General features: G+C 51.1%; 234 protein-coding genes, 2 tRNA genes, 1 other RNA gene, 1 pseudogene and 1 other annotated feature (2 of these 239 running past the window's edge). Of the genes and pseudogenes, 125 read left to right on the top strand and 113 right to left on the bottom strand.

Features of this window, described 5'->3' with window-relative positions:
- Both QEN32_RS12715 and QEN32_RS12710 read left to right on the top strand, forming a co-directional pair.
- A protein-coding gene (locus QEN32_RS12715; protein ID WP_023182061.1) for a helix-turn-helix transcriptional regulator crosses the window boundary here: on the top strand, positions 1-292 show its final stretch. Its footprint begins 302 nt before the window's first position; the window shows 292 of its 594 coding nt (coding positions 303-594); its start codon lies beyond the left edge, outside the window; the stop codon is at positions 290-292.
- A 68-nt stretch (positions 293-360) separates the two neighbouring features.
- Positions 361-1,209: a MerR family transcriptional regulator gene (locus tag QEN32_RS12710; protein ID WP_000190263.1), complete on the top strand. Its 849-nt coding sequence runs from the start codon at positions 361-363 to the stop codon at positions 1,207-1,209.
- Between the two features lie 254 nt (positions 1,210-1,463).
- Here QEN32_RS12710 and QEN32_RS12705 read toward each other — a convergent pair whose 3' ends face one another.
- Positions 1,464-1,712, bottom strand: coding sequence for a biofilm/acid-resistance regulator YmgB/AriR (locus tag QEN32_RS12705; RefSeq protein WP_000208086.1), 249 nt, complete (start codon positions 1,710-1,712; stop codon positions 1,464-1,466).
- Between the two features lie 78 nt (positions 1,713-1,790).
- Positions 1,791-1,945, bottom strand: a pseudogene (locus tag QEN32_RS12700) (hypothetical protein).
- A gap of 82 nt (positions 1,946-2,027) precedes the next feature.
- Here QEN32_RS12700 and QEN32_RS12695 point away from each other — a divergent pair.
- The 6 genes from QEN32_RS12695 (at position 2,028) to QEN32_RS12670 (ending at position 5,561) form a co-directional block, all read left to right on the top strand.
- Positions 2,028-2,573: a chorismate mutase gene (locus QEN32_RS12695; protein WP_265322154.1), complete on the top strand. Its 546-nt coding sequence runs from the start codon at positions 2,028-2,030 to the stop codon at positions 2,571-2,573.
- Positions 2,574-2,769: 196 nt separating this feature from the next.
- Positions 2,770-3,408 (top strand): leucine efflux protein LeuE, encoded by a 639-nt coding sequence (gene leuE / locus QEN32_RS12690; protein WP_000457190.1) that lies wholly within the window; start codon positions 2,770-2,772, stop codon positions 3,406-3,408.
- A gap of 172 nt (positions 3,409-3,580) precedes the next feature.
- The gene (gene yeaR / locus QEN32_RS12685; protein ID WP_001248993.1) at positions 3,581-3,943 is read left to right on the top strand and encodes a DUF1971 domain-containing protein YeaR; all 363 of its coding nucleotides are present in this window, start codon (positions 3,581-3,583) and stop codon (positions 3,941-3,943) included.
- 2 nt (positions 3,944-3,945) lie between these two features.
- Positions 3,946-4,128: a DUF1869 domain-containing protein gene (locus tag QEN32_RS12680; protein WP_000513733.1), complete on the top strand. Its 183-nt coding sequence runs from the start codon at positions 3,946-3,948 to the stop codon at positions 4,126-4,128.
- Positions 4,129-4,357: 229 nt separating this feature from the next.
- On the top strand, positions 4,358-4,999 hold the full coding sequence (locus tag QEN32_RS12675) for a hypothetical protein (protein ID WP_001576139.1): 642 nt from the start codon (positions 4,358-4,360) through the stop codon (positions 4,997-4,999).
- A gap of 313 nt (positions 5,000-5,312) precedes the next feature.
- On the top strand, positions 5,313-5,561 hold the full coding sequence (locus QEN32_RS12670; RefSeq protein ID WP_000512149.1) for a GlsB/YeaQ/YmgE family stress response membrane protein: 249 nt from the start codon (positions 5,313-5,315) through the stop codon (positions 5,559-5,561).
- A 138-nt stretch (positions 5,562-5,699) separates the two neighbouring features.
- Here the strand turns inward: QEN32_RS12670 and QEN32_RS12665 are convergent, their stop codons facing one another.
- The gene (locus QEN32_RS12665; RefSeq protein WP_001589065.1) at positions 5,700-5,798 is read right to left on the bottom strand and encodes a YoaK family small membrane protein; all 99 of its coding nucleotides are present in this window, start codon (positions 5,796-5,798) and stop codon (positions 5,700-5,702) included.
- 195 nt (positions 5,799-5,993) lie between these two features.
- Between QEN32_RS12665 and QEN32_RS12660 the strand changes: the two genes are divergently transcribed.
- Both QEN32_RS12660 and QEN32_RS12655 read left to right on the top strand, forming a co-directional pair.
- Entirely contained in the window at positions 5,994-6,245 is a 252-nt protein-coding gene (locus tag QEN32_RS12660) for a DUF333 domain-containing protein (RefSeq protein WP_000673492.1), read from the top strand.
- 68 nt (positions 6,246-6,313) lie between these two features.
- On the top strand, positions 6,314-6,625 hold the full coding sequence (locus QEN32_RS12655) for a hypothetical protein (protein ID WP_000487126.1): 312 nt from the start codon (positions 6,314-6,316) through the stop codon (positions 6,623-6,625).
- Here QEN32_RS12655 and QEN32_RS12650 read toward each other — a convergent pair.
- On the bottom strand, positions 6,611-6,958 hold the full coding sequence (locus tag QEN32_RS12650; protein WP_001222532.1) for a DUF488 domain-containing protein: 348 nt from the start codon (positions 6,956-6,958) through the stop codon (positions 6,611-6,613). The two genes, QEN32_RS12655 and QEN32_RS12650, sit on opposite strands and share 15 nt — an antisense overlap.
- A 118-nt stretch (positions 6,959-7,076) precedes the next feature.
- Positions 7,077-8,261 carry a CynX/NimT family MFS transporter gene (locus tag QEN32_RS12645; RefSeq protein ID WP_265322153.1) on the bottom strand — a complete coding sequence of 395 codons (1,185 nt, stop codon included), beginning with the start codon at positions 8,259-8,261 and terminating at the stop codon, positions 7,077-7,079.
- A 100-nt stretch (positions 8,262-8,361) separates the two neighbouring features.
- On the opposite strand from QEN32_RS12645, the gene QEN32_RS12640 reads away from it, so the two are divergent.
- Entirely contained in the window at positions 8,362-9,156 is a 795-nt protein-coding gene (locus QEN32_RS12640) for a helix-turn-helix transcriptional regulator (protein ID WP_000579798.1), read from the top strand.
- On the opposite strand, the gene QEN32_RS12635 is transcribed toward QEN32_RS12640, so the two are convergent.
- Complete coding sequence (locus QEN32_RS12635; RefSeq protein ID WP_000460698.1) at positions 9,136-9,582, bottom strand: DUF441 domain-containing protein; 447 nt, start codon at positions 9,580-9,582, stop codon at positions 9,136-9,138. The genes QEN32_RS12640 and QEN32_RS12635 overlap by 21 nt on opposite strands.
- Positions 9,583-9,787: 205 nt before the next feature.
- Between QEN32_RS12635 and yoaI the strand changes: the two genes are divergently transcribed.
- Positions 9,788-9,895 carry a small membrane protein YoaI gene (gene yoaI / locus QEN32_RS12630; protein ID WP_000272241.1) on the top strand — a complete coding sequence of 36 codons (108 nt, stop codon included), beginning with the start codon at positions 9,788-9,790 and terminating at the stop codon, positions 9,893-9,895.
- On the opposite strand, the gene QEN32_RS12625 is transcribed toward yoaI, so the two are convergent.
- A complete protein-coding gene (locus tag QEN32_RS12625; protein WP_010989016.1) occupies positions 9,892-10,410 on the bottom strand; it encodes a YbaK/prolyl-tRNA synthetase associated domain-containing protein in 519 nt (172 codons plus the stop codon). The genes yoaI and QEN32_RS12625 overlap by 4 nt on opposite strands.
- A 49-nt stretch (positions 10,411-10,459) precedes the next feature.
- Positions 10,460-11,953 (bottom strand): diguanylate cyclase DgcJ, encoded by a 1,494-nt coding sequence (gene dgcJ / locus QEN32_RS12620; protein WP_001048658.1) that lies wholly within the window; start codon positions 11,951-11,953, stop codon positions 10,460-10,462.
- A 298-nt stretch (positions 11,954-12,251) separates the two neighbouring features.
- On the opposite strand from dgcJ, the gene QEN32_RS12615 reads away from it, so the two are divergent.
- The gene (locus QEN32_RS12615) at positions 12,252-12,470 is read left to right on the top strand and encodes a hypothetical protein (protein WP_000976277.1); all 219 of its coding nucleotides are present in this window, start codon (positions 12,252-12,254) and stop codon (positions 12,468-12,470) included.
- Positions 12,471-12,622: 152 nt separating this feature from the next.
- Here the strand turns inward: QEN32_RS12615 and QEN32_RS12610 are convergent, their stop codons facing one another.
- Together QEN32_RS12610 and yeaG are read right to left on the bottom strand one after the other, a co-directional pair.
- Positions 12,623-13,906 (bottom strand): YeaH/YhbH family protein, encoded by a 1,284-nt coding sequence (locus QEN32_RS12610; RefSeq protein ID WP_000219722.1) that lies wholly within the window; start codon positions 13,904-13,906, stop codon positions 12,623-12,625.
- A gap of 122 nt (positions 13,907-14,028) precedes the next feature.
- On the bottom strand, positions 14,029-15,963 hold the full coding sequence (gene yeaG, locus QEN32_RS12605; RefSeq protein WP_001518010.1) for a protein kinase YeaG: 1,935 nt from the start codon (positions 15,961-15,963) through the stop codon (positions 14,029-14,031).
- A gap of 425 nt (positions 15,964-16,388) precedes the next feature.
- On the opposite strand from yeaG, the gene QEN32_RS12600 reads away from it, so the two are divergent.
- The 3 genes from QEN32_RS12600 to QEN32_RS12590 all read left to right on the top strand — a co-directional run bounded on the left by QEN32_RS12600 (position 16,389) and on the right by QEN32_RS12590 (position 19,576).
- Positions 16,389-17,135, top strand: a complete 747-nt coding sequence (locus QEN32_RS12600) for a MipA/OmpV family protein (RefSeq protein ID WP_000163762.1) — start codon at positions 16,389-16,391, stop codon at positions 17,133-17,135.
- Between the two features lie 289 nt (positions 17,136-17,424).
- Positions 17,425-18,621, top strand: coding sequence for an anaerobic sulfatase maturase (locus tag QEN32_RS12595; protein WP_000029242.1), 1,197 nt, complete (start codon positions 17,425-17,427; stop codon positions 18,619-18,621).
- Between the two features lie 97 nt (positions 18,622-18,718).
- Positions 18,719-19,576 carry an aldo/keto reductase gene (locus QEN32_RS12590; protein WP_000843755.1) on the top strand — a complete coding sequence of 286 codons (858 nt, stop codon included), beginning with the start codon at positions 18,719-18,721 and terminating at the stop codon, positions 19,574-19,576.
- 98 nt (positions 19,577-19,674) lie between these two features.
- Here the strand turns inward: QEN32_RS12590 and QEN32_RS12585 are convergent, their stop codons facing one another.
- Entirely contained in the window at positions 19,675-20,559 is an 885-nt protein-coding gene (locus QEN32_RS12585; RefSeq protein WP_000608662.1) for a D-hexose-6-phosphate mutarotase, read from the bottom strand.
- Positions 20,560-20,893: 334 nt separating this feature from the next.
- Positions 20,894-21,889 (bottom strand): glyceraldehyde-3-phosphate dehydrogenase, encoded by a 996-nt coding sequence (gene gapA / locus QEN32_RS12580; protein WP_000153505.1) that lies wholly within the window; start codon positions 21,887-21,889, stop codon positions 20,894-20,896.
- Positions 21,890-22,230: 341 nt separating this feature from the next.
- On the opposite strand from gapA, the gene msrB reads away from it, so the two are divergent.
- On the top strand, positions 22,231-22,644 hold the full coding sequence (msrB, locus tag QEN32_RS12575) for a peptide-methionine (R)-S-oxide reductase MsrB (protein WP_001537757.1): 414 nt from the start codon (positions 22,231-22,233) through the stop codon (positions 22,642-22,644).
- A 41-nt stretch (positions 22,645-22,685) separates the two neighbouring features.
- On the top strand, positions 22,686-22,964 hold the full coding sequence (locus QEN32_RS12570; protein WP_001046864.1) for a YeaC family protein: 279 nt from the start codon (positions 22,686-22,688) through the stop codon (positions 22,962-22,964).
- Between the two features lie 350 nt (positions 22,965-23,314).
- Here QEN32_RS12570 and pncA read toward each other — a convergent pair whose 3' ends face one another.
- The 3 genes from pncA to sppA form a co-directional block, all read right to left on the bottom strand.
- On the bottom strand, positions 23,315-23,971 hold the full coding sequence (gene pncA / locus QEN32_RS12565) for a bifunctional nicotinamidase/pyrazinamidase (RefSeq protein WP_000184707.1): 657 nt from the start codon (positions 23,969-23,971) through the stop codon (positions 23,315-23,317).
- 26 nt (positions 23,972-23,997) lie between these two features.
- On the bottom strand, positions 23,998-25,014 hold the full coding sequence (ansA, locus tag QEN32_RS12560) for an asparaginase (RefSeq protein WP_001170136.1): 1,017 nt from the start codon (positions 25,012-25,014) through the stop codon (positions 23,998-24,000).
- A gap of 95 nt (positions 25,015-25,109) precedes the next feature.
- The gene (gene sppA / locus QEN32_RS12555) at positions 25,110-26,966 is read right to left on the bottom strand and encodes a signal peptide peptidase SppA (protein WP_197390958.1); all 1,857 of its coding nucleotides are present in this window, start codon (positions 26,964-26,966) and stop codon (positions 25,110-25,112) included.
- Positions 26,967-27,139: 173 nt separating this feature from the next.
- Here sppA and QEN32_RS12550 point away from each other — a divergent pair, with 173 nt between their 5' ends.
- From QEN32_RS12550 to topB, 3 genes are all read left to right on the top strand, one after another.
- Positions 27,140-27,691, top strand: coding sequence for an NAD(P)H nitroreductase (locus tag QEN32_RS12550; RefSeq protein ID WP_000339313.1), 552 nt, complete (start codon positions 27,140-27,142; stop codon positions 27,689-27,691).
- A 117-nt stretch (positions 27,692-27,808) separates the two neighbouring features.
- Complete coding sequence (selD, locus tag QEN32_RS12545) at positions 27,809-28,852, top strand: selenide, water dikinase SelD (protein ID WP_023202066.1); 1,044 nt, start codon at positions 27,809-27,811, stop codon at positions 28,850-28,852.
- Positions 28,853-28,856: 4 nt separating this feature from the next.
- Positions 28,857-30,806 carry a DNA topoisomerase III gene (topB, locus tag QEN32_RS12540; RefSeq protein ID WP_265322152.1) on the top strand — a complete coding sequence of 650 codons (1,950 nt, stop codon included), beginning with the start codon at positions 28,857-28,859 and terminating at the stop codon, positions 30,804-30,806.
- Positions 30,807-30,835: 29 nt separating this feature from the next.
- On the opposite strand, the gene gdhA is transcribed toward topB, so the two are convergent.
- Positions 30,836-32,179: an NADP-specific glutamate dehydrogenase gene (gdhA, locus tag QEN32_RS12535; RefSeq protein WP_000372865.1), complete on the bottom strand. Its 1,344-nt coding sequence runs from the start codon at positions 32,177-32,179 to the stop codon at positions 30,836-30,838.
- Positions 32,180-32,417: 238 nt separating this feature from the next.
- On the opposite strand from gdhA, the gene QEN32_RS12530 reads away from it, so the two are divergent.
- Positions 32,418-32,693, top strand: a complete 276-nt coding sequence (locus QEN32_RS12530; protein ID WP_001254682.1) for a YnjH family protein — start codon at positions 32,418-32,420, stop codon at positions 32,691-32,693.
- Here the strand turns inward: QEN32_RS12530 and QEN32_RS12525 are convergent.
- Positions 32,653-33,069 (bottom strand): pyrimidine (deoxy)nucleoside triphosphate diphosphatase, encoded by a 417-nt coding sequence (locus tag QEN32_RS12525; protein ID WP_000592137.1) that lies wholly within the window; start codon positions 33,067-33,069, stop codon positions 32,653-32,655. The genes QEN32_RS12530 and QEN32_RS12525 overlap by 41 nt on opposite strands.
- 72 nt (positions 33,070-33,141) lie before the next feature.
- The gene (gene xthA / locus QEN32_RS12520) at positions 33,142-33,948 is read right to left on the bottom strand and encodes an exodeoxyribonuclease III (protein WP_000673954.1); all 807 of its coding nucleotides are present in this window, start codon (positions 33,946-33,948) and stop codon (positions 33,142-33,144) included.
- 445 nt (positions 33,949-34,393) lie between these two features.
- On the opposite strand from xthA, the gene QEN32_RS12515 reads away from it, so the two are divergent.
- From QEN32_RS12515 to spy, 6 genes are all read left to right on the top strand, one after another.
- Positions 34,394-35,620 carry an aspartate aminotransferase family protein gene (locus QEN32_RS12515; protein WP_080213011.1) on the top strand — a complete coding sequence of 409 codons (1,227 nt, stop codon included), beginning with the start codon at positions 34,394-34,396 and terminating at the stop codon, positions 35,618-35,620.
- Positions 35,611-36,645 (top strand): arginine N-succinyltransferase, encoded by a 1,035-nt coding sequence (astA, locus tag QEN32_RS12510; protein ID WP_001263889.1) that lies wholly within the window; start codon positions 35,611-35,613, stop codon positions 36,643-36,645. The genes QEN32_RS12515 and astA overlap by 10 nt, the downstream gene beginning before the upstream one ends.
- The gene (gene astD, locus QEN32_RS12505) at positions 36,642-38,120 is read left to right on the top strand and encodes a succinylglutamate-semialdehyde dehydrogenase (RefSeq protein ID WP_000177283.1); all 1,479 of its coding nucleotides are present in this window, start codon (positions 36,642-36,644) and stop codon (positions 38,118-38,120) included. The genes astA and astD overlap by 4 nt, the downstream gene beginning before the upstream one ends.
- Complete coding sequence (gene astB, locus QEN32_RS12500) at positions 38,117-39,460, top strand: N-succinylarginine dihydrolase (RefSeq protein ID WP_000123949.1); 1,344 nt, start codon at positions 38,117-38,119, stop codon at positions 39,458-39,460. The genes astD and astB overlap by 4 nt, the downstream gene beginning before the upstream one ends.
- Entirely contained in the window at positions 39,453-40,421 is a 969-nt protein-coding gene (gene astE, locus QEN32_RS12495) for a succinylglutamate desuccinylase (protein WP_076932753.1), read from the top strand. The genes astB and astE overlap by 8 nt, the downstream gene beginning before the upstream one ends.
- Positions 40,422-40,756: 335 nt before the next feature.
- On the top strand, positions 40,757-41,242 hold the full coding sequence (gene spy, locus QEN32_RS12490) for an ATP-independent periplasmic protein-refolding chaperone Spy (RefSeq protein ID WP_023207148.1): 486 nt from the start codon (positions 40,757-40,759) through the stop codon (positions 41,240-41,242).
- Between the two features lie 74 nt (positions 41,243-41,316).
- Here spy and cho read toward each other — a convergent pair whose 3' ends face one another.
- Both cho and nadE read right to left on the bottom strand, forming a co-directional pair.
- Positions 41,317-42,198: an excinuclease Cho gene (gene cho / locus QEN32_RS12485; protein ID WP_001747715.1), complete on the bottom strand. Its 882-nt coding sequence runs from the start codon at positions 42,196-42,198 to the stop codon at positions 41,317-41,319.
- Positions 42,199-42,318: 120 nt separating this feature from the next.
- Positions 42,319-43,146 carry an ammonia-dependent NAD(+) synthetase gene (nadE, locus tag QEN32_RS12480; protein ID WP_000174981.1) on the bottom strand — a complete coding sequence of 276 codons (828 nt, stop codon included), beginning with the start codon at positions 43,144-43,146 and terminating at the stop codon, positions 42,319-42,321.
- Between the two features lie 218 nt (positions 43,147-43,364).
- On the opposite strand from nadE, the gene osmE reads away from it, so the two are divergent.
- From osmE to chbG, 7 genes are all read left to right on the top strand, one after another.
- On the top strand, positions 43,365-43,706 hold the full coding sequence (gene osmE / locus QEN32_RS12475) for an osmotically-inducible lipoprotein OsmE (RefSeq protein ID WP_001039301.1): 342 nt from the start codon (positions 43,365-43,367) through the stop codon (positions 43,704-43,706).
- 300 nt (positions 43,707-44,006) lie between these two features.
- A complete protein-coding gene (gene chbB / locus QEN32_RS12470) occupies positions 44,007-44,327 on the top strand; it encodes a PTS N,N'-diacetylchitobiose transporter subunit IIB (protein ID WP_000412161.1) in 321 nt (106 codons plus the stop codon).
- 82 nt (positions 44,328-44,409) lie between these two features.
- Positions 44,410-45,768: a PTS N,N'-diacetylchitobiose transporter subunit IIC gene (gene chbC, locus QEN32_RS12465; protein WP_000073064.1), complete on the top strand. Its 1,359-nt coding sequence runs from the start codon at positions 44,410-44,412 to the stop codon at positions 45,766-45,768.
- A gap of 50 nt (positions 45,769-45,818) precedes the next feature.
- Positions 45,819-46,166: a PTS N,N'-diacetylchitobiose transporter subunit IIA gene (gene chbA / locus QEN32_RS12460; RefSeq protein ID WP_000459883.1), complete on the top strand. Its 348-nt coding sequence runs from the start codon at positions 45,819-45,821 to the stop codon at positions 46,164-46,166.
- Positions 46,167-46,176: 10 nt separating this feature from the next.
- Positions 46,177-47,019: a transcriptional regulator ChbR gene (chbR, locus tag QEN32_RS12455; RefSeq protein WP_000983393.1), complete on the top strand. Its 843-nt coding sequence runs from the start codon at positions 46,177-46,179 to the stop codon at positions 47,017-47,019.
- Positions 47,020-47,143: 124 nt separating this feature from the next.
- Entirely contained in the window at positions 47,144-48,499 is a 1,356-nt protein-coding gene (locus QEN32_RS12450) for a 6-phospho-beta-glucosidase (protein WP_000078772.1), read from the top strand.
- A 12-nt stretch (positions 48,500-48,511) separates the two neighbouring features.
- Complete coding sequence (gene chbG / locus QEN32_RS12445; RefSeq protein WP_000442730.1) at positions 48,512-49,270, top strand: chitin disaccharide deacetylase; 759 nt, start codon at positions 48,512-48,514, stop codon at positions 49,268-49,270.
- A 43-nt stretch (positions 49,271-49,313) separates the two neighbouring features.
- On the opposite strand, the gene katE is transcribed toward chbG, so the two are convergent.
- On the bottom strand, positions 49,314-51,566 hold the full coding sequence (gene katE / locus QEN32_RS12440) for a catalase HPII (protein WP_265322151.1): 2,253 nt from the start codon (positions 51,564-51,566) through the stop codon (positions 49,314-49,316).
- 364 nt (positions 51,567-51,930) lie between these two features.
- Between katE and cedA the strand changes: the two genes are divergently transcribed.
- Positions 51,931-52,173 (top strand): cell division activator CedA, encoded by a 243-nt coding sequence (cedA, locus tag QEN32_RS12435; RefSeq protein WP_000977510.1) that lies wholly within the window; start codon positions 51,931-51,933, stop codon positions 52,171-52,173.
- Positions 52,174-52,274: 101 nt separating this feature from the next.
- Here the strand turns inward: cedA and tcyP are convergent, their stop codons facing one another.
- The 3 genes from tcyP to hxpB all read right to left on the bottom strand — a co-directional run bounded on the left by tcyP (position 52,275) and on the right by hxpB (position 55,208).
- The gene (tcyP, locus tag QEN32_RS12430) at positions 52,275-53,666 is read right to left on the bottom strand and encodes a cystine/sulfocysteine:cation symporter (RefSeq protein WP_001010663.1); all 1,392 of its coding nucleotides are present in this window, start codon (positions 53,664-53,666) and stop codon (positions 52,275-52,277) included.
- Between the two features lie 136 nt (positions 53,667-53,802).
- A complete protein-coding gene (locus tag QEN32_RS12425) occupies positions 53,803-54,402 on the bottom strand; it encodes a metal-dependent hydrolase (RefSeq protein WP_000505804.1) in 600 nt (199 codons plus the stop codon).
- A gap of 137 nt (positions 54,403-54,539) precedes the next feature.
- The gene (hxpB, locus tag QEN32_RS12420) at positions 54,540-55,208 is read right to left on the bottom strand and encodes a hexitol phosphatase HxpB (protein WP_000106854.1); all 669 of its coding nucleotides are present in this window, start codon (positions 55,206-55,208) and stop codon (positions 54,540-54,542) included.
- A gap of 148 nt (positions 55,209-55,356) precedes the next feature.
- Between hxpB and QEN32_RS12415 the strand changes: the two genes are divergently transcribed.
- Positions 55,357-55,893 (top strand): YniB family protein, encoded by a 537-nt coding sequence (locus QEN32_RS12415; RefSeq protein ID WP_000222158.1) that lies wholly within the window; start codon positions 55,357-55,359, stop codon positions 55,891-55,893.
- Between the two features lie 42 nt (positions 55,894-55,935).
- Here the strand turns inward: QEN32_RS12415 and QEN32_RS12410 are convergent, their stop codons facing one another.
- The 3 genes from QEN32_RS12410 to pfkB all read right to left on the bottom strand — a co-directional run bounded on the left by QEN32_RS12410 (position 55,936) and on the right by pfkB (position 58,221).
- Positions 55,936-56,796, bottom strand: a complete 861-nt coding sequence (locus tag QEN32_RS12410) for a fructosamine kinase family protein (protein ID WP_000267686.1) — start codon at positions 56,794-56,796, stop codon at positions 55,936-55,938.
- Positions 56,797-56,902: 106 nt separating this feature from the next.
- Positions 56,903-57,193, bottom strand: coding sequence for a type V toxin-antitoxin system endoribonuclease antitoxin GhoS (gene ghoS / locus QEN32_RS12405; RefSeq protein ID WP_000146133.1), 291 nt, complete (start codon positions 57,191-57,193; stop codon positions 56,903-56,905).
- Between the two features lie 95 nt (positions 57,194-57,288).
- Entirely contained in the window at positions 57,289-58,221 is a 933-nt protein-coding gene (gene pfkB / locus QEN32_RS12400) for a 6-phosphofructokinase II (protein ID WP_000251707.1), read from the bottom strand.
- A 288-nt stretch (positions 58,222-58,509) separates the two neighbouring features.
- On the opposite strand from pfkB, the gene QEN32_RS12395 reads away from it, so the two are divergent.
- Positions 58,510-59,268 (top strand): YdiY family protein, encoded by a 759-nt coding sequence (locus QEN32_RS12395; RefSeq protein WP_000770981.1) that lies wholly within the window; start codon positions 58,510-58,512, stop codon positions 59,266-59,268.
- Positions 59,269-59,316: 48 nt separating this feature from the next.
- Here QEN32_RS12395 and QEN32_RS12390 read toward each other — a convergent pair whose 3' ends face one another.
- On the bottom strand, positions 59,317-60,276 hold the full coding sequence (locus QEN32_RS12390) for a lipid A deacylase LpxR family protein (RefSeq protein WP_001046434.1): 960 nt from the start codon (positions 60,274-60,276) through the stop codon (positions 59,317-59,319).
- Positions 60,277-60,418: 142 nt separating this feature from the next.
- On the opposite strand from QEN32_RS12390, the gene QEN32_RS12385 reads away from it, so the two are divergent.
- The 16 genes from QEN32_RS12385 (at position 60,419) to selO (ending at position 74,657) form a co-directional block, all read left to right on the top strand.
- Positions 60,419-60,733 carry a hypothetical protein gene (locus QEN32_RS12385; RefSeq protein ID WP_080178309.1) on the top strand — a complete coding sequence of 105 codons (315 nt, stop codon included), beginning with the start codon at positions 60,419-60,421 and terminating at the stop codon, positions 60,731-60,733.
- Positions 60,730-61,584, top strand: a complete 855-nt coding sequence (locus tag QEN32_RS12380) for a DNA/RNA non-specific endonuclease (RefSeq protein ID WP_001044093.1) — start codon at positions 60,730-60,732, stop codon at positions 61,582-61,584. The genes QEN32_RS12385 and QEN32_RS12380 overlap by 4 nt, the downstream gene beginning before the upstream one ends.
- A 259-nt stretch (positions 61,585-61,843) precedes the next feature.
- Positions 61,844-63,772, top strand: a complete 1,929-nt coding sequence (thrS, locus tag QEN32_RS12375) for a threonine--tRNA ligase (protein WP_001144226.1) — start codon at positions 61,844-61,846, stop codon at positions 63,770-63,772.
- 3 nt (positions 63,773-63,775) lie between these two features.
- The gene (gene infC / locus QEN32_RS12370; protein ID WP_265322175.1) at positions 63,776-64,318 is read left to right on the top strand and encodes a translation initiation factor IF-3; all 543 of its coding nucleotides are present in this window, start codon (positions 63,776-63,778) and stop codon (positions 64,316-64,318) included.
- 95 nt (positions 64,319-64,413) lie between these two features.
- Positions 64,414-64,611: a 50S ribosomal protein L35 gene (rpmI, locus tag QEN32_RS12365; RefSeq protein WP_001124225.1), complete on the top strand. Its 198-nt coding sequence runs from the start codon at positions 64,414-64,416 to the stop codon at positions 64,609-64,611.
- A 50-nt stretch (positions 64,612-64,661) separates the two neighbouring features.
- Positions 64,662-65,018 carry a 50S ribosomal protein L20 gene (gene rplT / locus QEN32_RS12360; RefSeq protein WP_000124850.1) on the top strand — a complete coding sequence of 119 codons (357 nt, stop codon included), beginning with the start codon at positions 64,662-64,664 and terminating at the stop codon, positions 65,016-65,018.
- Between the two features lie 115 nt (positions 65,019-65,133).
- Positions 65,134-65,257: a sequence feature (Phe leader region), on the top strand.
- The gene (gene pheM, locus QEN32_RS12355) at positions 65,139-65,183 is read left to right on the top strand and encodes a pheST operon leader peptide PheM (RefSeq protein ID WP_001386830.1); all 45 of its coding nucleotides are present in this window, start codon (positions 65,139-65,141) and stop codon (positions 65,181-65,183) included. Its footprint overlaps the feature before it by 45 nt.
- A 62-nt stretch (positions 65,258-65,319) precedes the next feature.
- On the top strand, positions 65,320-66,303 hold the full coding sequence (pheS, locus tag QEN32_RS12350; RefSeq protein ID WP_000018570.1) for a phenylalanine--tRNA ligase subunit alpha: 984 nt from the start codon (positions 65,320-65,322) through the stop codon (positions 66,301-66,303).
- A gap of 15 nt (positions 66,304-66,318) precedes the next feature.
- Positions 66,319-68,706 carry a phenylalanine--tRNA ligase subunit beta gene (gene pheT / locus QEN32_RS12345; RefSeq protein WP_000672402.1) on the top strand — a complete coding sequence of 796 codons (2,388 nt, stop codon included), beginning with the start codon at positions 66,319-66,321 and terminating at the stop codon, positions 68,704-68,706.
- Between the two features lie 4 nt (positions 68,707-68,710).
- Positions 68,711-69,010, top strand: a complete 300-nt coding sequence (gene ihfA, locus QEN32_RS12340) for an integration host factor subunit alpha (protein WP_001229266.1) — start codon at positions 68,711-68,713, stop codon at positions 69,008-69,010.
- 202 nt (positions 69,011-69,212) lie between these two features.
- A complete protein-coding gene (gene btuC, locus QEN32_RS12335) occupies positions 69,213-70,193 on the top strand; it encodes a vitamin B12 ABC transporter permease BtuC (RefSeq protein ID WP_000954984.1) in 981 nt (326 codons plus the stop codon).
- A gap of 91 nt (positions 70,194-70,284) precedes the next feature.
- Positions 70,285-70,836 carry a glutathione peroxidase gene (locus tag QEN32_RS12330; RefSeq protein WP_126524063.1) on the top strand — a complete coding sequence of 184 codons (552 nt, stop codon included), beginning with the start codon at positions 70,285-70,287 and terminating at the stop codon, positions 70,834-70,836.
- The gene (gene btuD / locus QEN32_RS12325; protein WP_000080602.1) at positions 70,836-71,585 is read left to right on the top strand and encodes a vitamin B12 ABC transporter ATP-binding protein BtuD; all 750 of its coding nucleotides are present in this window, start codon (positions 70,836-70,838) and stop codon (positions 71,583-71,585) included. Before QEN32_RS12330 ends, btuD begins: the two co-directional genes overlap by 1 nt.
- A 76-nt stretch (positions 71,586-71,661) precedes the next feature.
- Positions 71,662-72,126 (top strand): NlpC/P60 family protein, encoded by a 465-nt coding sequence (locus QEN32_RS12320; RefSeq protein WP_001213256.1) that lies wholly within the window; start codon positions 71,662-71,664, stop codon positions 72,124-72,126.
- Positions 72,127-72,439: 313 nt separating this feature from the next.
- Positions 72,440-73,153 (top strand): anti-FlhDC factor YdiV, encoded by a 714-nt coding sequence (gene ydiV, locus QEN32_RS12315; RefSeq protein ID WP_265322150.1) that lies wholly within the window; start codon positions 72,440-72,442, stop codon positions 73,151-73,153.
- 61 nt (positions 73,154-73,214) lie between these two features.
- On the top strand, positions 73,215-74,657 hold the full coding sequence (gene selO / locus QEN32_RS12310; RefSeq protein ID WP_000175665.1) for a protein adenylyltransferase SelO: 1,443 nt from the start codon (positions 73,215-73,217) through the stop codon (positions 74,655-74,657).
- A gap of 34 nt (positions 74,658-74,691) precedes the next feature.
- Here the strand turns inward: selO and hemP are convergent, their stop codons facing one another.
- The 3 genes from hemP to ppsR all read right to left on the bottom strand — a co-directional run bounded on the left by hemP (position 74,692) and on the right by ppsR (position 77,075).
- Positions 74,692-74,883, bottom strand: coding sequence for a hemin uptake protein HemP (gene hemP / locus QEN32_RS12305; RefSeq protein ID WP_219561954.1), 192 nt, complete (start codon positions 74,881-74,883; stop codon positions 74,692-74,694).
- Between the two features lie 156 nt (positions 74,884-75,039).
- Positions 75,040-76,086: a 3-deoxy-7-phosphoheptulonate synthase AroH gene (aroH, locus tag QEN32_RS12300; protein ID WP_001082196.1), complete on the bottom strand. Its 1,047-nt coding sequence runs from the start codon at positions 76,084-76,086 to the stop codon at positions 75,040-75,042.
- 155 nt (positions 76,087-76,241) lie between these two features.
- On the bottom strand, positions 76,242-77,075 hold the full coding sequence (gene ppsR / locus QEN32_RS12295; RefSeq protein ID WP_000370992.1) for a posphoenolpyruvate synthetase regulatory kinase/phosphorylase PpsR: 834 nt from the start codon (positions 77,073-77,075) through the stop codon (positions 76,242-76,244).
- A gap of 336 nt (positions 77,076-77,411) precedes the next feature.
- On the opposite strand from ppsR, the gene ppsA reads away from it, so the two are divergent.
- Entirely contained in the window at positions 77,412-79,790 is a 2,379-nt protein-coding gene (gene ppsA / locus QEN32_RS12290) for a phosphoenolpyruvate synthase (RefSeq protein WP_000069335.1), read from the top strand.
- Between the two features lie 41 nt (positions 79,791-79,831).
- Here the strand turns inward: ppsA and fadK are convergent, their stop codons facing one another.
- The 5 genes from fadK to QEN32_RS12265 all read right to left on the bottom strand — a co-directional run bounded on the left by fadK (position 79,832) and on the right by QEN32_RS12265 (position 84,916).
- Positions 79,832-81,472 carry a medium-chain fatty-acid--CoA ligase gene (gene fadK, locus QEN32_RS12285; RefSeq protein WP_070793854.1) on the bottom strand — a complete coding sequence of 547 codons (1,641 nt, stop codon included), beginning with the start codon at positions 81,470-81,472 and terminating at the stop codon, positions 79,832-79,834.
- Positions 81,473-81,561: 89 nt separating this feature from the next.
- Positions 81,562-81,855, bottom strand: coding sequence for a ferredoxin family protein (locus QEN32_RS12280; RefSeq protein ID WP_000093359.1), 294 nt, complete (start codon positions 81,853-81,855; stop codon positions 81,562-81,564).
- Entirely contained in the window at positions 81,852-83,138 is a 1,287-nt protein-coding gene (locus tag QEN32_RS12275; protein ID WP_001278565.1) for an FAD-dependent oxidoreductase, read from the bottom strand. The genes QEN32_RS12280 and QEN32_RS12275 overlap by 4 nt, the downstream gene beginning before the upstream one ends.
- 56 nt (positions 83,139-83,194) lie before the next feature.
- Positions 83,195-84,130 carry an electron transfer flavoprotein subunit alpha gene (locus tag QEN32_RS12270; protein ID WP_080184915.1) on the bottom strand — a complete coding sequence of 312 codons (936 nt, stop codon included), beginning with the start codon at positions 84,128-84,130 and terminating at the stop codon, positions 83,195-83,197.
- 21 nt (positions 84,131-84,151) lie between these two features.
- Positions 84,152-84,916: an electron transfer flavoprotein gene (locus QEN32_RS12265; RefSeq protein ID WP_080212820.1), complete on the bottom strand. Its 765-nt coding sequence runs from the start codon at positions 84,914-84,916 to the stop codon at positions 84,152-84,154.
- Positions 84,917-85,378: 462 nt separating this feature from the next.
- Between QEN32_RS12265 and QEN32_RS12260 the strand changes: the two genes are divergently transcribed.
- Positions 85,379-86,269 carry an AraC family transcriptional regulator gene (locus QEN32_RS12260; RefSeq protein WP_000284832.1) on the top strand — a complete coding sequence of 297 codons (891 nt, stop codon included), beginning with the start codon at positions 85,379-85,381 and terminating at the stop codon, positions 86,267-86,269.
- Between the two features lie 75 nt (positions 86,270-86,344).
- Here QEN32_RS12260 and QEN32_RS12255 read toward each other — a convergent pair whose 3' ends face one another.
- From QEN32_RS12255 to ydiK, 9 genes are all read right to left on the bottom strand, one after another.
- The gene (locus QEN32_RS12255; RefSeq protein ID WP_000347819.1) at positions 86,345-87,496 is read right to left on the bottom strand and encodes an acyl-CoA dehydrogenase; all 1,152 of its coding nucleotides are present in this window, start codon (positions 87,494-87,496) and stop codon (positions 86,345-86,347) included.
- A 13-nt stretch (positions 87,497-87,509) separates the two neighbouring features.
- Positions 87,510-89,105, bottom strand: a complete 1,596-nt coding sequence (locus tag QEN32_RS12250) for an acyl CoA:acetate/3-ketoacid CoA transferase (protein ID WP_265322149.1) — start codon at positions 89,103-89,105, stop codon at positions 87,510-87,512.
- A gap of 153 nt (positions 89,106-89,258) precedes the next feature.
- Positions 89,259-90,017: a type I 3-dehydroquinate dehydratase gene (gene aroD, locus QEN32_RS12245; protein WP_000860224.1), complete on the bottom strand. Its 759-nt coding sequence runs from the start codon at positions 90,015-90,017 to the stop codon at positions 89,259-89,261.
- 44 nt (positions 90,018-90,061) lie between these two features.
- On the bottom strand, positions 90,062-90,928 hold the full coding sequence (gene ydiB, locus QEN32_RS12240; protein WP_000383488.1) for a quinate/shikimate dehydrogenase: 867 nt from the start codon (positions 90,926-90,928) through the stop codon (positions 90,062-90,064).
- A gap of 66 nt (positions 90,929-90,994) precedes the next feature.
- On the bottom strand, positions 90,995-92,230 hold the full coding sequence (locus QEN32_RS12235; protein ID WP_000081211.1) for an MFS transporter: 1,236 nt from the start codon (positions 92,228-92,230) through the stop codon (positions 90,995-90,997).
- 363 nt (positions 92,231-92,593) lie between these two features.
- A complete protein-coding gene (locus tag QEN32_RS12230) occupies positions 92,594-93,805 on the bottom strand; it encodes an MFS transporter (RefSeq protein ID WP_000797666.1) in 1,212 nt (403 codons plus the stop codon).
- Between the two features lie 140 nt (positions 93,806-93,945).
- On the bottom strand, positions 93,946-94,305 hold the full coding sequence (locus tag QEN32_RS12225) for a YdiL family protein (protein ID WP_000980455.1): 360 nt from the start codon (positions 94,303-94,305) through the stop codon (positions 93,946-93,948).
- Between the two features lie 167 nt (positions 94,306-94,472).
- Positions 94,473-94,580: antisense sRNA RprA (rprA, locus tag QEN32_RS12220), an RNA gene on the bottom strand.
- Positions 94,581-94,762: 182 nt separating this feature from the next.
- Positions 94,763-95,881 carry an AI-2E family transporter YdiK gene (gene ydiK / locus QEN32_RS12215; protein WP_000248614.1) on the bottom strand — a complete coding sequence of 373 codons (1,119 nt, stop codon included), beginning with the start codon at positions 95,879-95,881 and terminating at the stop codon, positions 94,763-94,765.
- Between the two features lie 264 nt (positions 95,882-96,145).
- On the opposite strand from ydiK, the gene QEN32_RS12210 reads away from it, so the two are divergent.
- The 3 genes from QEN32_RS12210 to QEN32_RS12200 all read left to right on the top strand — a co-directional run bounded on the left by QEN32_RS12210 (position 96,146) and on the right by QEN32_RS12200 (position 99,896).
- Positions 96,146-99,202 carry an FAD-binding and (Fe-S)-binding domain-containing protein gene (locus tag QEN32_RS12210; protein ID WP_265322148.1) on the top strand — a complete coding sequence of 1,019 codons (3,057 nt, stop codon included), beginning with the start codon at positions 96,146-96,148 and terminating at the stop codon, positions 99,200-99,202.
- Positions 99,199-99,609: a 1,4-dihydroxy-2-naphthoyl-CoA hydrolase gene (gene menI / locus QEN32_RS12205; protein WP_000637930.1), complete on the top strand. Its 411-nt coding sequence runs from the start codon at positions 99,199-99,201 to the stop codon at positions 99,607-99,609. Before QEN32_RS12210 ends, menI begins: the two co-directional genes overlap by 4 nt.
- A gap of 98 nt (positions 99,610-99,707) precedes the next feature.
- Positions 99,708-99,896: a YdiH family protein gene (locus tag QEN32_RS12200; RefSeq protein ID WP_001537749.1), complete on the top strand. Its 189-nt coding sequence runs from the start codon at positions 99,708-99,710 to the stop codon at positions 99,894-99,896.
- Between the two features lie 287 nt (positions 99,897-100,183).
- Here QEN32_RS12200 and QEN32_RS12195 read toward each other — a convergent pair whose 3' ends face one another.
- Complete coding sequence (locus tag QEN32_RS12195; protein ID WP_000261861.1) at positions 100,184-101,530, bottom strand: L-cystine transporter; 1,347 nt, start codon at positions 101,528-101,530, stop codon at positions 100,184-100,186.
- 426 nt (positions 101,531-101,956) lie between these two features.
- On the opposite strand from QEN32_RS12195, the gene sufA reads away from it, so the two are divergent.
- The 7 genes from sufA (at position 101,957) to QEN32_RS12160 (ending at position 108,632) form a co-directional block, all read left to right on the top strand.
- Positions 101,957-102,325, top strand: a complete 369-nt coding sequence (gene sufA, locus QEN32_RS12190; RefSeq protein ID WP_197395882.1) for a Fe-S cluster assembly scaffold SufA — start codon at positions 101,957-101,959, stop codon at positions 102,323-102,325.
- A gap of 8 nt (positions 102,326-102,333) precedes the next feature.
- Positions 102,334-103,821 carry a Fe-S cluster assembly protein SufB gene (sufB, locus tag QEN32_RS12185; RefSeq protein WP_000089383.1) on the top strand — a complete coding sequence of 496 codons (1,488 nt, stop codon included), beginning with the start codon at positions 102,334-102,336 and terminating at the stop codon, positions 103,819-103,821.
- A gap of 16 nt (positions 103,822-103,837) precedes the next feature.
- Complete coding sequence (gene sufC / locus QEN32_RS12180; protein ID WP_000948902.1) at positions 103,838-104,584, top strand: Fe-S cluster assembly ATPase SufC; 747 nt, start codon at positions 103,838-103,840, stop codon at positions 104,582-104,584.
- Positions 104,559-105,830, top strand: a complete 1,272-nt coding sequence (gene sufD / locus QEN32_RS12175) for a Fe-S cluster assembly protein SufD (protein ID WP_079897832.1) — start codon at positions 104,559-104,561, stop codon at positions 105,828-105,830. Before sufC ends, sufD begins: the two co-directional genes overlap by 26 nt.
- Positions 105,827-107,047, top strand: coding sequence for a cysteine desulfurase SufS (sufS, locus tag QEN32_RS12170; RefSeq protein ID WP_080189650.1), 1,221 nt, complete (start codon positions 105,827-105,829; stop codon positions 107,045-107,047). The genes sufD and sufS overlap by 4 nt, the downstream gene beginning before the upstream one ends.
- A gap of 12 nt (positions 107,048-107,059) precedes the next feature.
- Positions 107,060-107,476, top strand: coding sequence for a cysteine desulfuration protein SufE (sufE, locus tag QEN32_RS12165; RefSeq protein WP_023241969.1), 417 nt, complete (start codon positions 107,060-107,062; stop codon positions 107,474-107,476).
- A gap of 154 nt (positions 107,477-107,630) precedes the next feature.
- A complete protein-coding gene (locus QEN32_RS12160) occupies positions 107,631-108,632 on the top strand; it encodes a L,D-transpeptidase family protein (RefSeq protein WP_000817060.1) in 1,002 nt (333 codons plus the stop codon).
- A gap of 66 nt (positions 108,633-108,698) precedes the next feature.
- Here the strand turns inward: QEN32_RS12160 and QEN32_RS12155 are convergent, their stop codons facing one another.
- From QEN32_RS12155 to ttrB, 10 genes are all read right to left on the bottom strand, one after another.
- Positions 108,699-108,938 (bottom strand): major outer membrane lipoprotein, encoded by a 240-nt coding sequence (locus tag QEN32_RS12155; protein WP_017465453.1) that lies wholly within the window; start codon positions 108,936-108,938, stop codon positions 108,699-108,701.
- 82 nt (positions 108,939-109,020) lie between these two features.
- Entirely contained in the window at positions 109,021-109,257 is a 237-nt protein-coding gene (gene lpp / locus QEN32_RS12150) for a murein lipoprotein Lpp (RefSeq protein ID WP_001082307.1), read from the bottom strand.
- A gap of 310 nt (positions 109,258-109,567) precedes the next feature.
- Positions 109,568-110,980, bottom strand: coding sequence for a pyruvate kinase PykF (gene pykF, locus QEN32_RS12145; RefSeq protein ID WP_000751447.1), 1,413 nt, complete (start codon positions 110,978-110,980; stop codon positions 109,568-109,570).
- A gap of 401 nt (positions 110,981-111,381) precedes the next feature.
- Positions 111,382-112,725: an APC family permease gene (locus QEN32_RS12140; protein WP_000756093.1), complete on the bottom strand. Its 1,344-nt coding sequence runs from the start codon at positions 112,723-112,725 to the stop codon at positions 111,382-111,384.
- 21 nt (positions 112,726-112,746) lie between these two features.
- Positions 112,747-113,640, bottom strand: coding sequence for a proline iminopeptidase-family hydrolase (locus tag QEN32_RS12135; protein WP_076726476.1), 894 nt, complete (start codon positions 113,638-113,640; stop codon positions 112,747-112,749).
- A 58-nt stretch (positions 113,641-113,698) separates the two neighbouring features.
- Entirely contained in the window at positions 113,699-114,436 is a 738-nt protein-coding gene (locus QEN32_RS12130) for a glutamine amidotransferase (RefSeq protein WP_023218249.1), read from the bottom strand.
- Positions 114,437-114,447: 11 nt separating this feature from the next.
- Complete coding sequence (locus QEN32_RS12125; RefSeq protein ID WP_000471822.1) at positions 114,448-115,674, bottom strand: PfkB family carbohydrate kinase; 1,227 nt, start codon at positions 115,672-115,674, stop codon at positions 114,448-114,450.
- 322 nt (positions 115,675-115,996) lie between these two features.
- Positions 115,997-119,059 carry a tetrathionate reductase subunit TtrA gene (ttrA, locus tag QEN32_RS12120; RefSeq protein ID WP_265322146.1) on the bottom strand — a complete coding sequence of 1,021 codons (3,063 nt, stop codon included), beginning with the start codon at positions 119,057-119,059 and terminating at the stop codon, positions 115,997-115,999.
- On the bottom strand, positions 119,052-120,074 hold the full coding sequence (gene ttrC, locus QEN32_RS12115) for a tetrathionate reductase subunit TtrC (RefSeq protein ID WP_265322145.1): 1,023 nt from the start codon (positions 120,072-120,074) through the stop codon (positions 119,052-119,054). The genes ttrA and ttrC overlap by 8 nt, the downstream gene beginning before the upstream one ends.
- Entirely contained in the window at positions 120,075-120,809 is a 735-nt protein-coding gene (ttrB, locus tag QEN32_RS12110; RefSeq protein ID WP_001518945.1) for a tetrathionate reductase subunit TtrB, read from the bottom strand.
- 181 nt (positions 120,810-120,990) lie between these two features.
- On the opposite strand from ttrB, the gene ttrS reads away from it, so the two are divergent.
- The 3 genes from ttrS to fumD all read left to right on the top strand — a co-directional run bounded on the left by ttrS (position 120,991) and on the right by fumD (position 123,674).
- Entirely contained in the window at positions 120,991-122,769 is a 1,779-nt protein-coding gene (gene ttrS / locus QEN32_RS12105; protein WP_020898722.1) for a tetrathionate respiration histidine kinase TtrS, read from the top strand.
- The gene (gene ttrR, locus QEN32_RS12100; protein WP_000190927.1) at positions 122,744-123,364 is read left to right on the top strand and encodes a tetrathionate respiration response regulator TtrR; all 621 of its coding nucleotides are present in this window, start codon (positions 122,744-122,746) and stop codon (positions 123,362-123,364) included. The genes ttrS and ttrR overlap by 26 nt, the downstream gene beginning before the upstream one ends.
- Before the next feature lie 97 nt (positions 123,365-123,461).
- The gene (gene fumD / locus QEN32_RS12095; RefSeq protein WP_000165779.1) at positions 123,462-123,674 is read left to right on the top strand and encodes a fumarate hydratase FumD; all 213 of its coding nucleotides are present in this window, start codon (positions 123,462-123,464) and stop codon (positions 123,672-123,674) included.
- Between the two features lie 95 nt (positions 123,675-123,769).
- Here fumD and mlrB read toward each other — a convergent pair whose 3' ends face one another.
- The 4 genes from mlrB to QEN32_RS12075 form a co-directional block, all read right to left on the bottom strand.
- Positions 123,770-124,729: a transcriptional regulator MlrB gene (gene mlrB, locus QEN32_RS12090; RefSeq protein WP_001060717.1), complete on the bottom strand. Its 960-nt coding sequence runs from the start codon at positions 124,727-124,729 to the stop codon at positions 123,770-123,772.
- Positions 124,730-124,900: 171 nt separating this feature from the next.
- The gene (locus QEN32_RS12085; protein WP_000122318.1) at positions 124,901-125,629 is read right to left on the bottom strand and encodes a MerR family transcriptional regulator; all 729 of its coding nucleotides are present in this window, start codon (positions 125,627-125,629) and stop codon (positions 124,901-124,903) included.
- Positions 125,630-125,807: 178 nt separating this feature from the next.
- Positions 125,808-126,446, bottom strand: coding sequence for a two component system response regulator (locus QEN32_RS12080; protein WP_000666334.1), 639 nt, complete (start codon positions 126,444-126,446; stop codon positions 125,808-125,810).
- A 30-nt stretch (positions 126,447-126,476) separates the two neighbouring features.
- Positions 126,477-129,239, bottom strand: coding sequence for a two component system sensor kinase (locus QEN32_RS12075; RefSeq protein ID WP_265322144.1), 2,763 nt, complete (start codon positions 129,237-129,239; stop codon positions 126,477-126,479).
- Between the two features lie 400 nt (positions 129,240-129,639).
- Here QEN32_RS12075 and spiC point away from each other — a divergent pair, with 400 nt between their 5' ends.
- The 30 genes from spiC (at position 129,640) to ssaU (ending at position 151,129) form a co-directional block, all read left to right on the top strand.
- Complete coding sequence (spiC, locus tag QEN32_RS12070; RefSeq protein WP_001562740.1) at positions 129,640-130,041, top strand: SPI-2 type III secretion system protein SpiC; 402 nt, start codon at positions 129,640-129,642, stop codon at positions 130,039-130,041.
- A gap of 1 nt (position 130,042) precedes the next feature.
- Positions 130,043-131,536, top strand: a complete 1,494-nt coding sequence (gene spiA, locus QEN32_RS12065; RefSeq protein WP_000261286.1) for an SPI-2 type III secretion system protein SpiA — start codon at positions 130,043-130,045, stop codon at positions 131,534-131,536.
- Complete coding sequence (ssaD, locus tag QEN32_RS12060; protein WP_020898724.1) at positions 131,517-132,728, top strand: SctD family type III secretion system inner membrane ring subunit SsaD; 1,212 nt, start codon at positions 131,517-131,519, stop codon at positions 132,726-132,728. Before spiA ends, ssaD begins: the two co-directional genes overlap by 20 nt.
- A gap of 7 nt (positions 132,729-132,735) precedes the next feature.
- Positions 132,736-132,978: a YscE family type III secretion system co-chaperone SsaE gene (gene ssaE / locus QEN32_RS12055; protein WP_000210204.1), complete on the top strand. Its 243-nt coding sequence runs from the start codon at positions 132,736-132,738 to the stop codon at positions 132,976-132,978.
- Positions 132,979-133,240: 262 nt separating this feature from the next.
- Positions 133,241-133,567: an SPI-2 type III secretion system chaperone SseA gene (gene sseA, locus QEN32_RS12050; protein WP_000972855.1), complete on the top strand. Its 327-nt coding sequence runs from the start codon at positions 133,241-133,243 to the stop codon at positions 133,565-133,567.
- A 6-nt stretch (positions 133,568-133,573) separates the two neighbouring features.
- Complete coding sequence (gene sseB / locus QEN32_RS12045) at positions 133,574-134,164, top strand: SPI-2 type III secretion system translocon protein SseB (RefSeq protein ID WP_000094420.1); 591 nt, start codon at positions 133,574-133,576, stop codon at positions 134,162-134,164.
- Positions 134,161-134,634, top strand: coding sequence for a SycD/LcrH family type III secretion system chaperone SscA (gene sscA / locus QEN32_RS12040; RefSeq protein WP_000711023.1), 474 nt, complete (start codon positions 134,161-134,163; stop codon positions 134,632-134,634). The genes sseB and sscA overlap by 4 nt, the downstream gene beginning before the upstream one ends.
- 2 nt (positions 134,635-134,636) lie before the next feature.
- Entirely contained in the window at positions 134,637-136,091 is a 1,455-nt protein-coding gene (locus QEN32_RS12035; protein WP_265322143.1) for a type III secretion system translocon protein, read from the top strand.
- A 15-nt stretch (positions 136,092-136,106) separates the two neighbouring features.
- Positions 136,107-136,694, top strand: coding sequence for an SPI-2 type III secretion system translocon protein SseD (sseD, locus tag QEN32_RS12030; protein WP_076937291.1), 588 nt, complete (start codon positions 136,107-136,109; stop codon positions 136,692-136,694).
- Positions 136,695-136,696: 2 nt separating this feature from the next.
- The gene (gene sseE / locus QEN32_RS12025) at positions 136,697-137,113 is read left to right on the top strand and encodes an LcrR family type III secretion system chaperone SseE (RefSeq protein WP_103133691.1); all 417 of its coding nucleotides are present in this window, start codon (positions 136,697-136,699) and stop codon (positions 137,111-137,113) included.
- A 51-nt stretch (positions 137,114-137,164) separates the two neighbouring features.
- Complete coding sequence (gene sscB / locus QEN32_RS12020; protein ID WP_000979963.1) at positions 137,165-137,599, top strand: SycD/LcrH family type III secretion system chaperone SscB; 435 nt, start codon at positions 137,165-137,167, stop codon at positions 137,597-137,599.
- A gap of 15 nt (positions 137,600-137,614) precedes the next feature.
- Positions 137,615-138,397, top strand: a complete 783-nt coding sequence (gene sseF / locus QEN32_RS12015) for a type III secretion systems effector SseF (protein ID WP_000690714.1) — start codon at positions 137,615-137,617, stop codon at positions 138,395-138,397.
- Positions 138,394-139,083: a pathogenicity island 2 effector protein SseG gene (gene sseG, locus QEN32_RS12010; RefSeq protein ID WP_000805837.1), complete on the top strand. Its 690-nt coding sequence runs from the start codon at positions 138,394-138,396 to the stop codon at positions 139,081-139,083. Before sseF ends, sseG begins: the two co-directional genes overlap by 4 nt.
- Before the next feature lie 93 nt (positions 139,084-139,176).
- On the top strand, positions 139,177-139,392 hold the full coding sequence (gene ssaG / locus QEN32_RS12005) for a type III secretion system needle filament protein SsaG (protein WP_000350226.1): 216 nt from the start codon (positions 139,177-139,179) through the stop codon (positions 139,390-139,392).
- Positions 139,370-139,660 carry an EscG/YscG/SsaH family type III secretion system needle protein co-chaperone gene (locus tag QEN32_RS12000; RefSeq protein WP_000444713.1) on the top strand — a complete coding sequence of 97 codons (291 nt, stop codon included), beginning with the start codon at positions 139,370-139,372 and terminating at the stop codon, positions 139,658-139,660. The genes ssaG and QEN32_RS12000 overlap by 23 nt, the downstream gene beginning before the upstream one ends.
- An 11-nt stretch (positions 139,661-139,671) precedes the next feature.
- Positions 139,672-139,920 carry a SctI family type III secretion system inner rod subunit SsaI gene (ssaI, locus tag QEN32_RS11995; protein WP_023194623.1) on the top strand — a complete coding sequence of 83 codons (249 nt, stop codon included), beginning with the start codon at positions 139,672-139,674 and terminating at the stop codon, positions 139,918-139,920.
- The gene (ssaJ, locus tag QEN32_RS11990; RefSeq protein ID WP_000868145.1) at positions 139,917-140,666 is read left to right on the top strand and encodes an SPI-2 type III secretion system apparatus lipoprotein SsaJ; all 750 of its coding nucleotides are present in this window, start codon (positions 139,917-139,919) and stop codon (positions 140,664-140,666) included. Before ssaI ends, ssaJ begins: the two co-directional genes overlap by 4 nt.
- Before the next feature lie 17 nt (positions 140,667-140,683).
- A complete protein-coding gene (locus QEN32_RS11985; protein WP_023194624.1) occupies positions 140,684-141,232 on the top strand; it encodes a type III secretion system domain-containing protein in 549 nt (182 codons plus the stop codon).
- Positions 141,229-141,903: an SPI-2 type III secretion system apparatus protein SsaK gene (gene ssaK / locus QEN32_RS11980; RefSeq protein WP_265322142.1), complete on the top strand. Its 675-nt coding sequence runs from the start codon at positions 141,229-141,231 to the stop codon at positions 141,901-141,903. The genes QEN32_RS11985 and ssaK overlap by 4 nt, the downstream gene beginning before the upstream one ends.
- Positions 141,869-142,885: an SPI-2 type III secretion system apparatus protein SsaL gene (ssaL, locus tag QEN32_RS11975; protein WP_265322141.1), complete on the top strand. Its 1,017-nt coding sequence runs from the start codon at positions 141,869-141,871 to the stop codon at positions 142,883-142,885. The genes ssaK and ssaL overlap by 35 nt, the downstream gene beginning before the upstream one ends.
- A 57-nt stretch (positions 142,886-142,942) precedes the next feature.
- Positions 142,943-143,311 carry an SPI-2 type III secretion system apparatus protein SsaM gene (ssaM, locus tag QEN32_RS11970; RefSeq protein ID WP_000383700.1) on the top strand — a complete coding sequence of 123 codons (369 nt, stop codon included), beginning with the start codon at positions 142,943-142,945 and terminating at the stop codon, positions 143,309-143,311.
- The gene (ssaV, locus tag QEN32_RS11965; RefSeq protein ID WP_265322140.1) at positions 143,296-145,341 is read left to right on the top strand and encodes an SPI-2 type III secretion system apparatus protein SsaV; all 2,046 of its coding nucleotides are present in this window, start codon (positions 143,296-143,298) and stop codon (positions 145,339-145,341) included. Before ssaM ends, ssaV begins: the two co-directional genes overlap by 16 nt.
- The gene (gene ssaN / locus QEN32_RS11960; protein ID WP_024156996.1) at positions 145,331-146,632 is read left to right on the top strand and encodes a SctN family type III secretion system ATPase SsaN; all 1,302 of its coding nucleotides are present in this window, start codon (positions 145,331-145,333) and stop codon (positions 146,630-146,632) included. The genes ssaV and ssaN overlap by 11 nt, the downstream gene beginning before the upstream one ends.
- 2 nt (positions 146,633-146,634) lie before the next feature.
- The gene (gene ssaO / locus QEN32_RS11955; RefSeq protein ID WP_010835184.1) at positions 146,635-147,012 is read left to right on the top strand and encodes an SPI-2 type III secretion system apparatus protein SsaO; all 378 of its coding nucleotides are present in this window, start codon (positions 146,635-146,637) and stop codon (positions 147,010-147,012) included.
- A complete protein-coding gene (ssaP, locus tag QEN32_RS11950; RefSeq protein WP_265322139.1) occupies positions 146,993-147,367 on the top strand; it encodes an SPI-2 type III secretion system apparatus protein SsaP in 375 nt (124 codons plus the stop codon). Before ssaO ends, ssaP begins: the two co-directional genes overlap by 20 nt.
- Positions 147,348-148,316 (top strand): SPI-2 type III secretion system cytoplasmic ring protein SsaQ, encoded by a 969-nt coding sequence (gene ssaQ / locus QEN32_RS11945; RefSeq protein ID WP_265322138.1) that lies wholly within the window; start codon positions 147,348-147,350, stop codon positions 148,314-148,316. The genes ssaP and ssaQ overlap by 20 nt, the downstream gene beginning before the upstream one ends.
- A 67-nt stretch (positions 148,317-148,383) precedes the next feature.
- The gene (gene ssaR / locus QEN32_RS11940; protein WP_000056367.1) at positions 148,384-149,031 is read left to right on the top strand and encodes an SPI-2 type III secretion system export apparatus protein SsaR; all 648 of its coding nucleotides are present in this window, start codon (positions 148,384-148,386) and stop codon (positions 149,029-149,031) included.
- Positions 149,028-149,294, top strand: a complete 267-nt coding sequence (gene ssas / locus QEN32_RS11935; RefSeq protein WP_000999982.1) for an SPI-2 type III secretion system apparatus protein SsaS — start codon at positions 149,028-149,030, stop codon at positions 149,292-149,294. The genes ssaR and ssas overlap by 4 nt, the downstream gene beginning before the upstream one ends.
- Positions 149,295-150,074 carry an SPI-2 type III secretion system apparatus protein SsaT gene (gene ssaT / locus QEN32_RS11930; RefSeq protein WP_000068762.1) on the top strand — a complete coding sequence of 260 codons (780 nt, stop codon included), beginning with the start codon at positions 149,295-149,297 and terminating at the stop codon, positions 150,072-150,074. It begins immediately after the preceding gene.
- The gene (ssaU, locus tag QEN32_RS11925) at positions 150,071-151,129 is read left to right on the top strand and encodes an SPI-2 type III secretion system apparatus protein SsaU (protein ID WP_001291715.1); all 1,059 of its coding nucleotides are present in this window, start codon (positions 150,071-150,073) and stop codon (positions 151,127-151,129) included. The genes ssaT and ssaU overlap by 4 nt, the downstream gene beginning before the upstream one ends.
- A 157-nt stretch (positions 151,130-151,286) precedes the next feature.
- Here ssaU and QEN32_RS11920 read toward each other — a convergent pair.
- The 3 genes from QEN32_RS11920 to mdtK form a co-directional block, all read right to left on the bottom strand.
- Positions 151,287-151,363, bottom strand: a tRNA-Val gene (locus QEN32_RS11920).
- A gap of 10 nt (positions 151,364-151,373) precedes the next feature.
- A tRNA-Val gene (locus QEN32_RS11915) sits at positions 151,374-151,450 on the bottom strand.
- A gap of 151 nt (positions 151,451-151,601) precedes the next feature.
- The gene (gene mdtK, locus QEN32_RS11910) at positions 151,602-152,975 is read right to left on the bottom strand and encodes a multidrug efflux MATE transporter MdtK (RefSeq protein ID WP_001175081.1); all 1,374 of its coding nucleotides are present in this window, start codon (positions 152,973-152,975) and stop codon (positions 151,602-151,604) included.
- Positions 152,976-153,191: 216 nt separating this feature from the next.
- On the opposite strand from mdtK, the gene QEN32_RS11905 reads away from it, so the two are divergent.
- Positions 153,192-153,833 carry a riboflavin synthase gene (locus QEN32_RS11905; RefSeq protein WP_000493972.1) on the top strand — a complete coding sequence of 214 codons (642 nt, stop codon included), beginning with the start codon at positions 153,192-153,194 and terminating at the stop codon, positions 153,831-153,833.
- Between the two features lie 41 nt (positions 153,834-153,874).
- Here QEN32_RS11905 and cfa read toward each other — a convergent pair whose 3' ends face one another.
- Both cfa and punC read right to left on the bottom strand, forming a co-directional pair.
- Positions 153,875-155,023, bottom strand: a complete 1,149-nt coding sequence (gene cfa / locus QEN32_RS11900) for a cyclopropane fatty acyl phospholipid synthase (protein WP_000098879.1) — start codon at positions 155,021-155,023, stop codon at positions 153,875-153,877.
- Positions 155,024-155,312: 289 nt separating this feature from the next.
- Complete coding sequence (punC, locus tag QEN32_RS11895) at positions 155,313-156,518, bottom strand: purine nucleoside transporter PunC (protein WP_265322137.1); 1,206 nt, start codon at positions 156,516-156,518, stop codon at positions 155,313-155,315.
- Between the two features lie 112 nt (positions 156,519-156,630).
- On the opposite strand from punC, the gene punR reads away from it, so the two are divergent.
- Entirely contained in the window at positions 156,631-157,563 is a 933-nt protein-coding gene (gene punR / locus QEN32_RS11890; RefSeq protein WP_000269523.1) for a DNA-binding transcriptional activator PunR, read from the top strand.
- On the opposite strand, the gene purR is transcribed toward punR, so the two are convergent.
- A complete protein-coding gene (purR, locus tag QEN32_RS11885) occupies positions 157,560-158,585 on the bottom strand; it encodes an HTH-type transcriptional repressor PurR (protein WP_000190992.1) in 1,026 nt (341 codons plus the stop codon). The genes punR and purR overlap by 4 nt on opposite strands.
- A gap of 295 nt (positions 158,586-158,880) precedes the next feature.
- On the opposite strand from purR, the gene QEN32_RS11880 reads away from it, so the two are divergent.
- Positions 158,881-158,970 (top strand): YnhF family membrane protein, encoded by a 90-nt coding sequence (locus QEN32_RS11880; RefSeq protein WP_000102277.1) that lies wholly within the window; start codon positions 158,881-158,883, stop codon positions 158,968-158,970.
- A gap of 82 nt (positions 158,971-159,052) precedes the next feature.
- Here QEN32_RS11880 and sodB read toward each other — a convergent pair whose 3' ends face one another.
- Both sodB and QEN32_RS11870 read right to left on the bottom strand, forming a co-directional pair.
- The gene (gene sodB, locus QEN32_RS11875) at positions 159,053-159,634 is read right to left on the bottom strand and encodes a superoxide dismutase [Fe] (protein WP_000007294.1); all 582 of its coding nucleotides are present in this window, start codon (positions 159,632-159,634) and stop codon (positions 159,053-159,055) included.
- Between the two features lie 126 nt (positions 159,635-159,760).
- Entirely contained in the window at positions 159,761-160,582 is an 822-nt protein-coding gene (locus QEN32_RS11870; protein ID WP_001520344.1) for a C40 family peptidase, read from the bottom strand.
- 334 nt (positions 160,583-160,916) lie between these two features.
- On the opposite strand from QEN32_RS11870, the gene grxD reads away from it, so the two are divergent.
- Positions 160,917-161,264 (top strand): monothiol glutaredoxin 4, encoded by a 348-nt coding sequence (gene grxD, locus QEN32_RS11865; RefSeq protein ID WP_000108176.1) that lies wholly within the window; start codon positions 160,917-160,919, stop codon positions 161,262-161,264.
- A gap of 77 nt (positions 161,265-161,341) precedes the next feature.
- Here grxD and rnt read toward each other — a convergent pair whose 3' ends face one another.
- The 4 genes from rnt to QEN32_RS11845 form a co-directional block, all read right to left on the bottom strand.
- Positions 161,342-161,989: a ribonuclease T gene (gene rnt, locus QEN32_RS11860; RefSeq protein ID WP_001282267.1), complete on the bottom strand. Its 648-nt coding sequence runs from the start codon at positions 161,987-161,989 to the stop codon at positions 161,342-161,344.
- A gap of 100 nt (positions 161,990-162,089) precedes the next feature.
- The gene (gene gloA / locus QEN32_RS11855; protein WP_001237787.1) at positions 162,090-162,497 is read right to left on the bottom strand and encodes a lactoylglutathione lyase; all 408 of its coding nucleotides are present in this window, start codon (positions 162,495-162,497) and stop codon (positions 162,090-162,092) included.
- A 68-nt stretch (positions 162,498-162,565) separates the two neighbouring features.
- Entirely contained in the window at positions 162,566-163,663 is a 1,098-nt protein-coding gene (locus tag QEN32_RS11850; protein ID WP_000092928.1) for an alkene reductase, read from the bottom strand.
- 58 nt (positions 163,664-163,721) lie between these two features.
- Positions 163,722-164,321 (bottom strand): TetR/AcrR family transcriptional regulator, encoded by a 600-nt coding sequence (locus QEN32_RS11845; RefSeq protein WP_001041834.1) that lies wholly within the window; start codon positions 164,319-164,321, stop codon positions 163,722-163,724.
- A gap of 102 nt (positions 164,322-164,423) precedes the next feature.
- Here QEN32_RS11845 and QEN32_RS11840 point away from each other — a divergent pair, with 102 nt between their 5' ends.
- The 3 genes from QEN32_RS11840 (at position 164,424) to sodC2 (ending at position 166,211) form a co-directional block, all read left to right on the top strand.
- A complete protein-coding gene (locus QEN32_RS11840) occupies positions 164,424-164,663 on the top strand; it encodes a DUF1289 domain-containing protein (protein WP_001538148.1) in 240 nt (79 codons plus the stop codon).
- Positions 164,664-164,713: 50 nt separating this feature from the next.
- Positions 164,714-165,610 (top strand): aldo/keto reductase family oxidoreductase, encoded by an 897-nt coding sequence (locus QEN32_RS11835; protein ID WP_023261830.1) that lies wholly within the window; start codon positions 164,714-164,716, stop codon positions 165,608-165,610.
- Positions 165,611-165,689: 79 nt separating this feature from the next.
- Positions 165,690-166,211, top strand: a complete 522-nt coding sequence (gene sodC2 / locus QEN32_RS11830; protein WP_000826820.1) for a superoxide dismutase [Cu-Zn] SodC2 — start codon at positions 165,690-165,692, stop codon at positions 166,209-166,211.
- On the opposite strand, the gene QEN32_RS11825 is transcribed toward sodC2, so the two are convergent.
- The 3 genes from QEN32_RS11825 to QEN32_RS11815 are packed head-to-tail and all read right to left on the bottom strand — an operon-like array spanning position 166,187 to position 169,325.
- Entirely contained in the window at positions 166,187-168,226 is a 2,040-nt protein-coding gene (locus tag QEN32_RS11825; protein WP_061383131.1) for an FUSC family protein, read from the bottom strand. The two genes, sodC2 and QEN32_RS11825, sit on opposite strands and share 25 nt — an antisense overlap.
- A complete protein-coding gene (locus tag QEN32_RS11820; RefSeq protein ID WP_001538147.1) occupies positions 168,226-169,086 on the bottom strand; it encodes an HlyD family secretion protein in 861 nt (286 codons plus the stop codon). Before QEN32_RS11820 ends, QEN32_RS11825 begins: the two co-directional genes overlap by 1 nt.
- A gap of 2 nt (positions 169,087-169,088) precedes the next feature.
- Positions 169,089-169,325, bottom strand: coding sequence for a DUF1656 domain-containing protein (locus QEN32_RS11815; protein ID WP_000649755.1), 237 nt, complete (start codon positions 169,323-169,325; stop codon positions 169,089-169,091).
- 194 nt (positions 169,326-169,519) lie between these two features.
- Here QEN32_RS11815 and slyA point away from each other — a divergent pair, with 194 nt between their 5' ends.
- The gene (gene slyA, locus QEN32_RS11810) at positions 169,520-169,960 is read left to right on the top strand and encodes a transcriptional regulator SlyA (protein ID WP_000764554.1); all 441 of its coding nucleotides are present in this window, start codon (positions 169,520-169,522) and stop codon (positions 169,958-169,960) included.
- 47 nt (positions 169,961-170,007) lie between these two features.
- Here slyA and slyB read toward each other — a convergent pair whose 3' ends face one another.
- Entirely contained in the window at positions 170,008-170,475 is a 468-nt protein-coding gene (gene slyB, locus QEN32_RS11805) for an outer membrane lipoprotein SlyB (protein ID WP_000597179.1), read from the bottom strand.
- Between the two features lie 272 nt (positions 170,476-170,747).
- On the opposite strand from slyB, the gene anmK reads away from it, so the two are divergent.
- The 5 genes from anmK to pdxY all read left to right on the top strand — a co-directional run bounded on the left by anmK (position 170,748) and on the right by pdxY (position 175,322).
- On the top strand, positions 170,748-171,869 hold the full coding sequence (anmK, locus tag QEN32_RS11800; protein WP_023206052.1) for an anhydro-N-acetylmuramic acid kinase: 1,122 nt from the start codon (positions 170,748-170,750) through the stop codon (positions 171,867-171,869).
- An 87-nt stretch (positions 171,870-171,956) separates the two neighbouring features.
- On the top strand, positions 171,957-172,286 hold the full coding sequence (mliC, locus tag QEN32_RS11795) for a C-type lysozyme inhibitor (protein ID WP_001132086.1): 330 nt from the start codon (positions 171,957-171,959) through the stop codon (positions 172,284-172,286).
- A 58-nt stretch (positions 172,287-172,344) separates the two neighbouring features.
- Positions 172,345-173,001, top strand: a complete 657-nt coding sequence (gene pdxH, locus QEN32_RS11790) for a pyridoxamine 5'-phosphate oxidase (RefSeq protein WP_001282334.1) — start codon at positions 172,345-172,347, stop codon at positions 172,999-173,001.
- Positions 173,002-173,127: 126 nt separating this feature from the next.
- Positions 173,128-174,402, top strand: a complete 1,275-nt coding sequence (tyrS, locus tag QEN32_RS11785; protein WP_000168626.1) for a tyrosine--tRNA ligase — start codon at positions 173,128-173,130, stop codon at positions 174,400-174,402.
- A 59-nt stretch (positions 174,403-174,461) separates the two neighbouring features.
- Positions 174,462-175,322, top strand: a complete 861-nt coding sequence (pdxY, locus tag QEN32_RS11780) for a pyridoxal kinase PdxY (protein ID WP_000789736.1) — start codon at positions 174,462-174,464, stop codon at positions 175,320-175,322.
- 58 nt (positions 175,323-175,380) lie between these two features.
- Here pdxY and gstA read toward each other — a convergent pair whose 3' ends face one another.
- From gstA to blr, 12 genes are all read right to left on the bottom strand, one after another.
- Positions 175,381-175,986 carry a glutathione transferase GstA gene (gene gstA, locus QEN32_RS11775; RefSeq protein ID WP_000765727.1) on the bottom strand — a complete coding sequence of 202 codons (606 nt, stop codon included), beginning with the start codon at positions 175,984-175,986 and terminating at the stop codon, positions 175,381-175,383.
- 104 nt (positions 175,987-176,090) lie between these two features.
- Positions 176,091-177,596, bottom strand: coding sequence for a dipeptide/tripeptide permease DtpA (gene dtpA / locus QEN32_RS11770; RefSeq protein WP_000100911.1), 1,506 nt, complete (start codon positions 177,594-177,596; stop codon positions 176,091-176,093).
- A 601-nt stretch (positions 177,597-178,197) separates the two neighbouring features.
- Positions 178,198-178,833: an endonuclease III gene (nth, locus tag QEN32_RS11765; RefSeq protein ID WP_001030318.1), complete on the bottom strand. Its 636-nt coding sequence runs from the start codon at positions 178,831-178,833 to the stop codon at positions 178,198-178,200.
- Entirely contained in the window at positions 178,833-179,525 is a 693-nt protein-coding gene (locus QEN32_RS11760; RefSeq protein WP_001649594.1) for an electron transport complex subunit E, read from the bottom strand. Before QEN32_RS11760 ends, nth begins: the two co-directional genes overlap by 1 nt.
- Before the next feature lie 2 nt (positions 179,526-179,527).
- The gene (gene rsxG, locus QEN32_RS11755; protein ID WP_265322136.1) at positions 179,528-180,148 is read right to left on the bottom strand and encodes an electron transport complex subunit RsxG; all 621 of its coding nucleotides are present in this window, start codon (positions 180,146-180,148) and stop codon (positions 179,528-179,530) included.
- Between the two features lie 3 nt (positions 180,149-180,151).
- A complete protein-coding gene (gene rsxD / locus QEN32_RS11750) occupies positions 180,152-181,210 on the bottom strand; it encodes an electron transport complex subunit RsxD (RefSeq protein WP_114051654.1) in 1,059 nt (352 codons plus the stop codon).
- The gene (rsxC, locus tag QEN32_RS11745; protein WP_265322135.1) at positions 181,211-183,418 is read right to left on the bottom strand and encodes an electron transport complex subunit RsxC; all 2,208 of its coding nucleotides are present in this window, start codon (positions 183,416-183,418) and stop codon (positions 181,211-181,213) included.
- Positions 183,411-183,989, bottom strand: coding sequence for an electron transport complex subunit RsxB (gene rsxB / locus QEN32_RS11740; RefSeq protein WP_001092600.1), 579 nt, complete (start codon positions 183,987-183,989; stop codon positions 183,411-183,413). Before rsxB ends, rsxC begins: the two co-directional genes overlap by 8 nt.
- Positions 183,989-184,570, bottom strand: a complete 582-nt coding sequence (rsxA, locus tag QEN32_RS11735) for an electron transport complex subunit RsxA (RefSeq protein WP_000133179.1) — start codon at positions 184,568-184,570, stop codon at positions 183,989-183,991. The genes rsxB and rsxA overlap by 1 nt, the downstream gene beginning before the upstream one ends.
- Before the next feature lie 76 nt (positions 184,571-184,646).
- On the bottom strand, positions 184,647-185,087 hold the full coding sequence (locus QEN32_RS11730; RefSeq protein ID WP_000214061.1) for a DUF2569 domain-containing protein: 441 nt from the start codon (positions 185,085-185,087) through the stop codon (positions 184,647-184,649).
- 88 nt (positions 185,088-185,175) lie between these two features.
- Positions 185,176-185,391, bottom strand: a complete 216-nt coding sequence (gene ydgT, locus QEN32_RS11725) for a transcription modulator YdgT (protein ID WP_000217946.1) — start codon at positions 185,389-185,391, stop codon at positions 185,176-185,178.
- Positions 185,392-185,688: 297 nt separating this feature from the next.
- Complete coding sequence (gene blr, locus QEN32_RS11720; RefSeq protein WP_001708800.1) at positions 185,689-185,814, bottom strand: division septum protein Blr; 126 nt, start codon at positions 185,812-185,814, stop codon at positions 185,689-185,691.
- 207 nt (positions 185,815-186,021) lie between these two features.
- Here blr and QEN32_RS11715 point away from each other — a divergent pair, with 207 nt between their 5' ends.
- Positions 186,022-187,062 carry an oxidoreductase gene (locus tag QEN32_RS11715; protein ID WP_000998242.1) on the top strand — a complete coding sequence of 347 codons (1,041 nt, stop codon included), beginning with the start codon at positions 186,022-186,024 and terminating at the stop codon, positions 187,060-187,062.
- A gap of 74 nt (positions 187,063-187,136) precedes the next feature.
- Here QEN32_RS11715 and add read toward each other — a convergent pair whose 3' ends face one another.
- The 3 genes from add to malX form a co-directional block, all read right to left on the bottom strand.
- Positions 187,137-188,138: an adenosine deaminase gene (gene add, locus QEN32_RS11710; RefSeq protein ID WP_265322134.1), complete on the bottom strand. Its 1,002-nt coding sequence runs from the start codon at positions 188,136-188,138 to the stop codon at positions 187,137-187,139.
- Between the two features lie 217 nt (positions 188,139-188,355).
- Positions 188,356-189,528: a MalY/PatB family protein gene (locus tag QEN32_RS11705; protein ID WP_024159345.1), complete on the bottom strand. Its 1,173-nt coding sequence runs from the start codon at positions 189,526-189,528 to the stop codon at positions 188,356-188,358.
- 9 nt (positions 189,529-189,537) lie between these two features.
- Complete coding sequence (malX, locus tag QEN32_RS11700; RefSeq protein WP_000208903.1) at positions 189,538-191,130, bottom strand: maltose/glucose-specific PTS transporter subunit IIBC; 1,593 nt, start codon at positions 191,128-191,130, stop codon at positions 189,538-189,540.
- Between the two features lie 172 nt (positions 191,131-191,302).
- Between malX and QEN32_RS11695 the strand changes: the two genes are divergently transcribed.
- Positions 191,303-192,331 (top strand): Mal regulon transcriptional regulator MalI, encoded by a 1,029-nt coding sequence (locus QEN32_RS11695; RefSeq protein ID WP_000951918.1) that lies wholly within the window; start codon positions 191,303-191,305, stop codon positions 192,329-192,331.
- A gap of 57 nt (positions 192,332-192,388) precedes the next feature.
- On the opposite strand, the gene QEN32_RS11690 is transcribed toward QEN32_RS11695, so the two are convergent.
- Together QEN32_RS11690 and manA are read right to left on the bottom strand one after the other, a co-directional pair.
- The gene (locus tag QEN32_RS11690; protein WP_000753334.1) at positions 192,389-193,897 is read right to left on the bottom strand and encodes a YdgA family protein; all 1,509 of its coding nucleotides are present in this window, start codon (positions 193,895-193,897) and stop codon (positions 192,389-192,391) included.
- A 102-nt stretch (positions 193,898-193,999) separates the two neighbouring features.
- On the bottom strand, positions 194,000-195,175 hold the full coding sequence (gene manA / locus QEN32_RS11685; RefSeq protein WP_001170618.1) for a mannose-6-phosphate isomerase: 1,176 nt from the start codon (positions 195,173-195,175) through the stop codon (positions 194,000-194,002).
- A 199-nt stretch (positions 195,176-195,374) separates the two neighbouring features.
- On the opposite strand from manA, the gene fumB reads away from it, so the two are divergent.
- Together fumB and fumC are read left to right on the top strand one after the other, a co-directional pair.
- On the top strand, positions 195,375-197,021 hold the full coding sequence (gene fumB / locus QEN32_RS11680) for a class I fumarate hydratase (RefSeq protein ID WP_000066609.1): 1,647 nt from the start codon (positions 195,375-195,377) through the stop codon (positions 197,019-197,021).
- A 167-nt stretch (positions 197,022-197,188) separates the two neighbouring features.
- Positions 197,189-198,592: a class II fumarate hydratase gene (fumC, locus tag QEN32_RS11675; RefSeq protein ID WP_000259117.1), complete on the top strand. Its 1,404-nt coding sequence runs from the start codon at positions 197,189-197,191 to the stop codon at positions 198,590-198,592.
- Here the strand turns inward: fumC and tus are convergent.
- From tus to rstA, 5 genes are all read right to left on the bottom strand, one after another.
- Entirely contained in the window at positions 198,589-199,518 is a 930-nt protein-coding gene (gene tus / locus QEN32_RS11670) for a DNA replication terminus site-binding protein (RefSeq protein ID WP_000092489.1), read from the bottom strand. The genes fumC and tus overlap by 4 nt on opposite strands.
- A 75-nt stretch (positions 199,519-199,593) precedes the next feature.
- On the bottom strand, positions 199,594-200,895 hold the full coding sequence (gene rstB / locus QEN32_RS11665; protein ID WP_001728556.1) for a two-component system sensor histidine kinase RstB: 1,302 nt from the start codon (positions 200,893-200,895) through the stop codon (positions 199,594-199,596).
- A 110-nt stretch (positions 200,896-201,005) separates the two neighbouring features.
- The gene (locus tag QEN32_RS11660) at positions 201,006-202,712 is read right to left on the bottom strand and encodes an amidohydrolase (RefSeq protein WP_080203982.1); all 1,707 of its coding nucleotides are present in this window, start codon (positions 202,710-202,712) and stop codon (positions 201,006-201,008) included.
- A 152-nt stretch (positions 202,713-202,864) separates the two neighbouring features.
- A complete protein-coding gene (gene ompS2 / locus QEN32_RS11655) occupies positions 202,865-204,031 on the bottom strand; it encodes a porin OmpS2 (protein ID WP_000824323.1) in 1,167 nt (388 codons plus the stop codon).
- Between the two features lie 479 nt (positions 204,032-204,510).
- Positions 204,511-205,242, bottom strand: coding sequence for a two-component system response regulator RstA (rstA, locus tag QEN32_RS11650; protein ID WP_001080048.1), 732 nt, complete (start codon positions 205,240-205,242; stop codon positions 204,511-204,513).
- A gap of 126 nt (positions 205,243-205,368) precedes the next feature.
- Between rstA and QEN32_RS11645 the strand changes: the two genes are divergently transcribed.
- Complete coding sequence (locus tag QEN32_RS11645) at positions 205,369-205,704, top strand: GlpM family protein (RefSeq protein WP_000524877.1); 336 nt, start codon at positions 205,369-205,371, stop codon at positions 205,702-205,704.
- 59 nt (positions 205,705-205,763) lie between these two features.
- Here the strand turns inward: QEN32_RS11645 and QEN32_RS11640 are convergent, their stop codons facing one another.
- Together QEN32_RS11640 and ydgH are read right to left on the bottom strand one after the other, a co-directional pair.
- Positions 205,764-207,146, bottom strand: a complete 1,383-nt coding sequence (locus QEN32_RS11640) for an amino acid permease (protein WP_265322133.1) — start codon at positions 207,144-207,146, stop codon at positions 205,764-205,766.
- 298 nt (positions 207,147-207,444) lie between these two features.
- Positions 207,445-208,389 (bottom strand): DUF1471 family protein YdgH, encoded by a 945-nt coding sequence (ydgH, locus tag QEN32_RS11635; protein ID WP_000769294.1) that lies wholly within the window; start codon positions 208,387-208,389, stop codon positions 207,445-207,447.
- Positions 208,390-208,915: 526 nt separating this feature from the next.
- Here ydgH and pntA point away from each other — a divergent pair.
- Both pntA and pntB read left to right on the top strand, forming a co-directional pair.
- Positions 208,916-210,445, top strand: a complete 1,530-nt coding sequence (gene pntA, locus QEN32_RS11625) for a Re/Si-specific NAD(P)(+) transhydrogenase subunit alpha (RefSeq protein ID WP_001219363.1) — start codon at positions 208,916-208,918, stop codon at positions 210,443-210,445.
- Between the two features lie 10 nt (positions 210,446-210,455).
- The gene (gene pntB, locus QEN32_RS11620) at positions 210,456-211,844 is read left to right on the top strand and encodes a Re/Si-specific NAD(P)(+) transhydrogenase subunit beta (protein ID WP_000014056.1); all 1,389 of its coding nucleotides are present in this window, start codon (positions 210,456-210,458) and stop codon (positions 211,842-211,844) included.
- 174 nt (positions 211,845-212,018) lie between these two features.
- Here pntB and QEN32_RS11615 read toward each other — a convergent pair whose 3' ends face one another.
- Complete coding sequence (locus tag QEN32_RS11615) at positions 212,019-213,053, bottom strand: AI-2E family transporter (RefSeq protein ID WP_001118268.1); 1,035 nt, start codon at positions 213,051-213,053, stop codon at positions 212,019-212,021.
- 417 nt (positions 213,054-213,470) lie between these two features.
- Between QEN32_RS11615 and mdtJ the strand changes: the two genes are divergently transcribed.
- Positions 213,471-213,833, top strand: coding sequence for a multidrug/spermidine efflux SMR transporter subunit MdtJ (mdtJ, locus tag QEN32_RS11610; RefSeq protein WP_000500278.1), 363 nt, complete (start codon positions 213,471-213,473; stop codon positions 213,831-213,833).
- Positions 213,820-214,149 carry a multidrug/spermidine efflux SMR transporter subunit MdtI gene (mdtI, locus tag QEN32_RS11605; protein ID WP_001183821.1) on the top strand — a complete coding sequence of 110 codons (330 nt, stop codon included), beginning with the start codon at positions 213,820-213,822 and terminating at the stop codon, positions 214,147-214,149. The genes mdtJ and mdtI overlap by 14 nt, the downstream gene beginning before the upstream one ends.
- 34 nt (positions 214,150-214,183) lie before the next feature.
- Here mdtI and QEN32_RS11600 read toward each other — a convergent pair whose 3' ends face one another.
- Both QEN32_RS11600 and asr read right to left on the bottom strand, forming a co-directional pair.
- Positions 214,184-215,005, bottom strand: a complete 822-nt coding sequence (locus QEN32_RS11600; protein ID WP_000549647.1) for a serine protease — start codon at positions 215,003-215,005, stop codon at positions 214,184-214,186.
- 268 nt (positions 215,006-215,273) lie between these two features.
- Positions 215,274-215,525, bottom strand: coding sequence for an acid resistance repetitive basic protein Asr (gene asr, locus QEN32_RS11595; RefSeq protein WP_000756315.1), 252 nt, complete (start codon positions 215,523-215,525; stop codon positions 215,274-215,276).
- Positions 215,526-215,761: 236 nt separating this feature from the next.
- Between asr and QEN32_RS11590 the strand changes: the two genes are divergently transcribed.
- Positions 215,762-215,854 (top strand): hypothetical protein, encoded by a 93-nt coding sequence (locus tag QEN32_RS11590; protein WP_001068154.1) that lies wholly within the window; start codon positions 215,762-215,764, stop codon positions 215,852-215,854.
- A 66-nt stretch (positions 215,855-215,920) separates the two neighbouring features.
- Here QEN32_RS11590 and QEN32_RS11585 read toward each other — a convergent pair whose 3' ends face one another.
- Entirely contained in the window at positions 215,921-217,174 is a 1,254-nt protein-coding gene (locus tag QEN32_RS11585) for an MFS transporter (RefSeq protein WP_000091796.1), read from the bottom strand.
- Positions 217,175-217,293: 119 nt separating this feature from the next.
- Between QEN32_RS11585 and QEN32_RS11580 the strand changes: the two genes are divergently transcribed.
- The 3 genes from QEN32_RS11580 (at position 217,294) to bioD (ending at position 220,362) form a co-directional block, all read left to right on the top strand.
- Positions 217,294-218,193 (top strand): LysR family transcriptional regulator, encoded by a 900-nt coding sequence (locus QEN32_RS11580; protein WP_265322132.1) that lies wholly within the window; start codon positions 217,294-217,296, stop codon positions 218,191-218,193.
- A 127-nt stretch (positions 218,194-218,320) separates the two neighbouring features.
- Positions 218,321-219,541 (top strand): sugar metabolism global transcriptional regulator Mlc, encoded by a 1,221-nt coding sequence (gene mlc, locus QEN32_RS11575; protein ID WP_000225094.1) that lies wholly within the window; start codon positions 218,321-218,323, stop codon positions 219,539-219,541.
- A gap of 125 nt (positions 219,542-219,666) precedes the next feature.
- Positions 219,667-220,362, top strand: a complete 696-nt coding sequence (gene bioD / locus QEN32_RS11570; protein ID WP_116804623.1) for a dethiobiotin synthase — start codon at positions 219,667-219,669, stop codon at positions 220,360-220,362.
- On the opposite strand, the gene clcB is transcribed toward bioD, so the two are convergent.
- The 9 genes from clcB to ynfF all read right to left on the bottom strand — a co-directional run.
- The gene (clcB, locus tag QEN32_RS11565) at positions 220,318-221,607 is read right to left on the bottom strand and encodes a voltage-gated ClC-type chloride channel ClcB (RefSeq protein ID WP_080232132.1); all 1,290 of its coding nucleotides are present in this window, start codon (positions 221,605-221,607) and stop codon (positions 220,318-220,320) included. The two genes, bioD and clcB, sit on opposite strands and share 45 nt — an antisense overlap.
- A gap of 135 nt (positions 221,608-221,742) precedes the next feature.
- Complete coding sequence (gene osmV / locus QEN32_RS11560; RefSeq protein WP_000593092.1) at positions 221,743-222,891, bottom strand: osmoprotectant ABC transporter ATP-binding protein OsmV; 1,149 nt, start codon at positions 222,889-222,891, stop codon at positions 221,743-221,745.
- Positions 222,891-223,538 (bottom strand): osmoprotectant ABC transporter permease OsmW, encoded by a 648-nt coding sequence (gene osmW / locus QEN32_RS11555; protein WP_080222991.1) that lies wholly within the window; start codon positions 223,536-223,538, stop codon positions 222,891-222,893. The genes osmV and osmW overlap by 1 nt, the downstream gene beginning before the upstream one ends.
- 9 nt (positions 223,539-223,547) lie before the next feature.
- Positions 223,548-224,450 (bottom strand): osmoprotectant ABC transporter substrate-binding protein OsmX, encoded by a 903-nt coding sequence (gene osmX / locus QEN32_RS11550; RefSeq protein WP_265322131.1) that lies wholly within the window; start codon positions 224,448-224,450, stop codon positions 223,548-223,550.
- 28 nt (positions 224,451-224,478) lie between these two features.
- The gene (gene osmY / locus QEN32_RS11545) at positions 224,479-225,189 is read right to left on the bottom strand and encodes an osmoprotectant ABC transporter permease OsmY (RefSeq protein ID WP_000557304.1); all 711 of its coding nucleotides are present in this window, start codon (positions 225,187-225,189) and stop codon (positions 224,479-224,481) included.
- Between the two features lie 304 nt (positions 225,190-225,493).
- A complete protein-coding gene (gene dmsD / locus QEN32_RS11540) occupies positions 225,494-226,108 on the bottom strand; it encodes a Tat proofreading chaperone DmsD (RefSeq protein ID WP_000206562.1) in 615 nt (204 codons plus the stop codon).
- 42 nt (positions 226,109-226,150) lie between these two features.
- On the bottom strand, positions 226,151-227,005 hold the full coding sequence (locus tag QEN32_RS11535) for a dimethyl sulfoxide reductase anchor subunit family protein (RefSeq protein WP_001522670.1): 855 nt from the start codon (positions 227,003-227,005) through the stop codon (positions 226,151-226,153).
- A gap of 1 nt (position 227,006) precedes the next feature.
- Positions 227,007-227,624: a dimethylsulfoxide reductase iron-sulfur subunit DmsB gene (dmsB, locus tag QEN32_RS11530; RefSeq protein ID WP_265322130.1), complete on the bottom strand. Its 618-nt coding sequence runs from the start codon at positions 227,622-227,624 to the stop codon at positions 227,007-227,009.
- A gap of 10 nt (positions 227,625-227,634) precedes the next feature.
- Positions 227,635-227,671, bottom strand: partial view of a selenate/tellurate reductase subunit YnfF gene (gene ynfF, locus QEN32_RS11525; RefSeq protein ID WP_000705282.1) — the end only. 2,399 nt of this gene lie beyond the right edge of the window; only the last 37 of its 2,436 coding nucleotides appear in the window; its start codon lies off the right edge, out of view — the gene reads right to left on this strand; it ends in the stop codon at positions 227,635-227,637.

Below are 227,671 nucleotides of genomic sequence, written 5' to 3'. Positions count from 1 at the left end.
GGCCGCTGCTGGTCAATTTTTTCCCAAGCCAGAGAAAGTCAGATTAACGGCGAATGAAAGAAATGTTTTGGCGATGCTTGTTAAAGGAATGGATATCCGACAAATAAGCTGTGAGCTAAATGTACATTTAAAAACTATTTACTCAGTACGCTACCATGTTCTGACTAAATTAGGTTGTAGAACAGTTCTGGATTATCAAATACTGTCCGTCTCTAAAGCTTTTATGCACTGGCTTACAATAAATAATGTTGATAATGTAATTTCCCGTGTAAATAGTAAGGTCATTGCTTAATAATGATTTGCTTCTGATGGCGTTTAGGTTCACTATGCTTTCTTACATCATCATGAGGCCAGACAGGCATGGCTACTTTTAGTATTAGCGCAATGGCGGCACAGTGTGGTGTCACAACAGCAAATATCAGGTCCTGGGAACGCTATGGCCTGCTTCAACCTACCAAAGATGAAGCTGGCAATCGTTTTTATTGCATAGAAGATGCTATCAGAATACAGCATATTATCGACGCGTTAAGCAAAGGCTTCTCATTAAAAGAGATTAAACCTGCACTCTATGGTGAAGAAACGCATTGCCGCTCGGGATGGTTATTTTACCAGGAAGAGATTTTAGCGCAGTGTAGAAAATTCGAACCCGCCAAATTGCGGAAATTACTCTGGCGTTATGGTCGGGAAATTCCGCCGTGTATCGTAATTGAGTCAATACTGCGTCCTTTACGGCTGTGGTTGTCCGCAGGCGATGATGATGCACGCCGATTTGAAAAGGCATTACTGGATACTGCGATTATTGAATACGCCACATTCCAGCTAAGTAGCGTACGAAAGGCGCCAGCAGGCACAATGCTTATTGCTGCGTTTTCGCTGAACGACCCCATTGAGCTATGGCTCGAAACGATTAAATATTGTAGTGAAGGTATGCGAGTTGAAGTCATCCCCTGGCAGGCGCCGATGCCCGATCTTTTATCAACGTCTTTCGAGCATATTGTTCTGTGGCATGATGAGACATTAACTCCCGCGCAGGAAAATCTTATTCAGGCTTTAAAAGAATCGGGTAAATTTAGTCTTCATGTGAAAAATGGTTCAGGTTTAACATTACTGCCAGCCGTATACCGGCAGCATGAGATGCCAGAAAGCATGCAGCATGTTGCACCGCAAATCCATGCAAACGGCTACGAAAAATCAGGCACCGCACGTTGAGGCATCTGCATTATTAACGAACAGGGGAGGAGTAACCCCCTCCCTTGTTTATACCCTTCATACTTCAAGTTGCTTATGTGTTGGCTACGGATTACTCGGCCCATCCATGGGCCTCGCCCTGACGGGCCGTCGCACGCGACGTTCAAATCTGCTCCCGGCAGATTTGTCGTTCACCCCAGTCACATAGTTATCTATGCTCCTGGGGACTCACTCCCTTGCCGCCTTTAAGCAAATCGAATTATTTTGGGTATATATTAGATGTCGTCAGGTGTCTGAAACAAAACGGCTTCTAAGGCATTACGGTAAATATCAAGCTGCACTACGTCTTTTTCTGTTTCCAGTTTTTCAATAAGTTTGGCGATGATATCCTTATTTGAGACATGCTGCTGCGATTGCAATAGTTCGTAAGTAATTTCCTGAATAGCTCGCTGTTCACATAACATATGTGCAGAAAAAGGATTGCCAGTACTATTTTGTTCGTTGACTAGTGTAATGGTAGTCATATTTCACCATATTCGATGTAAATTGAAGCCGATCTCCCTGAGCGGGGGAGAGAAATTAGTGACCTATTAAAATTAGACCTATATCATAAAACCGTAATAAAAAATCATAAAAACGTGATGTACATCACATTTGTGTGATTTGTTGTATATTTTATACACTTTAAGTGAAGGTGAAGATTCCGTAGAATCAACGGCCTGTTCTTTTTATCACTCCAGTTTAAACGAATAAGCATTAATACCCATCTGTAATAATTACTTAATGTTATCTTAATAAAGGTAAATTACTGTCAGGCCTCCGTAAAAGGAGGTTGATTAATGATTCGTCATATCGCCATTTTTCTTTGTTCTTTATTGATGTGCAGCACCACTTTTGCCGATTCGGTAACGTCGGTATCGCTTGGCGCGCTCTTAACCGCGCTCAATGAACGCATGTTATTAATGAAAGATGTGGCTGCTTATAAAATGAAGCACCATCTGCCGATAGAGGATTTCACGCGTGAACAAAATGTTTTTGCCGAGGCCGAAGAAGAAGCGAAAAATAACGGTCTGGACCCGCATTCGATAGCCCCTTTTATTCGTTCGCTAATGGATGCCAGTAAAGCGATACAGTACCGCTATTTAGCGCAGTGGCGAACCGGCTCAGAACCCTCCTTTCCGATACAAACCTTGTCGGTCACCCGGCAACGTATTCGACAACTTGATAATCAAATGTTGATCATCATCAGCCAGCGCTTGATGGTCGGCGCTTTCAGCCACGAGGATATGGTGTGGCTGAGAGCGAAGTTTAATGCGCCGAATCTGAATGAGAGCGATATCAGTGATGTGTTGGCAGCCCTGTCTTTGGTACGACGCGCGCGTTAATCCCCCATGAGGAAACGTGGGCCAATACCTGGTGGTTGTCTGCGGGGGTTGCGATACAAGAACGTTTTTGGGTGATGGGGATATAAGCGTGGCGGAATAGCGGCTGGAGAGACGTGGTTTCGCTTCCCATCTTCCGGTTCATTCGTTAGCATACTGTTTCGCAGCTAAGCGTAAATGTTTTCAGGAAGAGGTTAATGTGTTCGCGGAGTATGGTGTTCTGAATTATTGGACGTACCTGGTCGGGGCGATTTTTATCGTTCTGGTGCCGGGGCCGAATACGCTTTTTGTGCTTAAAAACAGCGTAGGACGCGGGGTTAAAGGAGGATATCTTGCCGCATGCGGCGTGTTTATCGGCGATGCGATATTAATGTTTCTGGCGTATGCGGGCGTGGCGACGCTGATCAAAACAACGCCGGTTCTGTTTAACATTGTTCGCTATCTCGGCGCGTTTTATCTGCTCTACCTTGGCGCAAAAATCCTTTACGCTACGCTGACCTCAAAGGGGCGTGCGGCGACGGAAACGGTAGTTCCTTTTGGCGCTATTTTTAAGCGTGCTTTAATTCTTAGCCTGACGAATCCTAAAGCTATACTTTTTTATGTTTCCTTTTTTGTGCAATTTATTGACGTTACTGCGCCGCATACTGGGGTGTCATTTTTTATTTTGGCCACCACCCTTGAAATCGTCAGTTTTTGCTATCTGAGCTTTTTAATTCTTTCTGGCGCTTTTGTAACCCACTATATTGGTACCAAAAAGAAACTGGCAAAAGTGGGCAATTCTTTGATTGGCCTTCTTTTCGTCGGATTTGCCGCCCGGCTGGCAACGCTCCAGTCTTAACCCCCTGAACCCGTCGACAACGGCGGGTCATTGCTCTCCTTTCGGTTTTATCGCGTGGAAAACAGCAAAATAGTAACCAATAAATGGTATTTAAAATGCTGTTTTTGGAGCGTAACCTTTTTACGACAGCGATGAGATTATCGTTGAGTAACCTGCGGGAAGAGGGAAGCAAATGCGGCAAATTCCACAAAATCATATCCATACACGTTCCACGCCATTCTGGAACAAAGAGACGGCGCCTGCCGGAATTTTCGAACGCCACCTTGATAAGGGAACGCGACCCGGCGTTTATCCTCGTCTCTCGGTGATGCAGGGGGCGGTCAAATATCTCGGATACGCTGATGAACATTGCTCTGAGCCGGAAGAGATCATGGTGATCAATGCCGGCGAGTTTGGCGTGTTTCCTCCGGAAAAGTGGCACAATATTGAGGTCATGACGGATGATACCTATTTTAACATCGACTTTTTTGTCGCGCCGGAAGTACTGATGGAAGGGGCGACCTCACGAAAAGTCATTCATGCCGGGAGAGAATAATAATGGGAAAAGCTACTTATACCGTCACGGTCACGAATAATAGCAACGGCGTCTCTGTGGACTATGAAACGGAAGCACCGATGACGTTGCTGGTACCTGAAGTTGCAGCAGAAGTTGTGAAGGATTTGGTCAATACCGTGCGTTCCTACGATACCGAAAACGAACACGACGTTTGCGGTTGGTAAGGATCTTGTAGTATCTATTTGATATAAAGTGATTTTTTAAATCAGAAGCCGCATCGCGCGTCGCCAGCGTGATGCGGTTTTTGCGTATTGAAAAGCGCTGTTTATTTACATCAGACATGGGTTGAAAAGAAACATTAAGAAAACATTAAGAATATCGCATTGTTTGCTAATGAGAGCGTATTCATAAAACTTATGATTGGGTATTAAAAACCAGAAGAGTCTTATAATCATGAAACTCGATACCCGATTAACTTCGTCAGCACTTACTCTTGCGCTTGCCGCTGTGGTCATCCCGTTTACGGCGGACTGGCAATTGCCTTTGCTTAACGGCGTGGTGGTCCGATGGATTGAAAACGGACAAGCGTTATGGTTACTGTTTGGGGCGCTATTTACCGCTTGGTATATACGGCCACTTTCCCGTCCCGAAGGGGCAAAGCAGTTTTGGCTATGGGCTGTTGTCTGGTGGGTGGTGCTATTGGGTAGAAGCACCAGTTGGGGGCGTGACTATTTCCCTGACGAGCCGCGTATGCTGTTCAGAACGATTTCAGTGCTATTAATTGCTGCGTTAGTCTTGCCAGTCCTGTTTTCTGCCGGGCTACGTAAGGAGATTGTTCGTCGCCTACGGGACGCTCCTCTGCCATTGTGGCTGTTTACCGTGACGGCATGTTCATATCTGATTTCCGACACTGTCGAGCATCATCGGTGGTTGTCGCCGATATTCCTGCATAACGCTCGTTACACAGATTTGATTGAAGAGCTTTATGAAGTGCCATTTATGATCGGTTTGTTTATGGTGACCGTGGTGTTTATGCAGCAGGACAAGCAGGATGAATGTACTGCGCTGGAGATGACCCCGTATCACGCAAAATAGCGCGGCTGAAAAAGACCATGAATTCGACATGGGATAGATAGCGGTTAGCAAAAAAAGCCCGCACTCGGTGAGGCGGGCAAATAATACTGGAAGCAATGTGAGCAATGTCGTACCGAACAGGTGGGTTATAAACTCAACTACTCGGTGTTGATAAAGATAATCGTTATCATTAATGATTGCAACCCTGATATTTATGCGCTTTTATCCACGGCGCTAAAAGGTGATGGATATCACAAACTTCACTTTCCTGACGATGTGCTATTCTTTTTAACGGCAAATAAACCGCTAACGTTAAGACATAAGTGAGGAAAAAATGGGCATTCTTTCATGGATTATTTTTGGACTTATTGCGGGTATTTTGGCTAAGTGGATCATGCCAGGTAAAGATGGCGGCGGATTCTTTATGACGATCATTCTGGGGATCGTTGGTGCGGTAGTCGGAGGATGGATCAGTACGTTCTTTGGCTTTGGCAAAGTGGATGGTTTCAACTTCGGCAGCTTTGCAGTCGCGGTGATCGGCGCGATTGTCGTGCTGTTAATCTACAGAAAAATCAAAAGCTAAACGCAGAACTTTCAGAGATAATAAAGGCTACGACAGGTAGCCTTTATTATTCAAAATGAATTTACCACCAGCCCAGTTCGGTACCCGCCACCGCAATTAGCGCGATGCCCATCAACACCATCGTTGTTTTCCTCATGGTTATGCTCCCGGCGCGGCGTAACCGCCAATAAAAAACCATGCCAAAAATAATATTGCCGTAATGAAAATGACGACAGGGAAGAGGATACCCACTCTCATGCTATTACCTTCACTGTTCAGGGGGCGCCAGAATAACAGGGTTTTCTCAGCGACAAAAGGTCGGTTGCTTTGTGACAGGGCGTGGTTATTACTGACTTAACCCGGGATAAACACCCATTAAAGCGCTGACAGAAAGTATGGAAATAGCGTACCCGCCAGGTTATCCTGGACAAAATATCGCTTTAAGGAGTCGTTATGAAATTTACGTGGATTGCGTTGCCAGGCGTATTGCTGCTGAGCGCTTGTTCATCGTCGCAACCCAACGCCCCCAGGCCGCCGCGTATTGGGATGCCTAATCCGGCAGCCGTCTACTGTGAGCAACAGGGCGGTACGCTGATGCCGGTGCAGACCCCACAAGGCGTGCGTTCCGATTGCAAATTGCCCAATGGCGAAATCATTGATGAGTGGACATTATGGCGCAGAGAGCACCCTGATACGAAAAAGTGACAACCTGCGGTCCGACGGGATATGATTAAGAACAATCTGATAATGAGTTTCATGCGGCGCAAGAAAATATGTTTCAGTTAAAGCCGGGCGCGTTGGCAATAGTTATTGGCGCTAAAACACCCGCCGGACGGCAGAATATTGGTAAATCGGTTGAGCTATTTTGCCTGTGTCAACCCGGAGATGAATTCATTAACCCGGTAAATGGACACGTCACCTTACTGCCGAAAGAAGCGCCTCGGGCGCTGTGGCTGGTCACGGGCGATGTAGCCTCCGCCGATGGCCAGCACGGTTTTGCCTGGGTGCGGGCAGAACATTTGATGCCGTTGTCCCCGGACAGACAACCAGGCCAGGCGGCGGCACGACAATCACAGCTCTCGTAGCCACTCTGCCAGCACAATGGCATGGTTCTGGCGAGTATCTTTAGCGGCGTATAGCAACGTTAGCGGCTGGTGTCGGGCAATATCCGCCAGACGTTTGCCTTCTTGATGCTGTTGCGCAAGTTCTGCCCGGTATTGCTGCGCGAAGTGGTTAAAATCAATCAGTTCGCTATGAAAGGCTTTGCGCAATTCGGTGGAGGGCGTAATGGCCTTATTCCATTCATCATAGACCAGCGCCGATTTTTTAATGCCGCGCGGCCATAGCCTGTCAACCAATACCCGATAACCATCGTCTTTTTCCGCCGGGAAATAGACGCGCTTACACTGGATTCGCATTTTTCCCTCCTGTGATGGTGTCGCTTACGGTACTTTTGTCGGATAGCGGTAATGATTTTAATGGATCAGGCCTGATAAACGAAGCGCCATCAGGCATTCAAGTGGGTATCAGGTTTATTTATGACGCTATCTCTCGATCGCGTCCGGCGTAGAGGCCGAAAATCGCCATGATGATAGCCAGAACCGTTACGCCCGATAGCGGCAGATACCAGCTACCGCTGGCATCATGAAGTTTTCCCATGACGGGCGGCCCACATGCCGCCAGTAAATACCCGACCGACTGCGCCATGCCGGAAAGCGCCGCCGCCTGATGCGCCGAACTGGCGCGCAGGCCGATAAACGTCAGGCCGAGGATCATCGTCGCGCCTGAACCGAAGCCGAACAGTAGCGTCCAGATGATCGCCTGGCCCGGCGCAAACCAAAGCCCCGCCGCGCCCACCGCGCACAAGAGTGAGACCAGCGCGGCAATCCAGCGTTGATCGTTAAAGCGAGGCAAAATAAGCGGAATAGCTAACCCAGGCGCCGCGGTCGCCAGTTGCAGCAGGCCATGTAGCGATCCTGCCTGTGCTTCGCTGTAACCGTGGCTGATGAGTATTGTTGGTAACCAGCCGATAATCACATAATAAATCAGTGAGTTAAGTCCCAGAAACAACGTAACTTGCCAGGCTAAAGGCGAACGCCAGATACCGCGTTCATGTAATGCCCGGGAGCTACTCAGGTTAGCTGAGCGGGTAGTGCGCCACTGCGGCAACCAGATAAGAAACGCCAACAGCGGAAACAGCATTAGCATTAACAGCGCGCCGCGCCAGCCAAAACCGTGCAACGCCAGCGGAACCACCAGCGCGGACCCCAACGCGGCGGCGGCGCCCATCGTCAATGAGTACGCGCCCGTCAGCCTGGCGACATGTTGTGAAAAATCGCGCTTAATCAATCCTGGTAGCAGCACATTACCCAGCGCGATCCCGCACCCAATAATGGCAGTTCCGGCAAACAACAATGCAGCGGAGGGCAGGGAGCGGAGGGCAATACCCGCGCAAATCAGCAGCATTGCGGCAAACAGACTGCGTTCCATCCCAAACCGGCGGGCAATACCGGCCGCCAACGGCGAAACCAGTGCAAACGCCAGAAGCGGCAAGGTTGTTAGCAGGCCCGTCTGGGCGGTGGAAAGACCGTAATCCGAACGGATTGTCTCCAGCAACGGCGCAGCGCCGGTAAATGTTACGCGCAGCGTAGTGGCTATCATCAAAATACCGGCAATCAGTAAAGCGCCCTGTTTGCCGCGTGGTGAAAGGGCTGTCGTCATCGTTTTCTCATCTCGTCAGGCGAGGCGATACCTTAACAGTTTTTACTGTTTGGATGAATCAAGCTAAAATGACAATTTATCGCTAAAATCGGACAATATAATGATTGGCCTGAGACTGGACGGTTACGATCCCGACCTTCACCACGATGCCGCTGTGGCCTTTTGTATTCGCGCCAGGGATGATGAACTGTTTAGCCCTCGCCATCAGCATCGCAAGGGACAGTTGATTCTCGCTCTGCACGGCGCGATTACCTGCGAGGTGGAAAATGCGATGTGGATGGTTCCGCCCCAGTATGCCGTCTGGCTCCCTGGCTCGCTGCCGCACAGTAATCATGTGACCGCAGGGGCGGAGCTGTGCTTTTTATTTATTGAACCTGCAGCGGTCGTCATGCCGGAGCGTTGCTGCACGCTGAAAATTTCGCCGTTATGCCGGGAGTTGATTTTGTCGCTGGCGCGCAGAACCGATTCCGAAAGAGCGCAAATGCCAACGCAGCGCCTTATTCAGGTGTTGTTTGATGAACTGCCGCAGCAGCCGCAGGAACAATTGCAATTACCGGTATCGGGGCATCCGAAAATTCGCCAAATGGTGGAGACAATGGCGCAGGAGCCCGCGCGATGGAATACGTTAGGGCAGTGGGCCAGCGTATTCGCGATGAGCGAGCGTAACCTTGCCCGGCTGGTCGTCAAAGAGACGGGGCTAAGCTTTCGTCGCTGGCGTCATCAGTTGCAATTAATCCTGGCGCTACAAGCGCTGATCGCGGGACGTAATGTACAGCAGACGGCGCAAATGCTGGGTTATGATTCCACCACGGCATTTATTACCATGTTTAAAAAAGGCCTGGGGCAGACGCCAGGCCAGTATCTGACGGGCGAGTTACTGCTTCCCCACAATTAAAGAGACCAGCCCCGCCGCAATCAGTGGGCCGACCGGCACGCCGCGAAACAGCGCGACGCCAAGTACCGTACCGACCAGCAGCCCGGCGACGAGCTGCGGTTGGTTTCCCATCAGCGTAATGCCGCGACCGCCCAGCCAGGAGACGAAAACGCCGACGGCAATCGCGACCAGCGATTTCCAGTTCACAAAAGAGTGGATCAATGTGGAGGGCGGTAGGGTTCCGCTGGCGATGGGAGCCATTACGCCGATGGTCAGAATGATAATCCCGACGGTGAGTCCCTGTTTTTCAATCCAGGGAAAAAAGGTATTCAACGGGGTTACGCGGACAATAATCAGCACCAGAATTGAGACGGCGACAGTGGTGTTGTGGCTGATAAATCCCAGAGCTGCCAGTCCGAGCAGGATCAGCAGAGTGACATCAAACATTATGGTTTCCTTGCCAAAAAGTAAGCCTGACTACTTTACGCCCAAACGGCAAAGCGCACAGGCCTTTTTAACGATTGATGCGGATTTCAGGCAACTGCCTGAAAGACAATCTCTACGTGAAAAACGGCGTTGTCATTAAATTGCCATCAACGCCGCGTATTGCTAACAGGTGAACCGTCATTGTTGTCTTCCTGAGGATACAATTATGTACGATCCACCGTTTCTTGAAGCGCTGATGATTACGGCGTCGTTTTTCGCCATTTTTATCATTATCGTTGTGTCGGTATTGCTCCTTGAAGGGGGAGGGGACTAAGCCGTTGGCGATGACTGAAAGCGGCGGAAGACTGCCAGTTCTGGTCGGGCGATGCGCAGATAGTCCTGTGTATTCATAATGACTGATTTTTCCAGCAGGCCGGCATTAAAGGCAATTTCATCGAAACGCTCAAACAGGAGCGGATCGGCGACCAGTTTCAGATTGGGGTGAAAACTGAAAGGCGGGATCGCGCCAAAAACGCAGCCGGTCAGCATATCGACTTCCGCCGGGCTGGCAAGGGAAGCGCGTAAGCCGCCCAGATGTGAAGCAAGCTGAGAGAGGTCGGCTTGCTGATCGGCCGCCAGAATAGCAAGAACGTGCTGGTTGACGCCGTTGCCTTTGACTTTACAGACCAGCGCTTTTGCGCCCTGGCCCAGCGCAGTACCGCGTATTTCAGATACCGCTTCGCATTTTCCTACCGCTTCATGGTTCACCACACGATAGCGCGCGTTCTCCTGGGTTAATAAAGCCACTAAACGTTGGTGTGTAGCGACACCCTTCGCGACTTCAGTCATTTCGGCCATTTCTCACTCCTGGTGCAATATGAACATTTACTGCGAAGCACTATGATGAACGATGTTGTTTTTGTTGTTTGTTCAGATAGAGCTGCGCATCGGAAGCCTGGTAGGCATCATTAATCGTATCATTGGGCTGCATATTATAAATCCCGGCAGAAAAATGGACTGTCTTATCCGGTGCGATAATTTGCAGGTTACGAATAATACGCTCCGGCAGATGGATAGCCAAATCCGCCGCGTAATCAACAAGAATAATACAGAACTCATCGCCGCCGAGGCGAATGGCGTAATCGCTTTTACGAATCGATGTTTTAATCGCTTTCGCCAACAGGGTTATAATTCGGTCGCCTTCCTGGTGCCCCTGGGTATCGTTGATCAGTTTTAACCTATCGCAATCAATAGCGACAAATGTCACCGGCGTCCCGGTATTGACCAGGCGTTGCAGTCGCTGTTCCAGCACCGGTGTTAATATTTTACGGTTGTAAAGCCCGGTCATGGCATCGCTAATATTTTCGCGTGTGACGTTGCGATAAAGCCGAAAGTGCATCCGTACCATATTAAGCAGGAGCGCCGTTGCCAGTAAGTAAAAGGCCAGAGCTTTCCAGGACGAGACAAGGAAATAGGTTAAATCAAGGGACAACGAAACGCGCAGTCCACCCGGGATATCATGGCTATAATTCACATATTGAAACAGATTATTTTTGCTTTGATTAATAATAATTTCTTTTCCGGAGTCCATATCCTTTAGTGTTACGTTAAGATAACGCCAAACCAGCGGACGGTCCTGGGTATAAAAAATATTTTTTAAATTATCCTGGTTAACATCCACCATCACGATACCTTTTAACGTTCCCGCCAGATAGACTGGCGTTAAAAAGCTCATGACGTTTTCCTGGGTAATATCATCCATGTAAATACTGGAAATAACCGTACGGCCGGTAAAAAGTTTATCTATATCTTTTCTGTTAATACCCATTGTGCCTTTTTGTAAAAAAGTCCAACGATGCATGGCGAAGCGCCGTGAGTTGATTAAATCATAGAAATAGACATAATGTTTATTTAAATCAACGTAATAACGGAATTTAAGCTCCAGTGTGCCCAGCCCGTGACTGTGGTCGTCCTGCGAACGGTTGATGCTTACCGCCTGATCAAATGCAGGCAGTAAAAGGGCGTCATCAAGATTATCGGTACACTGTGTAGCGGCGGTTTGCAGGGTACCATGTAGCGCCGGATAATTATGCCGGGTCAGGTTGACGCCGTGCGTACCGTTAATAGCCTCAAAGGCGTCGCAAAAAGCGCGGCGTTTTTCTGCGGTGACGGGGTCTCCCGGCGCTTCAAAAGTTCGCATCAAATGTGCGGCGATGCTCTGATTCTGATACTTATCGTACAAAAACGACGAATCGGCTCTCTCCATGATATAACGCATATAGGCATTCATTGCCCTGTCGCTGGCAATAAGTTCGTAAATCAGGAAGGACGATGTCAAAACGATGACGCTTGCCGAGATAAAGTGCCTGAGCGCTTTATGATGCAAATTCATGATGAACTACAGCCCTGAAAGTCGGATGCGTTAGTTTACCATAGCGATGAGAATTCCTCTAATAGACTGTTTAAAAATAAAACGTGTTGATGTTATGGAATAAAAATCATTCTCGATTTAATTGCGGCAATAATTCGATGTGTTGATATTTTCAATGGTTATTAATGGTGGCGAAAGTAAATTTTCAGGTAACGATGTTACATTATTTCTTTTAAAAATAGAAAAACCATTATTATTACCGTGAAAGGAGGTGCGAGAGGGAAGGATATTTATTTATTCTCTTATTCCTGTAGGGGGAATGATGAAAAAGTTGAAAGAAATGGCTGCTATCTCGCTTTTTACATTATTGGCGGCGGGTTTCTCCGCATCGGCTATGGCAGACGGCCAAAAGCCTGGAGGAGTTCCAGCAGCTAAAGTTAAGCCCGTTGGTGAACATGCACACTGGTGTACTCTCTTTGATCCAGATGGTATGGAGTTGCCGCCGTTGCCGGGCAGGAGATGGCCGTATTGTTCTTAACATTAACGCAAAGGCATAACGCTAACGAATCAATTTGTAACATAGGCCAAACAGCTTCATTCACGCTATACGCGAATAATGATGTCAGTCGCGAAGGGTGAACGTTAAGTTGCTAATAAACCTGCCCGTAATAACAACGGGCAGGTTTAGGGTTATGCACTTTGATTGGCGCTCTGTTTCTGAAACAATTCGCGGAATACCGGATAAATATCCTCCTGATCGCGAATATGCTGCATGGCGAAGTTATCGAACGTCGCCTGCAGATGTTCATACTCGCGCCATAAGGTCTGGTGGGCGCGGCGGGTAATCTCAATATAGCTGTAATAGCGCACTACCGGCAGCAGCTTTTTCGCCAGAATCTCATGACACAGCGGTGAATCGTCGGCCCAGTTATCACCGTCTGACGCTTGCGCCGCATAGATGTTCCATTGCCCCGGGTCGTAGCGCTCTTTAACCACTTCATCCATGAGTTTAAGCGCGCTGGAGACAATCGTCCCCCCGGTCTCTTGCGAATAAAAGAACTCATGTTCGTCCACTTCCTTCGCCTGGGTATGGTGGCGGATATAAACCACTTCTACGTTCTTATACGTTCGGCTCAAAAACAGATAAAGCAGAATGTAAAAACGCTTGGCCATATCTTTGGTTGCCTGGTCCATCGAACCCGAGACGTCCATCAGACAGAACATCACCGCCTGGCTGGAGGGCTCAGGCCGTTTTTCATAATTTTTATAGCGTAAATCAAAGGTGTCGATAAACGGCACTCGCTCGATTTTAGCCCGTAGTTCGGCAATCTCCCGACGTAACCGCTCCTCTTCAAGCAGTTGAGCTGGTTCGCTTTTGCTGATGGTCTCCAGTTCCGTTTCCAGCGCGTGCAGTTCGCGGCGTTTTCCTGCCGTCATTGCTGTACGGCGCGCCAGAGAGTTTTGTAGCGAACGTACCACGCTGATATTGGCCGGCACGCCGTTTGAGGTGAAACCGGCGCGGTGAGTTTTATACTCGTTAAGCTGGCGATGCTGGTTTTTTTTCAGATTAGGCAGCGCTAAATCTTCAAAGAGCAGATCCAGATACTCATCTTTTGAAATCTGAAAAACAAACTCATCCTGGCCTTCGCCGTCCTGGCTGGCCTGACCTTGACCGCTGCCGGAACCGCCGCCACCGCCTTGCGGACGCTCAATGCGATCATTCTGGATAAAGTGATCGTTACCCGGATGGACGCGATGGCGCAGACCGCCGCGCCCCTGATGAAACATCGGTTCGCTAATATCATCGGTTGGAATAGAGACGGACTCTCCGCTGTCGACATCGGTCACAGAGCGTTTATTAATCGCTTCGGAAATCGACTGCTTAATTTGTGCTTTATAACGACGCAAAAAGCGCTGGCGATTCACCGTGCTTTTATTTTTACCGTTAAGACGTCGGTCTATGAACCAGGTCATATGCCCCCCGTACTGCCAACTGAGCGCCTGTTCTGTCAGTGCCGGATATCGCTAACGCTTAGCCAGTCTACAGAACATTACTTTGTAGGCCCGGTAAGCGCAAGCGCCACCGGGCATTAACATCACGACGATTTACGCACGCGCAGGTACCACTCGCACAGCAAACGAACCTGCTTACGGGTATACCCTTTCTCCATCATCCGATCGACAAAGTCGTCATGCTTTTTCTGCTCGTCAGTCGACGTTTTGGCGTTAAAAGAAATGACCGGCAACAGCTCTTCAGTATTAGAGAACATTTTTTTCTCAATCACCGTGCGCAGCTTCTCGTAACTGGTCCAGTTTGGATTACGGCCGCTATTGTTGGCTCTGGCGCGCAGGACAAAGTTTACTATCTCATTACGGAAATCTTTCGGGTTACTGATACCCGCTGGTTTTTCAATTTTTTCCAGTTCGGCGTTCAGCGACTCGCGATCGAACAGTTGACCGGTATCCGGGTCGCGATACTCCTGATCCTGAATCCAGAAATCCGCATAAGTCACGTAACGATCAAAAATGTTCTGCCCGTACTCAGAATAAGATTCGAGATAGGCCGTCTGGATCTCCTTGCCGATAAATTCGGCGTATTTCGGGATCAGGTAGCCTTTCAGGAACTCCAGATAACGCTCAGCTTGCTCCTGCGGGAACTGCTCGCGCTCGATTTGTTGTTCCAGAACGTAGAACAGATGTACCGGGTTTGCCGCCACTTCCGCATGGTCGAAGTTGAATACGCGGGAGAGGATCTTAAAGGCGAATCGGGTGGAGAGACCGTTCATCCCTTCGTCCACACCCGCATAGTCGCGATACTCCTGGTACGATTTAGCTTTGGGGTCGGTATCTTTCAGGCTTTCACCGTCATAAACGCGCATTTTCGAGTAAATACTGGAATTTTCCGGCTCTTTCAGGCGGGAAAGAATCGAGAAGCGCGAAAGCGTTTCCAATGTGCCCGGCGCGCAGGGCGCATGAGCCAGCTCGCTATGATTAAGTAGTTTCTCGTAGATTTTGATCTCTTCGGAGATTCGCAGGCAATAAGGCACCTTCACAATATAGACACGGTCGAGGAACGCTTCGTTATTTTTATTGTTACGGAAAGTCACCCATTCAGATTCGTTTGAGTGGGCAAGTATGATGCCATTAAAGGGCAGGGCGGAAATACCTTCCGTGCCATTGTAGTTACCTTCCTGAGTTGCGGTCAGCAAGGGGTGCAGCACCTTAATAGGCGCTTTAAACATCTCGACGAACTCCATGATCCCCTGGTTAGCGCGGCACAGCGCGCCAGAGTAACCATACGCATCCGGATCGTTCTGGGCGTGATGTTCGAGTTTACGAATATCCACCTTGCCGACCAGCGCCGAAATATCCTGGTTGTTTTCATCGCCGGGTTCCGTTTTGGCGATGGCAATCTGCTCCAGAATGGAGGGCCAGACTTTCACCACGCGGAATTTAGTAATATCGCCGCCAAACTCATGCAGGCGTTTGGCCGCCCACGGGGACATAATCGTACCGAGATAGCGGCGCGGAATACCGTACTCTTTTTCCAGAATCTGCGCGTCTTCCTGCGGATTAAACAGGCATAACGGATGATCGTTGACCGGACTACGCTCGCCGTTGGCGCTTAAAACATAAATTGGCACGCGCTGCATTAGCGATTTCAGCCGTTCAGCGAGCGATGATTTGCCACCCCCCACAGGTCCCAGCAAATAGAGAATTTGCTTCTTCTCTTCCAGCCCTTGCGCCGCATGTTTCAGATAAGAGACAATCTGTTCAATCGCGTCTTCCATGCCGTAAAACTCTTCAAACGCAGGATAGCGAGCAATAACCCGGTTGGAGAAGAGTCGGGAAAGTCGGGGTTCCTGGGCAGTGTCGACCATATTAGGCTCGCCGATAGCCATTAATAGCCGCTCTGCCGCGTTGGCATAAGCACTGCGATCTTGCCGACAAATGGTAAGAAAATCCTGCAGTGTGAACTCTTCGTCCTTGGCAGCTTCGTAACGCTGGCGATAGTGATCGAATATATTCATGATATGCCATCCTTTCGTTTTTTCGCACATGTTAAGAGCCGTTCATATGAATAGTAGAGGCTCCCGGAAGAAGTAGACTGAACGCCGTCTCTGCTAAGGAAAAAAAGCAACTCTCATGCCATTTTATTGGTCAGAAGATCAACGTGTCCGGTGATACACCTTCTTAACATTAAGCGTAGATGGCATTTGCAAAACTTGCCTGTACGCGTCAGTGGATTTCGATGACATATCAATAACTCATCAGGTAGAAAAGGCTGGTGGATATCAGAAAAAGCGTTCCCGGTCACATAACGATCATCAGCCGATCATCTGAAAATAATCGGTGGTGGTGATATTAAACGGTTACATTGTGTAAAATAGTTGGGCTTACAGGTATTGGCGGTTACACTTTTGCCGCAGAACATTTGAATAAGGAATTATGGATTGTGACCAAACTTAAACTTCTGGCTCTTGGCGTGTTTATTGCAACATCCGCCAGCGTCGCGCACGCTGAAAGCAACCTGACGTTGGGCGCAGGCGTTGGTGTGGTTGAACACCCTTATAAAGATTACGATAGCGATGTTTATCCGATACCGGTCATCGCTTATGAAAGCGAAAACTTCTGGTTCCGTGGTCTGGGCGGCGGGTACTACTTGTGGAATGACAATGCCGATAAGTTGTCAATCATGGCATACTGGTCCCCGATGTACTTCAAACCGGGCGACAGCGATGACCATCAGTTGCGTCGTCTGGACAGGCGTAAAAGTACTATGATGGCGGGCGTTTCTTACGCGCACCACACCCAGTATGGATTCCTGCGTACCTCACTGGCAGGGGATACGTTGGATAACAGTAACGGTATTGTCTGGGATCTGGCCTGGCTGTATCGGTATACCAATGGCGGGCTGACCTTAACGCCTGGTATCGGGGTTGAATGGAATAGCGAGAACCAGAACGATTACTATTACGGCGTATCACGTAAAGAATCTTCGCGTAGCGGCCTGCGCGGCTATAACCCGAACGATAGCTGGAACCCGTATCTTGAACTTAGCGCTAACTATAATTTCGCCGGTAACTGGAGCGTATATGGTACTGCGCGCTACACCCGCCTGTCGGATGAAATTACCGACAGCCCGATGGTGGATAAATCCTGGACCGGTATCCTTTCTACTGGCGTGACCTATAGATTCTGATTGATTGAATTTGCCGGAAAAACCATGACAAAGCCTGCGTTATGCAGGCTTTGTGCTGTCTGAAACGCGAACATGGCGGCTTGCATAAATGCGCTGTTGACCGGGGATGGCGCAGCCTTACGTGATTTATACTTTGTTACATCAATTTAAAAAACTAGCCTTTTATATGAAAAATCCAGGTGATTACAACTGCGCTAACAATTAGCGTAATAATTGTTGCAATGCTGGCTGATATCGCCCTGTCACGTCCCGCTTATGCTATACCCATTCTTCACAGCGAGTAAGACGAATGAGCATAGTATTCAATACCGTAGCCAAGCCCAGCGGCAGTCTGTGTAACTTATCCTGCAAGTACTGTTTCTATCTTGATAAACCCCGGGGCCAGCGCGTCATGTCTGACGATGTGCTGGAGACGTATATCCGCCGGGTAATTGATGATACGCCATCCTCAGAGGTCTCGTTTTGTTGGCAGGGGGGAGAGCCGACGCTATGCGGTCTTTCTTTTTATCAAAAAGTGGTGTGCTTGCAGCAACGCTATGCCAACGGCAAAACTATTTACAACAGTCTGCAAACCAATGGCGTATTAATCAATGAAGAGTGGGCGGCTTTCTTTGCGCAGCACCAGTTCCTGATTGGTATATCGATTGATGGGCCGCAAGTCGTTCATGATAATTACCGGAGAACGCCGTCAGGGCGGGCGTCTTTTTCCCGAGTCGTGAATGCTATCCGCCTTCTGCAGGCAAATGATGTCGAGTTCAACACGCTCACTGTCGTGAATGATGCGTCATGCCGTCATGGCAACGCTATTTATCATTTTTTGACGCAGGAACTGGAAAGTAAACACCTGCAATTTATTCCCATTGTTGAGCCGCTCGCGCAAAAAGCGCAGCGTTCTTTGACGTTATCTGACAATGAGGATTCGCCTTCGCTGATGCCCTTTTCCGTTACGCCTGAAGGGTGGGGCGCCTTTATGTGCGATGTTTTTGATCAATGGATACGTCACGATGTCGGACGCATATTCGTACAGCTTTTTGACAACTTACTTGGCGTCTGGATGGGGGAGCCCGCCACGCTTTGTACGATGCAGTCGACCTGCGGACAAAGTTTGCTGGTGGAGCAGAATGGCGACGTGTTTAGCTGTGACCATTTTGTTTTTCCCGCCTATAAACTGGGCAATCTGCAGCAACACTCTTTAGAAGAAATGGCGGCCTCTCCTTTTCAGCAGCAGTTTGGCGCGGCTAAAGCAAACCTTTCCTCACGCTGCCAGAACTGTACGTGGCGCTTTGCCTGTCACGGCGGTTGTCCGAAACATCGAATTTGTATGGACGGCGGCGAACGGCAAAATTATCTCTGTAAAGGATATCTGGAGTTCTTTCAACATGTGACGCCCTATATGAATGTGATGCGTCAATTATTACTGAATCAGCGACCCGCCGCGCATATTACCCGCATCGTCGACATGATTGCGGATGACGTTCGTCAGTGACAAGAAAATCGCCCCCCTTGCGCGGTATGATGCCGGACATTACCGTAGGGTCTAAGAGTCCTGTATTGTTTTACCGTCGAGTGACCTTGAAAAGGAAATGAAATCAGTGAAAAACGTAACGTTTTACGGGCAGGTGACGCTTCCTGCCATCGGACAGGGAACATGGTATATGGGCGAGCGCGCGGATCAACGTCAGCGCGAGGTTTCGGCGCTGCGCGCGGGGCTGGATTTGGGGTTACGCCTTATTGATACGGCGGAAATGTATGCCGACGGCGGGGCGGAAAAGGTCGTGGGCGAGGCGTTAGCAGGGCGACGCGATGAGGCATTTCTGGTGTCAAAAGTGTACCCGTGGAACGCTGGCGGCCAGAAGATAGTTGCCGCCTGTGAGGAAAGCCTGCGTCGTCTGAAAACAGATTATCTCGATCTCTATCTATTGCACTGGGCCGGAAGCTTTTCATTCGAAGAGACCGTTGAAGGTATGGAGCGGCTAATCGCGCAGGGGAAAATTCGCCGTTGGGGAGTCTCTAATCTTGATTATGACGATATGCAGGCGCTGTGGCGCATCCCTGGGGGACAGCAATGCGCGACAAATCAGGTGCTCTATCATCTGGCGTCACGCGGTATTGAGTATGATTTATTGCCGTGGTGTCAACAACAGCGAATGCCAGTGATGGCCTATAGCCCGCTGGCGCAGGCTGGCCGGTTACGTAGCGGTTTACTGAATCATCCGGTGGTGAATGAAATTGCGCAAGCGCATAACGCTACGGCGGCGCAAATCTTACTGACGTGGGTGATTGCGCATCCGGGCGTGATGGCGATCCCGAAAGCCGGAAGTACAGAACACGTGAAGCAAAATGCGGCGGCGCTTGAGATCGCCTTGTCAGCAAACGAACTTGCCTTACTGGACAACGCCTGGCCTGCGCCAAAAGGGAAAACCGCGTTGGATATGGTGTGACGCCGGATAAAATGTGTAAGCGCCGCCATCCGGCAGGTTATGCCTGATGGCGGCTGACGCCTTTCAGATCCTATAGCACCGCCGTTATCCATTCACTTTTAGCGTTTAGCGACGCAGATAGTCTGCGCCAGACGAGAGGGTTTTTCTTCTGTGGCTTGTTGCGGCGCAGTAGCGTAAACCGTTTCAACGCAGACAAACGTTTTATAGCCGTCATCCGGCATGTCGCCCATGCTGACGGACAACGCCGGGCCAGGGTTCCAGCCTACGACGTTAAGGTGATGGTGGTGGACCACATCAATCGTGCGGTTTAATGTCGCATCGTGGATCACGCTACATGCTTCAGGATTGAGGTAAACGCGATCGGTACGGTCCGGAAAGGTTTGTATACCGTCGGTCAGGACACCTTCTTTAGCGTCGTTAACTTTATCAATAAACCGATCGCCGAGTCCGCTGACCTTAACGTTGGCGATGTCGCCAACGTTAAAATAGCTGTGGAGCGCGGATGTGGTTGCAAACTCGCCATGCGCTTCCAGTTCAATTTCACAGGTTTTGCCCACTTTAAAACGTGCCAGCAGCGTGAAATCGTGCGGCCAGTATTTCCGGGTGGCCTCACTGCTTTGCAGCTCAAATGTCAGCATTACGCCATTATCATCTTCATTATGCGCTTTTAGCGCCCACGGTAGATTACGCGCAAAGCCGTGTGACGGCAGACCCTGTTGAGCCGCAGGTCCAAACCAGGGCCAGCAGATCGGTACACCGCCGCGTAGCGCCACGCCGGTTTTGAAAGGCGTATTATTACTGAGCCACAATACCTCTTCCTCGCCAACGGGTTTCCAGGAGAGAAGGTGCGCGCCCTGTAATGCAAAAGAGGCTTTAACCTGCGGATGGTCAACGACGATCAGATCCAGGTCATCAAGCTGACGACGGGAAAGGACAGGGGTAAGCTGTTCGATAACCGGGAGGGCAAAAATTTTATTAATCATTACGCAATCCTCTTAACCCTAAATAATTCGAGTTGCATGACAAGGCGCTTGTGCCTTGACCAGTGCTTGCGCTGGCCCGTAGAGACGAGGCCGCAGGCCGAGTAACGCGGCAAGTGAACGACAAATTCATCGGGAACGAACTTGAACAACCGTAGGTCATCTCCGGCCAGGGACATGGACATCCCTGATTCATCCCGATAAGTTCGACTTCCGTCAGTGATTCGGGTGAGAAAGCATAGCCAACACACCTGCAACTTGAAGTATGACGGGTATATCTTTAAGCAAAAAAAAGAGCGACCTGAGTCGCTCTTACCAATGACTGTGTCATCTCAACTTATTTGGAGATGTGAGCAATCAGGTCCAGTACTTTGTTGGAGTAACCGGTTTCGTTATCGTACCAGGAGACCAGTTTCACGAAGTTGTCGTTCAGCGCGATGCCTGCTTTAGCATCGAACACGGAAGTGCATACTTCGCCGTTGAAATCGGTAGATACAACGTCGTCTTCGGTGTAACCCAGAACGCCTTTCATTTCGCCTTCGGCAGCAGCTTTAACAGCAGCTTTGATCTGCTCGTAGGTAGCCGCTTTTTCCAGACGAACGGTCAGGTCAACAACGGATACGTTCGGAGTCGGAACGCGGAACGCCATACCAGTCAGTTTGCCATTCAGTTCAGGCAGTACTTTACCTACCGCTTTAGCAGCGCCAGTAGAGGACGGGATGATGTTCTGAGATGCGCCGCGGCCGCCGCGCCAGTCTTTGTGAGACGGGCCGTCAACGGTTTTCTGGGTTGCGGTAGTCGCGTGAACAGTAGTCATCAGACCTTCGATGATGCCGAAGTTGTCGTTGATAACTTTAGCCAGCGGCGCCAGGCAGTTGGTGGTGCAGGAAGCGTTGGAAACGATGTCCTGGCCTTCGTATTTGTCAAAGTTAGCGCCTTTAACAAACATTGGGGTGTTGTCTTTAGACGGACCCGTCAGAACCACTTTTTTCGCGCCAGCGGTGATGTGTTTACGCGCGGTTTCGTCAGTCAGGAAGATACCGGTAGCTTCAGCCACTACGTCAACACCAACTTCGTCCCATTTCAGGTTAGCCGGATCGCGTTCAGCGGTAACACGGATTTTTTTACCGTTAACGATCAGATGACCGTCTTTCACTTCAACAGTACCGTCGAAACGGCCGTGAGTGGAGTCATATTTCAGCATGTATGCCATGTACTCTGCGTCTAACAGGTCGTTGATTGCAACGATCTCGATGTCAGAACGTTTCTGAGCAGCACGGAAAACAATGCGACCGATACGGCCAAAACCGTTGATACCTACTTTGATAGTCATATATTCCACCAGCTATTTGTTAGTGAATAAAAGGTTGCCTGTAAAATTACAAAAACCTTACGCAGCGTCAAGCGGAATCGTGTCAATCATTGCGACAAATCAATCCTCTGCACAACCTTTGCGCGGCTGATTCGCCTCACTCTTCCTTTCGGCTTGAAACCACATGGGGGCGCCGCCCCGAATTTTAAAGGGCAACCGAGATAATAATGTGACATCAGTCACGATTCGTGAGCCGCCATTTCGCAATGATCAAGTTTAGAACAAAAGTTGGTACTGAGGTGTTAATGTTTTGTTAGAATCGGTCAGGCAATGTGAGCACGTTTAAAGTGAGATGTGAGCAAATGGCTAACCAACCTTCAGCAGAAGAACTCAAGAAAAAATTGTCCGAAATGCAATTCTACGTGACGCAGGATCGTGGCACAGAACCGCCATTTACCGGACGCCTGCTACATAATAAACGCGATGGGGTTTATCACTGCCTGGTCTGTGATATGCCGCTTTTTCACTCCCACACCAAATACGATTCAGGCTGCGGCTGGCCTAGCTTTTACCAGCCTGTCAGCGAAGAGGCGATTCGTTACATAGACGATTTTTCTCATGGCATGCAGCGTGTCGAAATTCGTTGCGGTAACTGCGATGCGCATCTCGGACACGTTTTCCCGGATGGTCCGCAGCCAACCGGTGAGCGCTATTGCGTTAATTCGGCCTCGCTGGCCTTTTCTGACGAGAAAAACGGCGATCAACTGAAAGGCTGAAAAAACGATTCAGCAAATTATTCCACAGGAGCGGACACATCATGAATCTTGATGAGATCATTAACAGCATGACGCCGGAAGTGTATCAACGTTTATCCACCGCCGTTGAGCTGGGTAAATGGCCGGATGGCGTGGCGTTGACGCCGGAACAGAAAGAAAACAGCCTGCAACTGGTGATGCTATGGCAGGCGCGGCACAATACCGAAGCGCAACATATGACGATCGATACTCACGGTCAGATGGTGATGAAAAGCAAGCAGCAGCTCAAAGCGGATTTCGGTATTACGTCAAAGCCGATTGCGACATTGAAAATGCAGTAACGGCAGCCGGATAAGAGGTAGCCGCCATCCGGCGGTTTCATTGCCGATGCGTTGTGCTTACCGGGCCTGCACATTGCTGTCAGGCACAGGCCCGCCATATTTTTACCCATTACGCTTAATGTCCAGCGAGTCCGCCAACTGTGTCGCTAACTGATTATTGTCATCGGTGCCTTATTCCCAGAACATTGCGCCAGCCAGCCCGCGCTTTTTAATCTGTTTTGTTAGAAGCGCTCTCCAGCCTGCGTTGAGCTTTGCCTGGTAGCGACGCTGACGTGACGTATCCGGCCCAAAGATCTATGCAATGGTCTCACCGTTGCGTGATGTATTGACCGGATACGATACCTGCTCCGCTACCTGGCGACAGCCTGGCCCTGCGTCTCTTCCCAGTCTGCCAGCGTATACAGCGTCGCGCCTGCCGCCGCCATCTCCATAAACGCGTGTGCGCTATCCTGCGGGTGAATATTCACGCCGCGACAGCCATCGGTGATAACGTTAACGGCATAGCCCAACTCTAGCGCATCCAGCACCGTAAATTTTACGCAGTAATCGGTCGCCAACCCCATCACGATAAGCTCGGTAACGTCATGCTCGCGAAGCCAGGTATCAAGGGTAGTTTTCTGCCGATGTTCGTTGTCAAAAAACGCGCTGTAGCTATCAATCAGCGGGTTTTCACCCTTATAGATGCAGGCGTCAATCGCATGTTGGTTAAGCAGGGGATGTAACGCCGCGCCGTCGGTATGTTGAACGCAGTGATCCGGCCAGAGCGTTTGCGGCAGCCCGTCCAGCTTTCCCTGACTATAGGGTTCCGCCTGATGCTGGCTGGCGAAGCTGCCATGCTGCGCGGGATGCCAGTCCTGGCTGGCCAGCACCGGAATCTGCCGGGGCTGGCACCAGTCAATAAGAGCGTTGGCGATGTCGATGGTGCTGTCGCCTTCCGCTACAGCCAGCGCGCCGCCGGCGCAAAAGTCATTTTGCAAGTCGACCAGTAATAAGGCCCGGTTTGTCATTATCTTCTCCTTGTCGTCGGGATTTTTTAATCATCCGGCGTCAATTCACCACGCAAGTTTTGCGCCATCGCGCTACGAATCGCCTGAGTGTCCAGACCCTGGCTTAACAAATAATGCAGTTTGGTTAAGGTGGCTTCGACGGTCATATCGGCACCGCCAATCACGCCAGCGTGCGCCAGTGCATTACCGGTAGCGTACCCGCCCATATTGACTCGCCCTGACATGCATTGCGTCAGGTTAACCACCACGATGCCGCGCGAACTGGCCTCTTTCAGCTCCTGTAAAAACGCTTTATTTTGCGGCGCGTTGCCTACGCCATAAGAGCGCAGAATCAGCGCTTTTACCGGCTGACGCAGAAAGTTACGTACTACCTCGGCGGAAATCCCCGGATAAATCGTCACTACGCCTATCGGCTGCGGCGTAATAGGGTGAACGATTAATTCACCAGAACCGTAGGGCGCGGGAGGCGTATTTAAACGGCGAATGTGAATTCCTGCTTCCAGCAAGGGCGGCAGATTAGGAGAGGCAAAAGCGTCAAAACCATCCGCATGGGCTTTGGTCGTGCGATTGCCGCGGAACAGACGATTATTAAAAAACAGCGTTACTTCATTAACAGGATAGTTGGCGGCGACATAAAGCGCATTCAGCAAATTAATTTGCCCGTCGGAGCGCAGCTCAGCCAGCGGAATTTGTGACCCTGTCACAATAACTGGTTTACCCAGATTTTCCAGCATGAAAGAGAGCGCCGATGCGGTAAACGCCATCGTGTCGGTGCCGTGCAGAATAACAAAACCGTCATACTCATCGTAGTGCGCTTTGATATCTGCAGCGATATGCTGCCAGTCTTCCGGCGTCATATCTGATGAATCCATCAGCGGGGCATATTCATGGATGGTAAAATCCGGCATCTCCGGGCGGTGGAATTCCGGCATCAGCGCCAGCTGGCGCTGAAGGTGCCCGGACACCGGGATATACCCTTTATCTGAGCGCTGCATACCGATAGTACCGCCGGTATAGGCAACGTAAATTGATTTCTTTTGCATGATAATGTTCAGTCGTGTCGCGAAGGACGTATTAATGATTATCGGATGGCGGCTATGAGCAGACGCCGCCATCCGGTATGGCTATTGATGAAGCATTAGCGAATGTTCGCGCAAGTCAAACAGAACGCATAACGGTTTTGCGGATCGTTAAATGCCGCCAGTTTATCCCCCTCGGCCTTCACCGTGTTGGCGGCGGAAACGAGCGGCGCCGGGAGCATCGCCTGAATGGCCTCCGGCAGCATGGCGCGTACTGATCCGGTCATACTGTCCATGACCATATCAAGGACCGTCGGTTCGTCCTGATAGTAATCAAGATGCCACTGTTTCAGTTTCGCCAGCTCCGCCGCTTTGGCGACGGCGTCGTCAAAGTCGCCGAGACTGTCCACCAGACCATTGGCTTTCGCGTCTTCTCCGGTCCAGACATGGCCTTGTGCGATTTTATCAATCTGCTCCGGCGTACGCTTACGCGCGTCTGCCACCAGTGTGATAAAGCGTTTGTAGCCGTACTCAATACTGAGTTGCATCATCTGCTGCACTTCCGGTGACAGCGCTTTGGTCATCGAAATATCCGCCAGCGGCGAGGTGGAAACGCCGTCGCTGTGTACGCCAATCGACGACAGGCTGTTTTCTACCGTATTGATGACGCCGAAGATGCCAATTGAACCCGTCAGCGTGCTGGGGCTGGCCACGATATAGTTTGCCGGCGTAGAGATCCAGTAACCGCCGGAGGCCGCCATACCGCCCATTGAGACCACCACCGGTTTGCCAGCCGCTCTTGCCGCCGCCAGTTCGGCGCGGATAACTTCGGAGGCGTTGACGCTACCGCCTGGGCTATTGACGCGCAGCACAATCGCTTTCACTTTAGGATCAAGGCGTGCGTCGCGGATCTGCGATGCCGTAGTGTCGCCGCCGACATTCCCTGGCGTTTCTTCGCCATCCATAATCGCGCCATTGGCGAAAATAACCGCAATAGTACCGCCGGTATCCGCAGGCGTTTTCAGCGAATAATCGTAATAGCTGATCGCGCGATAGTTATTTTCGGTTTTGCTCCAGCCAAACTGCTTCGTCAGCGCTTTTTCAACATCTGCGCTGGAGGCGAGGGCGTCCACCAGTTTATGGTCGAGCGCATATTTGGCGGTGTCGCCGCCCACGCTGGTTAACCCGTCGATAATAGCCTGCGCGCCGGGGAAGAGTTGTTGCGGCGAAATCTGGCGATTGGCAGAAACGGTATGCAGGTAGTTCTGCCACAGTTCGCCTATCCAGCGGCTGTCGGCCTCGCGGGCGGCGGGCGACATATCGTCGCGGATAAACGGCTCGACGGCGGATTTATAGGTGCCGACCCGGAAAACGTGGGTAGAGACTTTCAGTTTATCCAGCAGCGTTTTGTAGTACAGGCCATTCGTAGCGAAGCCGTGAAGATCTACCTGACCCTGTGGGGAAAGCCAAATTTTATTGGCGAAACTGGCGAGGTAATACTGACCCTGGCTGTAGTTTTCACCCACGGCGAAAACCGGTTTGCCGCTGTCGCGGAATTCGCGCAGCGCTTTACCGATATAGCGCATTGATGGCTGATCGGCGCCGGTGAAGTTTTTCAGATCCAGAACGATACCCGTGATGTTACGGTCATCTTTCGCCTGACGAATAGCGTTGACGATGTCAAACAGGGAGTTTTCCTGCAGACGGTCGGAGCTGGCGCCAAATAACTGGCGACCCAGCGCGCCCAGACGGTGATTGGTGGACGGTTTATCCACAATGACGCCGGAAATATCCAGCAGCAAAGCGCCGCGCGCCGTTTGCTCACTGTTGCTGCCGTTACCGATCTGCATCCAGATCCCAACGCCCACCAGAACCAAAAAAATAAAGAACAGGTTGAGTACCATTTCACGGACGAGGTTCAACACTCGCCACGTCCATTTAAAAAATCCGGCAATAAATCGCCACAGGGTTCGCATGTATTCTCCCTATCTGAGTAACAACGCTTGTACCTTGGTGAGGATAAAGCATTAAGATGTGGCTATCGTAATGACCCATCAGGCAGTTGTCAGCAGGAATCACTGCCTGCGCTGTAACAAAATCTGCTCCCGTGTTAATTTTGTGAATAAATATCATTGCTGGAGTTAATCAAATGGATGCACTAGAACTGCTGGTCAACCGTCGTAGCGCCTCTCGTCTCGCAGAACCGGCGCCTGTCGGCGAGCAATTACAGAACATTCTGCGGGCGGGAATGCGTGTTCCCGATCATAAATCTCTACAGCCGTGGCGTTTTTTTGTGATTGAAGGAGAGGGGCGCGACCGCTTCAGCGCCGTGCTTGAACAAGGCGCTGTCGCTGCCGGGGGCGATGAGAAAGCGATCGAAAAAGCGCGTAATGCGCCGTTTCGCGCACCGCTGATCATTACCGTGGTGGCGAAATGCGAAGAAAACCATAAGGTTCCAGTGTGGGAGCAGGAGATGTCTGCCGGATGCGCGGTGATGGCGATGCAAATGGCGGCGATTGCGCAAGGGTTTAATGGTATCTGGCGTAGCGGCGCATTAACGGAGAGCGCTATCGTGCGGGAAGCCTTTGAGTGCCGCCCGCAGGATAAAATTGTTGGTTTTCTCTATCTCGGCACGCCGCAGCTCAAAGCGTCAACGACGATCAGTACCCCCGACCCCACGCCGTTTGTGCGTTATTTCTGACGCTGAGGGATAAAACTGTCTGGATTCTGAGCAAAGGCGCGGTAATTCAGACAGTGATACTTACCACATAAGGGAATGAGCGCTACCATAGCGCGAATGCAATGACAGGAGATGTCCATGAGCGAGCAAGCCATTCGTTTAACGCAATACAGCCACGGCGCTGGTTGCGGTTGTAAAATTTCCCCTAAAGTGCTGGAGACTATCCTGCATAGCGAGCAGGCGAAGTTCGTCGACCCGAACCTGCTGGTGGGTAATGAAACCCGCGATGATGCGGCGGTTTACGATCTGGGTAATGGCACCAGTATTATCAGCACCACCGACTTCTTTATGCCGATAGTCGATAACCCGTTTGATTTTGGCCGCATTGCGGCAACAAACGCCATCAGCGATATTTTTGCGATGGGCGGCAAACCGATTATGGCGATCGCGATCCTTGGCTGGCCGATTAATACCCTGTCGCCCGATATTGCGCGTGAAGTGACCGAGGGGGGGCGCTTTGCCTGCCGTCAGGCCGGTATCGCGCTGGCGGGCGGACACTCTATTGACGCCCCGGAGCCGATCTTTGGTCTCGCGGTCACAGGCGTAGTGCCGACCGAACGGGTGAAGAAAAACAGTACCGCGCAGGCGGGATGCAAACTCTTTCTGACCAAACCGTTGGGGATTGGCGTGTTGACCACCGCCGAGAAAAAATCGCTGCTTAAACCTGAACATCAGGGGCTGGCGACGGAAGTCATGTGTCGGATGAACATTGCCGGCGCGGCGTTTGCCAATATCGACGGCGTAAAAGCCATGACTGACGTTACCGGTTTTGGCCTGCTGGGACACCTGAGCGAGATGTGCCAGGGCGCAGGCGTGCAGGCGCTGCTTTGCTATCAGGACATCCCTAAACTGCCGGGCGTGGAAGAGTATATTGCTCTGGGCGCCGTACCGGGCGGCACAGAGCGCAACTTCGCCAGCTATGGTCATTTGATGGGCGACATGTCGCGTGAAGTTCGTAGCCTGCTGTGCGATCCGCAAACGTCAGGCGGTCTGTTGTTGGCGGTAACGCCGGACGCCGAAGACAATGTTAAAGCCACCGCGGCGGAATTTGGTATCGATCTGACCGCGATTGGCGAACTGGTCGAGGCCCGCGGCGGTCGCGCTATGGTTGAGATTCGTTAACCTGATGCGGTTGTTTATTGCCGAAAAACCGAGTCTGGGGCGCGCCATTGCGGATGTGCTGCCAAAACCGCACCGTAAAGGCGATGGTTTTATTGAGTGCGGAAACGGGCAGGTCGTCACCTGGTGTATTGGTCATTTGCTGGAACAGGCGCAGCCGGATGCGTATGACAGCCGTTATGCGCGCTGGAATCTGGCTGACCTGCCTATCGTGCCGGAAAAATGGCAGCTTCAGCCTCGTCCTTCCGTCACCAAACAGCTCAATGTGATTAAGCGCTTTTTGCATCAAGCCGGTGAAATTATTCACGCCGGCGACCCGGATCGCGAAGGACAGCTTCTGGTTGATGAAGTGCTGGATTATCTCCAGCTTCCTGCCGAAAAGCGCCAGCAGGTGCGGCGTTGTCTGATAAACGACCTTAACCCGCAGGCGGTCGAGCGTGCTATTGACAGGCTGCGGGCGAACAGCGACTTCGTGCCGCTGTGCGTCTCCGCTCTGGCGCGAGCGCGAGCGGACTGGCTGTATGGCATTAATATGACCCGTGCTTACACGATCCTGGGCCGTAATGCCGGCTATCAGGGCGTGTTATCCGTGGGACGCGTGCAGACGCCGGTACTGGGACTGGTGGTGCGGCGAGACGAAGAGATTGAGAACTTCGTCGCCAAAGACTTCTTTGAAGTAAAGGCGCACATCGTTACGCCTGCCGACGAGCGTTTTACCGCTATCTGGCAGCCGAGCGAGGCGTGCGAACCTTATCAGGATGAAGAGGGGCGCTTGCTTTATCGTCCGCTGGCGGAGCATGTGGTGAACCGAATCAACGGTCAGCCCGCGCTGGTAACCAGTTATAATGATAAACGGGAATCAGAATCCGCGCCGCTGCCGTTTTCGCTCTCGACGCTACAGATTGAAGCCGCTAAACGCTTTGGCCTGAGCGCGCAAAACGTGCTTGATATTTGTCAGAAGCTCTATGAAACCCACAAACTGATTACCTATCCGCGTTCCGACTGCCGTTATCTGCCGGAAGAACACTTTGCCGGACGGCAGGCGGTCATGAACGCGATTAGCGTCCACGCCCCGGATTTACTGCCGCAGCCTGTGGTTAATCCTGATACGCGCAATCGCTGCTGGGATGACAAAAAAGTGGATGCGCACCACGCGATTATCCCGACGGCGCGCAGTTCTTCTGTCCATCTGACGGAAAACGAAGCGAAAGTGTACACCCTGATTGCGCGTCAGTATCTGATGCAGTTCTGCCCGGACGCGGTGTTTCGTAAATGCGTTATTGAACTGGAAATCGCCAAAGGAAAATTTGTCGCCAAAGCGCGTTTTCTGGCGGAGGCCGGTTGGCGGACGTTACTGGGCAGTAAAGAGCGCGACGAGGAAAACGACGGTACGCCGCTGCCGGTTGTCGCCAAAGGTGATGAGTTGCTGTGTGAAAAGGGGGAAGTGGTCGAGCGCCAAACCCAGCCGCCGCGTCATTTCACCGATGCGACATTGCTTTCCGCGATGACCGGAATTGCCCGCTTCGTGCAGGATAAAGATCTGAAAAAGATCCTGCGCGCGACCGATGGGCTGGGGACGGAGGCCACGCGCGCGGGGATTATCGAACTGCTGTTCAAACGTAGCTTTCTGACCAAAAAAGGGCGCTACATTCATTCTACCGATGCTGGCAAAGCGTTAATACATTCGCTGCCGGAAATGGCGGCCCGTCCAGATATGACCGCGCACTGGGAATCTGTTTTGACGCAAATCAGCGAAAAACAGTGCCGTTACCAGGATTTTATGCAACCGCTGGTCGGCACGTTATATCAGCTGATCGAGCAGGCTAAGCGCACGCCGGTGAAGCGCTTCAGAGGGATAGTCGCGCCAGGCGGTGGAGACAAGAAAAAGAGCGCGCCGCGTAAGCGAGCGGGCAAAAAAAGCCCGCCTGCTGAGGAGACAGGCCGTCAGACCGAATAAGCGTAAAGCCATCTGGCCTGACGACGGGATTAAATGACGCCCTGCGCCAGCATGGCGTCGGCGACTTTCACGAAACCGGCGATGTTGGCGCCCTGAACGTAGTTGGTATGCTTATTATCGCCGCCGTACTCGACACAGGCGTGGTGGATATCCAGCATAATGTGATGCAGACGGGCGTCCACTTTCTCGGCTTTCCAGCTCAACCGCGCGGCGTTCTGCGCCATTTCCAGCCCCGATGTCGCCACGCCGCCCGCGTTGGCGGCTTTACCCGGCGCAAACAGTACGCCTGCCTCAAGGAAGAGATCGGTCGCTTCAATCGTGGTTGGCATATTTGCCCCTTCCGCCACGGCTTTTACGCCATTGGCAATCAGTACGCGTGCGGCGTCAACGTCCAGTTCGTTCTGCGTCGCGCATGGCAGGGCGATATCCACCGGTACGCTCCAGGGCTGCTGGCCTTCCAGATAGGTTAAGCCAAACTCACGGGCGTAGTCAGCGACGCGACCGTCACGGCTGGCTTTAATTTCACACAGACGCGCCAGCTTCTCTGGCGTGAAGCCACTTTCATCGACCACTGTCCCGCTCGAATCCGACGCGGTAACCACGCGCGCGCCAAAGGCCATTGCTTTCTCAATGGCGTATTGCGCTACGTTGCCGGAACCGGACACGGCGACGCGCATCCCTTCGAAACCGAGACCATGACGTTTAAGCATCGCTTCGGTGAAGTAGACCAGGCCATAGCCCGTCGCCTCCGGACGAATCAGGCTGCCGCCGAAGGAAAGGCCTTTGCCGGTGAAGACGCAGGCGCTGTTATTGGAAAGCTTGCGCATCATTCCCGCCATAAAGCCCACTTCGCGCCCGCCCACGCCGATATCCCCGGCAGGCACGTCGGTATCCGGCCCTAAATGGCGATACAGTTCAGTCATCAGCGCCTGGCAGAAACGCATCACTTCGCCTTCGCTTTTCCCTTTCGGATCGAAATCGCTGCCGCCTTTACCGCCGCCCATCGGCAACGTGGTGAGGGCATTTTTAAAGGTTTGCTCAAAGCCGAGGAACTTAAGGATGGAAAGGTTTACCGAAGGATGAAAGCGCATACCGCCTTTATAGGGGCCGATAGCAGAGTTGAACTGCACGCGCCAGGCGCGATTTACCTGCACCTGGTTTTTGTCGTCCAGCCACACTACGCGAAACTGAATTACGCGCTCTGGTTCAACCAAACGTTCCAGTAAAGACATGTGGCGGTAACGGGGGTTTTGTTCAAGAAACGGCCACAGGGTGGTCATGACTTCACGGACGGCTTGCGCGAACTCGGTTTGATGCGGGTCGCGCTTTTGTACATGGTTGAGGAACGATTCCAGAGAACATGTCTGATCCATAGATATAAAAACCTCTTATATATTAATGTGGTTGTATTTGCGTTTTATCAGAATATGTATTTGCAGTTTTCGACTATACCATCAGCAATGTGACGGTAAGCAAGAAAAAAATGACGCTGCTAAGTAAATTCATAACGGGGCGAGGGTCATAACTAAAAGCGATGACAAAAGAGGATTAAAGTTTTCACGGCGGCCTACCGTTATACTGAGAATATGCTTAGAAAAATAAGGAAATCCTATGCGCCGAAGCCTCGTGGTCGCCGTGATGGCGATAATGCCAATGGTCGGGCTGGCAAACCAGAACAGTCGTCCTGATATTCAGGTGAATGTCCCGCCGGAAGTTTTCAGCACGCGCGGTCAGTCGTCCCAGCCCTGCATTCAGTGCTGCGTTTACCAGGATCAGAATTACTCCGAAGGTGCGGTAATAAAAGTGGAAGGCGTCTTGCTCCAGTGCCAGCGTGACGAAAAAACCATCAGCACGAATCCGTTAGTCTGGCGTCGCGTAAAGCCATAAACGCCTGCAATAGCGGAATATCCGCCGGGGCGAGGGGGTACTCCAGCGCCTCTTCCGGCGTACACCAGGCTAATGCCTGATGTTCCAGCGCACGTATCAGACCGTTAAAAGCAGGCACATGCCAGGCGTGCAAATGAATTCGTCGGCCAGACACGTCGCGTTGATGGCTGGCGATATAGACGCCGGGCGTGGCGTCAATCCCTAATTCTTCGCGTAGCTCGCGGACAAGCGCCTGCGGCTGGGTTTCGCCGGGTTCGACTTTACCGCCGGCAAACTCCCATAAACCGGCTTGATCCGCATGAGCTGGGCGCTGGGCCAGCAGAATTTTGCCGTCGCGTTCAATGATGGCGGCAACAACATCGAGTTTTTTTATCATTGTCGTTAAGGTCGTTATTCCTGCCGGGAAGCGTCGCGCTATCCCGGCCTTACGGTTAATCAGAAAGCGGAATCAAACACGAAACGTCGCCCAGACCGGCGCATGGTCGGAGGGTTTTTCCATACTGCGAATGTCGTAGTCTATACCGGTTTCTGCGCAACGTTCCGCCAGCGGAGCGCTTGCCAGCAAGAGGTCGATGCGCAGTCCGCGATTATCCACGAAACCTTTTGAGCGGTAATCAAACCACGAAAATTTATCCATCGTTTGCGGATTCGCCTGACGGAACGTGTCCACTAATCCCCACTTCAGTAACCGCGACATCCATTCACGCTCCTCCGGCAGGAAGGAGCATTTACCGGTACGCAGCCAGCGTTTGCGGTTTTCTTCGCCGATGCCAATATCCAGATCTGTCGGGCTGATATTCATGTCGCCCATAATTAATACCGGATTATCACACTTGAGTTCCGTTTCAAGATAGTTTTGCAAGTTCTGGTAAAACTGCGCTTTCGCGGGGAACTTCAACGGATGATCCCGGCTTTCCCCCTGCGGGAAATAGCCGTTAATGACGGTAATATTACCCAGCGGTGAGGGGATTTCCGCCATGATAATGCGGCGTTGCGCCTCTTCGCCATCATCCGGGAAACCGCGTCTGACGGAAATGGGCGTGGCTTTTGTTAGCAGCGCGACGCCGTAATGGCCTTTTTGTCCATGATAGAAAACGTTATAGCCCAGCTTCGCGACCTCTTCGAGCGGGAACATTTCGTCGTGGACTTTTGTCTCCTGTAGACCGATCACATCGGGCTGGTGTTTTTCGACAATCGCTTCAAGCTGATGGGGACGGGCGCGCAGGCCGTTGATATTAAAAGAGACAAATTTCATAGTCACTGCCACTTTGCAAGGTGAATCGTGTTGGGATGGTAGCAGAAATTTTACCGGGTGACTGCCACTCATCGTCAGATTCGGCCAATGGAAGCGTATGGTGTTTTCTATAGCGCGAAAATGGCACAGTTTGCGTGCAGATGCGCCAGAACGGGGCGGTAATTTCAAGTAAATTTCGTATAAGATCACAATTCCAGAATTATATTTGGCAACTGAATAATATTTCGCTTTTTCCTCTTTTTAGCCACCGATTATGCGGAAATATTCACTTTTCATGCAGTAAAAGTGAATATCGCTACGCTGTAACCCATTGATTTACCGTTTATCACTTCTGTTTATGCAATGTTAACGCTGGCTGGCACGAATGCTGCAATCTACATTTACAGCGCAAACACTCATATTAATTAACATATAAATAACTTTATTTTTACCAAAAGAGGTCGCTATGTCTCTGTCAGTTACGCGCGAAAACTTTGATGAATGGATGGTGCCGGTATACGTTCCCGCGCCTTTTATTCCTGTACGCGGAGAAGGCTCACGCCTGTGGGATCAGCAGGGGAAAGAGTATATTGATTTTGCTGGCGGGATCGCGGTCAACGCCTTGGGACATGCGCATCCGGCGCTGCGCGAGGCGTTAAATGAACAGGCGAATCGCTTCTGGCATACCGGGAACGGTTACACCAATGAACCGGCGCTGCGACTGGCGAAAAAACTGATCGACGCGACCTTCGCCGAACGCGTTTTCTTTTGTAATTCAGGCGCTGAAGCAAATGAAGCAGCATTAAAACTGGCGCGCAAATATGCCCACGATCGTGTTGGCAATCATAAAAGCGGCATTGTGGCCTTTAAAAACGCGTTCCATGGTCGCACGCTCTTTACCGTCAGCGCTGGCGGTCAACCCACCTATTCACAGGACTTTGCGCCGCTGCCGCCGGATATTCGTCATGCAGCCTATAACGATCTGAACTCCGCCAGCGCGCTAATTGATGACAATACCTGCGCCGTAATCGTAGAGCCTGTGCAGGGCGAGGGCGGCGTGATCCCCGCCACGAAAGCTTTTTTGCAGGGGCTGCGTGAATTGTGCGACCGGCATCAGGCGTTACTGATTTTTGATGAGGTGCAGACGGGCGTCGGACGTACCGGCGAACTGTATGCATATATGCATTATGGCGTTACGCCCGATATTCTGACGACCGCTAAAGCGCTGGGCGGCGGCTTCCCGATCGGCGCGATGCTGACCACGCAAGACTATGCCAGCGTCATGACGCCAGGCACGCATGGCACTACCTACGGCGGTAATCCGCTGGCGACGGCAGTTGCCGGAAAAGTACTGGATATCATCAATACGCCGGGGATGCAAAACGGCGTCAGACAGCGCCACGATGCGTTTATTGAACGTCTAAATACCCTTAATGTGCGTTTTGGCATGTTCAGTGAAATTCGCGGGCTGGGGCTACTGCTTGGCTGTGTGCTACAGACGGAGTTTGCCGGAAAAGCCAAACTCATCGCCCAGGAAGCGGCAAAAGCAGGCGTGATGGTGCTCATCGCCGGCGGCGACGTGGTGCGTTTTGCGCCAGCGTTAAATGTGAGCGACGAGGAGATAGCCACCGGGCTTGATCGTTTTGCCCTAGCGTGCGAACGCCTTCAGACGGGAGGCGCATCATGCGGGTGATTCGTCCTGTCGAACATGCGGATATCGCCGCGCTGATGCAGCTTGCAGGCAAAACGGGCGGCGGCTTAACCTCGCTACCGGCAAATGAAGCGACGCTGGCGGCCCGCATTGAACGCGCGCTAAAAACCTGGTCCGGCGAGCTGCCAAAAGGCGAACAAGGGTATGTATTCGTTCTCGAGGACAGTGAAACGGGTGAGGTCGGCGGGATCTGCGCCATTGAGGTCGCGGTCGGTCTTAACGACCCCTGGTATAACTATCGTGTCGGTACGCTGGTTCATGCCTCCAAAGAGCTGAATGTATATAACGCGTTGCCAACATTATTCCTGAGTAATGATCACACTGGCAGCAGTGAGCTTTGCACGCTGTTTCTCGATCCCGAATGGCGTAAAGAGGGTAACGGCTACCTGTTGTCAAAATCGCGCTTTATGTTTATGGCCGCGTTTCGCGATAAATTCAATGAGAAAGTGGTGGCGGAAATGCGCGGCGTCATTGACGAGCACGGTTATTCTCCCTTCTGGCAAAGTCTCGGCAAACGCTTTTTCTCTATGGATTTCAGCCGGGCGGATTTTTTATGCGGTACCGGGCAAAAAGCGTTTATCGCCGAGCTGATGCCCAAACATCCTATTTATACCCACTTCTTATCTGAAGAGGCACAGGCCGTGATTGGCGAAGTCCACCCGCAAACGGCGCCAGCCCGCGCGGTGCTGGAAAAGGAAGGCTTTCGCTATCGCCACTATATCGACATCTTCGACGGTGGGCCGACGCTGGAGTGTGATATTGACCGCGTGCGGGCTATTCGTAAAAGCCGACTGGTGGAAGTCGCGGAAGGGCAACCCGCGCCTGGCGACTATCCGGCATGTCTGGTCGCCAATGAAAACTATCACCACTTTCGGGCCGCGCTGGTGCGTGCCGATCCGCAGACTTCACGACTTGTACTGACCGCCGCGCAGTTGGATGCGCTGAAATGTCGCGCGGGCGACCACGTTCGGCTGGTACGCCTTTGCGCTGAGGAGAAAACCGTATGACGCTATGGATAAACGGTGACTGGATAACCGGTCAGGGCGAACGCCGCCGCAAAACGAACCCGGTGAGCGCGGAGATACTTTGGCAGGGGAATGACGCTAATGCGGCACAGGTCGCCGAGGCCTGTCAGGCGGCGCGTGAGGCGTTTCCTCGTTGGGCCAGACAGCCTTTTGCGGCACGACAGGCTATCGTAGAGAAATTTGCCGCCCTGCTGGAGGCGCATAAAGCCGATCTCACGGAGGTCATCGCGCGTGAAACCGGTAAACCGCGCTGGGAGGCGGCAACGGAAGTGACGGCGATGATCAATAAGATTGCCATCTCGATTAAGGCTTACCACGCCAGAACAGGCGAACAAAAAAGCGAACTTGTCGATGGCGCCGCGACTTTGCGCCATCGTCCTCACGGTGTGCTGGCGGTATTCGGCCCTTATAACTTTCCCGGCCATTTACCGAATGGCCATATTGTGCCCGCGTTGCTGGCAGGCAATACGCTGATTTTCAAACCTAGCGAGCTAACGCCATGGACCGGGGAAACGGTAATAAAACTCTGGGAACGGGCGGGGCTACCGGCAGGCGTTCTTAATCTGGTGCAGGGCGGCCGGGAGATCGGACAAGCGCTGAGTTCGCTCGACGATCTCGACGGACTGCTGTTTACCGGCAGCGCCAGTACCGGATATCAGCTTCATCGCCAGCTATCCGGCCAGCCGGAAAAAATCCTGGCCCTTGAAATGGGCGGAAACAACCCGCTCATTATTGAGGATGCGACAAATATGGATGCGGCGGTACATCTGACGCTGCAATCGGCGTTTATTACCGCCGGACAGCGCTGCACCTGCGCGCGACGCCTTCTGGTAAAACAGGGTGCGCAGGGAGATGCATTTCTGGCGCGGCTGGTTGACGTCGCCGGACGTCTGCAGCCCGGCAGATGGGACGACGATCCGCAGCCGTTTATCGGCGGACTGATTTCAGCGCAGGCGGCACAGCATGTGATGGAGGCCTGGCGTCAACGAGAGGCATTAGGCGGTCGCACGCTACTGGCGCCGCGGAAGGTCAAAGAGGGAACCTCTCTGCTGACGCCTGGCATCATTGAGCTGACCGGCGTCGCGGATGTGCCGGATGAAGAGGTGTTTGGTCCGCTGCTGAACGTCTGGCGTTATGCGCATTTCGATGAGGCGATTCGTCTGGCGAATAATACCCGTTTTGGTCTGTCGTGTGGGCTGGTGTCGACGGATCGCGCGCAGTTCGAACAGCTCTTGCTGGAGGCACGGGCAGGGATCGTTAACTGGAATAAACCGCTCACCGGGGCAGCGAGTACTGCGCCGTTTGGTGGTGTCGGCGCGTCTGGCAACCATCGACCCAGCGCCTGGTATGCCGCCGATTATTGCGCCTGGCCGATGGCTAGTCTGGAGTCTCCCGAACTGACGTTGCCTGCGACATTAAGCCCCGGCCTCGACTTTTCTCGCAGGGAGGCGGTATGACGGCGCATGAAGTTAATTTTGACGGGCTGGTGGGGCTTACGCACCATTATGCCGGGCTATCCTTCGGCAATGAGGCATCGACCCGCCACCGTTTTCAGGTGTCGAATCCTCGTCTGGCAGTAAAGCAGGGGCTGCTAAAGATGAAGGCTTTGGCGGATGCCGGCTTTCCCCAGGCGGTGATCCCGCCGCATGAGCGGCCTTTTATTCCGGCGTTGCGTCAGCTCGGCTTCACGGGTAGCGATGAGCAGATTCTGGATAAGGTTGCGCGTCAGGCGCCACGCTGGCTTTCCAGCGTGAGTTCCGCGTCGCCAATGTGGGTTGCGAATGCGGCGACGGTTTGCCCATCGGCAGACGCGCTGGACGGGAAAGTTCACCTGACGGTGGCGAATTTAAACAATAAATTTCATCGCGCTCTTGAGGCGCCTGTTACCGAAGCGCTGCTACGCGCCATATTTCGCGATGAAAGTCAGTTTTCAGTGCATAGCGCGTTACCGCAGGTCGCATTATTGGGAGATGAAGGCGCGGCGAATCATAACCGTCTTGGCGGCGAGTATGGTTCGGCAGGCGTGCAGCTTTTTGTCTATGGGCGCGAAGAGGAGAATGAAATACGACCCGCTCGTTATCCGGCGCGCCAGAGCCGCGAAGCCAGCGAGGCCGTGGCGCGTCTTAATCAGGTGAATCCGCAACAGGTTATCTTCGCTCAGCAAAACCCGGAGGTCATCGATCAAGGCGTATTCCATAATGATGTCATCGCCGTTTCGAATCGACAGGTATTGTTTTGTCACGAAGCGGCATTTGCCCGGCAGAAAGTGCTCATTAATCAGTTGCGTACGCGCGTTGACGGTTTTATGGCGATAGAGGTGCCCGCCGGAGAGGTTTCTGTATCAGATGCTGTGGCCACCTACCTGTTTAATAGTCAGTTGTTAAGCCGTGACGACGGCTCAATGCTGTTAGTGTTGCCGCGGGAATGTCAGGACCATGTCGGCGTCTGGCGCTATCTGAATAAGCTGGTGGCGGAGGATAACCCCATCAGCGCGATGCAGGTGTTTGATTTGCGAGAAAGTATGGCCAACGGCGGCGGCCCGGCCTGTCTGCGATTACGCGTGGTGTTAACAGAAGAAGAACGACGGGCGGTGAATCCAGCGGTAATGATGAATGACGCTCTGTTTACGGCCCTTAACGCGTGGGCGGATCGTTATTATCGCGATCGCCTGACCGCTGCCGATCTGGCCGATCCGTTATTATTGCGAGAAGGCCGGGAGGCGCTGGATGTGTTAACGCGTCTGCTGGATTTGGGGTCGGTTTATCCTTTCCAGCAAACGGGGGCGGCTGATGGATAACTTTCTGGCGTTGACGCTAAGCGGCACGACACCACGGGTGACGCAGGGGAAGGGCGCGGGTTTTCGCTGGCGCTGGTTAGGCCATGGTCTGCTTGAACTCACGCCCGATGCGCCGGTCGACCGTGCGTTAATTCTTTCTGCGGGGATACACGGTAATGAAACCGCGCCGGTCGAGATGCTGGATAAGCTGCTGTCGGCGCTGTATTCAGGCAGCTTGACGTTAACGTGGCGAGTGCTGGTGGTACTCGGCAATCCGCAGGCGCTGGCGGCGGGAATACGCTATTGTCACAGCGATATGAACCGTATGTTTGGCGGGCGTTGGCAGTCCTTTGCCGAAAGCGATGAAACGCGGCGGGCGCGTGAGCTGGAGCTAAGTCTGGAGACCTTCTTTTCATCTGGCCAGGCTCGGGTACGCTGGCATCTGGATCTGCATACCGCCATTCGTGGCTCGCATCATTTGCGTTTTGGCGTATTGCCGCAGCGCGACCGCCCGTGGGAGGCGGATTTTCTGGCATGGCTGGGCGCGGCAGGACTGGAGGCGTTGGTATTTCATCAGGCGCCCGGCGGTACGTTTACGCACTTTAGCTCTGAACATTTCGGCGCGCTTTCCTGTACGCTGGAGTTGGGAAAGGCGTTGCCGTTTGGGCAAAACGATCTGACGCAGTTCAATGTAACCTCGCAGGCGTTGTCGGCGCTGCTGAGCGGTGTCGAAACGTCAACCTCGTCTTCGCCGCCGCTACGCTATCGGGTGGTGTCGCAAATCACGCGTCACAGCGACAAGTTCGCGCTTTATATGGATGCGCAAACGCTGAATTTTACTGCCTTTGCGAAGGGAACGTTGCTGGCCGAGGAGGGGGATAAGCGCGTGACGGTGACGCATGACGTTGAATATGTTCTCTTTCCTAATCCCTCTGTCGCCTGCGGATTGCGGGCTGGATTAATGCTGGAAAGACTGCCCTGATAAATGTCCCTGTAAGCTCACGTTAGGGTTACAGGGATGATTTGGGATACAGTTTCATGCTATTACGGATTATTCCTGGAGAATTGCTTTATTAATAAGCGTTGCTGCGTTATAGTTCTGCATAATTTCTGCTATATCATGCTGTTGTATATTTCTCTTTCAACTCTGCGCAATTTATTCTTTTTTTCTTCACAATTGGCGAAAAAGTGTTTTTTATACTTTCATTGTTTTACCGTTGTTATGACTAATTGACGCTAAGACGGTTAAAGTTAATCACGACAACACGGCGCTGTTTTAAATATGCCGTAAAAATAACTGAAAGGAAGGATGGAAATATGCGTAAACTGACTGCTCTATTTGTTGCCTCTACCCTGGCGATGGGTGCTGCGAATCTGGCTCATGCCGCCGAGACTACCACCGCCGCGCCAGCGGATGCGAAGCCAATGATGCAGCATAAAGGTAAATTTGGCCCACATCACGATATGATGTTTAAAAACCTGAACCTGACAGACGCACAGAAGCAACAAATTCGCGACATTATAAAAGCGCAGCGCGAGCAAATGAAACGTCCGCCGCTGGAAGAGCGTCGCGCCATGCATGATATTATCGCCAGCGATACCTTCGATAAAGCCAAAGCCGAAGCGCAAATTACGAAAATGGAAGCACAGCGCAAGGCCAATATGCTGGCGCATATGGAAACCCAGAATAAAATTTATAACGTTCTGACGCCGGAGCAGAAAAAGCAATATAACGCTAATTTTGAGAAGCGTCTGACAGAACGCCCGGCGCAAGAAGGTAAAATGCCTGCTGCGGCAGAATAACTTTCCGCATAATTTAAGACCGCCGGTCTTGTCGACAACACAATCGTTGAGGTGGACAGGATCGGCGGTTTTCTTTATGACTGACGACAGTCGGTGTGCAGTTCAATGATCTCATATTGACCTGACATTAACGGTTTACAGAGAATCTTATAGCCGTCCTGATCAAAACCCGCAGGTGTGCGCACCAGGGTGGCGGCCTCATCCAGCGAGGGTACCGCCCCCAGCCATAACCAATTGTTGATAATGTGGAACTGGGTCATTTGTGGGCGGCTCTCTTTTAACGCGATAGCGCCTTTCCAGGGCCAGCAAACCACACGTAACCGTTCCAGCGAGGCCTGCAGACGAAGAAAATGCGCCTGCGGGGTTTCTTGCCCACAACACGCGCCAGCGCAGCGCTTCAGAGCGAAACGAAAACAGGCGCGCCCACGGCTTACCGGTTCAAGCCCCAGCAGGCCATAACACAATTTTTGTTCATCGGCGAGGTTCTGTAAGCTTTGCAGCGCCGCCCGACGGTTGGCGAAGAGGCCAAACAGGTTTGGCTCATGGGAAAAATCGACGCTGCGGGCGGAAACGACCTCAATCTTTTGTTCGCTCAACTGTAGCGAGCAAAGCTGGCGATTACGACGTAACCGCTTGTTAAACAGCGGCTGTTGTTCTTTGATCAGCCGTGCCTCCAGCAGCAACGCGCCCATTTCCCCAGCGGTGCAGATCCAGCTTATTCGCCGCGCCTGTCGCAGCATAGTGGCCTCGTCAGGCGTTCGCAGATGTGAAAGCACCCGGCTGCGAATATTCACGCTTTTACCGATATAAAGCGGCAGCGTATCGCTTTCGCTATGAAATACATAGACGCCCGGTAAGGCTGGCAATTCGCTGAGGAAAGGACGTAAATGTTCTGGATATTCGTAAATGGCCGCCGCTTCAAACTCAAGGCGGGGGGCTGATTGACGCCGTACCACAGTGATCTCCGTTAACTGGTTATTCATCCAGTATAACAGCGGATGGGTGATTAAAAAAGAGGCTGGGAAGAGAGGAGGCCGGATAGACGAGCGATATCCGGCACAACAGTAGAAGTACGCTTACCTTTTCCAAAAGTCGTCGAATACCGTAATCGGTAAACGGCGCTTATGTTCAGTTTTTACATACCAGCCTTCGATAGTTTTAGCGATGGCGGGGTCCAGCGTTTTGCCTTCCAGGTAATCGTCAATATTGTCATACGTTACGCCCAGCGCGGCTTCATCAGGCAGTGAAGGGCGGTCGTCTTCCAAATCGGCAGTGGGGACTTTTTTATACAGATGCTCAGGACAGCCCAGCGCTGCGAGAAGCTGTTTGCCCTGGCGTTTGTTAAGGCGATGAAGCGGGTTAATATCGGTACCGCCGTCGCCATATTTGGTGAAGAACCCGGTTATCGCTTCCGCCGCATGGTCGGTGCCCACCACGACGCCGTGAGTCATACCGGCGATGCTATATTGCGCTTTCATTCGCTCACGCGCTTTTTCATTGCCGCGAACAAAATCGCTCAGCTCAATTCCTGCTTCGCGCAGCGCCTGCTCGCTGGCGAGGACGGCGCCTTTAATATTGACGGTGAGTACTCTGTCCGGCTGAATAAAAGCAATGGCGTCCTGGCAATCCTGTTCATCGGCCTGTACGCCATAAGGCAGACGAACGGCGATAAACTGCAGCGCATTATCACCGGTCTCTTCCCGCAATTCGGCGATAGCCATCTGGCTGAGTTTCCCGGCCAGCGTCGAATCCTGCCCGCCGCTGATGCCTAACACCAGCGATTTCAAAAAGGGATAGGTTTTCAGGTACGCTTTAAGAAAATCCACGCTGCGGCGAATTTCTTCTTCAGGGTTGATATGCGGTTTCGCGCCAAGCGCCTGGATTATCTCTTGCTGCAGAGTCATTTAACCCCCTTCGACATTAAAAAAATGAATCTTTACCCTGTTAAAGCTAACCCTTCGCCGCTGAAACGACAAGGTTTGGCGGGCTAAGCGGTGTTTAAAACAACATATCGCTGCGTTAGAGAATTTTCCGAAAGACTTTTTGTGGCGAGGCGCGGCTTGAAAAATGTTCTGATGTATTCCAGGCTTACATAACACGCTGATAAACAAGAGGACGGAAAATGAACAAGAACGTAGCAGGAATTTTAAGCGCAGCGGCGGTAATGACTATGCTGGCAGGCTGTACGGCGTATGATCGTACAAAAGACCAATTTGTTGAGCCTGTCGTTAAAGATGTTAAAAAAGGAATGAGCAGGGCGCAAGTTGCGCAGATTGCGGGCAAACCGTCATCTGAAGTGAGCATGATTCATGCGCGCGGTACCTGTCAGACCTACATCCTGGGTCAACGTGATGGTAAAGCGGAAACCTACTTTGTTGCGCTGGATGATACCGGGCATGTGATTAACTCCGGCTATCAGACCTGTGCGGAGTACGACACTGACCCACAGGCGCCGAAGCAGTAACAACTGTACATTGCCTGAACATTCAAGGAAACCGGCCTGCGAGCCGGTTTTTTTGTGCCTGCCATAACCTTATTTATTATCGCGAATTATTTGCCCGAAATGTGAGGGGGGTCATAACGCCAGGTCAATGAGAGACAATTTAGTGGGTCAAGGAAATACCATCCGGCGGTCCGATCCCGTATACTCATTTCAGCCACCTAAAAAAGTAAATCCGGTTACGCAAGTCGCCCAGAGTATGGATGCAGGTTGAGGCTTGCGGCGTATCTGGTTGACAGATAATCGCACATGAGGAAGGTTTTTATGGAAAAGAAACACATTTATCTGTTTTGTTCTGCGGGCATGTCAACATCGTTACTGGTATCAAAAATGCGCGCTCAGGCTGAAAAATATGAAGTGCCGGTGATTATTGAAGCATTCCCTGAAACCCTGGCCGGTGAAAAAGGCCCGGCAGCGGACGTCGTGTTATTAGGCCCGCAAATTGCTTATATGCTCCCCGAAATTCAGCGTTTATTACCCGGTAAACCGGTAGAAGTCATTGATTCAATGTTGTACGGCAAGGTAGATGGCTTAGGCGTGCTTAAAGCTGCGGTAGCGGCAATTAAAAAAGCCGCCGCGAATTAATTATTTTTTAATTTTTCCCGTCAAAGAGTTATTTCATACACTAACCGCAATATTTTATTGCGGTATTTAAGGGTATTTTTCTATGAGTAACGTCATTGCTTCACTTGAAAAGGTACTCCTTCCTTTTGCTGTAAAAATAGGAAAGCAGCCACACGTTAATGCAATCAAGAACGGCTTTATTCGTTTAATGCCATTAACCCTTGCGGGGGCGATGTTTGTATTAATTAATAACGTTTTCCTGAGCTTTGGGGAGGGGTCGTTTTTTTATTCCATGGGCATTCGGCTTGATGCCTCAACCATTGAAACACTTAATGGATTGAAAGGCATCGGCGGGAACGTCTATAACGGCACATTGGGCATTATGTCGCTCATGGCGCCATTTTTTATCGGTATGGCGCTGGCGGAAGAGCGCAAGGTTGATGCGCTGGCCGCCGGATTGCTCTCCGTGGCGGCATTTATGACCGTAACGCCGTATAGTGTCGGCGAGGCCTATGCCGTAGGCGCTAACTGGCTGGGTGGTGCAAATATTATCTCCGGTATTATTATTGGCCTGGTGGTCGCGGAGATGTTTACATTTATTGTCCGGCGCAACTGGGTGATTAAGCTACCGGACAGCGTACCGGCTTCGGTGTCTCGTTCATTCTCAGCATTAATTCCCGGCTTTATTATTCTCTCTATTATGGGGATTATTTCCTGGGCGCTGTCTAATTACGGTTCTAACTTCCATCAGATTATTATGGACACTATCTCTACGCCGCTGGCATCGCTGGGTAGCGTGGTAGGGTGGGCATATGTCATTTTTGTACCGCTGCTGTGGTTCTTTGGTATTCATGGTTCGCTGGCGCTGACCGCGCTGGATAGCGGCATCATGACGCCCTGGGCGCTGGAAAACATCTCTATTTACCAGCAGTATGGCTCCGTCGATGCGGCGCTGGAAGCCGGTAAAACGTTCCATATCTGGGCGAAACCGATGCTGGATTCTTATATCTTCCTCGGTGGTAGCGGCGCAACGCTGGGTCTGATCATCGCTATCTTCCTGGCATCCCGTCGCGCGGACTATCGCCAGGTGGCAAAACTGGCGCTGCCGTCAGGTATCTTCCAGATTAACGAACCCATCCTGTTTGGCCTGCCGATTATTATGAACCCGGTGATGTTTATCCCCTTCATTCTGGTTCAGCCGATTCTGGCGGCGATTACGCTGGTGGCTTACTATTTGGGTATTATTCCGCCGATTACCAATATTGCGCCGTGGACCATGCCAACCGGGCTGGGGGCGTTCTTTAACACCAACGGCAGTGTCGCCGCGTTGCTGGTTGCGCTATTTAACCTGGCGGTCGCTACCCTGATTTATCTCCCCTTCGTGGTGGTGGCTAACAAAGCGCAGAACGCCATTGAGCAGGAAGAAAGCGAAGAAGATATCGCTAACGCACTGAAATTCTAAACTCCGCGTCGGCATGGGATGCCATGCCGGGCTGAATCAGAGGAAAGACTATGTTTGATCTTGAAAATGTTGTAGATAACCAGACAGCGGCTGAGGAACTCGAAGAAGTCGTTATGGGGCTTATCATCAATTCTGGTCAGGCGCGCAGCCTGGCATATGGCGCGCTCAGAAAAGCGAAAGAAGGCGATTTTGAGGCGGCGAAAGCGATGATGGACCAGTCGCGCATAGCGCTCAATGAAGCGCATCTTGTGCAGACAAAACTCATCGAAGGCGATCAGGGCGAAGGCAAAATGAAAGTCAGTCTGGTCCTGGTTCACGCTCAGGATCATTTAATGACCTCAATGCTGGCTCGTGAACTGATCGCTGAGTTGATTGAGCTCCATGAGAAACTGAAATAACAGGGGGCGGATGATGCAGCTACAGGTTAACGCAACGGAAATCAAAACGGTTTATGAGCAGCAGCTCTTCAATGGCAAAAATTTCCATGTGTTTATCTATAACAAGACGGAAAGCGTCACCGGGCTGCATCAGCACGACTATTATGAATTTACCCTGGTATTAACCGGACGTTATTACCAGGAGATTAACGGGAAGCGTGTGCTGCTGGAACGTGGAGATTTTGTTTTTATCCCGGTGGGGTCGAATCACCAAAGTTTCTATGAGTTTGGCGCAACGCGTATTCTGAACGTAGGAATTAGTAAACGTTTTTTTGAACAGCATTATCTTCCGTTACTGCCGTTTTGTTTTGTGGCATCGCAGGTATACAGGGCGAATAGCACCTTCCTTACCTATATTGAAACGGTGATTGCGTCGTTGAATTTTCGCGGCAATGGGCTCGACGAATTTATCGAAGTGGTGACATTTTATATTATAAACCGCTTACGCCATTACCGCGAAGAGCAGGTTTATGATGATATTCCACAATGGCTAAAAGCAACCGTGGAGATAATGCATGATAAAACGCAGTTTGGCGAACATGCGCTGGAAAATATGGTGCGCCTGTCGGCAAAATCCCAGGAGTATCTGACGCGCGCCACCCGACGTTATTACAGCAAAACGCCGATGCAAATCATTAATGAGATTCGCATTAATTTTGCCAAGAAACAGTTGGAAATGACCAACTATTCGGTTACGGATATTGCTTATGAAGCCGGGTATAGCAGTCCAAGTCTGTTTATTAAAACGTTTAAGAAGATGACCTCATTTACGCCGAATAGTTATCGGAAGCGATTGACGGAAATTAATGAGTAACGGTTTGCATTGCTCGATTAATTACATTTCACGCTTGCCCCAATAGCGCGGGGAACGTCACGCTATTTCTTACGAGCGGGCATAGCGTAATACATATCAGTGTCATACACTGAAGGGAGATATTATGAGCCAGAAATTAAAAGTCGTCACTATTGGTGGCGGGAGCAGCTACACCCCTGAATTACTTGAAGGCTTTATTAAGCGCTACCATGAATTACCTGTCACCGAATTATGGCTGGTTGATGTTGAAGACGGGAAAGAGAAGCTGGACATTATTTATGATCTCTGCCAGCGAATGATTGATAAAGCAGGCGTTCCGCTAAAATTGTATAAAACGCTGGATCGCCGGGAAGCGCTGAAAGACGCTAATTTTGTCACTACCCAGCTACGCGTTGGTCAACTCAAAGCCCGTGAACTGGACGAGCGTATCCCGCTTAGCCACGGCTATCTGGGGCAAGAAACCAACGGCGCTGGCGGTTTATTTAAAGGGTTGCGTACCATTCCGGTTATTTTTGACATCATTAAGGATGTTGAAGAATTATGTCCGAATGCGTGGGTCATTAACTTTACTAACCCGGCGGGGATGGTGACGGAAGCGGTTTATCGTCATACCAACTTTAAAAAATTCATCGGCGTATGTAATATTCCTGTCGGCATGAAAATGTTTATTCATGACGTGCTGGCGCTGAATGAGAATGACGATCTTTCCATTGACCTGTTTGGTCTAAACCATATGGTCTTTATTAAAGATGTGCTGGTGAATGGCACCTCACGGTTCGCAGAATTACTGGATGGCGTGGCGTCCGGTCAGTTGAAAGCGTCAACCGTAAAAAATATCTTTGATCTGCCGTTTAGTGAAGGATTGATTCGCTCGCTGAACATGCTGCCGTGCTCTTATTTGTTGTATTACTTCAAGCAAAAAGAGATGCTGGCGATTGAAATGGGCGAATATTACAAAGGCGGCGCGCGCGCTCAGGTCGTACAAAAAGTGGAGAAACAACTCTTCGACTTGTACAAAAATCCTGAGCTAAACGTGAAGCCGAAAGAGCTTGAGCAACGCGGCGGCGCTTATTATTCCGATGCCGCTTGTGAAGTCATTAACGCTATTTATAATGACAAGCAGACTGAGCATTACGTTAATATTCCACATCATGGGCATGTCGAGAATATCCCGGCGGACTGGGCAGTGGAAATGACCTGCATTCTGGGACGCAATGGCGCGACGCCGCACCCGCGTATCACCCGTTTTGACGAAAAAGTGCTGGGGCTTATCCACACTATTAAAGGATTTGAGGTCGCGGCCAGCAATGCGGCGCTGAGCGGAAACTTTAATGATGTGCTGCTGGCGCTTAACCTGAGTCCGCTGGTGCATTCCGACCGCGACGCAGAAGTCCTGGCGCGTGAGCTCATCCTGGCGCATGAAAAATGGCTGCCTAATTTTGCCGCTTGCATCGAAGCGCTTAAAGGTAAGCACCACTGACAGAGGTAGGCTATGGAACGCGTGTTGATTGTGAATGCCGATGATTTTGGCCTGAGTAAAGGGCAAAATTACGGCATTGTTGAAGCATATCGCAACGGCGTTGTGACCTCCACGACGGCGCTGGTCAATGGCGAGGCTATTGACCATGCGGCGCAGCTTAGCCGCGAGCTGCCTGCGCTTGGAGTGGGAATGCATTTTGTTTTGACGTTAGGCAAACCGGTGTCAGAGATGCCGGGCCTGACGCGAGATGGCCTGTTGGGGAAATGGATCTGGCAAATGGCGGAGGAGGATACGCTTCCGCTGGATGAAATTGCGCATGAACTGGCGTGTCAGTATCAGCGTTTCATCGACGTATTTGGCCGCGAGCCAACGCATCTCGACAGTCACCATCATGTGCATATGTTCCCGCAAATTTTCCCCATCGTCGCCCGCTTTGCGGCGCAGCGCGGGATTGCGTTACGTATTGACCGCCAGACGGTGTTGAACGCAGACGATCTGCCGTCGGATTTGCGCAGCACTCAAGGATTTAGTAGTGAATTTTACGGCGAGGAGATCACCGAAGCGTGCTTTTTACGCATTCTGGATGCCTCGGCGCATCGAGGAGAAGCCTCTCTGGAGGTGATGTGTCATCCGGCGTTTGTGGACAACATTATTCGCCAGAGCGCCTATTGTTACCCCCGCTTAACTGAACTGGAGGTGTTGACGTCTGCGTCACTCAAGGCAGCGATTGCAGAACGTGGATATCGTCCTGGCAGTTTTCTTGATATTTAGCTCCTGAGTTTGCGGCGCAAGAATGCGCCGCATTTTTTGCCGTTTATGCAGGAATCGCGTTAATTTTCCCCGCACGCGACCAGACACGGTGTGCCGCCATCAGCGTCAGCAGAGTGTCCATAAAGTGGTGGTCAACGTTATCTGCCTCAACAAGTCCTTCTTCCCCCTGGCTATCAATGTTTAAAAGCGCCTTAAACCGTCGGGCGTCGCCTGCCAGTGCGATGGGCTTCAGATGTTTGTAGGCTTCCAGAAGGTAGTAACGGGCATCGCCGCAACTCTCGATATCGGCAATATTGCCGCACGGTACTATTACCGCATCGACCGTTAGCGACGGCGCGCCGGCAAAGGTTGCCGCAATAGTTAATGTTGAACCGTCATCAGCCGTTACTTCACCCATCCGTGAATAGAGCAGTTTTGCGTGGACGCCTTTGGCTTTTAAAGTCTGCAAAATGGTCAACAGTTCGGCGGCGTTAACCTTGTCGTTCAGCAGAATAGCGACCACTCGGCCTTTAACATCGCCGTCCGGCACCGCATACAGGCTGAGCGCCGGATCTTTTTTCAGACCGTTGACATCAGGAGGCGGGGCAATTTGCGTTTGCTCATGGGTGAGTGCAAAACCGAGATTATGCGCGACGCCCTGAGCCAGCGTGACATCAATATGCGCTAACTGATCGACCACCCGCTCCCGAATATACGCGCGGGCGACTTTACCCAGTTCAAAGCTGAACGCGTCAATAATATGCTGCTGTTCTATCGGCGTCTGACTGAGCCAGAACAGGCGAGGATGCGAGTAATATTCACCGAAAGAGGGGCTGCGTTCGCGGATTTTATTGCCATCCACGCGTTCCTGGTATGATTCGAAGCCGCCGCGTTTTGGCGCTGGCGGCGTTTCGCGCGGCCAGTTGTCATTAATGGAGTTCGGTTCATAGTTCGCCGGATTGGTGTCGATATCCATCCGGTGCATACCGTCACGCTGGAAGTTATGGTAGGGGCAGGTAGGGCGGTTAATCGGAATTTCGTGGAAGTTTGGCCCGCCCAGGCGACTGATTTGCGTGTCGGTATAAGAGAACAGACGCCCCTGTAACAGCGGATCGTTGGTAAAATCAATGCCGGGAACAATATGTCCTGGATGAAATGCCGCCTGTTCGTTTTCAGCGAAAAAGTTATCCGGATTACGGTTTAACACCATTTTGCCGACGCGTTGTACTGGCACCAACTCTTCCGGAATCAGTTTGGTCGGATCGAGCAGATCAAAATCGAATTTAAATTCATCCTCTTCGGCAATGAGTTGTAGGCCCAGCTCGTATTCCGGGAAATCGCCCGCTTCGATGGCCTCCCACAGATCCCGGCGGTGAAAATCCGGATCGCGACCGGTCAGTTTTTGTGACTCATCCCATACCAGCGAGGCTTTACCTGCCAACGGTTTCCAGTGGAAACGGACAAAGGTCGCTTTCCCTTGTGCATTGATCAGACGGAAGGTGTGAATGCCGAACCCTTCCATCGTCCGATAACTCCGTGGAATACCGCGATCCGACATTGCCCACATGACGTTGTGCAGCGTCTCAGGCTGTAAGGAAACATAGTCCCAGAAGGTGTCGTGCGCGCTCTGTCCTTGCGGAATAGCCCAATGTGGTTCGGGCTTAACGGCGTGCACAAAATCCGGAAACTTATGTGCATCCTGGATAAAAAAGATCGGCGTGTTATTACCGACGAGATCGAAAATTCCCTCTTCGGTATAAAATTTGGTCGCAAAACCGCGGATATCACGTACGGTATCAGCAGACCCCGCGCCGCCCTGTACTGTCGAAAAGCGAACAAAGACCGGGGTAATTTTCTGTGGATCGCACAGAAACGCGGCTTTCGTGATGTCGCTCAGGTCTTTATATGGCTGAAAATAGCCGTGCGCTGCTGATCCGCGGGCGTGAACGATCCTCTCCGGGATACGCTCATGGTCAAAGTGGGTAATTTTCTCGCGCAGGATAAAATCTTCCAACAGCGTAGGGCCACGGCTGCCGGCGCGAAGAGAATTTTGATCGTCGGCGATGCGCACACCCTGATTGGTGGTCAGCGCATAATTTTCGCTGCCTTTACGAAAGGTGTCGAGGGCGGTGAGCTTATCATTCGCGGTCTCGGGCGCTTTTAAGCTGCCGGGGGCCGTTGGTTGCGCGCCCGGCGGCGTCGGTTCTGGCGTGGGGCGATGTGAACCGTCTGACGGCGCCAGGGAGTCCAGGCCGGGCTGTGATTCACGGGTATCATGCACGGGGGACTGATGGGGGGATTTCTCATTATGCGACATTGAACTCGTCTCCTGCTTTCATCACTGAAATGGGCGTGGTAGTAGTCAAAATCACTCTAACTATAGAACATTTCAGCAATTATGCCGGGGGAGAGCGGAACGGCAGACAAGGCTCAATAGGGAAATCGCACGCGCGGAACAGGACGTCGGGGGCGAAGATCGGCTAAAATAGTGTTTTTCTGATTTTTAGCCTTAGAGCCTATCCCAGTAGGCGTTATTGGCGCAGCCAGTTTGGACACGGACAGCGCGCAAAAACCGGAGCGTACACGTAGTACGTGAGGATTTTGAGCACTGCCCAGGACCAAAATGGCAAGTAAAATAGCCCTAATGGGATAGGCTCTTAGCCTCTTTTAGTGAAGCATTAATGATGAAACCTCTTCGCCAGCAAAATCGCCAGATTATTAGCTATATTCCGCGTGTTGAACCCGCGCCGCCGGAACATGCGATAAAAATGGATACGTTTCGCGACGTCTGGATACTGCGCGGTAAATATGTTGCCTTTGTTCTGACGGGGGAGTCATTTCAACGGTCGCCCGCTTTTAGCGTGCCAGAATCGGCGCAACGTTGGGCGAATCAGGTTCGCCAGGAAAACGAAATCGCTGACTAAGAAAAAACAAAACGCCGGTACTGGAGACCGGCGTTTTTAGTGACAGACATTTTGAGTTGTTGATCGTCGTGTCTCAGACGATGTGAACTCCCGATAATGTATTATCGATGCGCCAGTTCGGCGTCTTCTCCGCTATCGAGAATGGTTTTATCGGTCTGCTTCAGCCACTGGCTGGTCAGCGTACCCGCGGTCATTGAGCCGCTCACGTTCAGTGCGGTACGGCCCATATCAATCAACGGTTCGACGGAGATTAACAGCGCGACCAGCGTGACCGGTAAGCCCATGGCAGGCAGCACAATCAGCGCGGCGAAGGTCGCGCCGCCGCCAACGCCGGCAACACCCGCCGAACTTACGGTAACGATACCCACCAGCGTGGCTATCCATACGGGGTCTAAGGGGTTGATGCCGACCGTCGGCGCAACCATTACCGCCAACATCGCAGGATAAAGACCGGCGCAACCGTTTTGGCCGATGGTCGCGCCAAAAGAGGCAGCAAAGCTGGCGATGGACTCCGGCACGCCCAGGCGGCGGGTTTGCGCTTCGACATTAAGTGGAATGGAGGCGGCGCTGGAGCGGCTGGTAAAGGCAAATGTCAGCACCGGCCACACCTTGCGGAAATATTTCAGCGGGCTAATCCCGTTCACGCCCAATAGTATGCCGTGAACCACAAACATTATCGCCAGACCAAGATATGACGCTACCACGAAGCTTCCAAGCTTAATGATGTCCTGCAAATTAGAGCCGGCAACCACTTTCGTCATCAGCGCCAGTACGCCGTAAGGCGTAAGTTGCATCACCAGACGCACCAGCTTCATCACCCAGCTTTGCAGGGTATCGATAGCAACAAGCACACGCTCGCCTTTTGGCGCATCATCTTTCAGCAGTTTAAGCGCGGCCACGCCCAGGAATGCGGCGAAAATCACCACGCTGATAATAGACGTAGGATTTGCGCCAGTCAGATCCGCAAACGGATTTTTCGGTACAAAAGACAGCACCAGTTGCGGCACGCTGAGATCGGCCACTTTGCCGACATAGCTCGTCTCAATGGCATTCAGACGCGCGGTTTCCGCGCCGCCCTGAACCAGACCTTCCGCCGTCAGTCCGAACAGATTGGTGACCAGCACGCCCACCAGCGCTGCGATAAGGGTAGTAAATAGCAGTGTGCCGATAGTCAGAAAACTGATTTTCCCCAATTGAGAGGCGTTATGCAGTCGTGCCACGGCGCTTAAAATAGAGGCGAATACCAGCGGCATCACAATCATTTGTAGCAATTGCACATAACCGTTGCCGACAATATTGAACCACTGAATGGAGTCTTTTAACACCTGACTGTCAGCGCCATAAATGGTGTGCAGGGCCAGACCAAAGACCACGCCCATCACAAGGCCGACAAGCACTTTTTTAGCCAGACTCCACTGTTTATGACGGGCCTGCGCCAGTACAAACAGCAGAATGACGAACACCGCAATGTTCGCAATTAATGGAAAATTCATCCCCGTTCTCCTGATTTTTTTATTATGAAGCGCTGTGTTTTAGCGATTCTGTTCGCGCAAGATTAGCAGAACTGTGAGCTGGCTCTTATATTCAAATGGAATGGTTTATACCAAAAATGACTTTGGCGTTGATTTACTAATCAATCTGGTGATTTATAAAACGATTGAACTGCATTTGCAGGATAGTGATCATCTGCGAAGACCAGCGTATGACGTTGTTTTCCGGCATGGACTGCGGCATCCACACCGCCCAGGCAAACAACGCCATACATAAAAATCGCTCCAGCTGATTGCCTTTGCGCGGCGCCAGAATAGGCAGGCGGAAACGCCAGCGGCACGGCCACAGTAAGGGAACGCCTGCGGGGGTGAGCATATCCGCGACGATATGGCTTAAATAGCCAAGTACCATGCCTTGCAGCGCATCCGCCGGGATAATCCACGTATCCGGTACCTTGAGATAAAAGGTCGCCAGTAGGGCAAAGACCGCCAGCAGACTATGGGTAAACCCCCGGTGACCGAACGCGCGGGCGATTGGTTTTGATACCCATTTCAGGCGCTGACCAAGAAAAGATTTGGGGTGGTCGATATCCGGCAGCAGACAGGTCAAAATAGCCGAAGGAATAATATGCCACCAGTCGCCGTGCGCAAGGACGGGCGTTAACTCGGCATTCTTGGCGAAAACCGCGCTGGCTATAGAAAAAAGAAGATGTCCTTCCGCCGTCATGATAAAACCCATTAAACTGTCAATTCATACAGTATAGGGTTTTTATACAGTAGGCGGAAGTGGTGACGTTGTAACTCTTTGTCTCTGTCAAAGCCGCTTGCCGTCTGGCTCAGCGGCTAATTGCCCGTTGACTTTGTTTCGGAAACATCTTAACCGAGTAGATGCGCCGCCGTCAGCTCTGTCAGTGAGTTAAGTTTGACATTCGCCAGCGCAAAGCGCGGATCATGCTGGTTTTCTTCTGCTGGCACCACAATGGCGCGCATTCGCGCCGCCTTTGCCGCGATTAGACCATTCACCGAATCCTCCAGCGCCACGCAGGTTAATGGATCAACGCCTAATTTGGCCGCACAATCCAGATAGACCTGCGGATGCGGTTTGCTGTAGGGCAATTTTTCCGCAGAGGCCAGCGCGTCAAAACTGTCGCGCAGCTCAAACATGGTGAGCACTTTTTCCAGCATATGTAGCGGCGATGCCGAGGCAAGCCCCACTAATAACCCCTGCGCTTTACACAGCGCCACGGCCTCGCGCACACCCGGCAAAAGAGGGCGCGTCTCTTCGATAAGCGTAATCGCGCGGGCAATAACACGGTTTGTCACTTCCTGGCGATCGGGGCCGCTCCACGGTTGCTGCGCAAACCAGAGATCGACAACCATATCAATGCGTAGCCCAAGCGTGTCTGGTAACTCATGGCGCCGAGTAATATCTACGCCTAAACTTGCCATCACGTCCAGTTCAGCGCGATCCCAGAGCGGTTCGGAATCGATCAGTAGTCCATCCATATCGAAAATTGCAGCAAGAATTTGACGTGGGGTTGACATCACAACCTCTCCTGTTGAGATTAAATAATAACGAATTAAGCGTTCATTATGACCATGTTCTTAGTATATCGCCCTTAAAGATCAGGCGAAAACGGGAATCAACAGGTAGACTTAGGCCAAAACGACGCGTCTTTATCAAGGGGAACTCATGACGTATCAACAAGCTGGACGCATTGCAATCCTAAAAAGAGTTGTTGGGTGGGTTATTTTTATTCCGGCACTGCTTTCCACGCTCATCTCAGTCCTTAAATTTATGTATGCGCACAGTGAAAAGCAGGAGGGGATAAATGCGGTAATGCTGGATTTTACCCACGTAATGATAGACATGATGCGCGTGAATACGCCGTTTCTGAATGTTTTTTGGTACAACTCGCCGACGCCGAATTTTCAGGGAAGCCTGAATATCGGTTTCTGGCTCATTTTTATTCTGATTTTTGTCGGGCTGGCGATGCAGGATTCCGGCGCCAGAATGAGCCGCCAGTCACGTTTTTTACGTGAAGGCGTGGAAGATCAGTTGATCCTGGAAAAAGCAAAAGGCGCGGAAGGACTAACGCGTGAGCAGATAGAGTCACGTATCGTGGTGCCGCACCATACCATCTTTTTACAGTTTTTCCCGCTCTATATTTTGCCGGTCATTATTATCGTGCTCGGCTACTTTTTCTTTTCCTTGTTAGGCTTCATGTAAACTGAAAAATGCCGGATAGCCCGTATCCGGCATGGGCTGTACCTATACCGCAAGCAGCCGATCCATCGCTTTTTGCGCAGTAGCCAGGTGCTGACCGCCAAACAGCCTTGCCCGATTAAGCAGGGTGTAGAGCTGGTAAATCGGCTGCCTGTCGAGAAAATCCAGCGGTAGCGGCGAAACGGACTGATAGCCGTCATAAATCTGCGGTGGCTGATCGGTATGCAGTGGCAGCATCGCCAGATCGCATTCTCTGTCACCCCAATAGCAGGCTGGATCGAAGATATAGGGGCCGTCAGGGCCAAGCGCGCAGTTCGCCGACCATAGATCGCCATGCAAAAGAGAAGGCTGCGGTTGATGCGACGCCAGACGTTGCTGAACATGTTCAACAATGGCGTCAATATTACCAAAGGTAATGCCTTTTTCCGCGGCGAGTTCAAGTTGCCAGCCAATGCGCTGTTCGGCGAAAAAAGTCGACCAACGGCGTTGCCAGGTATTCGGCTGCGGCGTGGTAGAGAGCGCGTTGTCAAAATCGAGGCCGAATTGAGGTTGGTCGCTCCATTGGTGCAGGCGCGCCAGCTGTTGCCCAAGAATAAACGCATTATGGGCATCCAGCGGGCGGGGCGAGAGGTAGTCCATGACTAAAAAGCTGTAATCCCGATCCGAACCTACCGCCCATACCTTAGGCACAACAACGGTTTTACTGCGGGAGAGCAGCTCCAGCTGATCGGCTTCAGCGGTAAAACCGCGAAGCATTTCTCGTTCATCGCACTTTACGAAAAAGTCATGGCCTGCATAACGTAAATGCCATGCGGCATGAACTTCTCCGCCTGGCAGTTCATTACGCAGTTCGATTTCGCCTTCACCGACTTGCTCGCTTAAAAGACGACTGATAGCTTGCCACATAATGTCTCTCCCCACGTTGTCTGCCAGATCATAAGGTTAGCGCAAAAATGCGGTTAAAAAATACGAACTAACGCACATCACGGACGCGCCGCGGCGGGAATGGCACTTATTGTGCGTTTTTACTCCACGCCTCCCAGGTAGCCACGGTAATGTCGACATCCTTATCTAACGCGCTTTTCGCAAGTCCGGCGACAAGCGCTTTGATTTCATCAGCGCTCTGAGCGCTAACAAAGCCAAACGTATTGGTGCCGAGCTCATGCACATTCCCTTCATCGTCCGTTAATGTCAGCAAAAAACCGCTACGCGTCAGATGGTTATTGAGTTCGTTAATCTCGGTCAGGGAATCTTCATGGAAGGTTACGGTAATAACATAACGGGTAATATCGCCACTGGCCATCGTTCACCTCGTTGGGAGCAACTGTGTTTTTAACAGCGGCGGATGCGCCGCCCGTTAACCGATTTTCCGGTATCCCCCTCGCCGGGGGGATACGATTATTGCGCGGAAAGATAGGCGTATATTTTTTGGGTATCGTCACGGGAACACAAACGCGTACCTTGATTGAGCGTAGCGGCGCTGCCTGCCGCCACACCGAAGCGCACCATCTCTTCCAGCGACGCGTCTTGCGCCAGTTTTAACGTCATCGCGCCCACCATACTGTCGCCTGCGCCGACAGTACTTTGACTTTTCACCGGGGGAGGAACAACCTGGATGCAATTCTCACTGTCTATGCCCAGCGCCCCTTGCGGCCCCAGAGAGACCACTACCCGGCGAGCCTTGCCGCTTTGCACTAATTCCTGGGCCGCTTTACGCACATCATCAGGCTGCGTCAGATCGCGATTGACTAACGCGCTCAATTCTTTCAGGTTAGGTTTCACCAGTTCGATATCGCCAAGCGCCAGCGCGGCGGTGAGCGCGTCGCCAGAGCTATCAATAATGCAGCGAATGCCTTGCTTCTGTGCGGCGGAAATCAGTTGCGTGAGTTTCTCGACCTTAACGCCGGGCGGAAGGCTGCCGCTGATAACCAGAATTGCCCCGGATTCAATTTCCAGTACCTGTTCTTCAAGCTGGCGAAATTCGTCATCGTCCAGCGTGGCGCCGGGCATAACAAAACGATACTGTTCGCCGCTGGACTCGACGTGGACGTGCAGGTTCTGACGCGTCCAGTCTTTCGCATCGACGGTAGACACGGGGACATTTTCGTCAGCCAGTAGTGCGACCAGATGTTCGCCGGTAGCGCCGCCAGCCGGGAAAATTGCGGTCGCGGTGCCGCCAAGATGCGCAATGGCGCGAGCGACATTAATACCCCCGCCGCCGGGTTCGAATACCGGCGCGGAGCACCGCAGTTTACCTTCGGGATAAATTTGCGGCGTGATTGTTGCGCTATCGAGAGAGGGCGCAAGCGTCAACGTATAGATACGTACCATCGTTACCTCCTGTTAGGCTGATTTCAGTCTGGCACTTAATCCCCGGAAAGTGAAGGAATTAACAATATGATTTTCCGGATCTTTATTTAAAGAAGTACGATGTAAAGTTATATAAATAAATGAATGCTTCGGGAGGGTTCTTATTCAAAAAATGAAATAGTAATTGATTGCTATGTTATTCGGGGCTTCTTATAATTCGCTACCTTTCCAGGGGCGTTTGTCATTGATCCCTATGAAAGTTTCCGGGACCGTCGTGGTCTCTTTTTTAGTTGTACGGACTCTATATAAATGAAGCTTTTGAAGGCAGTACCCGCTGTAGTTATGCTGGCGGGTGGCGTGTTCGCGTCTCTGTATGCCGCCGCCGATGATTCCGTTTTTACTGTCATGGATGATCCCTCCACCGCGAAAAAACCTTTTGAAGGTAATCTGAATGCGGGCTACCTTGCTCAGTCAGGCAATACTAAAAGTTCTTCCTTAACGGCTGACACGGCGATGACCTGGTATGGACAACGTACCGCCTGGTCATTATGGGGCAATGCCAGCAATACCTCCTCTAATGATGAACGCTCTTCAGAAAAATATGCGGTAGGCGCGCGTAACCGTTTTAATATGACGGATTATGATTATACCTTTGGCCAGGCCAGTTGGCTGACAGACCGTTTCAACGGTTATCGTCAGCGCGACGTACTGACCGCCGGTTACGGGCGGCAGTTCCTTAATGGTCCAGTGCACAGCTTCCGTTTTGAATTCGGTCCAGGGGTTCGCTATGACGAACATACGGACGATACCACTGAAACGCAGCCGTTGGGTTATGCTTCCGGCAGCTATGCCTGGCAGTTAACTGACAATGCTAAGTTTACACAGGGGGTGTCAGTATTTGGCGCAGAAGACACCACACTAAATTCGGAAACAGCCCTCAATGTCGCCATTAACGAACATTTTGGTCTAAAGGTGGGGTATAATTTAACGTGGAACTCGCAGCCGCCTGAATCAGCGCCTGAACATACCGATCGCCGCACTACGGTAACGCTGGGCTATAAGATGTAATATTGCGCCGGGTTACGTTACGTAACCCGGTTATTCCGTGGTGACGCCTCAGAAGAAGAAGGTGATGTCGCCGTTGATATAAGAATAGTCGTCTCCGGTGCGAAATTCCGACGTGACTTTGTTTAAAGAAAGAGAAAATGCGACGGGAGAATAGCCGATGGTGGCACCGACGCGATATTCATCCACGGTTTTATTAATATCCACCGTTTCCATTTTTGTTTGCAGCGTTTTCCCCTGTAACGTGTAGTTTTTATCAACTTCCCTGCGCTCAACGCCAGCAAATACTTTATAGATCAATCCCTCTTTTTGAGTGTGTATTAACCCTCGGCGGGACAGTAACCCAAACCCATTATCAGAGTTGAAGGTCTTATCATTTCCCAGCGCAACGGTTGCGCCGTACCCCAAATACTGGAAGAGATTGCCGCCGACAGCAGAGACTTCTGGATAGAAGCCCACATTGACACCCAGAATATCAATAGCTGGCGTAAGGGAGACCATTCCTTTTGCCGTGTAACCATAACGGTTTTCAATTTGATCCTGCCAGGCAGGGTATTTTTCTGCGCCTATTATTCGATGCGCCCGATTCTGAACCTCCTGACCGCCTGCGTCAGGACCAATAACGCCAATATCGGTACCTAAACGATAACGTAACCAATTGGTGGCTAATGAATTCCACTCCAGTCCGGTATGAAGAAAGGCGCTGAACGCGCGGTCGCCTTTGACGGCTTCAGGCTTTCTCTTGTTAGCGCCTGATGGAGAATAAATATCTTGCGCGATATGAAAAGAGAGTTGACTGGCGTCAGTAAGATCGTGGCTGTAGCCTAAAAAGAGCCCGGCAGTATAATCACCCCGGTCTGCAGCCTTGTGCCCGTAAAGGGCATTTAAGGATGGTTGAAATATACCTGCATCATCATTCGCCACTGAAATAGCAAGGCTACTGGCATTGGCCATTGTGGTCGTACTGAGTATGGCGGCAATCATCGTTGCGCAATAGCTGTATTTGTTCACTTTTTACCCCTGAATATGAAAGTGAATACTCTTATTTTTACAAAGTAATAAGCACAGCAGCATGATGCGCAGTGCTTATTAAACCTTTAAATATAACTAAACTCCTGCCAGCAGCGAGTCATTGAGAGGATACGTTGCCTTAATGTTGAAAAATGGTGTTAAAAAACATGCGCCAGATATTATTGAATATCCATTTTTCATTCGCTATCTGAGTGCGAGAAATTATTGGCTTCACGATTATGCATATAATACGATGTTTTTTGGTATCAACATGAATATCATGTTGTATTCTTTTGAGCTCATTTTCTTTGATGGCTTCGATGTTTATCTGTTATTAATTTTTACCGTGATAGTGTTGTCTTTAATGATGAGCGCATCTAACGGCTGGCAGGGTAATATAACCAAATTATTGCCATCTGAATTATTAGGGCGGTTATTATTAAGGAAGAAAAAATGAATAAAACCATTAATCTGCTAAAATTACTGCCCGTAGTATTATTAAGCGCATGTACTACATCGTATCCTCCCCAGGATACAACATCGGCACCCGAGTTACCCCATCGTAACGTACTCGTTCAGCAACCTGATAACTGTAGCGTTGGCTGTCCTCAAGGAGGAAGTCAACAAACAATCTATCGCCATGTCTATACGCTCAATAATAATAGCGCCACGAAATTTGCCAACTGGGTTGCCTATAGCGTGACAAAGACCAGCCAGGCAAGCGGTCGCCCGCGGAACTGGGCGCAGGACCCCGATTTACCGCCCTCGGATACGTTGGCCCCTTCGGCCTATAAAAATGCCCATACGCTATTAAAAGTCGACAGGGGACACCAGGCGCCGTTGGCAGGATTGGGCGGCGTTTCGGACTGGCCGTCGTTAAATTATTTATCGAATATTACGCCGCAGAAATCCGCCCTGAACCAGGGAGCATGGGCTGCACTGGAAAACCGGGTGCGCGAACTTGCCAAACAGGCTGATGTATCTGTAGTGCACGTAGTGACCGGCCCCCTTTTTGAGCGGCATATCGCCACATTGCCAGAAGATGCGACGGTAGAAATTCCCAGCGGGTACTGGAAGGTTTTATTCACCGGAACGGCGCCGTCAAAAAGTGAAGGAAATTACGCTGCGTTTATTATGGATCAGAATACACCCCGTTCGGCGAATTTTTGCGACTATCAGGTTACCGTGGAGGCTATCGAACATAAAACGAAGCCAGTGCTGACGCTGTGGTCTGCCTTGCCTGAAGCGGTAGCCAGCGAGGTGAAAACGACAAAGGGGAGTCTGGCGCAGAAGTTAGGTTGTCGATGAGAAGCGCTATACGGCGCGTAGAAAGATAATGGAGAAACCCTGTCAAGGGTCTTGATTTGCTACAGAGTGATGCAATCTCCCTTTTTTTAGTGTTACCATCGTCATGCCGGACGAAAATAGCGATTTTCGTCTGTGTCGAAGGTTGTGCGCCAATTTAGCAATGGTTGGCTAGATGGATACACAACTCACTGTCAATAAATTCATTTTCTCTTTGTATGTGATCTTGCGTATGGGTCACCACTGCAAATAAGGATATTACATGCCTGTTATTACTCTTCCTGATGGCAGCCAACGCCATTATGACCACCCTGTAAGCCCGATGGATGTTGCTCTGGACATTGGTCCTGGCCTGGCGAAAGCCACCATTGCGGGCCGTGTGAATGGCGAGCTGGTTGATGCTTCCGATCTGATTGAAAATGATGCGACGCTTTCCATCATCACCGCAAAAGATGAAGAGGGTCTGGAGATCATTCGTCACTCTTGCGCGCATCTGTTAGGTCACGCTATCAAGCAACTTTGGCCGCACACGAAAATGGCGATCGGCCCGGTTGTCGACAACGGTTTTTACTATGACGTTGATCTTGACCGCACGCTAACTCAGGAAGATGTCGAAGCGCTCGAAAAGCGGATGCATGAGCTCGCCGAGAAAAATTACGACGTTATCAAGAAGAAAGTCAGCTGGCACGAAGCGCGTGAAACCTTCGTGAAGCGTGGTGAAAGCTACAAAGTTTCCATTCTTGATGAAAACATTGCCCATGATGATAAGCCAGGCTTATACCATCATGAAGAATATGTCGACATGTGTCGTGGTCCGCACGTGCCGAATATGCGTTTCTGCCATCACTTTAAACTGATGAAAACTGCCGGCGCATACTGGCGCGGTGACAGCAATAATAAGATGTTGCAGCGTATTTACGGTACGGCATGGGCAGATAAAAAAGCCCTGAACGCTTATCTGCAGCGCCTGGAAGAGGCCGCAAAACGCGACCACCGTAAAATTGGTAAGCAGCTCGACCTGTATCATATGCAGGAAGAAGCGCCGGGCATGGTGTTCTGGCATAACGACGGCTGGACTATCTTCCGCGAGCTGGAGGTCTTTGTTCGTTCTAAACTCAAAGAGTACCAGTATCAAGAAGTTAAAGGCCCGTTCATGATGGACCGTGTGCTGTGGGAAAAAACCGGGCACTGGGACAACTATAAAGATGCGATGTTCACCACATCCTCAGAAAACCGCGAATATTGCATCAAGCCGATGAACTGCCCGGGCCACGTTCAGATCTTTAACCAGGGTCTGAAATCCTATCGTGATTTGCCGCTGCGTATGGCGGAATTCGGTAGCTGCCACCGTAACGAGCCATCAGGCGCGCTGCATGGTCTGATGCGCGTACGCGGCTTTACGCAGGATGATGCGCATATCTTCTGCACCGAAGAGCAGATCCGCGATGAAGTTAACGCTTGTATTCGTATGGTCTACGATATGTACAGCACCTTTGGCTTCGAGAAGATCGTCGTCAAGCTTTCCACTCGTCCTGATAAGCGTATCGGCAGCGATGAGATGTGGGATCGTGCTGAGGCGGATCTGGCGGTTGCGCTGGAAGAAAATAATATCCCGTTTGAGTATCAACTGGGTGAAGGCGCATTCTACGGTCCGAAAATTGAATTTACCTTATATGACTGCCTCGATCGTGCATGGCAGTGCGGTACAGTACAGCTGGACTTCTCCTTACCGTCTCGTCTGAGCGCCTCCTATGTAGGCGAAGACAACGAGCGTAAGGTGCCGGTAATGATTCACCGTGCGATTCTTGGGTCGATGGAACGCTTCATCGGTATCCTGACCGAAGAGTTCGCTGGTTTCTTCCCGACATGGCTCGCGCCTGTTCAGGTAGTCGTGATGAATATTACCGATTCGCAGTCTGAATACGTTAACGAATTGACGCAGAAACTACAAAATGCGGGCATTCGTGTAAAAGCAGACTTGAGAAATGAGAAGATTGGCTTTAAAATCCGCGAGCACACTTTACGTCGTGTCCCTTATATGTTGGTCTGTGGTGATAAAGAGGTGGAAGCAGGCAAAGTTGCCGTTCGCACCCGCCGCGGTAAAGACCTGGGCAGTCTGGACGTAAATGACGTGATTGAGAAGCTGCAACAAGAGATTCGCAGCCGCAGTCTTCAACAACTGGAGGAATAAAGTATTAAAGGCGGAAAACGAGTTCAAACGGCGCGTCCGAATCGTATTAATAGCGAAATTCGCGCGCAAGAAGTTCGCTTAACAGGTCTGGAAGGCGAGCAGCTTGGTATTGTGAGTCTGAGAGACGCTCTGGAAAAAGCTGAAGAAGCCGGAGTAGACTTAGTCGAAATCAGCCCTAACGCCGAGCCGCCGGTTTGTCGTATAATGGATTACGGCAAATTCCTCTATGAAAAGAGTAAGTCTTCTAAGGAACAGAAGAAAAAGCAAAAAGTTATCCAGGTGAAGGAAATTAAATTCCGTCCTGGGACAGATGAAGGCGACTATCAGGTAAAACTCCGCAGCCTGATTCGCTTTCTCGAAGAGGGCGATAAGGCCAAAATCACGCTGCGTTTCCGCGGTCGTGAAATGGCCCACCAGCAAATCGGTATGGAAGTGCTTAATCGCGTGAAAGACGATTTGCAAGAACTGGCAGTGGTCGAATCCTTCCCAACGAAGATCGAAGGCCGTCAGATGATCATGGTGCTTGCTCCTAAGAAGAAACAGTAAGGCCTTCAAGTAACAATTCTGTGAAGCCTTCGGGCTTCACAGGTTTTGTTCGCCTATGTTTCGTTTATTAACAATGCGAAGTGGAAGTTATTAAAATGCCAAAAATTAAGACCGTACGCGGTGCTGCTAAGCGCTTCAAAAAAACCGGTAAAGGTGGTTTTAAGCACAAGCACGCTAACCTGCGTCACATTCTGACCAAAAAAGCGACTAAACGTAAACGTCACCTGCGTCCGAAAGCCATGGTTTCTAAAGGCGATCTGGGCCTGGTTATCGCGTGCCTGCCGTACGCATAAGCCGTTAACGTTTTTAACTTTTTAATTAGAATAGATACAGGAGAGCACATATGGCTCGCGTAAAACGTGGTGTAATTGCACGCGCACGTCACAAGAAAATTTTGAAACAAGCCAAAGGCTACTACGGTGCGCGTTCTCGCGTATACCGCGTTGCCTTCCAGGCAGTTATCAAAGCTGGTCAGTATGCTTACCGTGACCGTCGTCAACGTAAGCGTCAGTTCCGTCAACTGTGGATTGCGCGTATCAACGCAGCAGCACGTCAGAACGGTATTTCTTACAGCAAATTCATCAACGGCCTGAAAAAAGCCTCTGTTGAAATCGACCGTAAGATCCTGGCTGATATCGCCGTATTCGACAAAGTCGCGTTCACCGCGCTGGTTGAAAAAGCGAAAGCAGCTCTGGCATAAGCCAGTGAAAAGAGGGAGCCTGGCTCCCTCTCTTTTATTTACTGTTCAGTGAGTTGACAATTGACCTGTAACCCTTTTCAATAAAGGATATTCGGTTTTACCACATAAGGTAACGCAAGCATGAACGCTGCTATTTTCCGTTTCTTTTTTTACTTTAGCACCTGATCCCAGGAGGCTAGCGCGTGAAAAACGAAACGAAAAACAGCGCAAAAAAGCCTCCTGATGGAGGCTTTTTTTGTATCTGAAATCGAGAGATTACGTCCAATGAACCGGTGTCTTCACCGACACAATGAGGAAAACCATGTCACATCTCGCAGAGCTGGTTGCCAATGCAGCGGCCGCCATTAACCAGGCGTCAGATGTTGCCGCGTTAGACAATGTACGCGTCGAATATTTGGGCAAGAAAGGGCATTTAACCCTTCAGATGACGACCCTACGCGATCTGCCGCCGGAAGAGCGTCCGGCAGCCGGGGCAGTCATTAACGCCGCGAAAGAGCAGGTACAACAGGCTCTTAACGCGCGTAAAGCCGAGCTGGAAAGCGCAGCGCTTAACGCCCGTCTGGCCGCTGAAACCATCGATATCTCCCTGCCGGGGCGCCGTATTGAGAACGGCGGTCTGCATCCGGTCACGCGTACCATTGACCGTATTGAAAGTTTCTTCGGCGAGCTTGGTTTTACCGTGGCGACTGGCCCGGAAATCGAAGATGACTACCATAACTTCGATGCGTTAAACATTCCGGGTCATCATCCGGCCCGCGCCGATCATGATACCTTCTGGTTTGACGCGACCCGTCTGCTGCGGACCCAGACGTCTGGCGTCCAGATCCGGACGATGAAAGCGCAGCAACCGCCGATCCGTATTATTGCGCCGGGCCGTGTATACCGTAATGACTACGACCAGACGCATACTCCGATGTTCCATCAGATGGAAGGTCTGATTGTTGATACCAACATCAGCTTCACCAACCTCAAAGGTACGCTGCACGACTTCCTGCGTAATTTCTTTGAGGAGGATCTGCAGATTCGCTTCCGTCCTTCTTATTTTCCGTTTACCGAACCTTCTGCGGAAGTGGATGTGATGGGTAAAAACGGTAAATGGCTGGAGGTGCTGGGCTGCGGGATGGTGCATCCGAATGTGCTGCGTAATGTCGGTATCGATCCGGAAATCTATTCTGGCTTCGCTTTTGGTATGGGGATGGAACGTCTGACCATGTTGCGTTACGGCGTCACCGACCTGCGTTCATTCTTCGAAAACGATCTGCGTTTCCTTAAACAGTTTAAATAAAGGCAGGATAAAACAATGAAATTCAGCGAACTGTGGTTACGCGAGTGGGTTAACCCGGCAATTGATAGCGATGCGTTGGCTAACCAGATTACGATGGCTGGCCTGGAAGTAGACGGCGTTGAGCCGGTCGCGGGAAGCTTCAATGGCGTTGTGGTTGGGGAAGTGGTTGAGTGCGCCCAGCATCCGAACGCTGACAAATTGCGTGTAACGAAAGTCAACGTTGGCGGAGAACGCCTGTTGGATATCGTCTGCGGCGCGCCAAACTGTCGTCAGGGGCTGAAAGTAGCGGTGGCCACCATTGGCGCCATCCTGCCGGGCGATTTCAAAATTAAAGCGGCGAAACTGCGCGGCGAACCGTCTGAAGGGATGCTGTGCTCCTTCTCCGAACTGGGGATTTCCGACGATCACAGCGGCATTATCGAACTGCCGGCGGATGCGCCGCTGGGTACCGATATCCGTGAATACCTGAAGCTTGACGACAATACCATCGAAATTAGCGTCACGCCGAACCGTGCGGATTGCTTAGGTATCATCGGCGTTGCGCGTGATGTGGCGGTACTGAACAAAGCGCCGCTCCAGGAGCCTGAAATGGCGCCGGTTACGGCAACCATCAGCGATACGCTGCCGATTACAGTAGAGGCCGCTGATGCGTGTCCACGCTATCTTGGCCGGGTGGTAAAAGGCATCAATGTTAACGCGCCGACGCCGCTGTGGATGAAAGAGAAACTGCGTCGCTGCGGTATTCGCTCCATCGATGCGGTGGTTGACGTCACGAACTATGTGTTGCTCGAACTGGGTCAGCCAATGCATGCTTTCGATAAAGATCGCATTGATGGCGGTATTGTCGTGCGGATGGCAAAAGAGGGTGAAACCGTCGTCCTGCTGGACGGTAGCGAAGCGACGTTAAATGCGGACACGCTGGTGATCGCCGATCACCATAAGGCGCTGGGGATAGCCGGTATTTTTGGCGGCGAACATTCCGGCGTGAACGGCGAAACGCAAAATGTGCTGCTGGAGTGTGCGTACTTTAATCCGCTGTCTATCACCGGTCGCGCTCGCCGCCACGGTCTGCATACCGATGCGTCTCACCGCTACGAGCGCGGGGTGGACCCGGCGCTGCAATATAAAGCGATAGAGCGCGCTACTCGTCTGCTTCTTGATATCTGTGGCGGTGATGCGGGTCCGATAATTGATGTGAGCAACGAAGCAACGTTGCCGAAACGCGCCACCATTACGCTGCGTCGCAGTAAACTGGATCGCCTGATCGGGCATCATATTGCGGATGAGCAGGTCAGTGATATTCTGCGTCGTCTGGGCTGTGAAGTGACCGAAGGGCAGGACGAGTGGAAAGCCGTAGCGCCGACCTGGCGTTTCGATATGGAAATTGAAGAAGATCTGGTGGAAGAGGTTGCCCGCGTTTACGGCTATAACAATATTCCGGACGAGCCAATCCAGGCCGGTTTAATCATGGGGACGCACCGTGAAGCCGATCTGTCGTTGAAGCGGGTAAAAACCATGCTGAACGACAAAGGCTATCAGGAAGTGATTACCTATAGCTTTGTCGATCCTAAAGTACAACAGCTCATCCATCCAGGCGCAGAAGCGCTGCTGCTGCCAAACCCTATCTCCGTTGAGATGTCGGCGATGCGTCTGTCTCTGTGGAGCGGATTGTTGGCGACGGTGGTCTATAACCAAAACCGTCAGCAGAATCGCGTGCGTATTTTTGAAACCGGTTTACGTTTCGTTCCGGATACACAAGCCAATCTGGGTATTCGACAGGATCTGATGCTGGCTGGCGTGATTTGCGGTAACCGCTATGATGAGCACTGGAACCTGGCAAAAGAGACCGTTGATTTCTATGATTTGAAAGGCGATCTGGAAGCAGTATTGGATTTAACCGGCAAACTGGGTGATATCCAGTTTAAGGCGGAGATGAATCCGGCTCTGCATCCGGGACAGTCTGCGGCGATTTATCTGAAAGATGAACGTATTGGTTTTATTGGGGTTGTTCACCCTGAACTGGAACGTAAACTGGATCTGAATGGTCGTACGCTGGTGTTTGAACTGGAATGGAATAAGCTCGCAGACCGTATCGTGCCGCAGGCGCGGGAGATTTCACGCTTCCCGGCCAACCGTCGCGATATTGCGGTTGTTGTTGCAGAAAACGTTCCCGCAGCGGATATTTTATCCGAATGTAAGAAAGTTGGCGTAAATCAGGTAGTTGGCGTAAACTTATTTGACGTGTACCGCGGTAAGGGTGTTGCGGAGGGTTATAAGAGCCTCGCTATCAGCCTGATCCTTCAGGATACCAACCGTACACTCGAAGAAGAGGAGATTGCCGCTACCGTCGCCAAATGTGTAGAGGCATTAAAAGAGCGATTCCAGGCATCATTGAGGGATTGAACCTATGGCGCTTACAAAAGCTGAAATGTCAGAATATCTGTTTGATAAGCTTGGGCTTAGCAAGCGGGATGCCAAAGAACTGGTTGAACTGTTTTTCGAAGAGATCCGTCGTGCTCTGGAAAACGGTGAGCAGGTGAAACTCTCTGGTTTTGGTAACTTCGATCTGCGTGATAAAAATCAACGTCCGGGGCGTAACCCGAAAACGGGTGAAGATATTCCTATTACAGCACGGCGCGTGGTGACCTTCAGACCCGGGCAGAAGTTAAAGAGCCGGGTCGAAAACGCTTCGCCCAAAGAAGAGTAATCAGATCCAGGCATAACATCCATCAGGGTGTATTGCGGCAGATACGCTGCCATCCCGAAAGTAGATCAGCGGGATGACAGCGTATCTGTCAGCCTGAAAGATGACCCGTATAACTAAAAAGGCCGCATTGCGGCCTTTTTTCTTTCAAGTAAAGGATACCCACCGTAAAATCACGCTACCTCTTTTCAGCTGAATGGATAACATGCTGACTTTTGCCCGCCAACAACAGCGACGAAACGTTCGCTGGCTTCTGAGCCTGTCACTGCTGGTGCTACTGGCTACACTTCTGAGCTTATGCGCAGGCGAACAGTGGATTGCCCCCGGTGACTGGTTAAGCGCCCGGGGGGAACTGTTTGTCTGGCAAATTCGCCTTCCCCGCACGCTTGCGGTATTGCTGGTTGGCGCTGCGCTGGCGCTATCTGGCGCTGTGATGCAGGCGCTGTTTGAAAACCCACTTGCTGAACCGGGTCTGCTCGGCGTTTCGAATGGGGCCGGTGTTGGGCTTATTGCCGCCGTCTTACTGGGGCAGGGGCAACTGCCAGGATGGGCGCTGGGACTGTGCGCTATAGCCGGCGCGCTCATTATTACGTTAATCCTGCTGCGTTTTGCGCGTCGCCATCTCTCTACCAGCCGCTTGTTGTTGGCGGGCGTCGCGCTGGGCATTATCTGTAGCGCGCTGATGACGTGGGCTATCTATTTTTCCACCTCTTTCGATCTGCGACAATTAATGTACTGGATGATGGGAGGATTTGGCGGCGTTGACTGGCAGCAGAGCTGGCTAATGATTGCGCTCATCCCGGTACTGATCTGGATATGTTGCCAGTCGCAACCGCTGAATATGCTGGCGCTAGGGGAAACCTCGGCGCGGCAGCTTGGCCTGCCGCTGTGGTTCTGGCGCAATTTGTTGGTCGTCGCCACCGGCTGGATGGTGGGCGTCAGCGTGGCGATGGCGGGGGCGATTGGTTTTATCGGTCTGGTTATTCCGCACATCCTGCGTTTATGTGGTTTAACCGATCACCGGGTTTTACTTCCCGGCTGCGCGCTGGCCGGGGCTATCGCCCTGCTATTGGCTGATGTGGTCGCCCGACTGGCGCTGGCGTCGGCTGAACTGCCTATCGGGGTGGTCACCGCCACATTGGGGGCGCCAGTGTTTATCTGGCTGCTACTCAAATCCGCGCGTTAGCGCATCGGTAAACAACTGCTTTCATCATTCGCAGTCTATGATTAAAGGCTAACGATGAAACCCGCTATTCTACCGACATCAGGGAGACACCATGCAAAACTCGCTTCTTAATACTCACGTTACGACGATTGATGGAGAGGTCACTACACTTGAAAAATACGCCGGAAAAGTGCTGCTCATTGTAAACGTCGCCTCCAGATGTGGCCTGACGCCGCAATATGAACAGCTGGAAAATATCCAGAAGGCGTGGGCAGAGCAGGGGTTTGTCGTGTTGGGTTTTCCCTGCAACCAGTTTATGGGGCAGGAGCCAGGCAGCGAAGAGGAGATTAAAACCTATTGTGCCAGCACCTGGGGCGTCACGTTCCCGATGTTCAGTAAAATTGATGTGAATGGCGACGCGCGCCATCCGCTGTATCAAAAACTGATAGCCGCTGCGCCAACGGCAGTCGCGCCGGAGAAGAGCGGCTTTTACGAACGGATGGTAAGCAAAGGGCGTACGCCACTCTATCCGGATGATATTCTGTGGAATTTTGAAAAATTTTTGGTAGGCCGGGATGGTCAGGTGGTACAGCGTTTTTCGCCGGATATGACGCCTGAAGATCCTATTGTGATGGAAAGCATAAAAATCGCGTTGGCAAAATAATGTCTCAATTGATGCAATTAAAGGATGTCGCCGAGAGCACCCGCCTGGGGCCGTTTTCCGGCGAAGTAAGCGCAGGAGAGATCCTTCATCTTGTCGGGCCGAACGGCGCCGGGAAAAGCACGCTACTGGCGCGTATGGCGGGGTTAACCTCCGGCGAGGGGAGCATCAGGTTTGGCGGAGCGCCGCTGGAGGCATGGGCGACGGCAACGCTTGCCCAACACCGCGCTTATCTTGCGCAACAGCAAAATCCGCCGTTCGCCATGCCAGTCTGGCATTACCTGACATTGCATCAACCTGATAAAACGCGAACCGGGCAGCTTAACGAGGTGGCCGATATGCTTGGATTGGGCGACAAACTGGGGCGAAGCGTGAATCAGCTTTCCGGTGGCGAGTGGCAACGTGTTCGTCTTGCTGCCGTTGTACTACAAATTCATCCCGACGCTAATCCGGTCGGTCAATTATTGTTGCTTGATGAGCCGATGAACAGTCTCGATGTTGCGCAACAAAACGCTCTGGATCGGGTATTACATCATTTGTGTCAGGCAGGAATTGCGATTGTGATGAGTAGCCACGATCTGAACCACACGCTGCGCCATGCGCATAAAGCCTGGTTACTAAAGCGCGGTAAACTCATTGCCTGCGGCCGCCGGGAAGAGGTGCTCACCCCCTCTTATCTGGCGCAAGCCTACGGTTTGCGCTTTCGACGACTCGACGTCGAGGGGCATCCAATGCTCATTTCGGCCACTTAAGTAAAATCGTTTCTTGAAAAGCAGGTAATTTCGACGCTAAATTAATACCAAAATAAAAACAGAGGATTGTTGCGGCATGCGTTTTTGGCTTCTTGTTATCACAGCATTGTTCCTGGCAGGATGCAGTACTCATCGGGCACCGGCGCCAAATGCCAGATTATCAGACTCCATTACCGTCATTGCGGGTCTGAACGATCAGTTGCAGTCCTGGCGCGGTACGCCATACCGTTACGGCGGCATGAGTCGCAGAGGCGTGGACTGTTCCGGCTTTGTGGTAGTCACTATGCGCGACAAGTTTGATTTGCAGTTGCCTCGTGATACGCGTGAACAATCAAAAATCGGCACCAGAATCGATAAAGATGAATTGCTGCCCGGAGATTTGGTTTTCTTTAAAACCGGTTCGGGCGAAAGTGGCTTACATGTTGGTATTTACGATACAAATAATGAGTTTATTCATGCCTCTACCAGTCGTGGCGTGATGCGTTCATCGCTGGATAATGTGTACTGGCGAAAAAACTTCTGGCAGGCACGGCGAATTTAACCTCGCAGACGATATAAATTTTATAGTCTATTTTTAACATATCGCCGGTTGAACTTATGACATCTGTTGTCATCATATATAATGATATAACCGTAGCATTTACAAACGTACTTTTATTAAAAACGGGCGTGCTCACGCCCTGTTAAAAGTACAACATTGGATATTGGTTTATAATCAGAGTAAGTTAAAAAAAGGAACCGGTTCACCGGTAAACAAGAAAAATGATGACGCTTCAATTAGTATCTGAAGTTACGTCTGTTTCCGTCCGTAGTGACTGGATGGCGAATAGCGCCCTAACCATGGGACTGGCGTAATGATTGCTTCACTTGATGAGCTTTACCATTCCGAACTCTTTTTCCTTCCCGTCATGGATGAAAACGCTCGGCTTGTTGGTTTAGAGATTATTGCAACGTTTGCCGCTGAAGACGGCGCCGTGCGGATGCCGACTGAGTTGGTAGCGCCTCGCCTTTCGGCGGAGGAACAATACTGTCTGTTTGTTGAAAAACTGGCGTTGTTAGAAACCTGTCAGCACTTTTTTATTCAGCATAAACTTATTGCATGGCTTAATTTACCGCCTGCAATTAGTGACTTATTATTATTAGATAGCGAACTTTTTTCCCGGGCAGCGCGCTTTCCGTTTCTTGAATTAGCTATAAATGAGAATTATCCTGGGTTAAACCAGGGCAAAAACAATGAAACGTTAGCTAATCTGGCAATGCATTTCCCATTAATGCTGGCAAATTTTGGGGCAGGCGAGGCGTCGACTAAAGCTATTTTCGATGGGCTTTTCAAACGAGTCATGTTGGATAAAAATTTTATTCAGCAGCGAGCTGAAATGATCTCATTCGAACCATTCATGCACGCTATTGTTGCCCAGATCTCCTCCAGCTGCGAGTCGCTGATGATTGCCGGTATTGATACTGAGGCGATGTTTGCGCGCGCAGCACCATTGGGGTTTAGCGCATTCCAGGGCGGACTATGGCCTTCGGTGCCGGTAAGCCAGCTCATTAAACTCGTTCAGCGATAACCTTTCTGTTTGCCGGTGTTTAACCGGTGATTAACCGTCTACACTGAAGACAGGAGGCCCTATGACCCTGTCTTTTACTGCCCGTTGGCGCGATGAATTGCCAGCAACGTATACCGCGCTTTTACCCACACCGTTAAAAAATGCGCGACTGATTTGGTATAACGACGAACTGGCGCAGCAGTTAGCCATTCCCGCGTCGTTATTTGACGCTACTAATGGCGCTGGCGTTTGGGGCGGCGAAACCTTATTACCCGGTATGTCGCCTGTCGCGCAGGTATATAGCGGGCATCAGTTCGGCGTCTGGGCGGGGCAACTCGGCGACGGACGCGGTATTTTGCTGGGCGAACAGCTCCTGGCGGATGGCTCGACCCTCGACTGGCATCTGAAAGGCGCCGGATTAACACCCTATTCGCGAATGGGGGATGGGCGCGCCGTCCTGCGTTCAACCATACGAGAAAGTCTTGCCAGCGAAGCCATGCATTATCTGGGTATTCCCACGACGCGCGCGTTATCTATCGTAGCCAGCGATACGCCGGTTCAGCGAGAGACGCAGGAAACGGGCGCGATGTTAATGCGTCTGGCGCAAAGTCATATGCGTTTTGGTCATTTCGAACATTTCTATTACCGCCGTGAGCCGGAAAAAGTTCAGCAACTGGCTGATTTCGCTATTCGTCATTACTGGCCGCAATGGCAGGATGTCCCGGAAAAATATGCTTTGTGGTTTGAAGAGGTGGCGGCGCGTACCGGAAGACTCATCGCCGAGTGGCAAACCGTCGGTTTTTCGCACGGCGTTATGAATACGGATAACATGTCGATTCTGGGGCTGACCATCGACTATGGTCCCTTTGGTTTTCTCGATGACTACGATCCCGGCTTCATTGGTAACCATTCCGATCATCAGGGACGTTACCGCTTCGATAATCAACCGTCGGTGGCGCTGTGGAATTTACAACGTCTGGCGCAGACGTTAACCCCTTTTATTGAGATCGACGCGTTAAACAGAGCGCTGGATCGCTACCAGGACGCGTTGTTAACGCACTATGGGCAGCGAATGCGCCAGAAGCTGGGGTTCTTTACCGAGCAAAAAGACGATAACGCTTTACTGAATGAATTGTTTAGTCTGATGGCGCGCGAAGGGAGTGATTATACCCGTACATTTCGGATGTTAAGCCATACGGAGCAACAGAGCGCCTCCTCGCCGTTGCGGGATACGTTTATCGATCGCGCGGCGTTTGATGCCTGGTTCGACCGCTACCGGGCGCGATTGCGCACAGAGGCGGTGGATGACGCGCTGCGCCAGCAGCAGATGCAACGCGTGAATCCTGCGATTGTGTTGCGCAACTGGCTGGCGCAACGCGCGATAGATGCGGCTGAACAGGGAGACATGGCGGAACTGCATCGGTTGCATGAAGTTTTACGTCAACCTTTTACCGATCGAGATGATGACTATGCCAGCCGACCACCGGAGTGGGGAAAGCGGCTGGAGGTCAGTTGTTCAAGTTAGCCTGACGCCAGTAGCATCGTCTGCTGGCGCTGCGTTATTTGGTTAACAGTAGCTTCCCGGCCTGAGTTTTGCGCAACAGATACTCCTGACCGTTGTGATCGATGATGACTTTGCCGTCCGGACCTAATAGCGCCTGACTGTTGACGCGCCGTTCAGCGGCAGGAAGAAGCGTTTCATTGTCTATTTCCTTAGGGTGAGACAGCTCGGTGTTATCCATACGCGACATGCTATTTATTAATAATCAAACTCACAATGATTATTATTATCAATAATTAATGCGATAACAGCAAGTGCTAATTCTGCGGAGTGATATACGCGCGCGGAGAGAAAAGGGCGGGTAACGCATCGAAGAAACGCCCATCCCGGCAGGATGGGCGAGCTATTAAAAGCGGCTGTCTACCGCCGCGGCAAGTTTTTCCAACAAAACTTCCGTATCTTCCCAGTTCAGGCAGGGATCGGTAATGGACTGACCATAGATTAATGGTTGACCGCTGATAATTTTTTGCGTGCCTTCCCGTAAAAAACTCTCGGCCATAATCCCGGCAATTGCCGTGGAGCCATTACGAATCTGCTGGCAAATATCATCACATACCTCCAACTGGCGGCGATGCTGTTTTTGACAGTTGCCGTGGCTGAAGTCGACGACCAGATGTTCCGGCAGATCAAATTCATGCAACGTGTCGCAGGCGGCGGCAATATCTTCAGCGTGGTAGTTCGGTTTTTTACCGCCGCGCATGATGATGTGCCCATACGGGTTGCCACTCGTCTGGTAGATGGTCATCTGTCCGTCTTTATCCGGCGAGAGAAACATATGGCTGGCGCGGGAAGCGCGAATAGCGTCAACGGCAATGCGAGTATTGCCATCCGTACCATTTTTAAAGCCGACCGGACAAGAGAGTGCGGAAGCCATTTCCCGATGGATTTGGCTTTCGGTGGTACGCGCGCCAATCGCTCCCCAACTGATCAGATCGGCAATAAACTGGCCAGTGACCATATCAAGAAACTCTGTGGCGGTCGGTACTCCCAGTTCGTTCACCTGCAATAGCAAGCGACGCGCCAGTTCAAGCCCATAATTGACGCGGTAACTTCCATTCAAGTCAGGATCGGAAATCAGGCCTTTCCATCCCACGACGGTGCGCGGTTTTTCAAAATAGGTGCGCATGACGATTTCCAGACGCGCCTGATGCTTTTGGCGTTGTGCCTGGAGCTGCGTCGCGTATTCCATGGCAGCATTCAGATCGTGAATCGAACAGGGGCCAATGACGACCAGTAGCCGTGGATCTTCACCATTTAAAATCTTTTCTATCCGGCGTCGGGAGTCGGTAACATGACTGGCGACGGAGGACGATACAGGATACCGCTGCGCGAGTTCGGTCGGTGTTACCAGGCTGTCGATACGCGCAGTACGGAGTTCGTCGGTTCTGTTCATTACAAGTCTCAGAAATTTGTTGCTTCAACGGCAGGACTACCGGGAAGTGATGGGCATCACGATAAACCAATCCCTGCTGATTTCAAGTGCGAGGCGTGTCACACCTCGCAGGCAGAACGGCATGATAACAAAAACCAACCCATTAAACTAGTTTGCTAGTACATCCTGCGGTTAAGCCCCATAATGTCGAGAATTTTGGTGGCTATCTCTTCAACGGAATAATTGGTGCTGTTCAGGCAGGGGATCTGATTCTTACGATACAGCGCTTCGACCTCCGCCACTTCCATGCGGCACTGACGCAACGAGGCATAGCGACTGTTTTCACGGCGTTCTTCGCGAATTGCCGCCAGGCGTTCAGGGTCAATTGTCAGGCCGAACAGTTTATGTTGTAGCGGTTTTAACGATGTGGGCAGCGTCAAATTATCCATATCATCGGCGATGAAAGGATAGTTAGCCGCACGAATGCCGAATTGCATTGCCAGATAGAGGCTGGTGGGCGTTTTTCCACAGCGCGAAACGCCAAGTAAAATGACCTGGGCCTGATCGAGATTGCGCAATGAAATGCCATCATCATGCGCCAGGGTATAATCGATAGCGGCAATACGGGCGTCATACTTGTTCAGGTTACCCGGATTAAGCCCATGAGTACGATGAGCGATCGGTGTCGGATCCAGTTTCATCTCCTGCTGAAGCGGCGCCACCAGCGCCTGGACGATATCCTGGCAGAAACCTTCGCTCTGTAAGATGATGGCGCGAATTTCAGGTAAAACAATCGAGTAAAATACCAGCGGGCGAACGCCGGTTTGCTGATAAATGGCGTCAATTTGGTCTTTGACGGCGCGGGCGCGACTTTCGTTTTCCACGAATGGCAGCGTGATGCTGCTGATCGTCACCGGAAACTGCGACATGACCGCGTGACCCAGGACCTCGGCGGTGATGGCGGTACCATCAGAAATATAGAAAACATGGCGATCAACAACATTATCCATTCTGTTCATCCTGAAGAGTAAACATAATTATCTGAAAGCATAAATTAAAAGTAACGGGAAACGTATAACTTGTCGCTTATTTTATAAAATGACAGGCGCTTTTTATAATTAATGAAAAGTGTGTTTCATTTCCTGGAAACGCAGTTTATACCGGGGGTTATTCAGGGAATGCCGTGCTATGCGCGGGTTTGCGCAACTACGTAAACAATCTGAAAAAATGAAAAAATAAATTTGCTTGAACGATTCACCGTTTTTTTCGCGGGTTTAAGTATGCCAGGATAAATACGCAACTATGTGTTTCTTAAACTCGTTCATTTATCACAAAAGGATTGTTCGATGTCCAACAATGGCTCGTCACCGCTGGTGCTTTGGTATAACCAACTCGGCATGAATGATGTAGACAGAGTTGGGGGCAAAAATGCCTCCCTGGGTGAAATGATTACTAACCTTTCCGGCATGGGCGTATCCGTTCCGAATGGTTTTGCAACCACTGCCGATGCGTTTAACCAGTTTTTGGATCAAAGCGGCGTAAACCAGCGCATTTATGAGCTGCTGGATAAGACAGATATTGATGATGTCTCCCAGCTGGCGAAAGCGGGCGCGCAGATCCGCCAGTGGATTATCGACACTCCTTTCCAGCCGGCGCTGGAAAACGCCATCCGCGATGCCTATGCGCAGCTTTCGTCGGATGATGAAAATGCCTCTTTTGCCGTGCGTTCCTCCGCCACGGCGGAAGATATGCCAGATGCTTCGTTTGCGGGTCAACAGGAAACGTTTCTTAACGTTCAGGGCTTCGATGCGGTACTGGTGGCAGTGAAACACGTATTTGCTTCTCTGTTTAACGATCGCGCCATCTCTTATCGCGTTCACCAGGGATATGATCATCGCGGCGTAGCGCTTTCCGCTGGCGTGCAGCGGATGGTTCGCTCCGATCTCGCCTCGTCAGGGGTGATGTTCTCTATCGATACCGAATCCGGCTTTGACCAGGTGGTCTTTATCACCTCGGCATGGGGACTGGGTGAAATGGTGGTGCAGGGCGCGGTTAACCCGGATGAATTTTATGTCCATAAGCCAACCCTGGCGGCAGGCCGTCCGGCCATCGTACGCCGCACCATGGGGTCGAAAAAAATCCGCATGGTTTACGCCGCCACCCAGGAGCACGGTAAGCAAGTGAAGATTGAGGATGTGCCGCAGGAACAGCGCGACATTTTCTCGCTCACCAACGAAGAAGTGCAGGAGCTGGCGAAACAAGCGGTGCAGATTGAGCGGCACTATGGTCGTCCGATGGATATCGAATGGGCGAAAGACGGTCATACCGGTAAGCTCTTTATTGTGCAGGCACGTCCGGAAACCGTGCGCTCCCGTGGCCAGGTGATGGAGCGTTATACGCTACATGCGCAGGGGAAAATCATTGCCGAAGGTCGCGCCATTGGTCATCGTATCGGCGCAGGTACGGTAAAAGTTATTCACGATATCGGCGAAATGAACCGTATTGAGCCTGGCGATGTGCTTGTCACCGATATGACCGACCCGGACTGGGAACCGATCATGAAAAAAGCGGCGGCGATTGTCACTAACCGTGGCGGGCGCACCTGTCACGCGGCGATTATCGCCCGCGAATTGGGCATTCCGGCGGTAGTCGGCTGCGGCGACGCCACCGAACGCATGAAAGATGGCGAAAAAGTAACCGTCTCCTGCGCAGAAGGTGATACCGGTTATGTTTATGCCGACATGCTGGATTTCAGCGTAAAAAGCTCCAGCGTAGACACCATGCCAGAGCTACCGCTGAAGGTCATGATGAACGTCGGCAACCCGGACAGGGCATTTGACTTTGCCTGCCTGCCGAATGAAGGCGTAGGTCTGGCGCGACTGGAATTCATCATTAACCGTATGATTGGCGTTCATCCGCGCGCGCTGCTGGAGTTTGACGACCAGGATGCCGCGCTGCAAAACGACATTCGTGAGATGATGAAAGGGTTTGACTCGCCGCGTGAATTTTACGTTGGTCGACTGACGGAAGGGATCGCGACGTTAGGCGCCGCCTTCTACCCGAAACGCGTCATCGTTCGCCTGTCTGACTTTAAGTCCAACGAATACGCCAACCTGGTCGGCGGCGAACGCTATGAGCCGCATGAAGAAAACCCGATGCTGGGCTTCCGCGGCGCGGGTCGTTACGTCGCAGAAAGTTTCCGCGATTGTTTTGCGCTGGAATGCGAAGCGGTGAAACGCGTGCGCAACGATATGGGCCTTACCAACGTCGAAATCATGATCCCGTTCGTGCGGACGGTCGACCAGGCGAAAGCGGTCATCGAAGAGCTGGCGCGCCAGGGGCTTAAACGCGGCGAGAACGGGCTGAAGATCATCATGATGTGCGAGATCCCGTCCAATGCCTTGCTGGCTGAACAGTTCCTCGAGTATTTTGATGGATTCTCGATTGGTTCTAACGACATGACGCAGCTGGCGCTGGGTCTGGATCGCGATTCCGGCGTGGTGTCTGAACTGTTTGACGAGCGTAACGACGCGGTGAAAGCGCTGCTGTCTATGGCGATCCGCGCGGCGAAAAAACAGGGCAAATATGTTGGAATTTGTGGTCAGGGTCCGTCCGACCATGAAGACTTTGCCGCCTGGCTGATGGAAGAGGGGATCGACAGCCTGTCGCTGAACCCGGACACCGTGGTTCAGACCTGGCTGAGTCTGGCGGAACTGAAGAAGTAGTGTAATACCGGATGGCGGCGTTAACGTCGCCATCCGGCAATTTATACCGCAGTGTGCTCCTGGCGCAGCCGCTCAATAATATCCTGCCGCAACAGAAACTTCTGCACTTTGCCAGAGGCGGTTCTGGGCAGTTTTTCTACGATGACGATCCGTTCCGGATATTTATACTTCGCTACCCGTTTTCGACTGAAAAAAGCGATCACCTCTTCCAGCGTCAGCGAAAGGTGCGGCGGTTTTAAGACTACATACGCGCATGAACGTTCGCCTAAGCGTTCATCAGGCATAGCAACGACGCAAGCATCGTGTATGCGGGGGTGTTGCAATAAAATATCCTCCACCTCGCGACTGCTGATATTTTCACCTCCACGTATAATAATATCCTTTTTGCGCCCGGTAATTTTGATATAACCGTCTTCATCCATGCGGCAGAGGTCGCCGCTGTAATACCAGCCCTCATTATCCAGTGCGCGGGCGGTAAGTTCCGGCTCGTCCAGGTATCCCATAAAAACGTTCGGCCCGCGCGAGGCTTCTTCGCCTTCGTGGCCTGCTTGAAGCGTATTGCGATCTTCATCCACGATTTTAATTTCTACACCGGTGGCGGCATAACCATCGGTGTTCATCATGCGTGAAGTCGAATCACCCAGATTAACCATCGAGTGTGGAGAACTTTCTGTAGAACCGTAAATACTCAATAATTTGATACCGCGCTGCTGGCAGTCGCGGGCAACCTTTTTGGGAATAGTCGTGCCGCCGCATAAGAAGAATCGCAGTGAGGAGAGGTCGGCAGGCTGTTGCTCAACGGCACAAAGCAGATCGTAAATAAACGGCGTCGCGCCTGACATACAGGTACAGCGTTGCTGCGCTAATAAGGTAAGGCAGGCTTCTGGGGTAAAGATGTCCAGCAATACGCTACGCGCCCCGATTAAAAAGGGTGCGGTGACGCCGTGTAAAAATCCGGTGGCGTGGCCCAGTGGCGCAGGCATCAGGAACACATCTTGCCAGGTTAAATTCAACCGCGCGCAATACGCCCGTTCGCTGGCAAGAATATTATTGTGGGTCAACATCACCCCTTTCGGCATTCCTTCTGTGCCGGAGGTAAACAGCACTGCCGCCAGCTCATCACCGTGAATGTTAATGTCTGACTGCAACGGTTCGCTGCGGTCGATGATTTGACTAAGCGCAAGCGCTGTGGTGGCAGGCGCCAGTTTATCCACGCCGACAATATGCGTCAGATGGCGCAGTTGATTTTGTAGCGGAAGGATAAGATCGACCGGACGATTCTGTTTGAATACGGTGGGGGCGAAGAATATTTTAGCCTGACATTTGTTCAGCACCCAAACCAGCTCTGCTTCTCGCCAGGCGGGAAGTAGCGGGACAGATACCGCGCCCGTTTTCAGGCAGGCCAGATAAATGAGGGTAAACTCACACCAGCCCGGAAGCTGAAAGGCCACGCGATCGCCCGGTTGAATCCCCTGAGACAGTAACCAGTTTGCCAGGCGGCTTGCCGCGCAGTCGAGTGCGGCGTAGGTCCAGGACGCGCCATGATTATCGACCACGGCGATTTTATCGGGTACGGCGCGTGCGGTTTGCCGCCAGTAGTCGCCCAGTGAAGCATCGCCCCAGTAGCCGGACTCGCGATAGGTTTTCCGCCTTGCGGCGTCAAACGTTAATGTAACACTCATTGACTTGTTCTCTATTAATACAAATGACGTAATCTCCGGGGGCAAACCGAATAAGACGCCGTAGCGTCGTTATCCGGTGTTTCAGAGCGTCAGCCGTAGCGAAACTCAACGCCGAACGTTCCCGCCGGGTATTCCCATTTTTCGAGAAGAGTATTGCCGCAGAGAACCCTGCAGGTCCCGCATTCCAGGCAGCCCGCGGAGTCAAAATGAATATTTCCCGCATCGTCCAGCTTATAGAGTCCGGCAGGGCAGGCTTTTATTAATTTATTAAACTCCAGCATGTCAGGCGAGGAGCGCAAAATGATATGTGGGTGTCCTTCATCTACGTAAAATTTATTTACGCCCAATTTGACGTCAACATTCACCTTATTGTCCGAACTCATAATGCCGTAGCCCCTTTTATGCCGTCTTTTAATAGATTCACCAGTCCAATTTTTTTCGCATGTGACAGGATAGTTTTACGCAACGGTGGGACTGGACCGCCATCAACGGTGAACAGATCGCCCACAATGTTTGCCGCCATTCGCGGGTACTCGGTAAAAAGCCGTGGGTTTTCCATTAATCCGGGGAGTTTGCGGAAATGCCGCATATCGCGTAACACGCCGTTTTTCTCCAGCGCGCGTTTGTAACCGGCAAGACTCGCGGCGGAAAAATCTTGCCGCGCTTTAGCGTCAATGGCGGTTTGAGCGGCCGCTTGCGCGGACGCGATGGCTAAATCCATGCCGCGGACGGTATAACCGAGATTCAGGCAAAGACCGGCGGCGTCGCCGACAATCATCACGCCGTCATTTGCCAGCTCCGGCATCATTGCTATGCCGCCTTCGGGCACCATATGAGCGGAGTATTCAAGCAGTGTTCCCCCCTGAATCAAAGGGCGTATTGCCGGATGCTGTTTAAAATCTTCCAGCATTTGCGGTACGCTTTTGGTCGCGTGAGCAATGTCGCCCAGGCCACATACCAGCCCCAGAGAAACCGAATCGCGGTTGGTATAAAGAAACCCGCCGCCCATGAGCCCGTTGGAGGGCGCGCCAGCGAATAACCAGGCGGCGCCTTCATGGGACGCCAGATTAAAGCGCTCTTCAATAAGTGCCGGAGAGAGCCCAATCAACTCTTTTACGCCGACGGCATAGTGATGCGCAGAAGAGACAGGCACCATGTCCAGCGAACGGCCCAGCATGGAATTCACGCCGTCCGCGAGAATCACAATATTCGCATCCAGAATATCATCCCCGGCCTGAACGCCAGTGACGCGATTGCCTTCACGTACCAGAGCGTCGACCCGTACACCTGGGATAAACTGCGCGCCAGCCTGTTCCGCCTGCGCCATTAGCCACGGGTCCAGTTTGTTGCGCAGTACGGTATATGACGTAAGGGGCGGAGTAGGGGGCGCGCGGTGAAAATCAAGTGTGACGGCGCTTTCTTCGGTTAAAAAGGAGATTTTTTCACGGGTAACGACGCGTTCGATGGGGGCGGACGTTGCGAATCCCGGCATAATACTTTCGATACTGTGAGCGTAGAGCCGGCCACCGGTCATATTTTTGCTGCCCGCGCTGTTTCCGCGTTCAATAACCAGTACATCCAGTCCCGCTTTTGCCATCACATACGCGGCGACCGTTCCTGCTACGCCTGCGCCCACCACAATAGCGTCAAATTTATCATCCGACATGCTTTATGCTCCTTTCCCGCCGTATCAACGACGGGAGATGTGCGTTGAAAAAGGAATTAGCGGCTTAACTGGTCGATGAGGGCAGGAACAACCTTATAGATATCGCCCACCAGACCATAATCGGCATAATTGAAAATGGGCGCGTTTTTATCTTTGTTAATTGCGACAATAATTTTTGCGCCGTTTCCACCCACCATATGTTGAATTTGGCCGGAAATGCCCAGCGTCAGATAGAGATCGGATTTCAACAGAACGCCGGATACGCCAATATAACGCTCGCGTTCCATCCAGTTTTCACCTTCCGCAATGGGGCGGGAACAGCCCACCTCTGCGCCGAGGACGGTCGCCAGTTTATGCACCATATCCAGATCGCTTTGCGCCGCCAGGCCTCGTCCTACGCCGATGACCCGTTTGGCTTTGCTCAAATCGACGCTGCTTAACGATTTCGCGCGCCGCTGCTGGCACAATACCTCGTGGCGTGGGGCAATATATGCCAGCGTGGTCTGCGGGCAAGTATGACCGGGGAGAGGGGCGGCGGGTTCCAGCACGCCGGGTGCCAGCGTAATAATCGCCTGCGGGCTGTTTAATTTCTCTTTGCCGAAAGCAAGTCCGCCGTACATGCGATGCTCTGCGTGTAGCGTCCCGTCGAGGAGGTCAATAGACGTCGCGTCGTTCACCATCACGGAGTCAAGCTGGATGCTCAGCCGGGCGCCCAGCGCTTTACAGCGCTTGGTCGCCGCCATGAGCAGCAGCCCATTTTTGTCGCCTAATAACGAGGCCAGCGTTTCGGCATAGTTTTCCACGCGCTGCAAATCCGTATGCGATTCAAGAATGACTATCTCATCAGCGCCAAGCGCTTTCACGTAGTCGATCTCCGTGTTTCCTTGCACGATGGCGTAAACTTTTTCTCCCCACTGCCGCGCGCCGGTCATTAATTCGGCATAACGCTCTACGTTATCGCTAAATACCCATACGTTAGCTAAATGATTCATGATAATTTTTCTCCGTTGGGTTTAGTTCAGGGATTTTTTCAAATGGTCGGCCAGTGCGGTAATGGCTTCCGGCGAATCGTTATCGAGAATGATATGCTTGCGTTCTGTCTGCGGCGGTACCAAGATGGCGACCAGTTCCGCCATTGGCGTGGTTGGGGTCCAGTGGATATCGCTCGCCAGCCACGACGTAACGGCTTTTTTCCCGGCGCCGAGAATGGCTTTCATTGACGGGATGCGTGGAACGTTAATATCTGAGGTCACGCAAAGCACCGCGGGCAGCGTGAGCTCGATAATTTCAACGTCTTCTTCCAGTGTGCGTTCAACGATGATTTTGTCGCCGTCGCGTTGAATATGGCTTACTGCGTTGATGACGGGGAGTTTCAGGAGTTCGCCAGTCAGCAGGCCCACCTGTTGGGCATAAATATCGCCGGAGCCCTCTCCAAAGAGCAGCAGGTCAAAGCCGATTTTCTCCGCCGCGGATGCTAGCGCCAGCGCGGTTTCTTTGGGCAGGGCGTGCTCCAGCTGCGCATCCTGAACCATAAAAAGCGCATCTGGCCCGCGGGATAACACATCTTTGCGGACTTTTGAATTTTGTAACAGAGAGCCGCCGACGGTGAGCGCGGCGATCTCGTCGCCATCGCCAGCTAACTGCGCGGCGGCCTCAATTGCATTTAAATCAAACTGGCTGATTTTGGCCTCGGCACGATCAAAATTGAGCGAATGCTCCGGGGTCACGGTAATGTCCTGTTCTTCAGGCACCAACTTAAAGCAGGTTATTATTTTCATTGCATCTCCAGTGAGTCGCGTGCGGATAAGTAACGTAAATCTGACTGAAAATAGTCTGCGGCAGTCGGAAGAGGTTTTCGATGGGTCAATCTGTTTTCCTTGCCAACAATCTTGCACGAAAAATCTGCGAACAGAGAATCGTTAGCAACCATCTGAAAAGGGCGTCATAAAAATATAAATACGGTAGTGAGAATAATAAGTGCGAAGCATATCATCATTTTTTAACATGAAACGTGCGATGTTGTTTCTGTGAGGTTAAAAGAAAACATCAAAGATATGTCGGCTATGTATTTTTGTCTGATAATACGCTATCGACAGGTAATCTGAGCTGTCTGCAAAAGAACATAATATCTTGCATTCGGAACGAATAATCTTGTTTTGCTGGTAATCTCCACGGTTGTACAACACTGACGCTCGCTTTATTTTATCCTGGTTATCTTTTTAAACCTGACAGAGGTTATTATGTATCAGCGCTGTTTTGACTCCGCCGCGGAGACGATTTTTGAACAGGACAAGACCCCTCGATTTTCACGTTTTGTGATTAGCGATGATCCAAACTGGGAGTCTGGCCATCATATGCATGATAATGAAACAGAGCTTATTTACGTCAAAAAAGGGATAGCCAGGTTAATTATTGACTCTTCACTCTACGTCGCGCATGCGGACGATATTGTCGTCGTTGAGCGGGGGCGGCTACACGCTGTAGCATCCGACAGCAATTCGCCGGCTACCACCTATACCTGTGCGCTGTATGGGTTTTGTTTTCCAGGTTGGGAAGAAAACCAACTATTGCAGAGTCATTCCTGTCCGGTGGTTTCCGTGGTTCAGGGGAAAGAGGTCATTAAAAGTATCTTTAATGAATTAAGCGTGTTACTTCCGCAGGGGAAAAACGTATTGGCTTCCTCTGTATACGATGCATTTGCTTACACTCTGACCGCACTTTACTATGAAAATTTTAAAAATGCCTATCGTTCTGAACAAGGCTACATTAAAAAAGATGTATTAATTAAGGATGTGCTTGTTTATCTCAATAATAATTATCGTGAAAAAATCACGCTTGACCAGCTATCGAAAAAATTTCGTGCCAGCGTCAGTTATATATGCCATGAATTTGCCAAAGAATATCATATATCCCCTATCAACTATGTTATTCAACGACGTATGACCGAGGCCAAGTTTGCGCTGACAAACACTGAGTCGCCACTGGCAGAAATTTCATGGCGGGTAGGATATGAAAATGTGGACCATTTTGCCAAATTGTTTATGCGGCATGTAGGATGTTCTCCCAACGATTATCGTAAGCAATTTAAAAATAGTCTGGTTGAGCAGGCGTATTTGCTGCCAAATACCTGACGGCGAAATATATCTGATTTATTCGGCCTGATGCCGTAAAGCAGTCAGGCCGAATAAGACGTTCCGGTACGATCCTTACTTGTTCTGATAGTCTTTCAGAATCTGGCGTCCTGCCACATAGATCATAATTTCATCTGTGCCGCCACCGATACGTTCGCAGCGAACATCGCGCCAGAAGCGGGAGACACGGGCTTCGTCAGTATAACCAAGCCCACCCATAATCTGAATCGCATCGTCAATCACTTCCATCGCTGTGCGTGCGCAGTACAGCTTAGCCAGCGCGGCGCTGGTACGCAGTGACTCTTCCCGATCGGCCTGCCAGGCGACTTTCAACACCATATTGCGCATGTTTTCGATTTTGATGGCCATTAACGCCAGCTTTTCCTGGATCATCTGGTTATGGCCGATGGGTTTACCAAAGGCGATACGCTGGTTGGCGTAACGGGCGGCATCTTCAAATGCGCATTCGGCGAAACCTGTACTGCGCGCCGCATTAATCAAACGCTCCATCTCAAAATTGTACATGACATTGAGGAAACCCATGCCTTCTTCACCGACCCGGTCGCTTTCGTCCACCTCGACATTATCGAGATAAACTTCGCATGTACTCAACATGTGCCAGCCAATTTTGTGCAGCGGATTAATCTTTATGCCCGGTTTATTTGAGTCCACCCACCAAAGCGTGAACGCTTTTTTAGGATCTTTTGGCTCCGTATCGCGCGCCAGAACCAGCATGTAAGGATATTCTTTTGCACCGGTGATAAATGTTTTTTGGCCGTTAAGATAAACCTTGCCGTTTTTACGCGTCCAAGTTGTTGTGGCGCTATTATTATCAGAGCCCGCGCCAGGTTCTGTTAAGGCTAGCGCATATGCTGGATCGCCGGTGGCCAGAGTACTTTCTGCTGTTTTACGCAGTTGTTCTGCGGAACCAAAACGGCGCATACTGTGAATGCATTGGCCGTTGGTAATCAAAAAGGCCGGAGCACCGCATTTTGAGATTTCCATCAGCGCCAGCATTTGCGTTACATAGTCAGCCGGAATGCCGCCGAATTCTTCCGGGACGCCCAGCATCGAAATACCGTTTTCCGCCAGCGCCTGCATAAATTCTTTGGGATAGGTGCCCGTTTGATCGCAGGTACGGAAATACTCTTCCGGAAAATTGCTGGTGATTAACTCGCGAATACTGGCCAGTAATAGTTCTTGTTCTTCAGTTAATGAAAAATCCATATTTGTACTCCTTTTAATGTGTTGCGTCAGGAAGCGTGAATCCCATAGTGCTATCGGTAAATAATCTTGTGTCCATCAGTTTTAAATCTGGTGAGATAACCGGTGAAAAATCCATCTTGTCAAGAATATCCCGTTGCAGATCGACGCCAGGCGCAATTTCAATTAAATGCAGGCCATCATGTTTGAGAGTGAAAACCGCACGTTCAGTGATGTAACGCACATCTAACCCGCGCTCAAGCGCAATTTTTCCACTGAACGTAATTTCCGGCAGTTCGCTGACGAATTTTTTGACGCGACCTTCCTGCAGAATATTTAATTTGCCATCGGTAATTTCAGTTTTTAAACTTCCGGCCGTCAGAGTTCCGCAGAAAATAATTTTTTGCGACGTTGCGCTAATATCGATAAACCCGCCGGTGCCCATAATTTTGCCGTTGAATTTATGTACACCGACATTACCGTGTTGATCCACTTCGGCAAAACTTAAATAGCAGACATCGAGCCCACCGCCGTGATAAAAATCAAATTGTGAGGTCATATCGAGGATCGCGCGGGTATTGACATTGGCGCCGAAGGCCACGCCCTGAGAGGTAATACCGCCCACCGGGCCAGTTTCTACGGTCAGCACGAAGTCATCGGCGCAGCCTTCCTCGCGAGCGACCAGACCAATACCGTCGGCAATGCCTACGCCCACATTGCCTACCGCGCCTTTACGCATTTCAAACAGCGCGCGTCGGGCTACCAGCTTGCGCTGATTAAGGGGCAGGGTAAGCTGGGTACTGTCATCAAGAGTAAAATCCCCGGAGATAAATCGGTTCACCGGCGCGCCGCCATAGAGTTGCGTCTGATCGGCGTCGACAACCACAATATCCACCAGATAGCCGGGAATACGCACGGATTTTGGATGCAGCGTGGCTTTTTTTACCATTTTCTGCACCTGCATCATTACAATACCGCCATTATTGTGAACGGCCTGGGCGATCACCAGCGCATCAAGATACATCACCTCATCTTCAAATGATGCATAGCCTTCGCTGTCGCAGGTGGTGGCGCGGATAAAAGCCACATTAGGCGCTATCGCTTTATAATAGAGATATTCTTTATTATCGATCTCTACCAGCTTAATGAGATCTTCTTTAGTCACGTCGTTTAATTTTCCGCCCTGTTGGCGAGGGTCGACAAAGGTACCAATACCGATATCGCTCAGAATACCCGGCTGGTGTGCGGCGCTGGCGCGCAGCGTCTGGGTTAATACGCCTTGTGGGTAGTTATAGGCGGCGATTTTATTTTGTTCAGCCAGTTCAGAAATACGGGGAGATTGCCCCCAATGTCCGCATAGCGCCCATTTTACCAGTCCCTCCTGCGCCAGCGGGCTGATGCCGCGATCGGCGCGGTCACCTAATCCGGTAGGGCTAATAATAGATAAATCTCGTGGTGACTGGGTTGTTTGATATTTATCTGCCAGTGCGGTAATTAATGTTGTCGCTTCGAGAATACCGCCGCCTGCGCCCAGAATACATAAAGTGGCCTCATCTGGAATATAATTTACTGCTTCTTGTGCAGAGAGCACGGGAACGCGGCCATTAATGCGTGATGGCTTATTGATTTTCATATTTACTCCACTATTATCCCTGAAAGCAATATCGATATAACCGTGTTAAGGTAATAAAGACAGCGGCTTTCAATGAATATGGAACATATTCATATCAGATAACTATTTATTTTATTGTGGCAGAAAGAGAATATTCCGCCACACGATAAAGTATTACGCCTGATGCAATATAGTTAATACGGTACGCAGATCTGCTACCGATATTTGTCCCGGCGCAGATGCTTTTTTCACCGCGCCAAACGTTGCTGCAGAACCGAACACTTCGCCGGCAAGACGAGATATTACCCCGGTTTTCGACATCGACATGGTAATAATCGGACGATCCGCATAGCGCTCCTGCATTTCTACAGTGGCGGTAAGTAAGGTCAGGACATCGGCTTTAGTCTGTGGCATGACGGCGATCTTCGGAATATCGGCGCCCAGTTCCTGCATTTTACGCAGACGCTGAACAATCTCTTCCGCTGCGGGCGTTTTATGAAAATCATGGTTAGACATGATCACCGCAACATTGTGTTGATGAGCATAGCCGACGGTGGCTTTCACCTCATCGTCGCCGGTAAAAAGCTCAAGATCGATCATATCGACCAGACCGCTGTCAACCGCTGCACGATTCAGAGCGATATACTGTCCGGTGGTTAGCGCCTGTTCGCCGCCTTCTTTCGCGCTGCGGAAGGTAAATAGCAAGGGTTTATCGGTAATAATCTCCCGGATGGCGCCGGCGGCCTCAAGTACGCTTTCCGCCGTTGTCACGTTGGCAAAATGGTCAACGCGCCACTCCAGAATATCGAAATCCGCTTCACGGTAGGCGAGTGCTTCCGATTTCACATCGGTAATGGTTTTTCCCATTAGCGACACAATGATCTTTGGCGCGCCTTCGCCAACCACGAGATCTCTTACAGTTACGGTTTTCATTTGGTACCCTTCATTGTCATTCGTCGCAATTATAATTTTACCGGTCAGGCTGTGAATCCCATCACCTGCTTCACATAGTCCAATGGAAACGCTTTTCCTGTCCACAGTTCAAACTGTTCGGCTCCTTGCCATAACAACATGCCGTAACCATCAATTGTTTTGCAACCAGCTTGTTGCGCCTGCTGCAATAACTTTGTCATATGCGGATTATAAACACATTCGGTGACCAGCAATTCAGGGCGGAGCAGGGAAACATCGCCGATCAGGGATTCGTTCTCCAATGGTTTCATGCCAACTTTGGTGCCGTTCGTCAGAATATCTGCGCTGGCAAGCGCTTCAGTAAAAGCGTGCTGATCGGCAAGATCGGTGACGGTAACGACGCAATCGGTGTTTTCATTCACCCGCTTCGCAAAGGCAACCGCTTTTTCGAAAAAGTCATCTTTACGGTTAAACAGTTTAATTTCCTTAATGCCTTCAATGGCTGCCTGGGCGCCAATGGCGGTAGCCGCGCCTCCCGCGCCGAGCAGCACCATGGTTTTTCCCCGAATATCGAAACCGCTTTCTTTAATTGCCCGAATATGGCCCGTACCATCCGTGTTGTAGCCGCGTAGATAGCCGTCATCGTTAACAATGGTGTTGATAGCGCCAACCAGTTTTGCTGCTGGCGTTAATTCATCGACATACTCACACGCGAGCTGTTTGTTTGGCATGGAGACGCCCGTACCGCGCATTTTTAATGCTTTCAGTCCTTCAATGGCGCTGGCAAACGTCGTGTTATCCACTTCGAAAGCCATATAGGTATACGGTAGCCCCGCTTTTTCTAACGCTTTGTTTTGCATTTCGGGCGATAAGCTATGACGGATAGGATACGCCATAAGACCAATTAATTCATATTTTGCGGTAACATCCATTTTATACTCCTTAATAAGTGGACAGTGCAGAGCAGGGCGCATGCCTGTTGCGCATAGTTAACATTTTTACTGGAAATAACGCTCGCCAAATCGGACATCGTTTTGCGGGATCTTAAATACGCGATAATAGCGAATAAATACAATAATGGCGGTGATAAATGTCAGTAGTGCAAAGGCAAAATCTAACAAAATGATATATTGCAGGCCAATAGTAGAGAGATAACCGGTAATCAGTGGGATAAGAAAGTTAGCAACGCCCCCCATCATCATATATATACTGGTGACTTTAGCTTTACTCTTAGGGAAAAATTCCGACATTACCGATACGCCTAATTGTAAAATACCTCCAGCAGCGGAAAAACCAATCACGAAGGCGCCAGCATTACAGATCAGTGGAGAGGGATACAGGTAAATTGCCGCAGCGGTGAGTGTCGCCAGCCCGGCATTGAAAACATTGGCCCAGATGGGGCGAACCATTTTTTTCAGCAATGCGGCAAAAATAAACACGCAAACCAACGATCCCATACTGTAATAAGAGATGGTTTTCAGCGCGTCGGATTCCGCCATTCCGGCGAAGGCCATCGCATATTTAGGCATCCAGACCACAATCACATAGAAGGTTGAGAACGCGGCGACGCCAAATAAAACGGAAGCTACGCCTTCCAGCCAGACGAGGGGAGTACTGTTCATCTGGGGTAATTCTTTCGCAATACTGGCATCGACAAGTTGGCTGGGAAAACGGCTTTTCAACAGCATCAACGTGATGAGGACGAAAAGGATACCGGGGATTACCACCGCGTAGCCGTACCAGATATGGTTGACTAACAAGGCGCTGACGATAAGGGGGTAAATCATTTGCCCAAAAGAGACCATCGCTTTAACCAGAATAACTGCCGAGCCCGATGCTTTGGGAAAACACTCCATTAATGCAGGGTATCCGCCGGTATCCAGCGCGGAGTTCGCCACGCCGACACACACCGCTAATATGAAAGCGATCATCAGGTTAGGACTGGCGGGAATACCGAAGAAAAACAGCATATATAGTACGGCGCCAAGCAGTATTATTGCCCGACGGCCAAATTTATCGGACAGTACGCCAAAGAATAAAATACTGACCAGACGGCCAAGACCAATGCCAGAGATTAAATAGGCGATACCGGCACTATCCGTGGAGAATTTCTGTGCAAGGGAGGTCATGTTCTGGGCTAGTGTAATAACACTCATGCCGTGGAGAAAGTAACTAAAATAAATGCAGATAACAGCCAGCAAATATGGCATGTTGCGAGCCTTGTTCTGAGACATTTGTTCACAGCTCCTTGCTGATGGTTTGATTCAATGTCCTGCTTATTACTGCTTTACTACATGCAGCGATTGTTCAGTAACACTATAAGTCGGTACTGTCGTTATATGTACATAACATGGCGTTTAAAATGCCAGGTTTATTGCATTGATAGCATTTCATTTGTTAGCCAGGAAATATAAAAATTGCTGCGAATTTGTTGTTTAATACATATAACTCGTGATGCTCATCGCAATTTTTCTGATAAGTGTGAAGATAATGAATAATAATTAACACGAAAATTACATTTTTTGTTTCCCGGTGATAATGGCTAACGTTTTATTTTGCATAGCAAGGCAATAATATTGCAGTTGGCACGCTAACATTTATTGCGCAGTTGACGCTGCTTCAGCGTGATGTTGTGATTCAGCCCGACTTCGGTAACCGATGAACAGTGCGAGGAGAAATCCCGCTGCGGCGATACCGGTATCAAACCACATAATATGTGCAATGCTCATTTCTGAAATCCGCGCTGTGATCAACGGAATAGTGAACGTCGCGATACTGCCGGCGCTGTAATAAATGCCGGTCGCTTTACCTTTCTCCTGTGGAAAACGGGCCGCCATCAGCGTCAGGCCGATTTGTACTACGCCACCGGCGGAAGAGAATCCAATGACGAATGCGAAGATCATAACAACATAGGCCTGAGGATGCAGGCAGACCGTCAGAAGCGCAATAAAAGAGATAAAGGTATAAAACATCAATAATGTGGTAGAGCGAATTGTTTTTCTGACCAGCGGGGCAGTAATAAAAACGCACAGTAGCGATCCGCAGGTATAAATACTTAACAGTTTGATGGATTGGGTATACGACATTCCTGCGACGAACTGTCCATACTGCGCCAGCCACTGGCTGATAAGGTAAAAGGTTGCCATCGAGATATAGCCATAAAGGGTGTAGCTGATCAGATCGATGAGGGAGCAATGATGTACGCCTGCAACAGGCGCTTGCGAGATTTTGGGTTTCAATATCCGACCAGGATAGGGTGGAAAAGGGCAGCGTAATAAAAACAGAGCATTAATAAGCATGATCGCCCCGGCAAGCAGGAAGGACCAGCCAAACCACATATTAGCCCAGACTAATAAACTGATAATAATGGGCAACAAGAATTGCCCGCCAGAGACAAATGCTTTGATCAGAATATTTGCCGTACTGGGGGAGCGAGGGAAGGCTTCCATCAAACTGGGATAGGTACCTGCATCTAAAAAACTGTTGGCCATACCCGCTAAAAAGCCACAGGCATAAGCGACAAAAATCGTCTGAGCATAAAGAATGCCAATGAAAAAAATCAGGTAACAGGCGGTCCCCAGAATGATAAAAGGACGGCGACCAAAGCGATCGGAAAGCATACCGGCGATTAACAAAACGCTTAGCCGGCCAATCCCAAGCGAAGAGATCACAATAGATACGCCTGCGGCACTGGTATGCCATTGCTGTTCAAGCGATGACATGTTCAGGCTCATCAGGATAACCCCCATGCCATGTACAAAGTAATTAAAATACAACCCTACAGCGGTAGGGAAATAACGATTTTTCATATTATCTGACTCAGAGATGCCGCCTGAACGTTACAGTGGTATACACAGGCAGGAAGCATATTGGATAGGGTGACAAGTCAATGTCGTGATTGTGTGGTTTTCTATCCGGTATCAATACGATGCGGCGATAAAGTTTACGTCTAACACAGCCGCTCCAGATCATGTGCGAAAAGTTCGGCAGCAACAGATTGATAAATTTTCCACTCGATAAAATCACCCTCTGTATAAATGGACTGAAAAGAAGATAAATCAGGGAAGTAACGCATTGTATTATTGCCGATGCGGTTATTTATTTTGTCAACAATGGCGTTAATTCGTCGCTGTCTCCTGGCTTTCATTTCCTTTAACCTGGCAATGATTTCTGGAGAGATGGGAGTGTCGCCAGCTTCCCATCGTTGCCAGGTTGCCGAATTATTATCCTGGGTGATATAGATTGTGCATTCTTCAATCGTCATATCAAAAATACGCCGTAGTGCTTGTAGTTCTAACGCGTTCATCATTTTTTAGGCTTTTATATGAAAAAAGTGATGCTATAAATAGCACCACCGACACCGTTTCGACTTGAACAGAATCACACTATTTTGTGCAATATTATTTGTTCGTTGCAGATATCGCGGTGTTGAAGGAAAACGGGAGCTGGCTTATGTAACAATGCAGCGAAAAAAGTTAAAAAAAAAGCCCATCGTAGGAGACGGGCAAAGACTACACACAGCAATTCGTTGTTTCACTCAGGGGATTTCCATGCTTATAAATCAATGTGTTGATTTATAACCGTGTGCTAATAGTAGGCATGAGCACTTTTTGCGTCGATCAGATTCGTCTCAATAGTTTAAAAACTGTAACGGATTTGCGACAAAAATGAGATGCGGCGGGGAACAGACGGGCGAATCAAAATGGGGTGTACGTTGAATTGATAAACGTCGCTAAAGCATCGGGCGGCAATGCCGCCCGACGGGATTATGACTGCTTGTTGGCTTCCTCGATGTCATCCAGCTCTTCAAGGATCTCCTCTGGTTCATTCGTCGGCGCCGGAACTTCATGTACCCATGCGGAGAACAAACGCCAGGTCACGGCCAGAAGCACCGGTCCAATAAACAGACCAATCATACCGAATGCAATCAGGCCGCCGATTACCCCGGAAAGGATCAGAAGCAGCGGTAAATCGGCGCCCATGCGGATGAGTACCGGGCGAATCACGTTATCCAGAGTGCCGACGATGGCGCTCCAAACCAGTAGCACGGTGCCCCAGGTGGTGTCGCCTGTCCAGTAAAGCCAGATAATGGCTGGAATCAATACCGGCAACGGCCCCAACTGAACCAGACACGAAAGGATCATCACTACCGTCAACAGGGTAGCGTAAGGCACGCCGGAAATGGCCAGCCCGACGCCGCCAAGTACCGCCTGTACCAGCGCGGTGACCACCACGCCAAGCGCCACGGCGCGGATCGCCTGGGCAGCCAGCAGAACCGCCGCATCGCCGCGTTTAGCCGCGAGACGACAGGCAAAATGGCGTATTCCCATCGCCACTTGTTCGCCGCGCCAGTAAAGCAGGGCGCTAAACAACAGCATCAGGGCGCAGTGCATCATAAAGCGTCCGATATGCGCCGCCTGCCCGACAAACCAGGTCGTGGTTGTGCCGATATAAGGCCGCACTTTCGCCATAATAGCGCTACCGCCCATATCCAGCAGGCTATGCCATCCGGCATACAGTTTGGCGCCAACTAACGGAATATTATTTAACCATGCCAGATCGGGTAGCGTCATATCGCCGCCGGTCACTGCATGGATGAGCGGGCCGCTACCATCGACAATGCTGTTCACCAGCAAAGCGACGGGAATAACGAAGAGCAGCACTAACAGCAGCGTCATGACCAGTACGGCAAGCGAGCGGCGGCCCCACAATATTTTTTGTAATTTCAGCAAAACGGGCCAGGTCGCGATAACAATCGTACCTGCCCATGCAAACCCCAAAATAAAAGGCTGTACTATCCACAAACAGGCCACAATCATGATGGCTAAAAACAGCACCGATAGCAGCACTTGCGCAATATCCCTGGGCTGACGAACATTTACCATAAATACTTTTCACCTTTGTCTTTGCGCCAGAACGTTGGCGCGACGTGAACATGCAAACCACACCCTATAATGATGAGCAATTTCAGCGGTTTTTAACAGGCCGATTCTGCATGTAATTCTGTTGGGCGCACAGGAAAAAAATGTGATACAACAAATAACGCAACACGCAAACGATTAAGCATCCCTTCCTGTGCGTAGACCGCTCGCGCTCGCCGGGTTGGGCGCCACCGTTCACAACATAGACCGCAGGAAAAGGTCAATATAATGATTCCACAAATTTCTCAGGCACCCGGCGTCGTTCAGCTGGTGCTCAATTTTTTGCAGGCGCTGGAGCAGCAAGGGTTTACGGGCGATACGGCAACCAGCTATGCCGACCGTCTGACAATGTCGACCGATAACAGTATCTACCAGCTTCTTCCCGATGCTGTTGTGTTTCCCCGTTCTACGGCTGATGTCGCGCTTCTTGCCCGTCTGGCGGCGGAGCCGCGCTTTATGTCGCTGATATTTACCCCGCGAGGCGGCGGTACTGGCACGAATGGCCAGGCGCTAAACCAGGGCATTATTGTTGACATGTCCCGCTATATGAACCGCATTATTGAAATTAATCCTGAAGAGGGATGGGTGCGGGTAGAGGCGGGAGTGATAAAAGATCAGCTTAATCAGGCGTTAAAGCCGTATGGCTATTTTTTTGCGCCGGAACTTTCCACCAGTAATCGCGCCACGCTTGGCGGTATGATTAATACCGATGCCTCTGGTCAGGGTTCGCTGGTCTATGGGAAAACGTCAGATCACGTCTTAGGCATACGGGCCGTATTGTTGGGGGGCGATATCCTTGACACGCAATCAATGCCCGTAGAGCTTGCCCGGACGCTGGGTGAAAACATGACGATGCCAGGCCGCATCTATCAGACCGTCTATCAGTCCTGCCTGGAAAACCGTCAACTTATCCTCGATAGCTTTCCAAAGCTCAATCGTTTCCTGACAGGCTACGATTTACGCCACGTCTTTAACGATGACATGACCCGCTTCGATCTTACCCGCATCTTAACGGGGTCGGAAGGGACGCTGGCGTTTATTACTGAAGCCCGGCTGGATATTACCCCGATACCCAAAGTCCGCCGTCTGGTGAATGTAAAATACGACTCCTTTGATTCCGCGCTGCGTAACGCCCCTTTTATGGTTGATGCGCGCGCCTTATCCGTCGAGACGGTCGATTCCAAAGTCCTTAACCTCGCGCGGGAAGATATTGTCTGGCACTCCGTTAGCGAATTGATTACCGATGTGCCGGATAAAGAGATGCTTGGCCTGAATATCGTGGAATTCGCGGGTGACGATGAAGCGCTTATTGACGGACAGGTCGAGGCGCTGTGCCACCGGCTGGATGGTCTGATGGCGCGAGCGGAAGCGGGCGTGATCGGCTGGCAACTTTGTACCGATTTGACGGGTATTGAGCGTATTTACGCGATGCGCAAAAAAGCGGTAGGGCTGCTGGGTAATGCGAAAGGTGCTGCCAAACCGATTCCTTTTGCGGAAGATACCTGCGTGCCGCCTGAACATCTGGCCGATTACATCGCCGAATTTCGCGCCCTGCTGGATGGTCATGGCTTAAGTTACGGCATGTTCGGCCACGTGGATGCCGGGGTGCTGCATGTGCGTCCGGCGCTGGATATGTGCGATCCGCAGCAGGAACTGTTGATGAAACAGATCTCCGATGAGGTCGTCGCGCTGACCGCCAGATACGGCGGGCTGTTGTGGGGCGAGCATGGAAAAGGTTTTCGTGCGGAATACAGCCCGGCCTTTTTCGGCGAAGTTCTGTATGGCGAGCTGCGCAAAATAAAAGCGGCTTTTGATCCGCATAATCGACTTAACCCGGGTAAAATCTGTCCGCCGCAAGGGATAGAGGCGCCGATGATGAAGGTGGATGCGGTAAAACGCGGCACCTGGGATCGGCAAATCCCGCTGGCGGTACGGCAGACCTGGCGCGGCGCTATGGAGTGTAATGGTAACGGCCTGTGCTTTAATTTCGATGCGAAAAGCCCGATGTGCCCGTCGATGAAAATTAGCCTTAACCGGATCCACTCGCCGAAAGGGCGGGCGACGCTGGTACGGGAGTGGCTCCGTCTATTGGCCGATCGCGGCGTCGATCCGTTGAAGCTGGAAAAGGAGTTGCCAGAAAAACGCGCCAGCTTACGCACGCTGATTGCCCGCACCCGGAATAGTTGGCACAAACGCAAAGGCGAGTATGACTTTTCCCATGAAGTTAAAGAGTCCATGTCCGGCTGTCTGGCGTGTAAAGCCTGTACGACCCAGTGTCCGATTAAAATCGATGTTCCGGAGTTTCGTTCACGTTTCTTACAGCTTTACCATACGCGTTATCTGCGTCCGGTACGCGATCATCTGGTGGCGACGGTCGAGACCTACGCGCCGCTGATGGCGCGTGCGCCAAAGACCTTTAACTTTTTTATTAACCAACCGATGGTTCGCAATCTGGCGAAAAAACATATCGGTATGGTGGATTTACCTCTGCTTTCTGCCCCTTCATTGCAACAGCAACTGGTGGGCCATCCGTCTGCCAATATGACGCTTGAGCAACTGGAACGCATGAGCGCCGAGCAAAAAGCGAAAACGGTACTGGTGGTTCAGGATCCGTTTACCAGCTACTACGACGCCCGGGTCGTGGCGGACTTTATCCGCCTGGCGGAAAAGCTGGGCAGGAGGCCGGTATTGTTACCGTTCTCGCCGAATGGTAAGGCGCAGCATATTAAAGGTTTTCTTAATCGCTTTGCGAAAACGGCGAAAAAAACCTCTGAGTTCCTTAATCGGATCGCCGCGTTGGGGATGCCGATGGTGGGCGTCGATCCGGCGCTGGTTCTGTGTTATCGCGACGAATACAAACTGGCGCTGGGCGAACAGCGCGGCGATTTTCATGTGTTGCTGGTGAATGAATGGCTGGCGCAGGAAATAAATGCAAGACTGTCCGTCGAGGTGAGCGGCGAACCGTGGTACTTTTTTGGTCATTGTACGGAAGTCACGGCTTTACCCGGCGCGCCTGCGCAGTGGGCCGCCATCTTTGCCCATTTTGGCGCGAAGCTGGAAAATGTCAGCGTAGGCTGCTGCGGTATGGCGGGCACTTATGGACATGAACTCACCAATCATAAAAATTCGCTGGGAATTTATGAGCTTTCCTGGCATCAGGCGATGCAACGTCTACCGCGAAACCGTTGCCTGGCAACCGGCTATTCCTGCCGAAGCCAGGTTAAACGCATTGAAGGTACGGGCGTGCGTCACCCGTTGCAGGCATTACTGGAGATTATAGGTTGATCTGGAAACGTGAAGTGACCCTCGATGCGCTTAATGCGATGGGGGAAGGGAATATGGTTGGCCTGCTTGATATCCGCTTTGAGCGTATTGGGGACGATACGCTGGAAGCGACAATGCCCGTCGATCATCGCACCAAACAGCCGTTCGGCTTGCTGCATGGCGGAGCGTCTGTGGTGCTGGCGGAAAGTATCGGCTCGGTCGCAGGCTATCTGTGTACGCAGGGGGAGCAAAAGGTGGTGGGGCTGGAGGTGAATGCCAACCATGTACGGTCGGCGCGTCAGGGGCGCGTACGAGGCGTCTGTAAAGCGTTGCATACCGGGGCTCGCCATCAGGTCTGGCAGATAGAGATCTTTGATGAACAGGGACGTCTGTGCTGTTCTTCGCGCCTTACTACGGCGATTGTGTGACGTTGTCACCATAAAAGTGTGATGCATATTGCTTTTGGTCAAAATGTGCGCAGAAAAAGGTGATATACTGTGCACGTTTACACATAAGCGAGGATGATATGTCTACTGATTTAGACCCAACCCAACTGGCGATTGAATTTTTACGCCGTGATAAAACCGAACTTTCTCCCGCGCAGTATTTGAAGCGTTTAAAACAGCTGGAGTTAGAGTTTGCCGATCTCCTCACCCTCTCTGCAACCGAACTGAAAGAAGAGATCTATTTCGCCTGGCGGTTGGGCGTGCATTAATAAAGTCTGTGTAGGCCGGATAAGGCGTTAGCCGCCATCCGGCTATGTTACCAGGCGATCTCACCAGACACTGTCCCCCGGTAATAGATAATCCCCTTGATTTTGTTTAAAAAAAATACAGATCGCCATTTGTGCTAAAAAGGCGCGCGCTCTTTATGAGATTATTCTTATGCCCCTTCAAGAGCTAAGCCATTAAGAGTGCCGGAGATAAGCGCCGGATGGGGCCGGAACCCTTAAGCCTGTATTGAACAGACTTAAGGGTTTTTCTTTTCCGGGCGCGTAAAAAACTAAGGTCTGTCAATAACCGCTGGCATGTCGTCAGCCGTATGATTATTCAAAATACGGTTAGCCAGCACACCTGACATCATCGATCCGTTAACGTTCAGTGCCGTGCGGGCCATATCAACGATAGGTTCGATGGCAATAAAAATACCGACCAGCGCAACGGGAAAATTCAATGTCGACAGGACAATCAGCGCCGCGAACGTACCACCGCCGCCGACGCCGGCTACGCCAATAGACCCTAGCGCAATGGCAGGCAACATCGCGGCCAGAAAATGCAGCGAGAGCGGATCGATGCCGATGGTGGGTGCAATCATCGCTACCATAATAGCCGGATAAATCCCGGCGCAGCCATTTTGCCCCATACTGGAGCCAAACGAGGCGGAAATATTGGCAATGGTGCTTTGTACGCCAAATTTTTCCTGGGCGGAAATGGCCAGCGGGATAGAGGCTGCGCTGCTGCGGGAAACAAACGCAAAGGTTAAGACGGGCCAGACCATTCTGAAATAACGCGCTGGATTATTACCGCTGAGGATCAGCAAGATGGCATGCACGATAAACATCATAAAAATCGCGATGTAACAGGCGCCGATAAAACCCAGTAAGCTGGCGAATTGTTCAAAGTGGTATGATGAAAATACGGTAGTCATTAATGCCATGACGCCATAGGGCGTTAATGCAATAACGATACGTACCATCTTCATGACCCATATCTGAATAGCGTTAATGCCTGCGCTTAATTTCTGACCTTCTTCCGGCGCCTCTTTTTTGACCTTTAACAGAGCGATCCCCGCTATTAGCGTGAAGATAACGATGCCGATAACGGAAACACTTCTGGCCCCCGTAAGATCAAGAAAAATATTAGTCGGAATCAGCGATGTCACTAACTGGGGAATCGACACCGCGGCAGTCTTATTGACTTCTTCCGTAGTTAACATTGACGGCATGTGCACAAAAGCGCTGGCGTCAAGCCCCAGCACATGAGCGGTCAGTAATCCGATAAAACCGGCAACCATCACCAGGCATAACATGCATCCGACGATCGTCAGCGACATTTTTCCGATGCCGGCGCTATTTTCCAGTTTATTGATGGCGGAAAGAATAGAAATAAAAATTAGCGGTATAGCGACCAGTTTTAGCAGGTGGACGTAACCATTGCCGACGATGCTATACCATTCGATAATAGTTTTAGTGTGATTTGCTGAAATAAAATGCAGGGATAAACCAATAACAGCCCCTAAAAAGATAGCGATAAAAACGCTTTTCGACAGGGAATCGCTTTTTTGATTAATTCTCAAGATGACCCACGAGAAAACCAAAAAAAGTGCGATATACGCGAGCGTAACAACCATATTTTAAGCCTCTTGCCTCATTCAGCACCTGAAATGCCGGAAAGAGTTTACATAAACCTATAGCTCAAACTGAGTTATAGAACCGCAGCGGATTATAAAGAGCGCAACGCCAGGTATCCATACAAAAAATGGGGTTCTGACCTCGCCGCCCGGCAATGTCGACAGCCTATTAATTAAATAGTCATTTTCTATACATCTTTTCGTTTTTGACATGTCAGAACGGTTAATATCTTATAAATCATTACTTATCAAGAAGTTAAGCGATTTTTTGTCTGTCGTATGACCTGGCGGACAGGGTCTATGCTTAATAAAAGGCGCTCAATATGACCATTTGTTGGAAAGCCCCTGCGGTTAAGGGGTTGAAGTGATAATCATTATCACTAACATGCTGTTATATCCTGGTGATTTAGAACGCGAGGTAACTCTATGGAATTGCATTCAGACACGTTTAACCCGGAGGAATTCCCCTGGCAAGGGCTGACGCTAACGCCAGCGGCGGCAGCGCACATACGTGAACTGGCAGAAAAGCAGCCGGGCATGTTGGGCGTGCGGTTAAGCGTAAAACAGACGGGATGTGCCGGATTTGGCTATGTTCTGGATACCGTTCGGGAGCCGGATAAAGACGATCTGGTTTTTGAAGCCGAAGGCGCAAAGCTTTTCGCACCGTTACAGGCGATGCCTTTTATTGACGGAACAGAAGTGGATTACGTACAGGAAGGGCTGAACCAGTTATTTAAATTTCATAACCCCAAAGCCCAGAATGAATGCGGCTGCGGCGAAAGTTTTGGGGTATAGGCGGTACTATGTCTCGTAACACTGAAGCAACGGAAGAGGTCGGCATCTGGACAGGCGGACGCCTTAATTACAAAGAAGGATTTTTCACACAACTACCCACTGATGAACTGGCAAAAGGCATCAGCGAAGAGGTGGTGCGCGCGATTTCCGCAAAGCGTAACGAACCTGAGTGGATGCTGGAATTTCGTCTCAATGCCTATAGAGCCTGGCTGGACATGGATGAACCGCACTGGCTGAAGGCGCACTACGATAAACTGAACTATCAGGACTACAGCTATTACTCTGCGCCATCATGCGGAAACTGCGACGATAGCTGCGTTTCCCAGCCGGGAGCCGTACAGCAAACGGGCGCGAATACCTTTTTGAGTAAAGAGGTTGAAGACGCCTTCGAGCAACTTGGCGTTCCGGTTCGCGAAGGGAAAGAGGTCGCCGTCGATGCGATTTTTGACTCGGTCTCCGTAGCGACCACATACCGTGAAAAACTGGCGGAACAGGGCATTATTTTCTGTTCTTTTGGCGAAGCGATACACGATCACCCTGACCTGGTCAGGAAATATCTTGGCACCGTCGTGCCGGGGAACGATAACTTTTTTGCCGCGCTGAATGCGGCAGTCGCTTCCGATGGGACATTTATCTATGTTCCCAAAGGCGTGCGTTGCCCAATGGAGTTATCCACCTATTTTCGCATTAACGCCGAGAAAACCGGTCAGTTTGAGCGCACGATTCTGGTGGCGGATGAAGGCAGCTATGTGAGTTATATCGAAGGCTGCTCCGCGCCCGTACGCGACAGTTATCAGCTCCACGCCGCGGTAGTGGAAGTCATCATCCATAAAGATGCTGAAGTAAAATATTCCACCGTACAAAACTGGTTCCCGGGCGACAACAACACGGGCGGCATTCTGAACTTTGTGACCAAGCGGGCGTTGTGCGAAGGGGAAAACAGCAAGATGTCGTGGACCCAGTCGGAAACCGGTTCGGCGATTACCTGGAAATACCCGAGCTGTATCCTGCGCGGTGATAATTCTATCGGCGAGTTCTATTCCGTTGCGCTGACCAGTGGACATCAGCAGGCTGACACCGGCACCAAAATGATCCATATCGGTAAAAACACGCGCTCAACCATTATCTCAAAAGGCATTTCTGCCGGCCACAGCCAGAACAGCTACCGTGGGCTGGTAAAAATTATGCCGACGGCAACCAACGCCCGAAATTTCACCCAATGCGACTCCATGTTGATTGGCGCGGACTGCGGCGCGCATACGTTCCCGTATGTTGAATGCCGCAATAACAGCGCGCAGCTGGAGCACGAAGCGACAACATCACGCATCGGTGAAGATCAGCTTTTCTATTGTTTGCAACGCGGTATCAGCGAAGAAGACGCTATTTCGATGATCGTCAACGGTTTCTGTAAAGACGTTTTCTCGGAACTGCCGCTGGAGTTTGCCGTTGAAGCGCAAAAACTGCTGGCGATTAGCCTTGAGCACAGCGTCGGTTAATGATGAAGGAAAACCCATGTTAAGCATTAAAGATTTACAGGTCAGTGTGGAAGAAAAAGCGATTTTGCGTGGCCTGAATCTGGAGATTCGCCCCGGCGAAGTTCACGCCATTATGGGGCCGAACGGTTCCGGGAAAAGCACGCTCTCCGCCACCCTGGCGGGACGTGAAGATTATGAGGTCACCGGCGGCTCGGTTACGTTCAAGGGTAAAGATCTGCTTGAACTGTCGCCGGAGGAACGGGCGGGCGAAGGGATTTTTATGGCCTTCCAGTACCCGGTAGAAATCCCCGGCGTCAGTAACCAGTTTTTCCTGCAAACCGCGCTGAATGCCGTGCGCGCCTACCGCGGGCAGGCGTCGTTGGATCGCTTTGATTTTCAGGATCTGATGGAAGAAAAGATCGCATTGCTGAAAATGCCGGAAGATTTACTGACCCGTTCGGTAAACGTCGGTTTTTCCGGCGGGGAGAAAAAGCGCAATGATATTTTGCAAATGGCGGTGCTGGAGCCGGAACTGTGCATCCTTGATGAGTCTGACTCCGGACTGGATATCGATGCGTTGAAAATTGTGGCGGAAGGCGTCAACGCGTTACGCGACGATAAACGCGCTTTTATTATCGTGACCCACTATCAGCGCATACTGGACTACATCAAGCCTGATTACGTCCATGTCCTCTATCAGGGGCGAATTGTCCGATCCGGCGATTTTACTCTGGTCAAACAACTGGAGGAGCAGGGTTATGGCTGGCTTACCGAACAGCAGTAAAGCGCTACAGCAATGGCAGCATCTCTTTGAAGAAAAAGGAGAAAGTCGAACTGAGCAAGCAAGACAACATTTACAACAGATGTTACGTCTGGGATTGCCGACGCGTAAACATGAAGACTGGAAATACACGCCGCTGGAGGGCTTAACCCATAGCCAGTTTATCCAGCAGTGTGTGACTATCAGCGCCGCACAGCGTGATGCGCTGGCGCTGCAAATCGATGCCGTGCGGCTGGTGTTTGTCGATGGTCGGTTTATGCCAGAGCTCAGTGATAGCACGCAAAACAGCGGATTTGACGTTAGCGTCAGGGATGAGCGCCAGACGCTTACCGCGCCGGTACATCCCGAGGTTTTTCTGCATCTGACGGAAAGCCTGGCGCAATGTGTCACGTATATACAGGTCCGGCGAAATCAGCGTCCGACCAGGCCGCTACTGTTAATGCATATCACGCAGGGCGTGGATGGCGACGAGCTGAATACCGCGCATTATCGCCACCATCTGGCGCTGGCGGAAGGCGCGGAAGCGACGGTTATTGAGCATTATGTCAGCCTTACAGCGGCAAAACATTTTACCGGCGCGCGTCTGACGATGAACGTTGCAGACAATGCGCAACTGCGCCATATCAAACTGGCGTTTGAAAATGCGTCCAGCTATCACTTTGCGCATAACGATCTTCTGCTGGCGACAGACGCCTCGGCGTTTAGCCACAGTTTTCTGCTGGGCGCCGCAGTACTACGTCACCACAGCAGCTCACAACTGAATGGTGAAAACGCGACGCTTCGACTGAATAGTCTGGCGATGCCGGTGAAAAATGAAGTCTGCGATACGCGGACATGGCTGGAACATAACAAAGGCTACTGTAACAGCCGCCAGTTGCACAAGACCATCGTCAGCGACAAAGGACGCGCGGTCTTTAATGGCCTGATTAACGTGGCGCAACACGCCATTAAAACCGACGGCCAGATGACCAATAATAACCTGTTGTTGGGGAAACTGGCTGAAGTCGATACCAAACCGCAATTAGAGATCTATGCCGATGACGTGAAGTGCAGCCACGGCGCGACGATCGGGCGTATTGACGATGAGCAGATGTTTTATCTGCAATCACGCGGCATCAGGCAGCAGGAGGCGCGGCACATGATTCTTTACGCGTTTGCCGCAGAGTTAACGGAAGCTATCCATGATAGCGCCCTTAAACAGCAGGTGCTGGCGCGAATCGGCCAGCGACTGCCCGGAGGCCTGGTATGACATTTCCTGTAGAAAAAGTACGGGCGGATTTTCCCATACTGCAGCGTGAAGTTAACGGCCTGCCGCTGGCTTACCTGGACAGCGCAGCCAGCGCTCAAAAACCTAATCAGGTGATTGACGCTGAATCTGCCTTCTACCGTCACGGCTATGCTGCGGTACATCGGGGTATCCATACGTTAAGCGCGCAGGCGACCGAAAGCATGGAGAATGTGCGTAAGCAGGCGTCGCGGTTTATTAACGCCCGCTCCGCAGAAGAACTGGTGTTCGTGCGCGGTACGACGGAGGGCATTAACCTTGTCGCCAACAGTTGGGGAACGGAAAATATTCGCGCCGGGGATAACATTATCATCAGCGAGATGGAGCATCACGCCAACATCGTTCCCTGGCAGATGCTGTGCGAGCGCAAAGGCGCCGAACTGCGCGTGATCCCGTTGCATCCTGACGGTACGCTGCGGCTGGAGACCTTAGCTGCGCTGTTCGATGACCGGACCCGACTGCTGGCCATTACCCACGTTTCCAATGTGCTGGGGACGGAAAACCCACTGCCGGACATGATTGCGCTGGCGCGCCAGCATGGGGCGAAAGTGCTGGTGGATGGCGCCCAGGCCGTGATGCACCATGCTGTTGACGTCCAGGCGCTGGACTGCGATTTTTACGTTTTCTCCGGCCATAAACTTTACGGGCCGACCGGCATCGGTATTCTGTATGTTAAAGAGGCGTTGCTGCAAGAAATGCCGCCGTGGGAAGGGGGCGGGTCGATGATCTCGACCGTCAGCCTGACGCAGGGAACGACATGGGCGAAAGCGCCCTGGCGTTTTGAGGCGGGAACGCCGAATACTGGCGGCATCATCGGTCTCGGCGCGGCAATTGACTATGTGACGTCGCTGGGACTGGATAAGATTGGCGATTATGAGCAGATGCTGATGCGCTATGCGCTGGAGCAACTGGCGCAGGTGCCTGATATCACGCTGTATGGTCCGGCACAGCGGTTGGGCGTCATCGCGTTTAATCTGGGTAAACACCATGCTTACGACGTGGGCAGCTTTCTTGATAATTACGGCATCGCGGTACGAACGGGGCATCACTGCGCGATGCCGCTCATGACCTGGTATGGCGTGCCGGCAATGTGCCGGGCTTCGCTGGCGATGTATAACACCCATGAAGAAGTGGACCGACTGGTGGCAGGATTAACGCGTATCCACCGCTTATTGGGATAACAGTGAGGTTTTATGGCTGCGCTACCGGATAAAGAAAAATTGCTGCGTAACTTTACGCGTTGCGCTAATTGGGAAGAGAAATATTTATATATTATTGAGTTGGGGCAGCGCCTGGCGGAGTTAAATCCGCAGGATCGCAATGCGCAAAATACGATTCATGGTTGTCAGAGCCAGGTGTGGATCGTGATGCGGCGAAACGCCAACGGCATTATCGAATTGCAGGGCGACAGCGACGCGGCGATCGTTAAAGGTCTTATGGCGGTGGTATTTATTTTGTACCACCAGATGACGGCGCAGGATATTGTGCATTTTGATGTCCGGCCATGGTTCGAAAAAATGGCGCTTACACAGCACCTCACGCCTTCTCGTTCTCAGGGGCTGGAAGCAATGATTCGCGCAATTCGCGCTAAGGCCGCCACTCTTAGCTAAACTGTACAGACAGCGTTCTACCTGATGTCAAATCCTTTGTCGGACGGCGACGTCGCTTTATCCAGAGTGGACAGAGCGTATATTTTGTTGTTCTGATAAGCGAAGCGCTACCAGTCGTCGCAGAGGGCATCACCAGGAATACAGGAGGTTTGGTATGAAACGTGCGTCTTTCATTACGCTAACTATTATCGGCGCGTATAGCGCGTTACAGGCAGCCTGGGCGGTTGATTATCCATTACCGCCCGAAGGCAGCCGTCTTATTGGTCAGAATCAAACCTATACCGTACAGGAAGGTGATAAAAACCTGCAGGCTATCGCCCGGCGTTTTGATACGGCGGCGATGCTCATTCTTGAAGCGAACAATACGATTGCGCCGGTGCCTAAGCCCGGTACGCTAATTACCATTCCCTCGCAGATGCTATTGCCGGATGCGCCCAGGGAAGGCGTTATCGTCAACCTCGCGGAGCTACGGTTGTATTATTATCCGCCGGGAGAAAACCGCGTTCAGGTATATCCCATCGGCATCGGTTTGCAGGGACTGGAAACTCCCGTCATGGACACCCGGATAGGGCAAAAGATCCCCAACCCGACGTGGACGCCGACGGCGGGCATACGCCAACGTTCGCTTGAGCGGGGGATCACGCTGCCGCCGGTGATCCCTGCCGGGCCAAATAACCCGCTGGGACGCTATGCGCTGCGTCTGGCGCACGGTAATGGGGAATATCTCATTCATGGCACCAGCGCGCCGGATAGCGTGGGTCTGCGCGTGAGTTCCGGTTGCATTCGCATGAACGCGCCGGACATCAAAGCGTTATTTGCGCAGGTCAGAACGGGGACGCCGGTAAAAGTGATTAACCAGCCGGTGAAATTCTCTGTCGAGCCGAATGGCATTCGTTATGTAGAGGTACACAGGCCGCTATCGCCGGAAGAAGAGCAAAACGTGCAGACGATGCCCTACGTGTTGCCTGCGGAATTTACCGCGTTCAGAAACGCGCAAGGGGTGGATAGTCGCCTGGTCGATAAGGCGCTATACCGGCGAGCCGGGTATCCAGTCAGCGTGAGCGCCGGGCAGACGCCAGCGGTAAATACGACCGCAGTCGAATCCGCTCAGAACGGTTTTGTCGGAGAAGAGGGGCAAACGCGCGTCACGCAGTAGCCTTCGCCGCAAACGACGGACAAAAAAATGGCGCACGATGTGCGCCATTTTATATCGTGCGTCAAATCATTTACAGATGCGGAATACTTTGTTATCCAGACGCTGGTTCGCGCGAGCTGCGTCGTCTTTAGCAGCCTGAACGTCGGAACGCATTGCATTTACGTCATTACTCAGTTGCTCAACTTTAGCGCTCAGCGTCTGTACATCGGAAGACAACTGATCGATTTTAGCGTTGCTGGAACAACCTGCCAGTAACGTGGAACCCAGAACTGCTGCACCTAAGATCAGCTTGTTAGTACGGGTCATAATAATAACCTTATATTTTGTGTGGTTATATAGGTAAAAAAAATGGCGCACATCGTGCGCCATTTTTATTACGCAGGTACTATTACTTACGGTATTTAGTAGCCTGGTTGTCCAGACGCTGGTTAGCGCGAGCTGCGTCGTCTTTAGCAGCCTGAACGTCGGAACGCATTGCGTTCACGTCGTTGCTCAGCTGGTCAACTTTAGCGTTCAGAGTCTGAACGTCAGAAGACAGCTGATCGATTTTAGCGTTGCTGGAGCAACCAGCCAGCAGAGTAGAACCCAGGATTACCGCGCCCAGTACCAGTTTAGTACGATTCATTATTAATACCCTCTAGATTGAGTTAATCTCCATGTAGCGTTACAAGTATTACACAAACTTTTTTATGTTGAGAATATTTTTTTGATGGGAATGCACTTATTTTTGATCGTTCGCTCAAAGAAGCATCGAAATGCATGAAAGTCCCTAAAAAACCGAAAGAAAACAGGGGGCTTCCATCGGATTCTTCTTAGATAATCCGCAATTAGATAGTAAAATCCGATTTGATTTTTTTATTAATAGTGGCTATCGATTAAATAAAAAAAGCGCCGGAAGGGCGCTTTTTTAAACAAATTAATTCACACAACAATTATTACAGTACGTGAACAGAGGCGGTGTTAGTGGTGCCGCTTGGAACCAGCGCGCCGGAGACCATCACTACGACGTCGCCTTTCTGGGCGAGGCCGCTTTGCAGGGCGACATCTTTGCCCAGACGGTAGAAATCATCAGTAGAATTGATTTCTTTCACCAGCTGCGATACCACGCCTTTGCTCAGTACTAACTGACGGGCGGTCACTTCATTGGTGGTCAATGCCAGGATGGTGGCGTCCGGGAAGTATTTACGCACGGCGCGAGCGGATTTACCGCCCTGGGTCGCTACCACGATCAGCGGCGCTTCCAGTTTTTCGGCGGTTTCTACCGCACCGCGGCATACCGCTTCCGTAATGCGCAGTTTACGGCTGTCGTTGTTGTAGTCCAGACGGCTGTTCATGACGCGGTCGGTACGTTCGCAGATGGTCGCCATGATAGAAACGGCTTCCAGCGGGTATTTCCCTTTTGCGGATTCGCCGGACAGCATAACCGCATCCGTACCGTCGAGGATGGCGTTCGCAACGTCGCCTGCTTCTGCGCGGGTCGGACGCGGGTTTTTGATCATAGAATCCAGCATCTGAGTCGCGGTGATCACGACTTTACGTGCGCGGATACATTTTTCGATCATCATTTTCTGCGCAAAGATCACTTCTTCAACCGGGATTTCTACGCCCAGGTCGCCACGCGCAACCATGATGCCGTCGGAAGCTTCGAGAATTTCATCGAAGTTGTTCAGGCCTTCCTGGTTTTCGATCTTAGAGATAATCTGGATGTTTTCGCCGCCGTGGGCTTTCAGATGCTCGCGAATTTCGACAACGTCAGAACGTTTACGGATAAAGGACGCCGCAACAAAGTCAACGCCTTGTTCGCAACCGAAGATCAGGTCCTGTTTGTCTTTTTCAGCCAGCGCCGGCAGAGCAATAGAAACGCCCGGCAGGTTAACGCCTTTGTTCTCGCCCAGATCGCCGTTGTTCAGCACCTTACAAATGACTTTATTGCCTTCGATGGCGGTCACTTCCATACCGATCAGACCATCGTCAACCAGGACGGTGTTGCCAACGCTCAGGTCGCTGGTGAAGCCTTCATAGGTGACGGCAACTATTTCATTATTACCGACCACGGATTTGTCGGTGGTAAAAGTAAAGGTTTGGCCCGCTTTCAGCGAAACGTCGTTACCGCCTTCCAGTTTAATGGTGCGGATTTCTGGTCCTTTAGTATCAAGCAGAATAGCGGCTTTTTTACCAGTTTTGCTCATCACGTTGCGCAAATTCTGGATACGCTGACCGTGTTCTGCATAATCGCCATGAGAGAAGTTCAGACGCATCACGTTCATGCCCGCGTCCAGCATTTTGCTTAACATCTCTTCGGATTCGGTTTTCGGACCGATAGTACAAACAATTTTCGTCTTTTTCATGACAGTCTTAGTCTTTAAGTTGAGGAGGATATGGAAATCTGGCTTCGGGCGCGCACGGCCCGGAAGCTAAGCCTGTGTTGCTAAAGTGATGATGCCTCGCTCTAAGGATAGGTGACATCGAAAGAGCGTGCAGAGGAATGTGTGCTCGCGTTTCAGCCCAACGGGAAGGGGATAATTTTAGTCGTTGAGTTTTACAGTCCAATGCGCTGAAACCATTCAAGAGACAATTGGCGCGCATTATACGCTGAAATTTACAAAAAAGGAAAATGAAAACCCTGTTTCAAAAGACATCTGTGCAGATCCACAACGGTTTGTTATTACGCTGTTTACGATATCGCTGGCGATAACGCCGCCCGAACAGGGGCGGCGTTGCGCAACAGTGGGTGTTGTTGCGCATAATGTCAATCGAGCAACTTTTTGCCTTCCAGGTCGATGGCGATGTTTTGGTTGTGTGCTTTTCGATAGCACAGAATCGCTATCCCGATCGCCGCCCAGCTAATTCCGAGTATCAGAGCGTGAATGTTCATGTTTAAACAGACGTAGCCGATGACGATCATCCCCATGATCGGCGAAATGACATGGGCGAAAATGCGCCGCTGGGCTTTCATCCGGAAATTGAACAGGATAAACACACACAGGTTCACGACAAAAAAAGCGAAAAGCGCGCCAAAGTTCACCAGCGTGGAGATAGATTCAATCTTGCCGGAAAACAGGTAGCTGAGCAGCAGGGTGACGCCGCCGGTAAACAGAATGGCATAATCCGGCGTTTTACGCGTGGTATGGACGTGAGCGAGGAAGGCGGGCAACATTCGGTCGCGCCCCATTGAAAATAACACTCTGGACACCGCCGTTTGCGCGGTAATAATGTTGCCGACGGCGCACACAAACGCCACAATGATGGAAAACGCCACTTTGAGCCAGATACCGCCAACGTTGCCGGCAATGGTGAAAAATGCTTCATTCGTCGCATTACCTTCCGCGAAGCGGTCGACGTTACCGGTGGCGAACGCCGCAAACGCCACAACGATAATAAACAGTACCGTCGCCAAAACTAACGCCAACAGTGTTGCTTTACTGACGGCGCGTCCCCCGCCTTCGCTTTCTTCACTTAATGTACTGATAGCGTCAAAGCCGAGAAAATTCAGCGCAGCCACCGAAATCGCCGTTGCGATGAGCCCAGGGGTGAACCACTGTGAATCGAAAAAAGGCCGGAAGGAAAGCGTTATCTGACTACTGTCCAGCATCATCAGACGGACAATGAGTAGCACGAAAATCGCCAGAATACCGAGTTGAATAAAGACCAGTAACTTATCGAATTTCGCCGTTTGCTGTATCCCGAGATAGTTGACTCCGGTGCCAATAGCCACATAAATCAACGGCCAGACCCAGACCGGGATTTGCGGTAAAATAGCGTGGACCGCGACGCCGCCCAGCACCGCTACGAGCGTAGGGAACAAAAGATAATCCAACAGTAATATCCATCCGGTCAGAAACCCTACGGCGGGATTAATGCATACGCCAGCATACGCATAGGCCGAACCCGACGAGGAGATATGTTGCGATAAGGTAGAGTAGCTGTACGCGGTAAAAAACATCGCGATCGCGCCAATAATATAAACCAGCGCAACCATACCGTGCGAAAGATTATAAACGACGCCATAAAGAGAGACTGGCGCGATAGGCACCATAAACACCAGACCATAAAGCACTAAATCGGTAAGAGACAATTTTTTGACTTTTTTCATGATAAATACCTTAATGGCTTTTTATGCCAGATCGCGTAAAAACGCGCTTACCGCTGCGAGGCAGGGCGCGATATTTTCTTCATGCGGGTTATGGCTGCTGCCGGGAATAGTGACCGCGCGGCAGTCTGAAATGTGAGAGAGAAGCGGAGAGACGACGCGCTCGGTTGCCTGATCGTTTTCGCCGCGTAGTACCAGAACAGGACAGCGTATCTGGCACAAATGGGGCGTAATATCCCAGTCGGCAAGTTTGCCATTTGCCGCCAGTTCATTGGTTCCCCATAAAATGTGATAACCCGTAGGGTCGGCGGCGAACTGCGCATTAGATCGCTGAACATGAACGGCTTCTTCCGCGAGGGTATAAACGTGTCTGGCATAATAAGCGACCAGCTGTTCCGGTGGGTTTTGATAAATGACGGCGGGCATAATGACGTTTTTGATATCGTCATCGGACATTGGCGTCAGAGCGTTAAAGAGCCGTATGGCTTCCTGTTGCCACAGGGCGATACTGGCCGGCGAACTGGCCAGTATCGTCCCGCGAAGCCCGGCAGGCTGTAAGCAGGCGTGCTCTGCGGCAAGCATTCCGCCCCAGGAATGTCCCAGTATCGAATACCCTTGTCCGATACCCAGGTGATGAATTAATTGGGTTAATTGACGGAGATAACGCGCAATAGTCCAGAAAGACGCGTCAGCATGAGGAAAATGCGTTGAACGACCGCAGCCATATTGATCGTAAAATATTACCATGCGCCCGTCATCAGCCAGATGGCGATAATTTAATAAATAATCAAAGCCGCCAGAAGGGCCGCCGTGAAGGATAATGAGCGGCGTGAGTAATGATTTTCTGTCTCCATAAATCCGATAGCTTGTCAATATGTTTTCAGAAAACATTTCGCCATAGAGATAAGTATCATTCATATTCTTAATGACTCAGTGTGTGGCAGGGCAGGCGAAATTTATATTCGCCTGGGTAATATTATTTTTTTATTGTGTGTAAAACATTACACCAGAAGGTGGCGTAATGTTCCCATTGCAGAAACTGCGGGCTTCCCCAGTGCGGTGAACAATCACTGGCAAAGCAACATACTTTCCCTTTATGGTAAGTACCCATAACTAACAGTGGATCGCCATTAATTTCAGCAAGGACCTGACTATTTTCTTTGGCGATAAGCTTGTTATAGCCCAACAGCGGCGGCCATTCGCTAAGTGGCTGGGTAATAACATGCTCTACCGCAGTATTTACTGCTTTACATCCTTGCGGTAGTTCTACGCGGTCATCTACATCCAGCATATCAACCGGCAATACTTCCGCCAGAACCGTATTTTTATAATTGGCTTTTGCTTCTATTCCCGTAAAGGATAAATAGCCGCCGATCATTAACAGACCGCCGCCCTCAGCAACATAATCGGCGATAAGTTGTAATGCATCAGGAATAATGTCCATATTATAAAAGGTTCTGTTTTGTAGCAGGAACGTATTGCTACCGATATCACTGATGACGATCGCATCATAGCAGGCTAATGCTTCGGCGGTTTGTGGAAAACGAGTTTGCACAATATGGGCAGGCATGTAGTCCACATCGATATTACTCTGGCGTAAGCAGGATAATAAATAGTCTGCGCCTTCTTCATATTTGCTCGATGTAAAGCTATCAAAACCTTTAGAGTGAATCATATGAATGTGCCAGGATTCGCCAATAAATAAAATTTTCATTATGTCACCTGTTAATTAATGTGAATGACTTTATTAGATTGGGTACGCATTCGATGTAAAACCTGCAAGTGCTGAGGCATACTCGACGCACCGACTTGTTCCACCGCCAGAGAAGCGAAAGCGGAGGCATATTGAATGGCTGCGACCATATCTGCTTGTCGCGCCAGCGCGGCGGCTAAGGCGCCATTAAAAGCGTCACCGGCCCCGGCGGCATCTTTTACCACGGCGCTCCATGCAGGAATATACAACGTGCGGGCGTGCTCACAGAGCAGAGAACCACGGGCGCCAAGGGTAATGATGACTTTTTTCACCCCGGATTGCAGAATAATATTTCCGGCTTTTTTCGCATCATTAATATCAGTAATGGTTACGCCGGATAAAAAAGAGGCTTCAGTTTCATTCGGCGTGATGATGTCAATATCAGATAATAAATGCGTCACCTGTTTCGTATAGGGGGCAGGATTCAGCATGATCATTTTATTTTCTTGTTTGCCCAGGCGAATAAATTCAGTCAACGCTTCAATGTTCGTTTCGAGCTGCATTAACATAACGTCAGACTCGGCGATATAACGGTGTTGCTCGTTAATCTCTTGCGTGGTGAGCATCATATTGGCGCCAGGATAGATGGCGATAATATTATCGCCATCTACGGCGGAGACATAGATCAATGCGCTACCGGTGGGCGCTTTATCTGTTTGATACGCGCTGTATGAAGTGATGCCTGATTGAATAATATGATTCATAGCAAATGCGCTGAACTGATCTTTGCCCACTTTAAAAATAAAATGCGCCGCAGCACCAGCATTGTTTGCCGCTAAAGCCTGGTTGGCTCCTTTACCGCCAGGATAGAATCCAAATTGACTGGCCAGAATGGATTCTCCGCTTTGTGGAAACCACGGCACGGTTGCTGAAACATCAATATTGAAGGAGCCTAAAACACACACCTTGCCTGCTTTTTTTGTGTTTTCCCGGCGCAGTTTTGCATCCTGATGGATTGGCGTGGCGATAGTGCTGGAGATATCAATCTTATTTTCAGTGATAAGCTTACTCAGCGCGTCACGGTTTAAAATCCCTCCGCCATAGCAACGCTGAAGCATACCTGATTTCTGGAAATAGCGTAGATCGGAACGAATAGTCTCCTGGCTAACCTTATAAAGGTCTGAAAGTTTACTGACGCTAACACTATTATCCTTTATCAGTAAATTAATGATGGCATGACGTCTTTCTTCTTTAAACATATTGCCTCCGGGTAGTGAGTTGAATTGTATTTATGGCAATGTTGTCATGCGGTGAATTCAATCACAGATTATGCGGTCAACCGGAAGTAACCCCAAATGAATGTCAATAATCAGAAGCGCAGTCAATGTGTTAAATATTAATTGCTTACAGAAGGGGAAAATAGTTTTGTGAGTGTTGTCATATATTTTCTATGTAATATGACGAGGTGAACGTAAAATAGTTGGGCTTGCACGATTCAGTGAGTATATGCAGCCGGACAGCGTTCGCTTATCAGTCGCTACCCTCGACGAAATAAGACGATATCGCTCTCCGGCCCTGGGGTTATATACGCTCGATTTTTGCCGGCAGCCCCTGACGTACTGCCGCACCGGAAACCCAGTCGAGCCAGGTGTTGGTAATGGTTCTTGTCGGATCGGCAAAGCCCAGATCGTTAAGATTTATGCCTGCCCTGATTTGTGGATCATACGGCATAGGCACGCCGTCCAGAGAGTGCTGCGTTGCGCCCATCTCGCGGTGGCCATATCCGTGTTCGATGGCGATGACGCCTGGCATCACGCCATTTAACAAACTGATTTGCGCCACGACCTGACCGCCCGGCGTAATGATCCGTACCCGATCGCCATGTTGCAGTCCATAACGCTCGCCGTCTTGCGGATTCAGCGCCACCAGGTTTGCTGGCTTCACATGGTGTAAGCGCGGGATGACGGCTGTTGAGCTGGACATGGTATTTGATTTAAATGAAATCAGTTTCAGCGGCCATTGCCCAATGGGAAACTGGTCGTCAATCGCACGACCATCTGACAAACGCGCCGGATACCAGACCGGGCAACCGCTGAAACGCTCCCCGGTGATGGCGTGACGGTGGGCGGCGACATCTGCATTCCAGATCTGTAAGGGTTTTTTCCACGCGTTACCTAACCGTTGCTCCGTATAGCCGCTATCCTCGGGCGCAAACCGGCCGCCACGCGAGTAGATAAACGCCACGCGACCGACCTCATCAGCTTTAAGCGTGTGCTGAATTGCTGGCAGAATGCGGCTGACGCCGGTAAGCGAAATATCTTCCTGATTTGCCGGCGCGACCGGCGTCGTGCCCATAAAGGCGATATTAGCGGCTACGCGCAGATAGAAATCTTCCGCCCGGTTCAGTGGAAAAGTATTGCCCTGCGGATCGGTTATCGCCCGGTCGCCGAAGCCGGGCAGACGGAGCCGTTTTGCTACCGCAATACAAAATGCTTCCATTGAGACAGGTTGCCCGTCCGCCGTTCGGTGAGTGGCGGGGGCGACAACCGGCCAGCGGGCGGTAGTGGCTTTACTGGCTACGCCGCCCCAGGGCGCCGTAAAGCCCCAGCTCTCAAAATTGTGCGTATCCGGCACAATGTAATCCGCCAGCGCCGTCGTTTCATTCATAAAGGCGTCAATCGCGATAAAGAGCGGCAGTCGGCGAGGGTCTTTTAGCTTTTCTTCCGCCACGGCGCGTAGACCGGGAACACCGTAAAACGGGTTGCTCATATTGGAAATCCAGGCTTTAAGCGGATAAGGATAGCCTTCGAGCGCGGAGGTCAACAGTTCGGTAAGCTGGCCTGCCACAAAGGGATACCACGGCGCTTTGGCTGGATAAGGGGATTGCCCGCCGGCAATTTTGTCGCGGTATTCTTCCGATGCTTCATAAGCGGTTTTGCTACGGGCAATACTTAACCCTGACGGTTTCACTTTTCCGGCAAAACTGTTCATGTTGTAGCGGGGACCGTCGCTAACGCCGTTGAATTTGCCGCCGCCGACAAAGACGCCGCCGGACAAGCTGAGGTTGCCGATCAGCGCGTTAAGCATCATGACCGACCAGGCGTTATAAAACCCATTGCCGGCCATCATGCCGCCGTGACTGATGACCGCAGCTTTACGTCCGTGACTGGTAAAGGTTTCCGCCAGCGCGATAATTTGCGCTTCCGGCACGCCGCACTGTTCGCTGTATTGCGCCAACGAGAGCTTTTCTGCCGCCTCTTTCAGGCGTTGCAACCCGCTCTTCACCGTGACCCGTTGGCCGTCGGCGAGCGTAACGTACTGCGTCACGAAAAGCCGTGCCTGTCGGCAAGTGGAGGCATCGACCAACTCGCCGTCGGTATTCAGTACGACAGGGGTCTCTTCGCCATCGGGCGTAAGATGGCGTAGCGTCAGGTGTTGTCCGGCAAGCGTCGGCAGTTCATCCGCAATGACCAGGTGCGTGGCGTTGGTCCAACTTTGCTCGCCGGCCTGCTGCATCGCCTGTATGCCGGGAATCGCCAGATAATCAGCATTATAACGTTGATTATCCATGATCCAGCGGATCATCCCCATTGCCAGCGCCGAATCGCTGCCGGGCATGACCGGTTGCCAGCGACCGCGAGGATCGGCGAGCACCGTTGATAAGGGGAGGGCGGGGGCGACCACGACGTATTGAAAATTCTCACGCAGCCGGGCGCTCGCCAACTGACGCGCCTGGCGTTTAAAGGGATTACCGGACTGTGCCGGGGAGGTGCCCATAAAGAGCGCAAATTCCACGTTTTCCCAGTCGGGTTTGACATGCGGGTTTTTATCCAGATCGCCCATCAGCGCCCCAGAGCCGGCCCGGTAAGCCAGTCCACAGTAGGCGCCATGCGCGCCGAAATTCTTGCTGCCGAAGCTATTTAGCGCAAAACGACGCAGAAACGCATCGCGGCCTTCGTCGCTGGTATTCGTGACCAGTAACTGATTGGTTTTGGGCCCGAAACTGGGGTGCTTTGCGTCAATTGGCGTATCCGGCGCATGAATAGCGCGCAGTCCGTCCACATGACCTTCGCCAAACAGATCGCCGCCTTCCACGACTTCTTCAATAAGCTGCTCAAAGCTTATGCGCTGCCATTTCCCTTCGCCGCGTTTACCCACGCGTTTCATTGGTTCAAGCAGTCGCAGCGGACTGTACAGGCTTTCCAGCAGCGTCGCGCCGCGCGCGCAGGCGGTTGAGCGGGCGTCAAGACCGCTTTCTCCCGCCAGTTGCTCCATGGCTTCGCTAAAAGGGACGGACGAGTCAATCGGGTGTTCCTGCGACAAGGGGTGATAGGGATTGCCGGCGATGCGTATCACTTTGCCATCGGCATTTACCCTGGCGCGGATACCGCACTGTGTCCAACAGCCGAAGCATTGCGTCATGGCGATGGTTTGTTGTGGATTTTGCAGCCAGTGCGTTTGCGCCTGCGCCTCCGGAATTAACGCATTGCCAAAGATGCGGTCGCGCGTTACCTTGCCGGATGTCCCGTTTAACAGGCCATCAATTGCGCGTTTCGCCACATCACGGTAGCTCAGACCAAAAGTGACCATCCCACCGACGGCGAGACCGACTTTTAGCCACTGACGACGGGTTAAATTAGCCATGTTGTAATCTCCTGGTGAGTCCGTTCAGCGTTTCACGAATAATAATCAGTAGCGCTATCCACAGGCCGAAGGTGCCGAGAATAGCCAGCCAGCCATCCGTTCCGCCTGGTAACGAGTAAGGGTTAAATTGCGCGTTGAACTTGGGTACGGTTTGTACCTGAATCAACAATGTCCAGCGTATCAGCCAACATAGCGCCAGCGCGCTCAGAACCAGCAAGACGCGTCTTAGCTGCGATAACGGATGACGTAGCGCCAGGCTACAGAACAGTAGTGTGCATACCCACAGCGCTACCCAGCCGACAGCGTAATATTTGGCTGACAGGGCGACGGTAATCCACTGACGGATTGCCGTGCCGGAAAGCGTATCGCCGCTAACCCACATAGCCACCACCAGTCCCAGCGCCGCCAGCGTCCAGAGTTGTCCCCACAATATTTTTGGCAGCCTTACCGAGTCGCGTCGGGCGGCGACAATCATCAGCGCGAAGAACGCCTGTAAGGCGCTAAGAAACATCGCCACGGGGAAGGCGTAGCTAAACCAGATTGGGCGCGCCAGCACAACGGAGACTTCGCGGCCGGTATAAATCAACAGGCCCACCGCGCAAAGCGCGCTGGCTAACGCCAACCATTTAGTGACGTTGTAACTTTTATTGAATAATCGTTTTATTTGCTGCGCCAGGAACCACAGAGCGAGAAATCCGGTAAACAGCGGCAGGAACAACGCCCCCCAGGGCATCCACGACCAGGGCGTCGGCCAGGCATAGAAATGCCAGACGCGGGCGGTCTGGTGCAGATCCGCCGTCAGCGCCAGCGGTGCGGTAATCGCACAGGTAATGGCAATCAGTAATGCCCGATTTTCTTCTGTTGCGGCGTCTTTTTTCCGCCAGTGAAGATAACAGGCAAACAGTGCGGCGCAGGCGGCAATGCCAATAAAAAAGAAATATTGTACCGCCCACGGCAGCCAGCTAATGTCCTGCGGGTGAGCCAGCACTTCTTCAATGATGAGTGAATGCGTCATTCAGACCTCCTGCCAAAGCGCGGGCTGCGCACGGCCCATTAATGGGGTGACAAAGGCGTCGTCCAGACCCAGATAGAAAACATGGGGCGACGTGCCGTTTTCCGGCTTTAATACCTTGATAGCGTCGCGATGTTGATGAAGCAGGGTGGCGATGCGGCTATGGGGATCTTTGATATCGCCAATAATACGCGCGCCGCCGACGCAGGACTCTACGCAAGCGGGTAACAGCCCGGCTTCCAGACGATGGACGCAAAACGTGCATTTATCGGCAGTTTGCGTTTCATGATTGATAAATCGGGCGTCGTAAGGACACGCCTGGACACAATAGGCGCAGCCGACGCAGCGTTTGTTATCCACCACCACAATGCCATCTTCCCGCTGAAAGGTGGCTTGTACCGGGCAGACCGGCACACAGGGGGGGTTATCGCAATGGTTGCACAGACGCGGCAACAGCACATTCGTGACTTCCTGACTACCTTCACGCTGGACCTGGTATTGGTTCACCGTCGTACGAAACGCGCCCTGCGGCGTTTGGTTTTCAATAGTGCAACTTACGGTACAGGACTGACAGCCGATACAACGCCGCAGGTCGATAAGCATGGCGTAACGGTGTCGGGGAGAGCCTTCATGCCGCTCCGGCGAAAAAGGAAATTTCGCTTCAGCCAGCGGAACCAGCGAGGCGCCAGCGGTCAGGACGCCAAGCTGCTGGAGAAATTGCCGTTTACTGCTGTCCATATTGACTCCCGTCCACATTGCCAACAATGAAACATTTGTCACGATGTTGGTTCATGTGTAATGAATAAAAAATGTCGATGATTTACAGTGTAAAAATCGAGGCGGGGTGCGCTCTATTGTGGTTAACCACATACCCGGCTTGTTGTTGATCTAAAACAACATAATTGACAGGGATATTAGGGTGAGAGGTAAAACCGTAAGGCGCCTGGCGGTGTTGGCGGCAGTAGGGCTACTTTGTCATGGCGCGTGGGCAGGGACGTGGAATATCGGTATTTTGGCTATGCGCGGCGAGGCGTCTACGCGTAGCCACTGGCAACCGTTGGCAAAGACATTAAGCCAACAGCTTCCAGGCGAAACCTTTCACATCCAGCCGCTGGATCTGCATCAAATGCAGGAGGCCGTTAACCAGGGAACCGTGCAGTTTGTGATAACCAACCCGGCGCAATTTGTCCAACTGAACAGCCATGCGCCGCTGCGCTGGTTAGCTTCCCTGCGCTCCACGCGCGATGGGAAAGCGGTGAGTAATGTTATTGGCAGCGTGATTTTGACCCGGCGCGATAGCGGCATCACCACGGCGCATGATCTCATCGGTAAGACCGTCGGCGCGATTGATGCTCAGGCATTTGGCGGCTATTTATTAGGCTATAAAGCGCTCAGCGACGCGGGCTTACGCCCGGAGCGCGACTTTCATCTTCGTTTTACCGGATTTCCTGGCGATGCCTTAGTCTATATGCTGCGCGAAAAAGCGGTGCAGGCGGCAATTGTGCCAGTGTGTCTGTTAGAAAATATGGATCAGGAAGGATTGATTAATAAAAAGGACTTTATCGCGCTGCTTTCCCGACCGACGCCCCTGCCTTGCTTAACCAGTACGCCGTTATATCCTGACTGGTCGTTCGCGGCGCTACCTGCGGTAAGCGATGCGCTGGCGGATCGCGTAACGCGAGCGCTATTCAACGCGCCCGCCGCCGCGTCATTTCACTGGGGCGCGCCAGCGTCGACCAGTCAGGTGGAAGCGTTGCTGCGTGATGTTCGTCAGCACCCTCAGCAGCGTCGACTGTGGCTGGATGTCAAAAGTTGGTTAATCCAGCACCAGCTAATGGTCGGCGGCGTGATTCTGGCGTTCCTGTTGCTCACGCTCAATTATATTTGGGTCATGCTGCTGGTGCGTCGACGTGGAAAGCAACTGGAACGTAATAGCGTAGTTCTTCATCAGCATGAGCGGGCGCTAGAAACCGCCCGGCAAATGAGCGTGTTGGGTGAAATGACCTCCGGGTTTGCCCATGAGCTTAATCAGCCGCTTTCCGCGATTCGACATTATGCCCAGGGGTGCCTGATTCGACTGCGCGCTGCAGATGAACAGCATCCCTTGCTGCCGGCGCTGGAGCAGATTGACCAGCAGGCGCAACGCGGTGCGGATACTCTGCGTAACCTGCGTCACTGGGTTAGCCAGGCGCAGGGCAACCCGGTGCTAACCGAAGCGTGGAAGGCCATAGCCATTCGCGAGGCGATTGATCATGTCTGGCAATTGTTGCGTATGGCGCAACAGTTTCCGACAGTGACTCTGCATACCGAGGTTAGCGCTGCGCTGCGCGTAACGCTGCCGTCAGTGCTGCTGGAACAGGTGCTGGCGAATATCATTCTTAATGCGGCTCAGGCGGGCGCCACCCATTTATGGGTCGTTGCTGAACGCACTGAAAACGGCATCAGTATCGCTTTACAGGATAACGCCGGGGGAATCGATGAGGCGCTATTACGTCAGGCGTTTCAGCCGTTTATGACAACCCGCAAAGAGGGGATGGGCTTAGGGCTGGCGATTTGCCAGCGGCTGGTGCGGTATGGGCGGGGCGATATCAGCATCAGGAACCAGACCGCGCCGGACGGTCTGTCGGGAACGGTGGTCACGATACATTTCTTACATGAACATGGGGGCAGGGATGGCGACAATTCATCTACTGGATGATGATACGGCGGTCACTAACGCGTGCGCGTTTTTACTGGAAAGTCTGGGATATGACGTAAAATGCTGGACGCAGGGGGCGGATTTTTTGGCGCAGGCCAGTCTGTATCAGGCCGGAGTCGTATTACTGGATATGCGAATGCCGGTACTGGATGGGCAGGGCGTTCATGATGCGTTGCGCCAGTGCGGAAGTACCCTGGCGGTTGTTTTTCTTACCGGGCATGGCGATGTACCGATGGCCGTGGAGCAGATGAAACGCGGCGCCGTCGATTTTCTGCAAAAACCGGTATCGGTAAAACCGCTACAGGCGGCGCTGGAGCGTGCGCTGACGGTTTCATCGGCAGCGGTGGCGCGCCGTGAGATTATACTGTGTTACCAGCAGTTGACGCCGAAAGAGCGTGAGCTGGCCAGCCTGGTGGCAAAAGGATTTATGAACCGGGAAATTGCGGAAGCGATGAATATCGCGGTGCGTACCGTAGAGGTACACCGCGCCAGAGTCATGGAAAAAATGCAGGCCGGTAGCCTGGCGGAACTGATTAGGCGTTTCGAAAAAATGGCCTCGCCAGAGACCAGAATACGAACAACGTATGAGCCATGAATAATAAACCGCGTTATTTCTTTGATTTGCATCAAATTTTGTTTAATTGAGAAGACTGTTATATTCTGTTGGTTTGAGCTGGCGACGAGTAAAACGTATGACAAAACCGACAAAAGATGACGAACTGTACCGCGAGATGTGCCGGGTGGTGGGCAAGGTCGTGCTGGAAATGCGCGATTTGGGGCAGGAGCCTAAATATATTGTTATTGCGGGCGTGTTAAGAACCGCGCTGGCGAATCAACGCATCCAACGTAGCGCGTTAGAAAAACAGGCGATGGAAACCGTGATTAACGCTCTGGCGCGGTCATAGCCGCTATCAGGGTGGCAATAACGAAATCGCCTTTGAATTGTCGCGATTGTCACCATGGCGGGCTGGTTACCCGCCGTTAGCGATGCGCAGGGTTATCAGGTGATGGCTAAGCGCAGCCCTAATGTATCAGGGTACGGCTCAAAATAATTCTGGCTGCGTAGATAGTCATCCGGATGTTCCGCCAGATAGTGCTTCAGCAGCGTTAACGGTGCCAGGATAGGTAGTCGGCCCGCCCGGTAGCCGAGAATCACCTCGCGTAATTCCGCGCGTTGCCTGCTGTTCAACGCGCGGTGAAAATAGCCCTGGATATGCATCAGCACATTGGTGTGATTTTTACGTGAAGCGGGGTGTCGCAGGATAGCCATCAGTTTTTCTCTGTATCGGACAAAGAAGGCATCCAGATCGTCCCACTCATGCAGACGCGCGACGAAAGGGCCAATTTCGCGGTAGCCGGCCTGGTGGTGGGCGAGAAGCTGAAGTTTGTATCGGCTATGAAACGCGAGCAAACTGTGACGACTCAAGCCCTGCGCGCGTAGCGCATTTAATTCATGTAGCGCGAAAATACGTGCGATGAAATTTTCGCGTAGTACCGGATCGTGCAGGCGACCATCTTCCTCTATCGGCAGCCAGGGATATTTGTCCATCATCGCGGCGGTAAACAGCCCCGTGCCAGCTTTGCGGCCCCTGTTACCCTTTTCATCATACAGGCGAACGCGCTCCATTCCGCAACTGGGCGATTTTGCACACACAATAAACCCCGCCAGTTCTCCTATTGTTGGCAGAAACCGATCGGCAAAGGCATTCATTCGCTCGGTGACGTCATCGTGCGGGGCATGGCTATAGCGCATCCGAATGTCGCCACAGGTCGTCTGGATAAGACGCAGCGCAGGGCGAGGCACGGGCAGGCCGATCGCCACCTCCGGACAGATCGGTTTGTAGGCCACCCACGGCGCCAGAGAGTTCATGACAAAATCCATACGCTTATGTCCGCCATCAAAGCGTACCGCGGCGCCAGTCAGACATCCGCTAATGCCGACTACGGGTTTGTTATTCATGATTCCCCCTTATTGAAAGTACGACGACTGACGCCAATGGCGCAAAATGTTATCTCACGCTGATTTAAAACTTACACAACTTTGTTTTTTTGTCTAAGTTTTCGCGGAGATTTTTTTGACGTAGTTAAATATCAATAAGATAGAATGAGGGGAAGAAATCTATTTCAGCGCTTATAGTGTGATAACCTCCAGCGAAGCGACCACGTTGCGCCACTGGGCAAGCTGTTTTTTCTGCCCGGCAGTGAGCTTGCCGGTGGTCACCAGGAACCATTTTCTCTGGGCGAACAGCTCGGGCGCCAGCATGGCTGGTGGAGAGGGAAGCACATTGAGCCGCAGCTCTTGTCCGGTACGAGTCAACGCTTCCAGCCAGATTTCACAGTGATCCGAGAGATGCCATCCGCTAATAAAAGCATTGTTGCCAGGCGCTTTTCTGTCGCCTTCAAGGCAAAAAGAGGTGTAAGCAATAATGATGCCATCCAGTATTTCGCGCAGCGTCATCACGGCGGGAAGATGCGCGGACACTTTGCTGCGCAACGGACGCAATAAATGGGTCACCAGTTCTGCGCGGGGATATTCCCGGCCACAGTCATAAATCAACTGCCGCAGCGCGTCAATTCGCCCTTCGTGGAGATGTTGAAGCATCGTCTCCTGAATCGTTATCCAGTTATCGCCCAGGCGAATGACCGGACGCGACAGTAAGGGTTTGACCTGGCTTATCGGTACGCCTTTTCTCACCCAGTCGAGGATGCTAAGCGCTTGTCGAATATCGTCATCGCTGTATAAGCGATGCCCGCCATCAGTACGCTGCGGTTTCAATAAACCATAGCGTCGCTGCCATGCCCTTAGCGTGGCGGCATTGATACCGCATAGTCTGGCAAATTCGCCGATAGAATACGACATGGTAAAGCCCGTTAAATAAGGGGATTCTACTATATCATGATTAAATGAAGACTAAGGTAGTGATAAATGGTGCGGCATACCAGGGCATCCGTATGGATTTTGTCGATGATGAGCAATACTGCGTGGCGTAAGGCTCATCAAAATATGACCAATGCTTAATACCATCGGATGCCCCTGGTTAATACTCTATTAACCTCATTCTTCGGGCGCAGTTAAGTAACTCTGTCACTTTATGAACCTGTAGCTTTCTCATCATATTCATCCGATGTGTTTCGACGGTTTTTATACTGATATGTAGCTTTTCGCTGATCCCATGATTGGTATACCCCTCGTCAATAAGTTTAAGAACCTGACGCTCGCGCAAAGTAAGCAGTTGATGATTGGTCGTGTCAGCCTTTAATTCAGCCAGGATAGCTTCCCGATTCAACGTCGGGTCAATGTAACGCTTGTTTACTGCGACTGTTTGCAATGCCGCTAACAGAACTTGCTGACTACTGCTTTTTAAAACATAGCCATTAGCACCTGCGGCTAAAGTTTTAATGGTCATATACTCTTGTTGGTATGCTGTGTAAACCAGAATATTCATTGCTGGCCAACGCTGATGTAATTGAGGAATGATATCCAGGCCATTGATGCCAGGTAAGCTAAGATCAAGGATAAGTATGTCAGGCTCGTATGCGCAACAGGCATTATAAACCTCAAGACCATTTTTAACATGCTCTACAATTTTAAAATGAGGCCAGGGTAATAAGGCATTCATAATGCCGTTAATGATGATTTCATGATCGTCTACTAATAAGATCTTATATTCTTTCATTTTGCTGCCCTCGCGAAAATTAAGATAATATTAAGTAATGGTGTAGTTTTTGAAGATCATACGTATTTTCTGGCGTAAGTCGGTTAGTTCCTCCAGCGCGATGATTTTCCCCATTTTTACGCGATTCTCAATGTCTATGACATAGCATACCAATTCAGTCTGCCCTATTTGACCTAAACAGCCTTTTAATGTGTGAATTAACTGATCGATTTTTTTTCCAGCCGATACGGCATTTTCAATATCAGCCAGCAAGAGGTCAAGTGATTGGAAAATCTTGCTATTAATGACCATATCATCTGTCGCCAGTAGCGCTGAGCAGCGACTTGGATCCTGCTCCTGTAGCTCTATATTTCGTAAAAGTTGGTATTCTGCGGCAATACTGATATAGCGAGCTAAGGTAGCCAACGTCACTGGTTTGGTAATGTAATGATGAATCCCATTTTTTTTACAACGATGAATATCTTCTGTCGCTACGCTAGCGGATAGCGCCACAAACATGCAGTCAGGATCTAAATTATTCGGCTCATCGTGCCATAATTGTACACATTCAATACCATCTATTTCTGGCATTCTAATGTCAATCAGTACTAAATCGAATCGTTGCTGTTGTGATAAAGTCAGAGCCTCGTTACTACTGGCGGCAATAGTGACGTGTTGGCCCAGGCTGACAAGCATTTTGCCGATGATATCCCGATTAATATCGGCATCATCAACCAAAAGAATTTGCAACTGCCAGGGGGGTAACAAATTATTTATTACTGGCATATTTGGTGTACACAATATTAACTGTTGCGCCAGGTCGTAGAGTTTTCCGGGGAAATACAAAAGCTCTGCGTTGAGAAGCGCATTTTGCTGGTGGGGTGGCTCGCCGCGTATTCCCCAGCAAGCCAGTTGGCGATGCAGGCAGAACGGCGCTGACAGTGTCCCTTTAATTGGTTGAGGCGGCTGGTATTCTTGTAAGGGTAATACTAGCGAGACACAGGTTCCAACCCCGGGGACACTTTTTAGTGTCAGATTACCGCCCATCATTTTAGCCAGGCTTGACGCAATAGTCAGTCCAATTCCTGTACCTTGCGAATTTGTGTCTGCTTGATAAAAAGCAGTAAAGATTTGAGACTGCTGCTGTATTTCAATCCCTTTACCGCTATCGCTAACCAGAAATATTAATTGTTCCTCATGACGCTTGACCGTCAGACGTATCCCTCCGGTTTCGGTAAATTTTACCGCGTTCCCGAGTAAATTAACCAAAATTTGCCGTAAACGGATACTGTCGGTATGAAAATAGAGAGGGACATGTTGACCGACAAAAGTACGTAATGACAGTTTTTTGCTTTGCGCCGGCCCCTGAATGGTTTGCATTGCCTGGTCCAGTAACGGCAGTAACGCTGTTTCTTCCATATGTAATGTGAAATGACCAGACTCGATGCGTGAAAAATCCAGCAGATTATTAATAATAGCTAACAAAGACAGTGTACAATTCCTGGCGGTATCAGCTAATCCTTGCTGCTCTATGTTTAAAGGGGTGGTTTGTAATAATTCAATCGCACCGAGTACGCCATTCATCGGAGTACGTAACTCATGACTTATTACCGTAAGATGAATGCTTTTACGTTTGTTAGCTTGCTCAGCGCGTTTTTTTGCTTCATTTAGCGCCTGGGTGCGCTCTGCGACTTTGTTTTCCAGGTTGTCGTATTGGACTTGTAGAGTATCAAGCAGTTGGTTAAAAGCACCGGCAATACTATCTAATTCATCCAGTCGTTGTGCTGGTAAACGTGTGCTCAGCGGTGCAGTTGCGGTTTTATTAATGACATCGACAAAACGCCATAACGGTTTGGCCAGTGAGCGATGTAGTAACCAGCAAAAAGCCGACGTCATCAACACCAATGCTGTTAATGTAAAGGGGATTTGTTGAAGGATAATTTTTAAGATGCGATTATGTAGATTACCGTATGGGTACAGCGTAACCAGACTCCATCCGGGGCCATGCAAGGTTGTGCGTAATATCAGAAATCCGGGAATTTGCTGCCATCCATCATGCAGCGTTACATTTTCTAACTGTGTACGTATTTTTTGCGGGATGTATGAAAACGGCAATAAGTGGTTGTTTTGATCCAGCCATACTCGAATACTATCATCTAATGGTAGGTGGCTCTTAGTAATGAGATCGGGAAGTTTAACCGTCACCCCAAAAAATACGCCTTGCTGATCGGCAACCGCAACGGAAGCGTGCCATCCTTTGCCGTTTATGTATTCTGGTTCACTCCAGTAAAACCCGGCATGGGTTGGGTATAAAGGAAAGCTTTTTCGCGTTAAAGGCTGTAGAGTTGAATAATCTGAAGGGTTATCAGTAGATAATAACGAAATCTCATTTTTATGGTTAAGAATAAAACTATCGCGACGAAAGCTTTTTTCATCGATATCAGAGGACTGCAGAAAGAGACGGTGCTTCTCTCCATTTAGCGTCGGCGTGCAATTTGAAGGACCAACAGAAAGATGCCGGCTCACCTCAGGGAAAATATCGTTATGATGAATCTCAGTCGCTAATGAGCATTGATACATTAAATTTTTAGCGTCACGTTCAGCTTCTTCAAACCGTTGATTGCTTAGTACAATATTCATCTCGGATAGAACGGATAAATCCTCTATTATATGCTGCCGTTTCTGAACCATTGATATATAAGCTGCGGTAAGCACAGATAGCAGCCAAATAATTATTGTTGTTAATAAAAATAAAAAAGTTAGCCTGATTACTAAAGATGTTTGCAGCGTATTCTTGAGATTGAGCAAATTCATAATGCTTTCCTCCAGTTGCCTGTTGCAAAATCTTTGGCACTTGATCACTATCGCAGTACATATAGTTTCATCAGAAGATTAATCGATGGTGTTATCATTAGGAAGATAAATTTCTTCATATATAACCCAGTCGATGACTACAATTACTTTTTAATAAGGTGGCGATGTAAAAACATCGTAACAGTTTATTTAATAAATAATTTTTCAAATTGTAATTTTTTATGTCAATACTGAAAGTGTAATTGTGAATTTATCGGAAAATCCGAATGATAGAATCGCCTGTGACAAGGTATATGTAGACAGCATCCTGATATTGTACAAGAAGAGTATAGTCGAAATAAATGTGAATCAGGCTTTTTACGGATGTGGTTGTGAGCGAATTTGATAGAAACTCCCATTTATGTCTGAGGAGGGATTCATGCTGGCAGTTTTAAAAGGCATTCCATTAATTCAGGATATCAAGGCCGAAGGTAATAGCCGATCCTGGATAATGACTATTGATGGGCATCCTGCCAGAGGAGAAATTTTCTCAGAAGCATTTTCTATTTCTTTGTTCTTAAATGACCTGGAAAGCTTACCTAAGCCTTGTCTTGCCTATGTGACACTACTGCTTGCAGCACACCCGGACGTCCATGATTATGCTATACAGCTCACAGCGGATGGGGGATGGTTAAACGGTTATTATACCACAAGTAGTAGCTCTGAGCTTATTGCTATTGAGATAGAAAAACACCTGGCTTTAACTTGCATTTTAAAAAATGTAATACGCAATCACCATAAACTTTATTCGGGTGGGGTATAAAATGGTAGTAAATAAACGTTTAATCTTAATTTTACTATTTATACTCAATACAGCAAAGAGTGATGAGTTATCATGGAAAGGTAATGACTTCACCCTTTATGCCAGACAAATGCCATTAGCAGAGGTTTTACATCTGCTCTCAGAGAACTATGATACGGCTATTACTATTAGCCCATTGATAACAGCTACATTTAGTGGGAAAATTCCGCCTGGACCACCGGTCGATATTTTGAATAACCTGGCAGCACAATATGATTTGCTTACCTGGTTTGATGGCAGCATGTTATATGTATATCCTGCATCGTTATTAAAACATCAGGTTATCACTTTCAATATTTTATCTACTGGACGGTTCATTCATTACTTACGCAGCCAGAATATCCTTTCATCACCGGGATGCGAGGTTAAAGAAATTACCGGTACCAGAGCTGTGGAGGTGAGCGGTGTTCCCAGCTGTCTGACTCGTATTAGTCAATTAGCTTCAGTGCTGGATAATGCGTTAATCAAACGAAAAGACAGTGCGGTGAGTGTAAGTATATACACGCTTAAGTATGCCACTGCGATGGATACCCAATACCAATATCGCGATCAGTCCGTCGTGGTTCCTGGGGTCGTGAGTGTATTGCGTGAGATGAGTAAAACCAGCGTCCCGGCGTCATCGACGAACAATGGTTCACCCGCTACACAGGCATTGCCCATGTTTGCTGCCGACCCACGCCAGAATGCAGTGATCGTTCGTGATTATGCGGCCAATATGGCCGGGTATCGGAAACTCATCACAGAATTAGATCAACGCCAGCAGATGATAGAGATTTCGGTGAAAATTATCGATGTTAATGCTGGAGATATTAACCAGTTAGGCATCGACTGGGGAACGGCAGTGTCGCTGGGTGGCAAGAAAATTGCGTTCAATACAGGTTTGAATGACGGCGGTGCTAGCGGTTTTTCAACGGTAATCAGCGATACCTCAAACTTTATGGTGCGTTTGAATGCCCTGGAAAAAAGCTCTCAGGCTTATGTACTTTCCCAGCCATCTGTGGTGACTTTAAATAATATCCAGGCTGTGCTGGATAAAAATATTACTTTCTATACCAAACTGCAGGGAGAAAAAGTGGCTAAACTTGAATCCATCACTACGGGTTCTTTGTTGCGCGTTACACCTCGCTTGTTAAATGACAATGGCACGCAAAAAATAATGCTTAATCTTAATATTCAGGATGGACAACAAAGTGATACGCAAAGCGAAACAGATCCGCTACCCGAAGTGCAAAATTCTGAAATTGCTTCGCAAGCCACATTATTAGCCGGACAGAGTCTATTGCTGGGAGGATTTAAACAAGGTAAACAAATCCACTCGCAAAACAAAATCCCTTTATTGGGCGATATTCCTGTCGTAGGCCATTTGTTTCGCAATGATACGACTCAAGTACATAGTGTAATCAGGCTGTTTTTGATTAAAGCCTCAGTAGTAAATAATGGCATATCTCATGGTTAATCCAAAGAACTCCTGGAAAATACGTTTTTTAGGTCACGTTTTACAAGGCCGGGAAGTATGGCTGAATGAAGGTAACCTGTCACTGGGGGAGAAAGGATGCGATATTTGTATTCCGCTTACTATAAATGAAAAAATTATTCTGAGAGAACAGGCAGATAGTTTATTTGTTGATGCCGGGAAAGCCAGAGTTAGAGTTAATGGCCGCAGATTTAATCCAAATAAGCCGCTACCATCCAGTGGGGTTTTGCAGGTTGCGGGAGTGGCTATCGCGTTTGGTAAACAGGATTGTGAACTTGCTGATTATCAAATACCCGTTTCCAGATCAGGGTACTGGTGGTTGGCTGGCGTATTCTTGATTTTCATCGGTGGAATGGGTGTCCTGTTAAGTATTGGCGGTCAGCCTGAAACGGTAAATGATTTACCTTTGCGGGTTAAGTTTTTATTAGACAAAAGCAATATTCATTATGTGCGGGCGCAATGGAAAGAAGATGGAAGCCTGCAGTTGTCCGGTTATTGCTCGTCAAGCGAACAGATGCAAAAGGTGAGAGCGACTCTCGAATCATGGGGGGTCATGTATCGGGATGGTGTAATCTGTGATGACTTATTGATACGAGAAGTGCAGGATGTTTTGATAAAAATGGGTTACCCGCATGCTGAAGTATCCAGCGAAGGGCCGGGAAGCGTGTTAATTCATGATGATATACAAATGGATCAGCAATGGCGTAAGGTTCAACCATTACTTGCAGATATTCCCGGGTTATTGCACTGGCAGATTAGTCATTCTCATCAGTCTCAGGGGGATGATATTATTTCTGCGATAATAGAGAACGGTTTAGTGGGCCTTGTCAATGTTACGCCAATGCGGCGCTCTTTTGTTATCAGTGGTGTACTGGATGAATCTCATCAACGCATTTTGCAAGAAACGTTAGCAGCATTAAAGAAAAAGGACCCCGCTCTTTCTTTAATTTATCAGGATATTGCGCCTTCTCATGATGAAAGCAAGTATCTGCCTGCGCCAGTGGCTGGCTTTGTACAGAGTCGCCATGGTAATTACTTATTACTGACGAATAAAGAGCGTTTACGTGTAGGGGCATTGTTACCCAATGGGGGAGAAATTGTCCATCTGAGTGCCGATGTGGTAACGATTAAACATTATGATACTTTGATTAACTATCCATTAGATTTTAAGTGAGTGGAAAATGACAACTCTGACCCGGTTAGAAGATTTGCTGCTTCATTCGCGTGAAGAGGCCAAAGGCATAATTTTACAATTAAGGGCTGCCCGGAAACAGTTAGAAGAGAACAACGGTAGGTTACAGGATCCGCAGCAATATCAGCAAAACACCTTATTGCTTGAAGCGATCGAGCAGGCCGAAAATATCATCAACATTATTTATTATCGTTACCATAACAGCGCACTTGTAGTGAGTGAGCAAGAGTAAAGTAAAAATATCTTAGAGCCTATCCCACCAGGCGTTATTGGCGCAGCCAGCCTGGACACGGACAGCGCGCAAAAACCGCAGCGTACACGTAGCACGTGAGGTTTGACTCGCTACGCTCGCCCTTCGGGCCGCCGCTAGCGGCGTTCAAAACGCTAACGCGTTTTGGCGAGCACTGCCCAGGACCAAAATGGCAAGTAAAATAGCCCTAATGGGATAGGCTCTTAGTTAGCACGTTAATTATCTATCGTGTATATGGAGGGGAATGATGATAAAGAAAAAGGCTGCGTTTAGTGAATATCGTGATTTAGAGCAAAGTTATATGCAGCTAAATCACTGTCTTAAAAAATTTCACCAAATCCGGGCTAAGGTGAGTCAACAGCTTGCTGAAAGGGCAGAGAGCCCCAAAAAAAGCAGAGAGACAGAGAGTATCCTTCATAACCTATTTCCACAAGGCGTTGCCGGGGTTAACCAGGAGGCCGAGAAGGATTTAAAGAAAATAGTAAGTTTGTTTAAACAACTTGAAGTACGACTGAAACAACTTAATGCTCAAGCCCCGGTGGAGATACCGTCAGGAAAAACAAAAAGGTAAAGCATAATGTCTTCAGGAAACATCTTATGGGGAAATCAAAACCCTATTGTGTTTAAAAATAGCTTCGGCGTCAGTAACACTGATACCGGGGGGCAGGATGACTTATCCCAGCAAAATCCGTTTGCCGAAGGGTATGGTGTTTTGCTTATTCTCCTTATGGTTATTCAGGCTATCGCAAACGATAAATTTATTGAAGTCCAGCAGAACGCTGAACGTGCCAGAAATACCCAGGAAAAGTCAAATGAGATGGATGAGGTGATTGCTAAAGCAGCCAAGGGAGATGCTAAAACCAAAGAGGAGGTGCCTGAGGACGTAATTATATACATGCGTGAACACGGTATTCTCATCGATGGTCTGACCATTGATGAATATATGGCTAAATATGGCGATCATGGGAAGCTGGATAAAGGTGGTCTACAGGCGGTCAAAGCGGCTTTGGATAACGATGCCAACCGGAATACCGATCTTATGAGTCAGGGGCAGATAATAATTCAAAAAATGTCTCAGGAGCTTAACGCTGTCCTTACCCAACTGACGGGGCTTATCAGTAAGTGGGGGGAGATTTCCAGTATGATAGCGCAGAAAACGTATTCATGAAAAAAGACCCGACCCTACAACAGGCACATGACACGATGCGGTTTTTCCGGCGTGGCGGCTCGCTGCGTATGTTGTTGGATGACGATGTTACACAGCCGCTTAATACTCTGTATCGCTATGCCATGCAGCTTATGGAGGTAAAAGAGTTCGCTGGCGCAGCGCGACTTTTTCAATTGCTGACGATATATGATGCCTGGTCATTTGACTATTGGTTTCGGTTAGGGGAATGCTGCCAGGCTCAAAAACATTGGGGGGAAGCGATATACGCTTATGGACGCGCGGCGCAAATTAAGATTGATGCGCCGCAGGCGCCATGGGCCGCAGCGGAATGCTACCTCGCGTGTGATAACGTTTGTTATGCAATAAAAGCGTTAAAGGCCGTGGTGCGTATTTGCGGCGAGGTCAGTGAACATCAAATCCTTCGATTACGTGCAGAAAAGATGTTACAGCAACTTTCTGACAGGAGCTAAAAATGAATCGAATTCACAGTAATAGCGATAGCGCCGCAGGAGTAACCGCCTTAACACATCATCACTTAAGCAATGTCAGTTGCGTTTCCTCGGGTTCGCTGGGAAAGCGCCAGCATCGTGTGAATTCTACTTTTGGTGATGGCAACGCCACGTCTCTGCTATCAGGGAAAATTAGTCTTCAGGAGGCAAGCAATGCGTTGAAGCAACTGCTTGATGCCGTACCCGGAAATCATAAGCGTCCATCATTGCCTGACTTTTTGCATATCAATCCCACTGTTTTATCAATGATGATGACGACATTAATACTCAACGTCTTTGGTAATAACGCTCAATCGTTATGCCAACAGCTTGAGCGGGCAACTGAGGTGCAAAATGCATTACGTAATAAGCAGGTAAAGGAGTATCAGGAGCAGATCCAGAAAGCGATAGAGCAGGAGGATAAAGCGCGTAAAGCGGGCATTTTTGGCGCTATTTTTGACTGGATTACAGGCATATTTGAAACTGTGATTGGCGCCTTAAAAGTTGTGGAGGGTTTTCTGTCCGGTAATCCCGCAGAAATGGCTAGCGGCGTAGCTTATATGGCCGCAGGTTGTGCAGGAATGGTTAAAGCCGGAGCCGAAACGGCAATGATGTGCGGTGCTGACCACGATACCTGTCAGGCGATTATTGACGTGGCAAGTAAAATTCAAGTTGGTTGTGAAGTCGTCGCGATGGCACTGGATGTTTTCCAGATTGGTCGTGCTTTTATGGCGACGAGAGGCTTATCTGGCGCAGCTGCAAAAGTGCTTGACTCCGGCTTAGGCGAAGAAATGGTTGAGCGTATGGTAGGTGCAGGGGAAGGAGAAATAGAGGAGTTGGCTGAAAAGTTTGGCGAAGAGGTGAGCGAAAATTTTTCCAAACAATTTGAGGCGATTGAACGTGAAATGGTTTCGCCGGGCGAGATGGAAGAGGAGTCTGCTGAGTTTTCTCGTAAGGTAGAAAATAATATGACGCGAAGCGCGGGAAAAAGCTTTACGAAAGAGGGGGTGAAAGCCATGGCAAAAGAAGCGGCAAAAGAAGCCCTGGAAAAATATGCGCAAGAAGGGGGAAAGTTTCTGTTAAAAAATTTTCGTAATAAAGTTCTCTGGAATATGTTCAAAAAAATCCTGTATGCCTTACTGAGTGATTGTTCATTTAAAGGCTTACAGGCTATCAGATGTGCAACCGAGGGCGCCAATCAGATGAATACTGGCATGGTTAACGCAGATAAAGCGAAGCTCGAAAAGAAAATAGAGCAATTAATAACTCAGCAACGGTTTCTGGATTTCATAATGCAACAAACGGAAGACCAAAAAAAGATAGAACAAAAACGCTTAGAGGAGCTTTATAAGAGTAGTGGTGCCGCGCTTAGAGATGCATTAGATACCATTGATCACTATAGTAGCGTTCAGGCGAGAATAGCTGGCTGTCGCGCTTAATCTGAGGATAAAAATATGGAAGCGAGTAACGTAGCACTGGTATTACCAGCGCCTTCCTTGTTAACGCCTTCTTCCACTCCATCTCCCTCCGGGGAGGGAATGGGTACTGAATCAATGCTTCTGTTATTTGATAATATCTGGATGAAGCTAATGGAGCTTGCCAAAAAGCTGCGCAATATCATGCGCGACTATAACGTAGAAAAACAACGACTGTCCTGGGAACTGCAAGTCAATGTTTTACAGACGCAAATGAAAACAATTGATGAAGCGTTTAGAGCATCAATGATTACTGCGGGTGGCGCAATATTGTCGGGCGTGCTGACGATAGGATTAGGGGCCGTAGGCGGGGAGACCGGTCTTATAGCGGGTCAAGCCGTAGGCCACACTGCTGGGGGAGTCATGGGCCTGGGGGCCGGTGTAGCGCAACGTCAAAGTGATCAAGATAAAGCGATTGCCGACCTGCAACAAAATGGGGCCCAATCTTATAATAAATCCCTGACGGAAATTATGGAGAAAGCAGGTGAAATTATGCAGCAAATCATCGGTGTGGGGTCGTCACTGGTCGCGGTTCTTGCTGAAATACTCCGGGCATTAACGAGGTAAACATGGTGCAAGAAATAGAGCAATGGTTGCGTCGGCATCAGGTGTTTACTGAGCCTGCATATTTAGGGGAGACCGCTATATTACTTGGGCAGCAGTTTATATTATCGCCTTACCTGGTGATCTATCGTATTGAGGCAAAAGAAATGATTATTTGTGAGCTCAGGCGCTTGACGCCCGGGCAACCTCGACCACAGCAATTGTTTCACTTACTGGGACTTTTACGCGGGATATTTGTGCATCACCCGCAGTTAACATGTTTAAAGATGTTGATAATCACCGACGTTCTGGATGAAAAAAAAGCCATGCTACGCAGGAAATTATTGCGCATCCTGACAGTAATGGGAGCGACCTTTACACAGCTTGATGGCGATAACTGGACAATTTTATCCGCCGAGCATCTTATCCAGCGACGTTTTTAAATGACCTTCCTGACGTAAATCATTATCACGTGAAAATAACAATCAATAGGTATGATGATGAAAGAAGATCAGAAAAATAAAATACCCGAAGACATTCTGAAACAGCTCTTATCCGTTGATCCGGAAACCGTTTATGCCAGTGGTTACGCCTCATGGCAGGAGGGGGATTATTCGCGCGCCGTAATCGATTTTAGCTGGCTGGTGATGGCCCAGCCATGGAGTTGGCGTGCCCATATTGCATTGGCTGGCACCTGGATGATGCTTAAAGAATACACGACGGCCATTAATTTCTATGGACATGCCTTAATGCTGGATGCCAGCCATCCAGAACCGGTTTACCAAACGGGCGTTTGTCTCAAAATGATGGGGGAACCCGGGTTGGCGAGAGAGGCTTTTCAAACCGCAATCAAGATGAGTTATGCGGATGCCTCATGGAGTGAGATTCGCCAGAATGCGCAAATAATGGTTGATACTCTTATTGCTTAAATAACAGAACGAAATATGAAAATTCATATTCCGTCAGCGGCAAGTAATATAGTCGATGGTAATAGTCCTCCTTCCGATATACAAGCGAAGGAGGTATCGTTTCCTCCCCCTGAAATTCCAGCCCCTGGCACCCCCGCAGCCCCTGTGCTGCTTACGCCTGAACAAATAAGGCAGCAGAGGGATTATGCTATACATTTTATGCAATACACTATTCGTGCGCTGGGCGCGACAGTCGTGTTTGGATTATCGGTTGCTGCAGCGGTAATTTCTGGCGGGGCAGGATTACCCATTGCTATTCTTGCGGGGGCGGCGCTCGTGATTGCTATTGGGGATGCTTGCTGTGCGTATCATAATTATCAATTGATATGTCAGCAAAAGGAGCCGTTACAAACCGCCAGTGATAGCGTTGCTCTTGTGGTCAGTGCGCTGGCCTTAAAATGTGGGGCAAGTCTTAACTGCGCTAACACCCTTGCTAATTGTCTTTCTTTATTAATACGTTCAGGAATCGCTATTTCTTCGTTGGTTATACAACTACAGTTTCCACTGCCCGCCGCTGAAAATATAGCGGCCTCTTTGGACATGGGGAGTGTAATTACCTCCGTTAGCCTGACGGCGATAGGTGCGGTACTGGATTATTGCCTTGCCCGCCCCTCTGGCGACGATCAGGAAAATTCTGTTGATGAACTTTATGCCGATCCTAGTGCGTTATTGGCGGAACAAATGGCATCGCTCTGCCAATCTGCTACTACACCTGCATTAATAGACAGTTCTGGTCATACATCTCAGGGAGAACCATGAAACCTGTTAGCCCAAATGCTCAGGTAGCAGGGCAACGTCCTGTTAACGCGCCTGAGGAATCACCTCCATGTCCCTCATTGCCACATCCGGAAACCAATATGGAGAGTGGTAGAATAGGTCCTCAACAAGGAAATGAGCGGTTATTGGCCGGACTTGCGAAACGAGTGATAGAGTGTTTTCCAAAAGAAATTTTTAGTTGGCAAACGGTCATTTTGGGCGGACAGATTTTATGCTGTTCCGCTGGAATAGCATTAACAGTGCTAAGTGGTGGAGGCGCACCGCTCTTAGCCCTGGCGGGAATTGGCCTTGCTATTGCCATCGCGGATGTCGCCTGTCTTATCTACCATCATAAACATCATTTGCCTATGGCTCACGACAGTATAGGCAATGCCGTTTTTTATATTGCTAATTGTTTCGCCAATCAACGCAAAAGTATGGCGATTGCTAAAGCCGTCTCCCTGGGCGGTAGATTAGTCTTAACCGCGACGGTAATGACACATTCATACTGGAGTGGTAGTTTGGGACTACAGCCTCATTTATTAGAGCGTCTTAATGATATTACCTACGGACTAATGGGTTTTACTCGCTTCGGTATGGATGGGATGGCAATGACCGGTATGCAGGTCAGCAGCCCATTATATCGTTTGTTGGCTCAGGTGACGCCAGAACAACGTGCGCCGGAGTAATCGTTTTCAGGTATATACCGGATGTTCATTGCTTTCTAAATTTTGCTATGTTGCCAGTATCCTTACGATGTTTTTATTTTAAGGAAAAGCATTATGGATATTGCACAATTAGTGGATATGCTCTCCCACATGGCGCACCAGGCAGGCCAGGCTATTAATGACAAAATGAATGGTAATGATTTGCTCAACCCAGAATCGATGATTAAAGCGCAATTTGCCTTACAGCAGTATTCTACATTTATTAATTACGAAAGTTCACTGATCAAAATGATCAAGGATATGCTTAGTGGAATCATTGCTAAAATCTGAAGTTATTAGCGACGATGTTCGACGGTTGTTGCTGGAAATCATGTTTGCGGGCGTTAACCATAGCCTGATTTCCCAGGTACATGCGATGTTACCAGCGCTAACGGTTATTGTTCCGGATAAAAAATTACAGTTGGTATGTCTGGCATTATTATTGGCGGGTTTAAATGAGCCGCTAAAAGCCGCAAAAATTTTATCGGATATTGATTTGCCAGAGGCTATGGCGCTGCGCCTGTTATTTCCTGCACCAAATGAGGGATTTGAAAATTGAATATTTCTGATATGAGCGTAGTGCCTGTAAGCACTCAATCTTATGTAAAGTCCTCTGCAGAACCGAGCCAGGAGCAAATTAATTTTTTTGAACAATTGCTGAAAGATGATGCATCCACCAGTAACGCCAGTGCTTTATTACCGCAGGTTATGTTGACCAGTCAAATGGATTATATGCAGTTAACGGTAGGCGTCGATTATCTTGCCAGAATATCAGGCGCAGCATCGCAAGCGCTTAATAAGCTGGATAGCATGACATGAAGGTTCAGCGTATAGTATTTCTTACTGTCCTTACGTTCTTTCTTACGGCATGTGATGTGGATCTTTATCGCTCATTGCCAGAAGATGAGGCGAATCAAATGCTGGCATTACTTATGCAGCATCATATCGATGCGGAAAAAAAACAGGAAGAGGACGGTGTTACCTTACGTGTCGAGCAGTCGCAGTTTATTAACGCGGTTGAGCTACTTAGACTTAACGGTTATCCGCATCGTCAGTTTACAACGGCGGATAAGATGTTTCCGGCTAATCAGTTAGTGGTATCACCCCAGGAAGAACAGCAGAAGATTAATTTTTTAAAAGAACAAAGAATTGAAGGAATGCTGAGTCAGATGGAGGGCGTAATTAATGCAAAAGTGACCATTGCGCTACCGACTTATGATGAGGGAAGTAACGCTTCTCCGAGCTCAGTTGCCGTATTTATAAAATATTCACCTCAGGTCAATATGGAGGCCTTTCGGGTAAAAATTAAAGATTTAATAGAGATGTCAATCCCTGGGTTGCAATACAGTAAGATTAGTATCTTGATGCAGCCTGCTGAATTCAGAATGGTACCTGACGTACCCGCGAGACAAACATTCTGGATTATGGACGTGATCAACGCCAATAAAGGGAAGGTGGTGAAGTGGTTGATGAAATACCCTTATCAGTTGATGTTATCGTTGACAGGACTGTTATTAGGAGTGGGCATCCTGATCGGCTATTTTTGCCTGAGACGCCGTTTTTGAGCCGACCTGATCCCGAGGTGTTGCAACTTTATCGTTATTTCTGGCAACCTGCTCGTTACGCTGTACCGGAATGGCTGGATAAGCTGGGTTTTCATCCTTCAAACTGCTGGCGTTATGGCGATCGGCCCGAGTTGGATCGTCTTCTTGACAGAGCGTTAAATAGACTAAGAGGAAGCTCTGTTATTCCAGCCTGTTTAAATGACAGGCAAAAACGGCAGGTTCGTCTTGCGCCGCGTATATCGGCATTTGCCTTTGGGCTGGGATTATTCAAACTCAGGTGTAGTGACTATTTTATGCTACCAGAGTATCGGCAATTGCTTCTACAGTGGTTTAGCGAGGATGAGATCTGGCAGCTATATGGTTGGTTGGGGCAAAAAGATGGCAAATTACTTCCTCCGCAAGTGATGCAACAAACTGCATTGCAGATCGGTACCGCCATTCTTAATCGGGAAGCGCATGATGATGCGGTTTTACATGCGCTATTAGTATTATTACCCCCTCCGCAGCGTATACTTTGGCCGAAGACTTCTCTTACCGAGATTATCTTCATGGAGCATTTGCTATGAGTTTTACTTCACTTCCTCTGACGGAAATTAATCATAAGCTACCCGCTCGAAATATTATTGAGTCACCGTGGATAACATTACAATTAACTTTATTTGCACAAGAGCAACAAGCTAAGAGAGTTTCACATGCTATTGTGAGCTCCGCTTACCGTAAGGCTGAAAAAATCATCCGAGATGCCTATCGTTATCAGCGTGAACAGAAAGTTGAGCAGCAACAAGAACTAGCGTGGTTGCGTAAAAATACGCTGGAAAAAATGGAAGTGGAATGGCTGGAACAGCATGTAAAACATTTACAAGACGATGAAAATCAATTTCGTTCATTGGTCGATCAAGCAGCGCATCATATTAAAAATAGTATAGAACAGGTTCTGTTGGCCTGGTTCGACCAACAGTCGGTAGACAGTGTTATGTGCCATCGTCTGGCACGCCAGGCCACGGCTATGGCGGAAGAGGGAGCGCTTTATTTGCGTATTCATCCTGAAAAAGAGGCATTGATGCGTGAAACTTTTGGCAAGCGGTTTACGTTGATTATCGAGCCTGGTTTCTCTCCCGATCAGGCTGAACTTTCCTCAACACGATATGCCGTTGAATTTTCACTTTCTCGTCATTTCAACGCGTTACTGAAATGGTTACGTAATGGTGAAGGTAAAAGAGGTAGCGATGAATATTAAAATTAATGAGATAAAAATGACGCCCCCTACAGCATTTACCCCTGGTCAGGTTATAGAGGAACAAGAGGTTATTTCGCCTTCAATGTTAGCTCTCCAGGAGTTACAGGAAACGACGGGGGCAGCGCTCTATGAGACGATGGAGGAAATAGGAATGGCGCTGAGTGGTAAACTGCGCGAAAGTTATAAATTCACGGATGCTGAGAAACTGGAGCGCAGACAGCAGGCTTTGCTGCGTTTGATAAAACAAATACAGGAGGATAATGGGGCAACGTTGCGTCCGCTTACCGAAGAGAATAGTGATCCTGATTTACAGAATGCGTATCAAATTATCGCTCTTGCAATGGCGCTTACTGCCGACGGGTTGTCAAAAAAGAAAAAACGCGATTTGCAATCGCAACTGGATACGCTTACAGCGGAGGAGGGATGGGAACTTGCCGTTTTTAGTTTACTGGAACTTGGCGAAGTGGATACCGCTACGCTGTCCTCGCTGAAGCGTTTTATGCAACAGGCGATAGACAACGATGAAATGCCCTTATCGCAGTGGTTCAGACGCGTGGCAGACTGGCCGGATCGCTGTGAACGGGTCCGTATTTTGCTAAGAGCAATAGCCTTTGAACTTAGCATATGCATCGAACCCTCGGAGCAAAGTCGTTTGGCCGCAGCATTAGTACGTTTGCGTCGTTTGTTGTTATTCCTTGGCCTTGAAAAAGAGTGCCAGCGTGAGGAGTGGATTTGCCAGTTGCCGCCTAATACATTACTGCCGCTACTACTCGATATCATTTGTGAGCGTTGGCTTTTCAGTGATTGGTTGCTTGATAGACTTACCGCTATAGTTTCTTCATCGAAGATGTTCAATCGGTTACTCCAACAACTTGATGCGCAGTTTATGCTGATACCCGATAACTGTTTTAACGACGAAGATCAACGTGAACAAATTCTCGAAACGCTTCGTGAAGTAAAGGTAAATCAGGTTTTATTCTGATACCTGGCTTTCAATATTTAGGTAAATTGGCGTTCTGGCTCATCATGAGGCGGCAGGATGGATTGGGATCTCATTACTGAACGTAATATTCAGCTTTTTATTCAATTAGCAGGATTAGCTGAACGGCCTTTAGCAACCAATATGTTCTGGCGGCAAGGACAATATGAAACCTATCTAAACTATCATAACGGTCGTATTCACTTATGTCAGATACTCAAGCAAACCTTCTTAGACGAAGATCTGCTTTTTAAAGCCTTAACTCACTGGAAACCTGCAGCGTTCCAGGGTATTCCTCAACGATTATTTTTGTTGCGCGATGGGCTTGCAATGAGCTGTTCTCCTCCTCTTTCCAGCTCCGCCGAGCTCTGGTTACGATTACATCATCGACAAATAAAATTTCTGGAGTCGCAATGCGTTCATGGTTAGGTGAGGGAATCAGGGCGCAACAGTGGCTCAGTGTATGCGCGGGTCGGCAGGATATGGTTCTGGCGACGGTGTTATTAATCGCTATTGTGATGATGCTGTTACCTTTACCGACCTGGATGGTTGATATCCTGATTACTATCAACCTTATGTTTTCAGTGATCCTGCTCTTAATTGCTATTTATCTTAGTGACCCTCTCGATTTATCGGTATTTCCGTCTTTATTACTTATTACTACATTATATCGTTTGTCACTCACAATCAGCACATCACGGCTGGTACTGTTACAACATAATGCCGGTAATATTGTGGATGCTTTCGGTAAGTTTGTCGTAGGAGGAAATCTCACCGTTGGGTTGGTCGTATTTACCATCATTACTATCGTGCAGTTTATTGTCATTACAAAAGGTATCGAGAGGGTGGCGGAAGTTAGCGCACGTTTCTCGCTTGATGGGATGCCAGGCAAACAAATGAGTATCGATGGCGATTTGCGTGCCGGAGTTATCGATGCAGACCATGCCCGTACATTAAGACAGCACGTCCAGCAGGAAAGCCGCTTTCTCGGTGCGATGGACGGTGCGATGAAATTTGTTAAAGGCGATACGATTGCCGGTATTATTGTTGTTCTGGTGAACATTATCGGCGGTATCATTATCGCTATCGTGCAATACGATATGTCGATGAGTGAGGCTGTTCACACTTATAGCGTACTGTCAATCGGAGATGGTTTGTGTGGGCAAATTCCATCGCTGCTGATTTCCCTTAGCGCGGGAATTATTGTCACCCGTGTTCCGGGTGAGAAACGCCAGAACCTGGCGACAGAGTTGAGTTCTCAAATTGCCAGACAACCTCAGTCGCTCATATTAACCGCTGTGGTTTTAATGCTCCTCGCTTTAATTCCTGGCTTTCCTTTTATCACTCTCGCCTTCTTTTCAGCGTTGTTAGCATTGCCAATTATCCTCATTCGCCGCAAAAAGTCTGTGGTTTCCGCAAATGGCGTCGAAGCGCCGGAAAAAGATAGTATGGTTCCCGGCGCATGTCCTCTAATCTTACGTCTTACCCCGACGTTACATTCTGCCGACCTGATTCGTGATATTGACGCCATGCGATGGTTTTTATTTGAGGATACCGGCGTTCCTCTCCCTGAGGTGAATATTGAAGTTTTGCCTGAACCCACCGAAAAATTGACGGTACTGCTATATCAGGAACCCGTATTTAGTTTATCTATTCCCGCCCAGGCGGATTATTTATTGATAGGCGCGGACGCTAGTGTCGTGGGTGACAGCCAGACGTTACCGAACGGGATGGGGCAGATCTGTTGGCTTACAAAAGAGATGGCCCATAAGGCGCAAGGTTTTGGACTGGACGTTTTCGCGGGCAGCCAACGTATCTCTACCTTATTAAAATGTGTCCTGCTTCGGCATATGGGAGAGTTTATTGGTGTTCAGGAAACGCGTTATCTAATGAATGCGATGGAAAAAAACTACTCTGAGCTGGTGAAAGAGCTTCAGCGCCAGTTACCCATTAATAAAATCGCTGAAACTTTGCAACGGCTTGTATCAGAGCGGGTTTCTATTAGAGATTTACGTCTTATTTTCGGCACCTTAATTGACTGGGCGCCACGTGAAAAAGATGTCCTGATGTTGACAGAATATGTCCGTATCGCGCTTCGCCGTCATATTCTGCGTCGTCTTAATCCGGAAGGAAAACCGCTGCCGATTTTGCGGATCGGCGAAGGTATTGAGAACCTCGTGCGTGAATCCATTCGCCAGACGGCAATGGGGACCTATACTGCGCTGTCGTCTCGTCATAAGACGCAGATTCTGCAACTTATCGAGCAGGCGCTGAAGCAGTCAACCAAATTATTCATTGTCACTTCTGTCGACACCCGACGTTTCTTGCGAAAAATTACAGAAGCCACCTTGTTCGACGTACCGATTTTGTCATGGCAGGAATTAGGAGAGGAGAGCCTTATACAAGTGGTAGAAAGTATTGACCTTAGCGAAGAGGAGTTGGCGGACAATGAAGAATGAATTGATGCAACGTCTGAGGCTGAAATATCCGCCCCCCGATGGTTATTGTCGATGGGGCCGAATTCAGGATGTCAGCGCAACGTTGTTAAATGCGTGGTTGCCTGGGGTATTTATGGGCGAGTTGTGCTGTATAAAGCCTGGAGAAGAACTTGCTGAAGTCGTGGGGATTAATGGCAACAAAGCTTTGCTATCTCCTTTTACGAGTACTATCGGACTTCACTGCGGGCAGCAAGTGATGGCCTTAAGGCGACGCCATCAGGTTCCCGTGGGCGAAGCGTTATTAGGGCGAGTCATTGATGGCTTTGGTCGTCCCCTTGATGGCCGCGAACTGCCCGACGTCTGCTGGAAAGACTATGATGCAATGCCTCCTCCCGCAATGGTTCGACAGCCTATCACTCAACCATTAATGACGGGGATTCGCGCTATTGATAGCGTTGCGACCTGTGGTGAAGGGCAACGAGTGGGTATTTTTTCTGCTCCTGGCGTGGGGAAAAGCACGCTTCTGGCGATGCTGTGTAATGCGCCAGACGCAGACTGCAATGTTCTGGTGTTAATTGGTGAACGTGGACGAGAAGTCCGCGAGTTCATCGATTTTACACTGTCTGAAGAGACCCGAAAACGTTGTGTCATTGTTGTCGCAACCTCTGACAGACCCGCCTTAGAGCGCGTGAGGGCGCTGTTTGTGGCCACCACGATAGCAGAATTTTTTCGCGATAATGGAAAGCGAGTCGTCTTGCTTGCCGACTCACTGACGCGTTATGCCAGGGCTGCGCGGGAAATCGCTCTGGCCGCCGGAGAGACCGCAGTTTCTGGAGAATATCCGCCAGGCGTATTTAGTGCATTGCCACGACTTTTAGAACGTACAGGAATGGGGGAAAAAGGCAGTATTACCGCATTTTATACGGTACTGGTGGAAGGCGATGATATGAATGAGCCGTTGGCGGATGAAGTCCGTTCACTGCTTGACGGACATATTGTGCTATCCCGGCGGCTTGCAGAGAGGGGGCATTATCCTGCCATTGACGTGTTGGCAACGCTCAGCCGCGTTTTTCCAGTCGTTACCAGCCATGAGCATCGTCAACTGGCGGCGATATTGCGACGGTGCCTGGCGCTTTACCAGGAGGTTGAACTGTTAATACGCATTGGGGAATACCAGCGAGGAGTTGATACTGATACTGACAAAGCCATTGATACCTATCCGGATATTTGCACATTTTTGCGACAAAGTAAGGATGAAGTATGCGGACCCGAGCTACTCATAGAAAAATTACACCAAATACTCACCGAGTGATCATGGAAACTTTGCTGGAGATAATCGCGCGGCGTGAAACGCAATTACGCGGCAAACTTACCGTACTTGATCAGCAGCAACAGGCGATTATTACTGAACAGCAGATTTGCCAGACGCGCGCTTTAGCAGTGTCTACCAGACTGAAAGAATTAATGGGCTGGCAAGGTACGTTATCTTGTCATTTATTGTTGGATAAGAAACAACAAATGGCCGGGTTATTCACTCAGGCGCAGAGCTTTTTGACGCAACGGCAGCAGTTAGAGAATCAGTATCAGCAGCTTGTCTCCCGGCGAAGCGAATTACAGAAGAATTTTAATGCGCTTATGAAAAAGAAAGAAAAAATTACTATGGTATTAAGCGATGCGTATTACCAAAGTTGAGGGAAGTCTTGGGTTGCCATGCCAGTCTTATCAGGATGAGAACGAGGCGGAGGCGGAACGTATGGACTTTGAACAACTCATGCACCAGGCATTACCCATTGGTGAGAATAATCCTCCTGTAGCATTGAACAAGAACGTGGTTTTCACGCAACGTTATCGTGTTAGTGGCGGTTATCTTGACGGTGTAGAGTGTGAAGTATGTGAATCAGGGGGGCTAATCCAGTTAAGAGTCAATGTCCCTCATCATGAAATTTACCGTTCGATGAAAGCGCTAAAGCAGTGGCTGGAGTCTCAGTTGTTGCATATGGGGTATATAATTTCCCTGGAGATATTTTATGTTAAGAATAGCGAATGAAGAGCGTCCGTGGGTGGAGATGCTTCCAACGCAAGGCGCTACCATTGGTGAGCTGACATTGAGTATGCAACAATATCCAGTACAGCAAGGGACATTATTTACCATAAATTATCATAATGAGCTGGGTAGGGTGTGGATTGCAGAACAATGCTGGCAGCGCTGGTGTGAAGGGTTAATTGGCACCGCTAATCGATCGGTTATCGATCCTGAATTGCTATATGGAATAGCTGAATGGGGGCTGGCGCCGTTATTGCAAGCCAGTGATGCCACCCTCTGTCAGAACGAACCGCCAACATCCTGCAGTAATCTACCACATCAGCTAGCGTTGCATATTAAATGGACAGTTGAAGAACATGAGTTCCATAGCATTATTTTTACATGGCCAACGGGTTTTCTGCGCAATATAGTCGGAGAGCTTTCTGCTGAGCGTCAACAGATTTATCCTGCCCCTCCTGTGGTAGTCCCTGTATATTCAGGCTGGTGCCAGCTTACATTAATTGAACTTGAGTCTATCGAAATCGGCATGGGCGTTCGGATTCATTGCTTCGGCGACATCAGACTCGGTTTTTTTGCTATTCAACTACCTGAGGGAATCTACGCAAGGGTGTTGCTGACAGAGGATAACACGATGAAATTTGACGAATTAGTCCAGGATATCGAAACGCTACTTGCGTCAGGGAGCCCAATGTCAAAGAGTGACGGAACGTCTTCAGTCGAACTTGAGCAGATACCACAACAGGTGCTCTTTGAGGTCGGACGTGCGAGTCTGGAAATTGGACAATTACGACAACTTAAAACGGGGGACGTTTTGCCTGTAGGGGGATGTTTTGCGCCAGAGGTGACGATAAGAGTAAATGACCGTATTATTGGGCAAGGTGAGTTGATTGCCTGTGGTAATGAATTTATGGTGCGTATTACACGTTGGTATCTTTCCAAAAATACAGCGTAAACCTGATAAGAAAAATAATATGCGAACAATATAATAGCGTTCCAGGTCGTGTCATGAGAGATACAGTATGTCTTTACCCGATTCGCCTTTGCAACTGATTGGTATATTGTTTCTGCTTTCAATACTGCCTCTCATTATCGTCATGGGAACTTCTTTCCTTAAACTGGCGGTGGTATTTTCGATTTTACGAAATGCTCTGGGTATTCAACAAGTTCCCCCAAATATCGCACTGTATGGCCTTGCGCTTGTACTTTCCTTATTCATTATGGGGCCGACGCTATTAGCTGTAAAAGAGCGCTGGCATCCGGTTCAGGTCGCTGGCGCTCCTTTCTGGACGTCTGAGTGGGACAGTAAAGCATTAGCGCCTTATCGACAGTTTTTGCAAAAAAACTCTGAAGAGAAGGAAGCCAATTATTTTCGGAATTTGATAAAACGAACCTGGCCTGAAGACATAAAAAGAAAGATAAAACCTGATTCTTTGCTCATATTAATTCCGGCATTTACGGTGAGTCAGTTGACGCAGGCATTTCGGATTGGATTACTTATTTATCTTCCCTTTCTGGCTATTGACCTGCTTATTTCAAATATACTGCTGGCTATGGGAATGATGATGGTGTCGCCAATGACCATTTCATTACCGTTTAAGCTGCTAATATTTTTACTGGCAGGCGGTTGGGATCTGACACTGGCGCAATTGGTACAGAGCTTTTCATGAATGATTCTGAATTGACGCAATTTGTAACGCAACTTTTATGGATCGTCCTTTTTACGTCTATGCCGGTGGTGTTGGTGGCATCGGTAGTTGGTGTCATCGTAAGCCTTGTTCAGGCCTTGACTCAAATACAGGACCAAACGCTACAGTTCATGATTAAATTATTGGCAATTGCAATAACCTTAATGGTCAGCTACCCATGGCTTAGCGGTATCCTGTTGAATTATACCCGGCAGATAATGTTACGAATTGGAGAGCATGGTTGAATGGCACAACAGGTAAATGAGTGGCTTATTGCATTGGCTGTGGCTTTTATTCGACCATTGAGCCTTTCTTTATTACTTCCCTTATTAAAAAGTGGCAGTTTAGGGGCCGCACTTTTACGTAATGGCGTGCTAATGTCACTTACCTTTCCCATATTACCAATCATTTACCAGCAGAAGATTATGATGCATATTGGTAAAGATTACAGTTGGTTAGGGTTAGTTACCGGAGAGGTGATTATTGGTTTTTTAATTGGGTTTTGTGCGGCGGTTCCCTTTTGGGCCGTTGATATGGCGGGGTTTCTGCTTGATACTTTACGTGGCGCGACAATGGGTACGATATTCAATTCTACAATGGAAGCTGAAACCTCACTTTTTGGCTTGCTTTTCAGCCAGTTCTTGTGTGTTATTTTCTTTATAAGCGGCGGTATGGAGTTTATATTAAACATTCTGTATGAGTCATACCAATATTTACCACCAGGGCGTACTTTATTATTTGATCGGCAATTTTTAAAATATATCCAGGCAGAGTGGAGAACGCTTTATCAATTATGCATCAGTTTCTCCCTTCCTGCCATAATATGTATGGTATTAGCCGATCTGGCTTTAGGTCTTTTAAATCGGTCGGCACAACAATTGAATGTGTTTTTCTTCTCAATGCCGCTCAAAAGTATATTAGTTCTACTCACGCTCCTGATCTCATTCCCTTATGCTCTTCATCACTATTTGGTTGAAAGTGATAAGTTTTATATTTATCTGAAAGACTGGTTCCCATCTGTATGAGCGAGAAAACAGAACAGCCTACAGAAAAGAAATTACGTGATGGTCGTAAGGAAGGGCAGGTCGTCAAAAGTATCGAAATAACATCATTATTTCAGCTGATTGCGCTTTATTTGTATTTTCATTTCTTTACTGAAAAGATGATTTTGATACTGATTGAGTCAATAACTTTCACATTACAATTAGTAAATAAACCATTTTCTTATGCATTAACGCAATTGAGTCATGCTTTAATAGAGTCATTGACTTCTGCACTGCTGTTTCTGGGCGCTGGGGTAATAGTTGCTACTGTGGGTAGCGTGTTTCTTCAGGTGGGGGTGGTTATTGCCAGCAAGGCCATTGGTTTTAAAAGCGAGCACATAAATCCGGTAAGTAATTTTAAGCAGATATTCTCTTTACATAGCGTAGTAGAATTATGTAAATCCAGCCTGAAAGTTATCATGTTATCTCTTATCTTTGCCTTTTTCTTTTATTATTATGCCAGTACTTTTCGGGCGCTACCGTACTGTGGGTTAGCCTGTGGCGTGCTTGTGGTTTCTTCTTTAATAAAATGGTTATGGGTAGGGGTGATGGCTTTTTATATCGTCGTTGGCATACTGGACTATTCTTTTCAATATTATAAGATTAGAAAAGATCTAAAAATGAGTAAAGATGACGTAAAACAGGAGCATAAAGATCTGGAGGGCGACCCTCAAATGAAGACACGGCGTCGGGAAATGCAGAGTGAAATACAAAGTGGGAGTTTAGCTCAATCTGTTAAACAATCTGTTGCGGTAGTGCGTAATCCAACGCATATTGCGGTTTGTCTTGGCTATCATCCCACCGATATGCCAATACCACGCGTCCTGGAAAAAGGCAGTGATGCTCAAGCTAACTATATTGTTAACATCGCTGAACGCAACTGCATCCCCGTTGTTGAAAATGTTGAGCTGGCCCGCTCATTATTTTTTGAAGTGGAACGCGGAGATAAAATTCCTGAAACGTTATTTGAACCCGTTGCAGCCTTGTTACGTATGGTGATGAAGATAGATTATGCGCATTCTACCGAAACACCATAAATGCCTTTGGTATGCTTCTTCAGGCCACTGCGAAGGTTAAGAGGGTAATAGCGTATAGAGCAGCGCTTGACGATAAAGGTGAGAGACTGAAAATAATCGCTTTTAGTCTGGCACAAGCACCAGATAGCGTATTATAAAATTAAACAAGATAATGGATTGGTGCGTCTGAATGGACTCGAACCATCGACCCCCACCATGTCAAGGTGGTGCTCTAACCAACTGAGCTACAGACGCATTAAAATGATGGTGCGTTCAATTGGACTCGAACCAACGACCCCCACCATGTCAAGGTGGTGCTCTAACCAACTGAGCTATGAACGCAACGTTGTAGGTGACAACGGGGACGAATATTAGCGTCACAACTGCAATGAGGCAAGAGGGAAATCGCAATTTTCTTCCTGAAATCACCTGATTGCGGTGGAAATATGCAACATGTCGAGAAAATAGCCGCCATGCGACGGCTATCGTCGTATTATCGCGCAGCGCGCTGCAAAATGATGGCGGACGGCTGACGTTGTAGATAGCGCATCCGTAGCATCATTAACACCGCCGCCGAGGTCAGGCCGATGATGAACCCCATCCAGAAGCCTGCCGGTCCCATACGATCCACCACCAGATCCGTTAACGCCAGGATATAACCGCTGGGTAAACCTAACACCCAGTAGGCGGTAAAGGTGATAAAAAAGATGGAACGCGTATCTTTATAACCGCGCAGAATACCGCTGCCGATAACCTGTATAGAGTCGGAAATCTGGTAAACCGCAGCGAGCAGCATTAATTGTGCGGCAAGCGCCACGACCTCGGGGTTGTCATTGTAGAGCAAAGCAATATGCTTACGCAGAGTCACGGTAAAGATCGCGGTAACCACAGCCATACAAATGCCGACGCCTAAACCGGTACGCGCTGCGGTTTGCGCATCCAGCGTTGAGCCCTGGCCCAGACGATAACCCACTCGAATTGTTACCGCCGCAGCCAGCGACATCGGCAGCACGAACATCAGCGAGCTAAAGTTAAGCGCAATCTGATGACCCGCGACATCCACAATACCTAATGGCGAAACCAGCAGCGCAACGACCGCAAACAACGTCACTTCAAAGAACAGCGCCAGCGCAATCGGCAACCCTAGTTGAATCAGGCGCTTCATGACGACGCTATCGGGTTTGCCAAAGCCTGTTTCATTACGAATATCACGCATTGAACGCGCGTGTTTAATGTAAGAAAGCATGGCGATAAACATCACCCAATAGACCGCCGCGGTCGCAACGCCGCAGCCGATACCGCCGAGTTCCGGCATACCAAAATGGCCATAGATAAAAATATAGTTCACCGGAATATTCACCAGCAGGCCCAAAAATCCCATCACCATACCCGGTTTGGTTTTGGCCAGACCTTCGCACTGGTTTCGCGCTACCTGAAAGAAAAGGTATCCTGGCGCGCCCCACAGCAGCGCGCGAAGATAACCCACGGCTTTATCGGCCAGCGCCGGATCAATATTATGCATAGAGCGGATAATGTATCCGGCATTCCACAGGACGATCATCACCAGCACGGAGACAAAGCCTGCCAGCCAGAACCCTTGTCGAACCTGATGCGCGATACGCTCACGACGGCCGGAGCCATTGAGTTGCGCAATCACAGGCGTCAAGGCCAGCAGTAAGCCGTGACCAAACAAAATGGCGGGAAGCCAGATAGAGGTGCCGATAGCGACGGCAGCCATGTCCGTAGCGCTATAGCCTCCTGCCATGACGGTATCGACGAATCCCATTGCGGTCTGTGCCACTTGCGCAAGGATCACCGGTATCGCTAACGCTAATAACTGACGCGCTTCACTGGTATACTTCTGCACGTATTCACCTTTTATTTTGTTGTTATATGAAAGACTAAAAAGCCGCCGTAGTGGCAGCCAAAAGAAATAGCAGGGGAAATTTCAGTCTATTGTAGCGGGGTATTACTATTTCTCCAGCGAAAAAACAGTTGTTAACGGCGCATTGCTGGCAAGCTGTTTTTCCACCTGCTATTGTGCTGAACAGTTCTGCTTTTATTTATTTCAGGAGTTGAAGATATGTTTACGGGGATCGTACAGGGTACCGCGAAACTGGTATCGATTGATGAAAAACCCAACTTTCGCACCCATGTGGTGACGTTACCGGACTACATGCTGGAGGGGCTGGAGACGGGGGCGTCGGTAGCGCATAACGGATGCTGTTTGACGGTGACTGAAATAAACGGTAACCAGATAAGCTTTGATCTGATGAAAGAAACGTTGCGCATCACCAATCTGGGCGCGTTGAGGGTAGGTGATGAGGTCAACGTAGAGCGCGCCGCCAAATTCAGCGATGAAATCGGTGGACATCTGATGTCGGGGCATATTATTACGACGGCAGAGATCGCGAAAATCCTGACCTCAGAAAATAACCATCAGGTGTGGTTTAAAGTACAGGATGCGTCCCTGATGAAGTATATCCTGTACAAAGGCTTTATCGGCGTCGACGGCATCAGTTTAACCGTCGGCGAGGTAACGCCAACTCGCTTCTGCGTGCATCTCATTCCGGAAACGCTGGAGCGTACTACGCTTGGCAGAAAAAAACTGGGTGAGCGTGTGAATATCGAGATCGATCCGCAAACGCAGGCGGTTGTCGATACCGTAGAACGCGTACTGGCTACACGAGAAAATGCGGTCAGAAATCAGGCCGACATTGGCTAACGGAAAATAAGATTCCCCCGCATGAAATGCGGGGGCGATGATTAGCGAGGAACGCGCAGACCGTTTTCAACGCCGCGCGTAAATACCACCTGCCAAAGCTGGATATCACGCGCGCGAAACGCACCCGCGCAGGCGTTGAGATAATAGCTGAACATACGTTTAAAGCGCTCGTTATAATTGCCCGCAATCTCTGGCCAGGCATTGATAAAGCGCTCATGCCACGCCATCAGAGTCGTGTCATAGTCGGCGCCAAAGTTATGCCAGTCTTCCATTACAAAGTGTGATTCGCTGGCCTCGGCGATTTGACGAACAGACGGCAAACAACCGTTGGGGAAAATATACTTATTGATCCACGGATCGACATTATGATCGGTTTTTTTAGAACCAATAGTATGGAGCAGGAAAAGACCATCCGGTTTTAAATTCCTGTCAACAACCTCAAAATAGGTGTTGTAGTTTTTTGGCCCGACATGTTCGAACATGCCGACAGAGACGATTCGGTCAAACTGATCGTTAAGGTCGCGATAATCTTCGAGGAGAATGGAGACATCCAGACCTTCGCAACGCGTCTGCGCCATTTTTTGTTGTTCAGCGGAGATCGTTACGCCCACCACGCTAACGCCATAATGGGTCGCCATATATTGCGACAGGCCGCCCCAGCCGCAGCCGATATCCAGCACACGCATCCCCGGTTGTAGCTGTAGCTTTTCGCAAATTAATTTCAGCTTGGCTTGCTGTGCCGCTTCCAGCGTATCGGCATCTTTCCAGTAGGCGCAAGAATATTGCATATAGGGATCGAGCATACGGGAAAAAAGGTCATTACCAAGATCGTAATGTTCCTTGCCGACAATCCAGGCGCGTTTTTTACTTTGTAGATTAATCAGACGCGCGCCGAGGATGCGGAGCGTATCTTTAACATGGTGGGGGAGTTGATTTTCAAGACCGGCACGTAAGACTTTGCTGAAGAAAATATCCAGACGCTCGCATTCCCACCAGCCATCCATGTAACTCTCACCTAACCCCAACGATCCTTCCTGAAGGACGCGTTTAAAAAAATCGGGATTCTTAACACGAATGTCAGACGGGGCGGAACCATTAATTGTAATATCCGCGCGACTTAACAATTCGTTGGCGATTCGGTACCAGTTATCATCCGGTACGCTGACTTCTTCTATACACGATGAACTCATAGCTTCTCCATCACTGGACGGTGATCAGAACCTTAAAACAGCGTAGACGCTTTTTTGGCTTTGTGAGAAATCCCACGGGCAATTCCGTGAGCCAGTTATCCGACGTAGAACAGAGGAAGGGAGGAACCCTTGCCGAAAAGGCCATCCATGGTGAATCGGGAACGCTCCGGTTCCCGTTAATGCCTAATAATTATCGTAATATAAACAACCGTGAATCAGTATAGGCCGCAATTTTTGATGATTCAACCGAAAATTGTTAGCGTGCTAATTACCAGCGGTTAACAAGCTTTTAGTGAGACTTGTCGTGGGCGACATTGGCATGAGGAAACCCAGTCTCAGCGCACTCTGCATGAGACTGCATTTTATAGCCTAACGCCGCCATAACAACGGTAGAGAGCATTACGCTGGTGGTGGTCAGCAGCGGCGTGCTGATGAGCCATGAAACCACCAGGCTTGCCAGGAAACATAACCCCAGTTGCAGCGTATTTTGTAGCGCCGCAGCGCGCCCCGTGGCTTGAGGGAAAGGGCGTAACGCTTGCGCGACGACGATAGGGTAGATGGCGCCATTAGCAATCGCCATTACGCAGAAAGGAATCAGGATCTCCACCAGTGAGGCATTATTCAGAAGGCCCGCTCCCCAGGTGGCGATAACGCTCAGCGCGTACAGCCCTAACAGCCACGGAAGCAATTGGTAGCCCTGCCATTTTTGTAGCGCCGCGCGGCAACCATATCCGCCAATCAGAAAAGCGATGGTTTGCGGAACATAGCTCAGGCCAATCACTGCCGGGCTGTAACCCATCGCGCTGAGAATAAACGGCGACCCTGTTAGCCACGCAAAAAAGCTGGCGGAACAGGCGGCATAAATCAGCACATTACCGCGATAGGTTTTAGAGCGTAACAACGTCGCGAAAGTGAGTTTATCCTGTCCCTCGGTACGCGCTTTTACCGATGGTTTTAAGCGCAGCGCTGGCAACATCAGCAACAACGTAATCACGAACAGGGTGGCGAAAATCGCCTGCCATGAGAAATGCGTCAGTATCCAGCTTCCCAGTAAGGGCGCAAGCGCCGGGGATAATCCCACCAGTGGCATGATAGTGGCGAAGATACGGTTAATTTTTTGCGAAGGATAATAATCGGTCACCAGCGCTTGCCAGATTACCGTTGCCGCACAAACGCCGACGGCCTGCACAAAGCGCAGCGTCAGCAGTGCTGCCGCGCTTTCTACCCACAGCATCCCCAGACTTCCGAGCGCAAAGATAGATAACCCCAGCAGTAAAATCGGTTTACGGCCATAACGATCCGATAGCGGTCCCCAGAGGAGTTGCGCGACGGCAAAGCCAGCTAAAAACAGGCTTAGGCTGGCGCTGACAGCGGCGGCAGGCGTTTGTAAATCCGCCTGTATGGCGGCAAACGCGGGCAGGTACATGTCCGTAGCCAGAAATCCCAGCACGCTAAGACCGGCTAACCAGACTAAAAAACCTTTTCCAGGTTGCATATTTGTTTCTCTTTCTTATCAGACAGACATTGTCGCAGAGTGTAGGGAGTGAAATTACGGTTGTGAAACGTTAATATTTGTCCAGTGAATTCAAAATTTTTGTAGGCAAATTATGTGGTCGGAATACTCGCTTGAAGTGGTTGACGCCGTAGCGCGCAATGGCAGTTTTAGCGCGGCGGCGCAGGAACTGCACCGTGTGCCTTCAGCAGTCAGTTACACCGTTCGTCAGTTAGAGGAGTGGCTGGCCGTACCGCTTTTTGTACGACGTCACCGTGATGTTGAACTGACGCCTGCTGGCGTCTGGTTTTTAAAAGAAGGGCGTTCTGTTATCAAAAAAATGCAGATCACTCGCCAACAGTGTCAGCAAATTGCTAATGGTTGGCGTGGGCAGTTAGCTATTGCGGTGGACAATATCGTCAGACCAGAACGTACCCGGCAGATGATCGTCGATTTCTATCGCCATTTTGACGATGTGGAACTGCTGGTTTTTCAGGAGGTGTTTAACGGCGTCTGGGACGCGCTCTCCGACGGGCGTGTCGAACTGGCGATTGGGGCGACGCAGGCGATTCCGGTAGGGGGGCGTTACGCTTTTCGGGATATGGGGACCCTGAGCTGGAGCTGCGTAGTGGCAAGCGATCACCCGCTGGCGTCGATGCCTGGGCCGTTAAGCGATGATACCCTGCGCAACTGGCCGTCGCTGGTCAGGGAAGACACTTCGCGAACCTTACCGAAACGGATTACCTGGCTGCTGGATAACCAAAAAAGGGTCGTCGTACCGGACTGGGAGTCATCGGCAACCTGCCTGTCGGCAGGACTATGCGTGGGAATGGTGCCGACGCATTTTGCCCGCCAGTGGATAGACAGCGGAAAATGGGTGGCGCTGACGTTAGAGAATCCGTTTCCCGATGCGGCCTGTTGCGTGACGTGGCAGCAAAACGAGGCCTCGCCCGCGCTGGCATGGCTGCTGGACTATTTGGGCGATAGCGAAACGTTGAATCGGGAGTGGCTGCGGGAGCCAGAAGAGGCTCCCGACAGCGGGGATTAACGCCGATAGTCGCGAAACGGGCCGTCAGCGACCGAGCGACGCTCAACCAGGCGTGGATGAACTTCAATAGACTGTGACTCTTCACGCTTATTGACGATGCGATCCAGTAGCATATTAAATGCGGTTTCACCTAAAGAGTCTTTGGGCTGGTGAATCGTCGTCAGCGCCGGGGTAAAGAAACGGGCGTTACGCACATTGTCATAACCGATCACCGAAACGTCCTGCGGTACGCGAAGCCCCATTTCGTCAGCCGCGCAAAGCGCGCCCATCGCCATAATATCGCCGCCGCAGAAAACGGCGGTAGGGCGATGTGACTGCGATAAGATTTGCTGCATCGCGTGGTAACCGGATTCCGGCTCGAAGTCGCCCTGAACAATCCAGTTGTCCGGCACGTTGATCAGCGCCTCCTCCATGGCTTTCATGAAGCCTGCCAGCCGGCCCGCGCCGGTGTTGCGCTCCAGCGGGCCGGGAATAACGCCGATATCCCGGTGGCCGCGCTCAACCAGATAACGACCCGCCATATAGCCGCCTGCAAAGGCGTTATCAATCACCGTGTCGGTAAAATCGGCCTTCGCCTCACCCCAGTCCATCACCACCATCGGAATATGGCGATACTCTTCCAGCATGGAAAGCAGAGGTTCTGGATACTCAGAACACATCACCAGCAGGCCATCCACGCGCTTTTGCGCCATCATGGACAGGTAGGCGCGCTGTTTTTCCAGGTTATTCCAGGCGTTGCCTAAAATCAGCGTATAGCCTTTCTGGAAACAGTTTTTTTCAACCGCCTCGATAATTTCGGCAAAATAGGCCGCTTCGCTGCTGGTCGCCAGTAAGCCTATCGACTTGGTATGGTTAACCTTCAGGCTACGCGCGACGGCGCTGGGAGAGTAGTGCAGCTCTTTAATTGCCGCCCAGACCGCGTTACGCGTTTCTTCAGCGACAAAACGCGTTTTGTTGATTACGTGTGATACAGTTGTAGTGGAAACGTTTGCTCGTTTCGCTACATCTTTAATTGTTGCCATTACATTTCACTCCAGACCCTCGCTAAGCTCCTGAGAAACGCCAGGTAAACGTTTGCCTACACACACCCTAATCGCAACATCAGGGTTGCGGCACGCCGGAAAAACGACACGGAACGTCAGGAAGGGGTCAATGGCCGTTACGCTAATTCAGTAAGCCTGGAATTTTGTCTGATCTTGAGGAAAAGGGGAAGCGTTAAAAACAGTTATCAATATAAAACATGAGAGATTTTTGTGCGGGAATGTGCAAAAATGCGCTATATCACTTTTTGTGTGGGAATAAAAAGGAGAAAACTTGATGAGTACCGACCTGAAATTTTCGTTGATTACTACGCTGATTGTTCTGGGCGTGATTGTCGCAGGTGGATTAACGGCCGCTCTGCACTGATTTCCTCTCTTCTGAGGGTGGGCGTCTCCTCTATTCTATCCCTCTCTAAAACGCAGAAGGCGTACCTTCTGCGTACTCAGACTTATGCGGCGAGATTTTTCGCAACAAATTCCCAGTTAACCAGCGCCCAGAAATGCTCCAGATAGTTTGGACGGGCGTTGCGGTAGTCGATGTAATACGCGTGTTCCCACACATCAACCGTCAGCAACGGCGTTGCATCCGTAGTCAGCGGCGTACCGGCATTTGAGGTAGAAACGATAGCCAGTTTGCCATCAGCGCTTTTTACCAGCCATGTCCATCCGGAACCAAAGTTTTTGATAGCGGCATCGGTGAACTGCGCTTTAAATTCCGCGAAGCTGCCAAAAGATGCCGCGATAGCATCAGCCAGTTTCCCGGTCGGTTCGCCACCGGCGTTTGGCGCCAGGCAGTTCCAGTAGAAGGTGTGGTTCCACACCTGAGCGGCGTTATTAAAGATACCGCCTTCGGAGGCGCGCACGATCTCTTCCAGCGATTTGCCTTCAAACGCCGTGCCTTTGATCAAATTGTTAAGATTGGTCACGTAAGTCTGATGATGTTTGCCATAGTGATATTCCAGCGTCTCAGCAGAAATATGCGGCGCCAGAGCATCTTTGGCATACGGTAATGCAGGTAATTCGAACGACATTGCTTCTCTCCTTATTATTAATATTGCGCACGCACAATAACCCTGGTGCGCGTAAGGATAGGGTAGCAAATTGAGAGGTGGCGCAAAAGAAGAAGTTATCCTGTCGTTAAACGACAGGATAAAATATTAGCGAATTGTTTTAGGCGTCATCACCCGGCGGGCGCCGACATAATGACGTTGCCAGTATTCTTCGTTCAGTGAGGTGATCTTAATTTCCTGACCGCTGCGCGGGGACTGAATAAACTTACCGTTGCCGACATAGACGCCAACGTGATCGGCGGTGCCGCGCCCCTGCGTACGGAAGAACACCAGATCGCCGTTTTTCAACTCGCTACGCTCAATGGGCGCCGCGTCACGCAGGTGATACATCTCATTCGCCGTTCGGGGGATACGGATCTTCACTAAATCTTTATAGGCATAATAAACCAGACCGCTGCAATCAAAACCGGTACGCGGCGACGCGCCTCCCCAGTGATACGGTTTACCAATCTGATTCATGAGTTTGGACATCGCGGTTTTCGTCGCTTTTTGTACTTTTGCACGATGCGCATCGGCAATAGAGACCGGCAATGTTCCTTTCCCCTTCACGCAGTGCGGCTTACGGCCTTTACGCGTCGTGCATTTTTCCGTTACGTCGAGGGCGGCGATTGACGTGGGCGCGGTTCTGTTACGACGATGCGTCGTATGACGAGATTTCGTGGAGGCGGTGGTACGTTTTGGCGTAGAAGCGGAAGAAGAACGGCTGGTTTTTGAGGTTTTTTTTACGTTTTTTTTGCTGGTCTTACTGATCTTTTTCGTTGTGCTTTTCTTTTTATCTGCCGTTTTCGTGACATGAGAAACAGCAGGCGTCGCTTTGGCTTGCCTGGAAGCATGGGCCATTGGCGTAAAGGGGAGAGTAGTAAAAAGTAAAGCACAGAGCGTGATCGAGATTTTGTTTATCCGCGCCACTGAGCAATCCTCTGTTAAAGGCAGGCGATTCATGCCTGCGTATGATTTACAAAACCTGATAATTCTAATCTACAAAAGCACAGATTGGTAATTGCTTTTGGTTTCTGAAGCTGTGTTTCGTTAACAGATGTAAAAAAATAGCAATTAATGCTAAACACGAACGCGTTATCTACAAATCACTGCGCGGCAACCCGCTTAAAAGATATTTTGTATACAACTTATTCCCGCAGACGGTAAAATAATAAGGCATGATGAAAATGTTATTTTCCGTTGCCAGCCTGACCCGTTACAATGACAGGCTTCGGTCGTAAAAGTAGTTTAAGGAAGCGAGACAATGAGCACCACTATCGAAAAAATTCAGCGCCAGATCGCTGAAAACCCGATTCTCCTGTATATGAAAGGTTCACCGAAACTGCCAAGCTGTGGTTTCTCTGCGCAGGCCGTTCAGGCGCTTTCAGCCTGCGGGGAACGTTTTGCCTATGTTGATATCCTGCAAAACCCGGATATTCGCGCTGAATTACCGAAATACGCCAACTGGCCGACATTCCCACAACTGTGGGTGGACGGCGAGCTGGTCGGCGGGTGTGATATTGTGATTGAAATGTATCAGCGTGGTGAGTTGCAGCAGCTTATTAAAGAAACTGCGGCAAAATATAAAACTCAGGAGCCGGACGCAGAGTAATCTGTGAAAGGAGAAAGCGACCTGTAAAGGTCGCTTTTTTACTGCCATCGTGAGCAAGAGTGGCGTTGTTAGCCTCGTTATTTGTCCGTCGGCAAAGGTAACGGCCAGCCGCCCAGGCGCTTCCAGCGATTGACGATTTCACAAAACAGCACCGCTGTCCGCTCGGTATCATACAAAGCGGAATGGGCCTTTTCGCCGTCAAACTCCATACCTGCCGCCAGGCACGCTTTTGATAACACCGTTTGTCCCAGCGCCAGTCCGCTCAATGCCGCAGTATCAAAGGTGACGAATGGATGAAACGGGTTACGTTTCAGCGAGGCGCGCTCTGCGGCGGCCATCATAAAACTGTGATCAAAAGTGGCGTTATGCGCGACCATAATGGCGCGGCTACAACCGCTGTCTTTGATACCTTTACGCACCATTTTGAAAATAGCGTGTAGCGCCTCATATTCACTCACCGCGCCGCGTAGCGGGTTAGAGGGATCGATACCGTTAAACGCGAGCGCTTCCGGCTGTAAGTTGGCTCCAGCGAACGGCTCCACATGGAAATGTAGCGTCATGTCCGGCATCAGCCAGCCTTGTTCATCCATTTTCAGCGTGATGGCGGCGATTTCGAGCAGCGCATCGGTTTTAGCGTTAAATCCTGCAGTTTCAACGTCGATGACGACAGGATAAAAACCACGAAAACGGTCGCACAGACCGGAAAGTTGAGCGTTATCGGACATCTGAGTCTCTTAATACGAAAAAATGCAGCGCGTATTATGGCAAATTTTACGCCGGGATGCAGTAAAACAACGGGCGCAGTGACCTGCGCCCGGCGAGGGATCAGTTACCCAGACCGCGGCCTGCGTCTTTAGCTTCAATCAATTCGATTTTATAGCCATCCGGATCTTCAACGAAGGCGATGATAGTCGAACCGCCTTTTACCGGCCCCGCTTCACGGGTCACGTTGCCGCCGTTCTGACGAATGCGTTCACAGGCTTCAGCAGCATTGTCAACGCTCAGCGCGATATGCCCGTACGCATTGCCCATGTCGTAGCTCTCAACGCCCCAGTTATAAGTTAGTTCGATGACCGCTTCTTCCGTTTCCGGACCATATCCCACAAAGGCCAGCGAGTATTTGTATTCCGGATTCTCACTGGTACGCAGCAATTTCATGCCCAGAACGTTAGTGTAAAAAGCGATGGAACGCTGCAAATCGCCGACGCGCAGCATAGTATGCAATAAACGCATTTTCGTTGTCCTTAAAATAGTCAAGATATTCAAAGTATAGCGGCGATGTGAGGCCGCTATCAATGAAATTACAGAGTAGGGTAGTCAGTGTAGCCTTCCGCGCCGCCGCCATAAAAACTTTCGGGACGCTGTGGATTAAGTTCCGCTTTACGTTGCAGACGCGCTACCAGATCCGGGTTCGCGATGTAATCACGACCAAACGCCACGGCGTCAATCAGCCCTTTTTCGATCAGATCTTCCGCTTTTTCTGGCGTATAGGCGCCAGCGCCGATGATGGGACCGTGGAAACGCGCGCGCACTTTTTCACGGAACGCGTCGCTGTACGGTTCGCCGCCCGCCCAGTCTGGTTCAGACATATGCAGATAAGCAATGCCGCGTTTGCCTAACGCTTCAATCAGATAAAGGGCGTCAGCTTCTTCATTCGGGCCGTTATCGACATTCTGGAAAGTGCCGACAGGAGAAAGGCGGATGCCGATACGGTCCGCGCCCCATTCCTTAATGCCGGCATCAACCACCTCCAGCACCAGACGGGCGCGATTCTCTACGCTGCCGCCGTACTGATCGGTACGGTGATTAGAAGACGGTGAGAGGAACTGGTGCAGCAGATAACCGTGCGCGGAGTGCAGCTCCACCAGATCGAAGCCTGCCTCTCGGGCATTGGCGATAGCCTGGCGGAAATCGTTGACGATCCCGGGGATCTCGTGAGTATCCAGCGCGCGCGGCGTGGAAGTCTCTACGCGGATGGCCTGACCGTTTTCGTCACGCAAAGAGGTGCGGGTTCCCGCATTGATAGCGGATGGCGCGACGGGCGCTTGTCCGCCTGGTTGCAGGCTGGCGTGTGAAATACGGCCCGTATGCCACAGTTGCACCGCCATATGGCCGCCCTGGGCATGGACTCCCTGAGTGATTTTTTTCCAGGCGGCGATCTGCTCATCGCTGTGTAATCCCGGTGCGCCGGCATAGCCTTTCGCCTGTGCGGAGATTTGTGTGGCTTCGCTGATGATCAATCCGGCGCTGGCGCGTTGACGGTAATATTCCGCCATTAACGGCGTAGGAATGTCGCCCGGTTCAATACTCCGCAAACGCGTCAAAGGCGCCATAAATACGCGATTTGTCGCCGTGATGGCACCCACCTTGAGGGGGGTAAACAATTTTGCTGATGACATAGTGGCTCCTGATATAAGTAGACCGGTCGTCTTGTAATAAAGGAAATAAAAACGCCTGTTACTGCTCAGGCGTTGCAATGATGGTCTTAACATGCGCCAACGCATTTTCCAGCGGCGCGGCGCTACGGGATATTTTGGCCTGCAAATTGGCGCCCAGCCACAGGGCATAAAGTACCTGCGCCTGTGGCAACGGCTGGCCGGTGAAATGTAAACAGTGGCTATTACGGCCATCTTCCAGCGCGCGTGCAAGCAGTGCCATGATCTCCTGCGCCCCTTTATCCATCGTAGAGCGCATATCCTCTGACAGATCGCAGACTTCCGCTGACAGTTTCACCGTCAGGCAACCGCTGATGGCGCCTTGCTGGCAAAACTGCTTTAACGTTTCCTGATACCAGGCGAGAAGACGATCGCGATGATTACCGGGACCGGAGGTGAAGTGCGCCGTAAGACGCTGATGATAGCAGGCGTAATGTCGCTCAAGCATGGCGACGCCGAAGGCTTCTTTCGAGCGAAAGTAGTGATAAAACGACCCTTTAGGCACCTGGGCGGTTTTGAGCAACTCGCTAAGCCCCATGCCGGTAAAACCCCGTTGCATACAAAGCTGCTCGCCGGTGGCCAGCAGATGTTCGCGGGTATGGTGTTCGGTTTGCTTATTCATAGCAGGCAGTATAGTAGACCAGTCGGTCTACTGCAAGCAGAGTTGCCATAATGTCAGTTAGCGTCTTCAATAGTCATAAGCGCCAAACGTTGAGGAGGGGATGTGGCCGAGCAGTTGGAGTTTTTTCCTGTAGCAAGCCCATGTCGCGGTATCTGCCAGTCTGATGAGCGTGGCTTTTGTCGGGGATGTATGCGCAGCCGCGACGAACGGTTTAACTGGCAAAAAATGAGCGATGCCGAGAAACAAAATGTACTGCGGCTTTGTCGCCAGCGTTTCTTGCGTAAAATACGCGCAAATAAGCCTCTCCCATCGGAAGATCCTCAACAACCTTCACTCTTTTAAACGCGGAATTGCGTATACTCAACCTCATTATTCTCTATGAGGAATCTGTTATGGTTCAGCGTGTCACCATCGCTCCACAAGGCCCGGAATTTTCGCGTTTTGTCATGGGTTACTGGCGTTTGATGGACTGGAGTATGTCCGCGCGTCAGTTAGTGAGTTTTATCGAAGAACATCTGGATTTGGGCGTCACTACCGTTGACCATGCGGACATTTATGGCGGTTATCAGTGCGAAGCGGCGTTTGGCGAGGCGCTAACGCTGGCGCCGCATTTGCGGGAAAAACTGCAAATCGTTACCAAATGCGGTATTGCGACCACCGCCAGAGCGGAAAATAGGCTCGGTCATTATATTACCGATCGCCGCCATATTATTCTGAGCGCCGAACAGTCATTAAAAAATCTGGCGACAGATTATCTGGATATGTTGTTAATTCACCGTCCCGATCCGTTAATGGATGCGGATGACGTCGCCGAGGCGTTTCAACATCTGCATCAAAGCGGCAAAGTGCGCCATTTTGGCGTTTCTAATTTTACGCCAGCGCAATTTACGTTGCTGCAATCGCGCCTGCCGTTCACCCTGGCGACCAATCAGGTGGAGATCTCGCCGGTTCACCAGCCTTTGTTGCTGGACGGCACATTAGATCAATTACAGCAACTGCGTATTCGTCCGATGGCCTGGTCATGTCTTGGCGGCGGTCGGCTGTTTAATGATGAGGCTTATCAGCCGTTGCGCCAGGAACTTTCCGTTATCGCGCAAGAACTCAACGCCAGTTCTATTGAACAGGTGGTCTATGCCTGGATTTTACGTTTGCCGTCGCAGCCGCTGCCGATTATTGGTTCGGGTAAAATCGAACGCGTACGCGCCGCACTAGAAGCGGAAACGCTGTCATTGTCGCGTCAACAGTGGTTCCGAATCCGCAAGGCGGCACTGGGTTATGACGTGCCGTAATCGCCAACTCGTTGACTTTCCGTTCATGTTTTCGCCAGTGGTTTACACTTAACAGGCGACCACATGTAACGGAGGTTTTATGAAGCGATTAAGTTTAGCGATGGTGACGCTGTTGGCCTGTGCGGGTGCGCAGGCCGCCAGCGAGAAAGTAGAGATGAACCTGGTGACGGCGCAAGGCGTAGGACAGTCTATCGGCACCGTCGTCATCGATGAAACCGAAGGCGGCTTAAAATTTACCCCACACCTTAAAGCGTTGCCGCCGGGCGAGCATGGTTTTCACATTCATGCCAACGGTAGCTGCCAGCCCGCGATTAAAGACGGCAAAGCGGTTGCCGCAGAAGCCGCTGGTGGTCATCTGGACCCACAAAATACCGGCAAGCATGAAGGACCGGAAGGCCAGGGGCATCTGGGCGACCTCCCGGTGTTAGTCGTTAATAATGATGGTATCGCCACCGAACCGGTTACTGCGCCGCGTCTGAAGTCTCTTGATGAAGTGAAAGATAAAGCGCTCATGATCCATGTGGGCGGCGATAACATGTCCGATCAGCCGAAACCGCTCGGCGGCGGCGGAATGCGTTACGCCTGCGGCGTCATTAAATAACCCGGAGACAGTGTTCCCTGCGCTGGAGCCTGTTCCAGCTGCGACAGCGAACAGTGTAAACGCCAGATAATCGCCGCCAGCTCATGCGCGGCGGGTTGATGATGATGTGCGAGCGTGTCGCAGATACGCTGTAGTTCCTGTAGCGTGACGGCAAGCGGGCGTTGCTGCACGCCGCGCTCGCTCATCACATCGCGCAGCAGGGATATACAAATATCCCGCACCCGGGAAAGCGGATCGGAACGCGACTCCCAGGCGCGCAGCTGCCACACCACATGCGAGCAGTTCAGCAGTACCACTCCCCAACGTAATAACCACCGGCGCGCCAGCGCATCCTGGCTATTGCTGAGCTGACTGACGTGATGATAGGTCAGCGACTCAAACTCGCTTTCGCTATGGGAAGGGTGACGGCTAAGCTGATCGACGAAATCCCGGCGTAGCGCGCGGATATGGCGGCGGCTTTTTACGGCATCGGAACCGGGGCGCAAAATCGCAAACGCCAGCCAGGAAATCGCGACGCCGACGATCTTGGCGGTATTATCGTTAAGGAAGTCGGCGAAGTCGTACACCGGCGGATTGGTCACGGCGATGAATGAGCCCATAAAAACGATAAGCTGCCCCCACAGTCCCGCCAGCTTAGGCATCTGCAGTTTAAGCAGTTGCATCGTGACGAACAGCGGAAAAAGGAAAAGCAAGAATTGCCACAGATCGGTGATTTGCACCATCAGGCCAAATTTCACCACGAAGCTGAATAAGGACAGCAGCACTAAAGTACGCATCAATAAGGTGAGCGACTTAAACGGCGTGGCGACGATGGAGTAGAGAACGCAACTGATCGCCGCCAGAGTTAATGCGCCGGGCCCGGATTCCCATTGCGCGCCAATACTCCAGGCGCCAATCACCGTGAGCGTGCAAAAGGTACGCACGCCGCTCCAGATGGCCTCTGCGTTATCCGTATGCCGCGCAAGGCCGGGAGTGCGGCGGATATGGATTTGATCCACCGGCGCGCCGCTTTCGATCAGATATAACTGGCGGCTGCTGCGCAGATATAAGTGGCAAAAATAGCGTAATCGCTGCCAGAACGCGAGGTGACGATAATCCTGTTCATCCTGCGGGCGTAGCGGCGCAATAATCCGCGCCACGGTGTAGCTGTCCGCGCGCGGTTTCGCTAGCGCGGCTAAGAGTTGTTCAATAACTTCGCGGCTGTTTTCCGGCGGCGTCGGCCAGTTTAAAAGCATTCTACGCAGACTGGAGATCACGCTGGTTAGCCGTAATTGCTGGTGTAACAATGCATTTAGCAATGCATTCTGGCGGCGAAAACGGTAGTGACTCCAGAAGGCCTGAATACGCAGCAGGTTCATGGTCAGGATTTGCCCAATCACGCCCTCATGCGCGGAGCGGATAGCGTCGGTAGTCTCCGGCTGCCACAGTAGACTGGCATGTTCCAGCAAGCGCGCATGCATGTTTTTCAACGCGGTGAGCAGGGCAGTGCCATCCGATGTGCTGGGTAGGATCATCATCATCATGCCGCCACAGAGGATGCCGACGATAACTTCACATACACGTGCCTGGGCGATATCCCACAACTGCGTGATTTCTACAATATTAACCATCGGGAACGCGATGATCGCCGCCGTGTAGCCGGACAACTGGAAAGCATAAGCGACATTATTGGTAAAATGCGCGCAGGCCCAGGTACAAAAACCGATCCAGGCGGCCATGCTAAATAAGAACAACCAGGGTTCATTCAGCGTATGGCCGGCAATAATCAACGCGGCGGTCGCGCCGAGTAAACTCCCGGCAATACGCCCCAGACTTTTACTGATTACGCCGCCTACGGTCGGAAAGCTCACCACTGCGGCCGAAGTCATCGCCCAGTAGGGCTCATCCAGATTGAGATAATAAGCGAATGTCAGCGCGAGACACATGGCAATGGTATTGCGCAACGCGTAACGCCACTGGCCGGAGGTCGCTTTAAACCAGGGCGTATTTCGCAGGGCTGGCAGGGAGAGTTTCATTACCGCTGTCCAATGGCTACGCTGCAGGTAGTGCCGGAGACGAGCGTGATATCCTGCGGCAAAGCGTCAAATTCGATACGTACCGGTACGCGTTGCGCCAGACGTACCCACGGTACGTTGGGTTTGATATCGGGCACTAAACCGGAGTCACTTTCCACGCTTTGGTCGTAAATAGCGCGCCCGATACTGCCAACGTGACCCTGTAACTTAACATTGCCACTATACAGTGTTATTAATGCAGGCTCACCTTCGCGGATGTGGCGTAGTTTGGTTTCTTCGAAATATCCCATTACATAAAATGAATGGCTATCTACCAGGGCGAAAAGCGGCTTACCGGTACTGGCATAATCACCGGTACGCGTGGAAAGGTTGGTCACCCAGCCGGATACCGGCGCTTTTACTTCCGTCTGGCTAAGCTGCCACTGCGCCTGTTTTAACGTCGCCAGTGCGACATCTACGCTGGCCTGCATCGCTTTAACATTCAGATTGGCGCTATCCAGATCTTCAGCAGAGATGTAGTTACGCGATAAATGTCGACGTCGATCGGCTTCATTATTCGCTTTTGCCAGATCGGACTGCGCTTTGGCCAACTGCGCCTGCGCGTTAAGTTCTGCAATATGGAAGGGCGTTTTATCAATGACAAAAAGAACGTCCCCGGCGTTGACGAACTGATTATCTTTGATGTTGAGTTGGGTAATGCTGCCAGAAACCTGCGGCGTTACGCTGACCTGTTCCGCGCGGATTTTACCATCGCGCGTCCAAGGCGATTGCATATAGTAATTCCATAACCACCACGCGGCCAGAACGGCGACGACGGCGACAATGAGAGTAGAAAAATATTTTATTGTTTTTAACGACATATTTACCACGCGATCAGTAAAACGAGGCCCAGACATACGCAAAGCGTAAAGAGGGAGAGATCCATTAACAGGGGATGCCAGATTTCATCAGAGTATATCCGGTCACGCAGGAGTCGGTGAATAAACAACCAGATAACGAACCCAAGCGCAAAGGCTTTAAAGAATGGCGGAAAGTAAACAGATGCTCCCAACATGAGATCTTGTAAGGGCAATCCTGTGGCGTTGAGTATACACTTCACAAGCAATGTTCCTTTGCGTCAGACATCGATGCTTTAGTTTTAGCCAAAACCGAAGCTACAGGTGCCAGGTGCGCACTATGTCTGAAAAAATGTCTATTGGTAAGCAAATTTAGCAATACATTTGTTTTGAGAATACAAATACTGCACACTATTCTAAAATCAGCATAATAACTTAGCAAGCTAATTATAAGGAGATGAAATTGGAATCGCCACTAGGTTCTGATCTGGCACGGTTGGTGCGCATTTGGCGTGCTCTGATTGACCATCGCCTCAAGCCTCTGGAATTGACGCAGACACATTGGGTCACGTTGCACAATATTCATCAATTGCCGCCTGACCAGTCGCAGATTCAATTGGCTAAAGCGATAGGCATTGAGCAGCCATCGCTGGTACGCACGTTGGATCAACTTGAAGATAAGGGGCTAATTTCGCGGCAAACCTGCGCCAGCGATCGTCGCGCTAAGCGGATTAAACTGACCGAAAAAGCGGAGCCGCTGATCGCTGAGATGGAAGAGGTCATTCATAAAACGCGCGGTGAAATTTTGGCTGGGATTTCTTCAGAGGAGATTGAGCTTCTGATTAAACTTGTCGCTAAACTTGAACACAACATTATGGAATTGCACTCTCACGATTGAGGTGCAGGGGCATACGTGTGGCCATGTGACCACACGTAAAGCCTGGTTTAGCGTGGAGAGACAGTAACCTGGCTGCCGTTGCTGGCCAGCACGACACGCTGACCTGCCGAGAAACGCGTATTTCCTTGTTTCTGCACAACCATAATGGTGTTGCCATCGTCTTTACGAATTTCCAGTTCCACACCCTGGGTTTTATTCATTGCGCTCTGGACGCCCTGGCCCGCTACGCCACCAGCCACCGCGCCTGCCGCGGTCGCCAGTGAACGACCCGTACCGCCGCCGATAGTGTTGCCGAGGAATCCGCCCAACACCGCGCCGCCGATAGCGCCAATCACGTTAGAATCATCACCGCCCTGAATTTGAACCGGACGAACGTTAACGATAGTACCGTACGTTACATTCTGAACTTGTTTAGCCTCGGATGCGGTATAAACATCACCCGAAAGGCTATCATTGTTAACACACCCAGCTAAGGATAACCCCATCAGTGAAACGGCCAGTACACGTTTAATCATTTACCCATCTCCTGTTCTTCACGAAACGCTATTTCAGCATCCCTATAGCTAAATTATATGGCATTTATGCAGTTAAGGTCATATCTTCTGCCGAAAGAATGTAAAAATCATAATCAGAAGTTAATTAACTAATCTTAAACGAAGTGGGAAGCAAGAAAAGATAGGTTATTGATATCCGTGGACGGCACGGCAAAAAACGTGACGCGGGCATCGCATTGCAAAATACGTTATGCCGAGTGTTAAGGCTTAACCCAGCTTAATAAGGAAGAGGTATGAAATCGGGCCGTTTTATTGGCGTTATGTCCGGGACCAGCCTTGATGGTGTGGATGTTGTACTGGCGGCAATTGATGCAACCATGGTTGCGCAACAGGCAAGTCTCACCTGGCCCATTCCCGTTCATCTGAAAAAAGGCATTCTCGATATTTGCCAGGGACAACCGCTTACGCTCTCGCAACTCGGCCAGCTGGATACCCAGTTAGGCCGGCTTTTTGCACAGGCGGTTAATGCGCTGTTAGCGCAACAACGTTTGCAGCCGCGGGATATCGTCGCCATTGGTTGTCATGGGCAAACGGTCTGGCATGAGCCGACCGGCGAGGCCCCGCATACGCTGCAAATTGGCGATAATAATCACATCGTCGCCCATACGGGGATTACAGTGGTCGGCGATTTTCGGCGGCGGGATATTGCGCTGGGCGGACAAGGCGCGCCGCTGGTGCCCGCTTTCCATCACGCGCTGTTGGGACATCCGACGGAAAAACGTATGGTCCTGAATATCGGCGGCATCGCCAATTTATCTCTGCTTTTCCCCGGACAGGCGGTGCGCGGGTACGACACGGGGCCGGGTAATATGTTGATGGATGCGTGGATTTGGCGACAATGCGCGCAGCCCTACGACAAAGACGCGGCATGGGCGAAAGAAGGTCAGGTTATTCTTCCATTGCTGCAAAAGATGTTGCGCGATCCGTACTTTGCTGCGTCGGCGCCCAAAAGTACAGGACGCGAATATTTCAACTATGGCTGGTTAGAGCGTCATCTTACGGCTTTCCCTGGCGCAGACGCGCGCGATGTACAGGCCACGCTGGCGGAGCTGACGGCGGTCTCCATCGCCCAACAGGTGCTGCTCAATGGCGGCTGCGAGCGGCTGATGGTTTGTGGCGGCGGAAGCCGGAATCCGTTAGTGATGGCCCGTCTGGCGGCGCTGTTGCCCGGTATCGAGGTTTCGACCACCGATAAGGCGGGGATCAGCGGCGATGATATGGAAGCGCTGGCCTTTGCCTGGCTTGCCTGGCGAACGCTCGCGGGCCTGCCGGGAAATTTACCTTCCGTGACGGGGGCTACAGAAGCCAGTGTTTTAGGCGCTATTTACCCGGCTAACCCAATAACTCAGAGTTAACTGAATTTTTCCCGGACCCTATATCGGTAAACTAGCAAGGTCAGGAAGGGGCGTTTGCCCTTCCAGAAGCAGGAGAGCTTTCGGGATATGCCTATGAAAAAGATCGCAATAATGTGTTTACCTGTGCTGCTGACCGGCTGTAGCGTTTATCAACAATTTGTTGAACGTATGCAAACGGATACGCTGGAATACCAGTGTGATGAGAAGCCGCTTACCGTTAAAGTCAATAACCCGCGTGAAGAGGTCAGTTTTGTCTATGACAATAAGCTGCTGACCCTGAAGCAAGGAATCTCGGCCTCGGGCGCGCGTTATACCGACGGGATTTATGTTTTCTGGTCGCAAGGCGAGAGCGCCACGGTCTATAAACGAGACAGAATTGTGCTTAATAACTGTCAGTTACAAAATCCGAAGCGTTGAGATTTTCAGTATGGGGGCGCACAATAGCGCCACCCACTGATTATTTCTGATCAACGCCATGTCTGATAACGACCAATTGCAGCAGATCGCGCATCTGCGCCGTGAATACACGAAAGGCGGCTTGCGTCGCCGCGATTTACCCGCTGAACCGTTAACCTTATTTGAGCGCTGGCTTGGGCAAGCGTGCGACGCCAGACTGGCCGATCCGACGGCAATGGTCGTGGCGACCGTAGATGACAAGGGGCAACCGTACCAGCGTATTGTATTGCTCAAGCATTACGATGAAAAAGGCCTGGTCTTTTATACCAACCTGGGAAGCCGCAAGGCGCATCAAATTGAGCACAATCCGCGTATCAGCCTGTTATTTCCCTGGCATATGCTTGAACGCCAGGTGATGGTGACAGGCAAAGCCGAGCGTCTCTCCACTCTTGAGGTGGTGAGGTATTTCCACAGCCGTCCGCGCGACAGCCAGATCGGCGCATGGGTCTCTAAACAATCCAGCCGCATTTCCGCGCGCGGTATCCTCGAAAGCAAATTCCTGGAGCTCAAGCAGAAATTTCAACAGGGCGAAGTGCCGTTACCCAGCTTCTGGGGCGGTTTTCGCGTGAGTATCGAACAGATGGAGTTCTGGCAGGGCGGCGAACATCGTCTGCACGATCGCTTTTTGTACCAACGCGACGACGGCGCATGGAAAATCGACCGTCTTGCGCCCTAAAGATGCAAAAATCTTGTTTTAAGCACTGGTGCGGATGAATCCGCCGTTTTATGCTATGTCTCTTTCGCGTCTGGCGAAAAGTCGTGTACCGGCAAAGGTGCAGTCGTTTTATACATGGAGATTTTGATGGCAAGCAGTAACTTGATTAAACAATTGCAAGAGCGGGGGCTGGTAGCCCAGGTGACGGACGAAGACGCGTTGGCAGAGCGACTGGCGCAAGGCCCGATCGCGCTCTATTGCGGCTTCGATCCTACCGCTGACAGCTTGCATTTGGGGCATCTGGTTCCATTGTTATGCCTGAAACGCTTCCAGCAGGCAGGGCACAAACCTGTTGCGCTGGTAGGCGGCGCGACCGGTCTGATTGGCGACCCGAGCTTCAAAGCCGCCGAGCGTAAACTGAACACTGAAGAGACCGTTCAGGAGTGGGTGGCGAAAATTCGTAAACAGGTTGCCCCATTCCTGGACTTTGATTGCGGCGAAAACTCCGCCATCGCGGCCAATAACTATGACTGGTTCGGCAGCATGAATGTGCTGACTTTCCTGCGCGATATCGGTAAACATTTTTCCGTTAATCAGATGATCAACAAAGAAGCGGTGAAGCAGCGTCTGAACCGTGACGATCAGGGTATCTCTTTCACGGAGTTCTCTTATAACCTGCTACAGGGGTACGACTTCGCTTGTCTGAATAAACTGCACGGCGTTGCCTTACAGATTGGCGGTTCTGACCAGTGGGGGAACATCACTTCCGGTATCGACCTGACCCGTCGCCTGCACCAGAATCAGGTATTTGGTTTGACCGTTCCGCTGATCACCAAAGCTGACGGCACGAAATTCGGTAAAACCGAAGGCGGCGCTGTCTGGCTGGATCCGAAGAAAACCAGTCCGTACAAATTCTACCAGTTCTGGATTAACACCGCAGATGCCGATGTTTATCGCTTCCTGAAATTCTTCACTTTTATGGACATTGAAGAGATCAATGCCCTGGAAGAAGAAGATAAAAACAGCGGTAAAGCGCCGCGCGCGCAGTATGTGCTGGCCGAGCAGGTGACGCGCCTGGTTCATGGTGAAGAGGGGCTGGTTGCGGCGAAACGGATCACTGAATGCCTGTTCAGCGGTTCACTGAGCGCGCTGAGCGAAGCTGACTTTGAGCAGTTGGCGCAGGACGGCGTACCGATGGTTGAAATGGAAAAAGGCGCCGACCTGATGCAGGCGCTGGTAGACGCCGAACTCCAGCCATCACGTGGTCAGGCGCGTAAGACTATCGCCTCCAACGCTGTCACTATCAATGGTGAAAAACAATCCGATCCTGAATACATCTTTAACGATGAGGACCGTCTGTTTGGCCGCTATACCTTATTACGTCGCGGCAAAAAGAACTATTGTCTGATTTGCTGGAAATAAGGCATTAAGTAACAGGGAGTGAGAAATCACTCCCTTATTTTTGATGTTCAGGTAAAAAAATGAAGAATATCCTCGCTATCCAGTCCCATGTTGTTTTCGGACATGCGGGCAACAGCGCCGCCGAATTTCCCATGCGCCGTCTTGGCGCGAATGTTTGGCCGCTGAATACCGTTCAGTTTTCTAACCACACGCAATATGGTAAATGGACCGGCTGTGTCATGCCGCCCAGCCATCTGACTGAGATTGTCCAGGGGATTGCGGACATTGGCCAGTTAGCGCACTGCGACGCCGTACTTAGCGGTTACCTGGGATCTGCCGAGCAGGGAGAACACATTCTCGGTATTGTGCGCCAGGTTAAAGCAGCAAATCCGCAGGCAAAATATTTCTGCGATCCCGTGATGGGGCATCCGGAAAAGGGTTGTATCGTGGCGCCTGGCGTCGCAGAGTTCCATGTGCGTTATGCGCTACCCGCCAGCGATATTATCGCGCCTAACCTGATTGAACTGGAAATTCTCAGCAAACATAGCGTGAATAATGTGAATGACGCCGTGCAGGCGGCGCGAGAACTGATTGCTCAGGGGCCAGAAATTGTACTGGTAAAACATCTCGCCCGCGCCGGTTACAGTTCAGAACGCTTTGAAATGCTGCTGGTGACAGCGCAGGAAGCCTGGCATATTAGCCGTCCGCTGGTGGATTTCGGCTCACGTCAGCCGGTTGGCGTTGGCGATGTCACCAGTGGTTTATTGCTGGTCAAACTTTTGCAGGGTGCGACGTTGCAGCAGGCGCTGGAGCACGTTACGGCGGCAGTCTATGAGATTATGATCGCCACCAAAACGATGCAGGAGTACGAACTGCAGGTCGTGGCGGCCCAGGACAGGATCGCTAACCCTGAACATTACTTCAGCGCAACGCGGCTGTAATTATTGCTGCTAAAAAGAGGCCGGATGGCGGTACAGCGAGCTATCCGGCAACATGACATTAATTCAGTCCTTCCGCTTTAAGCGCTGCCGCAACGGTCGGTCTTTTTGCGACACGCTGCATATAACTTTCAATATGCGTTAACCCGTCCATATTCAGTTTTACGCCATAGGCCCAACGCAATACGGTAAACAGATAAGCGTCTGCAATGGTAAAACGCTGGCCGCAAATCCACTGGTCGTCTGAAAGCGACTCATCCACATACTGCAATTTCTTTTCCAGACCGGCGCGAACGGCGGGTTTAAGTGTTTCCGGCGTGTCAGGGCGGAACAGCGGGGTAAAGCCTTTATGCAGTTCCGTTGCAATATAGTTGAGCCATTCCAGCGTATGATAGCGAGCAAGACTACTTACCGGCGCCAGAAGCTGGCGGTCGGGAACGCTGTCGGCGAGGTACTGCATAATGGCGACGCCTTCAGTCAACAGTGTGCCGTCATCCAGCAGCAGAGCCGGAACCTGTCCTTTAGGGTTGACTGCCAGGTAATCATCACCGTTTTCCAGGCGTTTTTTTGCGAGATCGACGCCATCAAGCGTAAAGTCTTTGCCAATTTCGCGCAGGGTAATATGGGAAGCAAGAGAGCAGGCACCCGGTTTGTAGAACAGTTTCATCGGTAACTCCTTTTTGCTGAGGTTTAAAGTATGGTAGTGCGGGGACGAGCAAAAAAAAAGCCGCTAACGCACAGTTAGCGGCCTGAATGTTGTTTCCCGGAAAATTAAACTGTAGCGGCTTTAGAGCCTTTTTCAGCGGTATCATCGTCCTGGGTCATACGGTTCAGCTTAGGCGCTGTCAGCAGCATCAGGACGGCGATAACGGCGGTTGCTATGCCAATCTGCATAAATACGCGACCATAGACTTCCAGGGACATCAGTGGGTCAGTCACGTCGCTCGGCACAGCCATCAGGTTGGCGACATAACCGCCGATGATGTTAGCGCCTGCCGTTGTCAGGAACCAGCTACCCATGATGAAGCCCATCAGACGCTGCGGAACCAACTGTGCGACCATTGCCAGTCCCAGACCGGAGATCATCAGCTCACCGATACTTTGCAGGCCGTAGCTTGCGATCAGCCAGTTTACGGATACGATGCCGGCATCGTTCGCAAATTTGGCGCCCAGCGGCAGAATCAGGAACGCGCCGGAACACAGCACCATACCAATGGCGAATTTCATCGGCATCGGCAGCGTATCGCCCATCCTGTTATAGATAGCGGCCAGAATCGGGCTGCCGATAATGATCCAGAATGGGTTCAGCGCCTGATACTGTTCCGGTTCGAACGCGATACCGAGAATAGAGTGCTCGACGTTACGAATGGCAAAGAAGTTCAGCGACGTCGGCATCTGGCTGTACAGTACGAAGAAGATAATCGCCTGCAGCATCAAAATAAAGGCGACGATCATTTTACGGCGAGCCGCGCCGTGCATGGAAAACGCTTCTTTACCGAAGATAATGACGATGCCAAGAGCGATTACGCCCAGCACCATACGCGCGATATCCTGGTTGTGCAGCAGCCAGGTGGCGACCGCAATCAGAACGACAATACCCACGATTGTCAGCAGCAGATTACGGAAGTTGATCGGTTCAAAGTCGGGTTTGGAACCGTAGCTTTTCACCCAGCGCTGGCAGAAAGCAAAGTTAACGACGGTTATCAGCATACCGACGACGCTAAGCGCAAACGCGGTGCTCCAGCCATAACGCGCCGCCAGCCACGGCGTCGCCAGCATAGAGAAGAAGGAGCCGATGTTGACGGACATATAATACATCGTAAATGCGCCGTCGAGACGCGGATCGTCCTTCGCGTAACAGGTAGACAGCAGGGAAGACGGGTTAGCTTTAAACAGACCGTTACCCACAGCGATAGCCGCCATGCCCATATAGACGATGCCAGCGTCATGACCAGACCATGCGACCAGCGCATAACCGATAGCCAGCACCACGGCACCCAGCATAATAACGCGTTTGGTGCCCAGAATTTTATCACCTAACCAACCGCCAATGGCGACCAGGCCGTACACCAGCGCACTGAAGGAAGAGAAAAGGGTGATGGAATCCGCTTCTGACATACCCAGTTGTTTTACCAGGTAGACGGCCATAATGCCTTGCAGGCCGTAATAACCAAAACGCTCCCATAACTCTATCGAGAAGATGAGATAGAACGCCTTCGGTTGTTTGAAAGCGTTCAAACTGACGCTTTCAGTTGGTTTTTTGTTTGCAGTAGACACTTTTACCTCTTTTTTACGCCCCGTATTAACAGGGATTGTCTGGCGCGTGATGAGTCAGACTCATCCGTCCGATTGTTATATTGGAGGGGAAACGGCAGGTAATGTTCACTATCTTTCCTCTCCAGACAAGAGCTTTGTAATAATCTGTTACATATAACTCTTCTGGTTGAATCGTCCGATGTCAGAAATGTTATCCAGCGTTAAATTTCTTCATTTGAAGAATGGCAGATTTTTACACTGCAAAAAGGCCATTAGTTTGGGTGAAAGGCGATATCTTCTGCTATTTAAGGTGAAAAGCAGTGATATAGGCCATTATCTGAAAAAATGGCAGAGTAATGTTTTGTAGTGAAAACGGGGCGTCAGTCTATCCGGTTGTAAATGTAACCTTAGATGTCATTAAATTTCACATGAAGTTATCAAAGTGATCCTGATCACGGATAGATAGAAATTTTTGCGATTAAAAAAATGATTAACCTGACGTGAAGGGAAAACGAAAGCACATTACATCAGAAAAAGGACAGAGGCTGGAATGATTGATGGCTAAAATAGATCCAGGCCGAAGGTAGGAGCGCGCTGGCGTGACGGACGCGCTCCGACCATATCAAATATCGACTTTTTCTTTGTATTCACAAAGGTCTTCAATGAGGCAGGAGCCGCAGCGGGGTTTTCGGGCGATACAGGTATAGCGGCCATGCAAAATTAACCAGTGATGGCAGTCCACTTTGAACTCATTCGGCACCACTTTTAGTAACTTCTCTTCTACCTGCTCGACATTTTTACCCGGTGCGAACTGTGTTCGGTTGCATACACGAAATATATGCGTATCAACGGCGATGGTCGGCCAGCCGAAGGCGGTATTTAGCACCACGTTAGCGGTTTTACGCCCCACGCCGGGAAGCGCTTCCAGCGCCGCCCGATCCTCCGGCACTTCGCCATTATGCTTGTCCAGTAAAATACGGCAGGTCTTAATCACGTTTTCCGCTTTACTGTTAAATAAACCGATGGTTTTGATATAGGATTTCACGCCTTCTACGCCCAGTTCCAGCATCGCGGCTGGCGTATTGGCGACCGGGTAAAGTTTGGCGGTAGCCTTGTTCACGCTGACGTCGGTTGCTTGCGCGGAAAGCAACACGGCAATCAGCAACTCAAACGGCGACGTGAAATTGAGTTCCGTTGTGGGGTGCGGATTGTTGTCGCGCAGGCGCGTCAGAATTTCCAGCCTTTTTGCTTTGTTCATCAGACTTTCCCTGTTTCACCTGCCGGAACAGCGGAAGGCACGGTTTCGGCGCGGCGTTTCTTCATTTTTTCATCAATAAGATATTTTACCGCCAGCATGAGCCCCAGGCCGATAAACGCGCCTGGCGGCAGCATCGCCAGCAGGAAAGGCGAGTCGGTGTGAAATATCTCGACCCGTAATACTTTTGCCCAGCCTCCCAGCAGGCTATCCGCGCCATCGAAAAGCGTACCATTCCCGAGGATCTCGCGCAGCGAACCCAGCACGAACATCGCACCTGTCGCGCCCATGCCGATGGAAAAACCGTCCAACGCGGAAAGCCACGGTCCTTTTTTCGCGGCAAACGCTTCGGCGCGACCAACAACAATGCAGTTCGTTACAATCAGAGGAATAAAAATCCCTAAAGACTGATACAAACCGAACGCATACGCATTGATCAGCATCTGTACTGCGCTTACCACCGAGGCAATGATCATGACGTAAATCGGGATACGGATTTCTGCCGGCGTCCAGCGACGTAGTGCGGACACCGTAAGGTTGGTCAGCGTTAATACCAGCGTTGTGGCCAGACCCAGCCCCAGAGCGTTGGTTGCCGTAGACGTCACCGCCAGTAAAGGGCACAGGCCAAGTAGCTGCACCAGAGCAGAGTTATTTTTCCATAACCCCTGAACAACAATGTCTCTTATTTCGCTCATGGTTATTCTCCACAGGCGGTTAAATGGGGGAGCTGAGCGGGCAGTGATTCGGCGTACAGCCCGGCGCGTTTAACCGCATTCACCACGGCGCGCGGCGTTATTGTCGCCCCGGTAAATTGATCAAAATCACCGCCATCCTTTTTCACCGCCCAGTGCGAATCATTTTCACCGCTGATGGTTTTACCGCTAAAGTGGGTAATCCAGTCAGACAAACGGCGCTCAATTTTATCACCTAACCCTGGCGTCTCATGATGTTCCGTCACACGCGTCCCCAGGACGGTACCGTTGAAATCTGCGCCAACAATAAGCTGGATTGCGCCGGAATAGCCATCTGGCGCGGTGGCCTCAATGATGGCCGCTACGGGTTTATCATCCTTGCGAGCGATAAAAACACGGTGTGTGCCTTTGCCGAGGGCGGGCGCATCGACCAGATAACAGCTCTCTTGCAGATTATTATTGTAACGATCTGGCGGCAATACCTGATCGAACAGGGCATGTTGTTGTTGCAGCGCTTGTTCGTGGATGGTTGATTTTGTCATCTGATTAATCACCGCGGTCAATCCCGTAGAGCCTGCGGCAAAAAGCGCCAGCGTAATACCGTGTTTACGAATCGTTTTCAGCATGGTTTATCCTTTGCGATGTCCATAGACGCGGGGGCGCGTGTAGTAGTCGATCAGAGGAACCGTGATATTCGCCAACAGGACAGCAAAAGCAACGCCGTCCGGATAGCCGCCGAAGCTACGAATCAGCCACACTAATACCCCAGCCAGCGCGCCGAAAATTAAACGTCCACGGTTGGTCGTGGAGGCGGTAACCGGATCCGTCAAGATAAAAAATGCGCCCAGCATGGTGGCGCCTGACAGCAGATGAAGCTGCGGCGAGGCCAGCGTAGCGGGCGAGAAAAGCCAACCTAACGCGGCGCATAGCGCCAGCGTGAGCAGAAAACTGACCGGGATATGCCAGCGGATGGCTTTTTGCCACAGCAGGAATACGCCGCCGACAAGCCAGGCGAGGTTAACCCACTGCCAGCCCACGCCAGCCAGCGCACCGCTGTATATCGGGTACTGCATGATTTGCTCAACGGAGTGCCCGGCGCGCAAGGACGTTTTAAACGTATCCAGCGGCGTCGCCTGGCTGATACCGTCAATACCGATACGTAGCAGCGTCATATCGCCGCCGCTGGCGGTATGCCCGGTAAAAATCATCCGCAACGTGTCCAGCATATCGGGCGTTGTTGCGGCTATTTCATAAGGCGGCAACCAGCTTGTCATTTGCACCGGAAAGGAAATTAATAGCACCACGTAACCGATCATGGCCGGATTAAAGGGGTTTTGTCCCAGCCCGCCATATAACTGTTTAGCGATAATAATGGCGAATCCGGTTCCCAGCACGACCATCCACCAGGGCGCGAGCGGAGGGATGCTGACCGCCAGCAAAAGCCCCGTCAATAACGCGGAATAATCCTGCAGGTGACTGGCGACCGATTGTCTGCGCAGCCTGAGGACAATGGCTTCCGCGACGAGCGCCGTGATAGCAGCCAGAACGATCTGGAAAAGCGTTCCCCAACCAAAAAACCACGTCTGCGCGGCAATCCCCGGCAGAGCGGCGATTACTACCAGCAACATGATTCGCGATGTCTGACGCTGGTTATGGGTATAAGGCGAGCTTGCGATTCTGAATACCATTTAATCCTCGTTAACAACCTGCTGCTGTGCTGCTTTTTTTGCCTGAACGCGGGCGATAGCCGCAGCAACCGCGGCTTTACGCGGGTCGGCCGGTTCGGCAGGTTCGCTTCCGGCCTGCTGCTCCTGCTTACGGGCTTTGGCGCGGGCGATGGCCGCTTCCACCGCGGCTTTACGCGGGTCGACCGCTTCGGCAGGTTCGCCTCCGGCCTGCTGCTCCTGCTTGCGGGCTTTGGCGCGGGCGATAGCCGCTTCCACCGCGGCTTTGCGCGGGTCGACCGCTTCGGCAGGTTCGCTTCCGGCCTGCTGCTCCTGTTTGCGGGCTTTGGCGCGGGCGATAGCCGCTTCCACCGCGGCTTTGCGCGGGTCGACCGCTTCGGCAGGTTCGCTTCCGGCCTGCTGCTCCTGTTTGCGGGCTTTGGCGCGGGCGATGGCCGCCTCCACCGCGGCTTTGCGCGGATCGACCGGTTCGGCAGGTTCGCTTCCGGCCTGCTGCTCCTGTTTGCGGGCTTTGGCGCGAGCGATAGCCGCCTCCACTGCGGCTTTACGCGGGTCGTCGCCGGGTATCGCGCTGTCAGCCACCGGATGAGCGGCTTGTTTAGCGCGCGCTTGCGCTTTACGCGCTTCACGGGCCGCGATGACGGCGCTATTGTCTGGCAGACTACCCGCCTGAATAACCACCGGTTGCGTGGCCTGCGCCTGTTTCTCTTTTACCCGCGCCAGCGCAGCGGCAATGGCATCCTGATCTTTTGCCGCTGGTTGTACCGCTGCGCTCTTATGACGTGCAAGGCGGGCGGCTTTTTCACGCTCCAGTCTTGCCTGACGAGCCTCAAAACGTGCTTTGGCTTCGGCGGCGCGTTTTTCTTCAAGCCTGATAGCATTAATCTCCGCTTTTTCCTGACGGAAATATTGGACGAGCGGAATATTACTGGGGCAGACCCAGGCGCAGGCGCCGCATTCTATACAATCAGCAATATGGTGAGCGGTAGCCTTGTCATGCTGCTGCCCTTTGCTGAACCAATAAAGCTGCTGCGGTAAAAGGTCGGCAGGGCAAGCGTCAGCGCAAGCGCTGCAACGAATACAGCTTTTCTCTTCCTGAGGCGCTCCCATTTCAGTCACGGATGGCGCCAGCAGGCAGTTGGTGATTTTTACGACCGGTACGTCAAGCCAGGGAAGGGTGAATCCCATCAACGGGCCGCCCATGATGACCATCTGGTCAGCGGAAGGGCAGAACCCGGCATCGTTAAGCAAATGACGAACGGGAGTGCCGAGCCGCGCCCAGACGTTACCCGGGCGGCTTACCGCTTCACCCGTTAAGGTGACGACGCGTTCTGTGATCGGTTCGCCGTCAATCACGGCGCGTTTAACGGCATACGCCGTACCGACGTTTTGCATCAGCACGCCAATATCAGAGGAGCGCCCGCCGTGGGGAACCTGTTTTCCCGTCAGTATTTGGGTGAGCTGTTTTGCGCCGCCGGAAGGGTATTTGGTTGGGATCACACGTAACGAAATATCGTGAGCGTCAGCCAGTACGGCGCGCAGCATGGAAATAGCCTGCGGTTTGTTATCTTCAATGCCGATTAATACCTCACGCGGTTGCAGAATATGCGCCAGGATGCGAATACCTTCCACAATCTGCGCGGCGCAGTCCTGCATCAGACGATCGTCCGCCGTAATGTAAGGTTCGCACTCTGCGGCATTGATAATAAGCGTGGTGATTTTATCGCCGCCGCCCTGCAATTTAACGCCGGTGGGAAACCCTGCGCCGCCAAGCCCGGCAACGCCATACTGATGAATGCGTTCAATGAGCGCTTCACGGCTGTGGGCGCGGTAATCAGACCAGCCATCACGCTCAATCCAGCGGTCCTCGCCGTCGGCATCAATGATGACGCTTAACTCCGCCAGCGCCGAAGGATGTGCCGTCGAGTGGGGGGCAATAGCGATAACCGTCCCGGAGGTGGGCGCGTGTACCGGCAGCATTCTCCCACGTCCACGGGTAAGCGCCTGGCCGCGTAGCACGCGATCGCCGACGCTAACGCACAGCTCGCCCTCAGCGCCAATGTGCTGTTTTAAAGGGATAACAAAGCGCGGTGCTAAAGGCACCTGGCGCAGCGGCGTGCCGTTTGACTGGGACTTCATTTCGGGCGGATGAATACCACCGTCGAAATCCCAGATTTTATCTTTTCTGAAAGCGGAAAATAGTTTAAGCATGTTGTTCCACGGGAATGATGCGAACGGGAATGGTGTTCAAATCCCATTTCCAACTGTCGGGCGTCTCATTCACCGGACGTAATTCGATGCAGTGCGTCGGACACGGATCGACGCACAGATTACAGCCAGTACAGAGATCGCTCATGACCGTGTGCATGGCGCGCGTTGCGCCAACGATGGCGTCAACCGGGCAGGCCTGAATGCATTTTGTGCAGCCAATGCAGTTATTTTCATCAATAACTGCCAGCATACGTACTGGCGCGGCCTGCTGTTCTTCACCATCGCATGGTTGCGGCTCTACGTTTAGCAACTCTGCCATTTTCAGCATGACGGCTTCGCCGCCGGGCGCGCAACGATTGATTTTCTCGCCCTGGAGACCCACGGCTTCGGCGTAGGGGCGACAGCCGGGATAGCCGCACTGACCACACTGACTCTGCGGCAAAATCGCATCGATTTTTTCAACAACCGGATCATCTTCAACCGCGAATCGGCGGGAGGCATAACCCAGAATGGCGCCGAACACCAGGCCCAGAAGGGTCAGGGCGCCAACGGCAATCCAGATAGTATTCATTACAACTTCACCAAACCACTAAAGCCCATAAAGGCCAAAGACATTAATCCTGCGGTAATCAATGCTATCGCGTTACCACGAAAAGGGGCGGGCACATCCGCCACGGCAAGGCGTTCGCGGATGGCGGCAAACAGAACCATCACTAATGAAAAACCGACGGCGGCGGAAAATCCGTACAGCGCCGACTGAAGAAAGTGATGACCGAGATTAATATTCAGTAACGCTACGCCCAGAACCGCACAGTTAGTGGTAATCAGTGGTAAGAAGATGCCTAACAAGCGGTATAACGCCGGGCTGGTTTTCCGCACAACCATTTCGGTAAATTGCACGACCACAGCAATGACGAGGATAAAGGCCAGCGTCCGCAGATAAATCAGATCCAGCGGAATAAGTATCCAGGTGTCGATAAGCCAGGCGCATATCGACGCCAGCGTCATGACAAAGGTCGTCGCGAGGCCCATCCCCATGGCGGTTTCCAGTTTTTTGGATACGCCCATAAAGGGACAAAGGCCCAGGAATTTGACCAGTACAAAGTTATTGACCAGTACAGTTCCGACAAAGAGCAGCAGGTAATCAGTCATGTTTCGGCCTGAAATAAAAAAGCCGCCTATTATCTGTCAAACTACTACAGGCGACAACAGGTTAACTGTAGGGTTATTACGGATTAACAAACGTTGTTTTAACGCGCGCTGAACGTTTGAGATAAGGCACAATGAGCGCCGTCGCCAACAGTGGGAAGAGTAACTGACGCACGGCAAAGGCATCTGAGACGGGCGAAAAGGCAAATGCTTTAACCGCCAGTAACACCGACACCAGCAGCCAGATAATGTAATGCTTCGGCACGCAGCGTCTGCGTTTGAAGAATGCGATCGTCAACCACAGGGTATAGTACCACATGGCGATAGCGGTAATAAATGAAATGCCCCATAGCAGTAAATTACCGGTTTCCTGTCCGCTAAGCGTCTTGAACGTTTGCGGTGTGGCAAGCGCCATAACGTAGAGTAATAACGCCAGCGAGGCGCTCAACAACGCGACTAACAGCCAGGCTAACGGGCCAAGAAGCCAGCCTCCAATTCGTTGTGGCGGTGTTGTAGTCATATCTTCTCCGGGGTTACGCGCGTTAACGGTCATGCCGCTCATTTTGGGGCAAATATTATAAGGTTTTTGATGTTAAACGCTACTTTCTTTATTGCACATAGCGCCAGACGGATTGCGGAACCTGACCTACATCAAACAGGCGTCCTCCGGAAACCAGTTCGGCACGGCGGTGATCTGCAGCGCGATACATATTAACAATGTCCATGTCATCAGTAAGGGTATAGTTAAGGTGGTCGAACAGTTTTTCCAGACTTTCGAGCGAACTAATTTTGCGGAATTTTAATAGATAATCCTGAACGGTCATATAAAGTTGATCCATATTAAATATAATGCCAACGGAGTAGTCACTGATAAAAAATAAACAAAACCGCACCAGTGAGAGGTCAGGGGTGCAGGTAAAAAGGGAATATTCTTACCGGTAAAGAGTCAGGCGCCACATGGCGCCTGGGGCGAAAGGTTAACGCGCTTTCCTACAACAGGCAATAAACGTCAGACCAGATAGGACATATTTCGTTTTTTTTGCCGGTTTTTGACTTTTCTTTGCACCCCCCGGGGCGCCGCTTACCGTACCACGCGAAAATGCCTTTACATTATCTGACGCTTACTTCTTCTGGACGGAAGCCGTGGGCTCTGGTGGTTGGTAATTGTCAATATGGTTGGCAATACCTAAAAGAATGACTGAGATAACGAGAACTATCCACCCAGTTAATTCAATAAGACGATTCATTATTGACGACATTTGCTTTGATTTATCCATAAACACAGGGGGTAAATGTTACTTTCCTGGCGAACGGTCGGCAAGAGGGAGGGAAACGTTTTCAGCCTCTGTTCTGTAACAAGTTAATCATTTGATGCTACGTTGATGGTCAGGACGCTATTGCGGCTAATCGCACGATGGTGTGGAATAGCGATATCTAAAACCGGAGGCAGTGAGATGAATGATAAAATCCGCGTTGGGTTAATCGGTTATGGCTACGCCAGTAAAACCTTTCATGCGCCCTTAATTATGGGAACGCCAGGGCTAGAGCTTGCGGCGGTATCCAGCAGCGATGAAACAAAAGTGAAAGCAGATTGGCCGGCGGTTTCCGTGGTCTCTGAGCCCCGACATTTATTTAACGATCCGCATATCGACCTGATCGTGATCCCGACGCCCAACGATACCCATTTCCCGCTGGCGAAAGCTGCGCTGGAAGCCGGTAAGCATGTGGTGGTTGATAAACCCTTTACCGTGACACTGTCACAGGCGCGAGAATTGGATGCGCTTGCGCGGAGCACTGGTCGGGTACTTTCCGTCTTCCACAACCGACGCTGGGACAGCGATTTTTTGACGCTGAAGGCCTTGCTGGCGGATGGCGTGCTCGGCGAGGTGTCCTTGTTTGAATCCCACTTTGATCGCTTCCGTCCCCAGGTGCGCGACCGCTGGCGCGAGCAAGGCGGGCCGGGAAGTGGTATCTGGTACGATCTGGCGCCGCACTTGTTGGATCAGGCCATTCAACTTTTTGGCCTGCCGGTCAGCATGACGGTGGATTTAGCGCAACTGCGTCCGGGCGCGCAATCTACAGATTATTTCCACGCGATTTTATCCTACCCCCAGCGCCGCGTGATTTTGCACGGTACGATGCTGGCCGCGGCGGAATCCGCGCGATACATCGTTCATGGTTCGCGCGGTAGCTATGTAAAATATGGCCTCGATCCCCAGGAAGAACGGTTAAAAAACGGCGAGCGTTTACCGCAGGAAGACTGGGGATATGACATGCGTGACGGCGTATTGACCCTGGTTGAGGGAGAAACGCGCAAAGAAGAGAACTGGCTTACGTTGCCGGGTAACTATCCGGCATATTATGCCGCTATCCGCGATGCGTTAAACGGTAACGGTGAAAATCCCGTGCCGGCAAGCCAGGCGATTCAAATTATGGAGTTGATTGAACTGGGCATGGAATCGGCAAAACATCGCGCGACGCTGTGTCTTGCCTGAGATGTCGCATTTCTCCGCCTGGGATAGCATTAAACCGCAGGCGGAGAGAGGGCGTTAGCATCAATAAAGCAATCTTACGCCGCGGCCACTTTTTCGCGCAGCGCACGTTTTTCGCTATCGCTCAGAAAGGCGATTTCCAGACCGTTAATCTGCGCCTGGCGAATCTGTTCGCGGCTCAATCCTGCCGCTGGCGCGGCGACGTGATATTCATGGATAATATCTACGCCCTGAACAGCCGGATCGTCCGTATTAAGACTGGCGAGAACGCCATGCTCAAGGAAGGTTTTGAGTGGATGATCCGCCAGCGATGCGACGGTACTGGTCTGAATATTCGAGGTCAGACAGGATTCAATACCGATACGCTGCTGTGCAAGAAAATCCATTAACGCGCGATCTTCGACAGCTTTTACGCCATGTCCGATACGTTCGGCCCCCAGTTCGCGAATCGCCTGCCAGATACTTTCCGGCCCTGCGGCTTCGCCAGCGTGAACGGTAATATGCCAGCCCGCATCACGCGCCCGATTAAAGTGCGACAAAAACAGACTGCCGGGAAAGCCCAGCTCATCACCGGCTAAATCCAGCGCGGTGATTTTCTCTCTGTGCGCCAGCAGCGCATCAAGCTCCTGTAAACATGCCGACTCGCCGAAGGTACGGCTCATAATGCCAATGAGTCGCGCCTCGACGCCAAACGTGTTACAGCCGTCGCGTACGCCGTCGATAACGGCTTCAACCACGCCTGCGATCGGTAACTGATGCGCCATCGCCATATAGCCGGGCGAAAAGCGAAGCTCGACGTAATGCAGGCCGTTACGTGCGGCATCTTCAATATTTTCAAAGGCCACACGGCGGCAGGCGTCAAGCGATGCCAGGACTTTTACCCCCCAATCGAGCTTCGTGAGAAAGCTCACTAAATCGGGTTCGGTTGAGGTGACCTGGACATGCGGAATCAACGTTTCCAGCGTTTGGGCGGGAAGGGCGATGTTGAACTGCCGACCAAGATCCAGAATTGTTTGGGCGCGAATGTTGCCATCAAGGTGGCGGTGGATGTCAGTCAAAGGAAGCGTAATATCAATCATGGGCGCACTCAATTTTTAATAAAAGTGCGCACCATTATACTACAGATCGATAATGCTCTGGAAATTTTGCAAAAACGGAGTCATTACGTTGCAACTTCGCGAGAGCGCGGGAGAAATTTTGTATCATTCTCTTTAACGCGCCCCCGGTCAGCTCACGGGGGCCGTCTCTGTTATCGCCTCTCAGGATAAAGGGTCAACCCCCCGCCTGTAGACAGTATCAGCGAACGGTGCGGATAGCGTTAATCAATCCGTTGACGCCTTTTTCAAGTTTCAGGCGAGGGCATCCGGCATTCAGACGCACAAATCCCCGGCCCTCTGCGCCATAGGTATCGCCGGGCATAATGGCGACTTTCTCCTGATGAATGAGCGTGTGCTGTAATTTTTGATCGTCAATGCCGAGTGGACGGAGATCAATCCATGCCAGATAGGTCGATGGCGGCGCTTGCCAGTTCAACGTCGGAAAGGCGCCATTCAGCGCCTGCTCAATATAGCGCATATTAGCCGCCAGCGAGGCGCGTAACGCATCCAGCCACGGCGCGCCGTGCTGATACGCGGCAATATGCGCCGTGAGCGAGAGCACCGCTGGCGAAGAGAGGCCGTCGCGCCCTTTTAAGGCGGCCAGGTAGCGTTCACGGCTTTCACTATTTTCAATGATTCCATAGGCGCCGGTTAATGCCGGAATGTTGAAGCTTTTCGAGCCGGAGGAGAGCAGCGCCCAGTCTCCGCGCGCGACATTGCTCCAGGGAATATGCGGCTGGTTTCCCCATACCATATCCATGTGAATTTCATCGGAAATCACCCGTACGCCATGGCGCTCGCACAGCGTTGACATCGTTTCCAGCTCGTCACGCGTCCACACTTTACCGGTGGGATTTTGCGGACTGCACAGCAGCAGGATTTTGCTTTCCGGACGCGCCAGCGCCGCCTCCAGTTTGGCCATATCGCAATACCAGGCGTTGCCTTCTTTCTCCAGCGGGACGGGAGTGACGATGCGATGGTTGCCTTCAATCGCTTTATAAAAAGCATCGTAAGCGGGGGTATGAACTACCACGCCATCGCCTTCGTTGGACCACTGGCGGATAAGCTCGGACGCCATATAGATAACGGAGGGGCCGTATACGAGGGAGTGGGCATCTATCGTGGTCTGATGGCGTGTCGCAAACCAGTGGGTAATCGCCCCTAAAAACGCCTCATTTTTCCAACGGCTATAGCCCAGCACACCGTGGGAAAGGCGCTGGTTTAGCGCCTCCAGGATACACGGCGCGGTGGCAAAATCCATATCCGAGATCGTAAAGGGGAGTAGATCGGCCTCGCCAAAACGATCGGCGACATAATCCCACTGCGTACACCATGTCCCGCGACGGTCAACTTCCTGTGAAAAATCGAACATATCTCTTCCTTATGCCTGAACGGTATTCATCAGACCAACCATTTCATCTTTTACCGACTGAACCTGCGGGCCGATAACCACCTGCAAATTATGCTGATTGAGCTGTACGACGCCTATCGCACGATTGTCCTTCAATGCCTGGACATCGACAAGCGACATATCTTTCACGGACAGACGTAGGCGGGTGATGCAGTTGTCCAGACTCACGATGTTTTCCGTGCCGCCTAATGCCGCCAGGATAGCAGGCACGTTGTAGCCGGATTTTCCTGGCGCGCCAGCGATCGCTTTTTCAATGCTGGTGGCGATCTCCGCTTCGCGCCCCGGTGTTTTGAGGTTAAAGCGTGTAATGGCGAAGCGGAAAATGAGGTAGTAAACCGCAAACCAAATCGCCGCCACTACCGGTACCAGATACCATTTTGTTGACAGACCATGCAGGATGCCAAACACCACAAAGTCAATAATATTGCCATCCGTATTGCCGATAGTGACGCCGAGAATAGCCATGATGGTAAAGCCCAGCCCGGTCAGCAGAGCATGAATAACGTACAGCACCGGCGCTACGAACAGGAACAGGAATTCCAGCGGCTCCGTTGTACCGCCGACAACGCAGGCGATTAAACCGGAAATCAATAATCCTTTAATTTTAGGGCGGTTTTCTGGACGGGCACAGTGGTACATTGCCAGCGCGGCGCCCGGCAACCCACCGAGAAACGCCGGCATTTTGCCTTGCGATAAGAAGCGAGTGGCGCTTTCAGAGAAGCCGTGCGTCGTTGGACAGCTGAGTTGGGCCTGGAAAATAGTCAATGCGCCGCTCACGGTATGCCCGCATACCTCTTGCGTACCGCCCGCCTCGGTGAAGCGAATCAGCGCTACCAGAATATGGTGCAGACCAAAAGGCAACAGCAGGCGCTCGCCGGTGCCGAAAATCATCGGTCCAAAGTCGCCGGCGCTGTTGATGATATGACCCAGTCCACTAATTCCCATCGCAAAAACCGGCCAGACGAGGGGGATAACCAGGCCGACAAGCCCCATCACAACGGCGGAAACGATAGGCACAAAACGCGTACCGCCGAAAAAGGCCAGCGCATCCGGCAAACGAATGGTATGAAACCGTTCATGCAGCATCCAGACAATAATACCAGCGATAACGGCGCCGAGGATGCCGGTATCGATAGAGGGGATGCCCAGAATATTTTGTACGTTATTGGCTTTCAGCACCGCCGCATCGGTGGTCGGCAGAATGCCTTTTGCCGTGAGCCAGAAGTTGACTGCAAGGTTCATGACCGCATAACCGACAAACCCGGCAAATGCGGCGACGCCTTTGTTTTCCCGCGCCAGACCAAGCGGAATCGCGATACAAAACATCACCGGCAGGAAGCTAAAGGCAAAAGAACCTACTTTACTCATCCAGGTAAAGATAGCCTGTAGCAAGGGATTACCCAGCACGGGGAGCAGGGTGATAACGTCGTGGCTACTAAGCGAGCTGCCGATACCGAGCATAATGCCGCAGAACGAGAGCAAGGCGACGGGCAACATAAACGTTTTGCCCAGTTGCTGGAAAAATTCCCATAGCGTTATTTTTGGCGTGGTTTTCGTCGTCATCTAACGACTCCTTGTTAATAAAGGCCGGTGTCAGGTTATGATGGCGAAAAGATAAAACGTTTTATCAAATTTTAGTGCGGCATTAATCACATTACTGACCGATAATAACGCGTATAAAGATAACAGATAGGTAAAACGTTTTATCTGTCCGATTCTGGAGCGATTTGTTGACATGGCTATCGCCAAAAAAATCACTATCCACGATGTTGCGCTGGCGGCTGGCGTGTCGGTGAGCACCGTTTCCTTAGTGCTGAGCGGCAAGGGGCGAATATCGGCCGCGACCGGCGAGCGCGTGAACGCGGCAATTGAGCAACTGGGCTTTGTGCGTAACCGCCAGGCGTCCGCGCTGCGTGGCGGGCAAAGCGGCGTTATCGGTTTGATCGTGCGTGATTTATCGGCACCCTTTTATGCCGAATTGACCGCCGGGTTAACGGAAGCGCTGGAAGCGCAAGGCCGTATGGTTTTTCTCCTGCACGGGGGGAAAGATGGCGAACAGCTAAATCAGCGTTTTACCATGCTGCTTAATCAGGGCGTGGATGGCATGGTGATCGCCGGTGCGGCGGGCAGTAGCGAAGCGCTGAGAGCGCAGGCCGACGCACAAGGAATTCCTGTCGTGTTTGCGTCACGCGCCAGCTATCTTGATGATGCCGATACCGTTCGGCCTGACAACATGCAGGCGGCGCAGCTCCTGACGGAGTACCTTATTCGTCAGGGCCATCAGCGCATCGCCTGGCTGGGAGGACAAAGCGCATCTTTAACCCGCGCGGAGCGCGTGGGCGGCTATTGCGCGACGTTGTTAAAATACGGTCTACCGTTTCACAGCGAGTGGGTCGTGGAATGCGCTTCCAGTCAGAAACAGGCAGCAGAAAGCATTACCGCGCTGTTGCGATACAATCCGACCATTAGCGCTGTCGTTTGTTACAACGAAACCATTGCGATGGGGGCGTGGTTTGGCCTACTGAGAGCCGGACGACAGAGTGGCGAGAGCGGTGTCGATCGTTATTTCGAGCAGCAGGTGTCGCTGGCGGCGTTTGCTGATGTGGCGGAGAACGCCCTCGACGACCTGCCGATTATCTGGGCCAGTACGCCGGCGCGAGAAATAGGCTATACCCTGGCCGAACGAATATTGCAGCGTATTGCTCACGACGAGCACCATGTGCGGAGTCAAACGATAGCCGCTCGCCTGGTAACGCAAAAGTAGAGGCTGCGCGTCGTTCGGCGCAGACCGGGTGCAGCGTCGCGACACCCGGCAAGGCGATTATTGTTGAGGCAGCGCCGGAACGTCCGGTACGGAAAGCGCTGGCATTCCAAACAGGCCGACAAAGTCTTCCAACGGCATTTTTTGTCCGTTGAGCGTGATCTGGCCATTGGCGTACTGCAAACTGGAGGCGATAGTATTATCCTTCAGCGTTGTCAGTCGGAACATCTGACCCATTGCGGACAGCCCCTGCACCTGCTGTTTTGCCAGTTTTTCCGCATCATCCTGCTGATAGCCTTCCAGTTTTGCTATCTGCGTCATAAACTCGACCGCCATGTCCATTGGAATTGCCAGTTTCGCATCCAGCGATTTCACGGAGCGGTCGACTTCCTGCGCCAGCGTTTGCGGTTGTGCCGTTGTGGTTGCCGGATCTTTGAGGAACAGCGACAGATTCAGCGTGGTTTCCCCTTTGGCGTTTTTCCAGCTAAGCGGCGCCAGAGTCAGTACCGGATCGCCTTTTAACAGCACGGGGAGAGCGCTAAAGAACGCTTCAGTGACTTTTTGCTGATAAAGCTCAGGATTCTGCGCCACGTCCGGCTGATTCAACAGCGCCTGCGTTTGCGCATGATATTGCTGACTAAACTGGTGCCAGGCTTCGCCGTCGATTTGGCCGACTTTCAGCGTTAATTTACCGCTGCCTAAATCCTGATTCTGCACTTTCAGGCTGTTAAGCGAGTAATCCAACTGGCTGTTAATGGTTTTTCCGTCGTTGACGAGATCGGACTTGCCGGCAATTTCCATCCCTTCCAGCACCGCCATCTCTTTACCCTCAATGGCGATGGACAGTTTATCCAGCGTTAACTTTTGGTCGCCCACACGTTCGCCAAAGCTTGCCAGTTTACTGGTACCGTCGGTTTTCAAATTATTAAAGGTGAGTTGGACCTTCTGATTATATTCGTTAACGGCATCGACAAGGCCGCTCTGCGCTTCGCCTGACAGCGAAACCACATTACCGTCTTTATCGGCGTTAAGCTGGAACTCGCCGCCGCTAAAGGCGACCTTTTCACCGGCATTCTCGTAGTTTAACGGCTTGAGAGAGATATCGGAGCGGGTATCGCCGCCATAACCAATGCGGGTATTGATAACAAAGGGCGTGTCGCCTTTCGCGATATCAAAGAGGGGTTTTGCCGCATCGTTATTCACCAGGGTGGTTTTTACCGACGCCATAGAAGGGATCAGATTGAGCGTTTTGAGCTGGGCGAGCGGGAAGGGGCCATGTGAAACGGACTCGTCCAGCACAATGCTTTGCCCGGGCTTCAACCAGGTAGTGTCTGCGCCGGCAACCGGTTTGACAACCAGTTGCAGATGGCTACTGAACACGCCACGCTGGTAGTTTTGATAACTTAATTCGACACCGGCCTCCGGCGCAGTACGCTTGAGCTGTTCATTGGCCTGAGTCACCATTTCTGCAAGATGGTTCTCCAGCTTTTTCCCCGTATACCAGGCGCCGCCTGTCCAGACGATGCCAAGTGCAATCACTACACCTGCAGCTACCAGTGTTTTTTTCATATCAATTGTCCATAAAAATGAAACCAGGCGGATTAAACCGCCTGGAGGAGTTTTACGTCTGTTATAAGCTTAGCAAGAGTTGTTAAAAAATTCAGTACGTTGCTACAGCTTGTTATAAACACGCGCTAAACGGCCTGTGCCGCTGGCGTTAACCGGAGACTCATCCGCGCCGATAAAGGCAGATTCACCCGGCTTCAGTACCAGACGCTGTTCATCTTTACGTAACACCGCCTCACCCTCAACGCAGAACAGAATCGCGGCGCTGTGTTGGCCGATGCTCGTCTCCTGAAGCGCCAGGTCGTGCAGTGAAAAAGCAAAATCGTCAACCGGAATTGGGAAGTCCAGCTCCGCGCCGCTTTTCACCGGGGCAGTCAGCAACTCGCCGGCAGGCTTAGGTTCGAACTTCACGTTCGCGACCAGCTCAGGGATGTCGATATATTTTGGCGTAAGGCCAGCGCGCAGAACGTTATCGGAGTTCGCCATGACTTCCAGCGCAACGCCCTGCAGATAAGCATGAGGCGTTTCGGCAAACAGGAACATCGCCTCGCCGGGATTCAGTTTGACCACATTCAGCAACAAAGGAGAGAAAAGCCCGCTGTCGTCAGGATAATACTCTGAAATCACGCGGATCGTTTGCCACGGTTCGCCTTGCTGGCTGTTAAGCGCCGCTTTGAGTACGGCTAACGCGCGGGATTTTTCTTCGCCTTGCATATTCAACAGGCTGGCGAAAAGCTGGCTCAGACGTTCAGCATTCGGCGCCTGCAAAAAGTGGGCGATAGCGGAATGCGCGCCGGCGATAGGTTGCAGTAAAGAGACAATGTCAGAAAATTCGCGGAACGCGTTCATCGCCAGGAAAGGCGTCAGGGCAAAAACCAGCTCTGGTTTATGGTTAGGATCTTTATAGTTCCGCTCTGCGGCATCCATGGGGATACCCGCCGCATTTTCTTTCGCGAAACCGATTTCGGAATTGCGCTTATTCGGGTGCACCTGAATAGAGAGCGGCTGCGCGGCGCACAGTACTTTAAACAGAAACGGCAGTTCGCCGAAACGGTTGGCTACCGCTTCGCCCAGCATGGCGGTTTTATTCTTTTCGATGGCGTCACGCAGGGAGACGGTTTCGCCGTTGGCGGTGGTGATTCGCGAGCTGCTTTTGGGATGCGCGCCCATCCAGAGTTCAGCCATTGGCTGCTGCTGCGGATTGGCGATGCCATAAAGTTCCGTTAACGCAGTTTTACTTCCCCAGGCATAGTTTTGCACTGAGTTAATGAGTTTTTGCATTATCAAGCCCTGTTTCAATGTGGAGATCAATGGGAGGTATTAAACCAAGAAACCCGTATGAAGTAACCTCCGGGCGTAAAAAGTCGTACTTGTCTCAGTTTTTGTTAAAAAATTGTGTAGGATAGTGTTACTCGCTTTTAGTCGGGCAATGGAACACCTGCCCAGAGAATAACCATACCGAGCGGTAAGTGAGAGCACAATGTCAAACAAACCCTTCTTTTATCAAGACCCTTTTCCCCTCAAAAAGGACGATACCGAGTACTACTTGTTGACCAGCGAACATGTTTCCGTCGCCGAATTTGAAGGACAAGAGATCCTGAAAGTCGCGCCGGAAGCGCTAACGCTGTTGGCGCGTCAGGCCTTCCACGATGCGTCTTTTATGCTACGTCCCGCGCATCAGCAGCAGGTGGCGGATATTCTGCGTGATCCGCAGGCCAGTGAAAACGACAAATATGTCGCGCTGCAATTCCTGCGAAACTCCGATATCGCGGCCAAGGGCGTGTTGCCCACCTGCCAGGATACCGGTACGGCCATTATTGTCGGCAAAAAAGGCCAACGCGTCTGGACTGGTGGAGGTGATGAAGCGGCGCTGGCTCGCGGCGTATATAACACCTATATCGAAGATAACCTGCGCTATTCACAGAACGCGGCGCTGGATATGTACAAAGAGGTCAATACCGGTACTAACCTGCCGGCGCAGATCGATCTCTACAGCGTCGATGGCGATGAATATAAATTCCTCTGTATCGCTAAAGGCGGCGGATCGGCGAATAAAACCTACCTCTATCAGGAGACAAAAGCGCTTCTGACGCCGGGTAAGCTCAAAAATTATCTCGTCGATAAGATGCGTACGCTGGGCACCGCCGCCTGTCCGCCGTATCACATCGCGTTTGTCATTGGCGGCACCTCGGCGGAAGCGAACTTGAAGACCGTTAAGCTGGCCTCGGCAAAATACTATGATGCGCTACCGACCGAAGGCAATGAACACGGGCAGGCCTTCCGCGATATTGAGCTGGAAAAAGAATTGTTGCTTGAGGCGCAAAATCTTGGCTTAGGCGCGCAGTTCGGCGGCAAATATTTCGCTCACGATATTCGTGTCATCCGATTGCCGCGTCACGGGGCATCGTGTCCGGTAGGTATGGGCGTATCCTGCTCCGCGGATCGAAACATTAAAGCGAAGATCAACCGGGAAGGGATCTGGATCGAAAAGCTGGAGCGCAATCCCGGTAAATATATTCCAGAGGCGCTGCGCCAGGCGGGAGAGGGCGAGGCGGTGCGCGTTGATCTTAACCGTCCCATGAGCGAGATACTGCAACAACTGTCGCAGTATCCGGTATCAACGCGCCTGTCGCTGAACGGCACGATTATTGTGGGCCGCGACATCGCGCACGCTAAACTGAAAGAACGGATGGACAGAGGCGAAGGTTTGCCGCAGTACATCAAAGATCATCCTATCTATTATGCGGGGCCGGCAAAAACGCCGGAAGGGTATGCCTCCGGGTCGCTTGGGCCGACTACCGCAGGACGAATGGACTCTTATGTTGATCAGCTCCAGTCGCAGGGCGGCAGTATGATCATGCTGGCGAAAGGCAACCGCAGCCAGCAGGTGACCGATGCCTGTAAGAAACATGGCGGCTTCTACCTGGGCAGTATCGGCGGCCCGGCAGCCGTTCTGGCGCAGGGTAGTATCAAGCGCCTGGAGTGCGTGGAATATCCTGAACTGGGTATGGAGGCTATCTGGAAAATTGAAGTGGAGGATTTTCCGGCCTTTATTCTGGTGGATGATAAAGGCAACGATTTCTTCCAGCAGATTCAGTCATCGCAGTGCGCACGCTGCGTTAAGTAATGTCGCCGTCCTGCGGGGCGGTAACATGATTCGCTATTTTGCCGGAGAACGGCGCAAGCGCCTTATCCGGTCTACACCGTTGTGTTGTTATCGTTAATACTCATAAGACCGCAAACATGTGAGCAATGTCGACACATGATCTCATCAACTTGAGTAAGGAGCAGGTAATGGTAACGGTACGCCGCGAGAAAGATTCAATGGGCGCGATTGAAGTCCCGGCAGATAAACTGTGGGGGGCGCAGACTCAACGTTCGCTGGAGCATTTTCGGATTTCCACGGAGAAAATGCCCGTCTCGCTCATTCACGCTCTGGCGTTGACCAAGCGCGCCGCTGCGAAGGTCAACCAGGACTTAGGGTTGTTGGCGGCGGAAAAAGCCAGCGCGATTATCCAGGCGGCTGATGAAGTGCTGGCGGGAAAACATGCTGATGAGTTTCCGCTGGCGATTTGGCAGACCGGGTCCGGTACGCAAAGCAACATGAATATGAATGAGGTGTTAGCGAACCGCGCCAGTGAAATTTTGGGCGGCGTTCGCGGTATGGAGCGCAAGGTGCATCCCAATGATGACGTCAATAAGAGTCAAAGCTCAAACGATGTGTTCCCAACCGCCATGCACGTGGCGGCGTTACTGGCGTTACGCGAACACCTCATCCCGCAATTATCCGCATTAACGGATACGCTTCGCGATAAATCCCACGCTTTCGCCGATATTGTCAAAATTGGCCGTACTCACCTGCAGGACGCGACGCCGCTCACCTTAGGCCAGGAGATTTCCGGTTGGGTAGCCATGCTGGAACATAACCTCAGGCACATTGAGCACAGTTTACCGCACGTCGCGGAACTGGCGCTCGGCGGAACCGCAGTGGGGACAGGGCTTAATACCCACCCGGAATATGCCCGGCGCGTGGCCGAGGAACTGGCGACGATTACCGCAGCGCCGTTTGTTACCGCCCCGAATAAATTCGAAGCGCTGGCGACCTGTGACGCGTTGGTACAGGCGCATGGCGCATTAAAAGGACTGGCGGCCTCGCTGATGAAAATCGCCAACGATGTTCGCTGGCTGGCGTCCGGCCCGCGCTGCGGCATTGGCGAGATTGCTATCCCGGAGAATGAGCCAGGCAGTTCCATTATGCCTGGTAAAGTGAACCCGACCCAGTGTGAAGCGGTAACGATGCTATGTTGCCAGGTAATGGGTAACGATGTGGCCATCAATATGGGGGGCGCATCGGGCAACTTTGAGCTCAACGTCTATCGTCCGATGGTTATTCATAATTTTCTGCAAACGGTGCGCCTGCTGGCCGATGGCATGGCGAGTTTCAATCAACACTGTGCGTCAGGAATCGAGCCAAACCGCGAGCGTATTACGCAGTTGCTGAATGAGTCGCTGATGCTGGTCACTGCGCTCAATACGCACATCGGTTACGATAAAGCGGCGGAGATTGCGAAGAAGGCGCATAAAGAAGGGCTGACGCTCAAAGCCTCAGCCGTGGCATTAGGATACCTTAGCGACGAGGAGTTCGACGCCTGGGTACGTCCGGAGTTGATGGTTGGCAGTATGACGCCGGGACGTTAATCCGCCACATACAGGTGCAGTCGCGGAATAATCAGTCGCAGCGGCTGCGCCTGTGGTTTAAAACGGTGCTGAATATTATCGGCGTCATAGTTTTCCAGCCCGCCAATATCCGGCACGCCAGCGCCGTTGTCCGTGTTGATTAATGCGATAATCGGCGTGGGGCAGGCGTGTTGCACCTGTTTCTGCTGGCCTTTATACCAGATGCGGGCGATCGGCTGTACTTTAACCGGACGCTTAATCTTGAGTCGGGCCTGCTGCGGTAAGGCAGCGATATCCTGATATTCCCGTTCCAGCTTGAATTGCCATTGTTCGCGCGTCCACGGCGGGACGCTGCGCGGCGACGCGAGGCTTTTTTTCAACTGGCTCAGAACCTCATCCCGGCTTAAATTTTTAATAATATGTTTATTTGCCCAGCCGAAACGTATGGTGGCGGGGTTATTGATAAGCGTCAGCGTGCGGTAAGCGTTCAGCGTAATTAAGCCGGGTAGATGCCGATGCACCCACTCAAAACGTGCCGCTGAGGGAAGACCGGACTCTACCGTAACCATCTGCTCGAAGGTGGTTTTCAACTGGTTAATGCGCTGTATCTGATTTTCCAGGTCTAACTGTGTCGCATTATCCACTTGATAGCATAAGACGCCAGGCAGGCGGACGGCGGCTTTACTGCTGCGGTTTTCGGACTGCTGTTGAATAAACAAATGGCGATAGTGACGTAGCGCCAGCGCTTCGGCCTCTTTCCCCAGATGTTGCGTTACCTCGATAGTATCCAGCGGCGCATGTTCCGCCTCTTTGGTCACCTGCGGCAGTGAAAAGACACGGGCGATAAGTAGCGAATGCTGCTGTAGATTATCCGTCAGCGCCGCCAGGTGTTGTTCTATCTGGCGAAAAGTGCCATTCAGGCGTTCAACGAGATCGTAGCGGGACATGGTATCACTCACTTTAGTTACAACATACTATCTGTATAGCACAGTTCCCGCCGCTCAACCAGCGTGCAAAATGCGTCAGGCAGCGGTCATGTCGGGCATCGCGTGCCAGACCGGCCAGCGAAAGCTAAATTTTGCGCCGCCCAGTTCGCTCTCGTCACAGACGACGCTACCGCCCATCGCCAGTGCGATAGAGTGTACGATGGCGAGTCCAAGCCCGCAGCCGCCTGTCGCCCGGTCTCTACTGGGGTCGAGTCTGACAAAAGGTTCAAATATGCGCTCACGCGCATCCGCTTCAATGCCGGGGCCATCATCTTCGACTAACAACGTTGCCTGACTGCCGTCGAGTAACAGACTGACCTGAACGGTGGTACGACTGTAGCGCAACGCATTATTCAGCAGGTTATCCAGCACTCGCGACATTAACCGCATATCAAGCGCGCCATAATCGCCGATTACACATGTGACAAGGTTTACGGCGCGTTCCGGGGTCACGCTCTGCACATCCTGCAAATGCGCGAGCAACCAGGCGGGGAGGTCGGGTTCGGTCAACATCAGTTCATTTTGCGGTCGGTCAAGGCGCGCATAGGTGAGCAGTTCTTCAATCAGCGCTTCCAGTTGACCAATATCGCGATTGAGTGCCTGTGATTCCGGCGGTGTCAGATTTTCACTCATTTCAAGCCGATAGCGTAAACGTACCAGCGGCGTGCGAAGCTCATGGGCGATACCGTCAATCAGCTGTTTTTTACTGGCGATCAGGGCATTAATGTTATCCGCCATCTGGTTGAACGCGACGCCCAGACGTTCGAAACTGGAGCCATTATCGAAGTGCAGGCGTTCAGTCAAATGACCCTCGCCAAAGCGCTGCGCGGCGGATTCGAGCCTGAGCATTTCTTGCCAGTGCGGGCGCATCCAGATAAACACAGGAAAGGCGAGAGAAAAGGCAATGAGCGCCATTAAGGCGATATCCAGCAGTCGCATTTGATGCAGGAAATAGAGATAGGGAACCGGGCCAACCGCCAGGACGTAATGGCTGCGCGGGATACGCTGAATAAAGGTGTATTGATCGTCAAGCGCGACGATATCGCCTTCACGCAGTCGCTGCGTGGTGGCGGCATCAAGCTTATAGTGATTTAACGGTTCAACGCGTAAATCGAAAGAGAGGTTCAGGTCCATCTCTTTTAACGTTTTTCCCCATTCACGCGGCGGAATTTCCCGCAGTTCGCTGCGCATCAGATAGAGCGAACTTTTCATCAGATCGTCGAGCGATTGCCTGCCCGCGCGTTCGGCGGTGAATTTGTACACCAGTCCGACCAATAAGGTCATGACCAGAAAACAGACGAACAGCAAAAGGTAAAACTGCACAAACAGCTTTTTCATCAACGCCCACCGGATCTCAATACATTAGCTCTATCGCGCGCTGACGAAAAAGATTTCCCGTCAGCGCCGCTGGTGGGTTATAAAAGCAGGCTTTGCGTCAACTGACAACCTCATTGTCCGGCGTTAAGGTCCGGACTTTCGTGAACAATGCGTCCATCGACAAGCGTCAAAACAGCGCGAATGGTATCAATTCTGTCTTCCGGCATCGTCATAAATGGCTGATTGAGTACCGCCAGATCGGCCTGTTTTCCGACGCTAAGCTGGCCCCGGTGTTGTTCGGCAAAGGCGAGCCAGGCGGCATGACGTGTATATAACGCTAGCGCTTCCAGACGCGTGAGCCGCTCGCTGGCGGGTTTACGCACGGAACCGCCTGACGCTATACCGGTGATATGATATTCGATAGCGTGCCAGACACCGGCAATGCCAATACGCGTCGAATCGGTACCGCCAGCCACGACAAGCCCTTTATCGAGCGCCAGTCGAACCGGCGGCGAATTGTCCGTCGCGCCGGGTGGATTGGCGTCACGGATGGCAAGCCCCTCAAAGTAAGGCCCCATTTGCACAGTGTATGCCAGACCCAGCTTACGCATTCGCTCAAGCGTCTGTGGCGAACCGGTATTCAGGTGTGCAATAGACCAGCGGAGAGGGCGCAGATCGTACTGCTGCGCTACCTGCTCAAAAATCGTCAATATCGCGTCGGCGCTGTCATCGGTATAGGCATGGATCTCAAGCGGTATTCCCCGTTTTGCCGCAAACGTCGCGACCTGGCGAAGCGCGGTTTTGTCTTGCTCTGAGGAAGAAAAACCTGGGGCCATCCGCACGCCGTCATTCATTCCGGCCACCAGGCTTTCCCCCAGACCTAGAAAAGCCAGTTGCCCGTCATCGGCACGCGCCGGGCGAAAGGCCATCAGGTTGCTGAACCACTGCGCTTCATGACCTTTCGCTTCTGGCTGTACCGGAATGCGATACCCCACGCGCAGCGGTAAATCCCCCTGGTTTCGCATTGCAAATAAAGGCTCATAAGCGGCGGCAGGCCCGGCAGAGGGGTCAATGATGCCGGTCACGCCGCGAGCGTTCATATCAGCGAAAAATTGTCGCAGACCGCCCTCGCGATCGGCGTTACTACTTATGCTGGCAAAAAGCTGGTTAAACGCGGCGATGTCACCAAATAATTTCCCCGTGGCGCTACCTTTTGCGTCGCGCTCTACGCGGATTCCCGCTAAATCAGGAGGAGGGGTGTCGTTAAGGCCAAGTACGTCTATACCGCGCTGATTCACTAACGCATAGTCGTAAAGATACTGAATATAAGCCGGATGATCGGGAAGGGCGTGGCTCAATTCGGCTACCGTCGGCGCCCGGTTTTCTGCAAACTGCGCCGGTATCCACGATCCCACTACGGCTACCCATTGATCGTGGGGACGACGGTTAGCGTCGGCGCGTAATTTATCCAGCGCGTCTTTAAGCGAAGGGCTGTCGTACCAGTAGGTTTCGAATGTCCAGGTTTGTCCGCCGCGAATGGCGTGGATGTGGGTATCGGTCAGGCCGGGTATCACGGTTTTACCCTGTAAATCGATGGTACGGGTATGGTCGCCGCGCCATTCATCTGTCGCCGTATCATCGCCAATCGCCACAATCCGCGAGCCGGAAATCGCCAGCGCGCTGGCCTGCGGCTGGGCATCATTCAGAGTGATGATATTACCGTTATGCAAAATAATATCCGCTGCCGGGCGGGCGGCGGTGGCTGCGCCTGTGGCCGTGAGCAGAAAGAGAAGCGCGGTTCTGGAAAGCAGAGGCGGGACGAGACTGATCATTAGCATGTTCCTTTTGTCGGGCGATAAGCAAACCATAGAGAGCGAACAAGAATTGTTCAATCTGTGCCCAGGGAACAGTGCGTTCTGTTTTTAGAACGGTGGTAATGAAAAAAGAAAAGCCCGCCGAAACGGCGGGCTTGAGAAGAATTAATGAATAATTAGAACTGGTAAACCATACCCAGCGCGACGATATCATCAGTGCTGATACCGGCATCTTTATAGAACGGGTCGTCATCATCCAGCAGGTTGATTTTATAATCAACATAGGTGGAGAAGTTTTTGTTGAAATAGTAGGTAGCACCTACATCAGCATATTTAACCAGGTCTTTATCATCGCCATTAACGTTGTTATAGGTCAGATCTTTACCTTTAGACATCAGGAAAGAAACCGCCGGGCGCAGACCGAAATCAAATTGATATTGGGCTGTAACTTCGAAGTTTTGCGTTTTGTTTGCTACGCCGCCATCATAACCCTTGTCCGTTTTACCATAAGGCGTCATATTACGGGTTTCAGAATACATAGTCGCTAAATAGATGTTGTTGGCATCATATTTCAAGCCAGCTGTCCATGCATCCGCTTTGTCGCCGCCAGCAATCGTGCGGCCAGCAATCGTGCTGCTAGCATTGACTTGCTCATTAGTACGATCGGAAGTGGTATATGCAGCGCCTGCGCTGAAGCCCATACCAATATCATAGGTAGTAGAAATACCGAAGCCATCACCGTTATCGTAACGAATATCGTCGCCATTATTACGGTTATTGGTACCGATATTTACATCGTCAGCGCTTTGGCTTTCATTTTTACCCTGATATTGCAACGCGAAGTTCAGACCGTCTACCAGACCGAAGAAATCAGTGTTACGGTAGGTGGCCACGCCGTTAGCACGACCGGTCATGTAGTTGTCAGCGTAAGTATAGGAGTCGCCGCCGAACTCAGGCAGCATATCGGTCCAGCCTTCTACGTCGTACAGGACGCCGTAGTTACGACCATAGTCGAATGAGCCGTAGTCGCCGAATTTCAGGCCGGCGAATGCCAGACGAGTCCAGGAATTAGCGCCTTCGCCTTCGGTAGTGTTAGCCTGAACGTTATATTCCCACTGGCCGTAACCGGTCAGTTGGTCGTTAATCTGCGTTTCGCCTTTAAAGCCGACACGCATATAGGTCTGATCGCCATCTTTAGAAGAGTCATCAGAGAAATAGTGCAGGCCGTCTACTTTCCCGTAAAGGTCCAGTTTGTTGCCGTCTTTGTTATAAATTTCAGCGGCGTGTGCTGCGCCAGCAGCCAGCAGAGCCGGGATGACAAGTGCCAATACTTTTCTTTTCATTTTTTTATCCTTAAAAACTTAACTTATTTGCAAAAGATTGAACTTCTACAGATTCGTTGAATCAAAGGCATCCTAATCTGAATAATATTATTTCAGCAAATGCTAACTTTTCTTATATGTTATTAATTAATACAAAAGTTACTATCGGAAACGCATATATTTATGGTGAATATATTTGTTATTATATATTCATGGTTGTGATTTGTTTGATTTCACAATTTGCGAAAAAAGATGGCAATATAGCGGCGGGCAGACATTCTGTTATCAATTTTGTGAACTGGCTTCGAGTTTTTTTAATTTAATTTTCTTGAGCGAAAAAGACGTAATCATGAACCGCAACGCAGAGAAAACGGTAATAAAGGGGCTGTTCCGACTAATAAAAATAGCATCCATTTATACAATGTCTGTTTTTTGAACAGTGGCGGTGATGAGCATCGCCACTATGACTTGATAAAGGCAGGTAAAATCTGTCGGCTAACTTATCCCGTCGTTTCGTCCCAGGCATGAGGGGCAAAAAGATAGCCTTTATTGCGAATGGTCTTTATACGATAGGGCTCAGCAGCGCTATCCAGCAGTTTCTTACGCAGGCGGGAAATCGCTACATCCACGCTGCGATCCAGACCATCATAATTGACGCCGCGCAGCGTTTTTAGCAACGCGTCGCGATCCATAATTTGTCCGGCGTGTGTCGCCAGTTCCCAGAGCAATTCAAAATCGGCGGTGGAGAGCGATATGAAATCGCCGTTGAGCTGGACCGCCCGGTTAAGGGGATCGATGGTTAACGCGCCAAAACGCAGCGCTTTATGCGGCGTAAGCGCGCTCTCCTGAAGACTTTTTGCCTGTTGCGTTTGTTCGCTTTGCCGCAGGTGTAAGCGCAGACGCGCCAGCAAAACGGCCGGAGGCGTGGTTTTGAGGATGTAGTCGCAGGCGCCCATCTCCAGCGCCAGAATATGATTCATATCACTGTCCAGCGAGGTGAGCAGGACAATCGGGCCTTGCCAGCGGTGGCGTAAATCGCGGCATATCGTCATGCCATCTTTACCTGGAAGCATAATATCCAGTAAAACCAGATCGGGCTGAGTGGTGAGGATAAGATCCTCCGCCCGGTCACCACGCGGCTCAACAATGACATCAATATCATGTTTCGCCAGATAAGCGGCAATGAGAGAACCCACTTCAGCGTCGTCTTCAACAAATACAATGCGGTTCATATTATAAATGGAGAATAGAAAACGCCAACATACACCGCCTCTGTTTTCCCTTCCATAAATCTTTTCTAAACGAGAGCGGTTCCGTTATGCTACACGCTGTTGTTATTAGCGTGTTAAGGCAAGGTAATGGGACTCGTGATTAAAGCTGCCCTGGGGGCGCTGGTCGTCGTATTGATTGGTCTGCTGTCAAAAACGAAAAATTATTATATCGCCGGATTAATTCCTCTGTTTCCAACGTTTGCGCTTATCGCGCACTATATCGTGGCCAGCGAGCGGGGCATCGACGCGATGCGTACCACCATCGTCTTTAGCATGTGGTCGATCATTCCTTATTTCATTTATCTTGCAACGCTATGGTATTTCAGCGGCGTGATGCGCCTGCCCGTCGCGCTTGGCGGTGCGGTGGTCTGCTGGGGGCTAAGCGCGTGGCTGCTGATTTTTTGCTGGATTAAATGGCATTAATATTGGCAAAGACCGTGGTTTCCCCATCGTAATACAGACGGATATTACGATGGGGGGGGTTAACCTACCAGCATCCACGTAGCCGGAACCGCCGCGACCAGCAATAAACCAATCAGCACGACTTCCTGACGATTTAATACGTTGTCATGCTTGTGCGTCCGACGCGCATACAGGAAAACCAGTAATCCAGGCGCGTACAGCACGACGGACAGCAGCAGGTGCATGGGACCCGACGCGTATAACAACCATAAGCCATAAATACAGGCTCCGATACCGACCGCCCGATGGAGGGGACGCGTTGCAATCTTCAGCAGAAATGCGCCGACCAGAAAGTAGGGCACCAGAATCATTTCTGACGCAATCGTCAATAGTGTGTTGTAGTCCGAACCGGTCAGCCAGATCAGCACCAGACAGATTTGCACACAGATATTGGTGAGCCATAACGACGCAGAAGGCGCGCCTTGCGCATTTTGTCGCGCGAAGATGCCCGGGAAGGATTTATAGGCTGCCGCCAGAAACGGCACCTCCGCCGCCATGATAGTCCAGCTTAGATAAGCCCCGCAGACAGACACAATCAGTCCCGCTGCAATAATAATTTCTCCCCACGGCCCCATCATTTTCACCATCAGACCGGCCATCGACGGGTTGCGCATCTCCGCCAGTTCCGGACGCGCCAGAACGCCAAGAGAAAGCAGCGTGACCAGGAGATATATTCCCAGCGCTGCGAGTACTGCCAGTAGCGTGGCGCGGCCTACATCGCGTTTATTTTTCGCTCGGGCCGAGACGACGACGGCGCCTTCAACGCCAATAAACACCCACAGCGTAATAAGCATGGTGTTCTTGACCTGTTCCCATACGGGAATACCGAGTTCAACACCGGTGAAGTCCAGTGTGAAGGTATCCAGTTTGAACATCATGATAGCCAGCACAATAAACGCGCCGAGCGGCAACAGTTTCGCCAGAGTCGCGACCAGATTGATGCTGGCTGCCGTTTGTACGCCGCGCAGGATGAGGAAATGGACAATCCAGAGCAGGACTGAAGCGCCGACAATAGCCTGCCAGGTATTACCGTCGCCAAACAGACGCAGCGCAGGCGTATCGGTAAAGAAACTCAGCGCTGAAAAAACGATAACCAAATAGGATACGTTGGCGATGACCGCGCACAGCCAATAGCCCCAGGCAGAACAAAAGCCAATCAGTTCGCCGAAGCCTTCGCGGGCGTAAGTAAAGATACCGCCGTCAAGCTCGGAGCGAATGCGTGTAAGGATTAACATGGTGAATGCCAGTAAGAGTATCCCCACGCCGGTAATGGCCCAGCCAATTAACAACGCAGCCGGACTGGCAACGGCGGCCATATTCTGGGGCAGGCTGAAAACACCTGCGCCAAGCATTGAGCTTAAAACCAGCGCGGTCAGCGCGCTCAGTCCCAGTTTTTTTTCCATTGGTATCCAGCTATAAAAATGAAATTGGAAGAATAATTATTATGGCAAAACGCATAAAAATGGTGAAAGCCACTAAGGCGCGGGATTTTACGGAGAGAAGGGACCGCATGCAACGGCCTGGATAAGATTTATCGCCAAAAAAGCGAAAAGTGAGATTCATCGCGATATTTGACGGAACTGGCATCCCGCGAGAAAGTGCCGGATGGCGGCTTATCAGGCCTACCGTTGAACGATCGTGTAGGCCTGATAAGGCAGGTATGCCGCCATCCGGCGAGAAAGCCTGATGGCGACGCGCGCCTTATTTATAGAGGTCGGCGCTGATGGTGATGTTATTGCCGCGCTCCTGCCACTGACGCGTAATATGATAATACTTAGCGCCTTTCTTCGCCGCTCGTTTGGCGACCTGATAGGAGATTTCTGTCATATTGCCGTAGTTGCCGGTGAACTTAACGCTGTCGAAAGGCACCATCATCGCAGCCGTCGCTTTATTCAGTTCCTCAACTTTTGTGCCATCCGGAAGTGTGACAGTGTAACGCCCACCTTTGGAGGATTGCGTTTCGAAGAAACGGCCTACTTCGGCGCTCGGCGAGGCTGACGTGGCGACGCCTGGAATTTCGACTTTCTTCGCAGCTTCACCGCCCTGAGCCAGCGCGGCGCGGCCAGCTTCAGAGTCTGCCGGAATAGCGTCCGGGCTCTGGACGATGCGTTTTTTCGCATCTTGTTTATAGATAAATGCAGTGATGCGCTGGTTTCCGCCCTGATTTGCATCTATCTGACGAACAATATAGAAAGCGTATGCGCCTTTTTGTTTCGCCGCTTTCGTAATGGCATCGTTAACTTCCGGCTGGCTACGGTAGAAGCCCTGAACGGTGACGGTGTCATACGGTTCTAATTGTACGGCCTGGTCTTTCGGTAATTCCACGATGCCATTAATGACACGATTTTTGGGCGCGTCGGCTTTCGGCGCGTCGGCTTTATACACGTCCGCCACAACACGCCAGTTACCACTGTTGCCGAACTCCGAGGTGTCGACAACATAGAAGGAGGCTGCGCCTTCTTTATCTGCGCGGCGGGACACGGCGGAGACCGCATCGCCAATAGCATTAAAACGACCGGTAATAACGATGCGGTCATAAGGTTTTAGTGCAGCCGCTTGCTCCGGCGTCAGTTCTGTTGCTGCATGGACAGAAAAAGCAGCCGCAGAAAGCAGAGCCGACGCCAGGAGAGTGTTCTTAAGCTTCATAAAAATAATCCTTCGCCTTGCGCAAACCAGGTACTGGTATTGTTATTGACTAGAAACGTGGCTGATTATTGCATTTAAACCATATGGATGTCTGCGGGATTTTTCACGCATCGTGTCATGTATCCTATCTTTGATGATAACATTTACCGATATGTCGAAAAAAACGGCGTCCGGGCGGCTAAGCTAATGAAGCGCATAAATTTAATAAGTTAATTTAATGTTAATTTCTTGATCGCGCCAGGGGTTTAATGATGTTTTGCTGTCAAATTTGAGCGAATTATCAGCCCTCGCAGGCCATTTTCAAGGCATTATGGCTGCTTAGCGGCTGAATCGTTCATGTTTTGCAAATTTGATAAAAAATTCTGTTTTTTGGCGCTAGATCACAGGCGTTATTTTCAGTAGGTTATAGAGAGTTTGTAACGGTTTTATTCTGCTGGGGTAACATTTACCTCAAACGCGGGCAGGCGTACGCTTCTCGCGCTTACTGACAAACCATCATCAAAAATACCGATGGAAGGGAACATTTATGCGAATTGGCATACCAAAAGAGCGGTTACCCAATGAAACCCGTGTCGCTGCGACGCCGAAAACGGTAGAGCAGCTACTGAAGCTGGGGTTTAGCGTCGCTATCGAAAGCGGGGCGGGTCAACTGGCAAGTTTTGACGACAAAGCGTTTGCGCAGGCTGGCGCGGATATTGTCGACGGCAATGCTATCTGGCAGTCGGAAATTATTCTCAAGGTTAATGCGCCTGAAGAAGAGGAAATCGCTTTACTGAACCCCGGGACTACGCTGGTCAGTTTTATCTGGCCTGCGCAAAATCCTGGGTTAATGGAGAAACTTGCCGAACGTAAGGTTACGGTGATGGCGATGGACTCCGTGCCGCGTATTTCCCGCGCGCAGTCGCTCGACGCGTTAAGCTCAATGGCGAATATCGCGGGTTATCGCGCCATTGTAGAGGCCGCGCATGAATTTGGGCGCTTCTTTACCGGCCAAATCACCGCCGCCGGGAAAGTGCCGCCGGCGAAGGTGATGGTGATTGGCGCGGGCGTTGCCGGTCTTGCGGCTATCGGCGCGGCAAACAGCCTGGGGGCGATTGTCCGCGCGTTTGACACTCGTCCTGAAGTCAAAGAGCAGGTCCAGAGTATGGGGGCTGAGTTCCTCGAACTGGATTTTAAAGAGGAAGCCGGTAGCGGCGATGGTTACGCCAAAGTGATGTCCGAGGCGTTTATCAAAGCGGAAATGGCGCTCTTTGCCGCCCAAGCCAAAGAAGTCGATATCATCGTTACCACCGCGTTGATTCCGGGCAAACCAGCGCCGAAGCTGATTACCCGCGATATGGTCGATTCTATGAAGGCCGGCAGCGTGATTGTCGACCTGGCCGCGCAGAATGGCGGTAACTGCGAATATACCGTCGCTAATCAGGTTGTGACGACGGACAATGGCGTAAAAGTGATTGGCTACACCGATCTACCGGGGCGTTTGCCGACGCAGTCATCCCAGCTTTATGGCACCAACCTGGTTAACCTGCTGAAGCTGCTGTGCAAAGAGAAAGACGGCAATATTGACGTGGATTTTGACGATGTCGTGATCCGTGGCGTGACGGTGATTCGCGACGGCGACATTACCTGGCCTGCGCCGCCAATCCAGGTTTCCGCGCAGCCACAGGCCGCGCCTAAAGTAGCACCTGCGCCAAAAGAGCCGGAAAAGCCCGCTTCACCCTGGCGGAAGTATGCGTTAATGGCGCTGGCGATCATTCTTTTTGGCTGGCTGGCCGATGTCGCGCCAAAAGAGTTCCTCGGCCATTTTACCGTGTTTGCGCTCGCCTGCGTGGTTGGTTATTACGTGGTGTGGAACGTGTCTCATGCGCTTCATACGCCATTAATGTCGGTGACCAACGCAATTTCAGGGATTATTGTTGTCGGGGCATTATTGCAAATTGGTCAGGGCGGCTGGGTCAGCTTCCTGAGCTTTATCGCGGTGCTTATCGCCAGCATTAATATTTTCGGTGGCTTCACCGTGACTCAGCGTATGCTGAAAATGTTCCGGAAAAACTAAGGGGTAACACATGTCTGGAGGATTAGTTACAGCTGCATACATTGTTGCCGCGATCCTGTTTATTTTCAGCCTTGCCGGGCTTTCAAAGCATGAAACGTCCCGCCAGGGGAATAACTTCGGTATTGCCGGGATGGCGATCGCGTTGCTGGCGACCATTTTCGGGCCGGATACCGGCAACGTAGCATGGATTCTGGTCGCCATGATTATTGGCGGCGCGATTGGCATCCGCATGGCGAAAAAAGTTGAGATGACCGAGATGCCGGAGCTGGTCGCGATTCTGCACAGTTTCGTGGGCCTGGCGGCGGTACTGGTTGGTTTTAACAGCTATCTGTACCATGACGCCAGTCTGGCGCCGGTGCTGGTGAATATCCATCTGACCGAAGTCTTCCTCGGTATCTTTATTGGCGCAGTCACTTTCACTGGATCGATCGTAGCGTTTGGTAAACTGCGCGGCAAAATCTCTTCTAAGCCGTTGATGTTGCCTAACCGTCACAAAATGAACCTGGCGGCGCTGGTTGTTTCTTTCCTGTTGCTGCTGGTTTTTGTTCGTACCGAAAGCGTGGGTCTACAGGTTCTGGCGCTGCTGCTGATGACCATTATCGCGCTGGCGTTTGGTTGGCATCTGGTCGCTTCTATCGGTGGGGCGGACATGCCGGTGGTTGTTTCAATGCTGAACTCCTATTCCGGTTGGGCTGCCGCGGCGGCTGGCTTCATGTTGAGCAACGATTTGCTGATTGTGACCGGCGCGCTGGTCGGTTCATCAGGTGCGATCCTGTCTTACATTATGTGTAAAGCGATGAACCGCTCTTTCATCAGCGTTATTGCTGGTGGGTTCGGTACTGACGGCTCCTCAACGGGCGACGATCAGGAAGCTGGCGAACATCGCGAAATCACGGCGGAAGAGACCGCTGAGATGCTGAAAAACTCCCACTCCGTCATTATTACGCCGGGGTACGGGATGGCGGTGGCGCAGGCGCAGTATCCGGTGGCGGAAATCACCGAAAAACTGCGTGCACGCGGTATCAACGTGCGTTTCGGCATTCATCCGGTGGCGGGTCGCCTGCCGGGGCATATGAACGTGCTGTTGGCGGAGGCGAAAGTGCCTTATGACATCGTGCTGGAAATGGATGAGATCAACGATGATTTCGCCGATACCGATACCGTGCTGGTGATTGGCGCGAACGATACGGTGAACCCGGCGGCGCAAGACGATCCCCGCAGCCCGATCGCCGGTATGCCGGTTCTCGAAGTGTGGAAAGCACAGAATGTCGTGGTCTTTAAGCGTTCAATGAATACTGGTTATGCTGGCGTGCAGAACCCGCTGTTCTTTAAAGAGAATACGCAAATGCTGTTTGGCGATGCCAAAGCCAGCGTGGATGCGATTCTGAAAGCGCTTTAATCTTTTAAACGTGCGGCGGCCTCTTCGGAGGCCGTTTTTATACACTTCATCCTTTAAGCTGTCTCTTTGTTGGCTGCGCTCAGAAACCCCGGTCACATCGTTATCTATGCTCCCGGGGATTTCTTCCCTTGCCGCCGCGATGCATCTTGAATGATTTTGTGTATGTATTGCATTTTATCTTTTGTTTAAATCGCTAAGCAGAACGGCGATACTCTGCCCGCCGGTGGTCTGTTCGAGGGCGATTTTGACAATGATGGTTAACGGAACGGAGAGCAACATGCCCACCGGACCTAATAGCCAGCCCCAGAAAATTAACGACAAAAATACCACTAAGGTTGAAAGGCCTAAACCACGTCCCATAATTCGTGGCTCAAGGATATTGCCGAAGACCAGATTAATCAGCAGATAGCCTGCCAGCACCAGCAGCGCATCATAAAACCCGTTAAATACCAGCACCTGAATAATGGGCGGCAGGGCAGCGAGCACCGATCCAATATTAGGGATATAGTTCAGCGCGAAGGCCAGTAGACCCCAGACAAAGGCGAAGCGGACATCCAGCGCGGCCAGCATTCCCCATGCGACCAGCCCCGTCACGATACTGATCGCTGTTTTTAACACCAGATAATGGGAAACGCTATCAAGCGCGCGTTGAATTGCCGCCATACCTTCTACCGGGCGGCTCATCATCTGCTGCAGTTTTTCAGGCAATTGTGGAACCTCCAGCAGCATAAATACCACGGTCAATAACAATAAAAAGATGGACGACATGGCATTGGACAGTTGGGTGAGCAGGTTCGTTACCAGAGTCATGGCGGCGTTTGGATCGATATATTTCGCCAGCTCATCAACCGACACGCCAATGCCTGCTCGCTGTAACCACGGTTCAATACGTTGCAACGGTATCACCAATGAGGAGCGATATTGCGGTAGGGTACGAGCCAGTTCATTTAATGATGTCCCCAAATAGGCCAGTAGCAGTACCATTAACATAACAATAATCACAATGAGCAATGATACTGCGATAACGCGCGGAATTCGGCATCGGGTCATCCGTTGCACAACGGGATTGAGAACGACTGCAATAAATAACGCCAAAATAAAGGGAACAATGATATCTGCGGCGAAGCGGATACCGCTCAGAATAACTACCAGCATTCCCAGCATAATGACGATTTTTAGACCATTGAGCGTGATGATCGGTTTTGCCATATCAGTCCCTGTTTTCTGATGCCGACACGAATAATAATGTGATGTCGGTCGACCTGTTCTGGTTAAAATCAAACACTTCAGGTAAAGAAGTGAAAATATTTTGAGTTAATTCCTGGCTTATGATACAAATCAGGCGTGTTCAACTACCGAGGACAATTATCATCCGCGATGACGAGAAGCAACACTGCGGATAATTGTAATATTATGGACAATATGTTCAGCGCTTTTTTCTCCACGCAAACGCATCTTCACTCTACCTCCTTTTTCCTGCTTATCGGCGAGCAGCACTGGCGTAACGCACTTTAGTCTCTCACTTCTGCCTGAGCTGGCGCAATGCGCTGTGCTAACTGATTTTATTTTTTAGTTTGCTGCGTGCAGCAGACTCGAAAGAGTATATTCTCATGCAGGAGAAGTGTCATGTTTTACTGGATTTTATTAGCTCTGGCTATCGCGACTGAAATTACCGGCACGCTCTCAATGAAATGGGCTAGCGTGGGTAATGGCAATGCGGGTTTTATTTTAATGCTGGTGATGATCACGCTGTCATATATATTTCTTTCTTTTGCGGTAAAAAAGATTGCCCTGGGTGTAGCGTATGCCTTATGGGAAGGGATCGGCATTTTATTTATTACCATTTTTAGCGTGCTGCTATTTGATGAAGCATTATCAACCATGAAGATAGCCGGCTTGCTGACGCTGGTCGCTGGCATCGTATTGATCAAATCAGGGACGCGTAAACCCGGCAAACCGGTGAAGGAGGCGACTCGTGCAACAATTTGAATGGATACACGGCGCCTGGCTTGGGCTGGCAATAATGCTGGAAATCGCGGCTAACGTACTGTTGAAATTTTCGGACGGCTTTCGCCGTAAATGCTATGGCATCTTATCGCTTGCCGCTGTTCTGGCCGCCTTCAGCGCGCTTTCCCAGGCGGTAAAAGGGATAGACCTGTCGGTGGCGTATGCGTTATGGGGCGGTTTTGGTATTGCCGCCACGCTGGCGGCGGGCTGGGTGCTCTTCGGCCAGCGCTTAAACCCCAAAGGCTGGGTTGGCGTGATATTGCTGCTCGCCGGAATGGTCATGATAAAATTTGCCTGAGACGATCGCTGCCGGTCAGGCAGCGATTCGCGTATTAGTCCTGCGCCAGGGCTTTCAGCTTATCGCGAAAGCCGGTGACGGATATAGCGCGGTTATCGGCGCGCCAGCGATCTTTAGCCGCAGGGGCGGAGCTTTGTACGCCAATGAGCTGCCATCCGCTATCCGTGTGCAATAATAACGGCGAGCCGCTGTCGCCAGGTAACGTGTCGCACTGGTGTGAGAGTACGGCATTCTGCGCCCAGCCGGTCACGACGCAATCCTGATGGGAATAGAGCGCATTCAGATGATCTTCCGGATAACCAGACTGCGTGACTTTTCGGTCTGCGGCTTTCAACGCCGCAGTGAGCGCCGCTTTATCGCCGGTAAATAAAGGCACTGGCGTGATACCGGAAGGTGGGTAGCGCAATATTATCAGACCAAAATCCCAGCTTGCCGCGGCAGGCGGCACAATCCAGCCATCGCCATCCGCTTTCAGGCGTCGGCCCAGCGACGGTTCAACGCGGCCTTCAATGCCGTGGATTTCATAGCGCCATACTCCTTTTCGCGCCACAAAACGCAGCGCAACCGCCTTGTCTGGTTTTCCTTTCGGTGGCGTTAGCAGGCAGTGACCTGCTGTCAGGGCGATATGCGGGGAGATAAGTGTTGCCGTACACAAATTACCGCTGGCGGTCTCTAGTTGCCCGATGGCATCCCACGGCGATTGGGTAGGATCGGCGACGGGCACCCGATCGTCATGGTTAAAAAAAAGCGTTTTGACGTCGCTGGCATCCGTGGCGTCTGTTTCAGCCCCCCTGGCTTTCGCCATAACCGGTAAAAAACACACTATGCCCAGTAATACAGCAATGGTTTTATGCATATCACACTCTGGTGGGTAATTATGATTATTAACAACAAACCCTCAGTACTACTATAGACGTGACGGTAAGAAAGTGGGAGTAAAATCAGATAACTACACTCAGGAAAGATAGAAATGCGTGGCAATAACGGCGCATAAAATAAGCACGATAAGAATGAGCTCAAAGCGGTAGCGAGACACTTTTTTGCCCTCCCGGAAGGCGGCGCTAAACCAGAACAATTTAGCGCCGTAAAAACGGGCGCGGGGGCGCGCCGCAGCATGTTACGACTTACGCAGCCGGCTGCGAAGTTGTTTTTGACGTAGATTTGGCTGGGGCTTTTTTGCCATCTTTTTTCTGGTGCTTTTTAGCCGCCTGCGCTTTTTGCTCAACGGTTTTTTTATGCTGTTTTTTGTGGTGCTGGGTGTTCTGGGTTGTTTTGGCAGGCGTTGCGGTTTTCGCAGGCGTTGCAGTCTCAGCCGCGAATGCTGCGGAAGAGAGACCCATTGCAGCGGCAACAACCAGAGCTAATACTTTTTTCATTTTGATACCCTCGATTTGGTTTTCATTCAACCCCACTGCGGGGCCGGTGAAATGACTATATCGCTGTTATCAAAAGGCTTCCGTGAGTGATTGGTTTCGGCATGTAACGCTATGTACAATCCCCCCGGTAACGCGATGTCAGCCCCCACCATAATAGGTAGCTTTACGTTACCGGCCGTTATTTTTGGTCGCAGAGTCGGTAATATCCGCCCTCCAGAATAACAGGCACACCGTATATGAATCCGATAATCTGGGTGGTATTTACGCTTCTGGCGCTGGATGCAATCAGAGAAGTTATGGGCGTATCAAGCCTGACAGGTCTATGGTGAACAGTGAGTCGTGGCGTGAAACCAGCCCGGCGATAGCGCACGTTGCTATCGCCGGATTATTTCTTTTCAGGCGTGAAGACGATGATGTAACCGCGTCCCGACCAGGATGGCCAGCACCAGCATTAGCGCGATAAAACCGCCTACGCCGTTCCAGCCGTAACTATGCCAGAATACGCCGCCTAGCGTCCCGGCGATACTGGACCCCAGATAATAGCTGAAAAGATAAAGTGACGAGGCCTGTCCCTTCGCCCGGCGCGCACGCGGGCCAATCCAACTACTGGCCACGGAGTGCGCGGCGAAAAAGCCGGCGGAAAAAAGCAGCATCCCGGCAAAAATCAGCCAAAGCGAGGTAAAAAGCGTCAGTAAAAGCCCGCCCAGCATTACTGCGGTAGAGAACAGCATCACCGGCCCCCGGCCATAGCGTGAGGTCATGGCGCCAGCTTTCGGCGAGCTCCATGTGCCGGTGAGATAGGCTACGGATAACAGTCCGACCACGGCCTGGCTTAATTCCCAGGGGGAGAGCATCAGGCGATAACCAATGTAGTTAAACAGGGTGACGAACGCGCCCATCAGTAAAAAACCTTCTGCAAACAGCAGAGGTAACCCCCGATCGCGCCAGTGGAGACGGAAATTAATAAATAGCGTTTTAGGCCGTAGCGACGTGGGACGGAAATGTTGCGAGGCGGGTAAAATCTTCCAGAACATCAGCGCGGACGCAAGCGCAAAGCATCCGATGGCCGCCAGCGCGATGCGCCAGTTAAAAAAGTCGGTCATGACGCCGCTTAATAAACGCCCGCTCATCCCGCCGATGGAATTACCGCTAATATAGAGCCCCATGGAGAAAGCGACAAAGCTGGGATGGATTTCTTCACTCAGGTAGGTCATTCCCACCGCGGCGACGCCGCTTAACGACAGACCGATCAGCGCACGCATAATCAGAATACCATGCCAGCTGGTCATCATGGTTGATAACAATGTGCAGCAGGAAGCTAATAACAACGCGGTGACCATCACCGGTTTACGGCCTATCGCATCAGAAAGCGGGCCGGTAAAAAGCAAGCCGATAGCCAGCATGGCGGTAGAAATAGAAAGTGAAACGCTGCTGCTGGCGGGGGAGACGCCAAACTCCTGGGAAAGTACCGGTAGTATAGGCTGAACGCAATAAAGGAGCGCGAAAGTCGCCAGGCCTGCGGAAAAAAGGGCCAGCGTGACGCGCATGAAAGGCGCTGTACCGCGTTTAATAAATTGAACCGGCTGAGAATGGCGTTGTTCATCGATATCGCTCGCCGTGGCGTCATCGAGAATAGTTGTACGACTCACGTTAAATCCTTGCTTTACATCTCCGTCAACAGGAGACGGGTATAACCGACATGTAAAGCATAGAAAAAGCAAAATATTCTGTCTAATATATTAATTGTCTCAAATAAGACGTTAAAAATATGAATATCGAATTACGTCATTTACGTTACTTTGTGGCGGTAGCAGAAGAGCTGCATTTTGGTCGTGCCGCCGCGCGCCTCAATATCTCGCAGCCGCCGCTCAGTCAGCAGATACAAATTCTGGAGCAGCAGGTCGGCGCGCGATTACTGGCGCGGACCAACCGCAGCGTAGCGTTAACCGCCGCCGGGCGACAGTTTCTGGTGGACAGCCGACACATCCTGAGTCTGGTAAACGACGCCGCCGCTCGCGCCGAGCGGCTGCATCAGGGCGAAGCGGGAGAAATCCGTATTGGCTTTACGTCTTCAGCGCCTTTTATTCGGGCGGTATCGCATACCTTTTCGCTGTTCCGCCAGTCCTATCCGGGGGTGCATATGCAAACGCGTGAAATGAATACGCGTGAGCAAATCGCGCCGCTCAACGAAGGCGTACTGGATATTGGCTTGCTGCGGAATACGCCGCTGCCCGACACACTTAATCGCGAGGTGATTTTGCATGAGCCGCTTATGGCCATGATCCCGCGCGAACATCGGCTGGCGCAAAAGCCGGTCGTCAGTCTGACAGAACTGGCGGAAGAACCTTTCGTCTTTTTCGATCCGCATGTCGGGACGGGCCTCTACGACGATATTCTCGGCCTGATGCGGCGCTATAACCTGTCGCCGACCATCACGCAGGAGGTTGGCGAGGCAATGACCATTATCGGTCTGGTGGCGGCGGGGCTGGGCGTCTCGATTCTGCCGGCATCCTTTAAGCGTGTACAGATGAGCGAGATGCGCTGGGTTCCCCTGGCGGAAGAGGACGCCGTATCTGAAATGTGGCTGGTATGGCCAAAGCATCATGAACAGAGCCATGCCGTACAGCGGTTTTGCCAACAGCTATTACTGGCTGCCCGACGGGATTAATTACGCTTAAAAAGGGTGAAAATGTGCAGTTAATCACACGGCTAAGCAAAAAGTTGACGGCGAGTATTGAAGTGTTTCACCATAGCACACAGATTATTTCGGAGCGCGAAAATAAAGGGAGTGAGCGGTGGTTGCTGATAGTCAGCCTGGGCATATCGATCAAATTAAGCAGACCAATGCTGGCGCAGTGTATCGCCTGATTGATCAGCTCGGACCGGTATCGCGAATTGACCTGTCTCGTCTGGCGCAGTTGGCGCCTGCCAGTATTACGAAAATTGTTCGCGAAATGCTGGAAGCGCATTTGGTTCAGGAACTTGAAATTAAAGAGGCGGGCAGTCGTGGACGTCCCGCCGTCGGGCTGATGGTGGAAACGGAGGCCTGGCACTATTTATCTATTCGTATTAGCCGTGGCGAAATTTTCCTTGCGCTACGCGATCTTAGCAGCAAACTGGTGGTAGAAGAGTGTCTGCCGCTGCCGTTAACCGAAGCCACGCCGTTGCTTGAGCGAATTATTACGCACGTTGATCGGTTTTTTACCCGCCATCAGCAGAAACTGGAGCGTCTGACCTCTATTGCCATTACGTTACCGGGCATTATCGATACCGAAAACGGCGTTGTGCACCGGATGCCGTATTACGAAGATGTCAAAGAGATGCCTTTGGGAGATGCGCTGGAGCGGCACACCGGCGTACCGGTTTACATTCAGCATGATATTAGCGCCTGGACGATGGCAGAGGCGCTTTTTGGCGCCTCACGCGGCGCGCGCGACGTTATCCAGGTGGTGATTGATCATAATGTGGGGGCGGGCGTTATCACCGACGGTCATTTGCTTCATGCGGGCAGTAGCAGTCTGGTAGAGATTGGGCATACCCAGGTCGATCCTTATGGTAAGCGCTGTTATTGCGGTAATCATGGCTGTCTGGAGACCATCGCCAGCGTCGATAGCGTGCTGGAACTTACGCAGCTTCGGCTTAATCAGTCGATGAGTTCAATGTTGCACGGCCAGCCGTTAACGGTAGATTCACTGTGTCAGGCGGCGATGCAGGGAGATCTATTAGCAAAAGATATTATTAGCGGCGTTGGCGCGCATGTCGGACGCATTCTGGCTATCATGGTGAATTTATTTAATCCGCAAAAAATTCTTATTGGTTCGCCGCTAAGTAAAGCGGCTGATATACTTTTTCCGGCCATTGCTGACAGTATCCGTCAGCAGGCGCTGCCCGCCTACAGTAGGAATACGGTAGTGGAAAGCACGCAGTTTACCAACCAGGGCACGATGGCCGGGGCGGCGTTGGTAAAAGACGCGATGTATAACGGCTCTTTGTTGATTCGTCTATTACAGGGTTAACATTTTTTAACTGTTGTACAAAAATTTGCGCTAACTCAAGCTGATTGCCCTTGCCATATCTTAGACTTTCTCCACTGTATTATTTTCCTGGCTTATATTTTCGAAGCATAACGGTGGAGTTAGTGATGCTGAAGCGTTTCTTTATTACAGGTACAGACACTTCTGTTGGGAAGACGGTGGTTTCCCGCGCATTACTACAAGCGTTAGCGTCGGGTGGTAAGAGCGTTGCAGGGTATAAACCTGTCGCTAAAGGGAGCAAAGAGACTCCAGAAGGAATGCGCAACAAAGATGCGCTGGTATTGCAAAGCGTCTCTTCGCTGGAGTTGCCGTATGAGGCGATTAATCCGATCGCGTTAAGCGAAGAAGAAAGCAGCGTCGCGCATAGCTGTCCTATAAATTACACCTTGCTGTCCAACGGTCTGGCGAGCCTGAGCGATAAAGTGGACCACGTGGTTGTGGAGGGTACTGGCGGCTGGCGTAGTTTGATGAATGATTTACGTCCATTGTCCGAATGGGTGGTACAGGAACAGTTACCGGTATTGATGGTGGTAGGGATTCAGGAGGGGTGCATTAATCATGCGCTACTGACTGCGCAAGCTGTCGCTAACGATGGACTGCCATTAATTGGTTGGGTGGCGAATCGTATCAATCCTGGCCTGGCGCATTATGCTGAAATTATTGATGTGCTTGGGAAAAAACTGCCAGCGCCGCTGATTGGCGAGTTACCGTACCTGCCGCGCGCCGAGCAGCGTGAGCTGGGGAAGTATATTCGTTTGTCAATGCTCGGCAGCGTGCTGGCGGTAGATAGAATCATGGCGTAACGTTCGCGAGAGCACTGACGCGACTACACAGGCAATCAGCAGACCGGGGAGTAACTGATACTCGCCGGTCATTTCACAAATCATCAGGGTGGACATTATCGGCGCATGGGTTGTCGCCGCCAGTAGCGTCGCCATACCTGCCAGCCCCAATAAAATCGCTATTTCATCCGAGCCTGGCAGCCAGAATCCCCATATCCGACCCAGAAACATTCCAATGGATAATCCGACAAATAATGTTGGCGTAAAGACGCCGCCCGGCGCGCCAGACCCGCTGCTGGCGAGCACCGCCAGGATTTTGCACGCAAAAATTCCGCCAATCAGCGAGAATAGCGGCGGGGAGAGCAAAAATGATTGTACGACGCTATAGCCGTTTCCCCATACCGTGGGCGTGAGTAACGACAGTAATCCGACAATAAGCCCGCCCAACGCCAGTTGCCAGGGCGGCGACAGTTTTAAACGTAAGAAACTATTATGGCTGGCCGTCATCAGCCACATCAGCAACGGGCCGCACAGACCGGCGACCAGGCCGGTACTGACTATCATGGCGTACTCCCGCGCGTGGAGATCAACGGTCAGATGTACGGTATAGAGTAGTGAATCGCTACCGTTTAATACATGGGTGGTTAGCAGGGCGACGACGGCGGAAACGACAACCGGGCCGAGGGAAGCCAGCATTAAGGTACCGAACAGGATCTCCGCGATAAACAGGCTGCCCGCCAGCGGCGCATGGTAAGCGCCCGCCATGCCCGCAGCGGCGCCGCTGGCGATCCATAATTTCCATTCCTCACGCGGCGTGAAGCGTCGGGCAAAGCTGGATGCCGCCAGCGCGGCGAGGAGGATCATTGCGCCTTCGCGACCAATTGCGCTGCCGCTGACCACGACCAGCAGCGAGGCCAGCGATTTCACCAGACTGGCGCCAACGTCAAATTGCCCGTCGGTTTGCAATGCTTCCATATAGTCAGTGGGCGCATGGGGGCGCTGTTGGTTCATTTTTTGCCACCCCCACAGCAACAGACCAGCGGCCAGGCCGCCAAGCGCCGGCGTAATCAGCCGTCGCCAGGGCGAAAGCCCCTCAGCCGCATTCACCAGACTGCCAGTGTCATTACTCAGGAAAATCCACTCCAGCAATTGCATCGCATGACGGAAGGCGGCGACAGCCAGCGCCGCGAGAATACCGATGAGCGTAGCGATCAGCAGGCGACGAAACATCGCTCGCAGATCCGGGTAAGCGTGTAAACGATGCATGAGCGGGTAAACAGGGAGTTTCAGGATAGCCTATTCTGCGGGGAAATGGCGTCAGACGCAAAAGCACTATGTGCGATATAATATTGCGTACAATAATGATATTGCCGGATAGCGAGAGGCCATCCGGCGGCAGCGTTAGCTGTTTTCGTGAATATTTAGCGCCCGACGCGTGCGGCCTGAGCTGAGATAATCGGCGATGTAATCCTGAGAGATTTCACCGTTATAGCGTCCGTCTTCATCAACGATCGGCATCCAGCTAGTATTACTTTCGTACAATCTGGACAGCACAATACGCAGATTATCTTCCGCTTTGCCCGTAATACGGAAAGGATGGGTGATATCGGCGCAGATTCCGCTGGCGTTCCGCGCCTCCCGGCGCTTCACAAATCCCAGTGGCTTACCGTCGTTGTCAATGACGGTAATGGCGCGAATATCGTGATCATCCATAATGCCGAACGCCTCGCTTAACGGCGTGGAAGGCCGCGCGGTAATGGTTGGCTGTTGGTCGGTCACATCGCCTGCGGAGACCAGTAGCAAACGCTTTAACGTTCTGTCCTGACCGACAAACGACCCGACAAACTCGTTAGCCGGTTTGGCCAGCAGTTCATCAGGACTGGCGCACTGTACAATTCGCCCCTGACGGAACACGGCGATACGGTCGCCGAGCTTTAGCGCTTCGTCGATATCATGGCTGACCAGCATTACGGTCTTTTTTAGCTTACGCTGCATATCCAGAAACTGGTTCTGGATCACTTCGCGGTTAATGGGGTCCACCGCGCCGAAGGGCTCATCCATCAGCAGTACCGGCGGATCGGCGGCCAGAGCGCGGATCACGCCAATACGCTGTTGCTGTCCCCCGGACATCTCCTTTGGATAGCGATGCAGAAATTTTCTGGCATCCAGCGCCACCATGTCCATCAACTCTTCGGCGCGTTGCTTGCAGCGCGCTTTGTCCCAACCCAACATGCGCGGCACAACGGTAATATTTTCTTCAATCGTCATATTAGGAAACAGGCCGATTTGTTGGATAACATACCCAATATTGCGGCGTAGCGTTACCGTATCCATATCGTTGGTATTCTCGCCGTTGATAAGAATATTACCGCTGCTGGGCGCGATCAGCCGGTTGATCATCTTTAACGTGGTGGTTTTGCCGCAGCCGGAGGGACCGAGTAAGACGCACATTTCGCCTTCCGGCACGTTCAGGTTGACGTTGTCGACGGCTTTTAGCGGCTGACCCTTTTTCTGTACAAATTGTTTGGTGAGATTTTCCAGTTTTATCATTATCGTATCCCCTTAGGTGTCAGTACGACTTGCAGACGATGCAACAGCCAGTCAAGCACAATCGCCAGTAGACAGATCATCAGCGCGCCGGCAATTAACATGCGAATATCGCTGCCGCTAATGCCGTTTAACAGTAGCAGTCCCAGACCGCCGGCGCCGATCACCGCGGCAATCGCCATTACGCCGATATTCATCACTACCGCGGTGCGGATACCCCCGAAAATAACCGGTAGGGCCATTGGGATTTCGACCCAGCGCAGCCGTTGCCAGAAAGTCATACCGATGCCGCGTCCCGCTTCACGCAGACCGGGCGGCAAACTATCAAGCGCAGTATGGGTATTACGGACAATCGGCAGTAAAGAGTAGAGAAAAACGGCCGTCACGGCGGGCAGAACGCCAATACCATGTCCGATCAGCGAAAAGAGCGGGATCATTAATCCAAACAGCGCGATAGACGGAATGGTAAGAAGTAGCGTGGCGGCGCCCAATACCGGCGTTGCCAGCCATTTGTGGCGTACAATCACAACGCCTAACGGTACGCCGATGATAATCGCCAGACCGACGGCCAGCGCGACCAGCCAGAGATGCTGAAAGGTAAGGCTGGCGAGATAGCCTGCGTTATCCAGCATATAATGTATCGTATCCATAGGCGCTCCTTACAGCAGACCTTTGTCCTGCAAAAATTGATGGGCTACCTGTTGCGGCGTGCGATGCTCGATATCGACCTGGGCGTTTAGGGTCGATATCACATCGTTATTGAGCAGGCCGGAAAGGGTGTTTAAGGCGTCATCAAGTCCAGGATTGGCTTCCAGCACCTCTTTACGCACCACGGGCGTGACAGCGTAACTTGGAAAGAAGCCTTTATCATCTTCCAGCACTTTCAGATCAAACCCTTTCACCCGTCCGTCGGTGGTATAGACCAGCCCGGCGTCAACCAGCCCATCCCGAACGGCGTTATAGACCAGCCCTGGGTCCATCTGTCGTATTTGCGGGCGATCGAGCTGCATCTGGTAGGCTTGCTGAAGGGGCTTCATTCCGTCGCTGCGCCCGGCAAATTCCAGATCGAGGCCGAGCATCCAGTTGTGGTCAGGATCGTTCTGCCGGACCTGTTCGATTTTTGCCACCATTTGCGAGATGGTGGTGATATTTTCCGACTCGGCGCGTTTGCGCTGCATCGCGAACGCGTAAGTATTGTTCATGTCAGCCGGTTTGAGCCATACCAGGCCCAGCTTCGCATCCAGGCGTTTTACCGTGTCGTAGGTTTCCTGTGGACTCATGCGCTTATCGATACGGTTGAAAATAATCAGCGATGTACCGGTGTATTCCCAGGTAATATCAATTTGTTTATTCACCATCGCATTACGTGAAATCACCGCGGCGATATTGGTTTGCGGCTGAACCTGAAAGCCTTTCTTCTGCAAATACTGAACGGTCATAGCGGAAAGAATATGCTGCTCGGTAAAGCTTTTGGTAGCGAGAACCAGCGGCGTGGCCTGCGTCTGGCTACTGAACAACAGCGTTGCGGCAAGCCATCCCAACAGGTGTTTTTTGAATCTCATTTAACGCTCCTTATTGTTATTTATGCGTTCAGACGGTATGAGGGCTAAGGCGCCGCCCAAACCAGGCAAGCAGAGTGTCAAGAATCAGCGCGAATAACGCCGTGGCCGTTGCGCCGAGAATCAACGTCGGAAAATCGTTGAGATAAATCCCCGGAAAAATCAGCTCGCCGTAGCTGCTGGCGCCGATCAGAAAGGCCAGCGGCGCGGTGCCGACATTGATGGCGGTCGCGATGCGAATACCGGACAGCATCACTGGCCACGCATTAGGTAGCTCTACCTGGCGAAGCCGCTGCCATTTTGTCATCCCAATCCCGTTCGCCGCTTCAATCAGTGAGGCGGGAACGGAACAGAGGCCCGCATAGGTATTGCGGACGATAGGCAGAAGGGAGGCCAGAAATAGCGCGACAATGGCGGGCGTATCGCCGATCCCGATAATCACCATCGCTAAGGCCAGAACGGCCAGCGGCGGCAAGGTATTACCAACATTAAAGATTTGCATGACATATTCAGCAAATCCTTTTGCCGCAGGTCGGCTGAGTAAAATCCCGCTCGGGATACCGACCAGTAAAGCAAAAAACATGGACGTAAAGACCAGCATCAAATGCCGTTGTCCGAGATACAGCAGATCGACCTGACGCGCTTTCAGCGTCTCCAGACCGATTCCCCAGATAAACAGCGCCAGTAACAGCAGAATGACGATAGTGAACCCAAGTACACGTTTTAGGGTGAGGGTGTGCATTGCGGTGTGTCTCCCTGTTTGCATGTGTTATGGCGACGTTAAGAGTCGCGTGTTGTTATGCCATGTTCCGGCAGGGTGCTTTGAGCTATAGCAACAGGTTGGGAAGGATTCCAGCGAAGCGTGATGTTTAACACTATTAAACATCTATTAACAATTATGCTTTGCCCTTATGCGGCTTAGGGTGAACATTCACGATAAAGAATTATCTTAAAAATAGAAGCGTGGTGTGACGTTGTCACTTTTTGTAGATAAAAATAGGCCGCAATGGGAGAAAAGGCAGGTAAAATCCTGCCTTTTGTGGGGATTAACGGAATAACGGTTTTACAGCGACGGGAATAATGAGTTGAGCTTGCCATTGCGCCAGCGTCAGACGCGCCAGTTGCCCCAACGCCTGATAAAACGGATGCCCGGCATGATCGATAAATACGTCCAGAAAGCGGGACGACCACGGAAACAGATGCCAGGCCAGGAGTTGTTCGCATTCATGATGACGGCCATTCTCGGCAAGCCAGGCCGCCAGCAGCAACAGCGACCCAAAATGATCTTCTGGCTCGTTTTGCTGCATTTCAAACTGAATTCCGTTTTCGCGCATCCACTGACGTAGCGCCAATGTAGAATCGCCAAATAATACGCTCTCACGATCCAGCCAGACGGAACCCCACGGCGGAGACGGCAGAGCGTAAGGGCCGATAAACAGACGCTGCCAGGCCTGTGGCAACGACTCTTCGCTGTGGGTCTTAAACATAGCCGCCACAGGCGCAAGCGCCTCGGCATCAAGCGGCCACTGCGCCTGCCAGTCGTCGTTTAATAGCGCCTGGACCAGAGGAGCGGTTTCGTGGCTTTCCGGCGAATAATAAAACAACGCGCCAAGAACACGCGCCGTTACTGCAAAATCATCACGTTGTAAAAAAGTGGTCATTCAAACAATCCCGAAAGGTGCGGGTCGCCCCGCACGCATAAATTAACCTGCGACGGCCATACCTACGGTCATATGCAGGCCATAAAAAAGTCCGCGGCCAATAATTTCGCCTGCCAGCACCAGCACGACACCGAGCAGCAAACCAACGGTATGCGGTTCGCGGCGACGGATTAGCGGACATAGCCAGCAGCCTAATCCGGCAGCAAGCAAGACAATGCGCCAGACCTGTAGCATACCGTAATCCGGTGCGAGATGGCTGGCCTGTTGCACGGAACTGTGAATGGTTGAGAGAGACAGTCCTTGTAGTACGATGACCGTCACGCACACCACCAATGCCAGGCCGCTAATACTGGCAAACGTCACGCTGCAAAATGGGACGCGCGCGATGCGTAGCAGTAACGCCGCAAACACCGGACCGCACAGGAATGCCGTGAGGAAAAAGGCCAGCGTGGTGTAGCCATTATACCAGGTTGGCACGGTATCTATCTGATAAACGAGCGTCATTGCCCAGATGAATGCAACGCCGAGCGCCATACTGACCAGCAGCCACACTTTACCCAGCACCGGGGGCATTTTACCGAGTACCGCCACCAGCCACCAGATGCCGCCTACGGCAAAGAACACCGATCCTGCGGCGATTTCATTACTCAGTGCGGAAGCGCCTACGCGGTTAAGCGAGTTAAACGCGCGCATCGGCGAGCCGAGATGCATAATCGACGCGAGGAATCCCAGTCCCATCACCAGCCACAGAAAAAACATGCTACGCACGATGCGTTGTTTTGCCACATCGTCTTTGGTGGTTAACCAGCCATATCCACTCACGATCAGCGCCCCGGCCACACATTGACCCAGCACCGTAAACAGGACCAGCGGCCATTCATGCCATCCACTTCCCATCTTATACCTCCTTCGGATTGGCCAGATAACCGGTAGTGTCCCCGGTCGGGCGGCTGTTGGCGTTGGGTTTAATCACAATATTCGGCTTCGTGAAATGCGCGCGCGGCAACGGCGCGACGGCAGCCAGCTCTCCGTGTTTTTTACGCAGTTCGTCTATCGGGCCAAAGTCCAGCGCCCGCAGCGGGCAGGACTCCACACAAATCGGCTTTTTGCCGTCGGCGACGCGTTCATGACAGCCGTCGCACTTAGTCATATGACCTTTGGCCGCGTTGTACTGCGGCGCGCCGTACGGGCAGGCCATGTGGCAGTAGCGGCAGCCGATACAGACCTCTTCGTTCACCACCACAAAACCGTCATCGCGCTTGTGCATCGCGCCGCTCGGGCAGACTTTGGTACAGGCCGGGTCTTCGCAGTGGTTGCATGAAATGGAGAGATAATAGGCAAAGACGTTCTGGTGCCAGACGCCGTTATCCTCCTGCCAGTCGCCGCCCGCATACTCATAAATGCGGCGGAAGCTGACATCCGGGGTCAAATCTTTGTAGTCCTTGCAGGCCAGTTCGCAGGTTTTGCAACCGGTGCAACGACTGGAATCAATAAAAAATCCATACTGGGTTGTCATCGGTTACTCCTTACGCCTTTTCAACCTGAACAAGATTACTGTGTGAC

Source organism: Salmonella sp. SA14318, assembly GCF_029866905.1.
GTDB classification, from domain to species: Bacteria; Pseudomonadota; Gammaproteobacteria; order Enterobacterales; family Enterobacteriaceae; genus Salmonella; species Salmonella enterica.
This window is presented reverse-complemented; position numbering and strand designations above follow the sequence as displayed.

Excerpts from the sequence above, each read along its gene's own strand:
- QEN32_RS12250 (WP_265322149.1), bottom strand. The coding sequence starts at position 89,105 with ATGAAAATCAATAAGCCATCACGCATTAATGGCCGCGTTCCCGTGCTC.
- rsxA (WP_000133179.1), bottom strand. The coding sequence starts at position 184,570 with ATGACTGATTACCTGCTGCTCTTTGTCGGAACTGTACTGGTCAATAAC.
- QEN32_RS11715 (WP_000998242.1), top strand. The coding sequence starts at position 186,022 with ATGAATGATAAAATCCGCGTTGGGTTAATCGGTTATGGCTACGCCAGT.
- clcB (WP_080232132.1), bottom strand. The coding sequence starts at position 221,607 with ATGCATCGTTTACACGCTTACCCGGATCTGCGAGCGATGTTTCGTCGC.
- QEN32_RS11705 (WP_024159345.1), bottom strand. The coding sequence starts at position 189,528 with ATGTTCGATTTTTCACAGGAAGTTGACCGTCGCGGGACATGGTGTACG.
- QEN32_RS12585 (WP_000608662.1), bottom strand. The coding sequence starts at position 20,559 with ATGATTAATAAAATTTTTGCCCTCCCGGTTATCGAACAGCTTACCCCT.
- spiA (WP_000261286.1), top strand. The coding sequence starts at position 130,043 with ATGGTAGTAAATAAACGTTTAATCTTAATTTTACTATTTATACTCAAT.
- blr (WP_001708800.1), bottom strand. The coding sequence starts at position 185,814 with ATGAATCGTCTTATTGAATTAACTGGGTGGATAGTTCTCGTTATCTCA.
- pfkB (WP_000251707.1), bottom strand. The coding sequence starts at position 58,221 with ATGGTACGTATCTATACGTTGACGCTTGCGCCCTCTCTCGATAGCGCA.
- cedA (WP_000977510.1), top strand. The coding sequence starts at position 51,931 with ATGATGAAACCTCTTCGCCAGCAAAATCGCCAGATTATTAGCTATATT.
- sufD (WP_079897832.1), top strand. The coding sequence starts at position 104,559 with ATGGCTGGCTTACCGAACAGCAGTAAAGCGCTACAGCAATGGCAGCAT.
- QEN32_RS12425 (WP_000505804.1), bottom strand. The coding sequence starts at position 54,402 with ATGGGTTTTATCATGACGGCGGAAGGACATCTTCTTTTTTCTATAGCC.
- hemP (WP_219561954.1), bottom strand. The coding sequence starts at position 74,883 with ATGTCGCGTATGGATAACACCGAGCTGTCTCACCCTAAGGAAATAGAC.
- QEN32_RS12570 (WP_001046864.1), top strand. The coding sequence starts at position 22,686 with ATGAATCTTGATGAGATCATTAACAGCATGACGCCGGAAGTGTATCAA.
- sscB (WP_000979963.1), top strand. The coding sequence starts at position 137,165 with ATGATGATGAAAGAAGATCAGAAAAATAAAATACCCGAAGACATTCTG.
- ssaM (WP_000383700.1), top strand. The coding sequence starts at position 142,943 with ATGGATTGGGATCTCATTACTGAACGTAATATTCAGCTTTTTATTCAA.
- QEN32_RS12130 (WP_023218249.1), bottom strand. The coding sequence starts at position 114,436 with ATGAAAATTTTATTTATTGGCGAATCCTGGCACATTCATATGATTCAC.
- msrB (WP_001537757.1), top strand. The coding sequence starts at position 22,231 with ATGGCTAACCAACCTTCAGCAGAAGAACTCAAGAAAAAATTGTCCGAA.
- cfa (WP_000098879.1), bottom strand. The coding sequence starts at position 155,023 with ATGAGTTCATCGTGTATAGAAGAAGTCAGCGTACCGGATGATAACTGG.
- QEN32_RS12680 (WP_000513733.1), top strand. The coding sequence starts at position 3,946 with ATGGGAAAAGCTACTTATACCGTCACGGTCACGAATAATAGCAACGGC.
- hxpB (WP_000106854.1), bottom strand. The coding sequence starts at position 55,208 with ATGTCAACCCCACGTCAAATTCTTGCTGCAATTTTCGATATGGATGGA.
- QEN32_RS12415 (WP_000222158.1), top strand. The coding sequence starts at position 55,357 with ATGACGTATCAACAAGCTGGACGCATTGCAATCCTAAAAAGAGTTGTT.
- ssaL (WP_265322141.1), top strand. The coding sequence starts at position 141,869 with ATGGTGAAGGTAAAAGAGGTAGCGATGAATATTAAAATTAATGAGATA.
- rsxD (WP_114051654.1), bottom strand. The coding sequence starts at position 181,210 with ATGGTATTCAGAATCGCAAGCTCGCCTTATACCCATAACCAGCGTCAG.
- katE (WP_265322151.1), bottom strand. The coding sequence starts at position 51,566 with ATGTCGCATAATGAGAAATCCCCCCATCAGTCCCCCGTGCATGATACC.
- QEN32_RS11730 (WP_000214061.1), bottom strand. The coding sequence starts at position 185,087 with ATGACTACAACACCGCCACAACGAATTGGAGGCTGGCTTCTTGGCCCG.
- rstA (WP_001080048.1), bottom strand. The coding sequence starts at position 205,242 with ATGAACCGCATTGTATTTGTTGAAGACGACGCTGAAGTGGGTTCTCTC.
- sodB (WP_000007294.1), bottom strand. The coding sequence starts at position 159,634 with ATGTCGTTCGAATTACCTGCATTACCGTATGCCAAAGATGCTCTGGCG.
- aroH (WP_001082196.1), bottom strand. The coding sequence starts at position 76,086 with ATGAACAGAACCGACGAACTCCGTACTGCGCGTATCGACAGCCTGGTA.
- tcyP (WP_001010663.1), bottom strand. The coding sequence starts at position 53,666 with ATGAATTTTCCATTAATTGCGAACATTGCGGTGTTCGTCATTCTGCTG.
- selD (WP_023202066.1), top strand. The coding sequence starts at position 27,809 with ATGAGCGAGCAAGCCATTCGTTTAACGCAATACAGCCACGGCGCTGGT.
- osmW (WP_080222991.1), bottom strand. The coding sequence starts at position 223,538 with ATGGATACGATACATTATATGCTGGATAACGCAGGCTATCTCGCCAGC.
- sufE (WP_023241969.1), top strand. The coding sequence starts at position 107,060 with ATGGCTGCGCTACCGGATAAAGAAAAATTGCTGCGTAACTTTACGCGT.
- QEN32_RS11535 (WP_001522670.1), bottom strand. The coding sequence starts at position 227,005 with ATGGGAAGTGGATGGCATGAATGGCCGCTGGTCCTGTTTACGGTGCTG.
- rplT (WP_000124850.1), top strand. The coding sequence starts at position 64,662 with ATGGCTCGCGTAAAACGTGGTGTAATTGCACGCGCACGTCACAAGAAA.
- chbA (WP_000459883.1), top strand. The coding sequence starts at position 45,819 with ATGTTTGATCTTGAAAATGTTGTAGATAACCAGACAGCGGCTGAGGAA.
- QEN32_RS11590 (WP_001068154.1), top strand. The coding sequence starts at position 215,762 with ATGAATCCGATAATCTGGGTGGTATTTACGCTTCTGGCGCTGGATGCA.
- osmY (WP_000557304.1), bottom strand. The coding sequence starts at position 225,189 with ATGCACACCCTCACCCTAAAACGTGTACTTGGGTTCACTATCGTCATT.
- ssaG (WP_000350226.1), top strand. The coding sequence starts at position 139,177 with ATGGATATTGCACAATTAGTGGATATGCTCTCCCACATGGCGCACCAG.
- tus (WP_000092489.1), bottom strand. The coding sequence starts at position 199,518 with ATGTCCCGCTACGATCTCGTTGAACGCCTGAATGGCACTTTTCGCCAG.
- yeaR (WP_001248993.1), top strand. The coding sequence starts at position 3,581 with ATGCGGCAAATTCCACAAAATCATATCCATACACGTTCCACGCCATTC.
- add (WP_265322134.1), bottom strand. The coding sequence starts at position 188,138 with ATGATTGATATTACGCTTCCTTTGACTGACATCCACCGCCACCTTGAT.
- astB (WP_000123949.1), top strand. The coding sequence starts at position 38,117 with ATGACGGCGCATGAAGTTAATTTTGACGGGCTGGTGGGGCTTACGCAC.
- xthA (WP_000673954.1), bottom strand. The coding sequence starts at position 33,948 with ATGAAATTTGTCTCTTTTAATATCAACGGCCTGCGCGCCCGTCCCCAT.
- QEN32_RS12320 (WP_001213256.1), top strand. The coding sequence starts at position 71,662 with ATGCGTTTTTGGCTTCTTGTTATCACAGCATTGTTCCTGGCAGGATGC.
- QEN32_RS11580 (WP_265322132.1), top strand. The coding sequence starts at position 217,294 with ATGAATATCGAATTACGTCATTTACGTTACTTTGTGGCGGTAGCAGAA.
- QEN32_RS12670 (WP_000512149.1), top strand. The coding sequence starts at position 5,313 with ATGGGCATTCTTTCATGGATTATTTTTGGACTTATTGCGGGTATTTTG.
- ttrA (WP_265322146.1), bottom strand. The coding sequence starts at position 119,059 with ATGGCTAATTTAACCCGTCGTCAGTGGCTAAAAGTCGGTCTCGCCGTC.
- gloA (WP_001237787.1), bottom strand. The coding sequence starts at position 162,497 with ATGCGTTTATTGCATACTATGCTGCGCGTCGGCGATTTGCAGCGTTCC.
- pncA (WP_000184707.1), bottom strand. The coding sequence starts at position 23,971 with ATGACAAACCGGGCCTTATTACTGGTCGACTTGCAAAATGACTTTTGC.
- grxD (WP_000108176.1), top strand. The coding sequence starts at position 160,917 with ATGAGCACCACTATCGAAAAAATTCAGCGCCAGATCGCTGAAAACCCG.
- rsxC (WP_265322135.1), bottom strand. The coding sequence starts at position 183,418 with ATGCTTAAACTATTTTCCGCTTTCAGAAAAGATAAAATCTGGGATTTC.
- malX (WP_000208903.1), bottom strand. The coding sequence starts at position 191,130 with ATGACGACGAAAACCACGCCAAAAATAACGCTATGGGAATTTTTCCAG.
- sseG (WP_000805837.1), top strand. The coding sequence starts at position 138,394 with ATGAAACCTGTTAGCCCAAATGCTCAGGTAGCAGGGCAACGTCCTGTT.
- sseE (WP_103133691.1), top strand. The coding sequence starts at position 136,697 with ATGGTGCAAGAAATAGAGCAATGGTTGCGTCGGCATCAGGTGTTTACT.
- spiC (WP_001562740.1), top strand. The coding sequence starts at position 129,640 with ATGTCTGAGGAGGGATTCATGCTGGCAGTTTTAAAAGGCATTCCATTA.
- ghoS (WP_000146133.1), bottom strand. The coding sequence starts at position 57,193 with ATGGCCAGTGGCGATATTACCCGTTATGTTATTACCGTAACCTTCCAT.
- ttrC (WP_265322145.1), bottom strand. The coding sequence starts at position 120,074 with ATGACGCATTCACTCATCATTGAAGAAGTGCTGGCTCACCCGCAGGAC.
- QEN32_RS12125 (WP_000471822.1), bottom strand. The coding sequence starts at position 115,674 with ATGTTTAAAGAAGAAAGACGTCATGCCATCATTAATTTACTGATAAAG.
- tyrS (WP_000168626.1), top strand. The coding sequence starts at position 173,128 with ATGGCAAGCAGTAACTTGATTAAACAATTGCAAGAGCGGGGGCTGGTA.
- QEN32_RS12650 (WP_001222532.1), bottom strand. The coding sequence starts at position 6,958 with ATGCGAATCCAGTGTAAGCGCGTCTATTTCCCGGCGGAAAAAGACGAT.
- QEN32_RS11695 (WP_000951918.1), top strand. The coding sequence starts at position 191,303 with ATGGCTATCGCCAAAAAAATCACTATCCACGATGTTGCGCTGGCGGCT.
- QEN32_RS12410 (WP_000267686.1), bottom strand. The coding sequence starts at position 56,796 with ATGTGGCAAGCTATCAGTCGTCTTTTAAGCGAGCAAGTCGGTGAAGGC.
- yeaG (WP_001518010.1), bottom strand. The coding sequence starts at position 15,963 with ATGAATATATTCGATCACTATCGCCAGCGTTACGAAGCTGCCAAGGAC.
- QEN32_RS11880 (WP_000102277.1), top strand. The coding sequence starts at position 158,881 with ATGAGTACCGACCTGAAATTTTCGTTGATTACTACGCTGATTGTTCTG.
- chbB (WP_000412161.1), top strand. The coding sequence starts at position 44,007 with ATGGAAAAGAAACACATTTATCTGTTTTGTTCTGCGGGCATGTCAACA.
- slyB (WP_000597179.1), bottom strand. The coding sequence starts at position 170,475 with ATGATTAAACGTGTACTGGCCGTTTCACTGATGGGGTTATCCTTAGCT.
- ssaD (WP_020898724.1), top strand. The coding sequence starts at position 131,517 with ATGGCATATCTCATGGTTAATCCAAAGAACTCCTGGAAAATACGTTTT.
- ompS2 (WP_000824323.1), bottom strand. The coding sequence starts at position 204,031 with ATGAAAAGAAAAGTATTGGCACTTGTCATCCCGGCTCTGCTGGCTGCT.
- punC (WP_265322137.1), bottom strand. The coding sequence starts at position 156,518 with ATGCAACCTGGAAAAGGTTTTTTAGTCTGGTTAGCCGGTCTTAGCGTG.
- QEN32_RS12255 (WP_000347819.1), bottom strand. The coding sequence starts at position 87,496 with ATGGATTTTTCATTAACTGAAGAACAAGAACTATTACTGGCCAGTATT.
- QEN32_RS12395 (WP_000770981.1), top strand. The coding sequence starts at position 58,510 with ATGAAGCTTTTGAAGGCAGTACCCGCTGTAGTTATGCTGGCGGGTGGC.
- osmV (WP_000593092.1), bottom strand. The coding sequence starts at position 222,891 with ATGATAAAACTGGAAAATCTCACCAAACAATTTGTACAGAAAAAGGGT.
- QEN32_RS11850 (WP_000092928.1), bottom strand. The coding sequence starts at position 163,663 with ATGTCATCAGCAAAATTGTTTACCCCCCTCAAGGTGGGTGCCATCACG.
- QEN32_RS12135 (WP_076726476.1), bottom strand. The coding sequence starts at position 113,640 with ATGAATGATACTTATCTCTATGGCGAAATGTTTTCTGAAAACATATTG.
- ssaR (WP_000056367.1), top strand. The coding sequence starts at position 148,384 with ATGTCTTTACCCGATTCGCCTTTGCAACTGATTGGTATATTGTTTCTG.
- mdtJ (WP_000500278.1), top strand. The coding sequence starts at position 213,471 with ATGTTTTACTGGATTTTATTAGCTCTGGCTATCGCGACTGAAATTACC.
- mliC (WP_001132086.1), top strand. The coding sequence starts at position 171,957 with ATGCCTATGAAAAAGATCGCAATAATGTGTTTACCTGTGCTGCTGACC.
- QEN32_RS12590 (WP_000843755.1), top strand. The coding sequence starts at position 18,719 with ATGAAATCAGTGAAAAACGTAACGTTTTACGGGCAGGTGACGCTTCCT.
- ssaN (WP_024156996.1), top strand. The coding sequence starts at position 145,331 with ATGAAGAATGAATTGATGCAACGTCTGAGGCTGAAATATCCGCCCCCC.
- osmX (WP_265322131.1), bottom strand. The coding sequence starts at position 224,450 with ATGAGATTCAAAAAACACCTGTTGGGATGGCTTGCCGCAACGCTGTTG.
- ydiK (WP_000248614.1), bottom strand. The coding sequence starts at position 95,881 with ATGGTAAATGTTCGTCAGCCCAGGGATATTGCGCAAGTGCTGCTATCG.
- chbG (WP_000442730.1), top strand. The coding sequence starts at position 48,512 with ATGGAACGCGTGTTGATTGTGAATGCCGATGATTTTGGCCTGAGTAAA.
- QEN32_RS12280 (WP_000093359.1), bottom strand. The coding sequence starts at position 81,855 with ATGAGTTCGGACAATAAGGTGAATGTTGACGTCAAATTGGGCGTAAAT.
- QEN32_RS11845 (WP_001041834.1), bottom strand. The coding sequence starts at position 164,321 with ATGAATAAGCAAACCGAACACCATACCCGCGAACATCTGCTGGCCACC.
- QEN32_RS12260 (WP_000284832.1), top strand. The coding sequence starts at position 85,379 with ATGTATCAGCGCTGTTTTGACTCCGCCGCGGAGACGATTTTTGAACAG.
- fumD (WP_000165779.1), top strand. The coding sequence starts at position 123,462 with ATGACAAAACCGACAAAAGATGACGAACTGTACCGCGAGATGTGCCGG.
- ihfA (WP_001229266.1), top strand. The coding sequence starts at position 68,711 with ATGGCGCTTACAAAAGCTGAAATGTCAGAATATCTGTTTGATAAGCTT.
- mlrB (WP_001060717.1), bottom strand. The coding sequence starts at position 124,729 with ATGAATAACAAACCCGTAGTCGGCATTAGCGGATGTCTGACTGGCGCC.
- btuC (WP_000954984.1), top strand. The coding sequence starts at position 69,213 with ATGCTGACTTTTGCCCGCCAACAACAGCGACGAAACGTTCGCTGGCTT.
- sodC2 (WP_000826820.1), top strand. The coding sequence starts at position 165,690 with ATGAAGCGATTAAGTTTAGCGATGGTGACGCTGTTGGCCTGTGCGGGT.
- nadE (WP_000174981.1), bottom strand. The coding sequence starts at position 43,146 with ATGACTCTGCAGCAAGAGATAATCCAGGCGCTTGGCGCGAAACCGCAT.
- aroD (WP_000860224.1), bottom strand. The coding sequence starts at position 90,017 with ATGAAAACCGTAACTGTAAGAGATCTCGTGGTTGGCGAAGGCGCGCCA.
- QEN32_RS12675 (WP_001576139.1), top strand. The coding sequence starts at position 4,358 with ATGAAACTCGATACCCGATTAACTTCGTCAGCACTTACTCTTGCGCTT.
- pntB (WP_000014056.1), top strand. The coding sequence starts at position 210,456 with ATGTCTGGAGGATTAGTTACAGCTGCATACATTGTTGCCGCGATCCTG.
- lpp (WP_001082307.1), bottom strand. The coding sequence starts at position 109,257 with ATGAATCGTACTAAACTGGTACTGGGCGCGGTAATCCTGGGTTCTACT.
- QEN32_RS12160 (WP_000817060.1), top strand. The coding sequence starts at position 107,631 with ATGAAACGTGCGTCTTTCATTACGCTAACTATTATCGGCGCGTATAGC.
- slyA (WP_000764554.1), top strand. The coding sequence starts at position 169,520 with ATGAAATTGGAATCGCCACTAGGTTCTGATCTGGCACGGTTGGTGCGC.
- QEN32_RS12385 (WP_080178309.1), top strand. The coding sequence starts at position 60,419 with ATGTTGAAAAATGGTGTTAAAAAACATGCGCCAGATATTATTGAATAT.
- rnt (WP_001282267.1), bottom strand. The coding sequence starts at position 161,989 with ATGTCCGATAACGCTCAACTTTCCGGTCTGTGCGACCGTTTTCGTGGT.
- QEN32_RS12665 (WP_001589065.1), bottom strand. The coding sequence starts at position 5,798 with ATGAGAGTGGGTATCCTCTTCCCTGTCGTCATTTTCATTACGGCAATA.
- QEN32_RS12625 (WP_010989016.1), bottom strand. The coding sequence starts at position 10,410 with ATGACTGAAGTCGCGAAGGGTGTCGCTACACACCAACGTTTAGTGGCT.
- QEN32_RS12225 (WP_000980455.1), bottom strand. The coding sequence starts at position 94,305 with ATGATGAACGCGTTAGAACTACAAGCACTACGGCGTATTTTTGATATG.
- anmK (WP_023206052.1), top strand. The coding sequence starts at position 170,748 with ATGAAATCGGGCCGTTTTATTGGCGTTATGTCCGGGACCAGCCTTGAT.
- astE (WP_076932753.1), top strand. The coding sequence starts at position 39,453 with ATGGATAACTTTCTGGCGTTGACGCTAAGCGGCACGACACCACGGGTG.
- QEN32_RS11905 (WP_000493972.1), top strand. The coding sequence starts at position 153,192 with ATGTTTACGGGGATCGTACAGGGTACCGCGAAACTGGTATCGATTGAT.
- manA (WP_001170618.1), bottom strand. The coding sequence starts at position 195,175 with ATGCAAAAACTCATTAACTCAGTGCAAAACTATGCCTGGGGAAGTAAA.
- dmsD (WP_000206562.1), bottom strand. The coding sequence starts at position 226,108 with ATGACCACTTTTTTACAACGTGATGATTTTGCAGTAACGGCGCGTGTT.
- QEN32_RS11640 (WP_265322133.1), bottom strand. The coding sequence starts at position 207,146 with ATGGAAAAAAAACTGGGACTGAGCGCGCTGACCGCGCTGGTTTTAAGC.
- ssaU (WP_001291715.1), top strand. The coding sequence starts at position 150,071 with ATGAGCGAGAAAACAGAACAGCCTACAGAAAAGAAATTACGTGATGGT.
- QEN32_RS12615 (WP_000976277.1), top strand. The coding sequence starts at position 12,252 with ATGATGAAAAAGTTGAAAGAAATGGCTGCTATCTCGCTTTTTACATTA.
- fadK (WP_070793854.1), bottom strand. The coding sequence starts at position 81,472 with ATGAGTGTTACATTAACGTTTGACGCCGCAAGGCGGAAAACCTATCGC.
- purR (WP_000190992.1), bottom strand. The coding sequence starts at position 158,585 with ATGGCAACAATTAAAGATGTAGCGAAACGAGCAAACGTTTCCACTACA.
- sufC (WP_000948902.1), top strand. The coding sequence starts at position 103,838 with ATGTTAAGCATTAAAGATTTACAGGTCAGTGTGGAAGAAAAAGCGATT.
- dgcJ (WP_001048658.1), bottom strand. The coding sequence starts at position 11,953 with ATGAATTTGCATCATAAAGCGCTCAGGCACTTTATCTCGGCAAGCGTC.
- QEN32_RS11600 (WP_000549647.1), bottom strand. The coding sequence starts at position 215,005 with ATGCATAAAACCATTGCTGTATTACTGGGCATAGTGTGTTTTTTACCG.
- pntA (WP_001219363.1), top strand. The coding sequence starts at position 208,916 with ATGCGAATTGGCATACCAAAAGAGCGGTTACCCAATGAAACCCGTGTC.
- sseA (WP_000972855.1), top strand. The coding sequence starts at position 133,241 with ATGATGATAAAGAAAAAGGCTGCGTTTAGTGAATATCGTGATTTAGAG.
- chbR (WP_000983393.1), top strand. The coding sequence starts at position 46,177 with ATGATGCAGCTACAGGTTAACGCAACGGAAATCAAAACGGTTTATGAG.
- QEN32_RS12525 (WP_000592137.1), bottom strand. The coding sequence starts at position 33,069 with ATGATAAAAAAACTCGATGTTGTTGCCGCCATCATTGAACGCGACGGC.
- QEN32_RS12155 (WP_017465453.1), bottom strand. The coding sequence starts at position 108,938 with ATGACCCGTACTAACAAGCTGATCTTAGGTGCAGCAGTTCTGGGTTCC.
- asr (WP_000756315.1), bottom strand. The coding sequence starts at position 215,525 with ATGAAAAAAGTATTAGCTCTGGTTGTTGCCGCTGCAATGGGTCTCTCT.
- QEN32_RS12660 (WP_000673492.1), top strand. The coding sequence starts at position 5,994 with ATGAAATTTACGTGGATTGCGTTGCCAGGCGTATTGCTGCTGAGCGCT.
- ppsR (WP_000370992.1), bottom strand. The coding sequence starts at position 77,075 with ATGGATAATGTTGTTGATCGCCATGTTTTCTATATTTCTGATGGTACC.
- QEN32_RS11690 (WP_000753334.1), bottom strand. The coding sequence starts at position 193,897 with ATGAAAAAAACACTGGTAGCTGCAGGTGTAGTGATTGCACTTGGCATC.
- QEN32_RS11820 (WP_001538147.1), bottom strand. The coding sequence starts at position 169,086 with ATGTCGTTAAAAACAATAAAATATTTTTCTACTCTCATTGTCGCCGTC.
- thrS (WP_001144226.1), top strand. The coding sequence starts at position 61,844 with ATGCCTGTTATTACTCTTCCTGATGGCAGCCAACGCCATTATGACCAC.
- QEN32_RS12655 (WP_000487126.1), top strand. The coding sequence starts at position 6,314 with ATGTTTCAGTTAAAGCCGGGCGCGTTGGCAATAGTTATTGGCGCTAAA.
- ssaQ (WP_265322138.1), top strand. The coding sequence starts at position 147,348 with ATGTTAAGAATAGCGAATGAAGAGCGTCCGTGGGTGGAGATGCTTCCA.
- QEN32_RS12710 (WP_000190263.1), top strand. The coding sequence starts at position 361 with ATGGCTACTTTTAGTATTAGCGCAATGGCGGCACAGTGTGGTGTCACA.
- QEN32_RS12610 (WP_000219722.1), bottom strand. The coding sequence starts at position 13,906 with ATGACCTGGTTCATAGACCGACGTCTTAACGGTAAAAATAAAAGCACG.
- QEN32_RS12235 (WP_000081211.1), bottom strand. The coding sequence starts at position 92,230 with ATGTCTCAGAACAAGGCTCGCAACATGCCATATTTGCTGGCTGTTATC.
- QEN32_RS12695 (WP_265322154.1), top strand. The coding sequence starts at position 2,028 with ATGATTCGTCATATCGCCATTTTTCTTTGTTCTTTATTGATGTGCAGC.
- fumB (WP_000066609.1), top strand. The coding sequence starts at position 195,375 with ATGTCAAACAAACCCTTCTTTTATCAAGACCCTTTTCCCCTCAAAAAG.
- gapA (WP_000153505.1), bottom strand. The coding sequence starts at position 21,889 with ATGACTATCAAAGTAGGTATCAACGGTTTTGGCCGTATCGGTCGCATT.
- rsxB (WP_001092600.1), bottom strand. The coding sequence starts at position 183,989 with ATGAATACTATCTGGATTGCCGTTGGCGCCCTGACCCTTCTGGGCCTG.
- ssaJ (WP_000868145.1), top strand. The coding sequence starts at position 139,917 with ATGAAGGTTCAGCGTATAGTATTTCTTACTGTCCTTACGTTCTTTCTT.
- QEN32_RS12265 (WP_080212820.1), bottom strand. The coding sequence starts at position 84,916 with ATGAAAATAATAACCTGCTTTAAGTTGGTGCCTGAAGAACAGGACATT.
- topB (WP_265322152.1), top strand. The coding sequence starts at position 28,857 with ATGCGGTTGTTTATTGCCGAAAAACCGAGTCTGGGGCGCGCCATTGCG.
- QEN32_RS12270 (WP_080184915.1), bottom strand. The coding sequence starts at position 84,130 with ATGAATCATTTAGCTAACGTATGGGTATTTAGCGATAACGTAGAGCGT.
- rstB (WP_001728556.1), bottom strand. The coding sequence starts at position 200,895 with ATGAAAAAGCTGTTTGTGCAGTTTTACCTTTTGCTGTTCGTCTGTTTT.
- ydgH (WP_000769294.1), bottom strand. The coding sequence starts at position 208,389 with ATGAAGCTTAAGAACACTCTCCTGGCGTCGGCTCTGCTTTCTGCGGCT.
- ssaE (WP_000210204.1), top strand. The coding sequence starts at position 132,736 with ATGACAACTCTGACCCGGTTAGAAGATTTGCTGCTTCATTCGCGTGAA.
- QEN32_RS11835 (WP_023261830.1), top strand. The coding sequence starts at position 164,714 with ATGGTTCAGCGTGTCACCATCGCTCCACAAGGCCCGGAATTTTCGCGT.
- punR (WP_000269523.1), top strand. The coding sequence starts at position 156,631 with ATGTGGTCGGAATACTCGCTTGAAGTGGTTGACGCCGTAGCGCGCAAT.
- QEN32_RS12550 (WP_000339313.1), top strand. The coding sequence starts at position 27,140 with ATGGATGCACTAGAACTGCTGGTCAACCGTCGTAGCGCCTCTCGTCTC.
- ssas (WP_000999982.1), top strand. The coding sequence starts at position 149,028 with ATGAATGATTCTGAATTGACGCAATTTGTAACGCAACTTTTATGGATC.
- pheS (WP_000018570.1), top strand. The coding sequence starts at position 65,320 with ATGTCACATCTCGCAGAGCTGGTTGCCAATGCAGCGGCCGCCATTAAC.
- QEN32_RS11615 (WP_001118268.1), bottom strand. The coding sequence starts at position 213,053 with ATGGCAAAACCGATCATCACGCTCAATGGTCTAAAAATCGTCATTATG.
- ssaO (WP_010835184.1), top strand. The coding sequence starts at position 146,635 with ATGGAAACTTTGCTGGAGATAATCGCGCGGCGTGAAACGCAATTACGC.
- ssaV (WP_265322140.1), top strand. The coding sequence starts at position 143,296 with ATGCGTTCATGGTTAGGTGAGGGAATCAGGGCGCAACAGTGGCTCAGT.
- QEN32_RS12140 (WP_000756093.1), bottom strand. The coding sequence starts at position 112,725 with ATGAAAAAAGTCAAAAAATTGTCTCTTACCGATTTAGTGCTTTATGGT.
- sppA (WP_197390958.1), bottom strand. The coding sequence starts at position 26,966 with ATGCGAACCCTGTGGCGATTTATTGCCGGATTTTTTAAATGGACGTGG.
- ssaI (WP_023194623.1), top strand. The coding sequence starts at position 139,672 with ATGAGCGTAGTGCCTGTAAGCACTCAATCTTATGTAAAGTCCTCTGCA.
- ttrB (WP_001518945.1), bottom strand. The coding sequence starts at position 120,809 with ATGGACAGCAGTAAACGGCAATTTCTCCAGCAGCTTGGCGTCCTGACC.
- sufA (WP_197395882.1), top strand. The coding sequence starts at position 101,957 with ATGGAATTGCATTCAGACACGTTTAACCCGGAGGAATTCCCCTGGCAA.
- QEN32_RS12530 (WP_001254682.1), top strand. The coding sequence starts at position 32,418 with ATGCGCCGAAGCCTCGTGGTCGCCGTGATGGCGATAATGCCAATGGTC.
- ppsA (WP_000069335.1), top strand. The coding sequence starts at position 77,412 with ATGTCCAACAATGGCTCGTCACCGCTGGTGCTTTGGTATAACCAACTC.
- QEN32_RS11825 (WP_061383131.1), bottom strand. The coding sequence starts at position 168,226 with ATGAAACTCTCCCTGCCAGCCCTGCGAAATACGCCCTGGTTTAAAGCG.
- QEN32_RS11645 (WP_000524877.1), top strand. The coding sequence starts at position 205,369 with ATGGGACTCGTGATTAAAGCTGCCCTGGGGGCGCTGGTCGTCGTATTG.
- QEN32_RS12645 (WP_265322153.1), bottom strand. The coding sequence starts at position 8,261 with ATGACGACAGCCCTTTCACCACGCGGCAAACAGGGCGCTTTACTGATT.
- ssaT (WP_000068762.1), top strand. The coding sequence starts at position 149,295 with ATGGCACAACAGGTAAATGAGTGGCTTATTGCATTGGCTGTGGCTTTT.
- sseF (WP_000690714.1), top strand. The coding sequence starts at position 137,615 with ATGAAAATTCATATTCCGTCAGCGGCAAGTAATATAGTCGATGGTAAT.
- QEN32_RS12705 (WP_000208086.1), bottom strand. The coding sequence starts at position 1,712 with ATGACTACCATTACACTAGTCAACGAACAAAATAGTACTGGCAATCCT.
- rsxG (WP_265322136.1), bottom strand. The coding sequence starts at position 180,148 with ATGCTGAAAACGATTCGTAAACACGGTATTACGCTGGCGCTTTTTGCC.
- astA (WP_001263889.1), top strand. The coding sequence starts at position 35,611 with ATGCGGGTGATTCGTCCTGTCGAACATGCGGATATCGCCGCGCTGATG.
- rpmI (WP_001124225.1), top strand. The coding sequence starts at position 64,414 with ATGCCAAAAATTAAGACCGTACGCGGTGCTGCTAAGCGCTTCAAAAAA.
- pdxY (WP_000789736.1), top strand. The coding sequence starts at position 174,462 with ATGAAGAATATCCTCGCTATCCAGTCCCATGTTGTTTTCGGACATGCG.
- QEN32_RS12635 (WP_000460698.1), bottom strand. The coding sequence starts at position 9,582 with ATGTTTGATGTCACTCTGCTGATCCTGCTCGGACTGGCAGCTCTGGGA.
- ssaK (WP_265322142.1), top strand. The coding sequence starts at position 141,229 with ATGAGTTTTACTTCACTTCCTCTGACGGAAATTAATCATAAGCTACCC.
- ydiB (WP_000383488.1), bottom strand. The coding sequence starts at position 90,928 with ATGGATGTTACCGCAAAATATGAATTAATTGGTCTTATGGCGTATCCT.
- QEN32_RS12330 (WP_126524063.1), top strand. The coding sequence starts at position 70,285 with ATGCAAAACTCGCTTCTTAATACTCACGTTACGACGATTGATGGAGAG.
- btuD (WP_000080602.1), top strand. The coding sequence starts at position 70,836 with ATGTCTCAATTGATGCAATTAAAGGATGTCGCCGAGAGCACCCGCCTG.
- gstA (WP_000765727.1), bottom strand. The coding sequence starts at position 175,986 with ATGAAACTGTTCTACAAACCGGGTGCCTGCTCTCTTGCTTCCCATATT.
- sscA (WP_000711023.1), top strand. The coding sequence starts at position 134,161 with ATGAAAAAAGACCCGACCCTACAACAGGCACATGACACGATGCGGTTT.
- QEN32_RS12515 (WP_080213011.1), top strand. The coding sequence starts at position 34,394 with ATGTCTCTGTCAGTTACGCGCGAAAACTTTGATGAATGGATGGTGCCG.
- QEN32_RS12230 (WP_000797666.1), bottom strand. The coding sequence starts at position 93,805 with ATGAAAAATCGTTATTTCCCTACCGCTGTAGGGTTGTATTTTAATTAC.
- QEN32_RS12200 (WP_001537749.1), top strand. The coding sequence starts at position 99,708 with ATGTCTACTGATTTAGACCCAACCCAACTGGCGATTGAATTTTTACGC.
- gdhA (WP_000372865.1), bottom strand. The coding sequence starts at position 32,179 with ATGGATCAGACATGTTCTCTGGAATCGTTCCTCAACCATGTACAAAAG.
- ydgT (WP_000217946.1), bottom strand. The coding sequence starts at position 185,391 with ATGACCGTTCAGGATTATCTATTAAAATTCCGCAAAATTAGTTCGCTC.
- QEN32_RS12380 (WP_001044093.1), top strand. The coding sequence starts at position 60,730 with ATGAATAAAACCATTAATCTGCTAAAATTACTGCCCGTAGTATTATTA.
- yoaI (WP_000272241.1), top strand. The coding sequence starts at position 9,788 with ATGTACGATCCACCGTTTCTTGAAGCGCTGATGATTACGGCGTCGTTT.
- sseD (WP_076937291.1), top strand. The coding sequence starts at position 136,107 with ATGGAAGCGAGTAACGTAGCACTGGTATTACCAGCGCCTTCCTTGTTA.
- QEN32_RS12080 (WP_000666334.1), bottom strand. The coding sequence starts at position 126,446 with ATGAAAGAATATAAGATCTTATTAGTAGACGATCATGAAATCATCATT.
- QEN32_RS12210 (WP_265322148.1), top strand. The coding sequence starts at position 96,146 with ATGATTCCACAAATTTCTCAGGCACCCGGCGTCGTTCAGCTGGTGCTC.
- pdxH (WP_001282334.1), top strand. The coding sequence starts at position 172,345 with ATGTCTGATAACGACCAATTGCAGCAGATCGCGCATCTGCGCCGTGAA.
- pheT (WP_000672402.1), top strand. The coding sequence starts at position 66,319 with ATGAAATTCAGCGAACTGTGGTTACGCGAGTGGGTTAACCCGGCAATT.
- bioD (WP_116804623.1), top strand. The coding sequence starts at position 219,667 with ATGCTGAAGCGTTTCTTTATTACAGGTACAGACACTTCTGTTGGGAAG.
- QEN32_RS12595 (WP_000029242.1), top strand. The coding sequence starts at position 17,425 with ATGAGCATAGTATTCAATACCGTAGCCAAGCCCAGCGGCAGTCTGTGT.
- ssaP (WP_265322139.1), top strand. The coding sequence starts at position 146,993 with ATGCGTATTACCAAAGTTGAGGGAAGTCTTGGGTTGCCATGCCAGTCT.
- QEN32_RS12085 (WP_000122318.1), bottom strand. The coding sequence starts at position 125,629 with ATGTCGTATTCTATCGGCGAATTTGCCAGACTATGCGGTATCAATGCC.
- chbC (WP_000073064.1), top strand. The coding sequence starts at position 44,410 with ATGAGTAACGTCATTGCTTCACTTGAAAAGGTACTCCTTCCTTTTGCT.
- spy (WP_023207148.1), top strand. The coding sequence starts at position 40,757 with ATGCGTAAACTGACTGCTCTATTTGTTGCCTCTACCCTGGCGATGGGT.
- sufS (WP_080189650.1), top strand. The coding sequence starts at position 105,827 with ATGACATTTCCTGTAGAAAAAGTACGGGCGGATTTTCCCATACTGCAG.
- selO (WP_000175665.1), top strand. The coding sequence starts at position 73,215 with ATGACCCTGTCTTTTACTGCCCGTTGGCGCGATGAATTGCCAGCAACG.
- QEN32_RS11660 (WP_080203982.1), bottom strand. The coding sequence starts at position 202,712 with ATGCTAATGATCAGTCTCGTCCCGCCTCTGCTTTCCAGAACCGCGCTT.
- nth (WP_001030318.1), bottom strand. The coding sequence starts at position 178,833 with ATGAACAAAGCAAAAAGGCTGGAAATTCTGACGCGCCTGCGCGACAAC.
- ansA (WP_001170136.1), bottom strand. The coding sequence starts at position 25,014 with ATGCAAAAGAAATCAATTTACGTTGCCTATACCGGCGGTACTATCGGT.
- osmE (WP_001039301.1), top strand. The coding sequence starts at position 43,365 with ATGAACAAGAACGTAGCAGGAATTTTAAGCGCAGCGGCGGTAATGACT.
- QEN32_RS12075 (WP_265322144.1), bottom strand. The coding sequence starts at position 129,239 with ATGAATTTGCTCAATCTCAAGAATACGCTGCAAACATCTTTAGTAATC.
- QEN32_RS12450 (WP_000078772.1), top strand. The coding sequence starts at position 47,144 with ATGAGCCAGAAATTAAAAGTCGTCACTATTGGTGGCGGGAGCAGCTAC.
- sseB (WP_000094420.1), top strand. The coding sequence starts at position 133,574 with ATGTCTTCAGGAAACATCTTATGGGGAAATCAAAACCCTATTGTGTTT.
- sufB (WP_000089383.1), top strand. The coding sequence starts at position 102,334 with ATGTCTCGTAACACTGAAGCAACGGAAGAGGTCGGCATCTGGACAGGC.
- ttrR (WP_000190927.1), top strand. The coding sequence starts at position 122,744 with ATGGCGACAATTCATCTACTGGATGATGATACGGCGGTCACTAACGCG.
- QEN32_RS12035 (WP_265322143.1), top strand. The coding sequence starts at position 134,637 with ATGAATCGAATTCACAGTAATAGCGATAGCGCCGCAGGAGTAACCGCC.
- dmsB (WP_265322130.1), bottom strand. The coding sequence starts at position 227,624 with ATGACAACCCAGTATGGATTTTTTATTGATTCCAGTCGTTGCACCGGT.
- QEN32_RS11760 (WP_001649594.1), bottom strand. The coding sequence starts at position 179,525 with ATGAGCGAAATAAGAGACATTGTTGTTCAGGGGTTATGGAAAAATAAC.
- ydiV (WP_265322150.1), top strand. The coding sequence starts at position 72,440 with ATGATTGCTTCACTTGATGAGCTTTACCATTCCGAACTCTTTTTCCTT.
- QEN32_RS12275 (WP_001278565.1), bottom strand. The coding sequence starts at position 83,138 with ATGTCGGATGATAAATTTGACGCTATTGTGGTGGGCGCAGGCGTAGCA.
- pykF (WP_000751447.1), bottom strand. The coding sequence starts at position 110,980 with ATGAAAAAGACGAAAATTGTTTGTACTATCGGTCCGAAAACCGAATCC.
- fumC (WP_000259117.1), top strand. The coding sequence starts at position 197,189 with ATGGTAACGGTACGCCGCGAGAAAGATTCAATGGGCGCGATTGAAGTC.
- astD (WP_000177283.1), top strand. The coding sequence starts at position 36,642 with ATGACGCTATGGATAAACGGTGACTGGATAACCGGTCAGGGCGAACGC.
- QEN32_RS12640 (WP_000579798.1), top strand. The coding sequence starts at position 8,362 with ATGATTGGCCTGAGACTGGACGGTTACGATCCCGACCTTCACCACGAT.
- QEN32_RS12195 (WP_000261861.1), bottom strand. The coding sequence starts at position 101,530 with ATGGTTGTTACGCTCGCGTATATCGCACTTTTTTTGGTTTTCTCGTGG.